Raw genomic sequence first — 223,104 nt, 5'->3', positions numbered from 1 at the left:
CAGCTCGGCCGGGTGCACAACCGCTTCCTGTTCTGCCGGAAGGCCGATCTGGAAACGGAGTACTGGGAGGTCGACAACAAGGGTGTGCCCGTCGAGAAGGCAGGCACCAGCACCATCGACTACTCGCTCATCGCGTACGGCAGCAAGCAGGGCCGCGCCATCCGGGTCTTCCTGCGCACCGAGGAGGACTCGGCGGAGTACGACTGGGGCGACCCCATCGACAACAACTTCACCGCGCCGGGCATGCACCTCTCGCTGGACGTCCAGTGCGGCACGCTGGAGATCTCCGACCTGCGCTGCGCGGTGGACCCGACGCCCGTGGTCCGGACCTGGAGCGAGTGGGACGAAGGCTCCGAGTGGATCTCCTTCACCGTGGTCGCCGGCAAGCCGGAGACCTCCGAGAACCCCGAGTTCAGCCTGCTGCACGAATGGTTCGTCACGCATCAGGGGTCCGACGAGGACCAGTACAAGGTGATCACGAGAGGGAAGTCCGCGAGCCGCACGTTGCGCTGCGACTCGGGCACGTACTTCCGCAACCAAGGTGACGCCTGTGTCTTCTTCGACGTCATCCCGCACCTCCGGTACTCGACGGTGAGCCTGAAGCAGAAGGAGGTCGCGGAGCACATCCGCGAGGCGCAGGACAACCCGGATTCCACCTACCCGAAGGTGTCGCCGGAGCGCCCCAAGCGCATCCCTGGCAAGTTCACCGGTGATGCAGACGACCCGCCGCTTCACCGCCTACCGAACAGTGACCCCCAGACGAAGCTGAACACCAGCCACAAGAACGGGGCCTGCAAAGCGACGGGCCAGTACGTGGGGTTGGGCCTGCCGCCCGCACTGAGGCCTGGCACGGGTCAGGACTGCGACGAGTACCCGTTCCGGTCGACCGTCGAGGGCGCCGCGAACCCGGACTGGGACTTCTCCGTCAAGGCGGTGAACCGCGGGCAGAACCGATCAGCCGGCAGCACGCTCGGGCACTACTTCGACGGCGACCGCATCTTCCACTACCGGGACCCCTTCTACGTCGCGATCACGGACGACGGCGAACCGGGCGACCCTCCGGGCAACGCCGTCGTCAGCGCGGGCCCGGACGTGACGGGCACGGAGGGCACCGAGATCTTCCTGGACGGCGAGGGTGATGCCGCCGAGGAGGAGTCGCTGCGGTGGTCCGTCCGCCCGCTCGACGGGGTGGACGCGGGGGCGACGTGCACCTTCACGGACGAGTACGCGACGGACACCTGGATCACGTGCACGGACGACGGCACCTTCGAGGTGACGCTGACCTCCGACGACGGTTCGGACGAGGCGGTCAGCGACACGGCACTCGTGACCGTGGCCAACGCGGCTCCCGTGCTGCGCCTGGAAGGCCCCCGGGAGTGGCAGCTGTTCCGTGTCGGGACGCCCGTGGACCTGGACGCCCCGTTCACCGACGCGGGCGACGACTCGCACCGGTGCACCGTGACGTGGGACGACGGGAGCAGCAGCGAGTACGCGGCGACGTCGAGCACGTGCGACACGAGCCACACCTTCACCCGCGCCGGCATGTTCACGATGTCCGTCACCGTCACGGACGACGACGGGGCGTCGGACTCGGCGGACCGGATGATCGTCGTCTACGACCCGCAGGCGGGCTTCACGAACGCGGACGGCTCCCTGAACGCGCCGGCCGGTTCGCTGTCCGGCTCGGGATCGGCAGCTCAGGGCTGGTTCCACCTCACAGGGCGCTACTACTCGGCCGGCGCCACCACACCGGTCGGGACCGCGCGCGCCTGGGTGGACGGAAGCACCTTCCGCTTCGACGCCCCCGGTGACAGCAGCATGGACTGGCTCGTCGTGACACCTGACGGCAAGACCGCGGCGCTGGCGCGGGGCACCGTGGGCGGGGTGCCCAGCGGGGTCGTCTTCTACGGGTACGACGGGTGCGACAACGGCGGCGTCGCGGGGTGCCGACCTGGTCCCGACCGGTTCCGGACGGTGGTCTGGGAAGGTGGGGCCGGGAGCTACCCGGCGGAGCTCCCCCGCTACGACACGAACCGCGGCTCGAGCTACGACCTGGACCAGGCGCAGCCGAGCGAGCTTCGGTCCGGTCGGGTGACCATCCAGCGGTGAGCTCGCGACGCTGAGCCCAGGGCAAGGGGCGGGCACGGGCGGTCGCCGTGCCCGCCCCGACCACCCGAGCCGGCGTCCGCCCACGCACACGAGGCGGGAGCTGCGATGACGATCAGGCCGCTGGCCGTGGCGCACGTCGTCCTGCCCGTCGACAACGGGCACTTCTGGCTGCACGACGGCACAGGCGACGGCGCGAGAGCCGGGGACGCGCTCGACGACGCGACCGCGTCAGGCCGGTTCGTCGGCACGGCCGGTGGGGTGGTCACCGTGGTCACCCCCTCCGAGGACAGCACGGGCACCCCGGTCGAGGTGGAGGTGTGGCAGGCGGAACCCCCGTCCGGGGACCCAGCCGGCCCGGGGTGGGACCACGAGGTGGATCTCGACCTCGACCTGCACACAGGGCGCCTGGACCTCGAGCTGAGCACCGACCAGGGCGGTTCCGTCAATGGCATCCCGCGAGGGCCGTACCGCCTGCGGGTGTCGGGAGGCGGGTTCGCACCGCTGTCGGATCACAGCGAGGAGCCGCAGGAGCGCTACCGGCTTCGACTGTGGCCACGCTCTTGCGACGAGGCCCCCGTCGTGCGCATCGTCTGGCCCGGGTGGGAGGAGTACTGACGGCATCTGGGTAGGCCAGACCACCGCGGGAGGCTGCGGACCCCGTCGGGACGGTCGCCGCCTCGAAACGTGCGTCGAGCGGGCGGACGGCAGCCGAGACCCGTCGGCCCCGTCGTGCGCCTCGGCGGATCACGGCCTCCAGGCGGTCGCGCGCCTCGAGCCCGAAGAACCCGTTGCAGCTCGGGCAGTCCACCACGAGCGGCACGGTCAGCGGGCGCACGGCGCTCCGATCCGGAGGCGCCGGGGATCGTGGTTCATGGGAGACGCCGTGACGTGGCGAGGCCGGTGCGCGCCGGGGGGTTCCGCGCCACCGTAGCGAAGGGTCTGCCAACGTGCGCAGTTCCAGAGGCACTCAGGGGCGCCACCCCGACGCCACCCACGTCATGACGAGCACCGACGACAACGGCCCGACGAACAGGAAGCCGATGAGGGCGACGCTCGTGCCGGTGCTCGGTCATGCGGTCACTGGTGAGCAGCGTCCCTGCGGACGTCGTCGAGGCGGCCCAGGTGTGGGACTGCGACGTCGCTGCTGACGGCTCGACTGTCTGCGCGCCGTGACCTCCGCGACTTCTCAGGACACCGCCGACGTCGCCCACCCGGCATGACAGCGAAGCGGTCGGATGTCAGCCCGGATCGCGGACCCGCCGGGGTCGATGTCGCGGCGCCCGACGATCCCGAGCCGCACCGGCCACCGGGTGACCGTCTCCGAGGAGACGCGGTGGCCGGTGCGGGGCAGCTCGAGGGTCAGCTCAGCGTCTTCCCGAACACGTTCGCGCAGTTGGTGTTCGGCGTTCCCACCTTCTGGTCACAGTTCTGGACCTGGGGGGCCCTCCCCGCGAGGGTCCAGACGGCGAAGAGTCCGTCACCGGACAGCGCGGCGTGTGCAACGCCGATCTCGGCGCCGATGCCCGAGCCTCCCAGGCTGCCCTTGGTCGCACCGGCCGCGTCGGTGACCAGGACGTCCGACACCTCGTCGCCGGAGACGCTGACCAGGAGCCGCTGGCCTGTGGCGTCGACCGCCGCCGGGTAGTGACGGGTCGAGACCCTCCGGACGACCCTGCCGCTGCTGTCGTACGTCCGCACCGTCGTGTCCGACAGGATCGGCGACGCGGTCGACAGGTCCCCGGTCGCCCGGCCGATCACGACACCGCCGACGTCGTCGTACTCGAGCCCGGACGTCGCGGTGCGCTGCCTTCTCGTCGCGGTGAAGGTGACGACCTGGCCGTCCCCGGAGAGCCGGGGCGCCTGCCGGAACATGCAACCGTCGCCAGGACAGTTGGGCGTATTGGCGGTGAGGTTGCGGATGGCCCCGCCCGCACTCGTCCAGACCATGACGTCCGCGTGGTACTTGCCGGCCTCGACGTACTCGGTGTACGCGATCGCCGAACCGTCCGCGGACGAGTGCCACTCCACGGGGCCGGCACAGGCCGCGCCCGCCGGGTGCTGGCACAGGTCGAGTCGCTCGACCACGCCGTCCGTGCGTGTCCAGCGGTACACGCGCCGATCGCGCGCCGAGCTGTCATAGGTGGAGAAGACCATGCTGTCGCCGCCGCTGCTGAGCTCGAGCTGGTCGACCTGCTCGGTGGACGTCAGGCCCCTCGTGTCGAGCGTCAGCACGGACCCGGTGCGGAGGTCACGGATGCGCACAGTCCTCGACCGTTGGGGTGAGTAGCCGAGGAGCCGACCGTCGGCGTCGGTGTCGAAGGCCGGCTGGTCAGCCCAGGCGGACTCGTTCGCTCCATCCGGGACCTCCCTGTTGCCCAGCGCGTCGACGCTCGCAGGGACACGTTCGCCGGTCTGGCGGTCGAACCGCACGATGTAGTCGCCACCACAGCACGAGCCCTCCCGCACGGGGGAGAGGTTGCTGCTCGTCGAGAGGAAGTGGAAGACGTACCGCCCGTCGTCCGACAGGCGGACGCCCAGACGACCCGAGCTCGCTGCACTGTCCGGGCTGCCGTCGGCGGCACGTGACAGGAGATTCGGCGGCCCCTCGACACCCCCCGGCACGTCCAGGATGACGAAAGCCGGGGACAGCAGTGAGTACGGGCTGCTCAGTCCCTGGCGGTTGGTCGCCAGGACCCGCGCCTGGTAGATGCCGGCAGGCAGGATCATGGTCGCAGAGGTTGCCGTCCCGGGGACCGTGACGGTGGTCGTGGCCGGGACCGTCGTGACCGTGTAGGAGGTGATCGGCGCGCCACCGGTGTCGCTCGGTGGTGTCCAGGTGATGTTCACGCCCTGCAGCGCCGGGTAGACCTGCACGTCCGTCGGGGCGCCGGGTGGCGCGGACGGTCCTACCAGCACCGTGACCCTCGTCGTGAAGCGACCGTCCGAGGTGGACGCCTCCAGGACTGCCGTCCCCGCGGACGTTGGGGTGTACACGCCCGACGAGTCCACCGTGCCGGGACCCGAGACGACCTTCCAGGTCACTGCGGTGGACTCGGGTATCAGGTGCCGTCTCACCGTGAACGTGACCGGAGTACCCACGGTCGTCCTCTTGGAGCCCGGGATGGCCGTGATGCCTGCCAGGGGACCTCCGCTGTTCCAGATCGAGACCCAGGTGTCGAACACCACCTTGTCCCACTTGAAGCCGACGCCGAAGAGGTCCTTCAGCTCCAGGTAGGCGCGGGCCTTGAAGCCGAGGCGCAGCTCGAGCCACGGGTTGGCGCTCGTGTCCGCCCTGGCCTCCAGGTAGGGCGAGATCTCGACGCCCGGCCCTGCGAGCCCGTACAGGAACACGCCGAGCTGAGGTCCCACCTCGACCCGCGCCGTGGCGTCGCCGTAGAGGACCGGCTTCTCGACGCCCTCCTGCCCACCGGAGTCGATGGGGGTCGCCGTGACCTCGCCGCCGTCGGTGTGGATCTCGACACCGACCGTCCGCGAGTACGTGGCCGCGAACGTGACCCCCGCCGAGACGTCCGCGGAGAGTCTCGCCGTCACCGCGATCTCGGAGCACAGGACGACGGGCACGGGTCCGACCAGCACCGTGGTGCACCCGGGCCGCAGCGTACCGACCGAGATCTCCCGATCGAGGTCGTCGAAGCCACCCCCGAGCTTGAGCCGGGCCTCGGCGGCGACCGTGGTGGCGAGGCCGAAGTGGGTCTTCAGGCCGTCGGCCTGGCTCCAGCTGATCTCGTGGTCGAACTCAGGGGTCAGCTGGACGGTGGACTCCAGGCGGGTCGCGAAGTTGCCCATGGAGCCGAGCTCCGTGTCGATCTGGATGACGACGCTGCCGTTCTGCAGCCCGATCCCGGTGCCGGGATCCCCGGCCCGGTGACGGGGCCCGTCCGTTGCCGCAGCGAAGGCCCCCTGCGTTGCCGCAGCGCGGGCCCCCTCTGTCGCCGCAGCGAGTCGCGCGCCCGGGATCGCGGCCTCGAACACGACGTCGTCGCTCGCGCTGACGGTGTCCGTGGAGGCTGTCGCACCCGCGGTCAGCAGCTCGTCGAGACCGACCTCGGTCGTCGTCACGGTGGTCGTTCCCTCGGCAGTCGTCACCGACGCAATGCGCCCGATGAAGCCCCGCGGTGCGGTGGGCACGGCATCGGAGATGACGATCGTGCCGGGCGTCAGCCCGACGACCTGGGAGGGAGCGGCCGAGAAGACCAGGGAACCGTCCGACCTCAGCGCCGTGAGGGTGGCCATCGACTCTGCCGTCAGGACGACCGGGGTCTCCTTCACCAGCAGCGCCGGTGCGATGGCGGTGCTGGTCGGTCCGGTGCCGAGGCCGACGGCGGACCGGGCTCTGACGACGAAGCTGTAGCTCGTCGCCGTGCTCAGCCCCGTGACGTCGAGGGTCGTCCCGGTGACGTCGGTCAGGACGCGGTCGGGCAGCCTCTCGACCTGGTACCCGGTGATCGCGGAGGTTCCCGGGTCGGTGGGTGCCGTCCAGGAGAGGCTGATCGCACCGGGAGCCGTCACCGAGGCGGTCAGGTCGACGGGCTCGCCCGGCACGCGGCTCGCGACGGGGGCGACTGGCTCGCTCGTCGCAGCGGCACTCGTGCCCGCCGCGTTGGTGGCGGTGATCGCGAACGTGTAGGCGATGCCGTTGGTCAGGCCGCTGACCGAGGTCACCGTCGTGTCGGCGGCCACGTCGACGACCCTCCCCCCGGGCGTGATCGTGACCTGGTAGCCGGTGATGGCGGAGCCCCCGTCGACGGGCGCGACCCACTGGAGGTCCACGCGGCCTGCGTACGGCAGGGCGGACTGGAGCACGGGCGCGAGCGGGACGCTCGCAGGCTCGGGCGCGACGGGGACGGGATGGGTGGTGACGACGCCGGTGCCGCCTGCGTCCGTGGCGGCCACCGACACCGAGTACCCGATGCCGTTGGTCAGCCCCGCCACGGTGGCCTCGACGGCGTCCGCGTCAACGGTCACGCTGGCGCCACCGGGGTGCGTCGTGACGACGTAGCCCGTGATCGGACCGGCGTCCCGTAGGGCCGGGGGTGCCCAGGAGACGGTCAGGGCGCCGTCGCGCGGCAGTGCACCCAGGATGACGGGCCCGCCGGCCGGGCTCGTCGTGGGCGTGACGGCCGCGGAGGCCGCGGACACCGCCCCGGCGCCGACGGCGTTGGTCGCCGTGACGGTGAAGGTCGTCGCCGTGCCGTTCGCCAGGCCGGAGAACGACGCGGTGGTGACGTTGCCGGGCACGGAGATCGTGTCGCCGCCGGCGGTCGACCGGACGGTGTAGCCGGTGATCGTGGCACCGCCGTCCCTAGGTGCAGTCCAGGTGACGGACGCGCTCGCGTTGCCAGCGACAGCGCTGACGCCGGTCGGCGCCTGCGGGGCGGTCGCCTTCTGGTAGTAGCCGCGCAGCCGGGTGGTGAGCTCGGTGGCGGCCGAGGCGTACAACGTCGCCTTCCCCGCATCGGACAGCCGGACCACGTCGTGCCCGTTGATCGACGACCCCGAGGTGTAGGAGACGAACCGATCGGTCGGTCGTGTCGTGCCGGTCGGGTACACCTGCAGGAAACCGTTGCCGGTGGGGGCCGAGGCCACGGCGTTGAGGGCGACGGCCGCGACCGCGGACGCCGCAGGGATGCCGTTCGCACCGGCGAGGGACGGGCTCGTCGTGCCCCCTGCCGCGAGGGCTGCGCCGCTGACCACGGCCGCGCGTGCCAGAGGCACGTAGGTCGCCCCTGCCGTCGTCGCGGTCGGCTTCAGGAAGTAGCCGCGCAGCATGACGGTGACCGTCGCGGCTGCCGTGCTGGAGAGGCTGACCCGGCCGGTGGTCGCCGTCTTGACCGTCTCGAAGTTGCTCCGCGTCTGACCGGTGCCGCCGACCCAGACGGTGCCCGCCTCGGCCCCGGTGGTGGTGCCGGCCTCGTAGACCTTGACCGTGCCGGACCCGCCGGACGCGTTGATCACCTCGAGCGCCACCGCGGCGACCTGGTCGGCGGCAGGGACGCTGTTGGCCCCGGTGAGGGTGAGCGTCTTGACGTCGCCGGCGGCGAACGCCGCGGCGTTCATCACGGCCTTCGGCGCAAGGGGTACGTAGGTGGTCCCGGCCGAGCTCGTGGCGGCCGAGGTGTAGTAGCCCCGCAGGCGGACGTAGGCCGTGCACGCCTGGCTGCAGTACACCGAGATCGCGCCGTCGGCAGACGTCGGCACCACGTCGTAGCTCGCGCGGTAGGTCGAGGTGATGAAGTTGACCGTGCTGTCGGACCCGCGGGTGGCACCGGTCGGCCAGAGCTGCGTCCAGCCGGCGGCGGTGCCGCTGCCCTTGATCACGACCTGCACCGCCACGGCCGAGACCTCGGACGCGGCGGGCACGCCGTTGGCGCCTGCGACCGTGATCGACGTCGTACCGCCGGACGCCAGCCCGACTCCGTTGAGCAGCGTCTTCGGCGTGAGCGGGACGAACTGCCCGGCCCCTGGCTGCAGGCTCGGTGGCGGAGCGTCCGCCACCGCCGCCGGCATCGGGCCGGCGGAGGGCGCAGTCGCCGCGGTCGCCGGAGGCGCCCAGGCCAGGCCCAGCACGAGGGCGAGAACCGTCGTGAGCACGACGGGAGCCCTCCAGGACGAGCGTGCAGAGATCCGGCGCGCGTGCGACATCGATGCCCCCAGAAGTCGTGCCGGACCTACCGGCGCACCGATGCTCCTGCATGCGGGGGTGATTTGTCCGGCGTTTCGCGTTTCGACTGTGCGATCTACGCCAGGTCACGTCGAGCTTCCAGTGCCGGAAGGCGTCGTCGCCGGTGATGACGGCGAGGATCTCGAGGAAGGAGTCGTCGAACCGCAGGGAGTGCACCGCTCGGCGGTACTCGTCCGAGCTAAGCGCCACCGAGGACGGGATGTTCATGAAGCACAGCGCCGTCTGGATGTCGACGCGGACCAGTCGCCGGCGGTGCCGCTCGGCGTCGAGCGGCGGGATGTCAGCTGACGGAAGTCGAGCGGGTCACGCGCGACGAGCGGCACGACGTCCAGCGCGACGAGCACGTCGTACACGTTGACGTCGTGCTCGACGACGGCCTGGTCGCCCAGCTCGGACAACGACTCGGGACGCAGCGTGACGGGCTCGATGCCCACCGGGGTGTTGCGGATGATGAAGTTCACCGGGTTCGTCTCGATGGCGAAGTGGCGCAGCAGCGGGTCCACGGCGTCGGGTGACACGCACCGCCGCAGGAACCAGCGCAGAGGAAGTCCATCGTCCCCAGCGGCATCCACCGAAAGGGCAGGACGCGCTTCAGCACGCGGATGATCGTGACGAGCACCCGCGAGAGCACCATCGCGATCGGGTAGAGCCAGCGCCGGGGCGGGCGTCGCTGGTCGTCGATGACCTGCCGGACCACCGCCCGGTCGAGCGGGACAGAGGGGTCGGCGAAGATCGCCTCCCACATGCTCGGGTCGGAGCGGACGAACTCCGCCACGTCAGCGATTCAGCTCTTCGAGCTGCAGCCCGTAGAGCCGGGCGACGACCTGCGCGCACCGCCTCACCGCGACGTCGCCGGACGCGGGCGCGGACGAGCTCGCCCAGGTACGCGCCGAGGTCGACGGGCTCGCGGCCATCCTCGAGTCCCACCTCGCGTACGAGGAGCGAACGATCATCGAGGCGCTCGACGCCCTCCCGTCCGGCGCCCTCTCGGGCGAACGCCGCGGCCCTCGTCCGCCGGACTGAGGACTCGGACACGCTGGTCAGACTCGCGCCGTCTCACAGACGTGCCCCACCGCAGGTCATCGCATCGGGCTCGGACTCGTTCGAGGAGAGTTCCTCCAGGCCGGCCCAGCGGCGGGCGACAGGGTCTCAGGCTCCGGGCGATCCGCGGCGCCGCGCGGCGCCCGGAGCCCGGAGCCCGGAGCCCGGAGCCCGGAACCGACCCGGGTACCCATCGACCCATCACGGCGGCGCCGGCCCAGGCGAGCGCACCCGTACTGGTGCCGACGTACCGGGGCCCGTCCTCGACGAACTCGAAGGTGCTCGGGGTTCTCCCGAGCAGGGCAGAGGCCCGCTCGGCGAGAGCGACGCGGCCGTGCACGGTGCCCTCTGGTTCGGTGAACGTGACGTCGTCGGTGTGGATGTCGTCGATCACGCGACGGCGCGCGTCCGCGTCCCTGTCGCTGAACACGCGGTGCAGGTTGGCGTCGAGGAGCTCACGAGCGTCAGCCACAGGGCCTCCCTGGAGTCGATGCGCCCCCGTGCGGGTTCCGCGCACGTCCCCCACATCCCACGGCGTCGTTCCACGCCGCCCCCGACGCCCGGCTCCCACACCCCGGCTCCCACACCCCGCACCTAATCGTTTGCGCCGATCGCACGTCCACGAGCCCCGTGCCAGAGTGTGGCCGATCCGCGCGTGAACGTTCACATCGGCGCAACGGGGCGCCAGCGCGGCCGGCTCCAGGAGGCAGACCACATGCATCGAACAGCCCGACGGCTGCTGCTCGCCGTCACGCTCAGCGTCGCACTGGCCGGAGGGGTCGCGGCTGGGACCGTGCCCGCCTCCGCCGAGAGCAACGGGGGCACCCGCGTGATGCCCCTGGGCGACTCGATCACCGAAGGCATCGGCATGTCCGGAGGCGGTGGCTACCGCGTCGGCCTGTGGCAGCGCCTGGCCCAGGACGGCTACACCACGGACTTCGTCGGGTCGGGCTTCAACGGACCGTCGAGCCTGTGGGACCACGACCACGAGGGGCACTCGGGCTGGCGGATCGACCAGATCGACGCCAACGTCGTCAACTGGGTGCGCACGTACCAGCCGCGCACCGTGCTGCTGCACATCGGCACCAACGACATCAGCCAGAACCGCGACCTGGCGAACGCACCGAACCGGCTCGCGGGGGTCATCGACAAGATCACCAGCACGTCCCCGCAGACCGACGTCTTCGTCGCGACCCTCATCCCGGTCTCGTACGCGAACTCGCAGGTGCAGTCCTACAACTCCGCCATCCCCGGCATCGTGTCGAGCAGGGCCAACGCCGGCAAGCGCGTGCACCTCGTCGACATGAACCGGGCGGTCAGCCTCTCCGACCTCCCCGACGGCGTGCACCCCAACGCGAACGGCTACGACAAGATGGCGGCCGCCTGGTACGCGGCGCTGCGTGCCGTGCCGGGGAGCATCGGCAACCCGTCGGGGGGCACGACCCCCACTCCCACGCCGACCCCTACCCCGACGCCCAGCCCGACCCCCGACCCCGGCACCGGTCCGGTGGACACCTCGGCCTGGTACACGCTCGTCAACCGCAACAGCGGCAAGGCCATCGACGTGTACAACCTGTCCACCGCGGACGGCGCACGCATCACCCAGTGGTCCCGCAACGGCGGCAACCAGCAGCAGTGGCAGTTCGTCAGCACCGGCAACGGCTACTACAAGGTGAAGTCGCGGCTGTCGGGCAAGATCCTCGACGTCAGCGGGAACTCCACCGCCGACGGCGCGGCGATCCAGCAGTACAGCGACCACGGCGGCACCAACCAGCAGTTCAGCATCCAGACGATCGACGCCTACGTCCAGCTGATCGCCCGGAACAGCGGCAAGGCCGTCGAGGTGCAGGGTGCCTCCACCAGCGACGGCGGGAACATCGTCCAGTACTCCGACTGGAACGGCACCAACCAGCAGTGGCAGCTGGTCAAGGTGGGCTGAGCGGGCGCGTCACCGGGGCACCGGGCCACCTCCACGCCCTCGAGCGCAGTCCCAGCGGGACAGCCCGCGAGGCGGCCGTGCGGCACCTCCGGGACTCGATCCTCCACCAGGGGCGGTGCTCAGCGCCGGCCCGCCGGCCATCCGGGTGGTGACGATGCTGCTGGCGAAGGGAAGGGCGCACCCCGACACCGTCGAGGGGATCGTGGGCTTCCTCGAGAAGACCGCCTGGTGCATGGACGACTGGATCCAGTGGGGCTCCCCGGCGTGGATGCTCCCGCTGGGGGTCGACGCCCTCGCGGAGGGGTACCCGGCGGTCAGGACGCTGGTGGAGAGGTCCTCACCCGGCGACGCCTACCTGTACGCGCGCCCGCTCGGGGCGATCGCCCTCCTGCCGCCCCTCGCGGACCGGCGCGAGGAGGCCGCCGCGCTCATCCGTACGGCGATGGACCGCAGCACCGAGCCTCGGCACGAGTTCGTCGACGTGCTCACGGACCTCGGGGCGGATGTGCGCGTCCTCCTCGCCGGCCGAGCTTCGAGACGATCGCCCCGGCGGCGTGCCGCTTCGTCAGGGACAACCCGTTCCGCGTGGCGGACGGCTGGGGCGCGGTGACCCGCTTCGCCTTCCCTGAGCCGTACGGCCCGGACCGCCCCCTGAGCGACTCCCAGCGGGCCCTGCTCGACGCCCTCGTCGACACCGACCGCGTCTGGACGTCCGGGGACGACGAGGCGCGCCGGGTCCTCGAGGACTGCGGCCTCCCCCAGGACCGGGAGGCGTGCCGCGCGCTCGTGACATGACCTCCCGCACGTCGCGGGCGCGCCCGTCAGCCACGTGCTCGGCGGATCTCCCGACGGCTCGGCTGACGCCTCGCGGCTTCGTCGACGTCCTTGAACCACTCCGCGCGGTGCAGCGCCTGGGAGTCGCCCCGCGTCGGCTGGCGCCGGTGCTCTGCCTTCTCGCGCCGGCGCCGCTCGGCGAAGACCGCCGTGTAACGCAGGCGACTCCCCCGCGACGCCTCCAGCACCTCGAGCGCCGCCAGCAGCGTGACCTCGGTCCAGTCGTCCGTTCGACGTGCTCCGAGCCGCCCGCCGCGGTGGTCGGTGACACCCACCAGCTGACGCAGGTGCCGCTCGGTGCCCTCGAACCCGAGAGGGGCGTGGAGGTTGATCAGCGACCTCAGCGCACTGGATCGATGCCTCAGAGGCAGCCTCGGGTCCCGGACCCGGCGCGCTCACACGTCCCAGCTCACCGGCGCAGGCTAGCCGACCCCCACCACGCCCGAGCCTCGTCATGGACGGCGGGCCTTGGCGACCGTCCACCCGCCTGGTTCCCTGGAACGGTGGACATGGCGCTCCCGCCGTTCGCCGCCTGGCGGTTCGCCGGAGCGGTCGACGGGTTCGAGGTGGTCTACCTCGAGCCGGGCAGGTTGCGCGGGCACACGTCCGCCGTCGAGGACGGCCGGGCGCACGCCGTCGCGTACGAGATCACGCTCGACGACAACTGGAGGACCCGGTCGGTCCGAGTCTCGTCCGACACCGTGAGCGGGCTGCGCACCACCGAGCTCCTCTCCGACGGCCAGGGCAGATGGACCGTCGACGGCCGACCGGCACCCCGTCTGGACGGGCTGCTCGACGTCGACCTCGAGGCGTCCGCCTGCACGAACACGTTCCCGGTCCACCGGTTGACGCTGCCCGTCGGGAAGGAGGTCGCCACTCCCGCCGTCTACGTCCAGGCGGCCGACCTGACCGTCCGGCGGCTCGACCAGTCCTACCGACGGCTGGACGACGACCACTTCGCCTACCGGGCGGAGGGCGGGTTCGAGGCCGTCCTCACCTACGACACGTACGGGCTCGTGCTCGACTACCCGGGCATCGCCGTGCGGTTCGCCTGACGCTGACCACGACGGTCGCCTCGTGACGGTCATGACGGTCGCCCCGTGACGGTCGACGGCCCGCACCGGGGCGTGCCAGCGTGAACCATGCGCGATCACATCGAGCTGAGCGCGGGCCGCATCGACTACGTGGACACGGGTGGCGACGGACCCGTGCTCGTCTTCGCGCACGGCGTCCCCATGAACGAGACGCAGTGGCGCAAGGTCGTGCCACTGCTCACCGGGTGCCGGTGCATCCTGCCGACCCTCCCGCTCGGCGGCCACCGGCAGCCGATGCGCCCGGGTGCGGACCTGACCCACCGCGGCGTGGCGCTGCTGCTCGGCGAGCTCCTCGAGCGGCTCGACCTCACGGACGTGACGCTCGTGCTCAACGACTGGGGCGGTGGCCAGTTCCTCGTCTCCGAGGGCCGCGCGCAACGCGTCGGGCGGATGGTGCTGGTGGCGTGCGAGGCGTTCGACAACTTCCCGCCCGCACCGGCCAAGGCCCTGGCGGCGGCCGCCCGGGTGCCGGGCGGGATCTGGCTCGTCGTGCAGCTGATGCGAACCCGCTGGTTCCGGCACAGCCCACGCGCCTACGGCGCCATGAGCCTGCGCGGCATCCCGGACGACGTCTTCGACGACTGGATCGCACCCGCGCTGAGGTCACGGGCGATCCGGCGCGACTTCGCGGCGTTCGCGGCCTCGGCACCGGATCGCGCGACGCTCCTGGCCTGGTCCGAGCGGCTTGCCGACTTCACGGGCCCCGTGCTGGTGGTGTGGGCGCAGGACGACCCGATGATGCCTCGCGAGCACGGGCCGCGGCTCGCGGCCCTCTACCCGGCCGGACGCCTCGTCGAGATCGCCGACTCCTCGACACTCGTCCCCGAGGACCAGCCCGAGCGGCTCGCCGAGGCGATCCTCGACTTCCTCGAGGACTCGGCCTAGACCAGGGTCACTGAGCGCGGGGGTGCTGACGACACCGGGCCCTTCACCGGCGGTGGGCCGCCCGCGGCGTCGCAGGGCGGCGGGGTCGTGCCCGGCTTCGGCCTCGTCGGCCCATGCTTGGATCTGGGCGTCGTCGACCGGCTTGCCGTGGATCTCGCCGCGAGCAGCCATGTGCATTTCGTATACGAAACCGCTGAGGCTGCAAGGGCCGCCGGCGCAGGTGGGCGCGCGGATCGCTCAGCCGAGGAGCGGTTTCGCCATGCTGAGCGCGAGCCCGGCGGGCAACAGGAGGCAGACGCGCTGCACCGGGTCACCGCGCCCGTCACGGAGCACGTCCGACGTCAGGCACGCGGGGACGGCGAGATCCTGCTGAAGCCCGTGGACCGTCAGCCCAGCGGCTGAGCCCTCACAGAGGGCGCGGCCGGTACGCCTCCAGCAGGCGCTCCGTGAGGGCGTCGAACTGCGGGTCGACCACCCGGCGCGCGGGGTCCGCGTCGTGCCAGGCGACGATCTCGCGGGCGCCCTGCGCGAACGGGATGCGGGGCGAGAACTGCGGGACCAGCCGCCGGATCTTCGAGTTGTCGAAGATCATCGTGTGCGCCTTGTCGCCGAGGATCCCGGCGCCCAGCTCGGGGTCGGCGGCCGCGATCGCGTCGGACGCGACGTGCACGAGCCGCGGCTCGTCCACGCCGGCAGCCCGGGCCATCGCGCGGAAGATCTGGTCCCACGACGGCGCCTCGTCGCCGGTGATGTGGAACGCCTCGCCGATCGCCTCCTCGCGACCCAGCAGCCCGACCAGCCCGACCGCGACGTCGGCGCTGTGCGTGATCGTCCACCGCGACGTCCCGTCCCCGGGCACGACGACCTCCAGGCCGCGGCGCATCCGGTCGACGACCGTCCAGCCGCCGTCCATCGGGACGAGCGTGGCGTCGTAGGTGTGCGACGGGCGCACGATCGTGATCGGCAGGCCGGTGTCGCGGTACGCCCGGACGAGCAGGTCCTCGCACGCGATCTTGTTGCGGGAGTACTCCCAGAACGGGTTGCGCAGCGGCGTCGACTCGACGACGGGCAGGTGGGTGGGCGGCGTCTGGTACGCCGAGGCGGAGCTGATGAACACGTACTGCCCGGTGCGGCCGGTGAACAGGTCGAGGTCGGCCTGGACGTGCTCGGGGGTGAACGCCGTGAACTCCACGACGGCGTCGAACTCCAGGTCACCCAGCGCGGCGCGCACGGACTGCGGGTCGCGGACGTCGGCGTGCAGGACGCGGGCGCCGTCGGGCACCGGCCGCGTCGACGACCGACCACGGTTGAGCAGGGTGACCTCGACACCCTCCGCGACCGCCCGCCGGGCCGCCTCCGTGCTGATGATGCCGGTCCCGCCGATGAACAACGCGCTCAGTGCCATGACACGCAGGATACGGAACTGTCCGCACCGATCAGCGGGGTGGAGCGGCGCGTGCCTCGACGTCCAGGATGTCGCCGGGGCGACGGTCCAGCGCGTCGCAGATCGCGGTGAGCGTGGAGGACCGGACGGCACGGGCACGTCCGTTCTCGAGCACCGAGAGGTTGGCGACGGTATCCCCCCCTGTGCCCGGGAGTGAGCGATACCGTCGCGTCGTGGCTGAGGTCGACGCACGGTGGGTGCGGCTGCTCGCGCTGGGTCAGGGGCCCGAGGACGCCGACGTGGACGACGAGGCGGCGTCCCTGGTGCAGCAGCTCCAGGTCGAGGCTGCGGAGTCCGTCCTCGAGCTGGCTCTGAGCGCGCTGTCGCACGACGACCCGTGGCACCGCCGGGCCGCGGCGTGGGTCCTCGGACAGTTCGGGTACCCGGAGGGACGACCCTTCGGCGCGCGCGTGCTCCCCGAGGTGCTGCGCGCGGCTCGCGCGGAGCGGGACGACGACGTCCGTGAGGACCTGGTGGACGCCCTGGGCAAGGCGGAGGACGTCGCGTGGCTCGACGAGCTGCTGTCGTTCGCGGGGGACCCGGCTCCCGGCGTGCGCCGCGCGGTGGCGATGTCCGTACCGGGCATGCCCTACGCCGCACCCCCGACCGAGCGGGCTCTCGATACGTTGATCACGCTCTCGTCGGACCCCGATCCCCGCGTCCGTGACTGGGCGACCTTCGGCCTGGGTTCCCAGTGGTCGCAGGACTCACCCGCGATCCGCGCCGCCCTGCTCGCGCGGCTGGACGACGAGGACCCCGACACAGCAGCGGAGGCGCTGCTGGGGCTGGCCCGCCGCGGGGACCCGGCGGCGCTCGCCCGGGTCCTGGCTCTGATCGAGGAACCCGACAGGCTCATCGGGCTCGTGGTGCTCGAGGCGGCGGCAGAGCTCGCGGACCCCGTGCTGCTGGCGGCGTTGGAGGAGATCGCACGGGCGTGGGCCGGCGACGAGGACGAGCACACCGAGGCCGTGGCGTTCGCGATCGCCAGGTGTGACCCGGGGGCGCCCGAGTCGGCGCGGCAGATCGAGCAGCAGATCGTCACCGCTGTCGACGAGCGTGTCGCCGGCACGGGGTGGTCGCTCGCGCTGACGGGCACCTACCCGCGCACGCAGCTGTGGCCCCGTCGTCCCGACGGTGCGGTCGACGAGTCGCTCGAGCCGGGCCTCGTGTGGGAGCGACGCGCCCCAGACGAGTCCGCGATCGACGCCGTCGTGATCCAGGGCGTCACCACGATCCACGAGGCCGCGGCCCGTCGGGGTTGAGACCCACCCGCCTGGTCCGGAGCCGCTGGATCCGCGTGCCCGCTACACCCCGCAACGCGGCTCCGACGCGCCGCCGGACGGCGCTCAGTCGGACGTGCAGCCCGTCGAGCCCGCCGACCACCTCGTCGCGCTGCTGCCCGGTGAGCGCGTCGGAGGTGTGAACACCACGGCGATCCACCCGGAGCGGCGGGCGTCCTGCGTGCTCGCGTCGACGAACGCCCGGGCGTCGTCCTGCGACATCAGGCATCACGTCGTGCGAACGTCACGGACGCCGCCGCGACGCACGCGGCGACCCATGCCGTCAGGACCCCGAGACCCGCCCCACGCGTCAACGCGTCAGGGCCCTCGGGCGTCCCGACGGCGCTCAGCGCCGCGTCCTGCGGGAGAAGCGCGATCACCTGCGGCAGCGCACCGCGCAGGGTCGGTGCGACGAGCAGGGCGGCGACGACGAGCACGACCAGCGGCACCACCGCGCCACGAGCCAGCACCGCGAACCCGAACGCGAGCACCGACACCAACGTGTACGCGCTCACCAGCGCGAGCACCGCCGTCACGGCATCACGTGGCCCGAGCGTGCCCGCGCCCAGGGCGCCCGCGTGCTGGACGAGGTATGCCGGCGCCACGACCACGAGCGCGGCGGCTGCGCTCACGCCCGCCGCCACGGCCAGGTGGGCGCGGAACGACCGGGCGCGGTCCGGCGTCGCGAGCAGGCTCGAGCGCAGCTGCCCGCCGGTGTACTCGCTCCCCGCCGCGATCGCACCGAGCGCTGCGAAGACGTACACGGGCGCGAGCATGAGACTGCCGACCTGGCCGAGCGGGGTCCCGCCGTCGGCTCCGGCCAGGCGCAGCGTGTCGTCGCGCGCGAGCACCGCCAGCACCATGTCGGCGACGAGCGCGGCGCCCACCACCGCCCACGCCGACGGGAGGGTGCGGACCTTCGTGAGCTCCGCGGCGAGCACGGCGCTCACGGCGCCTCCCGGCGGGTGAACGCCGTACCCGCGGCGATCCCGAGCACGACGACCCACGTCGCCAGCACCGCGACCGCGAGCGTCCGCCCCGACGTCAGGTCGGGCGTGGACACGGGGTCCAGCAGCAGGTTGCGACCCGCACTGACCGGCAGCCAGCGGTCCAGGGTCGGCGCGAGGGCCTGGGACATCGCCACGGCGGTCAGGACCACCGCCACCATCACCGCGATCACCACGCTGCGCGTGACGAGCGTGACCGCGTACGTCACCAGGCACAGCGCCACCGCGAGGACGACGAACCGAGCCTGCGCGGACAACGCGGCCTGGCTCACGACGAGCCCGGACTGCCACTGCCGCACCGCGAGCCAGGTGAACAGCGTCGACACCGCGGCGACCAGCAACGCAGGCAGGAGGAGGAAGATGCCGGCGGCGCCGAGCTTCGCGGCGACCAGGTGCCCGCGCGCGGGCACCGCGAGCATGCTCGTGCGCAGCTGACGCCCGCGGAACTCCTGCCCGGCGATCACCGCCGCCACCACCGGCAGGAAGATGCACGTCTCGAGCGACGACGCGACGAGACTCTCCAGCATCGCCTGCTCCGCGTCCTGCGGCTGCCCGACGAAGATCTCGATGATCCCGTCGGGCGTGATGGCGGCGACCGCGTCGGAGTACAGGGACAACGACGTCGCACCCACGAGCACCTGGAGCGCCAGCACGCCACCGAGCGTGAGCCACACGCTGCGCAGCGTGAGGATCTTCGTCAGCTCGGAACGCACGACCGCCACGAGCGCGCTCACCGGGCCGCGCCCGCGGCCAGTGCGGCGAAGAACGCGTCCTCGAGCGAGAGGTGCCCCGCGACCACCTCGCCGAGCGTCCCGTGCACGAGGACCCGACCGCGGTCGATGATCACCAGGTCGTCGACCGTGTCCGCCATCTCCGCCATCTGGTGGCTCGAGACCAGCACGGTGCGCCCCTGCGCGGCGAACTCGCGCATCAGGGTGCGGATCCACCGGATCCCCGCGGGGTCCAGGCCGTTCGTCGGCTCGTCGAGGACGACGACCTGCGGGTCGCCGAGCAGCGCCGCCGCGATGCCCAGACGCTGCGCCATCCCCGACGAGAACGTGCGCACCCGCTGCGACCGGGCTCGCTCGAGATCCACGAGTCCGAGCACCTCGTCGACCCGCGACCGCGGGATCCGGTTCGACTGGGCGATCCACCGGAGGTGGTCGACCGCGCGACGCTCCGGGACCGCACCCGCGCCGTCCAGCATGGCCCCCACCGTCCGCAGGGGGTCCCGCAGCTCGGCGTACCGCCGACCGCCGATCGTCGCCGTGCCGCTCGTCGCAGAGCTCAGTCCGAGCAGGATGCGCAGCGTCGTCGACTTGCCGGCGCCGTTCGGACCGAGGAACCCCGTCACGCGGCCGGGCACCGCGGTGAACGTCACGTCGTCGACGGCCATGGACTGCCGGTACCGCTTGGACAGGTGCTCGATCGTGATCACGTGGACCTCACGGACGTGCGGGAAGGACGCCTCGATCCTGTCCGCACCCCACCGGCGCCCGGGTCACCCGGAAGTAGACACCTGCCGAGTCGCGGGCAGGCGGGCAAGGACCTCGAACCCACCCGCCGGGTGGTCCGCCCAGTCCACGGTGCCCCCCACCAGGGTGGCGCGCTCACGCATCCCCGTCAGGCCGTATCCCGGTTCCGTGCCCCCGGCGCCCGGACCCCGGTCCCGGACACGCACGCTCACGTGCGACCCCTCCGACCCGACCACCACCGTGCACGGGGCGCCGGGCGCATGACGCACCGTGTTGGCCAGCGCCTCCTGGACGATGCGGAAGACCACCAGGCTCGTCGCCTCGTCGACCCGCTCGTCGACCTCGATCAGCGCCTCGACGTGGACACCTGCACCACGCGTCCGCGCCACCAGCTCCTGCAGACGGGACGCGAGCCCGCCCTGGTCGGGCGCGTCCGACGACGACGTCCGCAAGGCGCCGACCAGGCCCTGGACGTCCTCCAGCGTGCCGCGGGCCCGGACCTCGATGTCGGCCAGCGCCTCACGCAGCTCGTCCTCGTCCGCGTCGGGCAGCGAGCGGGCCACCCCGGCCTCCGCGCTCAGCAGGCCGAGCGCGTGACCCACCACGTCGTGCACGTCACGGGCGACCTCCAGCCGCGCCGCGACCCGCGCGGCCTCGGCCGCCACCTCGATCCGGCGGCCGACCGCCGTGCCGAGCAACCACGCCACGCCCGGCGCGGCCACGGACAGGACCATCCACTGCGCCACCTGCCGGCTGTCGTCCGGGACACCCGACACGGCCAGGACGACGAGCAGCACGGCGACGAGCCCGATCACCAGCCGGCGTGCGCTCGCGGCACGACGCACCGCCAACGGGTACAGGCACCACGCGACCGCGAGCATGAAGTCCTCCGTGACCCCGAGCGCCATCGCGCCCAGGGTCGCGAGCCCGACACCCGCCACGACGAGGGTGGGGAGCCGCTCCCTGACCAGCATCGCCACCCCGACGAACGCCGCGAGCGACAGCCCTACCGCGCGATGCCACGGATCGTCCGCGCCCATCGCGGGCGGCAGCCAGAACACACCCAGGACGACCGCCGCGGCGACAGCGTTCACCGACCACCGGACCAGCGCCGACGACTCGTGCGGCGACGGCGCCGCGAGCGCAGAGCCTGGCATGCGACGGATGCTAGACCACCCCGATCCGGCACCGGCGGCCGGCCGTGGCCCGGGATACTTGCGTGCTATGACCGAACCGTCCATCCGGGTCGTCGTCGCCGACGACGACCCGTCGTTCCGGGGCGTCTACCGCAAGCTCTTCGAACGGACCCCGGGCTTCCGTCTCGAGGGCGAGGCGGGGGACGGCGACGAGGCCGTCCGCCTCGTGCGGGCCTACCAGCCCCACGTGGCGCTCCTGGACGTCCAGATGCCGCGTCGCACGGGCCTCGACGCGGCGCGCGAGATCCTCCAGGACGTGCCCGACGTGCGCGTGGTCATGCTCACGACCTTCGACCTCGACGACTACGTGCACGAGGCGCTGAGCCTGGGGGTCTCCGGGTTCCTGCTCAAGAACGCCTCGCCGCAGGAGGTCCTCGCCGGCGTGCGCACCGCGCACGCCGGCCACGCCCACCTCGCCCCGGAGGTCACGGCCCGGCTCCTGCGCCAGCTCGCCCCACCCCGCCCCGAACGTCCGCACACGTTCGTCGGGCGGCTGCTCACCCCGCGCGAGCTCGAGGTCGTCCGGCTGGTGGCCCGTGGGTGCAGCAACCAGGAGATCGCGGACCAGCTCGTGCTCAGCACCGAGACCGTGCGCACCTACCTCCGGCGCATGTTCGTCAAGCTCGGCGTCAAGGACCGCACGCACCTCGCGGTCCTCGCGCACGAGGCAGGGCTTCTGCACGAGACCCGCTGACGGGCAGCGCCCGGCGAGGATCCGGTCGGCAGGAGGCAGACGAGTCCGGACGAGCGACGGCCCGACGGGCTGGCCCGCCGAGCCTCCGGGGACCTACCGGACGACCCGGACCTCCTGGGGCCAGCCGCACCCCTCGGCGACCCTGCCCGCCCACATCTTGGCCGTGTCCAGGTCGGGCACGTCGATGATCGTGATCCCGCCCAGCTGCTCGACGGTCTCGGCGTAGGGACCGTCGGTGATCGACAGGGTCCCGCTCGTCGCGTCGGCGGTGAACGCGTCGGCCGGGTCCTCCTCGAGCCCGCCGGCGAAGACCAGGACCCCCGCCGCCTCCATGTCACGGACGACCGCCGTGCTGGGCTCCACGCGGCTGCGGAACCACTCGGCCGGGTGGTCCCCCACCCACTGCTGCTGGAAGTAGATGGCGTACTGCGTCATGACGCTCCTCCTGCGTGCTCGCCCCGTGTGGCCCGACACCACTGTGACGGGCAGGGGTCGCGGGATTCGACAGGGCGGTCGGGGCAGGTGCGCAACCGGCGGGTGCCGAGGACGCTGCCACGCAGGACACGGAGCAGCCCTCGCGGGCATCGACGCTCTGCTCACTAGGGTGGCTCCGCATGACGACGAGCGAGATCACCGCAGATCTCGTCCGCGACCTGCTGCGGGACCAGCACCCCGACCTGGCCGATCTCCCGCTCCGCGAGGTCGACGGCGGCTGGGGCAACCAGATGTGGCGCCTCGGCAGCGAGCTGGCCGTGCGGATCCAGCGGATGGACACGACGCCCGACCACCAGCTCAAGGAGCGCCGGTGGCTGCCGCTGCTCGCCCCACGCCTGCCGCTGCCCGTTCCCGTCCCGGTGCGCGACGGTGCGCCGTCCGCGCGGTTCCCCAAGCTCTGGACGGTGATGACGTGGGTCCCGGGAACGCCGCTGGACCACGGGTCGATCACTCGCGGCGAGCACGCGGCCGACGCCCTGGCGGCGTTCCTCCGGGCGCTGCACGTGGAGGCGCCCCCCGACGCGCCGGTGAGTACCGACCGCGGCGCGCACCCCCGGGACTGCACCGACGGCTTCGAGCACTTCCTCGGCTCCGTCGGTGCCGAGGCGATCGGCCGGGACGCCGCCGACGTCCGAGCCGTCTGGGACGACGCCGTCGCCGCCCCCGCCTGGCGGAGCCTGCCGGTGTGGGTGCACGGGGACCTGCACCCGGCGAACGTCGTCGTCACCGACGGGACGCTGGCCGGCGTCGTGGACTTCGGCGACCTGTTCGCCGGCGACCCGGCGTGGGACCTCGCGGCGGCGTGGCTCCTGCTGCCGGCGGGCGTCACCGCGCGCTTCTTCGCCACCTACGCGCAGGCGGACGAGGCGACCGTCCGACGTGCCCGCGGACTGGCCGCCGTGAAGAGCCTCTTCCTGATGCTCATGGGCCAGAACGGGGACCGCGGCCTGCCCGGCGGGAAGCCCGCGTGGGGGCCGGCGGGACGCGCGGCGCTCGACCGGGTGCTGGGCGAACGGCTGTTCTGACGTGGTCCGCAGCGTGCGCCGGGACGGTCGCCGTCAGGGCTGCGCCGCGGCGGGCCGGTGCGCGGCGGGACGCGTCTCGAAGACGGCGACCTCGTCCGCGGCTGCGGCGAACTGGGCAGGTTCGGCGCCCTCGACGATCCCGAGGCGGATGAAGAACTGGACGCCGTGGGGCACCTCGGTCGGGAACGCGGTCATGACGCGCCTGCGAACGGCGGGGTCGGTGACCTCGACCAGGTCGACGTCCTCGTGCGCGCGTCCTCGCGTGAGGCGACCGTGACCGGCGGCGCGGGCGTTCCTGGCCCAGCTCGAGTCGGCGAGCCCGGCGATGACGTAACGGCGACCGTCGACGGTGAGCGGTGAGACGGGCGTCGACCGCGGTTCGCCGGTGGTGCGGCCGGGGATCGTGATGATGTGGATGGTCCCGAGCGGCACGCCGAGCCGGTGCAGGAGCTTCACGAGGCGGTTGGCGGGCTTCAACCATCCGGGCAAGGTGCCGGTGTCGGACATGGGGTGGCTCCCTTCCAGGGCCGGCTCGTGGCGCGGCGGCCAGCGGCGTCGGTGATGACGTCGCGTCGACAGCGACGATCCTGGTTCCTGCACGTCGCCGGGAGGACCGGGCTCTCTCCCCGGTAGTGTTCGACTCGGGATCATCCCGAGCCGGGATGTGACGCCAACGGGATAGTCCCGCATTGGAGAGATTACGCACCGGGGGTGGGAGATGTCGAGCCCGAACGGCGACCGGATCCGCCGGGCGCTCCAGGGTGCGCTGGTCAACGCGGTGCTCGGGAACGAGCGCATCGCGCGCGAGCTCGACCTGCTCGTCACCGACCTCCAGACGCTGCACCTGCTCGTCCTGCGTGAGGACGTCCGCACGCCCAAGGAGCTCAGCCGGACCACGGGACTGCCGACCAGCACCGTGACACGCGTCCTCGACCGCCTGGAGGCCGCGGGCTACGTCCGCCGCGTGCGCGACCCCCAGGATCGGCGCCGCATCAACATCGAGCTCGTCGCCGAGAGGATCGAGCCAATCATCGGCCGCTACGACCAGTACACGCAGAGCCTCGAACGCACGGACGCCGAGTTCAGCGAGGACGAGCTGGGGATCGTCGCCCGCTACCTCGAGCGGACCGCCTCCACCTTCTGAGGCACGGCCGCGCAGCCGGGACGAGTGGCGCGATGCCCTCACGCACCTGGCGTGATCAGAGCAGGGCGAGGAACCGCTCCGCGTCGCCGACGCGGGGGAGGTTGTTGAACATGACGTAGGGGGACGGTCGACCGTCGACCATGTCCCGGAGCCGGCGCAGCTCGTCGTCGGAGTGGACGTGACGCGAGCCGGTCGTGCCGTGCAGGCGGTAGTAGGTCTGCTCGGGCGTCACGGTCTCTGTCTGCATCGGGTCGACGACGTGAACGAGATCCAGCTCGGCGCACAGCTCGGTGACCAGCTGCGTGGGCCACTCACCACGGGGCTCCCACAGCAGCCGCCCCGCGGGCCGCTCCACCTGCGTCATGAAGGTGCGCAGCCGTCCGACGTTGTCGGCCGTCGCGCGAAAGCTCTTCGGACACTGCAGCAGGACGGCGGTGGCCTGCAGGATCCGGGCGCACTCGAGAGTCCGCTGCCACCCCGCGAGGACCGCGGGCGTGGTCCGGAACGCTCCGACCTGGCCACGTGCGCTGTCCGGCAGAGGCTGCTTCATCCGCCGGTAGGTGGGGCTGTTGGACTCGTGGGTGACGACCTGCCACGCCTTGATCGTGAACTCGAAACCGGCCGGCACCTGGGCTCGCCAGCGCATCAGCACGGCGTCAGAGGGTGGTTCGTAGAACGTGTGCTGCACCTCGACGACGGGGAAGCGACGTACGTACGACGCCTGCGAGACGGTCCAGCCGCACAGGCCTACGCGAGCACCCACCTTGCCTATCCGTCCCAGGTGTCGCGCGCTCGAACCAACGCCGTGCGCACCATCATCCAGTCGGCCATGCAGCCGATCCTCCCAGGAAGAACACCTGCGAAGCGGGTCCGCAAGAACCCTGGTCTCGCCGCGACGTCGGCGACCTCTCTCTGGACCGTGCTCCCAGGCGTGCGCGACCATCGAGTGGAGGTGATGCTCATGGCCACCCTGGGCCACGGCAAGATCTGCCACGTCGAGCTGCCGGCGGACGACCCGCAGAAGGCCGCAGAGTTCTACGCCCGCGTCTTCGGCTGGAAGGTGCGGGCCGAGCACGGCACCTACTTCTTCGAGGACTCGACCGACGAGGTCAGCGGTCACTGGGTCCCCCACCGCGAGCCGACCCCGCCCGGGATGCTCGTGTACATCTGGGTCGACGACCTTGCCGCGGCCGTCCAGCGCGTCAGGGCCGAGGGGTGCGAGATCGTCCAGCCGGTCGGAGGGGATCCGGCTGAGCTGACCGCTCGATTCCGCGACCCCGGTGGCAGCGTCGTGGGCCTCTATCAGGAACCCACGACGCCCGCAGACGAGCCATCGGATCCGCCCGCTGACTGACGCTGCGGCGATGGCGACCGGGTGAGCGAACCTCCTGATGGGAGGCCCGTGTGGCAGGCAACGGCGTGCGCCGTCACGCGTCGAGTGGCTCGCCGGTCGGATCGTCGCCCGCGTCGTCGCGCAGCGTCGGGCCGCCCAGGGGGTCGGTCGACCACGCGACGAGCCGCCATCCGCCGGCCGGGTCGCCGTCGATCTCGATCGCACCGGTGTTGTCCAGCGGAGTCCGCTCGACGTCGTCGACGTCGACACCCGCGACACGGGCGGCCACCCAGCAGCGGATGGCGGCTCCGTGCGAGACCACGACCGCGGTGCTCCCGCCCGCGGCGACGACCTGCGCGACGGCGTCGTCGAAGCGCGCCAGGAACGTCGCCCCGTCGGGCCCGCCCGGCATGCGCCGGTGCGTGTCGCCGCGCGCCCAGGCGAACACCGTCGAGAGGTAGGCCTGGTGCGCCTCGTGACCGCTGGACATCTCCAGGTCGCCGGCGTCCACCTCCCGCAGCCCGTCGTAGGTCGTCGGCGCGAGGCTCAGGCGATCCGCGAGCGGGGCCGCGGTGAGCGCCGTGCGCAGCAGGGTCGAGACCGCGATCGCGTCGATGCGGCGGCCCTCCAGCGCCGCCGGCACCGCAGCGGCCTGGCGCTCGCCCAGCGCGGTGAGCCGCGGGCCCGGGATGGCGGTGTCGACGAGTCCTCGCACGTTCGACGGGGTCTGGCCGTGCCGCAGCAGCAAGAGACGCATGCGGCATTGTCACCGCCGGATCGTCAGGTCTCGACGGCGGTTGCCCGCCGCACAGCGCGTCGTCGGACGGTCCGTCACCACCGCCACTGACGTGTCAGCACCCTGCCTCCCCGGGGACGACCTCCTCGATCCGGCGCATCCGCCTGACCGGGGAGGCGACGACGGGCAGGCTCGCGAGGGCCATCGGGAGGGCGCCGATCACGGCGGCGAGCCACGGGCCGAGGCTGGTCACCAGGACACCCCCGACGAGCGCCCCGACGGCCAGGCTGCCCCACGACGCGAGGCGGTAGGTGGCATTGACCCGACCGCGGAGCTCCGGGGCCACGGCGAGCTGGCGCAGGCTGACGGCCTGGGAGTTGGCGACGCCGATCCCGACGCCGGACACCACGAAGGCCACGGTGAGGCCGGCGAGCGCCGGCCAGCTCGGCTCCCGGGCGCCGACGACCCCCGCGAGGGGAGCGGTGTTCCCGACCAGCATCGCCACGACGAGGGAGCGCCCGTACCCGAACCGGAGGGTCAGTCGCTGGCTGAGGGCGCTGCCGACGGCCGCGCCGACACCCACGGCCATGCTCACGGCGCCGAGGACGACGGGCCCCCACCCGAACGTCTGCAGCACCAGGACCGTCAGGGCGAGCAGCAGGATCTCGTTGCCGAAGTTCCACAGGCCCGCTTCGGCGACCAGCGCGCGCAGGATCCGGTGCTGCGACAGCGCGGCCAGGCCGACCTTCAGCTCGGCGAGCGCGGAACCGCGCGGAGCGCTCGGACGCCGGGACTCGGGCACCCGGACGCGCGCGAGCAACGCGCCCGAGAGCAGGTACCCGAGCGCGTTCAGGGCGACCGCGATCGGAGCGGTCAGTGCCTGCACGAGCAGGCCGCCCGCCCCCGAACCGGCGACGCCGATGACGGACTGGGTGGCGGTGATGCGGGCGTTCGCGTCGATCAGCGCGCGGTCCTCGACCACGAGCGGCAGGAAGGAGAAGTCCGCCAAGGTGTAGAGCACGGTGAGCGACCCGATCAGCGCGGCCGCGACGACGAGCATCGGCACCGTGAGCCGGCCGCTCACCGCCAGGGCGCACACCGCGACCAGGAGCAGGCCGCGGGCGAGGTCGGCGCCGATCATCAGGGGCCGTCGCCGCACGCGGTCGACGAGCACCCCCAGGGCGAGAGTGAGGACGAGGTACGGCGTCAGCAGCGCGGCCCGGACGAACGAGAGCTCGGAGGCGGAGGCTCCCAACGTGACCACCGCGAGGACCGGGACCGCCAGCTCGCCGATCTCCGCCCCGAGGGCCGAGAAGGCCCCGGCGCCCCAGACGCGCCGGAACGCCGGGACCCGCCACGCGCTGGTAACCGTCGTCATGCTGACAGAGGTTATGGACCAACCATCGTCACCGCAATGGCAGTTATTCTTCCGGTGTGCCCACGTCCTCTCCCGTCACGCCTGCTCCGGGTGAGCTCGAGATCGTGCGCGCGTTCGTCAACACCCTCGACATCGAGTCGGGAGCGGACCTGATGCGCGATCCGGACGCGTGGGCCTCGTGGGCGGGCGCGCACGGGCTCGCCTCCCAGGCGACTGCCGCCGACCTCCGCTTCGGCCGACGGCTCCGCGAGGCGCTGCGCGCAGCCCTCCTCGCCAACCACGACCGCGCGCCGCTGCCGCCCGCGACGATCGAGGCCCTCGACGCCGCGGCGACCCGCTCCCGGCTGACGGTGCGCTTCACGTCCGACGGACCGACCCTCCGACCCGTCGGGACAGGCGCCGACGCCGTCTACGGACGGATCGTGTCGGCGGTCGCCGCATCCCTCGCCGACGGGACCTGGTCACGCCTCAAGGTCTGCGCCGCCGACGACTGCCGCTGGGGCTTCTACGACACGTCCCGCTCCCGCACCGGCCAGTGGTGCTCGATGAGCATCTGCGGCAACCGCGCGAAGCAGGCCCGCTGGCGGGACCGCACCGGTCGTACGTGACGAGTCCGTGCCGGCCGCGGTGCGAGCCGGCATCACCGGACCCCCTCGTCAGTCCTGCCTCGGGACTGCGTCCCCGGCGACGGGAGGGTGGGTGCGGTCGTACTCGGCGATGAACCGCCCGAGCTCGTTCGTGCTCCGCCAACCCACCCAGGCGTTGAGCACGAGGCCGAGCGTGATCAACCACCAGTAGCCGAACCCGTCACCGGTCGTCATCCAGATGGCTGCGACGACGCCGGCGACGGCGACGGCTGTGACGACGGCGCGGTAGGCCACCGTGTGCCGGACGAGCCAGCGCTGATGGCGATCAGGCGGCACATCGCGATCGACGGGCATGGTCCGATCATGTCGCAGCCCCGGCAGGAGCGCGGACGGCGGCATCAGCGGACGGGGCACAGCGCCCGGCGCTTGCCCAGCGCATCTGTCCACTCGCAGGCCAGATGCTCGCGGCCCGGCCAGATCGCGCGAGCTCCTCCAGGCATGACCGGCAACCGACAGCGTGCTGAGGGGGCCAGGACCAGCGCCGGCCGGAACGTCGGCTGATCGCGGGCTGACGAGTACCGGCACGAGAACAGGTCAGCGCCCGTACCGTGGCCGGGTGCCCCCTCCCCTCGCTCCGCTCGACTCCGGGTGGATCACCCGGCCCGGGGACGTCCGCCTCCACTGGGAGACGTCGGGCAGCCCCGAGGGCCGTCCCGCCCTGTACCTGCACGGCGGGCCCGGCAGCGGCCTGGGCGGCGGTGGCTACCGCCGCCGGTTCGACCCCGAGCGCTACCTGGTCGTCGGGCTGGACCAGCGAGGCTGCGGGCGCAGCACCCCGTGGGCCGTCGACGACCTCGATCACCTCGACGACAACACCACCCCCGCCCTCGTCGCGGACATCGAGGCACTGCGTACCCACCTCGGCATCGACAGGTGGCTGGTCCACGGCGTGTCGTGGGGGTCGACGCTCGCGCTGGCCTACGCGCTGACCCATCCCGACCGCGTCACCGAGCTCGTGCTCACCGCGGTGACGACCGGGAGCCGCGAGGAGATCGACTGGATCACGCAGGGCGTGGGCAGGGTCTTCCCCGAGGCCTGGGAACGGTTCGCCGCGACGACGCCCGCAGGCCGACGCGTCGTCGAGGACTACGCGCGGCGGCTGCGTGACCCCGACCCCGCCGTGCGGTCCGCGGCCGCGGACGCGTGGGACACGTGGGAGTCGACCCACATCTCGCTCGCCCCTGGCTGGGCACCCGGGCCCCTGCACGACGACCCCCGCGAGCGGGCGAACTTCGCCACCCTGGTCACGCACTACTGGGCCCACGACTGCTTCCTCCCCGGGAGCCAGAGCATCCTGGCGCGCGCCCACCAGCTGGAGGGGATCCCGGGCGTCCTCATCCACGGGCGCCGCGACATCAGCGGTCCGGCGATCACGCCGTGGAGGCTGCACCGGGCGTGGCCGGGCAGCGAGCTCCACGTCGTGGAATCGGAGGGCCACGGAGGAGAGCTGGAGATGGGGCTCACACGTCGGGCGATCGACCGGTTCGCGACATGACCTACCGGCAGCTCACGTGGCGTCCGGCCAGAGCCCGATCAGGCGGCTGAGGCGCTCCGCCACGGCCGCGGCGACGCCGTCGGTGTCGAGCGCGGGCTCGATCTCGCACCACCGTCGCACGGCGCGGGAACGGTCGGTCGTCCAGGTGTGGTCATGCACGCTGACCAACCCGGCGACGGCCAGCAGCGTCTTGCGGGCCACCCGCGTGGGGCGGGGGCCCTTGGGGTTCACGGTCGTGCGCGACGACGACGTCGTGCGCGGGTCTCGGTGCGCCCGGACGGCCGATGACGGGCAGGCGTTTCGCCCGCTACGGTGCGCGGCGTCCGTTCTGCACATCTGCTCCCGGAGGTTCGTGGTGGCATCGGCGACTGTCGTCGAGGAACGTCTGGCGGGTGCTGCACCTCCCCGTGAGTGGTGGCAGGTCTGGGCGCAACGACGCGCGCAGTGGTGGGCTGCACGGCCCGCGCTCACCGCACGATGGGCTCGAGCGCGCGCGATCGGGCTGTGGGTCGCGCTGGTGTGGCTGCTGGGACTGTTCGTGTTCATGCCGGACCTGCGCCTGGGTCTGCGGGCGTACCTGGGCAGCGTGTGGGTCGTCGTCGCGTGGTGGGCGCTTGCCCGCACCAAGACGCTCACCTGGTCGGGGTTCATGCGGTTCTTCGCTGCGTGCCTGCCCTGGTCGATCGGCATCGGACTGCTCTCGATGTTCTTGTCCACGGCGATCGGCGAGACGGTGAGCTCCACAGGAGCGAATGTCGTCATCGCCGGGGTCGTCGAAGAAGCCCTCAAGCTGGTCCCGATCGCACTGGTCGCCCTGCTGGCGCCCCGCCGCGCGGCACGGTTCGCGACCGTGGACTGGGCGCTGCTCGGTGTCGCCTCCGGTACCGCGTTCCTCGCCGTGGAGGAAGGGGTCCGGCGCGTCTACCTGCTGGTCGTGGACAACCTCGGCACGTTGATGGCCCGGCTCTGGACGATCAACGGTGTCCCGGAGGACTGGATCCGGTTCCAGCTCGCACCGGTGCCGACGTCGTGGCAGGAGGGCCCGGCAGGGTTCGGCGGGCACGCGGTGATGACCGCGATCGTCACCGGCCTGGTCGGGCTCGCGCTCGCGGCATCGCGGTCCGTGCGAGGCCGCGGCGGGATCACGGCCACGGCCGTCCGGGTCGCCGCGGTCGGGATTCCGCTGCTCGCTCTGGTCTCGGCAGCGGCCGACCACGCCGGGTACAACGTGCAGAACCAAGGGGCGCACAACCTCGGGCCGGACGGCACACCGTTGTGGCTGGACCCGGCGACCTCGACGATCCCGTGGTGGATCCGCGTCCCGTGGTCCTGGCTCGGGCACGGGCACGGACGCCCTGCACTGTTCGTGCTGATCGTCGTGGTCTGCCTGCTCGTCGACGCGTCCAGGCTCAGCAGGGTGCCCGGGTCGAACCTGCGCACCGTTCCGAGACCCCGGTGGGTGCATGCGTCTCGTGACGTGCTCCCGCACTCACGGACGCACACGCTCGCTCGGGCCGCGGGAACAGTCCTGCAGGCCGCTGCCGCACTGGTCTGGCTCACCGCACGAGACCTGCGCGAACAGCTCGCCGCGCACACCCCGCAACCCGGACAGAAGCGCTGGGAGATCGCACGGCGCGCTGCGGTGGTCCCCAGTGCGCAGCGCGCCGCCCGTGAGGTCACGTACGACGCCCTGGCGGCCCCGGTGCACCCCGGTGCCCGACGTGCCGTGGCCGGCGGCGCCCTGGCTGTCCTGCTGCTCGCTGCGCTGGTCCTGGCGCCGCGAACCGCCGCGAACGTCGGGATGCTGCCGTTCGGCCGCAGCCGGTGGCTCGCCGGTGTGATGAACGCCGTCGGCGACTGGTGGCACGACCAGCCTGTGGGTACCCAGATCCTCATCGGTGCGGGCATCGCTGCCGCGATCGCACTGTCCGGTGGGTCTCTCGCCCTCGCGTTCGGCGTCTCGGGGGTCCTGACGTGGGGCCTGGACAAGTCCCACGGGATCGCGACGTGGGTCCAGGATCCTGAGCAAGCGACTCGCGACTACTTCGCGACGGCCACACCCGCTCAGCTGGCGGCCGACACCGTGGGTGCGGCGTTGACGTTCGCCCCGACGAACTTCGCTGGTGCCGCCGTCGGCCGTGGTGTCCGAACAGTCGTGGACGACGTCATCGCCGACCCCGCCGCGTGGATGGCGACACGCCGCGCGATGCTCGCCGACCGGTCCGACGTCGGCGCCATCGACATGGACTGGCTCCTGGGCCGCAAACCCGTCCCGCTGGCTGACGGGTCGGTCCAGCCTGCCCTGTCCGCAGCGGACGAGGCCGCCGCGGTGGCGCGGTACGAGGCGCTCCCACGCCTTCCTGTCTCCGCCCAGGACGACGACCTGCTGTACCAGCTGCGGATCTACGGCGACAACGAGCGACGCATCGACTTGCCCGAAGCGCGCGTGCAACCCGATGGGTTCACTTCGACGTACGGCGCGCTGGGCGATGCCAAGCATGTCGGGCCCGGCACGTCGAGCAAGTTCTACGAGCCGCCGCCGGGAAGCAGCCTCGAGGTCGTCGCGGCACAAGTCATGGACAAGCGGCTCGCCCGGCTCGCGGAGGCCGCCGAGCAGCTCGGGGGAACAGGCGTGATTGAGTACGTCACCAACACCCAGCTCGCGGCACAGTTTCTTGAGAGTCGCATGATCGCTCTCGGGCTGCGCGGTTACGTTCGCATCGTCCCGTGAAAGGTTGGCAGGATGCCCAACTCCATCGTCGCCGTCGCCGACGGTGAGTTCCGGTTCGACCCGTCGGTCGTCTTCGACACCCTGCGCGCCGTGTGGCCGGCCACCACGTTCAATGCCGCGAGCGGCCGGGTCGCGACAGTGTCCGCGGGCCAGATCGTCGTGAACGACGGCGAGGCGCTCGTCGAGGTGACCGTGGCGGGGCAGGGACTCGACATCGACTGGCGGGCGCCGGAGGTTCTCGCCGAGGTGGTCTCCGTGATCACCTCGATCCCCGGATTTGCCGCCGGCTCTACGGTGATCCTTGCTGACTGGGCGTGGGTACTGCCGATACTGCACGAGGGGATGTCAGCAGACGACCTGCTGACGATCCGGCGCGACGGTGCGGACACCCAGGTGCCGAGCTATGAGCCCTGACACTCGATCAGCGCGAGTCCTTGTTCCCGCTTGTCTCGTCCCCTGGGGTGAGGACGTGTCCCGGTAGAGACGTCTCGTACGCAGTCCCTACCGGGACGCCGGGCTACGCGGCAGACGGTCACCGAGCGGTCTGGACGACCTGGGAGAAGACCTCCGCAGCCGTTGGTGAAACGGTTCTAGCCCTGTCTGCCCCGCACGCACGCACGTACGTTCGACCGCGACCGTCCATGTCCGACCCACACCCGGTCGAGGTGACCCAGCATGAGATCTTCCGCCCTCCCCCGCGCCCAACGACCCACCGCCGTGAGACTGCTCCTGTCCGCCCTGGCGGCGGTCGCACTGGCCTTCGCGATGCTCACCGCCATGCCCGCGCCGTCCGCCCAGGCGCACGGGTGGATCTCCGACCCGCCCAGCCGGCAGGACCTCTGCTACACCGGCGCCGTGAAGGACTGCGGCCCCGTCCAGTACGAGCCGTGGAGCGTGGAGGCCAAGAAGGGCTCGATGCTCTGCTCCGGCGGCGGCCGCTTCACCGAGCTCGACAACGAGTCCCGGGCCTGGCCGCGCCAGAACCTCACGACCAACGAGACCTTCACCTGGGACATCGTGGCCAACCACTCCACGTCGACGTGGGAGTACTTCGTGGACGGCCGGCTGCACACCACGATCAACGACAACGGGGCCCAGCCGCCCAAGCGGTTCACCCACACCATCAACAACCTGCCCGAGGGCAACCACAAGATCTTCGTCCGGTGGAACATCGCCGACACGGTGAACGCGTTCTACCAGTGCATCGACGCGTACATCACGCCCGGCGGGAACCCGGCACCGCAGCCCACGCCGACCACGACCACGCCGGCACCGGATCCGACCACGACGACCCCGGCACCGCAGCCGGGCAACGGCGCCTGCACCGCCACGGTGCGTGCCGCCAACTCGTGGGGCAGCGGCTTCCAGGGTGAGGTCACCGTGAAGGCGGGCAGCGCGGCGATCAACAGCTGGGTGGTCACCGTGAACGGCGCCACGATCACGCAGGCGTGGAGCTCCACCCTCAGCGGCAGCGACACGCTCGCCAACGCGGAGTGGAACGGCAAGCTCGGCGCGGGTGCCTCGACGACCGCGGGCTTCATCGCCAGCGGGACCGGCAGCAACCTGAGCGCCACCTGCACCGCCGGCTGACAGGCGCTGCGACGACCGGCCGGGGCGAGGACGCCCCGGCCGGTCGTGCGTCCGGGCACGGCAGGGGCGATGAGTCCCGGGCCCGTCGGCGGTCTGCACCGCGAACCCACGACGCGAGGAGAACCGATGACCACCGACGACCGGCCGGACGCACCCCGGACGGAGCACGCCGTCGTCGTCTCCCGAGAGCTCGACGTCCCGCCCGACGTGGCGTGGACGGCGTGGAGCGACCCGGACCTGCTGCGCCGGTGGTGGGGGCCCACGGGCTTCACGTGCCCCCGGGCGGACGTCGACGTGCGCGTCGGTGGCTCGACCGTCGTGACCATGCAGGCACCCGACGAGTGGGGCGGCTTCCGGATCCACAACCGGTGGTCGTTCCGCGTCGTCCAACCACCGGAGCGCCTCGCGTTCGTCAGCACGTTCGTCGACGAGGCCGGCACAGCGCTCACCCCGGGCGAGGCAGGCGTGCCGGCGACCGTGCCCGTCGAGGTGCCGCACGTGGTCCTCCTCGAGCCCTTGCCGGACGGGCGCACGCGCCTGACCCTGACCGAGACCGGGTACGTGGACGAGGAGACGCGGGCGCAGTCGCAGGCCGGGCAGGAGCAGTGCATCGACAAGATGCAGGCGATCTTCGCGGCGCCGGACGGGACCGGCCGCGACGCTCCCCACCTCTGAGCCCCCCCACCTTCCGGAGACACTCATGGGCAAGCTGATCTACGCAGCCAACACCTCGCTCGACGGCTACCTGGAGGACGAGACCGGCGCCTTCGACTGGTCGGTGCCCGACGAGGCGGTGCACGCGTTCTGGAACGAGCACGAGCGCGGCATCGGCACGTCGCTCTACGGCCGGCGCATGTACGAGACGATGCGCGTCTGGGAGGACGACGACTGGTTGACCGACCAGCCGGCCGTCGTCCGGGAGTACGCGGGGATCTGGCGCGACGCCGACAAGGTCGTCTACTCCTCGACGCTCGACGCGGTGTCCACGGCGCGGACGCGGATCGAGCGGCAGTTCGACGCCGACGCGGTACGCCGGCTCAAGGAGGAGTCCGTCGCGGACCTGAGCGTCGGCGGCGCGATCCTCGGGGCCGAGGCGTTCCGGCACGGCCTGGTCGACGAGTGCGTGCTGCTGCTGTGCCCGGTCACCGTGGGCGGCGGCAAGCCGGCCCTGCCGCGGGGCGTGCGACTCGACCTGGAGCTGCTGGACACCCGTCGGTTCGCCAACGGCGTCGTCTACGTGCACCACGCGGTGCGCAGCGCCATCTGACACCGGCGGCGACCCCGCGAGCACGCGCGAAACCTCGACACACGGCGCAGATCGGGCAGGATGTCCCCCGAGGACGGGGGGCGGCGATGACGTCGAACGGCACCACGCAGGACCGGACGACGTGCGCGGTCGTGGGCGGCGGGCCCGCCGGACTCGTGCTCGCCCTGCTGCTGGCACGCGCCGGTGTCGACGTCACGGTCCTCGAGAAGCACGCCGACTTCCTGCGGGACTTCCGCGGCGACACCGTGCACCCGTCCACGATGCAGGCGCTCGACGAGCTCGGGCTCATCGACCGCTTCCTCGCGCTGCCGCACTCGCGCGTCGAGGCCATCACGCTGCCCGACCCGGCGGGCGGCGCGCCCGTGCCCGTCGTCGACTTCTCGCGCCTGCGCATGGCGTACCCGTACATCGCGATGGTCCCGCAGTGGGACCTGCTCGACCTGCTCGCCGACGCGGCGGGCGCCGAGCCGGGGTTCACGCTGCTGCGGGAGCACGAGGTCACGGACGTCGTACGCACCGGCGGACGCGTGACCGGCGTCAGGTACCGCACGCCGCAGGGTGAGGGAACCCTGGGGGCCGACCTGGTCGTGGCGTGCGACGGGCGCTGGTCGGTCGTCCGACGCGCCGTCGGGCTCCCCTCCCGGCACTTCCCCGTCCCGTTCGACGCCTGGTGGTTCCAGGTCCCGACGAGCCGACCCGTCGGCGGTGCGCTCGTGCCGCGCGTCCACCCGGGCCGTGCGCTCGTGACGATCCCCCGCGAGGGGTACCTGCAGATGGCGTACCTCGGCCCCAAGGGCACCGACGCCGCGCTGCGGGCGCGGGGGATCGAGGCGTTCCGGGCGGAGGTGGCCGAGCTCGTCCCCGAGGTCGCCGACGACGTCCACCGCATCGCCTCGATGGACGACGTCAAGCACCTCGACGTGCGCCTCGAGCGGTTGCGGCGCTGGTCCGCTCCCGGCGTGCTGTGCCTCGGCGACGCCGCGCACGCGATGTCCCCCATCGGCGGCATCGGGGTCAACCTCGCGGTGCAGGACGCGATCGCAGCGGCACGCGTCCTGGCGGGTCCGCTGCGGTCCGGGGCGTTCCGCGACGCGTTCCCCGCGCACGTCGTCGCACGCGTGCAGGCTCGTCGCCGTCTGCCCACGGCGGTCCTGCAGGGGGTGCAGCGTGTCATGCACGCGCGGGCCATCGGGCCGGCGATCGCCGGGGAGCAGGCCGCGGCGCCCGACCGCGGCCCCCGGCTCTTCCGACGGGTGCCCGCGCTCGGCGCGCTCACGGCCCGCCTCGTCGGCATCGGGCCGCGGCCCGAGCGGGTGCCGGTGTGGGCACGACGCCCACGGGCCGCAGCGCTGTGAGGCCGGGCCGCGCGCTGCCCGTCGAGGTCGCAGGGGTCCGCGTTCCCGCCGGGCGGGCGGCGGACGCGGCGTGGACCGTCTGCACGGAGTACGCGGACCCCGCCCTCCACCACCACTCCGTGCGGTCGTACGTCGTCGGCGCCGCCTGGGCGCAGGCTCGCGGCCTCGACTTCGACCGCGAGCTGTTCTTCGTCGCGGCGATGCTGCACGACCTGGCCCTCACGCCGCCGTTCGACAGTCACACGGTCGCCTTCGAGGAGGCGGGCGGGCACCTGGCCCGCGTCGTCACCGCCGGGCTCGGCTGGTCCGGCGAGCGACGCGACCGGGCGGCGGAGGTGATCGTGCTGCACATGCGGGACGACGTCGCGCCGGACGTGGACGTGGAGAGCCGGCTGCTGCAGGTGGGGACCAGCGCGGACGTCTCCGGGACCGGCCTGGAGGAGTTCGACCCGTCCTTCACGGACGCCCTCGTCGCCGCGTACCCGCGGCAGGGCTTCGCCCGTGCGTTCGTGGGCCTGCTGGAGGACCAGGCGGAGCGCAAACCGGGCTGTGCGGCCGCGGCGCTGACAGCGACCGGGTGGGCGGAGCGGGCCCTCGCCCACCCGCTCGACCAGGACCCGGCCGGCTAGCACCCTCGCTCGGCGGGTGCCTACCGACGCGCGAAGGCCAGGTGGACGACGCCCGACGGCGACGGGGTCGCCTCGATGCTGAAGCGCTCGTCGAGACCCTCCAGCCCGTCCCAGAGCCGCTCGCCCCTGCCCAGCAGGACCGGCACGACGACGAGGTGCATCCGGTCGATCAGGTCCGCCGCGAGGAACTGGCGGACCGTGCTGACGCCGCCGCCGATCCTCACGTCGAGGCCGCCGGCCAGCTCCCGGGCGAGCGCGAGCGCGGAGACGGGATCGGTGTCGACGAAGTGGAACGTGGTCCCGCCCGCCATCTCGAGCGTCGGCCGCGGGTGGTGCGTCAGGACGACGACGGGGGTGTGGAAGACGGGGTCGGGGCCCCACCACCCCGTCCACTCCTCGTCGAGCCACGGACCGCGCTGCGGACCGAACTTGTTGCGGCCCATGATCTCCGCGCCGATCCCGGTCGCCCACGAGCCGGCGAACGCCTCGTCGACACCGAAGGAGCCCTCCGTCACCCCGTGGAGGCCCATCGCGCGGAACGTGGGCGTCTCGAAGGCCCACTCCATCAGCCGCGAGCCGGCGTGCCCGAACGGCGCCTCGAGCGTCTGCCCCTCCCCCGTGCCGAAGCCGTCGAGCGAGACCGAGAAGTTGTGCACGCGGACGAGGGACATGTCAGCTCCTGACGTGGCGGCAACCGTCACCGCCCGCATCGACGAGGGCGTTTCCTGACGGTATCGGATACGGGCGAGTGCTCACGCTGCCCCGGTTCGAGTCAAGGCGCCAGGGTTGCTGCCCAGTCGCGAGCCCGGTCCAGCTCGCCCGGAGCGAGCGGCCCGCTCACCCCGGTCACCACGAAGTCCTCGCCTCGCTCCGCGCTGACGCCGCGTCGCCGCAGGCTCTTCGCTGCCGCCCTGGCCGCCGATCCCGACCAGGAGCTGTCGAACCGGGTGGAGAAGGTGAACAGCCTCGCGTCGGTCGGCTCAGCGCGGTCGATCCACTCCCGCACCCCCGCGGCGGGCGTGGCTGCGCCTTTCTTGACCGCCTTGGCACGCGTCGCGGCCGAGGGCAGACCGAGGTTGTGCGTCGGTGCGCCGACGAGGATCAGGTCGGCGGTGGGAAGCGACGGAGCCGCAGCCGCGTCGACCAGCTCCGCCTGCGAGCCTGCGTCGTGCAGGCGGTCGGCGATCGCGCGGGCGACCTGGTAGGTGTTCCCGAAGCAGGACTCGACGATCACGATCACGTTCATGGCTACACGCCTCCCCAGCTGGGGTGTCCGAGGCTCACGGCTTGGAGCGCTTGGTAGAGCACGAGTGCGGCGGAGGCGATCGTCGCCACCGCGATGAGGACGAGCACGCCGGCGGCGATCCGCGCGGACCTGGCATGGCTGTCCCGCGACGGGCGCAGCATCTTCCAGGTCGAGACGAGGACCCAGACGAGCAGGAAGAACAGCGAGACGACCAACGCGTCGCTGCCGTGACCGTGCGCCTGGGCCGCGGCCGCCTCGAGGCTCGACCCTGACGACATGACCGTGTCGAGCAGACTGCCCCCGGCCTGCCCGGCGACCACCGCGACGGCGAAACCCACGGCCGTCCCGGCGACCAGTGGCCACCGCAGGGAGGGACGGCCGGACGGGGCGAGGGCGTAGACCAGTGCAGCCGTCGCGACCAGGACCGCGACGAGCAGAGCGACACATCCGAGCACGACATGAGCAGGCATGAGATCGTCCTCGCCAAGGTGAGACATGATGTCTCATGGACAATAGGCTCATGCCCGATCCCGGTCAACCTCCCGTGGGCGGCGCGGCCGATCGCGTCGTCGCCGCCGCGGTCGAGCTCGTGCACCAGCGAGGGCTGAAGGTCGGGCTCGACGGCATCAGCCTCGAGGAGGCGATCGCCGCCTCCGGGGTGTCTCGCGCCACCGCGTACCGGCGGTGGCCGAACCGGTCCGACTTCCTGCGCCACGTGCTGCTGCGCGTGGTGCACGACGCACGTCTCGAGCCGGAGAGCGACGCCGACATCGCCGCGGTGCGCGACCGCATCGCCACGTCTCGCGACTCGCTCGTGACCGAGCAGGGGCGCCGGACCCTCGTCGTCGAGAGCCTGCGCATCACGACCGAGAGCGACTTCCGTCGGCTGGCGGGCTCGCGGCGGTGGCGCGACCATCTCGCACTGAGAGCCACCTGCTCGAGCCTGCCTGCCGGTGACCTGCGCGACGCCGTCGCCGCCGCTCTCCATGCCTCGGAACGCGCGTTCACCGAGCACCGCGCGCGCGTCTACTCACGGCTTCCCGGCGTCCTCGGCTACCGGCTCGTGCCGTGGCTCGATGCGAGCTCGGGGTACACGCTCATGGCCGCGACGACCGGAGCACTCATGGTCGGACTTGTCGGGCGCGCAGCGATCGTCCCGACCGGACCTGCCGTCCAGATGCGTGCGTTCGGCTCGACCGAACGGTCGCCGTGGACGACGCAGTCGTACGCGATCACCTCAGCCGTGCTGTCCTTCCTCGAGCCGGACCCCGACGTGGTGTGGGACTCGGCGCGCGTCGATCAGACCATCGCCTTGTCCTACGACCTGGAGGCCGAAGCCCGCGCACTGCGACACGACCACTGACCGCTGCCTTCGCGGCCGGGTCATGAGTGCGGCCGCGACGACGGCCGGCGCGAGCCGCTGCCCCGACGGGCCGATCGCGCGGCGGTCAGGCGTCCTGCTCGCGCACGTGCCACAGCACCCGCCCGCGCTCGTCGGCCGTGACCCTGCGCACCGCGAAGCCGCCGAGCTTGGCGAGCACCCGCAGCGACGCCGCGTTCGACTCGCGCAAGGTCGCCCAGATCCTGTCGCGGCCCGTCGCGAAGGCGGCGTCGAGGATCGCGCGCGCCGCCTCCGTCGCGGAGCCGCGACCGTGGGCGGCGGGCAGCAGCTCGTAGGCGAGCTCGGGCTCCTCGACGGTGCAGCGGCCCACGACCAGGCCGACGTAGCCGACGGGCGCGGTCCCGTCACGCGGCCGCAGGACGTAGACCCCGATCCCGTGCGGGCGCGTCCGCTCGTGCGCGGCCACCATGCGCTGCCAAGCCTGGTCGGGGGTCACCGCGCCCGCACCGCGTGCCGCGAACAGCTCCGCCAGCCACGGGACGTCCGACGGCTCCTCGGGGGTCAGCACGAACCGCTCGGTGTCGAGCCGGGCCGGCATCGGGGTGAAGGCCATCGCCCGAGTCAACACCCCGCGGCGTCAGGGCGGCCGCTTCCCGGCACCGGCCGGTGTTGACTCTGACACCGTGTGAGGAGGTCCGATGGACCACATGCTGAGGATCGGGGAGATCGCGCGGGGCACGGGCGTCTCGCGGCGCATGCTGCGCCACTGGGAGCAGCTCGGACTCGTGGAGCCGGCGTCGACCGACCTCATGACCGGGTACCGCCGCTACGCACCCAGCCAGGTCGGCCGGGTGCGCGCGGTCGCGTCCCTGCGCGCCCTGGGGTTCGGGCTCGACGCGATCGGCGACCTGCTCGACGGGAACCTCGACGAGCGGCGCCTGGTCGACCTGCTCCGGACGCGCGAGCAGGAGCTCGTCGCCCAGGTCGACGAGGCGTCGCGCCGGCTCGCCGAGGTGCGGTCGCGCCTCGCGACCTTCGAGAAGGGACGGAACACCGTCATGAGCACACTCGACCTGGCGCCCCTGCCGGCGCTGCGGCTGTGGGGCGTCCGCGCCTCGGTGCGGGACGAGACAGAGATCCCCGACGCGGCACGTCGGCTGCGCGGCGAGCTGCGCGATCGGCTCGGTGACGACGACGCCGTCGTGCTGCTGTACGACGGCACCGCGGACGACGCGATCCTGGTCACGGCCGGGACGCCGACCCCCGTGGACGGTCTGACCGTGGTCGACGTCGCGGCGGTCGACGAGGGCGTCGCAGTCACGTTCGACGCGCCCCCTGACGTGGCGGACGCCTGGATCGGCCTCGACGCGGCACTCGCGGACCGCGGCCTGCGCGCGACGGGGGTGTACCGGCAGACCACCGCACCCGACGGCACCGTGACGCTCCAGGCGGAGGTCCGACGGACGGGCTGACGCCCCGGGCCTGCCCCTCGGGGTGACCACTGGTCAGTTGGGGGTCGCTTTTCGGGCTCCAGGTGCTCCCAACTGACCAGTGGTCACCGCCAGGTGGCCCCACCCGGGTTCGGGGTGCTCCCAGCTGACCAGTGGTCAGCACCGGGGGCTCGTTGCCGGGGTTGGCGGAGGCCGGGTGGTGAACCGGCGACGTGAAACGCTTCGCCGCCTGCGCGAAAGCGCTGTCCCTGGTGGGCTGGGCGCGTTCGCACCCACTCCTGAGAGGGACTCCCCGTGCACGCTCTCCGTCAGGCGCTGACCGCGACCGCGGCGGCACTCGTCGCCCTCGTCGGATCGGTCGCGGTCACCAGCCCGGCGAGCGCCGCAGCCGGCTGCCGCGTCGACTACACCGTGGCCAGCCAGTGGCCGGGCGGCTTCAACGCCGCCGTGCAGGTGACCAACCTCGGCGACCCCCTCACCTCGTGGGACCTGCGCTTCTCCTTCGGCGCCGGGCAGAGCGTCACCCAGGCGTGGAACGGCACCGTCACCCAGTCCGGGTCGGCGGTGTCCGTGCGCAACGCCGCGTACAACGGGTCCGTGCCCACCGACGGCACCGCGTCGTTCGGCTTCATCGGCACGTTCTCCGGCAGCAACCCCGCACCGACGTCGTTCACGCTGAACGGCGTCACGTGCACGGGGGCGCCGGTCACCCCGTCCAGCACGCCGTCGCCGTCGACGACACCGACCGCGTCGCCCCGGCCGACGACCAGCCCGTCCCCCAGCCCGACCCCCACGCCGTCCACCGGCCCCGTCACGGCCGACCCCGCGCGGCTCGTCGCCGAGATGGGCCAGGGCTGGAACCTGGGCAACCAGCTGGAGGCCAGCATCGACGGGATGCCCAGCGAGACGGCCTGGGGCAACCCGGTGATCACCGGCGCCCTCCTCGACCGGGTCAAGGCCTCGGGCTTCGACACGGTCCGCATCCCGGTCTCCTACCTCGGCAAGATCGGCGCGGCACCGGACTACACCGTCGACCGCGCCTGGCTCACCCGGATCCAGCAGGTCGTCGACCTCGCGTACGACCGCGGGCTGTACGTCGTGATCAACATGCACGGCGACGGCTACAAGAGCGTCAGCGGCGCGTGGCTCATCTGCGACGCGTCCGGCCAGGAGCAGATCCGCACCAAGTACGAGAAGGTCTGGCAGCAGGTCGCGACGACGTTCAACGACTACGGCGGCCGGCTCGTCCTGGAGTCGATGAACGAGAACTTCGACGGGCAGTACGGCACCCCGACGGAGCCGTGCTACTCGAACATCAACGCGTACAACCAGGTCTTCGTCGACACGGTGCGCCGCACCGGCGGCACCAACGCCTCGCGGTGGCTGCTCGTCCCGGGCTGGAACACGAACATCGACTACACGACCGGCGGCTACGGCTTCACGATCCCGACCGACCAGTACCGGTCCTCCGCGATCCCCAGCGCCGACAAGCGGATCATGATCTCCGTGCACTACTACGACCCGTGGGACTTCACCGGCACGGAGAGCGGAGCCACCACCCAGTGGGGCCCCAACGTGACCGACCCCTCGCGCAGTGCGACGTGGGGCGACCAGACGTACATGGAGGGCCAGCTGAAGAAGGTGCACGACGCGTTCGTGGCCAAGGGCTACCCGGTGTTCATCGGTGAGTACGGGTCGATCGACAAGACGACCGCCGACCCGACCAACAACCGGTACCGCGCCGACTACGCCCGCACACTGGTCACCCTGGCGAAGCAGTACGGGGCGGCCACGGCCTACTGGGACAACGGGTACAACGGCCAGTACGGGTTCGGGCTGTTCGACCGGCAGTCCGCGACGGTGACCCAGCAGGGCATCATCACCGCGATCACGGGGTCCTGACGCCGGCCCCCGTGCGCGTGGCGTCACGTCGGTCTAGCGTGCGAGTCGTGCCCTCTCGGCTGACCGCGTTGAACGTGGACGTCCACGATCCTGCCCGCGCCGGCGGGTTCTGGGCGGCCCTCCTCGGCCGCGAGGTACGCACGGGTGCCGACGGTGTCCTCGTCCCCGGGTCGGGGACGCAGCTGGGCCTGCGGTTCACGGCGACCGACGAGCCGAAGGTCGGCCGCGACAGGATGCACCTGCACCTCAACAGCACCGACGCCGCCGACCAGCGGAGGACCGTCGCGAAGGCGCTCCGGCTCGGCGCGCGCCACCTCGACGTCGGACAGCTCCCGGAGGAGCAGCACGTCGTGCTGGCGGACCCCGAGGGCGGCGAGCTGTGCGTGATCGAGCCCGGCACCACCTTCCTCGCCGGGTGCGGCTTCCTCGCCGAGCTCACGTGCGAGGGCTCGCGGGACGTCGGCTTCTTCTGGGCCGCGGCGCTCGGTTGGCCACTCGTCTGGGACGAGGGACCGCAGACGGCCGTCCAGTCCCCGCGCGGCGGCACGAAGGTCTCGTGGGACGGGCCGCCCTCGCCCCGACGTGGGCGCGAGCGGCAGCGGTTCGACCTGACCGTGGCCGGCGGCGACCTCGCCGACGAGGTCGCCCGCCTGACGGCGATCGGCGCCACACCGCTCGGTCCGCGGCCGGACGGCACGACCGGGCTCGCCGATCCCGACGGCAACGTGTTCCTCCTGCGCGCCGTGGGGTAGCCGCGGTCCGGATGCCGCCGACGGAGAGGGTGCAGGCCACCCTGCCGCCGGTCAGACGGTCAGACGGTCAGACGGTCAGGAGCACCTTGGTGGCGCGCCGCTCGTCCATGGCCCGGTACCCCTCGGCGGCCTGCTCGAGCGGCAGGGTGAGGTCGAAGACCTTGCCCGGGTCGATCGTCCGGTCCCAGATGCGCTGGACCAGGTCGGGGAGGAACCGGCGCACGGGTGCGGGGCCGCCGAGGATCTGCACCTGGGAGAAGAACAGCAGCTGACCCGGCAGCCGGACGTCGTGGCTGACGCCGACGAACCCGACGTTGCCGCCGGGCCGGGTCGCGCCGATCGCCTGCGTCATCGACTCCTGGCTGCCGACGGCCTCGATCACCGAGTGGGCGCCGAGCCCGCCGGTCAGCTCCTTGATTCGTGCGACGCCCGCGTCGCCGCGCTCCTCCACGACGTCGGTCGCGCCGAAGTGACGGGCGAGCTCCTGACGGCCGGCGTGCCGTGACATGGCGATGACCCGCTCGGCGCCGAGCTGCCTGGCCGCGAGCACGCCCATGAGCCCGACGGCGCCGTCCCCGACGACCGCGACCGTCCTGCCGGGACCGGCCTGCGCGGCGACGGCGGCGAACCAGCCGGTGCCCAGGACGTCGGAGGCCGCGAGCAGGTGCGGCACCAGGTCGGGGTCGGGCTGTCCCGGCGTCGCGACGAGCGTGCCGTCCGCGAACGGGATGCGCGCCCTCTGCGCCTGGGTGCCGATGGCGCCGTCGACGAAGACGCGGTGCACGCAGCTCGACGGGAAGCCGACACGGCAGATCTCGCAGGTGCCGTCCGAGATGACGAACGACCCGACGACGAAGTCGCCGGGCTTCACGGTCCTGACCTCGGGGCCGACCTCCTCGACGACCCCGACGTACTCGTGCCCCATCTTGGCGCGGTCGACCCGGTCCGCCCCGCGGTACGGCCACAGGTCGGACCCGCAGATGCACGTCGCGGTGATCCGGATGACGGCGTCGGTCGCCTCGACGATCGTGGGGTCCTCGCGGTCCTCGACCCGGACGTCACCGGGGCCGTACATGATCACGCCGCGCATGGGTTCTCCCTCTCGGTACGGACCTCCACTGTGCGCCCGGCGCCGCCTCCCGGAAAGCCGGCGCTCTTGACCTCGAGCGCGCTCCAGGTTGCACGCTCGTCGTCATGGACATCACGCAGCGGACCCCCGAGCCCGTCCTCGGGGCCATGTACTTCGGCACCCGCGCCGACGAGGCGCTCTCGACCGACCTCCTCGACGCGTTCGTCGACCTCGGTGGCCGGTGGATCGACACGGCCAACTGCTACTCGTTCTGGGAGGACCCCTCGGGTGTCGGCGGGCAGAGCGAGCGCGTCCTCGGCCGCTGGTTCGCGGCGCGCCCCGGAGTCCGCGAGCGCGTGCTGCTCGCGACGAAGGTCCGCCACCAGCCGCTCGTCCCGCACGAGTGGCCCTCGTCCTCCGAGGGCCTGTCCGCCGACGCGATCGCCCGCGGGTTCGCGGCGTCCCTCGACCGGCTGGGCCTGGACGCGGTGGACCTGCTGTGGGCGCACGCGGAGGACCGCGACGTCCCCCTCGCCGAGACGGTCGAGGCGTTCGGCGCGCTCGTCACCGCGGGGCAGGTCGGCCGGCTGGGCGCGTCGAACCACGCGGCGTGGCGCGTCGAGCAGGGGCGCGCGATCGCCCGCGAGCGCGGCGTCGAGCCGTGGTCGGCGGTGCAGCTGCGCTACTCGTACGTCTGGCCACGGCCGGGCGCGACCCTCCCGGAGGGCGGGCACGTGCACGCCGAGCGCGACCAGCTGGACCACGCGCGCACGGAAGGGCTCGACGTGTGGGCCTACTCGCCGCTGCTCACCGGGGCGTACGTGCGCGACGACCGTCCACTCTCGGAGGGCTACGACCACCCCGGGACGCACCGGCGGCTCGCGGTCCTCGCCGAGGTCGCCGACGAGCTCGGCGCGACCCGCAACCAGGTGGTCCTCGCCTGGCTGCTGGCGCAGGGGATCAGCCCGATCCTGGGCGTGAGCTCGCTCGACCAGCTGACCGAGGCCATGGCGGCGCGCGACCTCGCCCTGCCCGACGAGGTCCGGGCGCGCCTGGACGCCCCGGCCTGACGGGCGCTGCCACGATGGTCGCCATGACGGGGTACGCACCGGGTGAGGTCGCGCAGCGCACGGGCCTGTCGGTGGACACGCTGCGCTACTACGAGCGCGAGGGCCTGGTCGGCCCGATCGCCCGGTCGACCGGCGGGCAGCGCCGGTACGACGACGACGACGTCGCGTGGATCGGCCTCGTCACCTGCCTGCGCGACGCGGGGCTGGGGATCGCGGAGCTGCGCCGGTTCACCGAGCTGCTGCGCACCGAGGCCGGCGCGGCGGACCGCGTCGCGTTCCTGCGGGCACGCCGCGCCGAGCTCCAGGAGCAGGCGCAGCGGATCCTCGCCGCCGTCAGCGTGCTCGACGGGAAGATCGCGCACTACGCGCAGGAGCCGTCGACCGCCCGGCCGGGCGCGGCACCGGGCGGTCGGTCCTGACACGGCAGCGGCGTGCCGATCCCGCAGCGCCCCCCTTGCCGTCCGGCCGGCACCCGGGTGCATAGTGGCGCCATGCACCCGCAGCCCGTGACCGTGACTGCCCCCGCGCTGGCCGGCCGGGCGATCACGCGGCAGTCGTGGCGCGACCTCACCTTCGTCCACTGGCGCGTCGCGCCCGACGTGGTCGCGCCCCTCCTGCCGGCCGGCACGCGACCCGACGTGCACGACGGGTCGAGCTGGGTCGGGCTCGTGCCGTTCCGCATGGTCGGCGTGGGTGCCGGCGTCGGCCCCGGCATCCCGTGGCTCGGCACGTTCCCCGAGACGAACGTCCGCCTGTACTCGGTGGACGAGCAGGGGCGCCGCGGCGTCGTGTTCCTCACGCTCGAGGCGTCCCGGCTGGCGTTCGTCCTCGGCACCCGGGCCGTGTTCTCGCTGCCGTACACGTGGGCGCGGATGCGCGTGAGCGAGTCCGACGGCGTCCTGACGTACACGTCGCGACGCCGCTGGCCCGCGCCGCGGGACGCCACGACGCACGTCGTCGTACGGCCGGGCGAGCCGCTCGCGCCCGGTGACGCCGAGGCCGAGTTCCTCACCGCGCGCTGGGGCCTGCACACGCGGGCCTTCGGCCGCACGCTGTACGTGCCCAACCGTCACGAGACCTGGCCGCTGCAGGCCGCCGAGCTGGTCACGCTCGACGACCGTCTCGTCGCCGCGTGCGGGATCCCGGGGGTCGCGCTCCGGCGGCCGGACTCGGTGCTGTTCTCGCGCGGCGTCCGGACCGACTTCGGCCCGCCCGTGGACGTCCGGACGCCGCTGCCCGCCTGACCGGGGGCGGCGCGTCGATCCCTCGTCGGACGCGGGCCGTCGTCGTACGAGCGCGGAGCGAGCCGGACGGCAGCGCGCGGGCCGGTCGTGACGCCCAGGCCCAGCGCCGCCAGCACCTGCGTGACCTCGTCGGCGGCGAGGGATCCGTGCCGCTCGAGCCTCAGGTGGACGCGACCGCGGACACGCTCCGCCCGGTGGAACGCCAGGATCGTCGTCGAGACGGGCGTGTGACGAGGGAACCGGGCACGGGCCACCGCCTCGTCCCCGTGCTCCAGCAGCACGAGGTCGCCGCAGGCCAGCTCGGCGCGCAGCGCCTCGGCACGCCAGTGCACGGGCGCATCGACCTCGCCCGTCACGTGCCGGGAGCGGTTCGCCGAGGAGATCGCGAGCAGACCGACGGCGTCCGACGCCGCCGCCAGGAACCGCTGCGACGGGCACGCGTCGCCGGGGACGATCACCTGGGTGGTCGTCACCGAACCGTCCGACGCGGTCAGACCCGGCGGCACGTGCGCGGCCGCGGGGCCACGGAACCCGAACGGGCCCAGGGCGCAGAAGGCCTCGAGGACGTCCGCCAGCAGGCGCGGCGACACGCCCGCCGGCAGCGCCGACAGGTCGAACGCGCTCAGCACCCGCCCGGCCGACGCGGTCAGGCTGCCCGTCTGGTCCCGCGGCCGGCCCTTGAGGGCGTTGATCCGCTCGACCGCGTCGCCGCGGCCGGTCAGGGCGTAGATGTTCCCGAACCCGTGCGCGACGGGGATGCCGTCCGCGAGGAGCCGCGCCGCATGGGCGACGTCGTCGGGGCGGTCGAGGACGAGGCGGTCGTCGTCGGGCATGCGGGCCTCCCGGGGCTTGCTGGGAGGACCGCGCAGCCGCGTGGTGGATACCGGTCGGCGTCCACTCCCGCCGGATCACCCGGCGGTCGCAGCACCCCGAGGAACGCGATCGAGGCGGGGCCAGGCGCGGTGACGCGAACCGGGCGTCCGGCTAACGTCGGTCGGGTGGGCAGGGCCAACCACCTCGTCGAGGGCCTCTCCGGCACCGGGAAGTCGTCCGTGTGCCGTGAGCTGCGGCGACGCGGCTTCCAGGCGGTCGACGGCGACCGGGAGCTGGCCTACCCCGGCGACCCGCAGACCGGCGCGCCGCTGGCGGTCAGCGGCCGGGACGACCACATCTGGGACGTCGCGAAGGTCCGCGCCCTGATGGCCGACCAGGGCGAGGAGGTCACCTTCTTCTGCGGCGGCTCGCGGAACTTCCCCGCCTTCGTCGACGCGTTCGACACGGTGCTCGTCCTCGAGGTCGACCTGGCCACCCTGCACCGGCGCCTCGACGCGCGGCCGGACGAGCACTGGCGTGACGGGAGGCCGACCGACCGTGCCCTCCTCACGCGGTGGCACCGCACCAGGGAGACCGTCCCGGCAGGTGTCGTGATCGACGCCACCGCACCGCTCGGCCAGGTGGTCGACGAGATCCTGCGCCGCTGCGGCGCCGTCCCTCGGTCGGACGCGTCCTAGGCGACGCAGACCACGCCCGTGTTGCCGTCCTGGTCGGCGATGACGGTGAGCGACGGCGCGTCGCTGTCGTCCACGACCGTCCCGCCGGCGGCGACGGCGGCGGCGACCCGCTGCTCGACCACCTCGGGCGGCACGTACACCTCGACGTGGAACCGCTGCCGCGGGCCGTCCTGCTCGTCGGCGTCCCCGAACCACATGTTCGGCACCCGGCCCGTCGCGTCCCGGATCTCGTCGCTGGGCGACCCGCGGCCCTGGGACTCGGCGTCCCCCATCAGCAGGGCGGCCCACACCGGGGCGATGGTCGCCGAGCGCGCCGTGTCGAGGCCGAGCTCGACGACGCTGACCGAGGCCGGGTCGGCGGCGAGCCCGTGGTCGGCGGCGACCTGCGTGATCCGGCGGGCCAGGTCGACGTCCTTCTGCGTCACCCACTCCACGACGTGCTCGGTGTCCCCGTCCCGGTAGATCGCGTCGAGGCTGACGAGCTTGAGGTCGACATAGCCCTTGCCGATCGAGACGGTCGGGTGGTGCCCCAGCGCGTCGCTGGGCTCACCGACCGCGGCGACGAAGCGTGCAGCCGTGCCGAAGTCGTCGACCAGGTAACGGGCGTGCAGCCCCTGGGCCAGCTTGCGCCAGTCGGTCAGCGCGGCCTGGGTGATCTCGTCACCGGTCAGCATCTCCATGTGCGGGAACCCGTCTGTGCAAGGTGCGGGACGCGTGCTGGGGGTCGCGGCCCCGACGCTACGGCCCCACGGCCTGCGCGTCCAGGGACTGGTGACCGCGTCGGGCCGGCTCGCTCGGCACGTGGGGACGTGAGGCGCCCGCGCAGGTGGTGGCACGCTCGCCGTTCGCCGTGAGGTCCGCCCCCGGCGTGGTTCCCGGTCGCTAGGGTGACGCCGTGACACTGACCGGACAGCAGGTGGCAGAGCGGATCGGCGCGCACGTGGGGGTGGCGCCGCGAGCGACGACGGTCGACGGCTTCCTCGCCGGGGACCCGGACGCACCGATCACGGGCGTCGCCGTGACGGTCATGGCGACCCTCGACGTGCTGCAGCGCGCGGCGGAGCAAGGGCTGAACCTCGTCATCACCCACGAGCCGCTCTACTTCGACCACCAGGGAGCGTCCGACGAGGTCTTCGCCGCGGAGAACGACCCGGTGTACGCGGCGAAGGCGGCGTTCGTCGCCGAGCACGGGCTCGTGGTCCTGCACCAGCACGACTCCTGGCACGACCGCCAGCCCGACGGCATCCTGACGGGCACGGCCCGCGCCCTCGGCTGGCTCGACGCCGAGCGGGCAGGCGACCCGGGGGTCTACGACCTGGTGCCGACGACGCTGGGCGAGCTGGCCGCCCACGTCTCCCGCTCCCTCGGCGCACGTGCCCTGCGCTACGTGGGCGACCCCGACGCCCCGGTGTCGGCCGTCGGCCTGCAGCCGGGGTTCCAGGGGTTCGAGTGGAACCGGCGCCTGCTCGCCCGGCCGGACATCGACGTGATCGTCATCGGCGAGGGCCACGAGTGGGAGACCGGCGAGTACGCCGCCGACGCGGTCACCGCGGGAGTGTGCGCGGGCGCCGTCGTCGTCGGCCACGCGCCGTCGGAGCAGGAGGGCATGGCCGAGTACGCCCGCTGGCTGACGGACCTCGTGCCCGAGGTCCCGGTCGCGTTCGTCCCCGCCGTCGACCACTACCGGACCGTCACGGTCTAGCAGGGACCGGCCATGACGACGCACCCCGGCCTGCGGCCCGAGCAGCAGGCGGCGGTCGACGAGTGGTTCCCGGGCGCCGTCCTCGTCGCGGACCACAGCTGGGCGCTCGGGCGGTCCGTGCTCCAGCTGCACCACGGGGGGCGCGACGTCGTCGTGAAGGCCGGGCTCCCCGACGACCACCACATGGACCGCGAGATCCGGGCGCACCGCGAGGTCGTCGGGCCGCTGGCGGCACGTGGACTCACCCCCCGGATGCTGCACGCCGACGCCGGGCGCAAGCTGCTCGCGACGACGTTCCTGCCCGGTGTCCTCGTCGAGGGGACGCCCGCCGAGCACGAGCCGGACGTCTACCGGCAGGCCGGGCGGATCCTCGCCCTGCTGCACGCCGTCGGCACCCGGGACGCCGGCGACCACGAGCAGCGTGCCGACGCGCGGACGCTGGCGTGGCTGGACGGCCGGCACCGCATCGCCCCCGAGGTCGTCGACCGGGTGCGGGCCGAGCTCGCGCACCCCGTGCCGCCCCGGCCGCTCGTGCCCACGCACGGCGACTGGCAGCCGCGCAACTGGATCGTCGACGAGCACGGGCGCGTCGCGGCCGTCGACTTCGGCCGGGCGGACTGGCGCCCGGCCGCGACCGACGTCTGCCGGCTGCACGCCCAGCAGCTGCGAGGGCGGCCCGACCTGGAGGACGCCTTCCTCGACGGGTACGGCGCGGACCCCCGCGATCCGCGGTCGTGGCAGCGGGACCTGCTGCGCGAGGCCGTCGGGACCGCCGCCTGGGCGTACCTGGTCGGCGACGAGGCCTTCGAGCAGCAGGGGCACCGGATGATCGCGGACGCGCTCGCGGGTCTCGGAGTGAGCGAGGACCGGTGACCCCGGCCTGACGCCGCCGTCGTCACGCCGGGAGCAGGTTCCTCCGTGGCACCGCCGGGCCACAGGTCCGTCAGTACCGGTAGACGGTCTGGGCGCGGTGCACCCCGCGCGGGCCGTACGGGGCCTTCTCGAGCCACGCCGACGCGTCGTCGTCGGCCGGTGCGCGGTCGGCGGCGTCACGGATCCGGGCCGCGGTGTCCGCGTCCGGCCGCAGGTGCGTGAGCGCCTCCCCCGCGGCGTCGCGGTTGAACAGCGCGGCGGAGCGCCGCGCGAGCGCGAACGCCTCGACGGGCGTGCGTGCCGCCGCGCCCGACGCGCGGGACGCGGCCGCGATCGCGATCGCGGCGGCCTCCGCGTCGGGGACGCCCGAGTTCAGGCCCCGCGCGCCGAACGGCGCGAACAGGTGCGCGGCCTCCCCCACGAGCAGGACGCGGCGGTGCGGGTCGGCGAAGTCGTGGGCCACGAGCTGCAGGAACTGGTACGTCGAGACCCAGGTGGTGCGCTCGCCGTAGCCGGGGGGCAGGACGGCGTCGAGCCACGTCCGCACGCCGTCGGGGGACGCGAGCGCGTCCGGGTCGTCGCCGTCGACGAGCTGCAGGTCCACGCGGTACCCGCCGGCGAACGGCACGACGAGCACGTTGCGCCCGTCGACCGCCGGGTGGGCGTAGTGGAAGTGCCGCTCGCACGGCAGCGTCGGCTCGTCCTTCTCGGCGACGTCGACGACGACGTACCAGCCCTCGTCACGCGTGCCCTCCATGCGGGCGCCGACTCCCCTGCGCACGACCGAGCGCGACCCGTCGGCCCCGACGACGTACGCCGCCTCCCACCGCTGCCCGCGCGCGGTGGTGAGCACGACGCCGTCGTCGTCGACCGCGACGTCGGCGACCTCCTGCTCCCACGCGAACGTGACGCCCGCCGCGACGGCCCGCGCGTGCAGGTGCGCCTCGATCTGCACCTGCGGCAGGCTCGTGAAGTGCGGGTACACCCCGGCGGGCGGGTCCGGGTAGGTCTTGGCGTAGACCTCCCTGCCGCCGTGGAAGGTGCGCTGGGTGTTCCAGTAGACGCCGTGCTCGGCGAGCTCGGCGCCGAGCCCCGGGCTGATCCGGTCGAGGATCTGCAGGGTCTGGCTGTGGGTGAAGATCGCGCGGCTGCCCGGTCGCTGCCGCCCCTCGGGCCCGGCCTCGAGCACCGTGACGGGCACGCCGTAGGCGCGCAGGGCCAGGGCCGCGGTGAGCCCGACCGGGCCCGCGCCCACGACGACGACCTCGGTGCGCGGACCGGGTGCGCTCACGCCGGACATGTGTCTCCTCCCAGGGGCACGACCGCCGCGGGTGCGGCGGCCGGGGCGACGACGACGGCGTCGAGGACGACCGGCCCGTCGGCCGTGAGGCGGACCGGGTTGAGGTCGAGCTCGGTGATGTCACCGTGCTCGCCGACGACCTGGCCGACGGCCCGCAGGACCCCGGCCAGCGCCGCGACGTCGACGGGCGGCAGGCCGCGGAAGCCGCCGAGGACCGCCGCCGGCAGCGCGCGGACCATCTCCTCGGACCGGGCCACCGACAGCGGGGCGAGCCGCAGGACGGGCTCGGCGGCGAGCTCGGCGGTCACCCCGCCGAGCCCGAGCAGGACGACCGGGCCGAACGCGACGTCCCGCACGGCCCCGACGATGACCTCGAACCCCGGCGCGGCCTGCTCCTCGAGCAGGTACCGGCGTGCCGTCCCCTCCACGGCACCGGGGATCGCGTCGATCGCGTCGAGAGCCCGCTCGAGCCCGGCGACGTCACGGACGCCGACGTGCACGCCGCCGACGTCGGACTTGTGCAGCACGTCCGCGTCGAGGACCTTGACGACGGCCCGCCCGCCGTCGCTCACGAGGTCCGCGAGCGCGGCGCGGGCCTGCGCCCGGCCGGACGCGACGTACCGCACGGGGGTCCGCACGCCGTACGCCTCGAGCAGCGCCTTGGCCTCGTGCTCGTCCAGGGTGCGGCCGACGCTCCGGGTGGGCGCCAGGGGCGGCGCGTCCGCGACGGCGCGCACCCGGGCGTCGGTGACCACGGCCGCCAGACCCGTCGCGAGGTCGCCGGGCCCGGACAGCAGGGGGATGCCGGCCGCGTCGAGCGCGGCGCGCCGGGCGGCGAGCGCGTCGGGCGGGCCGCCGCTGGCGAACAGCACACGGCCGCCCACCGGCCGCAGCGCGGCGACGGGATCGAGCGCACCCGGCTCGTCGAGCGCGTACACGCCGACGACGTCGACCCCCGGGTCGCCGGCGACGGCTCCGACGACGTCGGCGAACGTCGGCGACGGCCGCCCGGTGTCGACGGGGTTGCGCTGGAACGTCAGGGGCGGGAGGAGCTCGGCGATGCGGCGCTGCGTCGCGTCGGTGAGGACGGGCAGGGCGATGCCCCGCGCGCCGAGCGCGTCCGTGACGACGAGTCCCGGCCCGGCCTGCCCGGTGAGCAGCCCGACGCCGAGACGCTCGGACGCCGGCAGCCGCACGGCCCGCAGCGCGACGAGTGCGGCGACCATCTCCTCCAGGCTGTCGACGACCACGGCACCGGCCTGCTCCAGCGCCGCACGGGTAACCGCGTAGGAGCCGGTCAGCGCGCCGGTGTGGGACCGCGCGAACTCGGAGACGTCGGAGCGGCCCACCTTGAACGCCACGACCGGCTTGCGGGCGGTCGTGCGCCGCAGCGCGGCGACGAGCGCCGGGCCGTCGGCGACGCCCTCGACGTGCAGGCCGACCGCCGTGGTCGCCGGGTCGCGGGCCAGGTGGTCGAGCACCTCGGGGAAGTCCACGTCGACGGCGTTGCCGAGCCCCACGCCGAGGCGCAGCCCGACCCCGGCACGCGCGAGCAGGAACGCGAGGGCGAGGTTCACGCCGCCGGACTGCGCGACGACGCCCACCGAGCCGGGTGCGAGGTCGGCGACGGCGGGCATGAAGTTGGCGGTGGTCCGGTCGACGGGGTTCATGAACCCCGACGTGTTGGGCCCCAGGAGCCGGATGCCCGCCTCCTGCGCGACCGCGACGACGCGCTCCTGGATCCGGGCGCCCTGCGGCCCGGACTCCGCGAACCCGCCCGCGCACACGACCGCGGCCCGCACGCCGGCGTCGCGGGCGTCCGCGAGCGCACCGGGCACGGCGTCCGGCGGGACCACGAGCACCGCGAGGTCCACGTCGGACGCCTCGCGCAGGGACCGCAGGGCGGTGCGGCCGAGCACGTCGCCCCCGCGCGGGTTGACGAGGTGCAGCGTGCCGGGGAAGTGCCGCAGCGCCCGGACCATCGCGTGGCCCGCCTTGCCCTCGTGGGCGGACGCGCCGACGACCGCGATGCTCGCGGGCCGGAACATCACGGCGAGGCCGTCCGGGCGGTGCACAGCCGCCGGCTGCGCCGTCACCGGTGCCCCGGACGGTCCGCGTACGCGATCGCGCCGTCGTCGGTGACCCCGACCTCGAGGCGCCCGAGCCCGTCGATCTCGACGGCGACGCGCTGCCCGGCGGCGACGGGCCCGACGCCGGCCGGGGTACCCGTGGCGATGACGTCACCGGGATGCAGCGTCATGACGTGGCTCGTGTACGCGACGAGCTCGGCGACGTCGTAGATCAGGTCGGCCGTCGACGCGTGCTGCCGCAGCTCGTCGTCGACCCAGCAGCGCAGGCCGAGCGCGCCGGGGTCGGGGACCTCGTCGGCGGTCGTCACCCACGGGCCCAGGGGCGTGAACGTGTCGAAGGACTTGCGGGTCGAGCGGTCCTCCCCGGAGCGGACCGTGATGTCGAGGACCGGGGCGTAGCCGAAGACGTGGGCGAGCGCGGCCCCGGCGGGCACGCGGCTCGCGGTGCGGCCGATGACGACGGCCAGCTCACCCTCGTGGTCGGTGCGCACGTCCCGGTACGGCAGCCGGATCCGCTCGCCCGGGCCGATGACCGACGAGCTCGCCTTGAGGAAGACCCCGTAGTCGGCGATGGTGCGCTGCTCACCCATCTCGGCCTGGTGGTCCAGGTAGTTGACGGGCGCGCCGACGATCTTGCCGGGGCGGGCGAGGGGGGCGGCGAGCCGCAGGGCGGCGAGCGGCCGGGACGGCAGGGAGTCGAGGTCGAGCGCGGCGAGCTCGGCGACGGTGCCCCCGCGCTCGAGGAACGCCAGCAGCGGGCCGCCCGCGCCGGGTCGCAGCGCCAGGGCGTCGGTGAGGTCGACGGCGCGGTCGGCGAGGACGGCGTGCAGGCGTGCGTCCACGGTGCTGGCCAGCTTCATCGTCAGGCTCCCGGTCGCTCAAATGTGACACGACTATCAGCGCACGACGTAAGATATGTCAACCATCGCCGGGCACGCCGGTGACCGGGGAGGGAGCGGGCATGGCACGGACGGGCGAGCAGGACACGCGCACACCACGGACACGCGCGGGCTCGCCCCCGAGCCTCCTGCTGACCCTCCTCGGCGACTACTGGTGGGGCCAGACCGAGCCGCTGCCCTCGGCGGCGCTGGTGGACCTGCTGGCCGACTTCGGCGTGAGCGACGTCGCCGCGCGGGCGGCGCTCAGCCGCATGGTCAAGCACGGGCTCCTCGTCTCGACCCGCAGCGGACGCCACACCTTCTACGCCATGACACCGCGCGCCCAGGGCGTCATGCGCGCCGGCGCCGTGCGCATCGTCGCGTTCGGTGCGGGCGACGACGCCGACTGGGACGGACGCTGGAGCCTCGTCGCGTTCTCCGTCCCGGAGGCGAACCGCTCCGCCCGCGAGGCGCTGCGCACGCGCCTGCGCTGGCTCGGGTTCGCGCCGCTCTACGACGCCCTGTGGGTCTCCCCCCACCCCCGCCACGACCAGGCGCTGGCCGAGCTCGGCGAGCTCGGCGTCACGCACGCCACGGCCTTCGTCGCCACCTGCCCCGAGCTGCCCGCCGGGGCCCTGGCCCCCGCGAGCGCGTGGGACCTCGACGGGCTGGCCGAGCTCTACCGGGACTTCGTCACCACGTGGGAGCCGACGTACGCCGCGCTGAACAAGGGCGCCATCTCCCCCGTCGACGCACTGGTCCGACGGACCGCGCTCATGGACGCGTGGCGCGCGTTCCCCGGCCTGGACCCGGACCTGCCGCGCCGGCTGCTGCCCGCGGACTGGCCGCGGGACCACGCGCGCGACCTGTTCCTCGAGACCTACGAGCAGCTCGGTGCGCCCGCCTCGGTGCGCGTGCGGCAGGTGATCGGCGCGTACGCGCCCGAGCTGGCCGACCAGGTCGTCCAGTTCTCCGTCCTGGCCGACCCGCCCGGGCCGCGGCCCGCGGCTCCGGCCCGGGTCGCGGCCCCCGCGGGTCGCTGAGCCGCCGCGACCCGGGCCGCGACCGTCAGGCCGGCGGGTCGAGCGGCGGCAGCGTGATCCCGCTCGGCTGCCGGTGCGGTCCGAACGTCCCCTCCCACGCCGCGGCGATCGCGTCGGCGCTCCAGCCGCCCTCCCGGAACGTCACACCGACCTCCTGCGGCACGGAGTAGAGGGACAGCTTGTCCCCGCCGATGCCGATGGCCTGCCCCGTCACACCGGCCGACGCGTCGGACGCGAGCCACACGACCAGCGGCGCGACGTCCTCCGGGCCGCCCAGCGCGTGGTCCTGGCGCACCGTGCGCGGCAGCGGCTCGCCGCGGCCGTACGCGGCGGCGACGTCCGCGTAGACGGGGATCGTCGCGGTCATCGCGGTGATCGCGGTGGGCACGACGGCGTTGACGGTGATGCCCGCGCGCGCCAGCTCGAGCGACCACGTCCGGGCCATCGCGACGATCCCCGCCTTCGCGGCCGCGTAGCCGGTCTGCCCGAAGTTGCCGTGCTGCCCGGCGGGCGAGCCGACGAGCACGATCCGCCCGCCCTCGCCCCGCTCGCGCATGTGGACGGCGGCGGCCCGGGCCGTGGTGAACGTCCCCCGCAGGTGCGTGTCGACGACGAGGTCGAAGTCCTCGTCGGACGTCTTCCACAGCACGCGGTCGCGCAGCACGCCGGCGTTCGCGACCAGCACGTCGAGCCGTCCGTACGCGTCGACGGCCGCGGCGACGAGCCGGTCGGCCGTCGCGGTCGGCCCCACGGGCGCGACGACGGCGAGCGCCGCACCCCCGTCGGCGACGATCGCGTCGACCGTCGCCTGCGCGGCCCCGGCGTCGAGGTCGTTGACGACGACACCGGCGCCCGCGGCGGCCAGCGCCCGGGCGTACGCCCGCCCCAGGCCCTGCCCGCTGCCCGTGACGACGGCGACCTTGCCGGTGAGGTCGGTGCTCATGCGTAGTACCTCACGATCATGACGGCCACCGCGGCGGGCTTGGCCAGCCCCTCGGCCTCGAACGAGTTCTCGAAGACCGCCTGGTACCCGCCGGCCACCTCGGTGACGTCGCTGAGCCGGGACGTGACGCGGATGCGCGAGCCGACGCGCACCGGCGCCGGGAACCGCAGCCTGTCCAGCCCGTAGTTCACACCGGTGGTCACCCCGGTCACCTCGACGACCTGCGCCATGAGCGGCACGACGAGCGCGAGCGTGAGGTAGCCGTGGACGATCGTGCCGCCGAACGGCGTCCCGGCGGCGTGGACCGGGTCCAGGTGGATCGGGTTGCGGTCGCCCGTGAGGTCGGCGAACCGGTCGACCTCGTCCTGGGTGATCGTGCGCCAGGACGACGGGCCGAACGTCGTGCCGACCAGCGACGGGAGGTCGGCCAGCGGCACGCTGGTCAGCGTGGGCTCGGTGGTGGGCTCGGTGGTGGGCTCGGCGGGCGCCGGGGGCGCTGTGGGCTCGGGCGTCATGGTGTGCTCCCTCGGGTTCGGCGGTCGGGGCGGGCAGCCGGGGCGGTGGCGGGTGGGCCGGCGGTCAGCCGTCCACGCGGACGACGACGGCGCCGGCGGAGTCGCCCGCCGCGCAGCCGGTGAACAGGCCCGTGCCGCCGCCGCGCGCGTGCAGCGCGTGGATCAGCTCGGTCAGGGCGCGGGCTCCCGTGGGGCCCTGCGGGTGCCCGTAGACCAGCGACGAGCCGTACGGGTTCATCTGCTCGAGGGCGAACCCGGTCTGCTCGGCGAACCACAGGTCGTTGACCGCGAACGGGTTGTGCGTCGTCACGACGTCGAGGTCGGCGACCTCGACGCCGGCGTCCGCGAGCGCGCGCATCGCGGCGGGCACGGGCGCCTTCGGCATGTACGCGGGCGCGGCGCGCGCGAAGCCCGTGGCCAGGACCTGCGCGGTCACGCCGTCGCGGCCCAGCTCGCGCGCCCGTGCGGCGCTCGCGACGACGACGCCCGCGCACCCGTCGGCCGGGTGGGTCTGCGCGCCGTGCGTCACGACGCCGTCGGGGGCCACCGGACGCAGCCGGGCCAGCCCGTCGGCCGTCGTCGGGTGGACCCCGTGGTCCTCGCTGACCCACTCCTCGCCGCGGCGCGTCGGGACGCGCACCGGCACCATGTAGGCCCGCTGCACCGCACGGTCGTCGGCCAGTGCGCTGCGGTACTGCTCGTACCGCAGCAGGGCGACCTCGTCGACCTGCTCGCGCGTGTAGCCCGCGTCGCGCGCGGTGTTCTCCGCGGTGTCGTTCATGCTCTGGCCGGTCGTGGGGTCGAGCCTCATCGGGTCGAGCACCCAGTGCTCGCTCACCGGTGCGCCACCGGGGCCGCGCCCGCTGCCCCAGAGCATGAGCGGGCCGTTGCTGGTGCGGTCGGTGACGACGCCGATCGTCGTCGTGTGGGCACCGAGCTGCACCTGGGCGGCGAGGTGCTCGACGACGGCCACCGACGTCGCGCAGGCCCGCGAGACCCACGGTCCGCCGTGGTCGCCGGCACCGAGCCGGCGCGTGACGCCGGTGACGCCGTAGAAGCCGAACTGCTGGGGGACCGTGCAGCCCAGGACCCACTCGGTGATCTCCTGCGGCGGCAGCCCGCGGTCCGCGAGGGCCCGGCCGGTGACGTCGACGGCGAGGTCGAGGCTGTTGACCTCGGCCAGCGGGCCCTGCCACCGGGTGAACGGCGAGGTCCAGCTCAGGCCGAACGGGACGTGGGCGTCGGTGAACTTCATCGGGTCCTCCCCGGACGGTCGGGTGCGACGACGGGGTCGACGAGACCCGGCGGCTCGGCGGCGTCGGTGAGGCGTCGGCGCAGCCGGTGCATGTCGACCTTGCCGCTGGGGCTGCGCTGCACCTCGTCGACCAGGTGGACGCGCCGCGGCTTCTTGTACCCGGCGAGCCGACGGCCCACCTCGTCCTGGACGTCCTGGGCGGTGACCCCCGCGCCGGGCGCGGCGACGACGACCGCGGTCACGACCTCGCCCCAGCGCGGGTCCGGCAGCCCGAGGACGACGGCGTCGACGACGCCCGGCATCGCGAGCAGCACCTTCTCCACCTCGGCGGGGTAGACCTTCTCGCCGCCGGTGTTGACGACCCCGGACCCGCGGCCGAGCATCTCGACGTACCCGTCGCCCAGCACACGCACCCAGTCCCCGGGCACGACGTGGCGCACGCCGTCGATGACGGGGTACGTCTCGGCGGTCCGCTCCGGGTCGTCGTGGTACCCGAGCGGCATCGCGCCGCGGTAGGCGAGCACCCCGGTCTGCCCGACCTCCTCGACCGGCGTGCGGTCCGGCGCGAGCACGACGGCACCGGGGGCGAGGCGGGGGTGGCACGGCAGGTCCTGCGGGCCGCGGACCACGCCGTACGCGAACGGCCCGCCCTCGCTCGAGCCGATGATGTCGACGAGGGTCGCGTGCGGCGCGTGCGCGAGGAGGCGCCGCTTGAGGCCGTCGGACCACACCATGCCGCTGCTGAGGACCGTGGTGAGCCCCGAGACGTCGGCACCCGCCCCCGCGTCGAGGACGTCGACCAGCGGCCCGACGATCGCGTTGCCGGCCACGACGAGGCGCGTGACGCCGTGCTCCGCGATGGCCCGCACCGCCGCGCCGGGGTCGAGGCGCGCGGCGGGCAGGAACACGACGGTGCCGCCGAGGACCATCGCGTTCATGACGTTGAACAGCGCGGTCGCGTGCATCATCGGCGGCAGCGGCAGGCAGACGGTCGCGGGGAGGTCGTCGCGCGCGGCGATCCGCGTGACGTCGTCGAGCGAGGTCGGCGGGTCCACGGGCAGCGAGCCGTAGATCGAGAACTGCTGGCTGTCGAACAGGTTGCCGTGCGTCCACACGACGGCCTTGGGGCGCCCCGTCGTGCCGCCGGTGAACATGAAGATCTTGTGCTCCGGACCGCACGGCTGCGCCGGCAGGGGGTCGGCGTCGAGCGCCGTGGCGAAGGGGACGCCGGGGCCCGTCGGCACGCCGGGCGGCACGGGGTCGGGCACGACGAGGACGAGCCCCGGCAGCGTGACGCAGTCGGCGGCGTCCACCACCGCGGCGGCGAGGCCGGCGGGGTAGACGAGCGCGGAGGGCCGCGACATCTCGAGCAGGTCCGCGAGCTCGGCGCCCTGGTAGCGGAAGTTGATGTTGACCGGGATCGCGCCGATCTTGTACGCGGCGTACAGCGTCGTCAGGTACTCGACGCGGTTGTACATGAAGATCGCGACGGTCGAGTCCACGCCCAGGCCGTGCGCCACGAAGGTCGCCGCGAGCCGCGCGGCCGTCTGCTCGAACTGCGCGTACGTGACGGCCGCGCCGTCCGCCCGCACGGCGACCCGGTCCGGGACGGCGCGCGCCACGGCGTCCCAGACGGCCGCGTAGTTGGCGCGGTCGAGGTCACGGGACGACGACGGGACGTCTGCCACTGCTCACATCCTCGTGGGCGGGCCGTGCCCGGGGGCGACGGCTGATGACGACCGATGGTGCACTCCGGGCACACCGGACGTCAACCATTTCCGTGACGGTCGTCAGGCAGACGTCGAATGACGGAAGGGTGCGTCAGGACAGCCGACGGGCCAGCTCGGCGCGCGCCGGACCCGCGAGGGCCGCGTGCAGGCGCCGGAACGTCCCGACCGACCGCGCCCCCGGCCAGTCCACGGCGAGGTGCTCGGCAGGCAGGCGCGGGACCGCCCGGAGCAGGTCGAGCCAGTCGGCCACGAGCGCCGTGACGTCGCGCAGCGCGTGCGCGACGTCGGGCTCGCGGCCCGCCCAGCGCTCCTGGAACTGCTCGTGGCGCTGCCGCATCTCCTCCAGCCGCCACGCCGTCCGGACGCTGGAGGCGGCCGAGAAGCCGGGCACCTCGTGGGCACGGAACGCCAGCAGCTCGACACCCTCGTCCGGGTCCTCGTCGCGCACACCACCGAGGGCCTGCGCGACGTCGACCTCCCCCGGCGCGATCCACAGCCCGTCGCGCAGCAGCCCGAACCCCGCCCACACCAGCTGCGCGCGCACCCGGTGCCGCACGTCGCGCCGGGTCTCCGGCACCGAGAAGCTCACGAGGGTCCAGCCCGTGCCGCGCGGGGCGAAGGGGTCGTCGTCGAACACCCGGTCCCGCGCCTCCCCCAGCACCCGCTCGCTCTGCGGCGTCAGCCCGTAGGCCACGGTCCGCCCGACGCGGACGGGCGCGAGCAGGCCGCGGCCGGCCATGCGCGTGAGCGCGGCGCGCGTGGCCGCCTCGCCGGCACCGAGCTCACCGAGCACGGAGATGAGCACCGCCGCCGGCACCGGGCCGGCACCACCGGCCAGCATGAGCTCGCCCGTGAACGCCAGCAGGAGCTGCTCGGGACGTCGCCGGGCGGCGGCCCCGTCCGGCGCGGGCGCGCCTTCGAGCGGCGTCGACATGGGCGCGATTCTCGCACGGCGGCTCGTCACGCACGGACGTCGGGCCGCCTGCGGATCATTGACACGTATGACATTCAACTGCACGATTGCTGGACGAGTGTCATGCATGGTCCGAGCGCGGTCGGTCCCGACGGCGTGCGGAGCTACCGCCCGTCACCGAGATTCGATGAGGAATTGAGGACCCCCATGAACCGACGTCCTGCTCTCGTGGCGGCGCTGGTCGCGGCCCTGTCGCTCGGGCTCGCCGCGTGCTCGTCGTCCGACCCCGCGCCCCAGGCGGAGGCCGAGGCGTCGGGCGCCCCGGACGCCGACTCCCCCCGCGCCGTCACCATCGGGGCTCTGACCATCAGCGAGACCGCCCCCTTGTGGGCCGCCGTCGAGGCCGGCATCTTCGCCGAGCACGGCCTCGACGTCACGGTGCAGCCGATCCAGGGTGGCGCCCAGGCGATGCCCGCCCTCCTCAACGGCGACATCGACTTCTCGCTCGGTCAGCCCTTCGGGGCCATGCGGGCGAGCCTGCAGGGTCTGGACGTCGCGATCGTCGCCAACTACGCGCAGAGCCTCACCGAGGGCGACGACATCAACTCGGTCGTCGTCGGCGCCGGCAGCGACATCACGTCGCCGGCCGACCTCGCCGGCAAGAAGGTCTCCGTGAACTCGCTCGGCGCGGCCGGCGACCTGACGATCATGGCCGCGGTCGAGGAGGACGGCGGGGACCCCGGCACGATCGAGTTCGTCGAGGTCGCGTTCCCCGACGCCCAGGCGCAGCTCGCCGCCGGCAACATCGACGCGGCCTGGGTGCCCGAGCCGTTCGTCTCGATGATCGTCGGCGGCGGGGGCGCGCGGGTCGTCGACCCGTACCAGTCCGCGCTGCCCGGCCTGCCGACGCTCGTCCTGCAGACCACCGGCGCCACCGTCGCCGAGGACCCGGAGCTCGTCGACGCCGTGCGCGAGGCCTTCACCGCCGCGTTCGCGTGGGCGGCCGAGAACGACGAGGCCGTGCGGGCCTCGCTCGTCACGGAGATGTCGCTGCCCGAGGCCGCAGCGGCGAACCTCCCGCTCCCCGAGTTCTCGACCGAGATCGACGAGGACGTGCTGCAGGGCCTGGCCGACCTTGCCGTCGAGCACGAGTTCTTCGACCAGGCCCCCGACCTCGACGAGCTCATCCACCAGTGACCCCGCTGACCAGCACGGCCACCGGCCCGGGACCGGGCGACGTCGCCCGGTCCCGGGCCGGACGCCCGGACGACGCCGGGACGCGCCGTCGCGGTCGCGGCACCGGACAGCGCGGCACGGGACAGCGCGGCCCGGGACGGCGCGGTGCCCGCTCCGCGACGCTCGGCGCGCTGGGCGTCCTCGGGTTCGCCGTCACGTGGCAGCTCGTCGCCCTGGCCGAGGTCGTCGACCCGGCGTACCTGCCGCGGTTCACGACGACCGCCGCGCGGCTGGTCACCGAGCTGGGCGAGCCGCGGTTCTGGTCGGCCCTGGGCGACACGGTCGTCACCTGGGCGCTCGGGCTCGGCATCGCGTCCGTCGCCGCCGTCGTCGTCGGCACCGTCATCGGCCTCGTGCCGTTCCTGCGCCGGGCCACGCACAGCACGATCGAGTTCCTGCGCCCCATCCCCTCGGTCGCGATCATCCCGCTCGCCGTGCTCGTCGCGGGCCTCTCCCGGGAGGCGGCGCTCGTGGTCGTCGTCTACGCGCCGTTCTGGCAGGTGCTCATCCAGGTGCTGTACGGCATCGCGGACGTCGATACCGTCGCCGACGACACCGCCCGCAGCTTCGGCCTGCGCCGCCTGCAACGGCTGCGGCACGTCGTCCTGCCGACGGCCCTGCCGTACGTCATCACCGGTTTCCGGCTCGCCGCGTCCATCGCGCTGGTGCTGACCATCACCGCCGAGCTCGTCATCGGCAACCCCGGCATCGGCCGTCAGATCGACGTGTACCGCTCCGCGCCCGACGCGCCCGGGCTCTACGCCCTCGTGCTGGTCACCGGCCTGCTCGGGCTGCTCGTCAACCTCGCCACCCGGATCGTCGAGCGGCGCGTGCTGCACTGGCACCCGTCCGTCCGCCGCGAGACGGCCGCGTGATGGCCGCCGCGCGCCGCGTGCTCGCGTCCGTCGGCTACGCCGCCGGCCTGCCCGTCCTGCTCGTGCTCGCGTGGGCGCTGGCCACGCGCGGCACGACGAACCTCTACTACCCCCCGCCCGCGCGCGTGCTCGACGCCTTCGTCACCACGTGGCTCGCGCCCCAGACGCTCGTGGACGACGTCCTGCCGAGCCTCGGCCGGTTCGCGGTCGGCGTGCTGCTGTCGATCGTCATCGGCATCGTCCTGGGCACCGCGATCGGTGCGACGCCGTGGCTGCGGGCGCTGCTCGAGCCGATGCTCGAGTTCTTCCGCGCGATCCCGCCCGTCGTGCTCGTGCCCGTCCTCATGCTCGTGCTCGGCATCGACGACACCATGAAGCTCGCCGTGATCGTCTCGGGCAGCGTGTGGCCCGTCCTGCTCAACACGGTCGAGGGTGTCCGCGGGACCGACCCGGTGCTCGTCGACACCTCGCGGTCCTACCGGGTCCGCGGGCTGCTGGCGTACCGGTACGTCGTCCTGCCCGCCGCGAGCCCGCAGATCATGGCCGGGGTGCGGCTGTGCCTGTCGATCGGCCTGATCCTCATGGTGATCTCCGAGATGTTCGCCTCGTCGTCGGGGCTCGGCTACCAGATCGTGTACTTCCAGCGGCAGTACATGGTCGCGGAGATGTGGAGCGGCATCCTGCTGCTCGGGATCATCGGCGTCGCCGTCGCCGCCGTCTTCCAGCTCGTCGAACGCCGGGTGCTGCACTGGTACCACGGCTCGAAGGAGGTCGCCCGTGCCTGAGCACACGCCCCTGCTGTCCGTCCGGGACCTGAAGAAGACCTACCAGGGCGCCTCCGGGCCCGTCGAGGCCATCAGGAACATCACGTTCGACGTGCGCCCCGGCGAGCTGGTCTGCATCGTCGGCCCGTCCGGGTGCGGCAAGACGACGCTGCTCAAGTGCCTGTCGGGCCTGCTCCCGCCCACCGCGGGCTCGGTCACGCTCGACGGCGCCGAGGTCAGCGCGCCACCGAAGAAGATGGCCGTGGTGTTCCAGGAGTACGGCCGCAGCCTCTACCCGTGGCTGACGGTCCGCGACAACGTGGGGCTGCCGCTCAAGGCGCAGGGCGTGCCGCGCCGCGAGCGTCTCGCCACGGTCGAGCGGGCGCTCGCCGAGGTCGGGCTCGGCCACGCGCTGGACACCTACCCGTGGCAGCTGTCCGGCGGCATGCAGCAGCGCGTCGCGATCGCCCGCGCGGTGGCCTACCAGCCCGAGGTCCTCGTGATGGACGAGCCGTTCGCCGCCGTCGACGCCCAGACCCGCGCCGACCTCGAGGACCTGGTCCGGCGGCTGTGGCAGGACCTCGGGGTGACGGTCCTGTTCGTCACCCACGACATCGACGAGTCCGTGTACCTGGGCGAGCGCGTGCTGATGCTGTCGTCGTCGCCGACCGTCGTGCAGCAGGACCTGGCGATCGACCTGCCGGCCCACCGCGACCAGCTGACGACCCGGGCGATGCCGCGGTTCACCGAGCTGCGGACGCAGGTGTACGAGCAGATCCAGCGCGCGAAGCGCGGGGAGGCGGTCCCGGCGGACGCGTGAGGGCCAGGTGGCCGTCCGTCAGGAGTCGTCCGTCAGGCGGCTCGCGGACTGCGTGAGCCCGGGCGGCGGCTCCGGGCTCCAGCCGGGCTCCGGCTCGCTCGGTGGCAGGCCGCGCATCACGTGGATGCGGTCCACGACGGTGACGACGCCGAGCACGACGACGGCCAGGCCGCCCGCCGCGACGACGTCCGTCAGGAAGTGGTAGCCGAGGTACAGGCGGCTCAGGGCGACCGCGGCGGCACCGACGACACCGACGACCAGCCAGCCGACGACGACCCGCCAGGTCCGGTTCCGGCTCGCCACGAGGTACCCGGCGACCAGCAGGAAGGTCGCCGTCCCGATGGTGTGGCCGGACGGGAACGACCCGGTCGTCTCCGAGCCGGGGATGTACATGGTCTCCTCCGGCGGGCGGGGCCGGGCGACGAGGCCCTTGACCAGGAGCGACAGCAGCGTCGAGGCGATCATGGCGCCGGCGAGCAGCAGCGGCCGCCACCACTCGCGCGCGCGCAGGCCCCAGGCCACGCACGCGACCAGGATGATGACCGGCAGCACCGTCGGACCGGTGACGAACGTGAGCGCGCCGAGGACCGCGGTGACGACGTCGCTGCGGGTGCCGACCAGGAACTCGAGGACCGGCCGGTCCCACAGGGAGAAGTCGTCACGCTCCTGCACCGCGTCGAACATGCCCCAGAAGACGAGCAGGCCGAGAGCCATGAGCGCGACGCCGGGCAGGACCGCCCGGAGCACGGGCCGGTCGGCGTACCACGCGAGCAGACGGCGCAGCGGCTCTCGGGCAGGCATCCGGTCACGCTACCCGCGCTCGTCGCGGACGGCTCTGTGACAGCTCTCGGCTCCGCCTACAGGTCGAGGGTCACGAGACGGTAGCCGGCATCGAGCTCGTCGAGCGCCAGCAGGTCGGCGTACCTCTCGGCCCACGCGCCCGTCGCGATGTCGTTCTCGAGCCGCTCCAGACCGCGGCGGATCTCCGCGTCGCCGACCCGGCTCAGCACCGAGATGCCCGCCCGGACCGCGGGATCGAGGTAGGCGGCGGGCCGCCTCCACCAGGCGGCGGCGAACCCGTCGACGCAGTCGTGAGGCACGGGGACGGCCTCCACCTCGCACGGGCCGAGCGCCGCGACGAGACGCTCCATCGGGACGGCGTGCGCCCGGTCGTACTCCCGTGCGGCAGGCAGGTAGTCGCGCAGCAGCCAGAAGTCACGGGTCATGGTCTCGTCGAACGTCAGGACCACCACGCGGCGACGTGAGACCCGCCTCATCTCAGCGATCCCGCGCTCCAGGTCGGTCCAGTGGTGCACCGTGAGGACCGCCAGGGCCGCGTCCACCGCGTCGTCCTCCAGGGGGATCGACTCGGCCACCGCGCACACGGCCGGGGCAGCCCCGACGGGGCGCTGGTCGATCATCGTCAGGCTGGGCTCGATGGCGACGACGGTGGTCGGCGGCTCGTAGGACCCCGTGCCGGCGCCGACGTTCACGACGGTCGACGCGCCCTGGAGAGCCCGGTCGATCTGCGCGGCGATGCGGGGGTCGGCCTGGCGGGTGGCGGTGTACGTCCTGCCGATGTCGTCGTAGAGGACCATGCGCCGACTCTGCCAGGCCACGGTCCCCGGCGGCCGTCCCTCAGTCCTCCGTCGGGGCCGCCTGGCCGTCCGCCAGGATCTTGGTGAGCAGCGCCTGCAGCGTCCGTCGCTCCTGACGGGTCAGCGCGGACGTCAGCACGTCGTCCACGCGCGCGGCCGCCGGGACCAGCTCGTCGAGCAGGGCGAGGCCGTCGTCGGTGAGCCGCACGACGTTGCGGCGACGGTCGTCCGCGGCGCGCACGCGCGCGACCAACCCGCGGGCCTCCAGGCGCGCGACGAGCCCCGCGATGGTCGAGCGGTCGAGGTCCAGGTCGTCGCAGAGCTCGCGCTGGCTGGCCTCGCCGCGGCGGTGCAGCACGTTGAGCACGCCGAACTGCACGTTCGTCAACCGCGGCCCGACCTCCTGCGCCCAGGCCGCGAGGTGCGCCTGCTGCGTGCGGCGCACGAGGAACCCGGTGTGGTGGGCGAGGTCCAGCGGTTCGGTCACGCGCGCCATCGTCCCAGGCGGGGCCGGGGTCTCAGCTCGCGCACGTCCCGGCACCTGAGGCGTTGTCCGCGCGGGTGGTCGCTCACAGCCACCGCGGCGGTGACGGGACGGGCGAACCGTCCGCCGTCGTCAGCAGGGCGGCACCGCCACGGCCCGTCGCCCACCGCGCGAGGTCGGCGGCACGGCCGCGGACGCGCACGCCGTCGCCGACGGGTGCCTCCGCACCGGCACCGGCCACGGCACCCGCCGCGGACTGCGCCGCCGGTCGCGGCCGGTCCGTCGGCTCGAGGACGGGTACGGGCTCGTCACCCGGCCGCGCACCCCACATCCGGGCCACGTCGGCGAGCAGCGCGTCGACCAGCTCGGGCGGCAGCTGCCGGAACGACGCCCCGTTGTCCAGGTCGACGGCATGCACCCAGACCTCGCGCGTGCGCATCCACACCGTCTCGCTCGCCGGCACCGTGCGCCCGAGCGCGGTGCGGACCGGGGCCGCCCACGCCGCGGGCGGCAGGTCGCGCCACTCGACGTCGAGGTGCACGGCCGCGTGCGCGGACAGGCTCCGCAGGGCCCGCGCCGGCAGGGTCGCCCCGTACTCGATCTCCGCGTCCCGTTCCTCGCGCGACGCGTACATCGGGGTCTCGACGCCCGTCGCGGCCCACTCGGTCAGGCGCGTGAGCGCGCGCGCGTTGAGCCCGACGTGCGCGACGACGTGCCGGCGCGTCCACCCGGGCACCAGCGACGGCACGTCGAGCTCGTCGTTGCCGAGCTCGTTGAGCTTGCGGGAGAAGTACGCCTGCCCGCGCCGGGCCAGCAGCAGGGCCGCGAGCAGGTCCGGGTCGGTGGTCCGGTCGGTGCGTGCGGGCACGTCAGGCCTCCGCGACGACGTCGTTGCGGAGCTCGCCCAGGCCGGTGACGGACGTGGTGAGCACCTGCCCCGGCCGCAGGTAGCGCGGGGGCTTGCGCGCGTGGCCCACGCCGCCGGGCGTGCCCGTGGCGATGACGTCCCCGGGGTGCAGCGTGAGGATCTGCGAGACGTACGCGACGAGCGCGGCCGGGCCGAAGACCATGTCGTCGACGGGTGTGTGCTGCACCTGCTCGTCGTCGACGACGGTCCGCAGCTCACCGGCGGGCGGCGCGTCCGTGACGGTGAGCCACGGCCCGAACGGCGTCGTCGCCTCGAACGTCTTGCCCTGCAGCCACTGCGCGGTGCGGTACTGGTAGTCGCGCATGGTGACGTCGTTGAGGACCGCGTACCCGGCGATCGCGTCGGCCGCGGCGGCCTCGTCGAGCCGCCGGGCGGTCGCGCCGACGACGACGGCGACCTCGCCCTCCCAGTCGACGGCGTCCGCCGCGTGCGCGGGCAGGACGATCGGGTCGTACGGGCCGATGAGCGCCTCGGGGTACTTGGCGAACAGCGTCGGGTGCTCGGGCAGATCGCGGCCCATCTCGAGGATGTGGTTGCGGTAGTTCAGCCCGACGCACACGATCTTCGACGGCCGCAGCACGGGCGGCGCCCAGGCGCGGGGCTCGAGGCCCGCGAGCGCGTGCCGCCGCCCGTCGGCCGCTGCCGCACGCTCGCGCCAGTCGAGGGCGGCGAGCAGCGCACCGACGTCGGCGACGCCGGGCACCTCGACCGCGAGGTCGTCGTCGAGGCGGACCGCGACGGTCGCCGTCGGCTCCCCGTCGCCGAGGGCGGACAGACGCAGCGTCCCCAGCCTCACGCGAGGTCCTCGTTGCGCTGCCCGGGCACGTAGGTGCGCGTGAACTGCAGCCGGTCGATGATCGGCCCGTCGGTGAACCGGAACAGGTCGAACTGCGTGTCGGCGTGCAGCGACCACGGCACCCAGGAGGGGACGGCGAACAGGTCACCGGTCTCGACGCGGTGCTCGGTGTCCCCGAGCACGACCGTGCCCTCGCCCTCGAACACCTGCCACACCGCCGACCCGACCTCGTGGCGCGCCGGCGTCTCGGCCCCGGCGCGCAGCCGGTGGAACTCGCAGCGGAGGGTCGGCATGACGTCACCGCCGGTCGTCGGGTTGGTGTACCGGATCGCGGCGTGACCCTGCTCGACGGTCGCCGGGTGCCCCTCGTCCTCGAGCCTGAGCTGCTCGGTCAGGGCCCGGTCGGTGTGCTCCCAGCGGTAGGCGGCGAGCGGTGAGCTCGTCTGGTCCTGCAGCCCGGACAGCGGCCGCAGGCCCGGGTGGGCCCACAGCCGTTCGGAGCGCGAGACGTCCGGCGACGCCTCGTCGGTGACGCGCTCGGACCCGAACTCGAAGAAGCCGACGTCGGCGTAGTGCGAGAACGGGACGTCGAGGCCGTCGATCCAGGCCATGGGCTGGTCGGTGTCGTTGTGGTGCCCGTGGTAGTTCCAGCCCGGCGTGAGCAGCAGGTCGCCGCGGCGCATGGCGACGGGGTCGCCGTTGACGACCGTCCACACGCCCTCGCCCTCGACGACGAACCGGAAGGCGTTCTGGCTGTGCCGGTGCTCGGGGGCCGTCTCGTGGCCGCCGAGGTACTGGATCGCGCACCACAGCGTGGGCGTGGCGTAGGCGGTGCCGGGCAGGCCGGGGTTCGCCAGGCCCATCGCGCGTCGCTCGCCGCCGCGGCCGACGGGGACGAGGTCGCCGGAGCGCCGGGCGATGTCGTACAGGGCCTTCCACCGCCAGACGTACGGCACGGCCTTCGGCGAGGGGGCCATGGGCATGAGGTCGTCGCGCTGCGTCCACAGGGGTGCGAGGCTCTCGGCCTCGAAGTCGGCGTAGAGCTGCTGGAGCTCCGGGGTGTCGGCGGTGCCGTCCATCTGGTGCACGGTGGCCTCCTCGGTGGCGTCGTCGCCAGTCGTTGGTATGCCAACGGTATGCCCGGAGGGTGGTCCGGAGGAAGGGTCGGCGCGGTCCGCCTGCGACCCCGGCCCCGGTGTGGCCAAGGGTCAGCTCTGGCGCGGGACGACCGACGGCGGCGGGTCGCACACGGACCCGGGGCAGATCTCGCTCTCTCCACCGCAGTCGGGCTCGGCACCGCCTACGAGTACTGGGTCACCACTGGCGTACCCGTCCGAGCCGACGTCTCGGCCGGCGAGGCGGGCCGCCGGCAGCCGGGCGGCGTCCTCGGGGCGGAGTACCTCGAGCAGTGGCTTCCCCTGCAGCTCGAGCGCGGCACGCTCGGCCCTGTCCGCGGCCAGCCGTGGTGGCGGGCCGGGGTCGACGGGCAGTGACGGCTCCCTAGACGGTCTCGGGGTCCTGCCCGAGCGCGGCGCGACCGCCGTCGACGGGCAGCACCGCACCGGTCACGAACGCGGAGTCGGGTGACAGCAGGAAGGCGACGACGTGCGCCACGTCCTGCGGGCGCCCCACGTGCCCGAGCGGGTGCAGGGTCGCCATCTGCGCGTCGACCTCCGGGTGCTCGCGGCGGTACTCCTCGTACCGGGCGGTCGTCACCGAGCCGAGCGCGACGGCGTTGACCCGGATACCCGCCGGCCCGTGGTCGACGGCCGCCGCCCGCGTGAGCCCTTCGACGGCGGCCTTCGCCACCGCGTACGGCAGCGCGCCACGCACGGGCCGCTGCGCCTGGTGGGAGGACACGTTGACGATGGCACCGGGCCGCCCGTGCGCGAGCAGGTGGCGCACGGCCGTGGAGCAGCCGACGACGGCGAGGTCGAGGTTGCGTCGGACGAGCTCGCTGACCTGCGCGGGGGTCGCCGTGACGAGGTCCGCGTCCTGGAAGACGGCGGCGTTGTTGACCCAGCCGGTCAGCGGTGCGTGCCGCTCCGCGAGCTCCGCCGCGGCCGTCGCCGCCGCGGCGTCACCGGCGTCCGCCGCGACGTGGTGCACGCCGGGCGTCGCGCCGTGCGGTGGCGCCGGGTCGAGGTTGACGACGACGTGGCCGAGCGCCGCCAGGTGCTCGGCGATCGCGCTCCCGACGCCCCCGCTGGCGCCGGTGACGACGACGGACCCCATGCCGCTCATGGACCCCACCCTGCCCTGCCGGGCCCACGCCGCGCACCGTCAGGCGAGCGCCGGGTTCCGGCGCGGGACCGTGGTCGAGCACCCGGCGCCCGGACGGCCCTTGCCACGACCGACACCCAGGTCCCTCAGCGGCCCGCCCCCGGTGCGCCGCGCCCGCGCCGGGTCCGGTACCTGAGACGGGCGCTCCGCGAGACCGGGCTGGGGCAGCGCATGCCACCCGATACGCCGACCCAGCCCGGTCTCGTGCGACGGCCGTCTCACGATCCGGATCGCCGTCCTGGACGGCGCCCACGTGCTCGTCAGCACGGGGGACGGGAGCCGGCGCGGACCGCGCTGCGGAGGCGTCATCGCGCGCAGCGTCGCATCCCTGGCGGGGCACCTGGCGGGCGCGAAAACCCCACGACGCCCGACGCGGCCGGTGCCAGCATGCACCGATGACCGCCGCACCCGAGCACCCCCTGCGCCTGCGAGCGCTGGCACCCCAGGACGAGGCCGCGGCACGCTGCGCGCATGACGTGATGGCACGCGAGGGGTTCGAGTTCCTGCTCGGGCCGGATCAGGACGGCGACTGGTCCGACTACCTGCGCCGCATGGAGGACCATCGCGCCGGCGTCCGCCTGCCGGACGGGTGGGTGCCGGACACCTTCCTGGTGGCCGAGGTCGGCGGTGTGATCGTCGGGCGGGTGTCGGTGCGCCACTGGTTGACCCCGGCGCTGGCGGAGGTCGGCGGTCACATCGGGTACGGCGTGCTGCCGGAGCACCGCCGCCGCGGGTACGCCACCGCCATGCTGCGCCAGGCCCTGGGTGTCGCACGCGCGGTGGGCGTGCGGGACGCGCTGGTGACGTGCGACGACGACAACGTCGGGTCGATCCGGACGATCGAGCGCTGCGGCGGGGTGCTGCAGGACGTCGTGCGGGGCGAGGGCAGGGCCACGCGGCGGTACCGCGTGCCCACCGGCTGAGCGCGTCACCGCCGCGCCACGCGCCGCCCGGCGTCCCAGCCCGGGGCGCGGTGACCGGCCGGTGGGCCCACCGACGTCACGCCGTGCCGCTCCATCAGCCACGACACCACCGAGTTCGACGTCCACATGTCCCCGACGCGCGCCTCGTCGCGGCCCCACGTGAGCGGCGGCACGAGCAGCAGGTCGTCGAGCACGCCGCCGGGCAGCCGGAGCTCGTCGCTCACGTGCAGGACGTGGCCGGGCGGGGCGGGCGCGTCGACCACGCGCAGCTCGTAGCGGAACAGCGGGCACCACGCCAGGAGCCGTGACCCGACCGGGCCGGTGACGACGACGCGCCGCGCCCCGGGCGACCGCCCCCACGTCGGGGCCATGTCCACGCTCCGCACGGCGCCGTCGACGGCGACCTCGAGCACCGCGTGGACGAGCCGCTGCGGGGCACGGCCCTCGCGTGCCGCGACGAGGCGCTCCCACCAGGCGCTGGTGCGCCGCGCGACGTGCCCGCCGGCCCCGACCTGCGCCCACCCCACCCGAGCCACCGCGTCCACCCGCCCATCCCACCGCCGCGGCACGCCCGGGGCAAAGGCGGCATGCGGCGACGACCCACCCGACACGCCCCCGGGCCCGGCGGCCAGCGTCCCGGCCGTGCCTACCCTCGCCACATGGCGACCGTCCCGCCCGTCCCCGCCGTCCCCGTCGGCCCGCTGTGGCGCCTCGGCGAGCACCCGTGGCTCGCTGACGCCGCGCCCGCCCCTGCGTCGGCGCGGGTGATCCTCGACAACGACTTCGCCGGCGACCCGGACGACCTGTTCCAGCTGGTCCACCACCTGCTGTCGCCGTCGGTGGAGGTCCCGCTGGTCGTGTCGTCGCGCCTGCGGCACGACCACGACGGCCGGTCGGCGACGAGCGCGGCCGACGGCGTCCGGGTCGTCGAGGACGTGTTCGCGCGCATGGGTCTGACGTCGAGCGACGTCGTGGTGGCGGGCTCGGAGGAGACGCTGACGGACCTGCGCACGCCGCAGCCGTCGGCGGCGACCGAGCGGATCGTCGCCGAGGCGATGCGCGACGACCCGCGTCCCCTGTTCTACGTGGCGGGCGGCGGGCTGACCGACCTCGCGTCCGCGTACCTGGCCAACCCCGAGATCGCTGGCCGGTTCACCGTCGTGTGGATCGGCGGGTTCGAGCACGAGCCCGTGCCGTGGCTCGCCGCGCCCCGGGCGGTCGACGAGGAGTACAACCTGTCGATCGACGTGCGCGCCGCGCAGGTCGTGTTCGGCGCGCCCGGCCTGGACCTCTGGCAGATCCCCCGCAGCACGTACGCGACGTGCGTGCTGTCGGACGCGGAGTCGCGCACGCGCGTGCGGGCGGCCGGGCCACTGGGTCGGCACCTCGACGAGGAGCTCCGCGCGGAGATGCGGCGGCACGCGAACCCGTCGCGCCCGCCCAGCGAGACGTACGTGCTGGGCGACTCCTGCCTGGTGGCGCTCACCGCGCTGCGGACCTACTGGACCGGGGACGCGTCGTCGTGCCGGTTCGTCACGCGCCCCAGGCCGGGGCTGACGGACGACGGCCGGTACGTCGAGCGACCCGACGCCCCGCCGATGCGGGTGTGGACCCACGTCGACGTGCGGCTCGTCCTCGAGGACCTGTTCGCGAAGCTGCGCCTGTTCGAGGCCTGGCGCGCGGGCGCGTGACCGGTGCCCGCCCTCGGCTGACCACTGGTCACTTGGGAGCAGCTGAGAGGCAGATCAGCGCCCCCAACTGACCAGTGGTCACACGGGGTGCCCCCAACTGACCAGTGGTCAACCGGGCGAGCGATAGAGGGCGAGTGGGCGGGTGGCGTCAGATCAGCTCGACGCGGTCCGCCTGGGGTCCCCGGTCGCTCTGGCGGACCTCGTAGCGGACCCGGTCGCCCTCGTACAGGCCGTCGGACCCGCGCACGACCGACACGTGCACGAACAGGTCGTCGCCGCCCGCGTCCGGGGTGATGAAGCCGAAGCCGCGCTCGGCGTCGTAGCGCGCGACCGTGCCCTGGCCGCCGCGCGCGGGGGCGCCGGACGACCGCGGCCGCTCGGAGCGGCCCCGGCCCGCCGCGGGCGCCTGCCGCCGCGCCTGGCCGCCGACGAGCCGCACCTCCTGGGCCTGCGGTCCGCGGTCGCTCTCGGCGACGGTGAAGCTGATGCGGTCGCCCTCGGCCAGGCTGACCGTCCCGACCAGGTTCTTGGCGTGGACGAAGACGTCCTCGCCGCCGGCGTCCGGCCGGGCGAACCCGAAGCCCTTGTCCGCGTCGAAGAACGTGACGGTGCCGTCGGCACCGTCGGACACCGCGGCCGGGGCGGCGTTCGCGCCGAGCGGCAGCAGGTGGTCGGCCTGGGGGCCCTTCTCACCGGGGACGACCATGAACGCGACCCGCTGCCCCTCGCGCAGCACGCCGCCGCCCACGATGGCGGAGCTGTGCGCGAAGATCTCGGCGTCGCCGCTGTCCGGGGTGATGAAGCCGTACCCCTTGGCCGGCTCGTACCAGGAGACGGTGCCGAGCTGGCCCACGGGCGTGTCGGCGGCGTACTCGCCGATGACCCGGACCTTGCGCGCCTGCGGTCCGCGGTCGCCCTCGCCGACCTCGAACTCGACCTCCTGCCCCTCCCGCAGCACCTTGCGGTTGTCGTCCCCGACGATCTCGGAGGCGTGGACGAACAGGTCCTCGGCATCCTCCCCGAGGTCGAGGAAGCCGAAGCCTCGCTCGGTGTCGAACCAACGGACGATTCCCTGCGGCACGGTTGTACTCCTCATCGATCCCTGGTGGTGCTCCGCACTAGTGTCCCCCTGCCGGGCGCCGGGACGTGCATCGCGAACTGGCCGCAGATCCTCCCCGGCGGATCGCCGGCACCGCCAGGCCGCGGGTCAGCGTGTGGTGTGCGCACCGCCGTCGACGTGGATCGTCTGCCCCGTGATGTGCCGGGCGTCGGCCGAGGCGCGTCGACGCCTCCCCACGCTCGCGAACCCGGACCGTTTCACCCCGGTGCGCAGAACGGGACGCACTGGCATGCTCCGGGCACCCGCGGTTCCGGTGACCCGAAGGAGCGTCCCGTGCGCAGCTCCCACCGCCCCACCCTCGCAGCCCTCCTCTCCCTCGTCGCGAGCACTCTCGTCGCGGTCGTCGTCGCCACCGCGCCCGCGGCCGGCGTGGCGCCGTCACCGAGCCCGTCGTCGTCGTGGCCCGCGCCGGAGCCGTGCCCGACGCGGTCGGCGGTCCCCGCACCCGAGACGACGAGCCCCGTCCCCATGCCCATGTCGTCCCCCCAGGCGTGCATCCCGCTCGGCACGTCGACGCTGGGCGGCCACGTCACCGACGAGGACGGCGCCCCGGTCGAGGGCGCGTGGGTCACGGTGTGGAGCACCACGGCGGGTCAGGAGTCGGTCCGCACCGACGCCCAGGGCTGGTGGGCGGTCGGCAGCCTGCCCGGCGGGTCGTACCGGGTGTCGTTCACCGGCTGGCAGCAGGGCTTCGTCGACGAGTGGTGGGACGACGCGCCGGACTCGTCGACGGCCGCGGTGGTCACGCTGGCCGAGGGCGCGTCGGTGCGCGACCTGCAGACCCGGCTGGCGCGCACGGCGACGCTCGGCGGACGCGTCGTCGCGCCGGACGGCACGGTGCCCACCGGCACGGTCGTCATGGTGGACGGCACAGCGGGCGGGACCTACGGGGGCTCGCCCGTCGGGGCCGACGGCACGTACCAGGTCGACGGGCTGGACCCGGGCTCGTACGTCATCCGGGTGGTCCCGGGTGCCGGCAGCGTCTGGGGACCCACCTTCTACCCGGCCGCGCGAGGGCTGGCGACGGCGACCCCCGTCACGGTGTCCGCCGGTCAGCGGCTCGACGGCCTGGACGTCACGCTGCAGACGAGCCTGGGGATCACCGGCACCGTCACCCTGCCGGCCGGCACCGACCCGTCCCAGGTCCGGGTCGTCGCGGAGCCCCTGAACGACCCGCGGCTGTGGGTCCGCGCGGCCGACGTCGCCGCCGACGGCACGTACCGGCTGGCCGACATGTTCCCGGGGTCGTACACCGTGCACGTCGAGGCCGCGGGCGGCACCCCGCCGATCGCGACGCGCTACTACCCGGACTCGGCGACGGCCGACGGGGCGCTGCCCGTCGTCGTCGTCGACGGGGCCGACACGACCGGCATCGACATCACCGCGCAGGCGGCCTCCCGGGTCACGGGCGTCCTCACGGGCGCTGCGGGGCCCCTGCCGGGCGTCGAGGTCGTGCTCGAGGCCGTCCGCGGCGACAGCGAGTACCGGCCCACGTGGACGGACGCGCAGGGCGCGTTCTCCTTCGCCGGGCTGTCCGCCGGCGAGTACCGCGTCCGGTTCACCGTGGACACGGCCGGATCCGTGCGCACCCTGTACTTCCGCGCGCCGTCCGGGACGGTCCCGCAGGTGCGCGCCGCGAGCACCGTGAAGGTCGGCAGCGGGGCCACGGTCGAGATCCGTGCGAGGGTCAAGGGCGGCCGCTGACCGCGCCGCCACCGACCGCGCCCACCTGACGGGCACGCCCTGCCAGAACGGGCCCGGCCTCCGGTCACCGCGCCAGGACCCTCGGTGCACCCGCGTGCGCGCGGCGGCGGGTCGTCGCAGGATGGCTCGCAGGGATCCGGCTGCCGACGGGAGCGACCATGCCCAAGACGACGAAGAGCGGGAAGCCGAAGCAGGACGAGCTGCCGAGCACGCTGCAGAAGTCGGGCGCCAAGGCCCAGCGCACGTTCGCCAAGGCGCACGACGCCGCCGCCGGGAGTACGACGACGCCGAGCGCGCGCACCGCGTCGCCTACTCCGCCCTCAAGCACACGCACGAGAAGGTCGGGGACCACTGGGAGCCGAAGGACGAGAACGGCCCCTCGGACGCCCGGGCCGAGGGCGGCCGGGGCTCCTCGCGCGAGACCGCCGAGGGCGTCGACGCCAACGCCTCGAAGAGCCACCTGTACGACCTCGCCAAGCGCCTCGACATCGCCGGGCGGTCGAGCATGAGCAAGGCCGAGCTCGTCGACGCGATCATGAAGGAGAACCGGCGCCGCAGCCGGTGATCCGGGGCGGCAGAGCGAGGGCGGCAGGCGCTCCCCGCGGTCGGTCGATCTCTGGCGCGCCGGAGGGCGCGGTCCCTAGTGTGGGTGACCGCGCCGCACGCCCGACCGGGTGACCGACGCACTCACGGGGGCGGCAGCGGGGCACGCGTCCGGTGAGACCGACGGCTCCCGCCGAAGGGGTACACCGATGCGCTCCAGCCTTGCGACCTCCCTCGCCGCCGTCGCGGCGTTCGCCCTCCTGACCGCCGTCCCCGCCGCTGCTCACGACGGACGGGGCCATGGCGACCCGCGCCCCGACCGCCCGACGACGTACCTCCTCGATCCCTCGGGTCCTGCAGCCGACGACATCTACCCCGAGGGCGTCGCCGTGCGCGGTGACGACTTCTACGTCTCCAGCACGACCGACGGCACGATCTACCGCGGCGACCTCGACGAGCCGACGGCGACGCCGTTCCTGCCCGGCGGGCAGGACGGTCGCACGATGGCGGTCGGCATCAAGGTCGACGGCCGGACCCTGCTGGTCGCCGGCGGGTCCACGGGACGCGTGTGGGCGTACGACCTGCGGACACGCGAGCTCACGGGATCGTGGCAGGCGGCGCAGGACGGCACGCCGGTGTTCGTCAACGACCTCGCGGTGAGCCCTCGCGGCGACGTGTACGTGACGGACTCGCTGAGCCCGGTGCTCTACCGGATCGACGCCCGCGAGCGCAGGACGACGGGGACGGAGGTCCTCGAGCCGTTCGTGTCGTTCGAGGGCACGGAGTTCGAGTACACCGACAGCTTCAACGCCAACGGCATCGCGATCTCGCGGGACGGCCGGTACGCGGTCGTCGCGCAGACGAGCACGTCGACGCTGTTCCGCATCGGCCTGACCGACCGGAGCGTCGAGGCGATCGACCTCGGTGGGGAGCTGGTCCAGGGCGACGGTCTGCTGCTCGAGGGCCGCAGGCTGCTGGCCGTGGAGTGGCAGGGCGACGTCTCGTCCATCGTGGCGGTGGACCTCGACCGGGGGTACGCCTCCGGCACCGTCGTGTCGCGGACCTCGGACCCGAGCTTCGACGACCCGACGACCATCGCCCGGGCCGGCCGCAGCCTGCTCGTCGTCAACAGCCAGTTCGGCACGCGGGAGACGGGCGGGACGCCCGGGCCGTTCACGGTGTCGCGCATCCCGGCCCCCTGACAGCGCAGGTCAGCGCCCTTCGTCGCGGGCCCCGGACGCCAGCCACCGGCGCACCACCACCCGCGGACGGTGACCGCTGCGCCCCGTCGTGGGGGCGGCGACCTCGAACCCGCCGGCCTCGAACAGGTCCACCGTGCCGACGTACCCGGAGATGACGTCGACGCGCGTCCCGCCCGTCTCGACGGGGTAGCCCTCGACGACCTGCGCGCCGTGCGCCCGGGCGTGGGCGACGGCGCCCTCGAGCAGCACGTGCATGAGTCCCTGCCGGCGGAACCGCGGCCGGACGACGAAGCACACGACGCTCCACGGGTCGCGGTCGTCGACGAACGGGATGGTCCGCGAGCGCATGAGCCGCCGGTACGTGCTGCGGGGGGCGACCGAGCACCAACCCGCGACCTCGTCGTCGACGTACGCGAGCACGCCCGGCCCGGGGTCGGTCGCGCACTGCTCGCGCATGAACCCCGCGCGCGCGTCGTTCGGCAGGCTCGAGTCGCGGTACGCGACGCACCAGCAGCCCTCGGCGTCGGGGCGCCGGGTGCCGACGACCGTCGCGAAGTCGTCGAACCGGCCGAGCGCGGGGCGGACGTCGATCACCATGCACCCTCAGTACACGTACCGGCTGACACTCTCCGGGTGGAGCACGAGCCGGACCTGGTCCTCGGCCAGGATCCCCGCGAGGTCCCCCGCGCGCACCGGGTCGCTCAGGTCCCAGTAGCGGGCGGCGAGGCGTGCCGCGAGGTCGTGCGCGCCGTCGTCCTCCACGGTGACCGTGCCCGCCACCGACACCCAGTGCTCCCGCTCGCCCACGGGGGCGGCGACGACGATCGAGGCGCGCGGGTCGCGGCGCAGGCGGCGCACCTTGAGGGTGTCGGGACCGGTGAACAGCTGGAGCGTGCCGTCGTCCGCGACCTCGAACCACACCGGCCGCGGCTGCGGCGGCAGCGGCCCGGCCGCGACCGTCAGGAACCCGTGCAGCGGGCGCCGCAGCAGCTCGAGGTCGTCGGCGGTCAGCGACGTGTCGGCGGTCATCACGGCTCCTCCGTGCCGGGGCGGCTCACGTCCGGGTCAACCGCCCCGGGGCGCTCGTTCATCCGCCACGCGCGGGCGGCGTCAGCCGTCCCCCACCGACGACGCGTACCGCGCGTCGACGTCCCCGGCCACCAGGCGCCAGCAGAAGTCGTTCATCCGGGCCGCCGCCGGGGCGTGCCGGGCCAGGATGCCGGCGACGGGCTGCGGCACGTCCGGCGGGACGTCGCCGCTCGCGCACCGCCGCACGTACGCGTTGCGCGCCACGGGGCCGGCGTCGGCCGGCACCGGCACCCGGCACACCGTGGTGACCAGCCAGTTCACGAGCCGCATCGCCGCGTGGTCGGCGTCGTGCTCGATGTTGTCCGCCACGAAGCCGCGCTCGTCCTCGGACAGCTCGAACTGCGGTGACGTGGCCAGCCCGAAGTCGACGAGGTGGATCCGCTCGTCGTCGGCGCGCATGTTCCCGAGGTGCCCGTCCATGTGCAGCAGGTCGCGGCCGCGCAGGAAGGCGACGATGTCGAGGAGCTGGCGCTCGACGCTCTCGGCACGGCCGAGCGGGTCCGCCAGCCAGGCGCCCAGGCGGTCGGGGACGTGCTCGAGGAACAGCACGAGGCTGGCGCGGGCACCGGCCAGCTCCTCGAAGCGGGCCCGCACCGCCGGGTCGCCCCCGAACTGCGCGACGACCGCCTCGACGTCCCGGTGCTCGGGCGCGACCGGCGGCCGCCCGGGCAGCACGCGCCAGTGGTGCAGCAGCGCGAACGACGCGCACTCACCGGCGAGAACCCCCTCGGTCGCGGAGAGGTTCGCCGCCAGCTCGCGCCACGCGCCGAAGCCCGGGCCGGCGAGCGGGTGCATGCCGTACTGGCAGGACATGGGCAGGTCGAACAGGTTCGCCGTGCTGCGCGGGTGCGCCAGCTCGCGGTCGGTGAGCGGGATCCGCTTGGCGAAGACCCGGACGCCGTCCACGTCGATCACCGACGAGCCGCCACCGACGCCCACGGCGCCCCGTGGGGCAGCGCGCAGGAGCGCCGCGAGCTGCTCGTCGTCGCGTGCCGCGAGCGACGCCGCGACGAGGTCGTGGCGGGCCCGACGGTCGGGGCTCAGACCGGCCACGCGGAGCCCGTCAGTCGAGCACCCGGACCGCGACGACGTCGCACTGGACGGGGAACGACTCGTTGCACGCCTCGCCGACCCACACCTCGACCTGCTCGCCGTCGGCGGGCTCGCCCACCGGGCGGTCCCCGGCGTCGACGACGACGGCGTCCGCCAGCCGCAGCGGCATGCCCTCGTAGTAGCCGTCCGACGCACCCGAGAGGAACGGCTCGTCGCCGGGGGCGTCGGCGGACACCGTCCCGGTCACCTCGGGTGGCCGCGCGGGCACCGTGGACGAGGTGCAGCCGCCGAGCGCGGCCGCGACGAGGACGACGAGCGCGAGGGGGGTGCGCGCCTTCATCGCGCCAGCATGGCACCGCGCTGGGGCGCTGACCAGGGATGCAACCCGGACGGCCGTCGACCGTGCGGCGGGACGTCGGGACCGCGACGAAGCCGGCGCCGATGGCGCGCGGCACGGCGCGGTGGAGCCTGGCCGCCCGTCCTGGTCGTCCGGCGAGCGCCGGTCGGTCCGCCGGTAGGGTGCCGTGCACCCGACGCCCCCGGAGGACACCGTGCTGGCACTGCCGCCACCGACCGTGAGCCCGTTCTGCACGCTGCAGGTCGAGCTCGCCCCCGTCATGGACCTAGGGCTCGGCCGGTACGGGCAGCGGCGCATCGTCCCCATCGTCGGCGGGCGCGTCACGGGCCGCGTGAGCGGGACCATCCTCCACCTCGGCGCGGACTGGCAGTCGGTCGCCCACGACGACGTGGCCGAGCTCGACGCGCGGTACGTCTTCGAGACACCGGACGGCGCGCTCGTCGAGATCGTCAACACGGGCTACCGGTACGGCCCGCCCGAGGTGATGCAGCGGCTCGCGTCGGGCGCGCCGACCCCGCCGGAGTCGTACTACATGCGCTCGACGGCGCGGCTCGAGAGCGGGCACCCGGACTACCGGTGGCTCAACCGGATGGTGTTCGTCGGCACGGGCGCGCGCGACGCGAGCTCCGTGCAGATCGACCTCTACAGCGTGGGATGAGGCCTCCGGCAATGACAGGACCGCGCGTGCTCATCGCCGGTGGCGGCATCGGCGGGCTCGCCGTGGCGCTCACCCTGCACCAGATCGGCGTGCCGTTCACCGTGCTCGAGGGCGCCCGCGAGCTGGCCCCGCTCGGCGTGGGGATCAACCTGCAGCCCAACGCGGTGCGCGAGCTCGACGACCTCGGGATCGGCCCCGACGCCCTGGACCGGGTCGGCGTCGCGACGCGCGAGTGGGCGCTCGTCGGACGCAACGGCCACGAGATCTACAGCGAGCCGCGCGGCCTGCTCGCCGGCTACCGCTGGCCGCAGTACGCCGTCCACCGCGGGCAGCTCCAGCTGCTGCTCGCGCGGACCCTGCGGGAGCGGGCCGGGGCGGGCGCGATCCGGCTGGGCCACCGCGTCACCGGGTACGAGACGCACGCCGACGGGTCCGTGACGGCGACCGGGCGGCACGCCGACGGCACCACCTGGACGGAGCGCGGCACGCTGCTGATCGGCGCCGACGGCATCCACTCCGCCGTCCGCGCGCAGATGCACCCCGACCAGCCGCCGATCCACTGGGGCGGCACGCTCATGTGGCGCGGCACGACGCAGGCCAGGCCGATCCGCACCGGGTCGTCGTTCGTCGGCGTGGGCTCGGCCCGGCACCGCGTGGTCGTCTACCCGATCTCCGCGCCCGACCCGGGCACGGGCCTGGCCACGATCAACTGGATCGCCGAGCTCACCGTGGACGCCACCTGCGGCCGGGACAGCGGCTGGTTCCGGGAGGTCGCCGTCGAGGAGTTCGCGCACCACTTCGCGGACTGGACGTACGACTGGCTCGACGTGCCCGACCTGCTGCGCCGCGCCGAGGTCGCGTACGAGAACCCGATGATCGACCGCGACCCGGTGCCGACCTGGCAGGACGGACCGGTGCTGCTGGTCGGTGACGCGGCGCACGCGATGTACCCGACGGGCTCCAACGGGGCCGGCCAGGCGATCGTCGACGCCCGTGTGCTGGGCGCCGCGATCCTGGAGCACGGTCCGACCCCGGACGCGCTCGCCGCCGTCGACGCCCGCCTGTGCGGGCCGGTCTCGCAGCTCGTCCTGCGCAACCGCGGGGCAGGGCCGTTCGGTCTGCTCGACCTGGTCGACGAGCGCTGCGGCGGCGAGTTCGACGACATCGACGACGTCGTCCCCGCGGGCGAGCGTGCCGCCTTCATGGCCGGGTACAAGGCCGCCGCGGGCTTCGCGATCGAGCAGCTGAACGCGGCGGGGCCGACGATCCCGCCCGGGGCCCGCCACGCGTCGCGGTCCACCGCCGGGCGTCGGGAGGACGGGAGCATGCGTGCCAGGGATGTCGTGTTCGTCCACGGAGCGGGGCGGCACGGAGCCGCCGCCTGGCCGCAGCAGGCCGCGGCCGCGGAGCCCGGCTGGCTGTTCCTGACCCGCGAGGGCGTCGCCGACGACGCCGCCCGTGACGCTCGACGCCTCCTGGGATGGCTCCGTGCTCGCGGCGGAGGGCACGTCGTCGCCCACTCGTACGGCGCGAACGCCGCGGTGCTCGCCGCCCAGCTCGAGCCCGCCCTGGTGCGGTCGCTCGCGCTCCTGGAACCCGCGTGCTTCGACCTGGCACGCGGCAGACCGGCCGTCGAGGAGCACATCGCGGCGATGACGCCCGTGTTCGAGGCCGCCGACGACCCGTCCGTGTCGGCGCGGGACTTCTCCCTGCGCTTCGCGGCAGGGATGGGGACGGAGCCCCCCGACGTGCCGGACGAGCAGCTGCGGGCGAGCGTCGACCGCCTCCGCGCCCTGCGTCCGCCGTGGGGCATCGGGCTGCGGACGCAGCAGGGCCTGCCGGCCAGGACGTTGGTGGTCACCGGCGGCTCGAGCCGGATGTACGAGGAGACCGCCGAGGCGCTCGTCGCACTCGGCGCGCAGCACGTGGCCCTCGACGGCGCCGGCCACCGCGTCCAGGACGACCCCCGGGCTCCCGAGGTGCTCACGCAGCACTGGGCCGGCTGAGCGCGCGTGCTCCCAGACCCCTGATCACGGTGCGCTCCGCCACCCGCACCCCTAGGGTCGGGGGCGTGCCCGCCGACGTGCCCTACCGGCCTCTGCCGCTCCGCCCGGACGTCAGGTACGCGCACGGCCCCGACTCCTCCCGGCAGGCCGACGTGCCGGTGGGCGAGACCGTCGAGCTGGTCCTCACCGACAGCGCCGCCTACCCGGGGACGTCCCGCCGGGTCTGGGTCCACGTCCCCGCGCACGACGACGACGCGCCGCCCGCCGGGCTCCTGGTGGTCAACGACGGCTGGTTGTACCTCGACCCCGACGGGGAGGTCCGCGGCGGCATCGTCCTGGACAACCTGGTCCACCGGGGCGACATCCCGTTCACGATCGGCGTCTTCGTGGACCCCGGTGTCGTCGTCGGGGCCGAGCACCCCAAGAACCGCAACGTCGAGTACGACGCGTTCGACGACCGCTACGTCACCTTCCTGCTCGACGAGATCGTCCCGATGGTCACCGCCCGGTACGCGGTGACGGACGACCCGGAACGGTGGGTCGTCTGCGGCGGCAGCAGCGGCGGCGACGCCGCGTTCACCGCCGCCTGGATGCGACCGGACCGCTTCCGCCGCGCCGTGTGCTTCCTGTCGAGCTTCACCCAGATGCCCGGCGGCAACCCGTACCCGAACCTGCTGCCCCGCACCGACCGCAAGCCGCTGCGGATCTTCCTGCAGGCCGGTCACCGCGACCTGAACTGGAACGCGCCGACGCGCAACTGGCTGGCCGAGAACCTGCGGGTCGCCGCCGCCCTCGCCGAGGCCGGCTACGACTTCCGCCTGGTCCTCGGCGACGGGGGGCACAGCCCCAACCACGGGGGCGTCCTGCTGCCCGACGCCCTGCGGTGGGCGCTGGTCAGGAGCGGCGCTGCGGCGGCACCCACATGACGCCGCGCTCGGCGAGGAAGTCTCCGGTGACGGTCACGACATGGCCCTTCTCACTGAGGTCGACGACCGTCACGTCGTCCGGCGTCGGCGCCCCGAGCGGCGTCAGGGTGCCGCGCTGCCACACGAAGGGCTGCGCGAGCGCGGTGCCGTCCGCGGTGGTCGAGCCGAGCTGCCCGGCGACCTGACCGCGCTCGTTGACGTCGCTCGCGACGCTCCAGCCGTCCCCGACGGTGCCGATCGGCCGCAGGGCGCCGCGCTGCCACACGAACCCCGTGCCCGGCTGCCCGGGGGCCGCCTCGCCGACGCCGACGACGACGCCCTGGTCGTTGAGCGCGAGCGCCCGCGACGCGACCGTGCCGGGCAGCAGCCCGAGGCGCGTGATCGCACCGTCGCGCCACAGCGCGGCCTCCCGCAGCCCGCCGCCCAGGTGCACGGTGCCGGCGACGTGCCCGCGGTCGTTCAGGTCCGTGCCGCGCAGCACCAGCCCGTCGGCGCGCAGCTCGGTGAACACGCCCGCCGACCACACGTACGCCAGGTCGGTGTCGTCCTCGTACTCGCCCAGGCCGAGCACCGTCCCGCCGCGGTTGAGGTCGATGATCGAGGTGCTGGTGCGCGCACCCGGGAACGGGGGCGGCGTGAGGTCGGTCCGCGTGCCCGCGGTCCACACGAACGGGTTGTCGGACCACGCCTCGGGCTTGGCGACGCCGCCGCCGACCTGGCCGCGCTCGTTGACGACGATGCCGTAGCCGATCTCCGCCAGGACCGTCGTGGTGCCGTCGCGCCACAGGAACGCGTCGGATTCCTCCCCCGGCGCCGGCTGCACGTACCCGCTGACGTGGCCGCGGTTCGAGACGTCGGTGGCCGTGCCGCTCTGCGCGTCGGGCGTGAGGTCGGTCATGACGCCGTCGTCCCACAGGAACGCGTGCCACCGGCCGTCCGCCACCTGCGACGTGCCGACGACCTGCCCCCTGTCGTTCACAGCGGCCGGGGTGGTGCGGGCGCCGCCCAGCGTGCCCAGCTCGACGGCGGTCCACCCGGCCGGACGAGGCGGTCCGGCGAGCGCGGGGGTCCCCGCGAGCACGAGCACGAGCGCGAGGACTCCCGCGCCGAGCGCAGGACGAAGGCGTGTGGTCATGTCGGATCCCCCTAGGTGCGGCACCGCGGTGCGCAGTGTCCGTTTGGTCCGTTCCTAGGGGGTCGCGCCGTGCCGCACAAGGAGGGAGGCCGGGCGAAGAACCGGTATCACCCGGCACGCAGCGTCCCGCCGGGCGACGTTGGTCGCCCGGCGGCCGCGGTGAGCGGGAGGTTCGGGTGTCACACGGGGCTCGCCGCCACGGCAGGACGGGTCGCCTCCAGGTCGTCGGTCACCTCCGCGTGCACCGGCTCCGGCCGGTAGCCCAGCCGCCCGCGGGTCGCGACGATCGTGATGACCGCGCCGACGGTCGCCATCAGCAGCAGCGCCTGGTTCGTCAGGTCGTAGCTCGCCCCGACGACGGGGAACATGGAGGCGACGAAGAGGCCGACGGTCGTGTTGATGCCCACGTGCAGCAGCATCGCCATCGGCAGGCTCTGGCCGGTCCGGTTGAAGACCCAGGTCATGACGACGTTGAACGTGACGCAGAAGGCGATGAACCCGACAGCGCGCAGCAGGTGGAAGGTCGGCGCATCGCCCCACATGGTCAGGTACAGCGGGAGGTGCCACACGCCCCACAGGACACCGATGCCGGCGGCCGCACGCAGCGGCCCGACGAGGCGCTGAGCACGGGGCAGGGCGAAGTCGCGCCAGCCCGGCTCCTCGGCGAGGCCCGTCGTCACCATCTGCATGAGGATCATGGGCAGGTACTTGATCAGGTTCTCCATCGGCGGCGCCTGGACGTCACCGGCCGAGAACAGGTACGACGACAGCAGGACGGCTGCGGGGGTGCCCAGGAAGATCCCGGCGTACCAGCGCCAGTTCACCTTGAACTTGAACAGACGCCTCACCCACGCCCGCACACCGGCACGGCCGTCGGTCACGGCGGTGACGAACAGCGCGGCGCCGATCGGGCCGAGGTACGCGCCGGGCAGCATCAGGAAGAGCTGGTAGCCGCCGGTACCCCCGGGAACCTGGATGTCCCAGATCCCCAGGCCGTAGGGCGACAGGATCAGCGGGATCCACGCGAGCCAGCTGGCGGCGAGCGCCAGGACGACGAACGCCGTGAGCGGGCGGCGCCGGACGACGTCGAGCACCCCTCCGCGCTCGGCCGGTGCAGGTACCTGTGGCGTGACGGTGATCATCGGAGTGTCCTCTCGTCGAAGTCGTTGTGACATGACTTGACGTTAGGAATCGGACACCCCCGGCCGCGCCGGGCGCAGGGTGGAACCCCCGCAGTTGCATCGAAAGGCGCAGGTGGCGGCTACACCACGACGAGCTCCGCACCGTCGGGCGAGTGGTCCGCGAGCCGGACGCTGCGGACCGACGGGTCCTCGTAGGTGTTCCAGTAGTACGTCCCCGTCGCACCGGAGAAGAGCCCCGTGTAGATCGTCTTCTCGAACTCCCCCGAGCTCATCGCGGCGCAGCCGTCCACCATCGCGACCTGCTGCAGCGTGTGGAACGCGCGGCTGACGTTCTCCTCCTCGGTCGTCTTGGTGGGGTAGTGCTCGTTGACGTAGGCGGCACGGACGAACCGGGACGGCGAGTAGTAGTCCCCGGGGATCCCCCGCATGTGCGAGCCGGAGCCGAACGGGGACAGCTTCGCCCGGCCCAGCACGGTCTCCTGCGGGAAGTCCGGCTCGGTGTTGAGGTAGTTGCGCAGGTTCTCGTGGTGCCAGGCGAAGCCCGGCTGGTTCGCGAGCACGTCGACGTCGTCGTCGAAGACGTGCATGCCGTCGGCCGTGTACTCCACGACGATGGCGCGCGTCGCGTCACCGATGATCCAGTGCAGCAGCGAGCTCGGGTACTTCTCGTTGATCGGCTTGTCGACGATCGCCACGTTCGCGAGCGCCTGCTCCACCTCGTCGACGCTCGAGAACTGCGAGGCCACCCACAGCGGGAACTCGTAGGCCGCGACGTTCGTCGCCCCCTCGACGGGGCCCGTCGCGTACTGCGCGTAGCCGGGGAAGTTGAGGCCCGCCACGGCGAGACCCGCGTCGTTCCCGCAGTCGAAGTACAGCGGCGTGCCCTCCTCGACGATCCCCATGCCGATCGTCGCGTGCCGGATGCTCGGCACCGCGCCGAACGGCGACGTCGGGGTGAACCCGGTCGGCGTCACCACGACGCGTTCGCCGTACCCGCTGGTCCAGTCGAGGTTGCGCGCGAGATAGAGGTGGCCGCTACCGTCCGAGAACCTGATTCCTGTGCACATCTGGTGCCCCCCAGTTGTCGGCGGGGGCCCTCTGCCCGCGCCGCCCGACTCGATCATGCTCTCCGGTACGGTGTGCCGCATCCGGTCCGTCGACGGCGAGGAGCGCAGGCGCACATGGGCGAGCCGACCCCCTCTGCGCCGGCGCCGCCGCAGGCGGGAAGCCCGATGTCGTGGCCCTGGCGGGTGCTGTTCGCCCTGCTCCTCGCGCCGCTCGCCCTCTGCGTGGTCCTGCTGCTCGTCGACGCGACCAACGGGGTGAACGGCACGTTCGACAGCCTCGGGACGGCACTCCTGGTGGCGGCGTCCGTCGGCGTGGTGGCGGTCCTCCTCGTCAACGTCGCGCTCTACCGGGCGGGTCGGTCGCGGCCCACGCTGCGCCGGGTGCACGGGTGGGCGGTGCTCGTCGTCCCGGTGGCGCTCGGCGCCTGGTACGGGATCGCGCAGGCGCTGGAGCCGGAGCCGCGCCAGATCGTCTCCCGCGAGGAGGTCGTCGACCTCGTCGACCGGTGCCAGGTCCGCACGGTCCGGTGGACGCACGGCACCCACTACGACGTCGACACCGTCGACGGTGCGCGGCTGCACACCACGTCCGACGTCGAGGACGTGTGGGCGGCGCGACGCTGCTGACGTCCGGTCCGCCGGCTGCTTCTCAGCCCGCGACGTCCACGATGCCGTTCTGGTACGCCCACACCACCGCCTGCAGGCGTGACTTCACGCCCAGCTTCGGCATCACCCGGGCCAGGTGCGACTTCACCGTCGACACCTCGAGGTACAGCTCGCGGGCGATCTCCTCGTTCGACATGCCCTGCGCCAGCAGCAGGACGATGTCCAGCTCCCGCGGGGTCAGCAGCTCGCTGGCGCGGGCCGCGGTCACCGGCTGGGTCCGGCGACGCGTGACGACCTCACGCAGCACGCGCCGGGTCAGGCCGTTGGCGAGCATGCCGTGGCCGGCGGCGATCGTGCGGACCGCCTCGACGAGCGTCGCCGGCTCGGCGTCCTTGAGCAGGAACCCCGAGGCGCCCGCCTCGAGCGCGCCGAACAGGTACTCGTCGACGTCGAACGTGGTCAGCACCAGGACGGGGATCGGGTCGGCGACGTCGGGGCCGCACAGCTCGCGCGTCGCGGTGATGCCGTCCTTGCCGGGCATCCGGATGTCCATGCACACGACGTCCGGGCGCAGCGCGAGCGCCAGGTCCACCGCCTGCGCGCCGTCGGCGGCCTGCCCGACGACCTCGATCCCCGGCTCGGTCGCCAGCACCGTGGCCAGGCCGGCGCGCACGAGCGGCTGGTCGTCGGCCACCACGACCCGGACGGTCGGGGACGCAGCCTCGCTCATCGGTCCTGCCCTTCGCTCGTCGACGGCCCGGCCGCCGTGGGGACCGACAGGGTGACCTGCCAACCACCGTCCAGGGTCCGCCCGTACCGCAAGGACGCGCCGGTCAGCTCGGCGCGCTCGTGCATCCCGACCAGACCGTAGCCGGGGTCGTGGTGCCCGGGCACCTCTCCCGGGTCGGGCCGGGAGTTGCGGACGACGACCTCGACGCGGCCCTCCTCGCCCGCGTCCAGGCGGACCTCGCACGGCGCACCGGGCGCGTGCCGGGCGGCGTTGGCCAGCGCCTCCTGCACCACGCGGTACGCCGCGAGCTGCGCCAGCGGGCCGACCGCACCGGAGGCCGCGACCTGCGCCACCGGACCGACCTTCTCCAGCGCGACCCGCGCCCCGGACTCCTCGGCCCGCGCGACGAGGTCGTCGATCCCCGCCAGCGTCTCCATCCGCACCTGACCGCCGGGCTCGGGCGGGGTGTCGACGTCCCGCAGCAGCACCACGAGGTTGCGCAGGTCCCGCAGCATCGCCGTGCTCTGCTCGCGCACCTGCGCGACCGCGACCTTCGCGCCCTCCGGGTCCACGTCGATCTGCCGCCCGATCGCCCCCGTCATCACGGCGATGCCCGACAGGTGGTGGGCCGCGATGTCGTGCAGCTCGCGCGCCATCGCCGTCCGCTCCCGTTCGACGGCCACCTGCACGAGGGCGTCACGCTCGCGGTGCTGCGCCTGCGCGGTGGCGGCCAGCGCGTCGAGGGCGTCCCGCCGGGACGCGAGGACGCTGCCGAGCACCGCCGGCAGGCCGACGGCCGCCAGGGCCTGCAACGGTCCTCCGATGAGGACGATCCAGCCCTCGGCCCCGGTGCGGACCACGGACGCGGTCACGCCCAGGGCGACCAGCACCGCGGCGCCCAGCAGACTGGGCAGGAGGCGCCGCGCGGGCCGGGCGAGCACCGCCCGGTACGCCGCGACCATCACGACCAGCAGCCCGGAGCCGATGGCGTCGCCCAGCACGAACAGCGCGGGCACCCCGGCGGCGACGGCGAGCAGGGCGGCGCGCGGGTGGTCGCCCCACCGGGCCAGCGCGCCCGCCTGCAGCGCCATCACCGCGACCGCCCACCACCACGCGGCCTGACCGAACCCCGGGACGCCGCGCGCCGCCGCCGGGTCGGCCTGGTTGAGGACCACGGAGGCCGAGACCAGCGCGACGGACAGCGCCCAGACCGCCAGGGGCACGACGTCCGTCGGCCGGCGGCGGTACGCAGCGGGACGCCCGGTCACCGACGTCACGATAGACGCGCCGGTGCGGGCAGGGTGACGGGATCACGGACGGGTTCCTGCGGGGGCGGCGGCGCGCTGACGGCACCCATCACGGTCCTCTCGTCGGGTCGGGCTGACGGACCCGAACGTAGGGGCCGGCCGGGTGCGGTCGCGCCGGGCGAAGGGACGGACTGCAGCGGTTGCATCGAAGGATGGAGGGCGGCGGCGTCCCCCCGCCTCGCCGGGCCGGTGTCGGCGCACGCTGCCATGCTCACCCCGTGGAGCTGCGATTCGTCGGCGAGGTGGTGTGGTGGCGCGGTCCGACGCCGTACCACTTCGTCGCGCTGCCGGAGCCGCAGGCCGCGCGGCTGCGCGTCGTCTCCTCGCGCGTGACCTACGGCTGGGGCTGCATCCCGGCGACCGTGACCCTGGGGGCGACGACGTTCACGACGTCGATCTTCCCCAAGGACGGCGGCTTCATGGTGCCGATGAAGGTCGCCGCCCGCCGGGCGGAGGGCGTCGAGCTGGGCGACGACGTCACGCTCGTGGTCGTCGTCGAGGACCCCGACGACCCCGAGCACGACGCCGCGGACGAGGTCGCGCCGGCGGCCCGCCGGGTCCCCGCGCACGACCCGGCGGACGACGACGACTACTACGACCCGGCAGCGGACGACGGACGAGCCGCCGGGCGCGGGTGGGAGCCGAGCGCCTCGGGGGATCCCCGGTGAGCGGCACCTGGCGCCCCCGCACCGCGCCGCCGGGTGGGCGACGGGCCGTCGAGCCCGGGCCCGGCCAGGAGTCGGTGTGGGACTACCCGCGTCCGCCGCGCGTCGAGCCGAGCACCGCCCACGTCGTCGTCGTGCTCGGCGAGACCGTGGTCGCGGACACCCGCCGCAGCCTGCGCGTCCTGGAGACCTCGCACCCGCCGACGTACTACCTGCCGCCCGAGGACGTGGCCACCGGCGTGCTCCGGGAGGTGCCGGGCGCGTCGTCGTGGTGCGAGTTCAAGGGCCGCGCCCGGTACTGGGACGTCGTCGGACGCGACGCGTCGGGCCGCGAGGTGCGGGCGCACCGGGCAGCCTGGGCGTATCCCGAGCCGAGCCCCGGGTACGAGGCCCTGGCGGGGTACGTCGCGCTCTACCCGGGGCGCATGACGCGGTGCACGGTCGACGGCGAGGTCGTCGAGGCGCAGGAGGGCGACTTCTACGGCGGCTGGCGCACGAGCCGCGTCGTGGGGCCGTTCAAGGGCGCCGACGGCACGCGGGGCTGGTGAGCGCGCCGCCTCAGCCCGCCCGCAGCGCCAGGAGGAACTGCCCGCCGCCGGGCTCGACCTGCGTCGTGACCGGCAGGTCAGGGGCGAACCGTGACAGCCGGTCGACCAACCAGTCGGCGGCGGCGTCGGCGTCCGCGCGGCTGGGGCACCGCGCCACGACCTCGCGCCCGCCCTTGCGCCGCAGCCGCTCCACGGTCTCGGCGATGGGCGCGGGGTCGACGACGAAGAGGTCCGGCGACCACGCCACCACGGGCTTGACCGCGCCCTTGCGGGTGTTGCACGCGCGGTGCGCGAGCCGCTCGACGCCCGTCGTCCCCTTCTTCGTCTTGACGAGCGCCCCCGCGTCGACGCTCGGGCCGAGGTCGGAGTTCACCGAGGCGTCGGGGTCCACCGGCTCGTCGCACAGCCAGCAGCGCCACGCGTCCCGGTCACCGACGTCGCTCAGGTTGCTCATGCGCGCACCGTAACCCGCCCGGCCCCGGACTCGGGCCCGTCCGCCACCGGACGACGCGGTGCCGCAGGTGCACCACCCGCCTCGGCAACGCCAGGGGCGAGCCTGGTCGTGGGAGCCTGGCGCCGTGGACGCCCCGCCGCCGAGCTTCCCGCCGCCCCCCGTCCCCGGCCGGGTGCCGCCGCGCGAGCGCACCGTCACCGTCGTGACGCACCCCGAGGCGACCCACCACGTCGAGGGCCTGGTCGGCGGCCAGTTCGACTCGGCCCTGACGCCGCGCGGGGAACGTCAGGCCGCGGCGATCGCCGCGGCGCTCCACGCCCGCATCGACGGGTCGGCCCGGGTCGGGCTCGTGGCGTCGGACCTGCGCCGGACCCGCCGGACGGCCGAGATCATCGGCGCGGTCCTGGGCGTGGAGGCCGCACTCGACCCGCGGCTGCGGGAGAAGTCGTACGGCGAGGCGGGCGGGCGTCCGCAGGCGTGGCTCGACGCCCGCTTGGTGCCGCCCCCGGGCGGTCGGTGAGCGGATGCGGCACCACGACGGGGTGACGGGCTCCGAGACCCGGCTCGACGTCGCCGTCCGCGCCTACCGGGCCATGACCGAGCTGCTGGGACGGGACGACGACGAGCTCGTCGTCGTCACCCACGGGTTCACCGCCGGCATGGTCGTCGCCGCGTGGATCGGCATGCCGCTCGAGGCCGCCGGCCACGTCGCGTTCCCCGTCCCCTCGGGGAGCATCACGACCCTGCGCGAGGACGGGTACTTCCACAACCGGGGTGTCGTCACCGTCGGCGACGTCGCCCACCTGCGCTGACGCGGTGCGCCCGCACCTGAGCGCCCTGCCTCACCGCCCCAGGTGGTCGGCCAGGAAGCGGCCGGCCCGGTCCAGCGCACGGTCGGCCTCGTCGAGCCGTCCGGCGAAGTTCTGGAACACGTGAGGCGCACCGGCGACGACCTCGAGCGTGACGTCCACGTGGGCCGCGGCGGCGCGTGCGACCAGGCGCGTGGCGTCGTCGAGCAGCACCTCGTTCGTCCCCACCTGGACCAGCAGCGGCGGCAGGCCGCGCAGGTCCGCGAGCAGAGGGCTCGCGGCGGGGTGGGCGGGATCGGCGTCCCCGAGGTACAGGGCCGCGTACCCGGCGATGTCGGCGGCGTCGAAGATGGCGTCCATCGCCTCGTGGGTGCGCAGGGTGTCGCCCGTCAGCGTCAGGTCGACCCACGGCGACATCGCCACGACGGCGGCCGGCTGCGGCAGGCCGGCGTCCCGGGCAGCGACGAGCGTCGCGATGGCCAGTCCCGCGCCGGCGGAGTCCCCCGTCAGGGCGATCCGGTCGGCGGTCCACCCGGCGTCGAGCAGCGCCCGGTACGCGGCGAGGCCGTCGTGGACGGCTGCCGGGAAGGGGTGCTCGGGTGCGAGGCGGTAGCCCAGCGAGTGGGCGCTCGCCCCGGCGCGCCGGGCGAGTGCGCCGGCCAGGGCGAGCCCGGAGCGCGCTGAGCCGATGACGTACCCGCCGCCGTGCAGGTGCAGCAGCGTGCCGGCGGTCGTGGTGGGCGGCTCGACCCGCAGCGCGGGGACGCCGCCGAGCAGGACGTCCGTCACGGTGACGTCGGGCTCGGCCGGCCGTGCGCAGAACTGCTCGTACCCGGCGCGCTGGTCGGCGAGAGCCGCCTGCCCTCCGCCCCCGCTGCGCAGCTCCTGGTCGATGGCGACGAGCTGGTCGTGTGACATGTCTGCCTCCTGACGGTCCCGCGATAGATTCCTGGTTAACCATCCGTGGGGCAGATGCATTCCAAGGAATCTACTTTTGGGGGGCGGACGCGTGGAGGCCGACCGGGGCACGCTGCTCATCGACCTCGTCCGCGTCGAGACGACCCTCTACAACCTCGTCGACGGACGGCTCAAGGACGCCGGCGGCCTCACGCTGCCGCAGCTCGAGCTGCTGAGCGTCATCCGGGACGTCCCGGGCTGCCGGGTGGTGGACGTCGCGAGGTCGATCTCGCTCACGGTCGGCGCGGCGAGCAAGGCCGTCGACCGGCTGGAGGAGCAGGGCTGGTGCCGGCGCGCGGCGGATCGCCGCGACGGGCGCTCGTCGACGCTGACGCTCACACCCCACGGCTCGGCGGCGGTCGACCGCGCCGCCGCTGTGTTCGACGCCGCCACGCGCGACATCATCGGCCCGCTGCTCCCGGCGGTGGACGCGCAGCGCCTGGCCGAGCTGCTCGCGACCCTGAGGGCGGCGCTCCAGCCCTCCGTGGACCCCCGTGCCGGGGTCCCCCACCGCGAGATCGCGGAGGCCTGAGCGCTCCCGCGGTGGCGCGCCTCAGCCGCCCTCGCCCGTCGGGTTGATCGGGGCGCCGTCCCCGTGCTCCGGCAGGTCGCCGCGCTCGACGGGCGGGCCGATCTCCTCCGGGACGTCGGCGAAGACGGTGTCGAGCTCTCCGGCGCCGGGCACCCGGACCGCCTTCCCGGCGGCGCGCAGCGTCGCGGCATCGACACCTTGCCCGTCGAGCCGGACCAGCGCCTCCCCCCGCTCCACCTGGCACGCGAGCACGGGCGCGTCCGCGTCGGGCAGGTCCGCGCACGGCACGGGGGCCGGGTCGGGCTGCGGGTCGGTCGGGCGCGAGGTCGTCAGCGTCACCGTGGCCATGGTCGCGCCGTCGACGCGCGTGTACGTCGCGGACATGCCGTCGTTCCCCATGACGCCGACGGACTGCGCTGCCAGGTCGAACCCGTCGAGGTCGGTGACGTAGACGAGGTCCGGCGCGATGCCGACGGCCTGCACCCGCGCGGCGATCGCCTCGGCGTCGGCCGGGGCCGGTGCGCCGCCCAGGCTCGCGCACGCGCCCAGGCCCACGAGGACGGGCGCGAGGAGGACGAGGCGGACGTACCGGGCGCGCGTCATCACGGCACCGTACCGCCCCGCACTTTCCCGCAGGAGCGCCCACGGGGGATGCTCACCCGGTGATCCACGCATCCGGTGCCGTCGCGCCCCTGTCGATCCCCAGCCCCGACCCGTCGTGGGACGGGTTCTCGATCGGGCCCCTGACGGTCCACACCTACGCGCTGTGCCTGATGGCCGGGATCGCGGCGGCGGTGTGGCTGACGTCGCGGCGGCTGACGGCCCGCGGCGGCCCTCAGGACGCGGCCCTCGACATCGCGTTCTGGGCGGTGCCGTGCGGCATCGTGGGCGCCCGGATCTACCACGTGCTCACGCACCTCGGGGACTACGTCGGGCCCGGCCGCGACCTGGTGCACGTCCTCTACGTGTGGGAGGGCGGCATCGCGATCCTGGGTGCGCTCATCGGCGGGGCGGTCGGCGCCGCCATCGGGTGCCGCCGCGTCGGGGTGCGTCTGTGGTCGTTCGCCGACACGCTCGCACCCGCGATGCTGCTGGCGCAGGCCATCGGGCGGCTCGGCAACTGGTTCAACCACGAGCTGTTCGGCAGCGCCACCACGCTGCCGTGGGGCCTGGAGATCCCGGCGAGCAACCCCGCCTTCCCCGACGGCCTGCCGGCCGGGACGCTGTTCCACCCGCTCTTCCTGTACGAGATGACGTGGAACCTGCTCGGCATGGCCCTGATCCTGCTGCTGGAGCGCCGGGTGGCACTGCGGTGGGGCACCGCGTTCGGCACCTACCTGGTCTGGTACGGCGCGGGCCGGATGTGGCTCGAGCTGCTGCGGATCGACCCCACGAGCGTGACGCCACTGGGGCTTCCCGCCAACGTGTGGGGCGCGCTGGCCGCCGTCCTGATCGGGGTGACGATCATCGTGGTGCAGCGACGCCGCCACCCCGAGCCGGAGACGTCGGTGCTGCGCCCCGGCCACGGTTCCGGCGCGGCCTCGGAGCCGACGGCGGCAGGAGCGGACGCCGGCGCGACGGACTCGCCGGGAGAGTCCGACCTCGGCCCCCGCGAGCACCCCGGGCGGACCTCCCCCACCCCTTGACCGGGCACTTGTTTTTTGCAAGTGTGATCCGGGACACACAGGACGAACCGCCCATGAGGGAGACCCGCGATGACCACCATGTTCGTCAACCTGCCCGTGACCGACCTGGACCGCGCGAAGGCGTTCTACACAGCGCTCGGCTTCAGCATCAACCCGCTGTTCACGGACCACAACGCTGCCTGCGTCGTCGTGGAGGAGGGCCACAGCGCGTTCATGATCCTGACGCGTGAGTACTTCCAGGCCTTCTCCGACCGGCCGGTCGGCGACCCCACGCAGACCGTCTCGGCGACGACCGCCGTCTTCCTCGACGACCGCGAGGCCGTGGACGCGGCCATCACCCGGGGCATCGCCGCCGGCGGCGTGGAGGAGCGTCCGGCCGCCGACTACGGCTTCATGTACCAGCGCCAGCTCACCGACCCCGACGGCAACGTCCTCGAGCTCGGCTGGATGGACCCGGTCGCCGCCGAGCACGGCCCGGACGCCGTCGTGAACCAGCAGGCCTGAGGTCGATGGCCGCACGCGACTACGGGCAGCACTGCGGGGTCACCCGTGCCCTGGAGCTGGTCGGCGAACGGTGGGCGCTGCTCATCGTCCGCGACCTGCTCGTCGGGCCGCGGCGCTACGGCGAGCTCGCCGCCGGCCTCCCCCGGATCCCCAGCAACGTCCTGGCGACGCGGCTCAAGGAGCTCCAGGAGGCGGGCATCCTGCGCCGGGCGCCGCGCTCCCGCGTCATCGTCTACGAGCTGACGCCGTACGGACGCGAGCTCGAGCCCGTCGTGCTGGCCATGGGCGCGTGGGGCTTCCGGGCCCTGGGCGAGCCGCGCGACGAGCAGGTCCTCACCCCGGACGCCCTGACCATGACGCTGCGCACCACCTTCCGGCCCGAGGTCGCGGCCGCGCTGCCCGCGACGGCCTACGCGGCGCGGGTCGGCCACGCCGGCCTCCTCATCCACGTCCACGGCCCCTCCCTCGCCGTGACGCGCGGCGACGGGGACGCGGACCTCGCCTTCACGGCCGGCCCCGGCATCCACCGGGTGATCGCCGGCGAGCTCGCCCCGGACGACGCGATCACCAGCGGCGCGGTCGAGGTGCTGCACGGCCGCGCCGACCTGTTCGGCCGCTTCGCGGCCACGTTCCACCTGGCGGCGTGAACCGGCGGCCGGACGCCGACGCGCAGGCCGGCACGGGGCACCACCCGTGGCCGCGGTCCGGCGCCGGCCGCGGATCACGCCCGGTCGCGCGCCAGGATCTGCAGGTAGTGCGGGTTGGTCATGACGCCCAGCACGTTGCCGAACGGGTCGACGACCGACGCCGTCACGAAGCCCTCGCCGCGCTCGGTGATCGGCTCGCGCAGCGTCGCGCCGAGGTCGAGGAGCCGGGCGACGGCGCCCTGCAGGTCGTCGACGTACCAGTTCACGACCGCGCCGCCGGGGACGTCCGGCTCACCCTCGGGTGCGTACCGGCGGTCGATGATCCCGAGCTCGTGCTCGTAGTCGCCGATGCGGAACTCGTGGTACCCGGGCCGTTGGTAGTACGGCTCGATGCCGAGCAGGTCGGCGTACCAGTGGCTCGCGGCGGCATGGTCGGCGGCGTAGATGTTCACGGTGGCGAGTCCGCGGAGCATGGCGATCGTCCTTCCGGTCCGGGGCGGGGCGGTCCCGCCTCACCTCTCCACAGTCGTGGGTGAAGTGCTCACCGAGTGAGCACTTTCGGGAGCACTCTTGACCTGTGCGCGCAGACCGGCTCGTCGCCACCCTCCTGCTGCTGCAGACGCGCGGCCGCACGACGGCCGCCGAGGTCGCGCGCGAGCTCGAGGTGTCCCTCGCGACCGCGCGCCGCGACCTCGAGGCCCTCGCCGCAGCGGGTGTGCCGGTCTACCCCCGACCCGGGCGGGGCGGCGGGTGGCAGCTCGTCGGCGGGGCTCGCACCGACCTGACCGGGCTCACGGCACCGGAGGCGCGCGCGCTCTTCGCCCTGGTCGGGCCCGCGCACTCCGCACGTGCTCGCCCCGAGGCACGCTCGGCGCTGCGCAAGGTCCTGCGCGCGCTGCCGCGGACGTTCCGCGCGGAGGCCGCCGCGGCGGCGGACGCCGTGGTCGTGGACCCCGTGGGCTGGGGTGAGCAGGGCCGGTCGCGGCCGGCGCTCGCCGACGAGCTCGAGAGCGCCGTCGTCCGCCGCCGGCGCGTGCACCTGCGGTACGCGAGCCGCACCGGTGGGCCGTCCGCGCGCGCCGTGGACCCGTGGGGCCTCGCCGACAAGGACGGGACCTGGTACCTGCTCGCCGGGACGAGCCACGGCCCGCGGACGTTCCGGCTCGACCGCATCCAGCACGCGGACGTCACGGACGAGCCCGCGCACCGTCCCGACGGCCTCGACGTCCGGCGGCTCTGGGAACGCACGGTCGAGGAGGTCGAGGCGCGCCGCTCGACGCTGCGCGCCACCGTCCTCCTCGACGCCCACCTCCTGCCGATCCTCCAGGACCGGATGGGCCGGCACTGCTCGCCCGCCGGGACGCACGACGACGGGCGCGCCCGGGCGCACGTCACCGCACCGACCGCGCTCGACGTCGCCCGGCACCTCGCCGGGTGGGGCGGGGACGTCGAGGTGGTCGAGCCCGCGGCGGTGCGCGCCGAGCTGGCCCGGATCGGTGCGGCACTGGTCAGGCGGAACACCGCCGTGACGTAGTCAGGCGTACGACGCCGTCACGGTCCGCGTGGCCCCGTCGAGCGTCATCCGACCGCCGTACGGGACGATCCACTGCGGCCGCGTGTGGCCGAAGGGCACGCCGACGCACACGACGGCGTCCGGGTTGTACCGGGCGACCTCGCCCACGACCGCGTCGCGCTGCTCCGCACGGCGGGCGGCCCGCTGCTCGGCGTCGAGCCGCACCTCGAACCCCGTCACCGGCGGGCGCGCGACGCACACGCCGGCGACGGCCGCGAGCAGCCCGCGCTCGCCCAGCGAGCGCACCCAGCGCTGCACGGTCTGCGCCGAGGGCAGCTCCTCGCTGGTCTCGAGCAGCAGGACCGCGCCCTCGAGATCGGCGGTCGGCGGGAACCGGTCGGCCATGGCCAGCCAGTCGAGCACCTCGAGGCAGCCGCCCCAGGTGGGGCCGGTGACCGAACGGGCCGGGCCGGCCCACGTCCACGGCTCTGTGGGCTCCCGCTCACCGTGCTCGGTCAGGGCCCGCGGGTCGAGCCAGTCGTGACCCAGGTCCTCGGACTCCCCCGGCTCGGTCAGCGTGAGCGTCTCGCCGGTGAGCAGCGCCGCGCGCAGGGACGCCAGGTGCACGTCGTCGACGGCGGGCCCGGGGCCGAGGTGCACCTGCGTGGAGCCCCCGTAGAAGCCGGCGACGCCCTGCTGCCACAGCCAGGCCAGGAGGTTGGTGTTGTCGCTGTAGCCGAGGAAGGGCTTGGGGTCCGCCCGGACCGCGGCCGCGTCGAGGTGCGGCACGACGAGGATCTGGTCGTCCCCGCCGATCGTGGCCAGCACGGCGCGGATCGTCGGGTCGGCGAACGCCGCGTTCAGGTCACGCGCGCGGTCCTGCGGCGAGGCCCCCAGCTGCCGCGTCGTCGGGTACTCCACGGGCACCAGGCCGGTCGCCTCGACCAGCCGCCGCAGGGCCTGCTCGTGCACCGCGGGTGCGAACCCCGGGGCGGCGAACGAGGGTGAGACCACGGCGACGCGGTCGCCGGGGACGGCCTTGGGCGGCAGGACGAGGGCAGGCACGGGTTCACCCCACCAGGCCGGGAGCGCGGGGGCAAGGCCGATCCGAGCGCCCGGGGGACGGGCGTCGTGCGCGGGACGCCGCGGCGGGGCGACGGGCGAGTCGCCCGCCGTCGGGTGCGCGATAATGGTGGCGTCAGGTACGTCGACGGCCGCGCAGCCCGCCCCGGCCGCCGCGAGGCGTTCACGCAGACGCCCGGCGACGTGGCACGATCAGCGTGAGCACGAGCAGCGGGCGGCGCGGACGGGCAGCGCCACGACGCTTCAGCCCGGACTCGCTGCGTCGGCCTGGTCGACCCACCGCACGCCGGTGGGGTCCCACGCCGACCGGCCCCGGTGGGCCACGGCACGGCGCTGCGTCGTGTGCGCGGCGGCAGCTGCGAAGGAGGAGAAGGTGGCAAGAGCAGGCCAGCGCCGGTCCGGTGGCGCGCGCACGGACGCCGGCGCACAGCGCCGCCGCGCCCCGCGTGCCACCGAGCAGGGACTCCTGCCGGTGCTCGCCGACGCCGCTCGTGAGGTCGACAGGGCCGTGCAGCGGCAGCCGACGCGCCCCGCGGTGCGCACGAAGTTCCAGGTCGTGGCGTTGCTCGTCCGCGAGGAGCGCGCGCGGGTGATGGCCGAGGGCGGCCCCCAGGACCGGCGCACCAAGCAGCTCAAGCGGCTGGACGAGATCGCGACGCTCCTGGCCAGGACCGCGGCCCGGGACACCTCCCTGCTCGCGCTGCTCGCCGAGGACGCCCGCGTCACCGACGCGGCGCGCGCGCTGAGGGCGACGATGATGCGCGCGGCCGGTATGGAGCCGCCCGAGGAGCCCGAGCCGACCCCGCCGCCCGCGGCGGCGCCCGTCGCGGAGACCCGCGCGGTGCCGCAGTCGGTGATCTCCCGCCGGCTCGCGAACCCGTTCCTCGCCCCCGACTTCGAGGCCGCGGCCGAGCGGATGGCCGCGCGGCCCCGCCGCCTGGCCGGGTGGGAGCTGCTCGAGCCGCTCTTCGAGTCCTTCGAGCGTGCGGCCGACGGCACGCCCGCCTGCATGGCGCTGCCCGAGCCCCGCCACGTGCCGGTCCCCCCGGGCCGCGAGCTCATGCCGCACCAGGCCCGCGTCGTCGCGGCCACGGCCCGCGGCCACCGCACCTTCCTGCTCGCCGACGAGCCGGGCCTCGGCAAGACCGCCCAGGCGCTGCTCTGCGCGCAGGCCGCCGACGCCTACCCGCTGCTCGTCGTCGCCCCCAACGTGGTGAAGACGAACTGGGCGCACGAGGTGGGGCTGTGGACGCCGTTCCGGCAGGCCACGGTCGTGCACGGGGACGGCGAGCAGGTCGACGCGTTCGCCGACGTCGTCATCGTGAACTACGAGATCCTCGACCGGCACGTCGGCTGGCTCGGTGACCTCGGGTTCCGCGGGATGGTCGTCGACGAGGCCCACTTCATCAAGAACAAGAGCTCGCAGCGCTCCCAGCACGTCCTGGCGCTCTCCGAGCAGATCCGCACCCGCACGGCCCGCCCGCTGCTCATGGCGCTGACCGGCACGCCGCTGATCAACGACATCGAGGACTTCCGGGCGATCTGGCAGTTCCTCGGGTGGATCGACGACACCAAGCCGCTCGGCAAGCTCATGACGGCCCTGGAGGACACCGGTCTGACGCCGGCGGACCGCGGCTTCTACACCGCCGCGCGGTCCGCGGTCATCGACATGGGCATCGTGCGCCGACGCAAGATCGACGTGGTCGCCGACATCCCGGCACGCCGGGTGGCGGACCTGCCCGTCGAGCTCGACGGTGCCGTCGGGCGCTCGATCCGCGCAGCCGAGGCGGCCCTCGCCCAGCGGCTCGTCAGCCGCTACCGCGCCGCCCTGGAGGCGCGCGGTGCCGACGCGGCCACGGACGAGGTCGACCTCGACCTCGCACGTCGGGTCGCCGCCGCCGAGCTCAAGGACTCGAGCTCCAAGGCCGGCGGGGAGAACGTCTTCACGATGGTCCGCCGCATCGGCCAGGCCAAGGCCGGGCTGGCCGCCGACTACGCCGCGCAGCTGGCGCGCAACGTCGGCAAGGTCGTGTTCTTCGCCAAGCACGTCGACGTCATGGACGCCGCCGAGCAGACGTTCGCCGACCGCGGCATCCGCTACGCCTCGATCCGGGGCGACCAGACGCCCCGCGCCCGCGCGAAGAACATCGCCGCGTTCGTCGACGACCCCGAGGTGTCGATCGTCGTGTGCTCGCTGACGGCCGCCGGCGTGGGGCTGAACCTGCAGGTCGCGTCCAACCTGGTGCTCGCCGAGCTGTCGTGGACGTACGCCGAGCAGACGCAGGCCATCGACCGGATCCACCGGATCGGGCAGGACCAGCCGGTCACCGCCTGGCGCGTCGTCGCCGCGCAGACCATCGACGCCCGGATCGCCGAGCTCATCGACAGCAAGTCCGGGCTCGCCGCCCGGGCGCTGGACGGCGCCGGGGACGACGACGTGGACTCGTCGACCGACGTGCAGCTCGACGCCCTGGTCGGGCTGCTCACGGACGCGCTGGCGTCGTGACCGGCCTGGGCGGCATCGAGCACGGCACGACCGCCGCCGAGGCCCTGGCCCTGTTCGACTCCCTGCCCGCGATCGACGTCGACGAGATGCTCGGCTCCTGGGCAGGCCGCGGCATCCCCACCGGCCACCCGTTCGACGGCCTGCTGGAGGCGGCCGGCTGGCACGGCAAGCGCATGGAGACGCCGGAGCGGGTGCACCCGCTGGTCTTCCGGGCGCGGCACGGACGGCTCGTGGCGGTCACGCCGACGTGGCTGCCGCTGCGCGCGGCCCTGCGGGTGGCGCCGGCCGTGCCGCGCGCGGTGGTGGCGCGGGCGTTCCCCCTCGTGCGCCCCCTGATGACGACGCGGCGTCCGCAGGCCCGGCTGCGGAGGATCGAGCACCGCGGCGCCGTCTCGGCCGCGATGGTCTACGACCGCCAGCCGATCGTCGACGCGTTCCGGCGGGTCGACGCCGACACCGTGCTGGGCGTCATGGATGTGGGCGGCGATCCCCGACCGTACGTCTTCGTGCTGCGCCGGGAGGCGTGACGCCTTCCGGTGCAGCACTCCCACCGCACCAGCGGTGACACTTTTGTGTCAGGACGCCCACTATTGCGGCATTCGCGAGCGCGCGTGCAGGTGCAGCACCTGGTGGCCCGGGCGATGGAGGCGTTGCTGGAGGCCGCACGCGCCGTCCGGTGATGGGCGGGGTCAGCGGACCATCCGCAAGGACGCGATCCCGCCGAACGTCGACCCGTCGTCGGTGACGCCATCCGGTGCGAACCCGTTGCGCTCGTAGAAGCGGCGCGCCCGGGGGTTGTCCCGGGCCGCCCACAGCCGGGCCGGAGTCCCCGGCGGGAGGACGGCATCGAGCAGCGTCCGGCCGACGCCCGTGCCGTGGTGCGCGGCCAGCACGTAGAGGTTGCTGAGCTCGCGGTCGCGGGCCGGCGGCTGCCCGTTGCGCTCGGCGGCGGCGCCCGCGACCGCGACGCCGACCATCACGCCGCCGACCTCGGCCACCGTCGCGTCGAGCCCCTCCTCGAGCAGGCGTCGCCACGTCCCGACGCTGCGCTCGGCGACACCCGGTCCCAGAACTCCTGGTTCGCGAGCTGGGCGTACGTCTCGACCCAGCACGCGTGGTGGACCGTCCCGGCGGCCTCGGCGTCCGCGGGGCCGGCGGCACGCAGCACCGTCGGTGGCCGTGGCATGGACGCACGGTAGACCCCGGCGTCCCGGAACCGGCACCCCCGGTCGCACCCACGTGATGAGGTGGCCCCATGAGCCCTCTGCCCGTGCGCCGTGTCCGGGCGCAGGCGGACGACCCCGTCCCGGCGGACGCCTGGTTCGGGCGCGTCCCCGCCGTCGCGCAGGTGCTGCGCGAGGGGTGGCCGCTGGACAGGGTGACCGTCCTCGTCGGTGACAACGGCGCCGGCAAGTCGACGCTCGTCGAGGCCGTCGCCATGGCCTACGGCATGGGGGCCGAGGGCGGCTCGACCGGTTCCCGGCACGCGACCCGGGCCAGCGAGTCGGGGCTGTGGCGGCACCTGCACCTCGACCGCGACATCGGCGCACCCCGCGGCGGGTTCTTCCTGCGCTCGGAGACGATGCACTCCTTCTACTCGTACCTCGAGGACAACCCGGGACGCAGGCCGGAGCCGGTGTTCCACGAGATGTCGCACGGCGAGTCGTTCCTCGAGCTCGTGACCAGCCGCATGAAGCCGCGGTACCCCGGCCTGTTCGTGCTCGACGAGCCGGAGTCGGCGCTGTCCTTCACCGGGTGCCTCTCCCTCGTCGCGCACCTGACGACCCTGGTCACCGCGACGCCGTCGCAGGTCCTGCTCTCCACGCACTCCCCGGTGCTCGCGGCCGTCCCCGGCGCGACGGTCCACGAGGTCGGCGAGTGGGGCCTGCGCACGTGCGACTGGGAGGACCTCGACCTCGTGCGGGGGTACCGCGGGTTCCTCGACGACCCCCGCCGCTACCTGCGGCACATCGTCGACGACGCCGACCTGCGGGACTGACTCCCACGGGACAAACCCGGCGACCGGGAGCAGGATGCGCCCATGGCCCCGGAGGCGTCCGCCGCACGCACGTCGATGGTGAGGTACGCGGTCATCACGGCCGTGCTGGGTGCGGCGTTCACCGCGCTCGGGCCCGTGCTCGGGGACCTGTCGGCGCTCACGCGGGCGGCCGTGCCGGCTGCGGCGCTCATGGTGGTCTGCCCGCCGGTCGCCGCCTACCTCGTCGCGCGCCGCGAGGGGACGCTGCGCGCCTGGGTCGCCGTCCTGCGTCGGTGGCGGGCGCCGTGGTGGGCGTGGGTGGTCGCCGCGGTGCTGATGCCCGCGGTCGTCGTCCTGAGCACGCGCGCCCCGGCGGGGACGCCGGACCCGCTGCCGGTGGGCGGGGTGCTCGCGCTGGTCGCCGTGTTCCTCGTCAGCGCCGCGCTGGAGAACGCGGGGTGGTCGGCGTTCGCGCTGCCCCGCATGGCGCTGCTCGCGACGCCGCTGGTCACCGGGGTGCTGATCGGCGTCTTCTGGGCCCTGTGGCACGTGGTGCCCTACGCCCAGGGCGGGCACAGCGCGTCGTGGATCGCGGGCCAGTGCGTCTTCACGGTGGTGCTGCGCGTCCTGCTGGTGCAGCTGAGCGTTCGCAGCGGCAACCTCATGTGGCCGGCCGTGGTCGCGCACGCGTCCTACAACGTCGCCTGGGCGGCGTCGCCCGGGGCGGGGACGGCCTACGACCCGTGGGTGGCGTCCGCGTGGACGGCGGCGGCGGCCCTGGCCCTGCTGGCCACAGCGCCCCGCGGCGCCCGGGACCGCTGGCCGGCGTCCGCCGGTGTCACGCCGCCGAGGTGACCGGCGGCTGCGGGAGGCCCAGAAGCCCCACCCGAGCCCACCACCGCCACGCGCACCGACCGGGACCGCCGTGGACGGTCCGCGCGCACCGCCAGGGCCTCTGCCACGATCGCGGGATGGTCCTCGAGCACGCGCTGCTGCCCGTCGTCCCCGGACGTGAGCCGGAGTTCGAGGAGGCCTTCGACAGCGCCCGGACCATCATCGCGGGCATGCCCGGCTTCCGCGGCCTGACGCTGTCACGGTGCGTCGAACGTCCCGGCACCTACCTGCTCCTCGTGGAGTGGGAGTCCCTGGAGGACCACACCGTCGGCTTCCGCGGCTCGCCCGGGTACCAGCGGTGGCGGGAGCTGCTGCACCACTTCTACGACCCGTTCCCCGTGGTCGAGCACTTCACGCAGGTCACGAGCGCCTGACGGCGGTGACGCGCCGGCCCCGTCGCGGTGGGACACCCGCCGACGGAGCCGACGCACGAGCGCGTCAGGCCGCCTCGACCGGCAGCCAGAGCTCGACCGTCGCGGTGCTGAAGTCGTCCGCGCGGTCGAGCACCGCGACCATCTCGGGCCCCTCTCGCAGCCGCCACGGGTTCGACGGGAACCACTCCGTCGCGGTCGCTGCCCAGACGGTCTGCAGCGTGTCCGGGTAGGGCCCCGCGGCGCGGAAGACGGCCCACGAACCGGCCGTGACGTCGATGACGTCGAGGTCGTCCGGGACGTCGGCCGCGTCGGTGACGGCCACGCCGTGCAGGTAGGTCAGCTCACTGCCCTCCTGCCGGTCGGGGTCGAGGTCGGCGCTCACCGCGAGCAGGCCCTGCGGCTCCGCGTCGCCCAGCGCCTTGAGCCGCTGGTGCTCCTGCGGGGCGAGGGCGGTGACGTGCTGCTGGATCGCGGGGTTGACCCCGTGGTGCACGAGCGGCACGCGGGCGGCGTGGCCGGCGAGACGGAATCCGGGTCGCGTGACGAGACGGACGTCCATGGGGTGTGCTCCTTCGACAGTCAGGCGGAACCTGAGGCGTGGTTGGGACCGGAGGGGGCCACCGTCACGCCGGGCGCGTCCCGGGCTGATGCCGTGCACGGACGCGAACGCCCGCCCGAACGCCTCCGCCGAGCCGTAGCCGTGACGAACGGCGATCGTCAGCAGGTCCGCCGAGCCCGTCACGACCTCGGCCGCCGCCACCGTCATGCGCCTGCGGCGCAGGTACTCCGACAGCGGCATGCCGGCCAGCGCGGAGAACATGCGACGCAGGTGGTGCTCGGTGGTCCCGAGCGTGGCGGCGAGACGGGCGACGTCGAGCTCCTCGACGAGGCGCTCCTCGACGAGGTCCACGAGCCGGTTGAGCCAGGCGATCACGGTGCTCCCTTCCGCCATCCACCCTGACGTGGCGGCACCGCACGGTTCCCGATGATCGCGGTCCGTCGCGATCAGGGGCACCCCGCCGTCAGGCCTCCGCCAGCACCTCGCGCAGGCGTGCGGCGAACGCCTCCGGCTGCCCCGGCATCCCGTACTCGTCACCCATGAACCCGCCGTGGTTGCTCGGGAAGACCGCGACCTGCGCGCCGAGACGGTCCGCGAGCGCGTGCGTCGTGCGCCAGGTGATGATGCCCTCGCTCTCGATCCCCGCGGCCGGAACGACCCGGGTCGGTGCCTCGCGCAGCGCCGCGACGTCGGGCACGAACGCCGTGACGGGCGCGGACGCGCCCGACATGAGGGGGTCGTCCCGCGACCCGTCGTCCTGCGCGGGCAGGCCGAACTGGGCGGGGTCGGGCAGGTCGGTGAGGAAGCCGGCGGGGAACGGTCCCTGCCACGACGTCATCATGATGAACGCCGCCATACCGACTCCCCAGCCGTGCGCCTGGTAGGCGGCGTCGACGCGGGCGAAGGCGTCACGCGCGTGGTCGGCGTCGTCGAGCAGAGCGATCATCGGCGGCTCGTGGGCGACGACCGTGCGGACGTCCTGCGGGTACGCCGTGACCCACGCGAGCGCCGTGACCGCGCCCCCGCTGCTGCCGAGCAGGTCGACCGGACCGCCGCCGAGCTCCGTGACCAGCGCGTGCAGGTCCTGCGCCTGCACGGCGGGGTCGTGCACGGTCAGCCCGTCGTGCCGCGTGCTGCGTCCGATGCCGCGCGGGTCGTACGTGACGACCGTGCGGTCGGGGAAGTACGAGGCCAGCGTGCCGAAGCCACGCGCGTCCATCGGCTGGCCGATGAGCACGAGGGGCGGCCGGCCGTCGGCCGTCGGCAGCGGGCCGCGCACGTCGTACGCGATGGTCGCGCCGGGGACGTCGAGCGTGCGGTGGGGCGTGGTGTCGGTCATCGGGTCCTCCCGGGGTCGTCCGCAGGCGCGGCGCGCCTCCACCCGTCCGACCGGTGGCGCCGGCGGAACTCACCGGTTCGCGCGTCGCGCACCGGAACACCCTGGCTGCGGGCACCCCAGCACCCCTACGGTGCCGTGCATGACGTCGCGCTCCTCCGAGACCGTGATCGACCGCCCGGACCCCGCAGCGGCGGCGGCAGTCGTGACGGGTGCCCCGTGAGCGGGACGACGACCGACCCGACGTCTTTGCTGCTGGGGCGGCTGCACGCCGCCGGGCTGACCGACGTCGTCGCCGTCGAGCACGCGGCCGGCGGGCAAGCGGCCGTCGCGGGCCTGGCGCGCCGCGCGGACGGGACGTCGGTGTTCGCCAAGGGGTTCGTCGACGCGCCGTCGGACGACGCGTTCGCCGCCGAGGCCGAAGGGCTGGACGCGCTGCGGACGCTCGGCGGGGCGACGACGCCCGATGTCGTGATCGTGGGCCCGGACCTCCTCGTCCTCGAGGCCCTGCGCCCCCGCCCGGACGACCCGGCGTTCTGGGAGCAGCTCGCGCACGCGCTCGCGCACCTGCACACCAGCACGACGCACCCGCGCTTCGGCTGGCACCGCGACAACTGGCTCGGGCGCCGCCGGCAGGTCAACACGTGGCATGACGACGGGTTCGAGTTCTTCGCGCAGCACCGGCTGCTGCGGTGGCTGGACGAGGCGCGGGTCGCCTCCGCCGTCGGCCCGGCGGACCGCGCGGCGCTCGAGCACCTGTGCGCCCGGCTCCCGGAGCTCCTGCCGGAGCGCCCCGCGTGCCTCGTCCACGGGGACCTGTGGGCGGGCAACGTCCTGGCGACGGCCGACGGCGCGCCCGCCCTGATCGACCCCGCCGTGTCGTACACGTGGGCCGAGGTGGACCTCGCGCACCTGTGGACCACGGCGGCCCCGCCGGAGTCGGCCGTGTTCTTCGAGCGGTACGCCGAGCTCACGGGCCTCGACGACGGGTGGCGCGCGCGCATGCCGATCGTCCAGCTGCGCCAGCACCTGGCCGTCATCGCGCAGTTCGACGACGACTGGGGCGCCGCCGACGCGGTGCACGCGACCCTGGCGCCGTTCCGCACGCTCGGCTGACGTGGGGGCCGGCCGCTCCGGGTGACAGGGCGCGCGGCCAGGGCTGGGATGGGGACGTGGACGAGGTCACCTTCGGGCCCGGCTGTGAGTCGTCGGCTGCCGGCCCGCTCGTCGAGCCGGTGTCGGCCGTCACCTCGCTGGCGTTCGTGGTGGCGGCCGTGGTCGTCGTCGCACTCCGACGACGTGCCGGGCTGCCCGTGCCGTGGGCCTACGTGGTGCTCGTGGCGGGCGTCGGCGTCGGGTCGGTCGTGCAGCACGGGCCCGACCCGGCGTGGTCCGACCCGGCGCACGACCTGCCCATCGTCGGGGTGCTGTGCTTCCTGGCGGCGGACGCGGCTGCGACCCTGTATCGCGCGCCGCGCCGCTGGTGGTGGTGGGCGGTGCCGACGGCCGTGCTCATGGTGCCCGTGGTCGCGTGGCCGCGAGCGGGTGACCTGGCGCAGGTCGGGGTCGCGGCGGTCACCGCGGTCCTGCTGCTGGCGCGGGCGCACCGGGAACCCGCCGTCCGGTGGCGGGTCGCCGTGGCCCTGGCGGTGCTGGGCACCGGCGCGCTGGTCGGCGCGCTGTCCCGCACGGGCGGGCCGCTGTGCGACGCGTCGTCCGTGCTCCAGGGGCACGCCGTGTGGCACCTGGCGGCGGCGGCCGCCCTGGCGGTGCTCGCGCCGCTCGTCACGCCGGACGGCCCTGCACGGGCCCGGGCCCGCTGACCCGCGGCGCTACCGCAGGACCCGGTGCCGCAGGTAGACGATCCCCGAGGCGAAGGTCCGCGTCTCGACGAGCTCGAGGTCCACGTGGCGCTCGTGCTGCGGGTAGGACGACAGGCCGCCACCCACCAGCACGGGGCAGACCCTCGTGCGGTACTCGTCGATCAGGCCGTAGGCGGCCGCCTCGGCGGCCAGCGTCGCGCCACCGATCGCGATGTCGCCGTCGCCCGGCTCGGCCTCCCACCGCTCGACCTCCCGCACCAGACCGCGCGAGGCCAGGCGGGCGTTGCCCTGCACCGCGGTCAGGGTGGTCGAGAACACGACCTTGGGGACGGCCCGCCACAGGGCGCCCCACCGGCGCCGCGCGTCGTCCAGCGACGGGTCCTCGTCGGCCGTCTCCCAGTACAGCATCGCCTCGTACAACCGCCGGCCCAGCAGCAGGACCCCGACGTCGCGGAGCTGCTCGGTGCTGAACGCGAGCATCTCGTCGTCGGGCACCGCCCAGTCGGAGCGCCCGTCCGGGCCGGCGACGTAGCCGTCGAGCGAGACGCTCATCGAGTAGGTCACGCTGCGCATCGGACGCCCCCTCGCCTCAGGGTTCGACAGTACGACCGGACGACGGCGGGCACCCGGTCGCGCCGCCGGCCGCCGTAACCTGCGACGATGACCACACCTACCACCTGGCTCGAGGCCGCCCCGCTCCGCTCGGCCCGGCTCGCGCTCGAACCGCTGCGGGTCGAGCACGCCGCCGAGGCGTTCGACGTCTTCGACGACCCCCGCCTGCACACGTACACCGGTGGGGAGCCCGCCTCACGGGACGAGCTCGAGGCCCGCTTCGCCCACCAGGTGCTCGGGTGCTCCCGCGACAGGTCGCAGGGCTGGCTCAACTGGATGCTGCGCCGCCAGGACACGGGCCGCCTGGTCGGGACCGTGCAGGCGACGCTCGAACGCGACGAGCACGACGAGCTGCACGCCGAGCTCGCGTGGGTGGTGGCGAGCGACCAGCAGGGGTGCGGGTACGCGCGGGAGGCCGCGGTCGTGGTCGCGGGCTGGCTCCGGGAGCGCGGTGTCGACGGGCTGCTCGCGCACGTGCACCCCGACCACGAGGCGTCGGCCGGCGTCGCCCGGGCGGTGGGCCTGCGGGCGACGACCACAGTCGTCGACGGCGAGGTCCGCTGGGTCGGCTGACGTCCGGCGCGATGGTCTCCTTGCGCCGCCGCCCGTCACGTGCGTGTCGGCGAGCCACGCCACACTCTGCTCCGGACGATGGGCCCGAGTAGCCGGCGCCCGTGAGGGAGGCCGGAACGTGCAGACGCAGGTGTACGTCGACGAGACGAAGGCCAAGGGGTACGTGGTGGCCGCGGCGGTGGTCGCGGCCGGGGACATCGACGCAGTGCGCAGGAGCCTTCGTGGGCTCCTGCCCCGCGGGCAACGCCGGCTGCACATGGTGTCTGAGTCCGACCCGCTTCGCCGCAAGATCCTGGCTGCCCTCACCGACGAGCCCGTGCAGGTCGACCTCTATGTCGCCCGCGCTGCGCACCGGACGAACATCGAGAGGCGCCACGCATGCCTGGAGCGTCTCGTGGCCGACATCGCGGCTGACTGCACCCTGCTGACGCTCGAGAGCGACGAGACCCAGGACCGCAGGGACCGGCAGGACCTGGCACTTCTCACTCGTCGTGCTGGGTGCCACGGCCTGCGCTACCAGCATCAGAGCCCTTACGCCGAGCCACTGCTGTGGGTGCCCGACGCGGTGGGGTGGGCGCACGCGCGAGGACGCGAATGGACCCGGCTCGCCGCACCGGTGATCCGCCGCGTCGTCTCCGCCTGACCTCCGGCATGCGAAAGGCCCGAGCGTAGACACCATCCGGAGCTATCTCGAGCCTTCGACTTCCCGCGGCTAGTGCCTTGGGCACGATGAGGCTACGGCCCCGCTCGGGCCGTCGCAAGAGGCCGAGCAACCGTGACCGGGACGCATCCAGCGGGCAACCAGGGAAGGCGGGACGAGGCGCAGACGACAGGTCGAGCGCGCCCGGGCGTCGATGGACGTCACGCCGGCGCGGTCGCAACTTCCAGCGCCATGCGGCTGAAGGGCGGAGCCCGGCGGCCGCGGCGGGCGCCCTACCGTCGCGTGATCGTGACGCAGACCTGGTCCGTCGGGATCGTGGCAACCTACCGGCGCGGTGCCGTCAGCCGCCCCCTGCGGGCCGCAGCATCGCCGTCGCGGCAGCGCCGGGCAGCCGGAACGGGCCGGTCGCGCCGAACCCGAACCGCTCGTCGAGACGGCGGCTGCCGTCCGTGACGGCCTCGAGGTACGCGCGCGATCCGGCACCTCCCGGTGGCCCGTCGACCCTCCACGTTGCACCCGGGTCGCACCGTCGAGGGTCGTGCCCCACCCGTGCAGGACGGCCCAGGTGCGACCGCGCACGTCACGCCGCCGCGGGGGCGACCTCCAGCGTCATCACGCAGTTCCCCAGCCCCTTGGGCCGCTGGTAGGTGAAGCCGAGCCGCTCGTACATCGTCCGGGTGGCGTTGTAGAGGTGGGACGCGGACGGCTTCTTGCCCGGCGGCACGTCGTGCGGGTACGACTCGACCAGCCCACCGCCCGCCTCGGCGATGAGCGCGAGCGCGCCCCGGACGGCGACCGCGGCCAGGCCTGCGCGACGGTAGCGGCGGTCGACGAACAGGCACGTGATCCGGAAGTCCGGCCGGCGCTGGAGGTCCGCCTCCCACTGCTTGCGGTGGTGGATGTTCGGCAGCTCGTCGACGGTCCCGTACTGGGCCCACGCGATGGCCTCGTCCCCCTCGACGACCAGCGCCGCGTGGGTGCGCCCTGCCTCGACGAGGCGTCGCTTGAACTCGCGGTGGCCGAGCTCCCGACGCTCCTCCTTCGGGTCCGGGTACAGGTGGAAGTACGTGCACCAGCAGCCGCCCCAGACGCCGTTGTGCCGTTCGGCCAGGCCCGCGAACGCGTCCCACGTACTCGGCCCGAGCGCGACGACCCGGCGCCCGTCGACGGTGATGCCCGGTTCGTCCATCCTGCTGACGGTAGCCACACCGTGACCGCGCGACAACGGTGCTGCGCGCCGGACCGGAGACGTCCCGCGCGGGTCGTACGTGACCACGGTCCGGTCAGGGTGCCTGACGCGGGTGTCGGCGGTCCCTGCCATGCTCGGTGGTGGAGCCGCGGCTCGGCGGTGAGCACGTGTGGCGGCGCGGCCCGGCGCCCCACCTCACCGCCGCGCTGCCCGTGCCGGAGGTCCCGTGCCCGACGACGACGCACCGCCCACCACGACGCCGGGCTCCGGCGCCACCGCCCTGACCGTGCACGAGCTCGACGCCTCGACGTGGGACGCGTTCGCCGAGCTCGTCGAGCGGAACAACGGCATCTTCGGCGGCTGCTGGTGCATCGGCTGGCACCCCGAGTGCGGTCAGCGCGGCATCAGCCACCGGGACGTCAAGGAGCGGCGGGTACGGACCGGTGGCGCCCACGCAGCGCTCGTCGTGGACGCCGACGGCCTCGCGCAGGGCTGGGCCCAGTACGGCAGCCCGCAGGAGCTGCCGAACATCAAGCACCGCCGCCGGTACGACCAGGAACCACCGCCGATGCCCGACTGGCGGATCGCGTGCGTGTACGTCGACCGGCGGCACCGCGGGCAGGGCGTCGCACGCGTCGCCCTGGAGGGCGCGCTCGACTCCATCGCCCGGCAGGGGGGCGGTCTGGTCGAGGCGATCTCCGAGACGACCGCCGGACGCGACGCACAGGGCCGCTTCCTCTTCAGCGGGACGGTCGAGCTCTTCGACCAGTACGACTTCGACCGGGTGCGGCAGGTCGGCATGCACGCGTGGATCGTCCAGCGGGTGCTGGCCGCGCACTGAGCGGGCGGCTCGTCCGCGGGTGCTGCACCGGGTGCGCCGACGTGACGGTGGTCGCACCGCCGTGGTCCGCACACCCGCGACGCGTACCATTTCTGCGGCCCTCACCCCCCGAGACGGCTCTTCCCCTGCAGGACGGACGGCGCATGCCCGCGCACACCACCACGCCGGTGCCCCCCACCGACGACACCCCCGACACCCCCGACGCGACGACCGGCGCCGGCGTCGACCCCGCCGAGTTCGCGACGTTCCTGCGGGTGATGGACCAGGTCGCCGTGCTGCCCCAGGACCACCCGCAGCACGCCGCCGCCCGCCGTGGCGCGGCCGGCCTGTTCAAGGCCGCCAAGAAGCACCGCCGAGGGGAGAAGCGCCGCATCCTGGCCGAGGCCGACGCCGCCGTCATCGCCGCGACCGCCACCGGCAGCCCGGGCCGGATCGACGACGAGACGAACGGCATCCCGCTGTCCTCGTCGGCCACCGGGGCGATCGCGGGCACCCTGCTCAAGCCGCGCCCGTGCTACGTCTGCAAGGAGGACTACACGGTCGTCGACGCGTTCTACCACCAGCTCTGCCCGGCGTGCGCGGCGCTGCACCACGCCAAGCGCGACGCCCGCACCGACCTGACGGGCCGCCGGGCGCTGCTCACCGGCGGGCGCGCGAAGATCGGCATGTACATCGCGCTGCGGCTGCTGCGCGACGGCGCCGACCTGACGATCACCACGCGGTTCCCGCGGGACGCCGTGCGCCGGTTCGGCGCGATGGAGGACTCGGCCGACTGGATGGACCGGCTGCACGTGGTCGGGATCGACCTGCGCGACCCGTCGCAGGTGGTGTCGCTCGCGGACCACGTGGCCGCCCAGGGCCCGCTCGACATCCTCATCAACAACGCCGCCCAGACCGTGCGCCGCTCGCCGGGCGCGTACGCCCAGCTCGCCGACGCGGAGTCCGCGCCGCTGCCGGCCGAGGTGACCGGGATGATCACGACCTTCGGCCAGACCAGCGACGCCCACCCGCGGGCGCTGGCCGGGTCCGTCAGCGAGCTCACCAGCCCGGCGCTGGCGATCGAGCGCGCCACCCGCGCCGCGGACGAGCTGGTGGCGCAGTCCCTCACGGCGCAGGCCGCGAGCCTCGAGCGGCTCGTCGCCGGCACGTCGATCGACGCCGGCGGGCTCATCCCCGACGTCGCCGAGACCAACTCCTGGGTCGCCACGGTCGAGCAGGTCGACCCGATGGAGCTGCTCGAGGTGCAGCTGTGCAACCAGACGGCGCCGTTCATCCTCATCAGCCGCCTGCGCCCCGCGCTGGCCGCGTCGCCCGCGCGCCGCACGTACATCGTCAACGTGTCCGCGATGGAGGGCGTGTTCTCCCGCGGCTACAAGGGCCCGGGCCACCCCCACACCAACATGAGCAAGGCCGCGCTCAACATGCTCACGCGCACCAGCGCGGCGGAGATGCTGACCGACGGCATCCTCATGACCGCGGTCGACACGGGCTGGATCACGGACGAGCGCCCGCACTTCACGAAGGTGCGGCTGGCCGAGGAGGGCTTCCACGCCCCCCTCGACCTGGTCGACGGCGCCGCGCGCGTCTACGACCCGATCGTGCGCGGCGAGGCCGGCGAGGACCTGTACGGCTGCTTCCTCAAGGACTACGCCCGCTCGCAGTGGTGAGCGCGTCCGTCATCCGGGACGACGACGCCGCGAGACCGGGCTGAGGCGGCGCATCCCTGGGGATGAGCGGCCTGAGCCCGGCCTCGCGGCGGTCGCGTCTCAGGTTGCGGGACGGCTCACTCGGTCGGGGGCTCGTCCTGCCCCGACTCCTCGGCCGCGTCCGCCTCCTCCTTGGTGGCGTGCACGGCGCCGTCGGCGTGCTCCGGCGGGCCGTAGACCGTGTAGAGGATCAGCGGGTTCTCGCCGGTGTTGAGGAAGTTGTGCGTCCGCCCGGCCGGGACGACGACGAGGTCGCCCTGGGCGACGTTGCGCTCCTGGCCCGAGACGATGGCCTTGCCCGTGCCGGAGACGAACGTGAGGATCTGGTCGATGTCCTCGTGGACCTCCTCACCGATCTCACCGCCCGGCGGGATCGTCATGATGACGAGCTGACTGTGCTTGCCGGTCCACAGCACGCGCCGGAAGTCCGGGCTCTGCTGCGCGACGGTCGCGATCGTCCAGTGCTCCACGGGTGTCTCACCTCTCGCTGGGGGTCGGTGTCGCTGGTCATCCTGCTGCGCGATGCTCGATCCCGCCTGCGGAACGGGCGGTCTGCGCCGGATGTCGGCGTGCGCGCCCGCTGCACGGCGAGGCCGCCCTCCTCACACCCCACGACGCAGCCGTCGGCAGCGCAGCGTCGCACCGGCCAGCAGCAGCCCCCACACGAGGAACCACGGCTCCCACAGCAGGAGCCGCCACCGCAGCGCACGGTCGCTCAAGGGCTCGTCGGGCACGAGGACGTGGGCGGCCACCAGCGCGAGCGTCGTCACCTGCAGGACGCCGTAGACCACGAGCACCGCGGACCCCAGCCACCCCAGGGCCAGCAGCGGCCGCTGCGGCAGGCGCCGGCCCCACGGCTGCACGAGCGCCAGGGCCAGGACGCCACCGAGCAGCTTGAGCACGAGCGCGACGGCGTTCGCCGCGAGCAGGGCCGGGTCGCGGCCGCGCCCCAGCCGCTCGACGGACCCGCCGAGCGTGTCCAGGCCGAGCGTGCTGCCCGTCGCCCACAGCAGGCTGACGGCCGCGAACGCGAACGCTGCGACGACCGCGCCCCACGCCACCCACGCCGGCGGGACCCACGCCCGCCGCTCCGGCTCCATACCCACCCACGCTAGCGACGGCCCGGCAGCGCCACAGCCCCGCAGCGCCGACCGCGGCCACGCCCCGCCTCAGTCGAGCGTGAGGTCGTCCCGTGACAGCCGCAGCTCCTCGATGTCGAGACGCGCCTGCACCTGCCGCAGGACGGCGTCGTCGATGCGACGCTCGTCGCGCAGGGTGATGACGGTGCCGCGCTTGTGCGCCAGCAGGGCGAGCCGCAGCGCCGTCTCCGTCCGCTGCCGACGCCGGTCGGGCTCGGTGTCCGCGTCCGGTGCGTCCAGCAGGGCGAGCCGCTCGACGTACTGCGCGCGGACCATCTCGACCACGTCGTCGTCCGCCCCGACGCCCGCGGCGATCCCCGGCAGGGCGTCCAGCGCGCTCTGCGTGGACTCCCGCTCGGCCAGCACGCGCTCCTGCGCCGCGCCGTCGTCCTGCGCGAAGCGCGCCCAGCGGACGACGGCGGGCAGCGCGAGCCCTTGCACGGCGAGCGTGAGCGTCACGACGACGGCGGTGACGAACACGATGCGGCCGCGGTCCGGGAACGGCGCGCCCGACGCGACCGTCGTCGGCACCGCGAGCGCCGCCGCCAGCGACACCGCACCGCGGAACCCCGCGACGGTGCTGACGATGCGCGAGCGGTCGCTGACCCGGCGCAGCCGCTGCGACGGGCGGCGGTCCAGCAGCCGGATGGCGTACACGGACCCGAACAGGAACGCGCAGCGCACCACGAGGACCGTGCCCCACACGGCGAACGCCAGGACCACGGCCCCACCGATGGCCGACCCCGTCTCACCGCGTACGGCGGACTGCACCTCGATCCCCACGAGCACGAACAGCGCGGCGTTCAGCAGGTACGTGCCCAACGACCAGAAGGGCTCCGCGACCCGGCGGACGGCCGCCCCGACGACGCGTGGCCCCGCCTGCCCCATGACCAGGCCCGTGACGACGACCGCGAGGACCCCCGACGCCTCGACCAGCTCGGCCAGCAGGAAGGCCGCGAACGGCGTGAGCATGGTGACCGTGTTGCCGAGGTACACGTCGTCCAGGCGGCGGCGCAGCTGCAGGCCCAGCCACGCGACGGCCAGGCCGGCCAGCACCCCCCCGCCGTACGACACGACGAGCAGCCAGGTCACGCGCCCGCCGGTCAGCGCCTCCTCCCCCACGGTGACGCCCACGGCGACGCCGTAGATGACCAGCGCGGTCCCGTCGTTGACCAGGCCCTCGGCGCGCAGCACACCCATCGGGCGGCGCGGCAGCAGCCGTGACAGCGTCGCCACGGCGGTGGCGTCCGTGGGGGCGAGCGCCGCGCCCAGCACCCACGCCGGGCCCCACGGCATGCCGAACGCGTGGGCGACGGCGGCGACGGCCCACGCGGTCAGGGCGACGAGCAGCGTGCTGACCAGCACGATGCCGCGCAGGTTGGCGCGGATCTCCCGCAGGGACGCGGTCAGCGCCTCCCAGTACAGGAGCGCCGGCAGGAACACCAGGAGCATGAGCTCGGGCGGCAGGTGCACCTCCCGCAGCGCGGGGACGAACCCGAGCAGCACGCCCAGCAGCAGGAGCAGCACCGGGGGCGCGATCCCCAGGCGGCGGCTGAGCACGCCGCCCACGACGATCACGGTGCCGAGCAGGACCACGAGCTCGAGCGCAGCCATGCACCGGAGGCTACGCGGCGGGGGACGATCCGGACGGACGGGACGTCTCTCAAGATGCTCAGCCTGCTGACTGTTGTCACTCTTGTGCCATGGAGACCATGAACCCCGCCGCCGCAGTCGGCCGCACCACGTCCCGCGACCGTGTCCGTCAGGTCACGGTCCTCGTCGGCGCCGCCGTCGCGATCGTCGGCGCGACCATCGGCTCCGGCGCCTTCGGCGGGCAGCCCGTCGCCGAGGCGGCGGGCGGCGCCCTGTCGGCGACGGCCACCCCGGTCGCGCCCGACAGCCCGGCGTTCTCGATCTGGTCGGTGATCTACACCGGCTTGGCCGTCTTCGCGGTCGTCCAGGCGCTGCCCCGCCAGGGCGCCGACCCGCGCCTGCGCGCGATCTCGTGGTGGGTGCTCGCGTCGATGCTGCTCAACGCGCTGTGGATCGGGGCGGTGCAGGCCGACTCCGTCGCCGGCAGCGTCGTCGTGATCGTCGTGCTGCTCGCCGTGCTGGCGACGATGTACGTCAAGCTCGTGCGCATGCCGCACACGGCCACGGCACCGTCCGTGATCACGGACGTGACCGTCGGCCTCTACACCGGCTGGGTCAGCGTCGCGACGCTCGCGAACACCGCTGCCTTCCTCGCCTACGCCGAGGTCGGGGAGCTGGGCCTCGGCGCGACCGGCTGGTCGGTCGTCCTCGTCTCGGCCGCCGCCCTGCTGGCCGTCGCGTACGGCGCGTACGGCCGCCGCCGGCCGGCCCTGGTGATCCCGATCGGCCTGGCGATGGGGTGGGGGCTGATGTGGATCGGCCTCGGCCGCACCAACGGGCCGCTCGTCGACGAGACCGTGGCGACCGCCGCGTTCGCCGCCGCCGTCGTCGCCGCGCTCGCCCCCGTCATCGCGTCCCTCACCGCCCGCCGGTCGGCCACCAGGTGACCTGACACCCTGGGCGACGGCGGCACGCTCCACTACGGTGCCGCCATGACGACCGGCGACGACGCCCCGCCCGTCCGTACCGTCGGGGGCTTCGACCGCTCCGGGCGGGCCTGGGTCGCCGGCCTGTTCGGAGCCGGGGGCGCCGCGCTCGGCGCGCTGCTGCCGCTGCTCGCGCGGTGGGCGGGCGAGCTGCCCTGGATGCCGTTCCAGGGCCCGCTGCGGCTCCTGGGGTCGTTCGACGAACCGTGGCTGGCCTGGGGCCGGCCCGTGGTCGGGCTGGTCCTCGGCCTGGCGGTGGCCGCGTGGGTCGTCGTCGACACGCCCGTGCTCGACGTGGGGCCGGACCGCATCCGCGTCCGTCGTCGCGGCGAGGTCGAGCGGGTCGTCGAGCGGGCCAAGGTCGGCGCCGTGCACCCGCGCGGCTCGAAGCTGGTCATCGTCACCGAGTCCGGGCGGACGCTGTTCGAGGGCGACGTCGAGGGCGACGCGTCACAGATCCGCCAGGCCTTCGTCGACCACGGGTACCCGTGGGAGGGACCGGAGGCCTGACCGCGACGACGCCGCCGCCCGGCAGCCCCGCGACGACGGGACCGACGAACCACTTGCCGTGATGGAAAGCAGCGCCTAGGTTTCCACCATGGAAAGCAGCGGATCCCCGACCCCCGACGACGCGCTCGCCCTGCTGCGGGACGTCGACACCGCGCGTGAGAGCCTCGCGGGCCGGGTCGGCTCCCCGTGGTGGTACCGGCTGGGAGCGGCGCTGAGCACCGCGTCGATGTTCGTCGGCATGGGTCTGGTCGTCGGCCGCCCGGCGGCCGGCAGCGACGCCGAGAGCGCGTCGACGCTGCTCGTGGTCCTCGGTGCGTGCGTGGCTCCCGCGGTGCTCATGTACTGCCTGCACCGCGCCACGGGGGTCGCCGTCGACCGCTACGTGCACGGGATGCTGCCCTGGTACCTGCAGGTGTTCGGCCTGCTCGCCCTCGGGTTCGTGCTGCAGGCGTTCCTCGACGTGCCGCTCGCGCTGGTCGCCGCGGGGGCCGTGGCCTTCGTCGTGACGTACGACCGGGAGCGGCGCATCGACGCCCGCCTGCGCGCCCAGGTCGTCGCGGGCACGTGAGCGCCCGACCCGTCTTCGACGAGCTGATCCACGCGCCGAACCGCCTGCAGGTCTGCGCGATGCTGGCGCCCGTCGACGCCCTGGAGTTCGGGGCCGTGCGGGACTCCCTGGGCGTCAGCGACTCGGTCCTCAGCAAGCACGTGCGCGTGCTGACCGAGGCCGGCTACGTCAGCGTCGCCAAGGTCCCGCACGCGTCGCGCACACGGACCTGGCTCACCCTGACCGACGCGGGCCGGACGGCGCTGGACGGCCACCTGGCCGAGCTGCGACGGATCGCCGGCATGGCCGGCGGCGTCGCCGACCGGCCTACCTGAGCTGCTCGGCCAGCGGGCAGCGGAACGGGTCGCGCGCGGCCAGGCCGACCTTGTTGAGGTGCCGCACGACGATCCCGTACGACTCGAGCAGGGTCGTCTCGGTGTAGGGGATCTCGCGCTCGGCGCAGAACTGCCGGACCATCGGCTGCAGCTTGCGCAGGTGGGGCCGCGGCATGCTGGGGAACAGGTGGTGCTCGACCTGGTAGTTCAGGCCCCCCATGAAGAGGTCGGTCAGACGGCCGCCGCGCACGTTGCGGCTCATGAGCACCTGGCGCCGCAGGAAGTCGACCTTGCCGTCGCGGGGCACGAGCGGCATCCCCTTGTGGTTGGGGGCGAACACCGCACCCATGTAGAGCCCGAACAGGCCCATCTGGACGCCGAGGAACGCGAAGGCCATGCCGACGGGCAGCAGCCAGAACACGAGCGCCAGGTAGCCGCCGAGGCGCAGCGTGACGAACGCGATCTCGACCGGGCGTCGCTTGACGGGGCCGCGCCCGAAGATGGTCTTGATGCCTGAGATGTGCAGGTTGAGGCCCTCGAGGAGCAGGAGCGGGAAGAACAGCCAGCCCTGCCGCTGCGCGAACCAGCCCTTGAGGCCGCTGCGCGGCTCGGTCAGGTCCTCGGTGTGGAAGACCAGGACGCCCGTGCCGATGTCGGGGTCGGCGCCGATCTGGTTCGGCTTGGCGTGGTGCCGCGAGTGCTTGCTCTGCCACCAGCCGTAGCTCATCCCGGCGTACAGGTTGGCGATGACCAGGCTGGCCCAGTCGTTCCACCGGCGGGACTCGAAGATCTGGCGGTGCGCGGCGTCGTGGCCGAGGAACATCACCTGCCCCAGCAGGAAGGCGAGGACGACCGCGGTGACGAGCTGCCACCACGAGGGCCCGAGCCGCACGAACGCTACGACGGTCAGCGCCAGCAGGGCCGTCAGCACGAGGAACCGGGTCCAGTAGTAGCCGTACCGGCGGCGCATCAGACCCGTCTCCTGCACCATCCGGTTCAGGGCGGTGAAGTCGCTGACGTACTGCTCACGGACACCAGCTGCCTGGACGGTCATGAACGCTCCCTCGCGTGCCGGTGGCCGAGCTCCTGGTGACGGGCCCGACCGAAGGACTACGCGCAGGAGGGTAACGCGAGATGTGGGCGTTCGTCCTGATGGAGCGGACATCAGTGTCCGCATCGGTGGGCCGGACGCAACTCCGGAGCCGGTCACGGGGTGGCGCTGCTGCGGGCTCCGAGGGATCTGCTGCGGTGCAGCACGGCGGCCGCCAGCAGGCTCGCCGCGGCGACGACCGCGAACGGCAGGGCGGGCACGACCCCGAACAGGCCGGTGAAGAGCAGGGGGCCCACGAGCTCGGCGGCCACGAAGGAGTACTGGAACACCGCGAGGTAACGCCCCCGGGCCGCACCGCCCAGGGCGCCGACGAGGGCCGCGGACGCCGGGGCGTGCAGCACCTCGGCCACGCTGAGCAGCACGATGCCGACCAGGAGCAGCACGGCCGCGACCGCGAGCCCCACCGACACCGCGACGGCCAGCACGGTGAAGGCCGCGCACCACAGGACGCCCGCCCGGCGCAGCACGGCGGTCCGCGGCCGGGACGCGGCGGCGGCGGCCCCGCGCGCGGAGAGCACGGCGACCAGCAGCGCGTTCGCCACGAGCAGGAGGGAGGTCAGCCACCCCGGTCCCGCCAGGCCGGCGCGGACCACGGTCGGCAGCGCGAGCCCGAGGAACAGGATGCACAGCGCGAACACGCTGTTGGTGCCCAGCAGGACGAAGAACGCGCGGTCGCGGACCATCACGCCGAGACCCGCCGCGCGGCCGTCGGCCGGGACCACGGCCCGCGGCGGGCGCACGCGGGCGGCGACGAGGCCGGCGGCGAGCGCGGTGCACGCGGCGGCCACCCAGGCGAGGAGCACGTAGGCGTCGGGGTCGTCCAGGGTGACGACCGCGCCCGTGACCAGGCCACCGGCGACGATGCCGACGGTGCGCGCGGCGTTGAGCCGCCCGAACCACTGCTCCGTCGACAGGGCGCTGCCGGCCTCGGCGTGGTCGGCGAGCAGCGTGAACACGGACGACCAGAACAGCCGCGTGCCGGCCACCATGACCACCGACGCCACGAGCACCGGCGCGGGGTCCCGGACGACCACGAAGCCGCCGTAGGCGACGGCGTGCAGCACCAGCGCCGCGACGACCACGGGCCGAGGGCCCAGGCGGTCCACCAGCGCACCGGCGAGGAGCGGGAGCGGCAGCCCGACGAGCACGCTGCCGCTGACCAGGGCACCGAGGACGGGCAGCGGGAGGTCGGTGAGGACGGTGAAGTACACGAGGGACAGCGGCAGGAAGAGGCCCCCGGCGAACGACGCCGCCGCGAGGGCCAGGGTGAGGGAGAGGTCGGGACGGACGCGCGCGAGCTCGGACACGGTGGTGGTCGCTTTCGGCGGGAGGCAGACAGGGCGCGGCGGCCCGACGAGCGCGGCGGCTCGGCGGGCTGCTTCAGCGGCGTCTGACGTCCATCGGCGGCGACGCTAGGGCGTGGTGCGCGACGGGGGCAAGGGCGATTCGCGGGGCGTCGCGGCCGCGCCCTTCCCGGCGTCAGGCGGGTGCGCCCCGGTCGGCGCCGAGCGTCGCGACGAGGTCCTCGTGCAGCTCGAACCAGACGCGGTGGCACGAGTCGACGTCGGTGCGGTCGACCCAGCCGCCGTCGCCCGCGCGTGCGCGGAAAAGCGCGGCGGCGAACCGGGTGTCGTACCCCCGGAACCTCGTCAGGATCCCCGCCAGCCGGTGCACGAGCGGCACGAGCCCTTGCTCGACCTCCGCCAGCTCGTCGAGCACGCGGCCGTCCCAGGCGGCGTCCGCGTGGTCGTTCGGTGCCAGCGCGTCGCCGGCCGCGGGTCGCAGCTGCCAGTCGGTGCACGCGCGCTGCAGCCGGGCGTTGAGCGGCAGGAACGCCTCGTGGGCGGCGCGGACCTCGTCCCCGCCCTCGACGTGGGCGAGCTCGTCGGCCAGCAGGTGCTCGTCGCGCGCGCGGCCCGACGCCGTCAACGACCAGCCGGCGAGGTCCGCGAACGCCGAGCGCGCCACCCAGCCGCACGCCTGCGCGTCGAGCAGGTGCTCCTGCGTCTCGCCCGGGTCGAGGGCGAAGCGGCGGGCGAGGGCGGGGGTGTCGGCGAAGCCGACGACCCGCACGGCGTGCAGCGCGAGCAGGTCCGGCGCCGAGTCGTGGCTCACGGGGCGCTCGCCCTGCGGGTGGCGAGGCGCGCGTGGTGCTGCTGGCACGCCTGCGGTGAGTTGAAGCCCGTGGCCTGTGCGATCTGCGCCCAGGTCAGGCCCGCGCCGCGGGCGACGAACAGCAGGCCGTCCTCCAGCCCGTCGACCTCGGCACGAGCCGCGGGCAGCAGGGACAGCGCGGCGGCGACGTCCTCGGGCGCGAGGTCCGCGGACCGCCAGAGTGCGTACTGCACGAGGTCGACGGCGGACGGCGGCACGGGCGCGGGCCGCCACGGGCGGTCGTCCAGCCGGTCCGCCCCCAGCGCCAGGAGCCGTTCGCGGGCCTCCTGCTCCCGGCGCGCCTGGGCCTGGTCGGCCCGGGCCGCGGCAGCCGCGTCGCTGCGGGCGGCGTCCTCGCGCATCTCGTCCTTGTGCTCCATGCACCGAGCGTGCACACTCAACAGAACGTTGTCAACGATTCGTTGAGGAGCACCGGTGCTCGTCCCGCTCGCGCACGCCGCGACCGCCACGTGCGGCGGCAAGGCCGGCACGCTCGGCCGGCTGCTGCGCGCCGGGCTGCCGGTGCCCGACGGCGTCGTCGTCCCGTTCGGCGCCGACCCGGCGGCCCTGCACGACGCCCTCGCGCCGGCCCTCGACGCCCTCGGCGAGCCACCCGTGGCCGTGCGCTCGTCAGCCGGCGACGAGGACACCCCGGGCGCGTCGGCGGCGGGCCAGCACGAGACGGTGCTGGCGGTGCGGGGCGTCGACCAGGTCGCCGACGCGGTCCGCACCTGCTGGGCGTCACTGGACTCCGCGCGCGCCACCGCCTACCGGCGGGCGACCCCAGGCGCGGCGGGCGAGCCGGTGATGGCGGTGCTCGTCCAGCGCCTCGTCGACGCGCAGGTCGCGGGCGTGATGTTCACACCGGGCGCACCGGACGGGACGACGCGGATCGAGGCGTCGTGGGGCCTGGGGGCCGGGGTCGTCGGCGGCACGGTCACGCCCGACGCGTACGCCGTCGCCGCCGACGGCACGGTCGCCCGGACCGTCGCCGACAAGCGGAGCCGCACCGACCGGCGCGGGACGCAGGTGGTCAGCACCCCCGTCGCCGCGGCCGACCGGCACCGACCCTGCCTCGACGACACCACGGCCGCCCGGCTGGCGCTGCTCGGCCGGCGCGTCAGCGAGGTGCTCGGCGGTGCGCAGGACGTCGAGTGGGCGGTGGTCGACGGCGAGCCGTGGGTCCTGCAGGCCCGGCCCGTCACCGCCGACCTGCCCGCGTCGGCGTCGCCGCCGGCCTCGCGCGCCACGCTGGCCGGGACACCCGGCAGCCGCGGCACCGCGACCGGCACCGCGCGGGTCGTCCGCGGCCCGGGCGACTTCGCCCGGGTCCGCCGGGGCGACGTCCTCGTGTGCCCCTGGACCGATCCCGGCTGGACGCCCCTGCTCCACCTCGCCGCGGGCGTGGTCACCGAGACCGGCGGGGTCCTCGCGCACGCCGCCATCGTCGCCCGCGAGCGCGGGATCCCCGCGGTCCTGGGCGTCCCCGGCGCGACGGCGGTGCTGCACGACGGTGCGACGGTGACCGTCAACGGCACCGCGGGCACCGTGACCACCGTTCCGCACACCCCGACGTGAGGACGACCCCATGGCCACCCGGCACCTCTACCTCGCGCGCCACGGCGCGGCCGACGCCTTCGGTGAGCTCACGGCGACGGGCCGCCGCCAGGCCGGGCTCCTCGGTGAGCGCCTCGCGCACGTGCCCGCCGACGCCGTGTGGCACTCGCCGCTGCCGCGCGCCGCGGCCAGCGCGCACGAGCTCGCGCGGCACCTGCCCGGCGTGCCCGTCGCCGCGGCCGACGAGCTGGTGGACCACGTGCCGCACGTCCCCGCCCCGGCGCAGACGCCGCCGCCCTGGCGCGGCTTCTTCGACGGTTACGACGAGGCCGAGGCCCGGGCCGGCCGCGCGCTCGCCGACGCCCTCACCGCGCGGTTCGGGAGCGGGCCGGGACCGGGCGGCCCCGACACCCACGAGGTCCTGGTCACGCACGCGTACCAGATCGCGTGGCTGGTGCGGCACGCGCTGGACGCGCCGGAGGCCCGGTGGCTCGGCCTGGACAGCGCGAACGCCGCCCTGACCGTCCTCGAGCTCCGCCCCGGGCTGCCGCCGACGCTCGTGATGTTCAACGACATGTCCCACCTGCCGGCCGACCTGCGCTGGACCGGGTTCCCCGCGACGTCCCGGCCGTGACGCGTGGCAGGCGCGCCGGGGGCGTGTGAGGCTGGCTCGCACCCGCGCGTCAGCCGGACGTGCACCGACCCGGGAGGGCGGACGATGGCGAAGCGACCTGCCGGCGCGCGCGTCGCCGCGTCGAGCACGTGGACGGACCCCGACGGGGTGCGGACGCCCGCCGCCGACGTGCACGGCTGGCTGCCCGGCACCAACCAGACCGTCTGCGGGATCCCGCTGGCCCGCGCGTCGCTGGCGCGGTTCCCGCACGTGGCCTGGGAGGACGCGCAGCCGGCGACGGGCGCGCACGCCGACGCGGTGCGGCACGTCTGCCCGCGGTGCCGGGCGGCGCTGCGGCCGCGCGAGGGCCGCGACCGGCGCTCTGTGCCGCGGCGACCGTGACGACCGTGACGACAGCCGGGCCCGTGCGTGCCGTGGTCATGTCGGACACGCACGTGCCCGCCCGCGCACGTGACCTCCCCGACGCGCTGTGGGCCGCCGTGGACGCCGCCGACCTGGTGGTGCACGCGGGCGACTGGGTGCACGTGGGCCTGCTCGACCGGCTCGAGGAGCGCTCCGCCCGGCTCCTGGCCTGCTACGGCAACAACGACGGCCCCGACCTGCGCGCCCGCCTGCCGGAGGTCGCCCGCGCCGAGGTCGGCGGGGTGCGGCTCGCGGTCGTCCACGAGACGGGCGCGGCGACGGGCCGCGAGCGCCGCTGCGACACGCGGTTCGACGACGTCGACGTCCTGGTGTTCGGGCACAGCCACATCCCGTGGGACTCCGTGACACCCCGCGGCATGCGGCTGCTCAACCCCGGCTCCCCCACGGACCGCCGCCGCCAGCCCGACCACACGTGGCTGACCTGCACGCTGGGCGGCGGGCAGGTCACGGACGTCGTGCTGCACCGCCTGCCGCCGCGCACGCCGGCACCCGCCCGCGGCGCCTGAGCGGCCGACCGCCCGTCAGAACCGGAACGGGATCGGGATGCCCCCGCAGCAGCAGACGCCACGCACGTCCGTCTGCGCGAGCATGAGCGCGGCCTGGTAGCAGGCGACGAAGCGGACGGCGGTGGGCACGGCCGCGCGCGTGACGCCGCGACGGGCGACGAGGTCGCGGACGGCGGCCGAGCACGACTGCCCGCCGTGGGCGACGAGGTGGGCGCAGCTCCACCCCTTCCGGGGCGAGAGGTTGCGCTGGTAGCCCTGGATCAGACGGTCGACGAGGGCGGCGGCGGGAGTCATCGGCCCAACGTAGGCGCACCGGTTCGCCTGTGCGCGGCGAGCGCCGACGAGGACACTGGCGGCCATGGACGCCGCCGCCCCGATCGACCTCGCGACCTGGCCCCGTCGCGAGCACTTCGAGCACTACCGGCACGTGGTCCCGTGCACGTACGCGATGACGGTCGAGCTGGACGTCACCGCCTTCGTCGACGCGTTGCGCCGCTCCGCGCGGCGCACGTACGTCGCGCAGGTCTGGGCGCTCGCGCACGTCGTCAACCGGCACGTCGAGTTCCGGCTGTGCGTGACGGAGGCCGGCGAGCCCGCCGCCTGGTCGACCGTGCACCCGTCGTTCACGGTCCTCAACCCCGAGCGCGAGACGTTCGCGAGCGTGTGGACGCCCTACGACCCGGACTTCGCGACGTTCCACGACGCGGCGAGCGCGCTGCTCACGGAGCACCGGACCGCGACCACGCTCTTCCCGCAGGGCCCGCGGCCGGCCAACACGTTCGACGTGTCGAGCCTGCCGTGGGTGTCGTTCACGGGGTTCGACCTGCAGGTGCAGACCGGCTGGGGCCACCTGGCGCCGATCTTCACGCTCGGCCGCCACCACGAGCGCGACGGGCGGGTGCTGCTGCCGCTCGCCGTCCAGGTCCACCACGCCGCCGCCGACGGCTTCCACACCGCGCGGCTGGTGCAGGAGGTGCAGGCGCTGCTGGCGGCACCGGACTGGGTGGACGCGTCCTGAGCGGGGCCGTCGGCCCGGGGGCGTGGGCTAGCATCGCCCTGTGACGATGACACAGCCGACCCACGATGTCGGGGCGCCCGGTGCCGAGCACGCGCTGGAGGCGGCGGCGTGCCTGTTCCGCGGTTTCGGCGACGCCTCCCGGCTGACGATCCTGCGCCACCTCGCACTCGGGGAGCACCGCGTCGTCGACCTCACCGAGCACCTGGGCCTCGCGCAGTCGACCGTGTCCCGGCACCTGGCGTGCCTGCGCGACTGCGGGCTGGTGGAGTCCCGGCCGCAGGGCCGCGCGTCGGTGTTCCGCCTGACGCACCCCGACGCGCTGGCCGACCTGCTCGCCGCCGCCGAACGCCTGCTCGCGCTGACCGGCGACGCGGTGACCCTGTGCCCCACCTACGGCACGGCGTCGTCGTGAGCGAGGTCCGCGAGCTCGACGCGGTGGAGGTCGAGCGGCTCACGCGCCGGGGCCTGCGCCTGGCGCAGCTGACCGTGGCGTACAACGTCGTCGAGGGCGTCGTCGCGATCACCCTCGGCGTGCTGGCCGGCCTGGTGTCCGTCGTCGGGTTCGGCATCGACTCCGGCATCGAGTCGGTCGCCGCCGTCCTCGTCGCGCTGCGCCTGGCAGGGCGGCTGCGTCACGGGGAGCCGGACGAGCGCAAGGAGCGGCTCACCCTCCGACTGGTCGCCGCGACGTTCTTCCTGCTCGCGGGCTACGTGACGTTCGAGGGGGTGCGCAGCCTGCTGGGCGGCGAGACCCCGGAGACCTCGACACCCGTCGTCGTGCTGCTCGTGGCCTCGATCGTCGTCATGCCGGTCCTGGCGGCGCTCAAGCGCCGGGTCGGCCTGGCGCTGCGGGACAACCTCATCCTCGCCGACGCCGCCGAGACGCGGATCTGCGTGCTGCTGAGCATCTCGACGCTCGCCGGGGTGGTGCTGTTCCAGCTCACCGGCGCCGCGTGGCTCGACCCCGTGGCCGCGTTCGTCATCGCGGCCTTCGCGGTGCACGAGGGCAGGGAGGCCTGGGAGGGCGAGCTCGTGGAGGACGGGGACGACGATGACGACTGACCCCGGGTGCGCCCGATGAGCGGGCACGCCCACGCCCACGGGACCGCGACCGGGCAGCACCGCGGGCGCCTCCTCCTGGTGCTCGCGCTCACCCTCGGCGTCGTCGGCGTCCAGGTGGTCGGCGGCCTGGTGTCGGGGTCGCTCGCGCTGCTCGCGGACGCCGGGCACATGCTCACCGACGCGACGGGTGTCGCCGTCGCCCTGGTCGCCAGCACCCTGGCCGCACGCCCGGCGACCAAGGCGCGGACGTACGGGCTGCAGCGCGCCGAGATCCTCGCCGCCCTGGCCAACGGCCTGCTGCTCGCCGGCCTGGCCGTGTGGGTGATCGTCCAGGCGGTCGGCCGGTGGGAGGACCCGCCGGAGGTGGCCTCGGGGCTCATGCTCGTCGTCGCGGTCGTCGGCGCGGCCGCGAACCTCGTGAGCCTGCTGGTGCTGCGGGGTGGTCAGCGCGAGAGCCTCAACCTGCGCGGCGCGTACCTGGAGGTGCTGGGCGACCTGGTCGGGTCCGTCGCCGTCGTCGTCGCGGGCGTGGTCATCGCGACCACCGGGTACGCGCGGGCCGACGTCATCGCGTCGTTCGCGATCGGCCTGCTGATCCTGCCGCGGGCCTGGTCGCTGCTGCGCGAGGTCGTCGACGTGCTGCTCGAGGCCACCCCCCGGGGCCTGGACCTGGACGAGGTGCGCGACCACATCCGGGAGGTGCCGGGCGTGCTCGACGTCCACGACCTGCACGCGTGGACGATCACCAGCGGCGCCACCGCGCTGTCCGCGCACGTCGTCGTCGACGACGCGTGCATCGACCGGCGCCGCCCCGGCGACGTCCTGGACGCCCTCGACGCGTGCCTGCAGACGCACTTCGCGATGGAGCACTGCACGTTCCAGCTCGAGCCCGCCGGGCACCGCCCCCACGAGGGTGCGCACCACGACTGAGCCCGCGCAGCGCGCGTGCGGAACCGGCCGTGGCTCCGGGTTAGCCTCGCAGCGTGAGCACCGAGACACCCGGACCCGACGCGGCCGAGCAGTTCCTGCGCGACTTCCTGCGGGCGGCGAGCCCGCAGCAGCGGCACACGTTCGTGCGGCGCACGGGCTACGACGACGACACGCTGGTCCGGTTCGTGCTCGACGACCCGACGACCGACCGTGCGAGCGCGCTGGCCGCGTACTGGATCCTGGGCGCGGGCTACTACACGCGTTACGCGTCGGCGGACGAGGTGCCGGAGCCCGACCGTGCGACGTGGGAGCTGCTGCGCACCATCGAGGAGCGGTACGCCGCGGGGTTCTGGGCGGACCACGGCATCGGCTTCGACCCCACCGACGACGACGAGATCGACTGGACCGAGGGCGAGGGCGACGACCCGGAGCCCTACCCGGTCCCCGACGTCATGCTGCGCGCCGTGCCCGGGGAGGTCGTCGACGACGCGGACACCGAGGACGGCCTGCCGCTGGACGTGCACCTGCGGTACACCGCGCTGCTCGACGCCTGACACCGCCGCGGGCCGGCGCGGCGCCGGTCACCCGTCGCCCGTCAGGCACCGCTGGATGCCCGGGGCGACGCGTTCCACGAGCTCCTCGTGGCTGAGCGCCACCACCGGCTCGAGCCCGATGACGTGCCGCGCGACGGCGACCCCGAGCAGCTGGGAGGCGGCCAGGGCCACCCTGTCGGGGGCGACGCCGTCGAGGCCGGCGACGTGCCGCAGCTTCGCGCCGATGACCTCCCGCAGCATGTGCGCCGCGGCGGGCGACGTGGTCGCCGAACGGACGAGCGCGAGCAGGACGGGCCGGGTCGCCGGGTTCTCCCACATGCCCAGGTACGCGTCGGCGAGCGAGCGCCCGGCAGCGGCCGGGTCGTCGCCGAGCGCGACGACGAGCAGCCCGGGCGTGACCGACCCGATCGCCGCGGCGAACAGGCCGTCCTTGTCGCCGAAGAAGTGGCGGACCAGGGCCGGGTCGACGCCGGCTGCGGTCGCGATCGCGCGGATCGAGCTGCCGTCGTAGCCGCGCTCGGCGAAGAGCGTGAGGGCGGCGGTCAGGATCGCGTCGCGGGTGCCGGAGTCCCCCGGGCGCCGGCCGCTGGGTCGCGCACGGCCGGTCTCGGTGGACATGGGGCCACCCTATCTCCGCATGCGATGAGTTCTCCACTTGTGGAATTCCCTACGTGTGGAGTTAACTGGTCCCACGCCCGACGCGTCACACGTCCGTCCCGGAGGAGCAGCCGATGAGCACGTCCGACGCCGCGATCGAGATCCGCGGGCTGTCCAAGTCGTTCGGGCGGTTCCGTGCGCTCGACGGGCTCGACCTGAGCGTCGAGCGGGGGCAGGTGCACGGGTTCCTCGGCCCCAACGGCGCGGGCAAGTCGACGACCATCCGCGTGCTGCTCGGCCTCCTCCGGGCGGACGCCGGGACCGTCCGGCTGCTCGGCGGGGACCCCTGGACGGACGTCGTGGCGCTGCACCGGCGCCTCGCGTACGTGCCGGGCGACGTCTCGCTGTGGCCGGGCATGACCGGCGGGGAGGCGATCGACCTGCTCGGGGCGCTGCGCGGCGGCATCGACGAGCGCCGCCGCGCCGAGCTCGTCGAGCGCTTCGAGCTCGACCCCACCAAGCGCGGCCGGCAGTACTCCAAGGGCAACCGGCAGAAGGTCGCGATCGTCGCGGCGCTCGCGTCCGACGTCGAGCTGCTGCTCCTCGACGAGCCGACCAGCGGCCTGGACCCCCTCATGGAGAACGTCTTCCAGGAGGTCCTCACCGAGGCCAACCAGCGGGGCACGACCGTGCTGCTGTCCAGCCACATCCTGGCCGAGGTGGAGACGCTCGCCGACCGGGTCAGCATCATCCGCGACGGCCGGGTCGTGCGGTCCGGCACCCTGGCGGACCTGCGCGGCGAGGCCCGCACCACCGTCCACGCGACCCTGTCCCGCCCGCTGCCGGACCCGGTCCCGCCCGTCCTCGGGGACGTGCACGTCGACGGGTCACGGCTCTCCGCCACCGTCGAGTCCGCCCGCGTCGGCGAGGCCATGGACGTCCTGACGGCCTGCGGCATCACGGCGCTGACCGTCGCCCCGCCGACGCTCGAGAGCCTGTTCCTGCGCCTGTACGGCGACGACGCGACGGCGGCGACGCGATGACCGCGGCCACCGCGACCCTCACGGGGGCGCGACCCCTGCTGCGCGCCACCGCCCGGCACGACGGGCGCCACTTCGCACCGTGGGTGCTGGTCGTCACGGTGCTCTCGGCGTCGTCCGTGATCGTCTTCCCCTGGGTGTTCCCCGACGTCCCGGCGCGGCTCGCGCTGTCGGCCGCCATCGGGGCCAACCCCGCCCTCGGCCTGGTCTTCGGCCCCGCGTACGACCTGACCACCGTCGACGGGTTCAACGCGTGGCGCAGCCTCGCCCTCGGCGGGTTCTTCGTCGCCCTCGGGGCGGTCCTCACGGTCACGCGCACGACCCGCGCGCAGGAGGACTCCGGCCAGGCCGAGCTGCTGGCCTCCGGGGTCATGGGCCGCTCGGCGCGGCTGCTGACCGGCGTCGCCGTCGCGCTCGCGGGTTCGCTCGCCGCCGGTGTCGTCGCCGGCGTCGTGACCGCCCTGTGCGGCGGGGCCTGGGAGGCGTCCCTGCTGCTGGGCGCCACGTTCACCGCGAGCGGCTGGATGTTCGCCGCGGTCGCCGCCGTCACCGCACAGCTCGGCTCGGACGCCCGGACGGCGAGCTCCCTGGCCGTCGGGACCCTGGGCGTCCTGTACCTGGCCCGCGGGTTCTGCATCTCCCTGGACGCCCCGACGTGGACCGTCTGGGCCAACCCGCTGGGCTGGATGCTCGAGACCCGCCCCGCCACGGGCGACCACTGGGCGCCGCTGCTGCTCGCGGTCGCGCTCACCGTCGCCCTCGTGGCCGTCGCGTTCGTCCTGCAGGCACGCCGCGACTTCGGTCAGGGCTCGATCGCGCAGCGCCCCGGCCCGGCCCGCGGCGCCACGCGCGGTCCCCTGCGGCTGGCGCTGCGGCTCGGCCGGGCGACGCTGGTGACCTGGGCGATCGCGTTCGCCGCCCTGGGCGTCGTGTTCGGGTACTTCACGACGTCGATCACGGACGTGCTGTCCGGCGACTCCGGCGTGCAGCAGATCCTCGCGTCCGGCGCGACGAGCCCCGAGGCCATCACCGGTGCGTTCATCCGCACGGTGCTCAGCCTCGTCGGGATCATCGCCGCCGTCCCCGGCATCCAGGCCGTCGTGCGGGTGCGCACGGAGGAGCTGGACGACCGTGTCGAGCCGCTGCTCGCGGGGGCGCTCGGCCGCGGGCGGTACTACGCGAGCCACGTCGCCGTCGCCCTCACGGCGGTCACGTGCTACGTGCTCGGCGCCGGGGTCGTCGTGGCCGTCATGGCGTCGCGCGCCGACATCGGCGTGACGGTCGAGGACGTCCTGCTGCAGACCCTCGCGACCGTCCCGGCGGTCTGGACCGTCGTCGCGGTGTCCGTCGCCGCCGTCGGGGCCCGGCCGGCGGCCGCGCTCGCCGCCTGGGCGGGCCTGGTCGCGTCGTTCATGCTCACGCTCCTGGGCCCCACGTTCGGCCTCGACGACTGGGTGCTGGGCATCAGCCCGTTCTGGCACGTCCCCGACGCGACGGCCGCCGCCCCCGACTGGACGGGGCTCGGGTGGCTCACGCTCGTGACGGCCGGGCTCGTCGCCGTCGGGTTCGCCGGCTTCCGGCGACGGGACGTGGGCCGCTGAGCGGCCGGGGGCACGCCGCCGCCGCGCGGCTCAGCCGCGGGCCTCGATCACCGCGAGGTCGCGCACCGCGTACCGGTGGTGCTCCCACTCCTCCTCGAGGATCACGTGCAGGCACGACAGCGTCGTCTCCGGGTGCTCCGGCGCCCACGGGTTGCGCCGTTCGACCGCGAGCTCCTCCGGTGTCACCGTCGCGAGCAGCTCGCGCACCATGGCCTGCCGTCCCGCGCGGACCTCCAGGACCTCGTCGTACGGCGGTGTGACAGCGGAGAAGACGGACGGGTCGTTGCCGTCGAGCGCGTACCCGTGGTCCGTCTGACCGATCGGGTGGTACGGCTGCGCGACCCCCAGGACGGCGCGGCGCAACCACGTGTCCGTCGCCATCACCAGGTGGCGCAGCGTCTGGGCGAAGGACCACTCGCCGTCGACCGACACGTCGACCGCACCCGGCGGGAGCGCCGCCGCCCGCGCGGTGGTCGCCTCCCACGTCCGCTCGAGCGCGCGCCAGGCGGCGCGCAGACCCTCGGGGTCACCCGCCCGACGCAGCTCCCGACCGGGGAACCGGCGGTCGAGCTCGGCCTCCACCAGCGGGATGACGTCGACCCCGTTGACGCGGAAGAAGTCCGCGTGCGGCAGCCACGGCGCGTCGACGTCCGCCCCGCCGATCTCGACGCCGCGCATGACGACACCGGACAGCTCGGACCCCCGGAACCGGGCACCGGTGAGGTCGACGCCGACGAACGTCGCGCCGCGCAGGTCGTCGGACCGGTCGAACGTCGCCATGACGTCTCCTCGTCGCCGTCGGTCCGACGACCGTAACCGGCGTGCCCCACCGCCGGGAAGCCTCGATCCCCAGGAGGCCGGCGCGGTACGCCGCACGCGCGGCGGACCTGGCACGCTCAGCCGGGTGTCGAAAGCGCGCGACCCCGTGCGTCACCGTGTCGAGACGCTCCGCACGGGGCGTGACCAGCACCCGGAGGTTCCCGTGGCCCGTTACCTCATGTCCGTGATCGACGACGCGACCGGCACCGCGACAGCGGCGGAGATCGCGTCCATCGACGAGTACAACGACCGCCTCGTCGCGGCCGACCAGTGGGTCCTCGCCGGCGGGCTCGCCGCGCCCTGGGCGTCGACGGTCGTCGACGCGACCGGCGACGGCCCGCCGCTGCGGACCGACGGCCCGTTCCTCGAGACGACCGAGTACGTCGCCGGGTTCTGGGTCGTCGAGGCCGCCGACCACGCCACGGCGCTCGGGCTGGCGACCGACGCGTCCCGAGCCTGCGGACGGCGCGTCGAGCTGCGCCCGTTCCTCTGACGGTCCGGCCGGACCGGGTCGTCAGCGGCAGCCGACCCGCTCGGTGTCGAGCGTGACGTCGTCGACCCACACGTCGTAGGCGCCGGGCGTCGACCCGCCCTGGTAGAGCTGCCAGCCGATCCGCACGGTGTCCGCGGTCGGCAGGACGAAGTCGACGTCGGCGCCGCCGTGCTCGGTCGTGGTCACCGTCAGGTCCGGCTGCGGCACGCCGTCGAACCACACGGCGACCCGGTTCTCCGGGGCGTACCACTCGAACTCGACGCACTGCCAGCGGTCCTCGACCGTGGGCGCGGACTCCTGCCAGCTCGTCCAGTCGCCCGTCGGCCCGCCGTCGGCGCCGACGCCCCAGAACGTGGCGTCGGGGCCGACCGTGGGCGCGAACTGCCCGCCGAGTGGCCGGACGATCTCGTCGCTGCCCGAGCCGGTGACCTCGACCAGCGTGAAGTGCGCCCAGTCGGGGGCCGTCGGGAAGTCGTCGACCTTGATCCGCAGCCGGCCGTAGAACGTGTTGCCCGGCACCGCGAAGTCCGTGACCTCGAGGAACGCCTGCCCGTTGTCCTCGGTGTGCACGCGCATCACCTTGCCGGCGCGCCCCGCGCGCTCGACCGTCAGCGTCCCGCGGCGCGTGTCGACACCCCAGTCGAGGCTCGCGGGCCCGCCCAGCGGCTGGGACTCGAAGTCCTCGCAGAACAGCGCGTCGGTCCGCGCGCACGGCCCGCGCTGGCCGTGGCCCTGCCCGGGGCCGTGCCCGCCACCGGCGGCCGCGACGGGCGCCAGCGCGAGCGTGGTCGCGGCGAGCGCGGCCGCGGTGACCAGGGTCGGGATCGTCCTCATGCGAGCACCAGCCGTTTCGATGGGGGGTGGAGACCTTCGGATGCTAGGCAGCGGCCCACCCCGCGGATCCACCGGCGAAACGATTGACGACGCGAACCGGCGGACTCCCCCGCAGCGGGCCCGGCCCGCCGCGTGCGTGGCCTCGCCGCAGCACGTGCCTACGATCGCCACGGCAGCGGGGGCGAGGAGAGGACGACCGGTGGGACGCGATCAGGGGCGCACGCTCGAGCCGACGGACGTCGACGTGCTCGACAACCCCGCCTGGTACTCGCTGATCGGGCGGCACGCGGCACTGTCCGAGGGCAACGACCTCGTGCGGCGGTACCTGCCGGAGGTGTCGCCGTTCGCGGCGGTGCGCTCGTGGGAGGACCCCGACGTGTGGGACGCGATCGTCGACCTCGTCGGGCCGGGCCGGCCGTTCCCGCTGGCGGGCGCCGAGGCGCCCGTGCTGCCGGCCGGGTGGGAGGTCATCGACAGCGGCGCGGGCGTGCAGCTCGTCGAGACGGACGCGCTGGCGGCACGGCCCGACGACGAGGCCGTGGTGCTCGGTGCAGCGGACGTGCCGGAGATCCTCGCACTCGTCGCGCGGACCGAACCGGGACCCTTCGCGGCCCGCACGCACGAGCTCGGTCGGTACGTCGGCATCCGGCGCGACGGCCGGCTGGTCGCGATGGCCGGCGAGCGGCTGCAGCCCGCCGGCTGGACCGAGATCAGCGCCGTGTGCACCGACCCCGACCACCGGCGACAGGGCCTGGCGACGCGGCTCGTGCTCGACGTCGCGCACCACGCCCGCGCCCGCGGGGACCGCGTCCTCCTGCACGCCGCCGCGACCAGCACCGGCGTGATCGCGATCTACGAGCGACTCGGCTTCCGGCTGCGGCGCCGCACGGTCTTCGGCATGGTCCGCACCCCCGGCTGACCGCCGAGCTCGTGGTCCGGCGCCTTCCGGCGGCCCTTGACTTGACGGGCGGGCGCGGGAGCATCGTGGGATGGACGACGTCGTCGCGTGGCTCCTGGACTCCGACCCCGCCCTGCGCTGGCAGGTCCTGCGGGACCTGACCGACGCACCGCCGGACGAGGTCGCGCGCGAGCGCGCCCGCGTCGCGCACGAGGGGTGGGGCGCGCACCTGCTGGCCGCGCAGGACCCGGACGGGCGGTGGAGCGGCGGCACGTTCTTCCCCGAGTGGGTCTCGACCGAGGCGACGCTGCGGCTGTTGCGCACGTTCGGCCTGGACCCGGACAGCTTGCAGGCGCGCCGCGCGCTCGCCCCCGTGCACGAGGCGGCGCGCTGGGAGTACGACCCGCGCCTGCGGTTCTTCGACGGTGAGGTCGAGCCCTGCATCAACGGACGCACGGTCGCGACGGGTGCGTACTTCGGGCAGGACGTGCGCGGCGTCGTCGAGCGGCTGCTGGGCGAGCAGATGGCCGACGGCGGGTGGAACTGCGAGCAGGAGAACAGCTCGACGCGCGGGTCGTTCGACACGACGATCAACGTGCTCGAAGGGCTGCGGGAGTACGAGCGACGCGTCGAGGCCGACCCCGCGGTGAGCGCGGCCCGCGTCCGCGGCGAGGAGTACCTGCTGGACCGGCACCTGCTGCGACGCCTGTCGGACGGGCAGGTCGGGCAGGAGCGCTGGCAGCGCCTGGCGTTCCCGCACGGCTGGTACTACGACGTCGGACGCGCGCTGGACCACCTGCGCCTGACACGGCCCGCGCCCGACGAGCGGATGCGGGAGGCGCTCGACGTGCTCGCGTCCGCGCGCGGCGACGACGGACGCTGGCTCCTGGGGCAGCGGCACCACGACCGGCTGCTCGTCGAGCTCGGCGAGGACGAGGGCGCGCCGAGCCGCTGGGTGACGCTGCTGGCGCTGCGCGTGCTGCGGTGGGCGGACGCGGGCTGAGGACGCCGCGCGGTCGCCGCCTACCGGTCGACGTCGCGGCGGTGGTCGGCCGCGGGAGTCACGCGCCGGCTCGGGCCGCCACTCCCGGGACCGCCAGCCGGTCGAGCCACTCGGCGAGCAGCTGCTTCTCGCCGGGACTGAGGACGTCGACGTCGGGCAGCGCGGCGCGGACCGTGCGCGCGGCCACCTCCAGCGGCTCCGCGGCGGGCGCGTCGACCGCCTGCGTGGTGAGGGCGGCGATCATCGCCTCGCGGGCGATCTCGGGCACCCGCTCGTCACGCTCGGGCGCGGGCGTGCCGATGAGCAGCAGCGTCGTCCCGCGTCCCGCGGCGTGGAACACCTGGGCCGCGGTGTCCTCGTCGACGCGCAGGCGGCCGGCGGCGGCGACCCGGCGCATCATCGCCACGAGGATCTCCTCCGAGCGCCGTACGGCGGGCGCCGGCTCCCCCGCGCGCGGGGCGCCGTAGATCGCGACGTACACGGCCGGGTTCGCGAGCCCGAAGCCGACGTGCAGGTCCCAGCCGAGGCGCAGGTCGTCCACCGGGTCGTCGGCGCGGGCGCGCTGCGTCTTGGCCGCGAGGTACTCCTCGAACCGTTGCGCGGTGACCGCGTCGAGCAGCCCTTGCTTGTCCCCGAAGAGCCGGTAGATCGTCGGGGCCTGGACTCCTGCGGCGGCGCCGACCGCGCGCGTCGACATCGCCTCCGGCCCGCCCTCGTCCAGCAGGCGCAGGGCCGCGTCGATGATCCTGGCCCGCACGGCGTCGCTCACGCAGCGACGCTAACAGGCGTCGAGCCCGTCCTGGAACAGTGCTCACATCTAGCGGCTATCGGCGCTAGCGCCGAAGTGTTAGCGTCGCTGTTATCGGTGATTCGCGATGACAGGAGACGACGATGCCCACATCCCCCCGCACCAGACCACCCGGCCGTGTGCGCTGGTCGGCAGCAGCGGCCGCCTCCGTGCTGCTGCTGGCCGGGTGCACGCAGGGCGCCGACGCACCCTCCGCCACGACGGTGGCGCCCTCGGCGACGTCCCCCGACTCCCCCGCCTCGCCGGACGGCCCGCGGCTCGTCCCCGGCGCCGTCACCGAGATCGCGACCGACCTCGTCATGCCGTGGGGCCTGACGTTCCTGCCCGACGGCACGGCGCTGGTCTCCAGCCGCTCCACCGGCGAGATCCTGCACCTCGCACCCGACGCGGCACCGACCGTGGTCGGCGTCGTCCCCGACGTCGAGCTCAGCTCCGAGGGCGGCCTGCTGGGCATCGCGGCCTCCCCGGACTTCACCGAGGACCGCACCGTCTACGCCTACGTCTCGTCGTCCCCCACCAACCGCGTCGTCGCCCTCACCGTCGCGGCCGACCTGCGCTCGATGCGCGTGGACCGCCTGCTGCTCGACGGCATCGAGACAGCCGACCGGCACCACGGAGGCCGGATCGCGGTGGGCCCCGACGGCCACCTGTGGATCGGCACCGGGGACGCCTTCGAGCCGGCCAACGCCGCCACGCCCGACTCGCTGAACGGCAAGATCCTGCGGATCGCCATGGACGGCACCGTCCCCGACGACAACCCGTCGGGCTCGCCGATCTACTCGTCGGGCCACCGCAACGTCCAGGGGATCGCGTTCGGCCCCGACGGCACCGCGTACGCCTCGGAGCTGGGGCACCGCACCTGGGACGAGCTCAACGTCCTGCGGCCCGGGCTCGACTACGGCTGGCCGGCGTCCGAGGGCACCGCCGGGGACCACGGCGAGCCGCCCGTCTTCACGATCCACCCCGACGACGCGTCCCCGTCGGGCATCGCCTACGCCGGCGGCTCGATCTGGATGGGCGCGCTCGGCGGGCAGCGCCTCTGGCAGCTCCCGGTCGACGGCCCGCGGCCCGCGGGCGACCCCGTGGAGTGGTTCACCGGCGAGCAGGGCCGCATCCGCACCGTCGAGGTCGCGCCCGACGGCGCGCTGTGGCTCGTCACGTCCAACACCGACGGCGCGACCTGGGGCGGCACCGACCCGCGGCCCGGTGACGACCGCATCCTGCGTGTCGAGCTCGTCGCGGGGTGACCGTCCGGTACGCGCGCGTCACACCAGCCCGGCCAGCATCGCCGCGGCGCGCGCGGCCCCGTCCGTCTCGACCGGCCGGTACGCCACCTCGCGCGCGGCCTCCTTCGCGACCGCCTCGGCCAGCCCGTCGGGGTCGAGCGCGTCGGCGTACGGCAGGTGCCGGCCGGCGCCGTACCGGTCGAGGCGCGCGCGCACGTGGTACGTCTGCTCGAAGTGGTGGCGCAGCGGGACGTACACGAACGGCTTGCGCAGCGCGGTCAGCTCCATGCACGTCGTCAGCCCGCCCTGGACGACCGCGACGTCGCACGCGGCGGACAGCCGGTAGAGGTCCGGGACGTACCCCAGGACGGTCGCGCCGTCCGGCACCGGGAGCGACGCGGGGTCGATGCGCGGCCCGGCGACGACGACGAACCGCAGGTCCGGCACCATGGCCCGCGCCGCGGGCACGGCGTCGAGCACGCGGCGCAGCAGCGGCGCACCCACCCCCGACCCGCCGACCGTCACGACGCACAGGCGCTCGTCGTCGCGCACGCCCAGCGACGCGCGCACGTCGGCCGCACCCGCCGCGGCGGCACCCGCGTCGAACCCCGTCACGTACCCGGCGAAGTCGTAGTTGTCGGCCGTCCAGGACCGGATCGACGGCAGCCCGGGCCCGAACGGCACGTCGACGACGTCACCGAGCGACCCGACGAACACCGACCGGTCCCGCACGCGCGCGAACCGGGCGCGCTGCTCGATCATCTCGGCGTTGTAGTCGGCGGTCAGCGCCGCCTCGCGCGCACCGCCGTCGGGCATGGGCAGCCAGCCGACGAAGTCGGTGAGCCACGCGAACGAGAAGCGCTTGAGCTCGGGGTTCTCGTGCAGGTGGTGGTCGACGTCCCACGCCTCGTCCCCGACGACGAGGTCGTACTCCCCGTCGGCGACGACGTCGGCGAACACCATGAAGTTGTTGACCAGGATCTCGTCCATGCGCCGGACCGCCCCGAACGCGTGCAGGTCGTGCTCGCCGGCCTCGTGCTCGATGTGCCCGGACTCGTTGCGCAGCCACGCCGACGCGGGGTGGACGCGCTCGCCGTGCTGCGCGAGCACGCGGGTGACCGGGTGCTGCGCGAGCCAGTCCACCTGCACGTCGGGGCGCGCCTCGCGCAGCGCCGCGGCGATCGCGACGTCGCGCTGGGCGTGGCCCAGGCCGATCGGGGACGACAGGTAGAGCACCCGCGGGGTGCGGTGCGCGGCGTGCGTCCAGGTGCGCCGCGACGCGGGCCGCGGCGTCGGCGCCACGCGCTCGGTGAACTCCCGGATGAGGTGGTTGACCCGCACCGGGTCCCGCGCGGGCGGCCCGTGCCCCGCGCCGTCGAGGACGACGAGCTCACCGCGCGTCAGCTCCGCGAGCCGCTCCCCGAACGCGAGAGGCCGGACCCGGTCGTCGGACCCGTGCACGACCAGCACCGGGCACCGCACCGCGCGGGCCAGCGGCTCGATCGACTCGCACACCGCCCCGTCGCAGCCCAGCCGCCCCGCCGTGGAGTCCACGAGCACCTGCGGCGTGATCTCGTGCGCCCACGCGACGCAGTCCTCGACCTGCTTGGTCGAGTGCGGCTCGGAGAACATCCGGCCGAAGAAGAACTCGACGAAGTCGTCGTACCCGCCGCCGAGCCAGTAGTGCTTGTTGTACGTGGCCCACCCCTGCGTGGAGTCCAGCGGCTCGTCCCACGGCACGTGGTCGCGCCCGGGCGTCGGGACGTTCATGCCGCACGACGGCGCGATCGCGACCAGCCCCAGCACGCGCGACGGGTGCCGGGCGGCCACGTGCACCGCCCACGCGGCGCCGCAGGACAGCGACACCAGGACGGCGGCGTCCGTCCCGGTCGCGTCGAGCACCGCCAGCACGTCGGCGGCGTACTCGGTGTCCGTGTACGCCGCGGCCCCCTCCGGTCGGGACGACGCCCCGGACCCGCGCCCGTCGAACGTCACGACCCGGAAGTGCCGCGCGAGGTACCCGACCTGCGCCTTCCAGAACCGCGACGGCACGATCGCCCACGTCGGGACCAGCACGACCGTGGGGGCTCCGGCGCGCTCGTGCACGGCGTACGCGATCCGCACGCCGTCCCGCTCGACGACGCCCTCGACGTCGGGGGTCGCCGCCCGGCTCGGGTGCGGCACGGGCGCGGCCGCAGGGCCGTGGCTCACACGTCGAGTGTGCGCCGCCACGGCCCCGCGGTCATCCCCCACGGTCGTGCTCACGGCCGGATCTCGAACACGTTGTTGAACGGCGTCGTGGCGGCCGTGGCGAACGACGTGAACCCCCCGGTCGTCGCGACGTCGCGGATGCGCGCCGGCCCGGCCTGGGTGCCGAGCGCGAGGCCCACCTCCTGCGACAGCGACGCGGGCGTGCACAGCAGCGTCGAGAACCCGTAGTACGTGCGCCCGACGGGGTGGAGGTTGTCCTCGACGCGGTCGCCGGCCATCGGCTCGACGACCAGCCACGTGCCGTCGTCGGCGATCGCCTGCCGCACGTGCCGGGCCGCGCCGACCGGGTCGCCCATGTCGTGCAGCGCGTCGAACGTCGCCACCAGGTCGTACCCCGTGCCGGTGAACGCGGACGCGGGCGCGACCTCGAAGCTCACCCGGTCCGCGACGCCCGCCTCGGCGGCCCGCGAGCGCGCGACCTCGATCGACTCCGCGTGGTAGTCCGAGCCGACGAAGGTCGAACGCGGGAACGTCTGCGCCATGAGGATCGTCGACGCGCCGTGCCCGCAGCCGACGTCCGCGACGCGCGCCCCGGCCTCGAGCTTGGCAACGACGCCCGTGAGCGCCGGCAGCCAGTCGTGGACCAGGTGCCCGTTGTACATGGTGCGGAAGAACCGCTCGCAGCCGTGGTGCACGTCGCCGTTGTGCGCGTGCCAGCCGACGCCGTCGCCGTCGGTCGCGGCCGTGAGGACGTCCGGGGCGTCCCGCACCGTGCCGGCGGCGAGCTGGAAGAAGCCCGGCAGGTACGCGGGGCTGGTGGGGTCCGCGAGCGCGGCGGCGTGCTCGGCGGGCAGCGTGTAGCGGCGGGTCGCCGGGTCGTAGGTGACGTACCCGCCCGCGGCCTGCGCGGACAGCCACTCGCGCGCGTACGGCTCACCGGTGCCGGTGCGCTCGGCCAGCTCGGCGGGGGTCGTGGGGCGGCCGTCCGCGAGCGTGCGGTAGTAGCCGAGCCGGTCCCCCATGACGACGAGCGCGGTGTTGAGGGTCGCGCCGACCTCCTCGACGGCGCGGAACACGAACGCCATGAGCTTGTCGGGGTCGACGGTGCGGGCCGGTGAGTCTGCCTGGATGGTCACGATGCTCTCCCTGGGTCGGGCCGGAGGTGGACGGTTCGTCCGGTTCGACCCTCGCCCCGCAGGCCGCCCCCGCGTATCAGGGGGTACCCCTGGGATGCTCCCTAGACTCGTGAGGATGCTGCTGGGGCGCGAGCACGAGCGCCAGGTGCTGCGGTCCCTGGCGGCGGCCGCGCGTGTCGGGCAGGGCGGCACGCTCGTGGTCGTCGGCGAGGCGGGCATCGGCAAGTCGGCCCTGCTGCGGGACCTGGTCACCACGGCGACGGACGCGCGGATGCGCGTGCTGCAGGCCGCGGGCGTCGAGGCCGAGCGTGAGGTGCCGTTCGGCGGGCTGCTCCAGCTGCTGCGCCCGGTGCTCGGCCACCTGGACGCGCTGCCCGCACCGCAGTCCGAGGCCCTCGGGGCGGCCCTGGCACTGCGCCCGGGCGCGGCCGCCGAGCGGTTCGCCGTGGGCGCGGCGGTCCTCGGACTGCTCAGCCGCGTCGCGGAGGACGAGCCCGTCGCCGTCGTCGTCGACGACGCGCACCTGCTGGACGCGCCCTCCGCGCAGGCCCTCGCGTTCGCGGCGCGCAGGCTCGCGGCGGACCCGGTCGCGGTCGTGCTCACTGCGCGGCTCGGGGCGCCGTCCGTCGTCACCGAGTCGGGGCTGCCGACGCTGCCGCTGGGCGGGCTCGGCCCCGGCGACGCGGACGCGCTGCTCGTCGGGCGGCACCTGACGGCAGCCGCGCGCGCGCGGCTGCTCGCGGCCACGGGCGGCAACCCCCTCGCCCTGCTCGAGCTCCCGGACGACGCGACGCTGGACTCCCTGCCCGACGACGCACCCCTCCCGGTGCCCGCGTCCCTCGCCCGGGCGTTCGCGTCGCGGGCCGACGCGCTGTCGCCCGCGGCCCGCACGGCGCTGCTCGTCGCGGCGGCCGGCGGCGGGGACGCGGCGAGCACGGCGGCCGCGTGCGCGCTGCTGCGGGTGGGGACGGCCGACCTCGACGAGGCGTCCGCGGCCGGCCTGGTGACGGTGACCGCGGGACGCGTGACGTTCCGGCACGACCTGGTGCGCTCGGCGGTGTGGGCCGAGGCGTCCCCGGCCGACCGCCGGGAGGTGCACCGTGCGCTCGCGGCGACGGTGCCGCCGGGTGATGCCGACCGGCACGCCTGGCACCTCGGCGAGGCCGGCGGCGAGCCGGACGAGCAGGTCGCGAGGACGCTCGACGCCGCAGCCGCCCGCGCGGCCGCCCGCGGCGCTCACGCGGTCGCCGGCCTCGGGTACTCGCGGGCCGCGGCGCTGACCCCCGATCCCGCGCACCGCGCGGCCCGGCTCGTCACCGCCGCGGAGCTCTCGTGGCGCGCGGGCCGCCCGGGGCCGGCGCTGGACCTCCTGGCGCGGGCGGCCACGCTGCCCCGGGACCCGGCGTTGCGCCTGCGGGCCGCGACCCTCGAGGGCACGGTCGCCGCGCGCACCGGGTCGATCGAGCACGCCCGGGACGTGTTCGTCGCGGCGGGCACGTCCGCGCAGGACGCGGACCTGGCGGTCCCGCTGCTCGCCGACGCCGTCCTCGCCGCCCAGTACGCGGGTGACGTCATGGCCGCCGCGCGGACCGCCGCGCGCATCGACGCGCTCCTGCCCGCGGTGCGCTCGTCCCGCGCGCGCTGGCTGGGGGAGATGGCGTCCGGGGTCGCGGGCATCATCGGCGGGCAGGGCGGCCCGGACCGCATCCGGGAGGCGATGGGCCGCGCCCTCGACGACGCCGCCCTCCTGGCCGACCCGCAGCTCGCGCCGTGGCTGGTCCTCGGGCCGCTGTACCTGCGGGAGGCCGGCACCGCCCGGTCCGTCGTCCCCACCGTCGTGGCGCACCTGCGCCGTCGCGCCGACCTGGGCGCGCTGCCGATCCTGCTGTTCCTCGTCGCGCGGGACCTCGCGACGACCGACCGCTGGACGGACGCCGTCGCCACCTACACCGAGGGTGTCGACCTGGCCCGCGAGGCCGGTCAGGTCACCGACGTGGCCGCCTGCCTCGGCGGCCTCGCGTGGCTCGAGGCGCGGCGCGGCGACGCGGACGCGTGCCGCGCGCACGCCGCCGAGGTGCTGGCCTTGACGGCCGAGCACCACCTGGGCTTCTTCCGGGCGTGGGCGCTGCTCGCGCTCGGGGACCTGGCGCTCGGCGAGGGCCGCACCCAGGAGGCGCTCGACGCGTACACGGCGGTCGACGAGCTGGTGACCGCGCAGCGGTTCGGCGACGTGGACGGGTGGCCCGCTGCCGAGATGGTCGAGGCCCTCGTCCGTCTCGACCGCGCCGACGAGGCGGCGGCGCTGACGTCCCGGCTGGTGCGGCGTGCGGTGGGCAAGGGCCAGCCGTGGTCCCTGGCGCGCGCGGCCCGTGCCCGCGGCCTGACGGCGTCCGCGGACGACCTCGACGCGGCCTTCGCCGAGGCCCTCGACCTGCACGCGCGCACGCCGGACACGTTCGAGGAGGCGCGCACGCACCTGGCGTACGGGTACCGGCTGCGCCGCGCGCGACGTCGCACGGACGCGCGCCCGCACCTGCGTGCCGCGCTCGCCACGTTCGACGCCCTCGGCGCGAGGCCGTGGGCCGAGCAGGCGGCGGCCGAGCTGCGCGCGACCGGTGAGACGGTCCACCGCCGCGACGTGACCGGGCTGGACCACCTGACTCCCCAGGAGCTGCAGGTGGCGCGCACGCTCGCCGCCGGGCGCACGACGCGCGAGGCCGCGGCCGCCCTGTTCCTCAGCCCCAAGACCATCGAGTACCACCTGCGCAACGTGTACACGAAGCTCGGCGTCCGGTCCCGGGGCGAGCTGACCGCCGCCCTCGCGGCGCTGGCGTGACCACCCACCTGCCGGGCCCGGGCGCCGGCAGGTGGGTGGTGCGCCCAGGGCCAGGCGTCAGGCGGACCAGGGGACCTCCAGGTCGAGCACCCAGGTGACGCCGAGACGGTCGGTGAGCATCCCGTACAGCGGCGACCAGGCCGCCTCGGCGAGCGGGACGCGGACCATGGCCCCGTCGGCGAGCGTGTCCCAGTAGCCGCGCAGCTCGTCGGCGTCGGTGCCCCGGACCGAGACGAACACGGGGTCGACGCCCGCCTCGTAGGCGGCGTGCCCGGGCACGTCGTACGCCATGACGCGGAACCCGGCGGGCGAGGCGACCTGGCCCCACATGACCTGGTCCGCCTCGGCGGGGTCGGTCACGGCCCCGGCCTGGGCGTAGGTGACCGCGGCCAGCTCCCCGCCGAACACCGACCCGTAGAGCTCGAGCGCCTCGCGGGCGCGGCCACGGAAGTTGAGGTGGGTCGTGGTGCTGATGGCCATGGTGGCTCCCCGTCGTCGTGCGCCGGGACTGTCCCGGCAAGGACGACGGTGCCGCGTCATCAGGTCAGGATGTGACCGCATGTGTCGCTAGGTTCGGGCCATGAGCTCGTCCGGCACCACCACGTCGCGCCTGCTGCGGCTGCTGTCGCTGCTGCAGACGCCGCGCGACTGGCCGGGGCCCGTGCTGGCCGACCGGCTGGGGATCAGCCCGCGGACCGTCCGGCGCGACGTCGACCGGCTGCGGGAGATGGGGTACCGGATCCACGCCGACCGCGGGTCGCTCGGCGGGTACCGGCTGGAGGCCGGAGCCGAGCTGCCACCCCTGCTGCTCGACGAGGACCAGGTCACCGCCGTCGCCGCGGCGCTGCAGGCGGCACCCCTGCTCGGGACGCAGCTCGACGAGGCCGCCGCGCGGGCGCTCGGCACGATCCGCCGCGTCATGCCGCCGCGCCTGCGCCGCCACGCCGATGCCCTGACCTTCCGCGCCGTCCCGGACGCCACCCGGCCGGCCGCGCCCGTCGCGACGGACGTGCTCGTCGCGGTGTCCGCCGCGGTGCGCGCCCGCGAGGTCCTGCGCTTCGACTACACCGGTGACGCCGACGACGCCGCCCGCCGGCCGCGGCGCGCGGAGCCGCACCACCTCGTCGCCACCGCCGGTCGCTGGTACCTCGTGGCGTGGGACCTCGACCGTGCCGACTGGCGCGTGTTCCGCGCGGACCGCATGACGCCACGCGTGCCGACCGGCCCGCGGTTCGCCCCCCGCGACGTCCCGGGCGGTGACGTGCAGCGCTTCCTCGCCGCGCGGTTCACGGGGTCGACGTCCGCCGCTACGTGGCCGTGCCGCGGCACGGTGGTCCTCGACCTGCCGGCCCACGCCGTCGCCCCGTTCGCCGGCGACGGGGTGGTCGAGGACCTCGGCGGCGGACGCTGCCGCCTGACCTCCGGGTCGTGGTCGTGGACAGCGCTGGCCGCGTCGCTCGGCCGCTTCGACGCCGACGTGCGGGTGGACGGGCCACCCGAGCTGCGGGAGGCCTTCGCGCGGCTGGCGCGGCGCTACGACGCGGCGGGCCGGGAGGACGCAGACCGCTGACCCGGCCACCACCGAGCGCCTGTGGTTCAACCGCGAGCACAGGCGCATCCGCACCGTCGAGGTCGCCTCCGACAGCGCGCTCTGGCTCGTCACGTCCCCCACCGTCGGGGGTCGTGGTTGGCTGGACGGGTGACTCGTTCCGACCAGGGCGCCGCCGTCGTGCTAGGAGCTGCCGTCAGCGCCTCAGCAGCGGTGGGCCTCGTGATCGCGGCGTGGTCCGTGGTCGGTCCCGATCACCTCCTCTTCCCCGCGCTGGTCTCCTGCCTGTGGTTCGGGGCGGCAGCGTTCGTCGGTCCCGGGCTCGCCACGGTGCTGCCGCAGCGCTGGTCGATCGTGTCGTGCGCGGAGGTGCGGTGGCACCGTCGTCTGGGGGTGGGCCGCTTCGACCGGGTCCTGGAGGTCGTCGGCTGGAACCGAGTGGTCCGGGCCATGCGGGGTGGGCCGGACCGGCCGGGTCGTTCCGGTCTGCCGGCTCTGCAGCGGCACGTCCAGGCGGCGATGGCAGGGCACGGGGCGGGTGCCGCGGTGCACGTCGTCGTCGCGCTCGCGTGCCTGCTGGTGGGGGCGACCGTCAGCTCCGGGCTGACCGCGGCGGCAGGTGCTGTGCTGCACGGCTGGCCGGTGCTGCTGCAGCGGTCGACCCTGGCCCGGATCCAGCGCATCTCCCCGGCCCGTCCAGCGGGCGTCGGCGCGTCGCCTTGAGCGCAGCGGGACCTCGGACAACCCGTCTCGAGCGGTCATGCTGGGAGCGGGACGCACGGTGATGCCGCCGTCCGCGCCCCCCGCCGGTGTCGTTCGCGCACCTGTGGGGACGACCATCGCAACGAAGGACCGGACCGAGGAGGCACCGTGAGCGCCTGGGCACCCGACGAGCTCGCCCGCGTGGGCGACGCGGAGGAGCTGGAGATCGCGTCGTACCGCCCGGACGGGACGCTGCGGCCGTACGTGACGATCTGGGGGGTGCGCTCGGGCGACGCGCTGTACGTCCGGTCCGCGTACGGCCCCGAGAACGGCTGGTTCCGACGCGCCCGGGCCGCCGGCACGGGCAGGGTGCGGGCCGGCGGCGTGGAGAAGGACGTCACGTTCGAGGCGCCGCCGGCGGACGTGCACGGTGCCCTCGACGCCGCGTACCACGCGAAGTACGACAGGCACGGGCCGGCGATCGTCGGCACTGTCGTCGGACCGCAGGTGGTCGACGTGACGCTGCGGGTCGTCCCGCGGGACTGACGCCGGGGCGTCAGGACAGGACGCGCAGCTCCTGCGGCAGGTCCTCGCCGACGACCGCCGCGTCGACGATCTCCTGCGCGCGCTCGCGCTCGATCCCGAGGGCGAGCGCGAGCTCGGTGAGCAGCGGCTGCGTCGCGAGGAAGAGCTGCTCCTTCTCGCCGGCCGACAGCCCGCGCTCGGCGCTGCGGCGCGTCAGGTCACGCACGACCTCGGCCTGCACGAGCTGGTCCTGGCTGCGCATCCGCGCCTGGTTCTCCTTGAAGCGCCGCGTCCACGCCTCCTGGACGTGGTCGCTCGGCGCGCCGAGGACGGCGAGGAGCGCGGCGACGCCCTCCGCGTCGTACAGCGGACGCAGGCCGATCTCGTCGGCCTTGTCGAGCGGCAGGGACACGGCCATGCCGCTCCCGACGACCTCGAGCTGCAGGTACTGGTGCGTCTGACCGCGGAACGTCCGCTCCAGGATGCCGACGACCGTGGCGGGACCGTGATGGGGGTGGACGACGATCTGACCGATGGCGGGCTTCATGGGGGCACCTCTGCTTGACGCGACACCGTGCCGGGGCCCGCGCGCGGGACGCGGGACCACCTCCGGGCAGCGGGCGGACCGCTGCCCGGAACGCGCGGACCGGTCCCCCACGCCGGGTGGGAGACGGGGAGCCGCGCGAGCCGGTGCCGACCATTGTCCCAGGAACGCAGGGGTCGGGTCGACGGCGCCCGTTGCGTGGGCCCGGACGCTCGCCGGACGAACCGGCGGCAGGGTCTCAGAGGCGCCGCACGACGCGCGCGGGGTTGCCGACGGCGACCACGTCGGCGGGCAGGTCCCTGACGACGACCGACCCGGCACCGACGACGGTGTTGTCCCCGATGGTCACGCCCGGGCACACGATGACACCGCCGCCGAGCCACACGTTGTCGCCCAGCACGATGGGCTGCGCGGCCTCCAGCTTGTCGCGGCGTGGCTGCGGCTCGACCGGGTGCGTGGGCGTCAGGAGCTGCACGTTCGGGCCGATCTGGCAGTCCTCGCCGATCGTGATCGTCGCGACGTCCAGCGCCGTGAGGTTGTAGTTGACGAAGGTGCGGGCGCCGATGTGCACGTTCTCGCCGTAGTCGACGTACAGCGGCGGCTTGACGTACGCGCCCTCCCCCAGGCTGCCCAGCACCTGCTCGAGCAGGTCGCGGGCGCCCGGCTCGTCCGCGACGACGGCGCGGTGGTAGGCGTCGGTGAGCGCGAACGCGCGCTTGGCGACCTGCTCGCTCTCGGGGTCGTCCGCGATGTACAGGTCACCGGCGAGCATCCGCTCGCGGTTGGTGCGGGGGTCACCGGCGAAGTAGTCGTGCGTCATGCCGGAAGACTGGCACGAGCACCCAGGTCAGGCGCCACGCCGGGCCGCTCGCCAGGGGTTGTCCGCGTCGGTCGGGACGACGCGCTCCTCGACGCGGACGGCGTACGTCGGGCGCGGCGTCCCGTCGACCGTGCCGAGGTACGCGTGGCCGGTGAGGTGGCACCACACCGGCAGGTCGATCGGGGCGACGGGGTCCGCCGTGATCAGGTGGACGACCGCGCCGGCGGGGAGTGTCGCGACGCGGTCGCGGAGCAGCAGCAGCAGGCGCGCGCACCCCAGGTCGCCGCCGTCGATCGTCACCACGTCCCGGGCACCGGTCACGACGCGAGGGTAGCCCGCGCGGGGCGCGCCCCCAGGGCTGCCTGCACCAGCCGACGCACGGGCCGAAAGTTGCGATAGACCCGTGCGAACCGTGGCACGGCACCAGCACGAGTGACGACGGCCGAACTTAAAGCATTCGCCGTCGCGGGGACCCTGGGAAGGGCGCGCTCCCACGTCACACACTCGTTCGATATCGGTATCGACCCTGTCGATGACGACAGGTGTCCCGCCGAGCAGGACCCGAGCCCGCGGCACGAGTGCGAGCCGGGCCCACCGCTCCACCCCCCTCTCGTTCCACCGCACTAGGGAGTGCCTCCACATGACCGACACTTTCGGCACCGCACGACTCTCGTCGCGCCGCCGCCAGCTCCGCGCGTCGCTGGGAACCCTCGCCGTCGGCGCCCTGATGGCCGGCGGCGTGGCCCTCGCCGGCCCGGCCGCGGCGCAGAACGTCAGCAGCAACGGCACCGGCACCCACAGCGGGTACTGGTACTCCTTCTGGACCGACAGCCCGGGCACCGTGTCCGCGGTCCTCGGCAACGGCGGCAACTACTCGACGTCCTGGCGCAACACCGGCAACTTCGTCATCGGCAAGGGCTGGTCCACCGGCACCGGGCGCGCCGTGTCCTACTCCGGCCAGTTCAACCCGTCCGGCAACGCCTACCTGACGCTCTACGGGTGGACCAACGGTCCGCTGGTCGAGTACTACATCGTCGACTCGTGGGGCACGTACCGCCCGACCGGCACGCACAAGGGCACCGTCACCACCGACGGCGGCACGTACGACATCTACGAGACGACCCGCACCAACGCGCCGTCGATCGAGGGCAACAGCTCGACGTTCAAGCAGTTCTGGTCCGTGCGGCAGTCCAAGCGCGTCGGCGGCACCATCACCGCCCAGAACCACTTCAACGCCTGGGCGTCCAAGGGCATGCAGCTCGGCCGGCAGAACTACCAGATCATGGCCACCGAGGGCTACCAGTCGTCCGGCTCGTCGAACATCACGGTGGGCACCGGCTCCGCCGACGGCGGCGGCAACAACGGCGGCGGCAACAACGGCGGCGGCAACACGGGTGGCTCCTGCACCGCGACCGCGACCAAGGCCGAGGAGTGGGGCGACCGCTTCAACGTCACCTACACCGTGTCCGGCAAGTCGAACTGGTCGGTGACGGTCTACCCGAGCAACGGCCAGTCCATCCAGAGCTCGTGGGGCGCCAACCGCAACGGCAACACCTTCACGCCCAACGGCTCCAACAGCTTCGGCGTGACGTACTACAAGGGCAGCAACAACGTGAACTGGACGCCCACCGGCGTCTGCTCGTAGTCGCTGCAGCCACACCGCGGGGCGGGGGCGTCGACCTGGTCGGCGCCCCCGCCCTCGGCGTCTCCCCCGACCGCGCCTCCGACAATTTCGGTCTGACGCAGCCGAGACGGGCCGTGAGCGCGCCGCGCCACCGACGTTGCGAGGACGTCCGCCCCACCAACGGAGGACGACTGCCGGGCTAAACGCTTCGGACCGCTCTCGTGCTGTTCACCTGCACGTTCACCCGGTCCAGACTCGCCCCATGTCGACTCTCCGCCTCTCGCACCCGCGAGTACGCGACGCGCGTCCGCGGCGACCCCTTCGCCCCTGACCGGGCGCGACCGGGCCGCGACCCATCCGCACACCAAGTCCTCGCACGAGGGAGTGCTTCACGATGATCGATAGTTTCGTCACCAGGCGACGCAGGTCGCTCCGAGCCCTGGCGAGCGTCGCAGCCGCCGGCGCCATGGTCGCCGCCGGGCTCGCGATGGCCGCCCCCGCCGCCGCCATCACCAGCAACGGCACAGGCACCAACAACGGGTACTGGTACTCGTTCTGGACCGACAGCCCCGGCAGCGTGTCCATGGAGCTGGGCAGCGGCGGCAACTACACGACACAGTGGTCCAACACGGGCAACTTCGTGGCCGGCAAGGGCTGGTCCACCGGCACCGGGCGCGCCGTGTCCTACTCCGGCCAGTTCAACCCGTCCGGCAACGCCTACCTCACGCTGTACGGGTGGACGACGGGCCCGCTGGTCGAGTACTACATCGTCGACTCGTGGGGCACGTACCGGCCCACGGGCACGTTCAAGGGCACCGTCACCTCCGACGGCGGCACGTACGACATCTACGAGACGACCCGCACCAACGCGCCGTCGATCGAGGGCGACAGCTCGACGTTCAAGCAGTTCTGGTCGGTGCGGCAGTCCAAGCGCGTCGGCGGGACGATCACCGCACAGAACCACTTCAGCGCGTGGGCGTCCAAGGGCATGCAGCTGGGCAACCAGAACTACCAGATCATGGCGACCGAGGGGTACCAGTCGTCCGGCTCCTCGAACATCACGGTGTCCGAGGGCACCGCGGGCGGCGGCGGCAACACCGGCGGTGGTGACACCGGCGGCGGCAACACCGGCGGGGGCACCTCGACCGGCTGCACGGTGACCGCGACCAAGGCCGACTCGTGGTCCGACCGCTTCAACGTCACGTACACCGTCTCCGGCGCCAGCGCCTGGACCGTGACGGTCAGCCCTGGCTCCGGGCAGTCCATCCAGAACTCCTGGTCGGCCACCCGCTCCGGCAACACGTTCACGTCGTCCGGCTCCAACAGCTTCGGCGTCACGTACTACTCGGGCGGCAACAGCACCGTCCCGGCGGCGACGTGCGCGGCCGCGGGCGGAAGCACCGGTGGGAACACCGGCGGCAACACCGGTGGGAACACCGGTGGGAACACCGGCGGGAACACCGGCGGTGGGACGCAGAGCTGCTCCGCGGGCTACGTCGCCCTCACGTTCGACGACGGACCCAACTCGGGCACGACGAACCAGATCATCAGCGCGCTGCGGGCCGCCAACGCCACAGCCACCGTCTTCCCGACCGGCTCCAACGCGCAGAACAACGCGTCGCTCATGCAGGCCTACAAGAACGCCGGCCTGCAGATCGGCAACCACAGCTGGGACCACCCGCACCTGGTGAACATGAGCCAGAGCGACGTCCAGTCGCAGCTGTCCCGCACCCAGCAGGCGATCCAGAGCACCGCCGGTGTCACCCCGACGGTCTTCCGGCCGCCCTACGGCGAGGTCAACGGCACCGTCAACTCGGTCGCCTCCGGCCTCGGGCTGCGCGTCGTCACCTGGGACGTCGACTCCAACGACTGGAACAACGCGTCGTCGCAGTCGATCCGGCAGGCCGCGTCGCGCCTGACCAACGGCCAGACGATCCTCATGCACGACTGGCCGGCGGCCACCGTGCAGGCACTGCCCGGCATCCTGCAGGACCTGCAGTCGCGCAACCTGTGCACCGGGCACATCTCGGCCTCCACCGGCCGCGCGGTCGCGCCGACCGGCGGCAGCACCGGCGGTGGCGACACCGGCGGCAACACGGGCGGCAACACGGGCGGCGGCAGCACGGGCTCCTGCACCGTGACGGCGACCAAGGCCGAGTCCTGGTCCGACCGCTTCAACGTCACCTACACCGTGTCCGGCGCCACGAGCTGGACCGTCACGGTCAACCCCGGCTCGGGCCAGTCGATCCAGAGCTCGTGGAACGCCACCCGCTCCGGCAACACGTTCACGTCGTCCGGCAGCAACAGCTTCGGCGTGACGTACTACTCCGGCGGCAACAGCTCGACGCCGTCGGCCACCTGCGCACCGCGCTGACGACGCCTCACACGACCGGGCCGTCCTCCCCCCGGGAGGGCGGCCCGGTCCGCGTCCCGGCCACCCACATCCCGCCCCAACTGACCAGTGGTCACCCACACCCCCACCCCACCGACCACTGGTCACCTGGGAGCACCCGCACCCCCCCAGCACCCCCCAACTGACCAGTGGTCACCAGCACGCGAACCCAAGTGACCACTGGTCACCTGGGAGCACCGCCACCCCACCCAGCACCCCCCAACTGACCAGTGGTCACCGGCACCCCAACCCCACCGACCACTGGTCACCTGGGAGCACCCCCCAACTGACCAGTGGTCACCGGAGCCGCCCACCCTGAGACCCACCGGGTGAGCAGCCACAGGACGTCCGCGAGCGCGGCCCCCCCACGCCCACCCCGACCGGCCGATATCACCGGGACCCCGCTCCCCGCCGTCGCTACCGTCGCCGGATGGACCAGCGGACGCTCGACGCGCGCATCCAGCGCTACTACGGCGGGCACTTCGACGAGGCCGCGCGGCTGACCACCGGTGCGGTCGGCCGTGCCGAGCTCGCACGCGTCCGCGAGCTGGTGGCCACGCGCCTGGAGCCGGGCTCCCGCGTGCTCGACGTGGGTGGTGGCGCCGGGGTGCACGCGACGTGGCTCGCCGCCGCCGGGCACGCGGTCACCCTCGTCGACCCGGTGCCGTCCCACGTGGAGGCCGCGCGCACCGTCGGCACGTTCGCGGCCGAGGTGGGCGACGCCCGGGCGCTGACCGCCGCCGACGGGGCGTTCGACGCGGTCCTGCTCGCCGGCCCGCTGTACCACCTGGTCACGCGTGAGGACCGGCTGCTCGCCCTGCGGGAGGCGGCCCGCGTGCTGCGGCCGGGCGGGCACGTGTTCACGGTGGTGATCTCGCGGACGATGGCCGCGCTCGACGTCGTGCTGCGACGGCGCTTCACCGACCTGCCCGGGCAGGCGCTGGTCCGGCTCCTGGAGACCGGCGACGTGACCGACGAGATCCGCAACCCGGAGGGCGAGTTCCCCGGCGGCCACTTCCACACCGCCGACGAGCTGGCCGACGAGCTGGCCGCCGCAGGGTTCCGCGACCCGTGGGTGACGGGCGTCGAGGGCCCCGGCAGCCTCGCGCTCGAGCTGTCCCGTCCCCACGACGACGCGGTCGAGGCCGCCCTGCTGCTCGCGCGACAGGCCGAGGGTGACCGCGAGGCCGCCGACGTCTCGAGCCACCTGCTCGGCATCGCCACCCGCTGACGGGACGGGACGCCTCGGACGCACCGGACGTATCGCCTCGCCGTCCACTACCGTCGTGCCCAGCCGCCGAGAGGACCGTGATGTACGTCCCCGTGTTCAACGCGCTCGACGACGCCGCCGAGATCCGTGCGCTCGTCGCCGCGGCCGGCAGCGCCGAGCTGGTGACCGTCGGCCCCGACGGCTACCCGACCTCGACGCTCCTGCCGGTGGTCTGGGACGACGCCCGACTGGTCTTCCACATGGCGCGCGCCAACCCGCAGTGGCGGACCATCGGGGACGACGCCCCGGCGCTGGCCGTCGTCACCGGACCGCAGGCCTACGTGTCGGCGTCCTGGTACCCGAGCAAGGCGGAGCACGGCCGCATGGTCCCCACGTGGAACTACTCGGCGGTGCACGTGACCGGTCGCGCGTCCGTGCGCACCGACGAGGCGTGGCTCCGCGAGGCGGTGACTCTGCTGACCGACCGCAACGAGGAGGGCCGTGCCGACCGCTGGCACGTCACGGACGCGCCGACGGACTTCGTCACCCGGCAGCTGCGCGCCGTCGTCGGCATCGAGGTGCGGATCGAGCACGTCGAGGCCAAGGCGAAGCTGAGCCAGAACCGCTCGGCCGCGGACCACGCGGGGGTCGTCACAGGGCTGGACGCGCAGGACGACGCCCAGGCGTCCGCGGTCGCGCACGCGATGCGCACCCACGGCGCCCGCGGCTGACCCCCTGACCGCGAGAGGTCGATCGAGTCACCCGGAATCCTTTCGTGCCGGTGCCGGGCGACAGGGCCCGCACTAGCGTCCGTGGCGACGGCCGGGACCGCCGGACGCCGCGACGACCAGGAGCTGCCATGCCTCACGTCACCGCACGAGCTCGCGGCGCGCGCCTGTCCCTCGTGACGCTCGCGCTCGCTCTGGCGGTCGCGGTCGGCGTCCCGACGTCGGCCTCGTCCGTCGCGCCCACGGCCCCGGCACCGAGCCCGGCGACCTCGACGCTGCCCACCCCGCGCCCCGCCGGGGCCTGCCAGGCGACCTACCGGACCATCGCGTCGTGGCCCGGCGGCTACGTGGCCGAGGTCACCGTGTTCAGCAGCAACGCCATCTCCGCCTGGAGCGTCACCTGGTCGACGGGCGGTGGCGCCGTCCAGCAGGTGTGGGGCGGGACGCTGACGAGCCCGTTCGCCGTCGTGCAGAACGCGGCGTGGAACGGTGACGTGCCGGCGGGCGGCACGGCGACCTTCGGGGTCTACGGCACGGGACCGACTGTGACGCCGTTCGTCACCTGCACGGCCTGACCCGCACGGCCTGCCCCGACCGCCGACCGACGGCTCCCCGGAGCCGGCCCGGCGATCGGCCCGTCTCGGTACGGTCGTCCCGTGCTGCGCGCCGCGAACCCCGCCGACCACCCCACCGACCGCCTCGCCGGGACGTCGTGAGCGCGCCCCGGGACCGGTGGAACCACAACCTCCACTACCACCCCCTCGTCCTCGACGCGGTCCCCGCGCACGCCCGCACGGCGCTCGACGTGGGGACGGGTGACGGCCTGCTGGCCGCCGACCTGCGCCGTCGCGTGCCGCACGTCGTCGGCATCGACCTGGACGCCGACGTGCTGACCCGCGCCCGCGCGGCGGGGGACGACGTCGCGTGGATCCAGGGCGACGCCCTGGAGGCACCGTTCCCGGCGGGGTCGTTCGACGTCGTCGCGTCGATCGCGGTCCTGCACCACCTGCCCGACCTCGCCGACGGACTGCGACGCCTGTCGACGCTGGTCGCGCCGGGCGGCGTGCTCGTCGACGTCGGCATGGCCCGGTCGGTGGGCTGGCGGGACGCGCCCTGGGAGGTCGCCGGGGTCGTGCAGCACCAGGTGCTGCGCCGCACCCGCACCTACTGGGAGCACACGGCACCGACGCTCTGGCCCTGCCCCCACACGTACGCGCAGGTGCGGGACATCGCCCGGGAGGTGCTGCCCGGCGCCCGCTGGCGGCGACTGCCGCTGTGGCGGTACGCGCTCGTGTGGACGAAGGACCCTGGCACGGACTGAGAGGTCCCCGAACCGTTTCGGACCCTGCTCCGCCTCGTGCTTTATCGCTACATTCACGGCACCCGTGAACGTTCACCGACCTCACGGCCACCTGCGTCCGGCACCGTCGCCCGACGCACCGGCAGGGAGGAACCCCCGTGCGACTCCGAACCCCGACCACACGTCTCAGAGCCGTGCTCGCGGCCTGCGCCGCAGCGCTCGTCCTCGGCGGCGTCACCGGCCCCGCGTCGGCGCTGCCCGCGCCCGCGGCCCCGGGCGGCGCCCTCCCGGCAGCCGCCACCGCCGGCTGCGGCAGCGCCCCGCGCCTGAGCACCGGCAACCACACGATCACCAGCAGCGGCCAGCAGCGTCAGTTCCGGCTCGACGTGCCCGCCAACTACGACCCGAACAAGCAGTACCGCCTCGTCCTCGGGATCCACTGGTGGCACGGCACGTCCCAGGACGTCGTCAACGAGAACTTCTACGGCCTGAAGCCGCTGGCGAACAACAGCACGATCTTCGTCGCGCCCCAGGGCATCGACAACGCGTGGCCGAACACCGGCGGGCGCGACGTCACGTTCATCGACGACATCCTGCGGACCGTCGAGGCGGCCCTGTGCGTCGACACCACGCAGCGGTTCTCCACCGGGTTCAGCTACGGCGGCGGCATGAGCAACGCGCTGGCCTGCGCCCGTGCGACCGTCTTCCGCGCCGTCGCCGTCCTCAACGGCGCGCAGCTGTCCGGCTGCGAGGGCGGCACGCAGCCCATCGCGTACCTCGGGTCGCACGGCGTCGTCGACAGCGTCCTCAACATCTCCCAGGGCCGCGCCCTGCGGGACCGCGCGCTGCGCAACAACGGCTGCCAGGCGCAGAACGCGCCCGAGCCGGCAGGCAACAGCGGCCAGCCGCACACCAAGACGACCTACCAGTGCCGCGACGGCTACCCGGTCGTGTGGATCGCCAACGACAGCGACCACCAGTGGGCCGCCGTGGACCGCGGCAAGCAGCAGTCGCACGTGCCCGGGGAGATCTGGCAGTTCTTCACGTCGCTGACGTCCCCGACGCCGTCACCCACCCCGACGCCCACGCCCACGCCGACCCCCACGCCGACCCCGACGCCCACACCCACACCCACGCCCACCCCGACCCCGACGCCCACGCCCACCCCGACGCCGACCCCGCCGCCCACGGGTGGCTGCACGGCGACGTACCGGACGGTGAACTCGTGGCCCGGCGGCTTCCAGGGTGAGGTCACCGTGCGTGCCGGTGCCGCGACGACCGGCTGGAGCGTGAGCTGGCGCACCGCCGGCGAGCGCGTCGAGCAGGTGTGGAACGGCACGTCCGCACTGCAGGGCGACCTCGTCGTGGTCGGCAACGTCACCTGGAACGGCGCACTGCCGGCCGGCGGTACGGCGACCTTCGGCTTCCTCGGGAGCGGCAGCGCGCCGAGCCCGCAGCTGAGCTGCACCACCACCCCGGCCGGTGCGATCCGTGCACGCCGGCCGGGGGCCGCCCCGGTGTCCGGGGACCGGCGGGTCGCGCCGACCTGGTGACCGGCGCGACCCGCCGACGCGCGTCCCCACGGGGCGCGGGCCGGCATCAGGGGCCCGTCAGCGCGAGGCCGGCCACGGCGGCCGCCAGGCACGCCAGCAGCATCATCACCGCGTGGATGACGGCGGCCCGCCCGCGGCCGACGAGGAGCAGGCGGGCGGCCTCGACGCTCGCGGTGCTGAACGTCGAGTACCCGCCGAGGAACCCGACGCCGAGCACCGCGTGGAGCGCGTCGGGGCCGGACCCGCGCAGCGTCCACCCCGTGAGCGCGCCGAGCAGCAGGCAGGCCGTCACGTTGACGACGGCGGTCCCCACCGGCACGGACGTCGGCAGGCGGCGCACGACGGCCGCGTCGACCACGTACCGGGCGGCGGCCCCCAGGCCGCCCGCGAGCGCGAGCAGGACGATCACGCGGCTCCCCCGGCGCGCGCGACGGCACCGGGACGCCGCACCCGCGCGCCCAGCACCAGGCCGACGACTGCCGCGCCCACCCCGGCCGTGACGCTGACCAGGGCGTACGCGACGCCCGCGGCCACCCGGCCGCCCTCGACGAGCCCGACGACGTCGAGCGCGAACGTGCTGTACGTCGTGAACCCGCCGAGCACGCCCGTGCCGACCGCCAGCCGCACCGCCCGGCGGCGGCCGACGTCGGGGCCGCGCTGCAGGACGGCCAGCAGGACACCGAGAGCGCACGACCCGGCGACGTTGATCCCGAGGGTGACCCACGGCCAGCCGTCCGGTGCCGTCGCGACGGCCTGACCGAGGAGCGCGCGGGCCAGCACGCCGACGGTCCCCCCGGCCGCGACCAGCAGGGCGGCGGGCAGCGGCGGCACCACCGGGGCGTCCGCGGGCGGTGTCGTCGTCACCGGCGCGGCAGGCCCGGGCACCGCGTCCGCGTCCATGACCCTCCGTCCGTCGCGCCCCGCGGCGCCGGCGTCACGGTACGCCGCCGCGCGCCGGCCCGGGACCGGCGAATCCCGTGGCGGGGCGCCGTTGCCGTCGCCTACCGTCGCGGCCATGAGCGAGGACCTGCAGGGCCGGACCGCTGTCGTCACCGGGGTGAGCCGCCGCCGCGGCATCGGGTTCGCGGTCGCGTCGCGGCTGGCCCGCGCGGGCGCGTCCCTGTTCGTGCAGCACTGGGCTCCGCACGACGCGGACCAGCCGTGGGGCGCCGACGACGTCGACGCCGTGCTCGGTGCGCTCGAGGCGGAGCTCGTCCCCGGGGCGCGACTCGCGTCGACCAGCCTGGACCTCGCCGCGCCCACCGCGGGCGAGGAGCTCGTGGAGCGCGGCGCCGACGCCCTCGGGCACCTCGACGTGCTGGTCTGCAACCACGCGCGCAGCGGCGGCGACGGCCCGCTGGCGGAGCAGACGGCCGCGAGCCTCGACGCGCACTGGGCGGTCAACACGCGCTCGACGATCCTGGCGACCAAGGCCTTCGCCGCCCGGCACGACGGCCGTCCCGGCGGGCGCGTCGTGTGGATGACCTCGGGCCAGGCGCTGGGACCCATGCCGCACGAGATCGCGTACGCCGCGTCGAAGGCGGCGCTGGCGGGGCTGACCGCGTCCGTGGCCGACGACCTCGTCGCGCGCGGCATCGTGCTCAACACCGTGAACCCGGGCCCGGTGAACACCGGCTACCTCGACGTCGACACCGCCGACCGCCCGCCCGAGGTGCTCGACGCCGTCCTCGCGCACTTTCCCGGCGGGCGGTTCGGTGAGCCGGACGACCCGGCACGGCTCATCGCCTGGCTCGTGTCCGACGCCGGACGGTGGGTCGTCGGGCAGGTGCTGTCGACCGAGGGCGGCTTCCGCCGCTGGTGACGCAGCACGCGAGCGGGTGATCCTGCGGCCGCTGCCGCCGCCGGACGGGCTCCCCGTCTGGACGCGCACCCCTCGGGCCCCCAAGGTGGGCTGGTGGCCCCACCGTCGACGCGCACCGGCACGTCGGACGTCCTCGTGCGCACGACCGCCTTCCTCTTCATGGTCGGCGGCGTCGCCGCGGCGCTCCTGGCCGCCGACGTCGTCCTGTCCGGCGACCGGCGGGGTGGTGTGCTGCTCCTGCTCGCGGTCGCGGCCGCCCTGACGGGACCCGCGCTGCTGGCCGCCGGCCCGCGGATCCCCACCCGCACCGTCGGCGTCGGGGTCCTCGTCGGGGCCGGCCTGCTGGGTGCCGGGACGACGCTCGCGCCGTCGCTCACCCTCGCGCTGGCGTCGGCGTCGCTGGCGATGCTCGTCGCGGTGGAGTCCATGCTGTTCCTGCGGCCGCGGGACGCGTGGGTGGTGGTCGGGCTCGCCAGCGCGTGGCAGGTCCTGCCGCTGCTGGTCGTGCACGACGTGCCGCCGCGCGTGTGCGCCGCGTACGTCGTCCTGTGGTGCGGCGTCGCCGGCGCGATGGGGGTGCTCGCGCGGTACGCGTCCACGGCGGGCATCGACCCGCTGACCGGGCTGGCCGACCGGCGCAGCTGGGACTCAGGGCTCGAGCAGGCGATCGACCGGTGCCGGCGCCGGGGCGTGCCGCTGTCGCTCGCGCTCATCGACATCGACCACTTCAAGCACGTCAACGACACGCAGGGCCACGCCGCGGGCGACGACCTGCTGCGCGCCACCGCCGACGCGTGGCGCGCGGTCGAGGTACCGGGCATGGTGCTGGGCCGCCGGGGCGGCGACGAGTTCGCCGCGCTGCTGCCGGGCCGGACCGGCGCCGAGGCGCTGACCGTCGCCGACCGGCTCTGCCGGGCCGTCCCGACCGCCGCCTCCGCCGGGGTGGCCGAGCACGCCGACGGCGAGACGGCCGCCGAGGTCCTGCGGCGCACGGACGCGTCGCTGTACGCGGCGAAGGCGGCCGGGCGCGGCCGCACCGTGCTCTCCGAGCGACGCCGGCACCGCCTGGCCGACGACCTCGCGCACGCCCTCGCCGCCGGCGGGCTGCGCGTCGAGCTGCAGCCGGTCGTCGACCTGCCGACCGGCACCGTCAGCGGCGTGGAGGCGCTGGCGCGGTGGGACCACCCCTGGTTCGGTCCCGTGCCGCCCGCGGAGTTCGTCGCCGCCGCGGAGGAGGCCGGGCTCATCGACGAGCTCGGCGCGGCGGTGCTGGCGCTGGCCTGCGCCGACGCGCACGTGCTGCAGGACGCCTGGGGCTCGGCCGTGCACCTGGGGGTGAACGTCTCCGGGCGCGAGCTGACCGAGCAGGGCTACGCCGACCGCCTGCTGCGGGCGCTGGAGGCGGCGCACTGGCCCGTCACGCAGTTCGTCCTGGAGGTGACGGAGAGCGTCGTGGAGGCGTCCGGGCCGGCGGCGCTGCGCGCCCTGCGCACCCTGCGGGCTGCGGGTGTGCTCGTCGCGATCGACGACTTCGGCACCGGCTTCTCGTCGCTGAGCCGCCTCGACGAGCTGCCGGCCGACCTCCTCAAGCTCGACCGGTCCTTCCTCACGTCGCTGACGACGTCGACGCGTCGCACCGTCATGGTCCGTGCCCTGCTGGGGCTGTGCGCCGACCTCGACATGCTCGTCGTCGCCGAGGGCGTCGAGACGGCGGAGCAGGCCGCGCTGCTCGAGGAGCTGGGGTGCCGCGCCGCGCAGGGGTACCACTACGGGGCGCCGCAGCCCGTCGCCGTGCTCGCCGCGCACCCGTGGCAGGCGCCCCCGCCCGGCCGCGCGCCGGTAGCGTCCGGGGGATGACGACGCAGGACACGCCCGACACGGCCCCGGGCCTCGACGCCACGCGCTACCGGTTCACGGCGGACCCCGCCGACGTCGACCGTGCGACCGTGCACCGCTGGCTGTCCGAGCACTCGTACTGGGCGCACGGGCGCGCGCGGGCCGTGCAGGACGCCGCGCTCGACGGGTCGCTGTGCTTCGGCGTCCTCGAGCGGGCGACCGGGCGGCAGGTCGCGTTCGCGCGGGTCGTCACCGACGGGGCGACGTTCGCGTGGCTGTGCGACGTGTTCGTCGAGGAGTCGGAGCGCGGGAACGGCGTGGGGACCGGGCTCGTCGCGGGCGTCGTCGCGCACCTCGAGCGGCTCGGGCTCGGGCGCGTCCTGCTGGCCACCGCGGACGCGCACGGGCTGTACGAGCGGTTCGACTTCACGCCGCTGCCGCAGCCGACGCGGTACATGGTGCGCACGCGCGAGCAGCAGCTCGACCCGCCGGCCCGGTAGGTCAGTCGGCCGCCGCGGCGTAGGCGCGCGACTGCATCGCCCACAGGTCGGCGTACCGGCCGCCCGCGGCGACGAGCCCGTCGTGCGTGCCCTGCTCGACGACGCGCCCGTGGTCGAGGACCACGACGAGGTCCGCGAGGCGCACCGTCGACATGCGGTGCGTGACGAACAGGGTGACGCCGCCGACCGTGGCGGCGACCTCCGCGGCGACCTCGCGGTAGGCGTCGACCAGGCGCTGCTCGGCCATGGCGTCGAGGGCGGACGCGGGCTCGTCGAGCACGAGCAGCAGCGGGTCCGTGCGCATGAGCGTGCGCGCGAAGCCGACGCCCTGCCACTGCCCGCCCGACAGGTCGCGGCCGTCGGCGTAGCCGGTGCCCAGCACGCCGTCGTGGCCGACCTCGGCGGCGAGGGCCGCCACGCCCGCGCGGTCGGTGGCGGTGGTGACGGCGTCGGGCGAGTCGACGTCCGGGAGGTGCCCCAGCCCCACGCTGTGCTGCAGGGACAGCTCGACGCGCGCGAGGTCCTGGAACAGCGCGGCGGTGCGTGCGCGCCACGCGGCGGGCTCGGCGTCCGCGAGGTCGACGCCCTCGACGACGACCCGCCCGGCGGTCGGGCGGTACAGACCGGTCAGGAGCTTGAGCAACGTGCTCTTGCCCGCCCCGTTCTCCCCCACCAGCGCGACGGACGTCCCGGCGGGCAGGTGCAGGTCGACGTCGCTCAGCGCGTCGGCGTCCGCGTCGGGGTAACGGAACGTCACCCCGACGAGACGGATGCCGTCGCCCGTGCGGTCGGGGACGGTCACGCCCGTCGACGGCGCGACGGACGTCGCCACCTCGGCCTCGAACGCGAGGAACCGGCGCAGCCCGACGGCCGCGCGGTGCACGGAGCCGAGCAGCGCGATGCCCGTCGCCATCTGCACGCTGAGCTGCGTGGCGAGCGTGACGGTCACGACGACGTCGCCTGCGCTGGCGCGGCCCTGCCCCGCGAGCGCGAACACCCCGACCACCGCGGCGACGTACCCGAGCCCGAACACGAGCTGCCCCGCGGTGCGCAGCGCCGCGTAGCGCACGTCGGCACGCGTCATGGCCTCGTCGTACCGCTCGAGCAGGACGCGCTGGCGCGCGAGCAGGAAGTCGGCGCCGCCGCTGAGGCGGATCTCCTTCTGCGACGCCGGGCTCGTCGCGAGCCGCCGCAGGTGCCGGATGCCGCGGGTCGTGGGCGCCTGCGCCTCGCGGACCTGCTCGAGCTCGGTCTCCGCCCGACGGCCCAGCAGCACGGGCACCACGGCCACGACCGCGAGCAGCAGCAGCCACGGCGAGACCGTGCTCAGCACGAGGGCCGTGAGCAGGACCTGCACCGCCGTCGCCCCGAGCTGCAGGCCCGACTGGACGGTCGTGCGCACCTGCATGACGTCCTGCCGGAGCAGGTCGACGCGGTCCGCGAAGGCGGGGTCGTCGGTCCGGTCGAGATGGTCGGTGCCGTTGACCAGCCGGACGAGGTCGCGGTTGAAGCGTTCCTCGGTGAGCTCGGCCAGCGCGAAGTACGACAGGTGCGCGAAGTGGCCGAGCATGAGCTCGCCCGTCAGCGCGAGACCCGCGACGACCGCCCACACCGCCGCGGTGGACCCCGCGCCCGCGAGCGCGGCGTCGACGACGCGCCCGGCCGCCACCGCGACCAGCGGCGTCGCGACCGACCCCGCGACGAGGAGCCCCGCCCCGACGAGCAGGCGCCGCCTGTCGAGCCGCCACGCGATCGCCAGCAGCCGACCCACGCAGAACAGGACCTCGTTCACGGCGCCACCTCCACGTGGTCGTCGGTCGTCGTGCCGAGGGGCCGTGCGGGCTCGTCCGCGAACCGCCGTGCCTGCACCTCGAACATCTGCGCGTACGCGCCGCCCAGGGCGACCAGCTCGGAGTGCGTGCCGGCCTCCGTGACGCGGCCGCCGTCGAGGACGACGATCCGGTCCGCGCGGCGCACGGTCGAGAACCGGTGCGAGATCACCAGGCTCGTCACGCCGCGCGTGAGCTCGAGGAACGTGTCGTAGAACTCCGCCTCACCGCGTGCGTCGAGCTGCGCGGTCGGCTCGTCGAGCACCAGGACCCCCGCGCCGTGCCGCACGGCGAACAGCGAGCGCGCGAGGGCGACGCGCTGCCACTGCCCGCCCGACAGGTCGCGCCCGCCGGGCACCGCCCGCGTCAGGGGCGTGTCCAGGCCCTGCGACAGCCCGTCGAGCCACTCGCCCAGCCCCACGCGCCGCAGCTCGGCGGTCACGCCCTCGTCGTCGTCGACGTGCGTGATCGCGCCCATCGCGACGTTCTCGCGCAGCGTCAGCTCGTAGCGCAGGAAGTCCTGGAACGTCGCCGCGAACGTACGCTGCCAGGCGTCCGGGTCGATGCCGCGCAGATCGGTGCCGTCGACGAGCACCGCACCCGCGTCCGGGGCGTACATGCCGGTGAGGACCTTGACGAGCGTCGTCTTGCCGGCGCCGTTGACGCCGACGAGCGCGGTGGACGTGCCGACGGGCAGCTCGAGGTCGAGCCCGTCGAGCACCGGGTGGTCCGGGCGGTAGGCGAACCGGACGTCCCGCAGCGCGATCTGCCGGACCGGGCGGACGACGGCGCCACCGGCGGCCGCCGGGGTGCCCGTGCGGCGCGCGGCGGCCTCCAGCTCGAGCATCGCCTCCCACGCGCCACGGCCGTAGACGAGCTTGACGTCGGACTCGGGGAACATCACGCCGAACCGGCCGCAGAGCACGACGGCCTGGACGGCGATGCTCACGGCCGCGACGTCCGCCCCCGACCGTGCGACCAGCAGCAGCGCGAGGACGGACCCCACCGCGGCGACCAGCGCGTACCCGACGAAGGGCGCGCCGTAGACCTCGCGGCGCCACCGCCACGTCGGCTCCAGCACGGCACGGTTCTCGGTGACGTACCGGTCCTCGAGCCACCCGACGAGGCCCAGCGTGCGGATCTCCTTGGCCGCACGCGTGCCGGTGGCCAGCTCGCGCACGTACGTCACGCGGCGGCGCAGCGGGCCGAACGAGCGGATCAGCCGGCCCCACCGGAAGAACCCCTCGGTCTGCCCGAGGCGCGCGACCAGGGCCACCACCGCGGCGGCCACCGCCGCGCCCGGCCCGACGACGACGACGAGGAGCACCAGGGCACCCACCAGCTGCACGTACCGGGCGGTCAGCGCCAGGGCACCCTCCAGGGCGGCACCCGGGGTGAGCGTCCACTGCTCGAACGCCTCCTCGGCCTGCGCGAGACGGTCGGCGACGTCGGACCGCTCGAGCCCCGCGAGCGTCGCGCCGTGGAACGCGAACGACGTCAGCCGCTCGATGCACGCGGCGTCGACGCGTCGCTGCACCTTGCGGGACAGGACGAGCTGCACGGGTGCGAGCAGCTGCTGCACGACGAACGCGACGAGCGCGACCGCGAGCCAGCCGGTGGCCGGCTCGCCGGTGACGACGCGCTGCAGCGCGAACCCGGTGCCCGCCATGAACGCCACGGGCGCCGCACCGGCCACGACGTGCACGGCGAGCGTGGCGGTGACGAGCCCCGGCCCGGCGTACGGGAGCAGGCGCCGCAGGTGCCCCGCGGCCTCCCGGCGCTGCCGCCACCGACGGCCGAGGCCCCGCAGCGTGGGCCGGACGTCGTCGGCGGTCGTCGTCACTGCGCACTCCCTCAGGTCCCGGTGGTGGCGGTCCCCGCCGCACCGAGAACCTATGACCGGGGAGGACGGACGGACAAGACGAATCGGGCACGGACCGACCACTGGTCACTTGGGAGCAGCCGCCGGCCCACGCAGCACCCCCAGCTGACCACTGGTCACCTGGGAGGAGTTGTCATCGACCACTGGTCACCTGGGAGCAGCCGCCGGCCCACGCAGCACCCCCAACTGACCACTGGTCACCGGGCAGCAGCCCTCACCGACCACTGGTCACCTGGGAGCAGCCGCCGGCCCACGCAGCACCCCCAACCGACCACTGGTCACCCGGCAGCAGCCACCACCGCCACGTCAGAAGGCGTGGATCGGCTGTGCTCGCTCGCGGCGGGTGAGGGCCGCGACGACGCGGGCCTGCCCGTGCCGGGCGACGGCGAGGCGGACCAGCAGGTCGCGGACGGGGTCGTACACCTCGGCGGGGAACGTCGGGGTGTCGATGCCGACGCTCACCGCCAGGTCGTCGGCGTGCACGACGACCTCGAGCATGCGCGTGAGCAGGAAGTCCTCGCGGCGCAGCGCCCACCCGGCCCACGCCACGGGCACGACGTCGCGCGCGGCACCGGAGCCGAGGGCGTCGCGCACCGTGTCGAGGTCCGCGACGACCCGGTCGTGCAGCGCCCCGGGCCCGGCGAGCGCGGCCTCCTCGTCGGGGCTGCGGTCGTTGACCGGGTCCTCGGGGGCCGCCGTCGGCCACGCCGAGCGCGCGTAGTGCTCGTCGGCGTCGCGCAGGACGGGCAGGTCCCCCGCGTCACGCGTGAGGGCCTGCGCGGCCCGCACCACCTGGTGGCCCAGGTGGACGGCCAGCGCCCCGACGCTCATCCCCGGCAGCGCGCTCGGCTCCGACCACCGCGCCGCGACCTCCGGCCGGTCCACCAGGCCCAGGGCGGCCTCGGCAGCGAGCAGGAACGCGTCGTCGCGAGCGGTCATGCCGGGAGTCTGGCAGGGCGGACCGGCGCGGCGGAAGGCACCGCCGGGCGCGCACTAGCCTTGTCCGGTGCCGGCGCGCGTGCTCGAGACCGCCCTGCCCGAGCGCCTGGGCCGACCCTTCCGGTGGCTGCTCGGGTCGTCGTGGTCCTCCAACCTGGGTGACGGGCTGGTGCTCGCCGCCGGTCCGCTGCTGGTCGCGTCCCGCACCGACGACGCGTTCCTCGTGGCCCTGGCCGCGCTGCTGGGGTGGCTGCCGCCGCTGCTGTTCGGCCTGTTCGCCGGCGCGGTCACCGACCGTGTGGACCGTCGTCGGCTCGTCATGGCGATGGACGCGGTCCGGGTCCTGGTGCTCGCGGTGCTCGCGACGTGCGTCGCGGTCGGGGCGTCGCCGATCTGGCTGGTGCTCGCGGCGCTGTTCCTGCTCGGGACGGCCGAGACGTTCGCCGACAACGTGTCGGGGACCCTCGTGCCGATGGTCGTGCACCGCGACGACCTCGCGGTCGCGAACTCCCGCGCCCAGGCCGGCTTCGTGGGGCTCAACCAGCTCGCCGGGCCGCCGATCGGCGCGGCCCTGTTCGCGGCCGGGCAGTGGTCGCCGTTCGCGGGTGCGGCGGTCCTCATGGCCGCGGGGGTGGCGCTCGTCTCCCGCGTCGTCCTGCCCCCGCACGGCAGGGCCGTCCACGAGCGCGGCACGGTGCGCGCGGACATCGCCGAGGGCGTGCGGTGGACCTGGCACCACCCGGCCGTGCGCACCCTGGTGCTGACGATCCTCATCTTCAACGTCACGTTCGGTGCGGCGTGGTCGGTGCTCGTGCTGTACGCCCAGCAGCGCCTGGGTCTCGGCGACGTGGGGTTCGGCCTCGTGACGACGGTGCAGGCCGTCGGCGGGCTCGTCGGCGTCACCTGCTACGGGTGGCTCACCGCGCGCGTCACCCTCGCGACGCTCCTGCGCGTCGGGCTCGTCGTCGAGACCCTCACCCACCTGGCGCTGGCGCTGACGACCAGCCCGTGGGTCGCGATGCCCGTGTTCCTCGTCTTCGGCGCGCACGCGTTCGTGTGGGGGACGACGTCGATCACGATCCGCCAGCGCGCCGTGCCGGCCGCCCTGCAGGGGCGCGTCAACAGCGTGAACCTCATCGGGGTCTTCGGCGGTCTCGTCGTCGGGGCGGGCGTGGGCGGCCTGCTCGCGCAGCGGTGGGGCGTGACCGCGCCGTTCTGGTTCGCGTTCGCGGGGTCGGCCGTGTTCGTCGTGCTGATCTGGCGCCAGCTGCGGCACGTCGCGCACACCGACGCGCGCCCGGCGCCATCGGACGCGGCGGCTCCCTGACGGGTGTGGGTGGCCTGTGCCAGGCTCCGTCCATGGACGACGTCGACCTGAGCCCCGCCCGCCTGACGCCCGAGCGCGACGAGCCGCCGCACCGCAGTGACGAGGCCGGCACGCTGCTCGGGTTCCTCGACTTCCACCGCCGCACGCTGCTGCTCAAGCTCGACGGCCTCGACGCCGACGCCCTGCGGCGCCCGCTGCCGCCGTCGACCATGACGCTCGGCGGGCTGATGAAGCACCTGGCCATGGTCGAGGACAACTGGTTCGGCGTGGTGTGGCACGACGCGCCGCACGTCGAGCCGTGGGTGTCGGTGGACTGGAAGGCCGACCGCGACTGGGAGTGGACGAGCGCGGCCGACGACTCCCCGGAGCACCTCCGGTCGCTGTGGGACGACGCGGTCGAGCGCTCGCAGCGCACGATCGCTGCCGCGCTGGCGGCCGGCGGGCTGGACCAGGTGTCGGCGCGCCCGCACCGGCTGACCGGCGAGCCCGTCTCGCTGCGCTGGATCCTGGTCCACATGATCGAGGAGTACGCGCGGCACAACGGCCACGCGGACCTGCTGCGGGAGGCGGTCGACGGCACCACCGGCGAGTGAGTGCCGGAGGTCAGGAGGAGGATGAGGCCGTGGCCGACGACCTGCCGGAGCTCCTGCTCCCCGACGCCGATGCCTGGCGCGTCTGGCTCACGGAGCACCACGCCGACCCGACCGGCGTGTGGCTCGTGCTGCACAAGAAGGGCGGGGACGTCACGACGCTGACGTACGTCGAGGCGGTCGAGGAGGCGCTGTGCTTCGGCTGGATCGACGGGCAGGGCCGGCGGCGCGACGAGCACAGCAGTTTCCAGCGCATGACGCCGCGCCGGGCCCGCAGCCCGTGGTCGGCCGTCAACGTGGCGCGGGCCGAGCGCCTGGAGCGCGAGGGCCGCATGCACGACGCGGGACGTGCCCAGGTGGCCGCCGCCCAGGCGGACGGCCGGTGGCAGGCCGCCTACCCCGGCCCGGCGACGATCGAGGTGCCCGACGACCTGACGGCGGCCCTCGCCGCCGTGCCCGCGGCGCGCGCGTGGTTCGACGCGCTCACGTCGGGCAACCGGTACGCGGTGCTGAGCCGGATCAGCCAGGCCAAGCGCCCCGACACCCGCGCCCGGCGCATCGCCGGCTTCGTGGCCGACCTCGCCGAGGGCCGCACGCCGTACCCGCAGAAGCGCCGTCCCGACACTCCGTGACAAGCGTCCAACAACCCCTGCTGCGCGCCCGTTCCGTCCCGTATCCTCCGGAACATGGCTGTTCGGCTCCACTACAGCGCGGCACGGTCGCACCCGCTGACGCAGGACGAGGTCGCCGTCGCGCGGGGCCTCGTCGCCGTGCACAACGCGACCTTCCCGTTCGAGGCCGAGCTGCTGACGCTGGCCGCACCGGGTGACGACGCGCTGCACGGGACGACGACGCTGCCGGAGCAGGACCCGTTCACCACGTTCCTGGGGCTCGCGCACTGGTGCCGCGCCCTGACCGAGGTCCGCCGGGCCCTGCCGGGCACGACGTGGGAGGTCCGCGTGGACGACGAGCCCGTGCCGTGGCACGACGAGGTCGGCTTCGGCTGGGCGGAGCAGCGCGACCCGGAGGTGCTCGAGCTGATGGAGCAGCTGCGCCCGGACTCCTGAGGCGACCGGCCGGCCGGGGGCCCGGCCCGTGTCAGGTCGCCGACTCCAGCGCGTCGACGACCGGCTGCTGCCCGGCGACCAGCAGGCGTCGGGCCTCGGCGAGGGTGACCCACGCGGCGCGGTCGACCTCCGGGACCTCGAGGCGGCGGCCCGAGCGCGGCGGCCACTCGACCTGCACGGTGCTGATCCCGGGACGCGTCGTCAGGTCGGGGCACGCCGGGTCGTCGGGCGACCCGACGATCCCGGCGGGCACCTCGACCGCCAGCACGTGCACGACCTTGCCGGAGGAGTACCGGAACGCCCCGAGGTCGACGGCGGGCAGGTCCGGCGCGGGGACGCCGAGCTCCTCGGCGAACTCGCGCCGGGCCGCCGTCGCGACGTCCTCGCCCGGCTCGACGATCCCCTTGGGCACCGACCACGCGCGCTCGTCCTTGCGCGCCCAGAACGGCCCGCCCATGTGGGCAATGAGCACGTGCGCGTCCGCGCCGCGTCCGTGGTGGAGCAGCAGGCCCGCGCTGGTGACCGGCACCGTGGGGGTCAGGCCGTCAGCGCGGCGTCGACGTGCCGCAGGAACGCGTCGAGGTCGTCCGGGGTGCGCGACGTGACGAGCGTGAAGCCGTTCGCGTCGTCGCTGACGACCTCGGAGTCGACCCAGGTCCCGCCCGCGTTGCGCACGTCGGTGGTCAGCGACGGGTACGACGTCAGGCGCTTGCCGCCGACGAGCCCCGCCTCGACGAGCAGCCACGGCCCGTGGCAGATGGCGGCGACGGGACGCCCGGACGACGCGAAGGCCTTGACCAGCCCCACCGCCTCGTCCTGCAGGCGCAGGCTGTCGGCGTTGAGCGTGCCGCCGGGGATCAGGAGCAGGTCGTAGGCGTCGACGTCGACGGCGCCGATGGTCGTCGTCGGCTGCACGGTGCGTCCGGGGTCCTTGTCGCCCACGAGCGTCTCGATCGGGGCGTCGTCGACGGCGGCGACGTCGACGGTCGCGCCGGCGCCTCGCAGGTGCTCGACGGGCACGACCAGCTCGTCCTGCTCGACGCCGTAGTTCGTGACGACGGCCAGGACGCGGCGGCCGCGAAGGTCCGTGTCGGACATGGGTGCCTCCTCGAAAGATGGTGGGGCGCCCGGGGTCGCCGGGCGGCGCCCGCCACGGTAAGCACGCCCGGCGCGGTCCCGCACGCCGTGCGGGGCGGTCGGCCCGGAAGCACACTCGGAGAGGGGGCACGGCGGCCGGTCGCGCGCTCCGGCAGTGCTCACCCGCGACGCCGCACCGTGCGGTCGGTGGACGCCGCGTCCCGACGCGCAGGCAGGACACGCCCATGAGCGGCACCACGCACCCCCCGACGGACACCGGCGAACCGGAGTTCGTGCTGTCCCGGGGCACGGTCTACGTCATCTTCAGCGCCCTGCTGGCGGCCATGTTCCTGTCCGCCCTCGACCAGTCGGTGGTGAGCACGGCGCTGCCCACGATCGTGGGCGACCTGGGCGCGGCCGACCGCGAGGGCTGGATCGTCACGGCGTACCTGCTGGCGATCGCCGTGGTCATGCCCGTGTACGGCAAGGTCGGCGACCTGTGGGGTCGGCGCACCCCGTTCCTCGTCGCGCTGGTGCTGTTCCTCGTCGGGTCGACGGGCTCGGCACTCGCCGGGTCCTTCACGGAGCTGGTGGTGTGGCGGTCCCTGCAGGGCCTGGGCGCCGGCGGCCTGGTCATCCTCAGCCAGGCGATCATCGCCGACATCGTCTCCGCCCGTGACCGCGGCAAGTTCATGGGGCCGATCGGGGCGGTGTTCGGGGTGGCCACGGTGATCGGGCCGCTGCTGGGCGGCTGGTTCACGGACGGTCCGGGGTGGCGCTGGTGCTTCTGGCTCAACGTGCCCGTCGCCCTGGTGGCGCTGGGCATCGCGTGGTTCCGGCTGAGGCTCCCGACGCGGCGGGCGACGACCCGGCTCGACGTCGTCGGCGCCGTGCTGCTGACGCTGACCACCTCGGGGATCGTCTTCCTGACGAGCTGGAGCACGATCTCCTCCGACCGCCGGTACGACTGGAGCAACCCGGCGCTGTGGGCCCTGGTGGTGGTGACCGTCGTCGCGCTGATCGCCTTCCTGGTGGCGGAGTCCCGCGCGGCCGACCCCCTGATCCCCCTGCACCTGTTCCGCAGCCGCACGTTCACCGTCTCGGTGACCATCGCCCTGCTGTTCGGCATGACGATGTTCGCGGCGCTGTCGTTCCTGCCGACGTTCCTGCAGATGGCGCGCGGCTCCACCGCGACGGACGCCGGGCTGATGATGCTGCCGATGACCGTGGGCCTGATGATCACGGCGCTCGGCTCGGGCCTGGCCATCACGCGGTACGGGCGGTACAAGCCGTACCCGATCATCGGCATGGGCATCGCGACGATCGGGCTGGCGTGGCTCACGCAGCTGACGCCGGACATCTCGATGGTCACGTTCGGCGCCATGATCTTCGTCCTCGGGCTCGGCCTGGGGTTCGTCATGCAGACGATCGTCATCGCGGTGCAGAACTCGGTGTCCCCCGACCTGGTGGGCGTCGCGACGTCGACCAACAACTTCCTGCGGGAGATCGGTGCGGCCGTCGGCACCAGCGTGTTCTCCACCGTCTTCACCGCCCGCCTGGCGACGCAGCTGGGTGACGCGTTGCGCGACGCGCCCCCCGGGGACGTGCCGCAGGGGTTCGGTGCGCAGTCCCTGACCCCGGACGCGGTGCGCGAGCTGCCGGCCGCGCTGCGCGACGTGGTCGTCGACGCGTACGCCCACGCCCTGGCGCCGGCGTTCTGGTACCTGGTGCCGCTCGCCGTGCTGGGCTTCGTCGTCGCGTTCTTCATGAAGGAGGTCGCCCTGTCCGACAAGTCGGGGCTGGAGGCCCGGGGGGTCGCACGGGTGGAGTAGCGCGCGGGGTGTCGAATCCGGCGGTCCCCGCGCGTCGTGGGCGTGCCGGGCACAGTGGGTGCCCGAGAACGCGCTGGAGGACACCATGACGACGCCGACGACGTACCTGATGCTGCTGTGGGGCGACCCCGACGCGCTGCTCGACCCCCGGGCCGCGTACGCGGCGCACGAGAGGTTCGAGGCCGACTGCGCCGCGCAGGGCCACGAGGTCCTGCTGGCCAAGGAGCTCGCCGACGCGGCGACCGCGCGGACGCTGACCGTCGGCGGGAGGCTGACCGACGGTCCGTACGCCGAGACCACCGAGCAGCTCGGCGGCCTCTACCGGATCCGCACCGCGGACCCCGAGGGCCTGCTGCGGCTCGCCGCACCGCTGGTCACCCACGACGGCGGCACCCTCGAGCTGCGCCCGGAGGTGCTGCACGACGACGGGGCCGCGCACGACGGCACCACCCCGGGCGACGCTCCCCTGCACCTCGTGCTGCTGCGGGGCGACCCCGCCGGGGCGTTCGACCTCGACGCGGTGTTCGCCGCCCACGACGCGTTCGTGACCGCGTGCGAGCAGCAGGGGCACCGGGTGGTCGGCGGTGAGGAGCTCGGGCCGCACACCGCGGCGCGACTGGTACGCACGACCCCCGCCGGGCAGCCGGTCCTCTGCGACGGCCCCTACACCGAGACCACCGAGCAGCTGGGCGGGTACTACCTGGTGCGGACCGACGACCCGGACGCGTTGCTGCGGCTCGCCGCGCCGCTCGTCGAGGCCGAGGGCCGCGGCACGGTCGAGGTGCGCGGCATGGTGCACGACGGCGTGCCGGTCGCAGGATGACGGCGCTGTCGAATCCGCACCTGCTCGCGCGTCATGCGGACGAGCGGGCACAGTGGGTGCCCCCGACGACGGAGGCCGCACGATGACGAGCACACCGCGCACCTGGACCCTGCTGCTGTGGGGCGACCCCGACGCCTGCCTCGACCTGGGTGCGTCCTACGCGGCGCACGAGCGGTTCGCCGCCGACTGCGCCGCGCACGGCCACGAGATCCTCGGGGGCGAGGAGCTCGCGAGCCCGAACGCCGCACGGCTGCTGCGCGTCGGTGCGGACGGGCCGGAGCTGAGCGACGGACCGTTCGCGGAGACCACGGAGCACCTCGGCGGGTTCTACCTGGTCCGCACGGCCGACCCGGACGGTCTGCTGCACCTGGCCGCCGGACTGCTGGAGAACGACCCGGGGACCATCGAGCTGCGACCCGTGGGCGGGCAGGACGCGCAGGCGGCACCGCTTGTCGACGCGGCGGTCGCGTCGTGAAGCTCGTCGTCCTGGTCTACGAGGACGAGGAGACGTACCGCAGCGCCGACGCCGAGGGCCGCGCCCGGTACGTCCGCGGGCACGAGGCGTTCGCCCGGGAGGCGCCCGGGGTCGGTGTGACGATCCTCGCGTGCGAGGCGCTCGCCGGGGTGGCGCACGCCCGCACCGTGCGGCACGTCGGCGACGCCACGGAGGTCACCGACGGGCCGTTCGCGGAGACCACCGAGCAGCTCGGCGGCTTCTACCTGGTCGACGCGCCCGACGTGCCCACGCTCGAGGGCCTGGTGCGGCTGCTGCCCGAGACGACGCACGAGATCCGGGAGTGCGTCGAGCCGTGACGCCCGGTCCCACCCCGCCGCCGCGCCCACCGGCCGCCCCGTCAGCCGGTGGCCCGGCGGCGGACGACGTCGCGCACGCCCTGGGCGCCGCGTGGCGCGCGCACTGGTCGCACGTCGTCGCGCTGCTCGTCGCGCAGTTCGGCAGCCCCGACCTGGCCGAGGACGCCGCGGGTGACGCCTTCGAGGCCGCCGCCCGCACCTGGCCGCGCGACGGCGTGCCGACCAACCCCGGCGCGTGGCTGCTGACGGCCGCGCGCCGGCGGGTGCTGGACCGGCTGCGGTCGCAGGCCGTGCACCGACGCAAGGAGCCCCTCATGGTCGTCGACGACGAGATGCGGTCGCTGGCCGCCGCGACGCAGGACCCCGGTGCGCACGTCGCGGACGAGCAGCTGCGCCTGGTCCTGACGTGCTGCCACCCGGCGCTGGCTCCCGCGGACCGGGTGGCGATGACGCTGCGGTTCGTGGTCGGGCTGGCGACGGCGGACATCGCGCGCCTGCAGCTCGTGCAGCACACCGCCATGTCGGCGCGGCTGACGCGGGCCAAGAAGCGCCTGGCGGCGGCGGGCGTGCCGTTCGTCGTGCCGCCGCCCGCCCAGCTCGCCGAGCGGCTCGACGCCGTGACGACCGTCCTGTACCTGCTGTTCACGGCCGGGTACCAGCCGTCGGACGTGCCCGGCGGCCTGCGGGTGGACCTCGCCGAGGAGGCGCTGCGCCTCACCCGCGAGCTCGACCGGCTGCTCGGTGGCTCCCCGCGGGTGCACGCGCTGCTGGCGCTGATGCTGCTGCAGCACTCCCGCCGCGACGCCCGCGTCGACGACGACGGCCGCATCGTCCTGCTGCCCGACCAGGACCGCTCGCGCTGGCACACCGAGGACATCGAGGAAGGGGTGGCCCTGCTGGCGGCGCTGCCACCGCTCGACGGGCTCGCCGAGGACCACCGCCTGCAGGCCCTCGCCGCCGCCGAGCACGCGACCGCACCGACCGCGGCGGACACCCGCTGGGACGTCGTCGCCGGGGTGTACGCGGTGCTGGAGGCACGCACCGGGTCACCCGTCGTACGGCTCGCCCGCGCCGTGGCCGTCGCCGAGGTCGACGGACCGGAGGCTGGGCTGGCGCTGCTCGACGGCCTGGACGGCACCCTCGCGCACCACCACCGGCTGGCCGCCGTGCGCGGCGAGCTGCTGCTGCGCGCCGGGCGGGGACCGGAGGCGGCGGCCGAGCTGGAGCGTGCGCTGACCCTGGTGCCGGCCGACGCCGAACGGCAGCACCTGCGCGATCGACTGGCGCAGGCGCGGGGCGAGGCGTCACCCAACTGACCACTGGTCACTTGGCGACCCACCCCGGTGACCACTGGTCACTTGGGAGGGCCGAAGAGGACCCGGCAACCCCCCAACTGACCACTGGTCACTTGGCGACCCACCCCGGTGACCACTGGTCACCGAGAGCGGCCGGGCTCGGCACGCCCCCCGCCGCGCCGGGCCCGGCCCGCTGGACGTCACACGACGCGCGGCCCTCCGCGGGCGCGCCGCCGCACCGCCAGGTGGGTGCGGGCCGCGAGCCGGCGGATCCCGACGACGTCCCGCGCGCGGGCGACCAGCGCGGCGACGTCGTCGGCGAGCGCCGGCAGGTCGGCCTCCGGGTCGACCTGCAGGGTGCTCACCAGCACGTACCGGCCGCGGTCCAGGTCGACGGTCGACCGGGCGCCGACGACTCCCGGCAGGCGGCGCGCCTCGTCCGCGACGTGCCCGGCGAGGGCGCCGACGTCGATGGTGAGCTGTCCCGACGCGTCGGACCCGGCGAGCGTCAGGGTGCCCACGCGCGGTGTGCCGAGGTGCGCGAGCAGCCACCACAGCGCGAGGAGGCCGAGGACGACGCCGGACACCGTCGCCGCCCAGCCGAACCACGTGGCGTCGGTGACCTCGGAGACGCGGCCGGGGTCGAGCGCCGTGGGCGTCTGCGCCCACACGTCCCCGAGCACGCCGGTCCACCACAGCACCGCGGCGACGCCGACGACGAGCAGCGCGAGCCCCACGACGAACGCCACGACGCGGTTCGTCGCGCGCACCCCCCGCTTCACCGCACACCTCCCCGTCCGTCCGTGCGGCTCGCCCTGCGGGCGCGCACGGCGACCCGCGGCACGTCCGCGAGCGCGGTGAGGCGCTCGGCGACGGCCGAGCGGACCTGGTCGGTGACCGTCGTGTCGCCGTCCGTGGTCGCGTCGACCGTCACGGCCCGTCGGCCCCACGTGCTGCGCACGTCGAAGACGCCGTCGACCTGCGCCGCCGCACCGGACGCGAGCCGCGCGACGTCCTGCCCCAGCAGGTACTGGCCCCCGCCCGCGGCGAGCGGGATCGCCGGACGTCGCCGCGGACGCAGCGCGACGACGAGCAGCCGCAGGCCCACGAGCGCGACGACGGCCCCGACGAGCGCGACCTGCCAGGTGGGCGTGATGCGCCCGACCGCGTCGGCGGCCGCGAGCAGCCAGGTGTCACCCCCGAGGACGTCGAGCGCGACCAGGCCGTCGTGCACCAGCACGACCGCCACGCCGAGGACCACGAGGGCCAGGACGACGCCGATCCAGCCGAGGGCGCCGGCGGGCCGCGGCTGGGCGAACGGCACCGGGTCGGGCGGCTGCGCGGCCAGGTCCGTGGCGGGTGCGTCGGCGAGCGCGCTCATCGCACACGCACCGTGGTGGCGGGCGCCGGGTCGGTGACGCCGACGACGCGCACGTCGACGCGGTCGGCCTGGACGCCGGCGTACCGGGTGACGGCGTCGCCGACCGCGTGGCGCACGCGCTGCGCGGTCGACGCGGCCGGGGCGGGCCACGCGAGCGCGATGTCGACCTCGACGCGGGCGCGGGTGCCGTGGGTGTGCGCCGAGGCACGCGGCAGGTCACGGCCCAGCAGGCTCGACGTCGCGGTCGCCACGCCCGGGACACGTGAGGCGGCCGCCAGCGCGACCTTCTGCACGACCCGGTCGCCGACCGTCAGGGAGCCGCGCACCGCCGGGTCGACGGTGCGGTGGTCGTCAGCCACGACGACCTCCCGTGAGGGCGGACAGGTCGACGCGACCCTCCACGACAGCGCCCACGAGCCAGCCGACCGCGCCGAGGACGACGGCGAGCAGGAAGCCGTTGAAGCCGCCGACGACCGCTGCGATCGCGAGCAGCAGCCCGGTGAGCAGACCGGCGAGTGACAGGGACATGAGGTGCTCCTCGGTTCGGGACGTGCTGCGTGCGGACGGGTCCGGCCGGGACGTCCCGGCGATCAGGCGACGAGGTCGTCGACGACGACGTGGACGTCACCGCCCACGGCCGCCTGCACCGCTCGGTGCACGTCGGCCGCGAGCGCCCGCAGGTCGCCCCCGAGCCGGGCGACGACGTGCACGTCGGTCGACCTGCCGTCGGGCCCGCTGCGGGTGCGGACGCCGGCCACGCGCCGGCCGGGCAGGTGGGTGCCGATCTCGCCGAACGCGCCCGGGTACAGCCCGGCGACGCCGGGGACGGCGAGCGCGGCCGCGGCCGCGAGCTCGGCGGGGTCCGGCGGGGTCGGAGGGCCGAGGTCCGGTGCCGGGACCGGCGGGCCGGGGACCGGTGCCGGCTCCGGGGGGCCGGGTGCCGGTGCCGGGACCGCCGGGGCGGGGTCCGCCGGCACGGGCACGACGACGACGGTCTCCTCCCGGACGACGACCACGGGCTCGTCGGGCCCGGGGCGGTCGCCGCTCATGCCACGCGCGGCTGCGGTGCGGGCTCGGGCTGCGGGTCGTCCTGCGGCAGGTGGACGTCGTTGACGCTGATGTTCACCTCGATGACGCGCAGGCCGGTCATGCGCTCGACGGACGTGATGATGTTGCGCCGCACGCCCTCCGCGAGGTCGACGACGGACACGCCGTACTCCGCGACGAGGTCGACGTCGACCGCGGCCTCCTGCTCGCCGACCTCGACGCTGATCCCCTGGCTGTGGTTCGTGGTGCCGCCGGGGATGCGCTCGCGGATCGCGCCGAAGGCACGGGCTGCGCCGCCGCCGAGCGCGTGGACCCCGGCGACGTCGCTCGCGGCGATGCCGGCGATCTTGGCGACGACGCCGTCGGCGATGGTCGTCGTGCCGTACTTGGTCTGCAGCGGCGTGCTGCTCGCGCGCGTCGAGCTGCTGGTGCCGGAGTTGCCGAGGCGCGGACCGGGGTTGTCGGTGGCGGCGCTCGGTGTGGTCGTCTGCTCGCTCATCGGTGCTCCTGGTGCTGTGGGCCGGATCGTGCGGACGTGCCTGGTGCCCCGGGGTGCCGACCGGCAGAAGGGCCCCGACACTGGGTGAGTGCCCTCCCGGACGGCGTCGTCACGGTGCACGCGGTGTGACCTGGGTCACACCGCGTGCCTCGTCGCGTGGCTGCGGAGCCCGTCGTGACGACCTACGAGGTGGCGGCGACGACGCCCGCGACCCCCTCGGCCCCCCCGCCCCTGCCCGACGGGCACCCGGGACCACCGGCGCGTCGAGGGGACGAGAGGCCCGGCGACCACCCGGACACCCGGGACGAGCCGGACGAGCCGCCCGGCACCGACCAGCCGGACGACGTGCTCGTCGAGCGCTCCGCCCTGGGCGACCAGTCCGCCTTCGCGGCCCTCGTCGCCCGGCACGGCGCCGCCCTCTACCGGTACGCGCGCCGCCTGCTGCCGTCCGCGCAGGACGCCGAGGACGCGGTGCAGGACGCGCTGACGGCCGCGTGGCTCGGCGCCGACGCGTACCGCGGCGACGCGAGCGTGCGCACGTGGCTGTTCGGCATCCAGACCAACTGCGTGCGACGTGCCGCCCGCCGCCGGGCGCGCACCGCGGTCCCCGTCGACGTGCGGGACGACGACGCGCCGCCCAGCACGGGCGCCGCGCCTGTCGGCGACCCGGTCGGCCACCTCCTCGCCGTCGACCTGCGCGCGGCGCTCGACGGTGCGCTCGCCGCGCTCCCGGCGTCGCAGCGTGCCGTGTGGCTGCTGGTGGAGGTCGAGGGCATGTCCTACGCCGACGCGGCGAGCGTGCTGCGGACCACCCACGCGGCGGTCCGCGGGTCGCTGGCGCGCGCGCGGCAGTCGCTGAGCAGGAGGTTCTCGACATGGCGCTGAACGACGCGCGGCGGGTCGACGACCTGCTCGACCTGGCGACGGCCCGGCTGCGCCGGCACACCGACGACGGCTGGGTCGCGGTCGCGCCGCGCGTGGTGGCGTCCGCGGTCGCCGCGCTGCGGCCGTCGCGCCCGGTGCGCGGTCGGCACGCCGCGGGCACCTACACGGTCGCGGCCGACGTCCTGCGCACGTCGGTGCGCGCCCGGCTGGACCGGGACACCCGGGTGCGGGTGCGCCGGCTGGCGTTCCGGACCGGCCCGGACGACGTCCTGGAGCAGGCCGTCGTCGAGGTGTCCGCCGCGTACCTGCAGCCGATCGCACCGTTGGCCACCGACGTGCGCCGCACGGTCGCGGACCACCTGCGCGACGTGCTCGGCGCGCCCGACCTGCCGGAGTCCGTCGTCACGGTGGACGTCGTGGTCACCGACGTGCACCGGGTGTGACGTCAGACGACGAGCAGCACCAGCAGCGCGAGGTTGAGGACCACGACCAGCCCGACCACGACGCACAGCACCGCGTGCAGCCAGGGCCCGTTGCGGTCGGCACCCATGAGCTCGCGGTCGCGGCCGAGGACGACCAGCGGGACCAGCGCGAACGGGATGCCGAAGCTGAGCACGACCTGGCTCAGCACGAGCGTCCACGTGGGGTCGGCGCCCACGGCGAGCAGCACGATCGCGGGGATCAGCGTCACGACGCGGCGCAGCAGCAGGGGCACCCGCCGGTGCAGGAGGCCCTCCATGATCGTCGCGCCGGCGTAGGCGCCGACGGACGTCGACGCCAGACCCGACGCGAGCAGGCCGACGGCGAACGCGAGACCGACCGCGGGACCGAGGGCGGAGACGATCGCGGCGTGCGCCCCCTCGATGGTGTCGGTGCCCTCGGTGCCCTGCAGCCCTGCGGCGGCGAGCAGCAGCAGGCCGATGTTCACGGCCCCCGCGACGACGAGCGCGACGCCCACGTCCCAGCGCGTGGCCCGCAGCAGCAGGCGCCGGCCGGACCCCTCGGGCGCACGGCCGTGCCGGTCGCGCACCAGGGCGGAGTGCACGTAGATGGCGTGCGGCATGACCGTGGCGCCGAGCATGCTCGCGGCGAGCAGCACCGAGTCGGCGCCCGCGAACCGGGGCACCAGGCCACCGAGCACGCCGCCCGCGTCGGGGGGCGAGACGAGCAGGCCCACGAGGAAGCCGACGGTGATGACGGCGAGCAGCGCGACGACCACGCCCTCGAAGCGTCGCTGGCCGTACCGGTCCTGCGTCACGAGCAGGGCCATGGACGCGACGCCGACGATCAGCCCTCCGACCGGGAGCGGGACGCCGAACAGCAGGTGCAGCGCGATGGCACCGCCGACCACCTCCGCGACGTCGGTGGCCGCCGCCACGATCTCGGCCTGCGCCCAGAACGCCAGGCGGGGGCCGCGGCGCAGCCGGTCGCCCAGCACACCGGGCAGCGACTGGCCCGTGACCAGCCCGAGCTTGGCGGACTGGTACTGCACGAGGACGGCCATGACGTTCGCCGCGACGAGCACCCACAGCAGCAGGTACCCGTACCGCGCGCCGGCCGTGAGGTTGGCGGCGACGTTGCCGGGGTCGACGTAGGCGATGGCCGCGACGAACGCGGGGCCGAGCAGCACCGGGACGCGGGGTGTGCCGGTCGCCCGCTCGACGGAAGTTCGCACGGCCGAACTCTACATGTCGACTACCCGGAAGTCGCCGCCTCCGGCGCGACGACCGGCCTCTCCCACGCACCGTCACCCACGCGGCGGAACCCCACGCGCGCCAGGTACGCGTCGCCCCCCGGCGGGGCGGCCGGCACCACCAGCCGTCGCAGCCCGCGGTCCGCGAACACCCGGGAGTGCCGGTACACGAACTCGCCGGGCGTGAAGTCCCGGAACCGCGGTGTCACCCAGTCGAGCAGCACCACGCCGGTGCCGCCACCGGTGTCGCGCACGAGCACCACCCCGACCGTCTCGTCGCCGCGGACCACGAGGAACGCGAGCTCGTCGGCTCCTGCTGCGGCACCCGCGGCCGGGCCGGCCGCCGGGACCGTGCGGTGCCGCGCGACGTCCTGCGCGTGGACGTCGAGCACGTGCCGCAGGTAGGCGTCGTCGGGCGCGACCTCGACCACGGCGTACACCTGCGCGTCGGACCGCTCGCGGCGCAGCCGCCACAGCCAGTACACGTCGATGACCGCGATCACCCCGTTCATCGCGGCGAACGCCCAGATGCCGAACACCGCGTTGTACGCGGTCGCGAGCACCGCGCCCACCAGGTTCATCACCCGGAAGCGCCACACGCGCGCCTGCACGAGCGACAGCACGACGAGCAGCGACCCGGCCCAGCCCACGACCTCCCACCACGGCATGCCCGCAGGCTAGGGCCCGGCACGCGCAATTGACGTCGACGCGGCGTCGCGGTGCGGGGATCGTGGGCGCCATGACGACGTGGTCCGTCCAGCAGCTCCGTGTGCCGACGTCCCCGCAGAGCGCGGACGGGCGGCTCCTGCACGCGCTCGTCGACGCCCAGAACGAGGTGACGCGCGCCGCCTGGGGCAGCGACGACTTCGCGGTGACACCGCGCCGGACGCTGTCGCTCCTGCAGCACCAGGACGTCTCCCGGCGCCTTCGGCTGCTCGCCGTCGACGACGCCCACCCCGAGCACGTCCTCGGCTTCGCCCGGCTGGACCTGCCCCTGCGGGACAACACCCACACCGGCTGGCTCGACCTGGGCGTGCGCCCCGCCCACCGCGGCCAGGGCATCGGCACGTCGCTGCTGGCCGCCGCGCTCGCGGTCGCGCAGGGCGCCGGCCGCACGCACCTGATGACCGAGACCGAGCAGGCGAGCGAGCCGGCACCCGGGGACGCGACGATGTCCGCGCCCACCGGCGAGGGCCGGGTGTCACGCGACGACCCGTCGGTCCGCTTCGCCCTCGCCCACGGGTGGCAGCTCGAGCAGGTGGCCCGCCACTCGCGGCTGACCCTCCCGCTCGACGCCGACGCGCTGGCGGCGCACCGGGAGGCGGCCGCGACCGCGGCGGGCCGCGACTACCGGACCGTCACCTGGACCGACGCGACCCCCGACCGCTGGCTCGACCAGATGGCCGAGCTGCACACGCGCATGAGCACCGACGAGCCGACCGCCGGCCTCGACGTCGAGGAGGAGGCGTGGGACGCGCAGCGCGTGCGCGACGACGACGCCGAGAGCCTCGACCGGGACGAGCAGCTGCTGACGACCGTGGTGGAGCACGTGCCGTCGGGCCGGCTGGTGGCGTACTCGCAGCTCATGTTCCCCCCGCACACCGACGAGTTCGTCTGGCAGGAGGACACCCTCGTCCTGCGCGAGCACCGGGGCCACCGCCTCGGCATGCTGGTCAAGGCGGTGCAGCTGCAGGAGCTGGCCGAGCGCCGCCCCGCGGTGCGGCGCATCAGCACGTGGAACGCCGAGGAGAACCGCTGGATGCTCGCGATCAACGTCGCGCTGGGCTTCCGTCCGGCGGGCGGCTGCGGGGTGTGGCAGCGGCGGGTGGAGCCCGCCTGACACGCCTCGGCCCGCGACGCACCGGCGTCGCGGGCCGTCCGGCGTCAGTTCCGCTCGCGGCGGTACAGCACCCGCGACCAGACGTACCCGGCGACGCCGATCACGACGCACCAGCCGAAGGCCAGGGCCGTCGTCGTGGTCTCCAGCGCGGCGCCCGCCAGCAGCGAGCGGGCCGTCTCGATGATCGGCGTGAAGGGCTGGTACTCGGCGAACCACCGCACCCCGGCCGGCATGGTCTCGACGGGCACGAACCCGCTGCCCAGGAACGGCAGGAGCATGAGCAGCATCGGGGTGTTGCTGGCCGTCTCGACGCTCTTGGCGTTCAGCCCCATGCCGACGCACAGCCAGTTCAGCGCGATCCCCAGCAGCAGGAACAGGCCGAGCAGCGCGAGCCAGTCCAGCGGGTCCGCGCCCGGCCGGTAGCCGATCGCCAGCGCGGCGGCGAGCACCAGGACGGCCGCCGCGAGGGCCTGCAGGACGAACCCGACGACCTGCCCGGACAGCACGGACCCCGACGAGATCGCCATCGTCTTGAACCGCGCCATGATGCCGCTGGACGCGTCCATCGCGGCGCTGATCGCCACCGACTGCGCACCTCCGACGATGGTGAGGATCAGCAGCGTCGGCGCGATGTACTCCAGGTACGCCGACCGCGCCTCCGCCCCGGGCGCGACGCCGGGGGCGACACCGGCGCCGAACGCCCCGCCGAAGACGTAGACGAAGAGCAGCAGCGCGACGAGGGGCCCCAGGACGAGGAACGCGGTCAGGCCCGGGTAGCGCACGGCCCGCAGCAGGCTGCGACGGACCATGATCATGGTGTCGGCCAGCGGACGGGCGCCGGCGGTGGGAGCGGGCAGCGCGACGGTGGTCATGAGGCCACCTCCTTCGTGGTCGTGTCCGTGTCGGTGGTGGGCTCGGTCAGACGCAGGAAGACGTCGTCCAGCGAGCCCGTGCCGTGGGCAGCCTTGAGGTCGGCCGGTGTGCCCCCGGCGACGATGCGGCCGCCGTCGAGCACCGCGATGCGGTCCGCGAGCCGGTCGGCCTCCTCGAGGTACTGCGTCGTGAGCAGGATCGTCGTGCCGGCCGCGACGAGGGCGCGCACCTCGTCCCACAGCGTGCGGCGGCTGCGCGGGTCGAGGCCCGTGGTCGGCTCGTCGAGGAACACGACCGACGGCGTGCCGACGAGCGTCATCGCGAGGTCGAGCTTGCGGCGCATGCCGCCCGACCACGTCGAGACAGGCTTGCCCGCGGCGTCCGTGAGACCGAACTGCGCCAGCAGCGCGTCGGTGCGCTCGCGTCCCGCGCGGCGGCCCAGATGGTGCAGGGAGGCCATGAGCTGCAGGTTCTCGCGGCCGTTGAGCAGGTCGTCCACGGCGGACACCTGCCCGGTGACGCCGATCGAGGCGCGCACTGCGGCCCCCTGCGTGACGACGTCGTACCCCGCGACGCGCGCGGTGCCGGCGTCGAGACGCAGCAGCGTCGACAGGATGCCGACGACCGTGGTCTTGCCGGCGCCGTTGGGGCCGAGCAGTGCGGTGACGGTACCCGTCGGGACGGCGAGGTCGACGCCGTCGAGCACGGTCAGGTCACCGAAGGACTTGCGCAGTCCGCGCACGTCGACGGCGAGGTCGCTGGTCATGGTGTGCTCCTGTCGGTCGGTCGGTCGGTCGGTCGGTCGGTCGGTCGGGTCAGGGACGCCGGACCAGGACGTCGCCGTAGCCGCTGCTCGCACGGATCTCGGCGGTGAACTCGTCGGCGACGGGGCCCTCGGTGGGGGTGAGCTGGTTGCGCACGGTGCCGTGCTCGGTGGTCAGGTCGAGCCAGGCCGCCGTCCCCTTGGGGACGCCGACCTCGATGCCGCCGTACGCCGTGGTGAGCCGCACGCTGCCCTGCTCGACGTGCGCGACGCGGATCCCGGCGTTGGCGGACCGGACGCACAGGTCGCCGCGGACGCGGTCCACGGCGATCTCGGCGTGCGCGCCGACGATCTCGAGCGAGCCGGTGACGGCGCCGACGCTCGTCGGGCCGTTGCTCGCGCGGATGGTCCCGTCGCCGACGATCTCGGCGACGCGGACCGCGCCCGCCGACGCCTTGATCTGCGTCGGACCCGTGATCCGGCCGACGACGACGCTGCCGGCCGTGACCTTCAGGTCCAGGCGGGACGCCTCCTCGAGGCGGGCCTCGCCGCCGTTGAGGATCAGGTCGACCGCGCCCAGGCGCCCCTCGGCGAACAGCGTCCCGGCCTTGCCCCGCAGGTCCGACCCGGTGGGCAGCTCGATCGTGACGACCGCACCGCCGGCGGAGAACGGCAGGACGTACTGCTTCCAGGACCCCGGGTAGACGATCGAGACGCCGTCGCCGTCCCGCTCGACGCGGGTCTCGTTCGCGGCGCGCACGGCGCCGGACTTGGACGGGTCGGCCGGCAGCACGGTCACCACGACGTCCTCGCGGTCGCTCGCGACGACGTGCAGGTTGCCGAACGGGACGTCGATGACGAGCGGCACGGGTCCGGCGACGGGGAACGTGGGCATGGTGGCTCCAGGGATGGTGTCGTGGTGGTGTCGCCTTGTGGTGGACCGGGATGGTGGGCGGGGCGCGATCGTGGTCAGCGCACCCAGCCGGTGAGGTGGGTCGTGCTGCCGCGCGTCTGGGCACGGCCCGCGGGGCCGGCGCCGGCGCCGCGCTCCAGCGCGGCCGCGACAGCCCGGACGAGCCAGGTGTTGACGGAGACGCCGTCGCGGGCGGCGACGACCTCGACCTGGGCCTTGAGGTGGTCGGGCAGCCGCAGGGTGGTGCGGGTGGTGGCGCCGTCGGCGTCGCCGCCCGGCTGGGCGGGCGGCTCCGGCGGCGCGGGCAGCGCCGCTGCCGGGGGTGCGTCGGCCCGGGCCGCAGGCGTGGTGACGACGAACTCGGGGTCGCCGCTGCGCAGCCGCACGTCCACCGACCCGGGGGCGAGCTCGGCCGAGATCTCCCCGGCCGCGGCGGACAGCGCGTCGAGCAGGACGAGGCGCACGGCGGCGTCGAGCGGCGCGGTCAGGCGCTGCGCGAGCTGCCGGGCGTCCTCGCCGCCGGCGTCGGCAGCGGTGATCAGCCGCTGCTGGAGGTCGTCGACGTAGTGCGTGAGATCCATGACGCCATCATGACACCACGATGGTGTCATGACAACCTCCTCTCGCGCCACGATGACGCCGCGGGCCCCGTGCGCCGCGGACGCCGGGCGCGCGCCGTGGCCGTGTGCGACCGTGGGCTGCGGCCGGACCGCCACGACGCCGGAAGGATCCCGTGATGGCCAACCGCCTCGCCGCCAGCACCAGCCCCTACCTGCAGCAGCACGCCGACAACCCCGTCGACTGGTACGAGTGGGGTGACGAGGCGTTCGCGGAGGCGCGCCGCCGCGACGTCCCGCTGCTGATCTCCGTCGGGTACGCCGCGTGCCACTGGTGCCACGTGATGGCGCACGAGTCCTTCGAAGACGCGGCGACCGCGGAGCTCATGAACCGGTCGTTCGTCGCCGTGAAGGTCGACCGTGAGGAGCGCCCGGACGTCGACGCGGTGTACATGGCCGCCACCCAGGCCATGACCGGCCAGGGCGGCTGGCCCATGACCGTGTTCGCGACCCCGGACGGCGAGCCGTTCTACTGCGGCACCTACTACCCGCCGCGCCCCGTCGGGGGCATGCCCTCGTTCCCGCAGCTGCTGCAGGCGATGGCGCACGCCTGGTCGCAGCAGCGCGACGACGTCGCGCACAACGCCTCCGCGCTGCGCGACGCGCTCGCGTCGGTGGGCCCGGCCGGCGCGCCCGGCCCGCTCGACCCGGCGTCGCTCGAGGCGGACACGGCCCGCGCGCTCGACGCGCTGGCGGCCCAGTACGACGCACGGTCCGGCGGGTTCGGCGGAGCACCGAAGTTCCCGCCGTCGATGGTGCTCGAGTGGCTCCTGCGCCGTTACGCCCGCACCGGCGACGAGCGCGCCCTCGCGATGGCCGAGGGCACGCTCGACGCGATGGCCCGCGGCGGCATGGCCGACCAGCTCGGCGGCGGCTTCGCGCGGTACTCCGTCGACGCGACGTGGACGGTCCCGCACTTCGAGAAGATGCTCGACGACAACGCCGAGCTGCTGCGCGTGTACGCGCACCGGTGGCGCGCGACCGGGTCCGCGCTCGCGCTGCGCGTCGTCGAGGACGGTGCCGCGTGGCTGCTGCGCGAGATGCGCACGCCGCAGGGCGGGTTCGCGGCCTCGCTCGACGCGGACACCCGGGGCGTCGAGGGGCAGACGTACGTGTGGACGCCGGAAGAGCTGGCCGACGTCCTCGGGCCGCAGGACGGTGCGTGGGCGGCGGACCTGTTCGGCGTCACGGCCGACGGCACGTTCGAGCACGGCACGTCGGTGCTCACCCTGCACGCCGACCCCGACGACCACGCGCGGTACGACGACGTCCGCGCCCGGCTGCTCGCGGCGCGCGACGCCCGCCCCCAGCCGGGCCGGGACGACAAGGTCGTCGCCGCCTGGAACGGGCTGGCGATCGCCGCGCTCGCCGACGCCGGAGCGCTGCTCGGCCGGCCCGCGTGGGTGTCGGCCGCGACGGACGCGGCCGAGCTGCTGTGGTCCCTGCACGTCCGCCCGGGCGCGACGGGACCCCGCCTGACGCGCACCTCACGCGACGGCGTCGCCGGCCGCTCCCCCGGCGTCCTGGCCGACTACGCCGACGTCGCCGAGGGCTACCTCGCGCTGTTCTCCGCGACGGGCGACCCGGCGTGGTTCGAGCGTGCGGGTGCGCTGCTCGGCGCCGTGCTCGCCCACTTCCGCGACGACGCGGGCGGGTTCTGGGACACCGCCGACGACGAGACCGACGCGGTCCTCGCGCAGCTCCAGCGACCGCAGGAGATCGCCGACGGGCCGGCGCCGTCCGGACCGTCCGCCGCCGCCGGGGCGCTGCTCACGTACGCCGCCCTCAGCGGGTCGAGCGCGCACCGCGAGGCCGCCGAGCAGGCGCTCGACCGACCCCTGGCGGTCGCCGGGCGCTACCCGCGGGCGGCCGGGTGGGCGCTGGCCGTGGCCGAGGCGGTGCTCGACGGACCGCGCGAGGTGGCGGTCGTGGGGCGCCCGGACGACCCGGCGACGCACGCGCTGGTAGCCGCGGCGCGCGGCGGCACCGCCCCGGGCGCGGTCGTCGCGGTGGGTGGTGGTGACGACGCGGGGACCGGCGGCACGGAGGCCGACGGCGTCGGGCACCGGGTGCCGCTGCTGCGGGACCGTCCGCTGCGCGAGGGGCAGCCGACCGCGTACGTATGCCGCGGGTTCGTCTGCGACCTGCCGGAGACCGACCCGCAGTCGCTGCGGCGGTCACTGGGCGGACGCCAGGACGCGGCGCCGGTCGATACCCGCACGTAGGCGGCCGAACCGCCGTCCATGCTGCGACGGTGACACACCGCGTCCCGAGCAAGACCTGCCAGCGGTTCATCGCAGGAAGGGCCAGGACGCCGCGGGCTTGAGCGTCCACGGATGCTGCACTTATGCATCAACGGCAGAGCATCAGCGGGCTACCCGCGGTGGGGGCAGGAAGTTCGGGCAGGCACTGACGCCGGTGGGTGAATTCGCAGTTGCGGTCACACTTGGTGCACACGCCTACGAGGGCCGGTAGATCATCAGTTCATGACTCAGCGACGGCACACCGGTGCACTCATGATCGGAACCTTGTTGCTGGCGATGATCACTGCGTGCGGCGGCCCGGGAGAGGCACCAACTGCGGCTCCAACGCCCACACCGACAGTGGACATGAAGGCAGTGCCCGACGTGGTCGGTATGAGCCTCGACGACGCCAAGCAGGCTCTCGAGGGCGCTGGGTTCGACGTGGTCAGCTCGGGGGAAGGCTCGGCGGTAAGCGTGCAGGACCCAGCAGCCGGGGCCCGAGTGCGCGAGGGCTATGCCGTGCTCGTGACTCTGGAGATGTCGGCCGACGAAAGGGCCGCCGCTCAGGCCGCCGAGGCGGAACGAGAGGCCGCCACAGCTGCACTCATCGCTGAGGCGGCCGCGGCGCAGCGCGAGGCTCAGTTATGCGGACCGTACCGGACAGCGATCGGCGACCCGCGGTTCTCGGCCGCCGAGTTGGCGTACAACGCCGTGACCAGCGGACAAGTGCACCTACCGTCCAGCGTCACCCTTGTCCCAATGGGCGAGTTCGTCGCAGCCTGCCCGGAGTTTTCGGGGATGTTCACCGACATGCAAACCAGGGTCGACGCTGGCCAGGTCTTCGACTCTGGCACGTACGAGGTCGGCACGGACATCCCGGTCGGGACGTACAAGACGACTGGCACAGACATCAAAGACTGCTACTGGTCGCGCACAACCGGTGGGGGCGAGATCATCGACAACGACTTCATCGGGTACGCGCCGGCTGGAGTGACGATCGATGTGCGCGCTGGTGAGGGTCTGGAGGTGTCCGCCGCCTGCGGACTCTGGACCCAGCAGTGACCCGACGCTAGCCCAGAATCTCCGAACTCGACTTGTGTCCGTGTTCATAACGACGCCCCACCTCCCGCGGCGTGCCTGCAATCACTCGGCTGGCACGTGCGACACACAGCGGTTCGCGAACCGCGGGTAGCGGTCCTGAGTACGAAGCAGCCACGGCGCCCCAGGACGTCGTGCTCACCGCTTCGCCTGTGAGTGACCCTTCACGCCGCCCGGCACCGCAGCCCGACGCCCTTGGCTCACACCGCCGACGTCCGCACCCCCCACCACCCGGCCCACCGCCGCCGCGACTCGGCGAGCAGATCCTGGTCCAGCCCGTACGTCGACAGCGTCGCGTCGACCGTCCCGTGCGGCGGCCGCTCCCCGGCCGGGCGGATGACGAGCACGAGCAGCGACTCGGCGATGCCGTGCAGGTGGATCCCGACCTGGTGCTGCGTCTTGTAGACGAGCGTCCCGCCGACGCGCGACCCGTCCGGGCGCGTCCCCTCGACGTGCGCACCCACGGGCAGGCCGCGCACGCCGTGCAGGCCCGCACGGAACAGCAGCGGCTCGCGCCGGTCGCCGGCGTCCAGCCCGTGCGCCTGCAGCGACACCCGGTCCTCCCCTGGGTGGACCCGCAGCGCGAACGCGAGCTGCTGGACGAACTGGGTCCAGCCCTCGTCCAGCTCGTCGAAGGCCGCTTCGAACGTCGGCAGGCCGCCGTCGCCCGGCCGCAGGACGGCCACGTGGGTGCGCTCCGGCTCGTCCTCCCGCGACGTGACCACGAGCCGGTCGTGGTTGCGCCAGACCAGGGTGCGCGTCTGCGTCCCGTCGGCCTCGTGGCTCTCCTCGTGCACGTCGTCGACGAAGATCTCGCGGATCTCGGCGTCGAGCCCGTCGTAGTCCCAACCGAACCACCGCCGGATCAGCTGCGGGTCGCGCAGGTGCTCCCAGACCGTGGCGACGGGGGCAGGAATGTCGACGGAGACGATCTCACGGAGCTGGAGGGGCATACCGTTCACCTCGCTGTGTCGGTGGGTGCAGCTCTCTGCCGGCCGACGGACCACGACGTCGCACCCGGTGGTCTGACGTTAGCCCGGCAGCCCCGCGACCGCAGCGGCATCGGCGTGCAGGGCCACGTCGGCCCCGGGCGCGCACGTCCAGCCCGCGGGGGCCAGCGCGCTGACGCGGCCGACCCCGTCGACGTCGACGACGACCTCGGTGCGTCCGCGGCGTGAGCGCAGGACGCGCACCGTCCCGACGACGACGCCGTCGGCCGCGCCGGGCGCGACGACGAACGCGCCCGCGGCCAGCGCGAGCAGGCCCCCGGCGGGCAGCAGCGCGACCCCGGCGGCACGGGCGGCGTCGACGAGCGCGCGGACGGCCGCGGGGGCGTCGGCACCCGGCGACGGCACGTCGACGAACGCCTCGTACCCGAGGAACTGCGCGACCCGCCGCGACGCGGGCCGGGCCCACAGCGCAGCGGGGGCCGCGACCTGCAGCAGCCGGCCGGCGTCCATGACGGCGACGCGGTCCGCGACGGCGAACGCCTCGTCCTGGTCGTGCGTGACGAACAGCGCTGTCGTGCCGGTGGCGGTCAGCACCTCGCGCAGGTCGAGCGCGAGACGTTCGCGCAGCGCGCGGTCGAGCGCGGACAGCGGCTCGTCGAGCAGCAGCAGCCGCGGGCGCGGGGCCAGCGCGCGGGCGAGCGCGACGCGCTGGCGCTCGCCGCCGGACAGCGTCGCGACGTCGCGGCGCTGCGTGCCGGGCAGGCCGACGAGGTCGAGCAGCTCGGCGACGCGCGCGTCCCGTGCGGCCCGGTCCCGGCGCACGAGCGTCGGCATCCCGTACGCGACGTTGCCGGCGACGTCGCGGTGCGCGAACAGCTGCCCGTCCTGGAACAGCAGGCCGAAGCCGCGCCGGTGCACGGGCACCCCGGCGACGGACACCCCGTCCCACGCGACGTCGCCGCCGGCGAGCGGCTCGAGCCCGGCGACCGCGCGCAGCAGCGAGGACTTGCCGCACCCGGACGGCCCGAGCAGCGCGACGACCTCGCCCGTCGGCACGGTCAGGTCGACGCCGTCGACGGCCGGCGCCGGGGCGCCCGCGTACCGCACGACGACGTCGAGCACCTGCAGCCCGTCGCTCACCAAGCACCTCCGATCCCCGGGCGGCGCAGCCGCTCGCACACGGCCACGACGGCCGCGGTCAGCGCGGCCAGCAGCACCGACGCCGCGAGCGCGGCGCCGTAGTTCTCGGCACCGGGACGTCCCAGCAGCCGGAAGATCACGACGGGCAACGTCGGGTCCTGCGGCCGCGCGAGGAACGACGTGGCGCCGAACTCCCCCAGCGACGCCGCGAACGCGAAGCCGAGCGCGAGCCCCAGCGCCCGCAGCGCGACGGCGAGGTCGACGGTCCGCAGCACGCGCCCGGGCGCGGCGCCGAGCGTCGCGGCGACCTCGCGCTGGCGTGGTTCGATCGCGCGCAGCACGGGCAGCACGGTCCGCACGACGAGCGGCACGGCGACGACGGCCTGCGCCACGGCGACCAGCACGCCCGAGGTCCGCAGGTCGATCGGCAGCCCCAGCGGTGCGTCCATCGACACGAGGAACCCGAACCCGACGGTCACGGCGGACACCCCGAGCGGCAGCATGAACAGCGCGTCGAGCCCGGCGACGGCGCGCCGGGCGGAGTTCCGGCGCGGCCGGCGCGACACGACGAGCGCGACCAGCCCTCCGACGAGCAGCGCGAGGAGCGTCGCGTCGACGGCCGTGCGCACCGACGTCCCGGCCGCCTGCCACGCCGAGACCGCGAGCGTGTCCTGCGGCACCGCGAGCGCGGCGTAGTTGCCCAGCCCCCAGCCGTCGGGCGTGCGCAGCGAGCGGACGACGAGGTTGACCAGCGGCGCGGCGAGCAGCCCCAGGACGGTGACGGCCGTGACGGCGACCGCCACGGCGTCCAGCGGGTCGCGCAGGCGCACCGGGTGCGCGGCCTCGGGGCCGCCGAGCGGCAGCGCGCGCTCGGTGCGGGCCCGCGCGCGCCCGGCGACGGCCAGCGCCCCGACGACGACGACGAGCTGCACGACCGACAGCACGGCGGCGGCCCGCAGGTCGAGGAACTGCGTGGTCTGGATCCAGATCTCGGTCTCGACCGTGCCGAAGCGCCGCCCGCCGAGCACGAGCACGGTGCCGAACGCGGTGGCGCAGAACAGGAAGACCAGCGACGCGGCCGACGCGATCGCGGGCCCGAGCGCGGGCAGCGTGACGGTCCGCAGCACGCGCCACTGCGAGGCACCCAGTGCGCGGGCGGCCTGCTCGGCGCGCGGGTCCAGCCGCTCCCACATGCCCCCGACGGTCCGCACGACCACCGCGTAGTTGAAGAACACGAGCGCGAGCACGATCGCGGTGAACGTGCCGTCGAGGCCCAGGCCGCCCAGCAGGCCGCCGTCGACGAGCAGCGAGCGGAACGCCACGCCGACCACGACGGTGGGCAGCACGAACGGCACCGTGACGAACGCGCGCAGCGCTCCGCGCCCGCGGAACCGGCAACGGTGCAGCAGGTACGCACCGGGCAGGCCCAGCACCAGCGCGCCGAGCGTCCCGACGGTCGCCTGCGCGAGCGTCTGCCCGACGACGCGCCACGTGCGCGGCCGCGCGAACACCTCGCCGAACCCGGAGAGGTCCAACCGCCCGTCGAGGACGAACCCCCGCCCGACGATCTCGGCGACCGGCCACACGAAGAACACGGTGAGGAACAGCACCGGCACGGCGACGGCCACGGTCCACCCGAGGCGCCGGGGCCACGCCGCCGACCCCCGACGCCCCGGCGACCCGCGCCCGCCGACGGGCGCACCGCCGACCGCCCCGGGTGCGGGACGGTCGGCGATGGCCTGCGCGGGAGTGGGCACGCGTCAGCCGATCACCGTGTCGGACCAGGTGGTCAGCCACTGCTCGCGGTGCTCGGTGATGTCGCCCGGGGCGACCGAGTAGGGCGCGTCGGACAGCGGCGCCCACCGGGCCCACTCGTCCGGCAGGTCGACCGACGAGCTCACGGGGTACATGTACATCGACACGGGGATGTCGGCCTGCACCTCGTCGGACAGCAGGAAGTCCAGGAGCTGCGCGGCACCCTCGGGGTTCGCGGCCCCGGCCAGCACGCCCGCGTACTCGACCTGGCGGAAGCACGTGTCGAGCAGCGCGCACGTGGTGGGCTCGTCGCCGCCCTCGGGCACCGTGAACGGCGGGGACGAGGCGTACGACAGCACGACCGGTCGCGGCCCGTCGCCGCCGCCCGCCGTGAAGTCCGTGTAGTACGCCTCGGACCAGCCGTCGGCGACCTGCAGCCCGTTGTCGCGCAGGCCCGCCCAGTAGTCGACCCAGCCGTCCTCGCCGTACGCGCCGACGGTCGCGAGCAGGAACGCCAGGCCGGGCGACGACGTCACGGGGTCGGGCACGACGAGCAGGTCCCGGTACGCCGGGTCGAGCAGGGAGTCCAGGGTCGTCGGCTCGGGCACGCCCTGCGCCGCGAACCAGGCGGTGTCGATGTTGAGGCACACGTCGCCGAAATCGATCGCGGTCAGCGCGCCGTCGTCGTCGCCGGGCACCGCGTGGGCCGCGGCGTCGGCGCCCGCGGGCGCCGTGACGTCGGCGGGCACGACGACGCCCTCGTCGAGCGCGCGCGACGCGAACGCGTTGTCGATGCCGTACACGAGGTCACCCAGGGGCGCGTCCTTGGTCAGGACGAGCTGGTTGACCAGCGCGCCCGCGTCGGCCTGCTGCACGATCTCGACGCTCAGCCCGGTCTCGTCCTCGAACTGCTCGAGCAGCCCTTCGGACAGCCCGAACGACTCGTGCGTCACGAGCGTCACGGTGCCGGCGGCGCTCGCCTCGTCGTCGGCGTTCGCACCGCCGATCGCGGAGCAGGCGGTCAGGGCGACGAGCGAGCAGCCGGCCGCGACGGCGACGGCGCCGCGGCGCAGGGGTGGGGTGGTGCGGGGGGTGGTCATGAAGCGGTCGTCCTCCGTCGTCGTCGGAGGGGTCCCGTGGTCGCCGTCCCGTGGTGGCGGGACGACGACCACGGGAGGAGAGAATGCCCGACTCCCTACGCCGGTATCACCCGGATCAGGTTCGAGGGTCTGCGGTGGTCCGCACTCTCAGCGTCCTCGCGCCGCACCCTCACGGGCCCGGCGTCCGACGCTCCCCTGTCGTTCACCGGCGATCCTATCCCCGACCTGTGCGATCGTCCGATGCCGGGTAGCGTCCGGGGAAGCGACGACGAAAGGCACACGCATGTCGGACGAGAACAACAAGCAGTCGATGGTCGCGAAGATCGTGGGCGCGGGTGTCGCGCTCGCGGCCGTGTGGGCGGTCAACAAGGTCATCGACAAGGTGTGGGAGAAGACCCGGGGGCACAAGCCGCCCGCCGCCGACTCCATGGCCGAGGACGTGAAGTTCAGCGAGGTCGCCACCGCCGCCGCGATCACCGGCGCGGCCGTCTCGCTGTCCCGCGTGCTCGCGACCCGGGGGGCCGCGAAGCTCGCCGGGCGCGCGGCCCGCAGCAGCTAGTCCCCGCACACGGACGGGCCCCGGCGCAGCGGCGCCGGGGCCGGCCCGTCAGCGGGCGGACGGGTCCGAGCGCGTCCCGTCCGGGAGCGTCTCCCCGGGGCGCGTCGCGTCCAGGTCGCGGGACAGCTCGTCGACCACCAGCAGGTCGTTGCGGACCTTGCCGGTGCGGAAGCCGGCCCGGCCGACCATGTGCGCCGCGACCGGCGCGGTCAGCATCTGGAAGATCGCGACGAGCACGAGCGCCCACACCGCGCCGCCCTCCCGCAGCCGCAGCGCCAGGCCGACGAGCACGAGGATGAGGCCGAGGACCTGCGGCTTCGTCGCGGCGTGCATGCGCGCCAGCAGGTCCGGGAAGCGCAGCGCGCCGACGCCCGCGGCGAACGCGAAGAACGCGCCCCCCAGCAGGCAGACGATCGAGGCGGCGTCCGCGAGGGTGGTCCAGAACTCCTGCGTCATCGCGTCTCCTCGTCGGCCGGGCCGCCGTGGTGCTCGTCGTCGGGCTCCGGCTCGACGGTCGCGCGGGAGCCGTGCGGCGTGGGCTCGTCGGTCCCGGCCGGCGGCTCGGGCACGGGCCCGGCCGCCCCGGCACCGTCCGCGGCGGCGAGCGCCTCGCTCTCCGCCGCGTGCCGCCGCCGGCGGCGCGACTCCTCCTCCTCCTGCTCGAGGCGGCGCTTCTCGGCCTCCTCGGCCGCGACCTCCTCGCGCGTACGCACGCGTCCCTCGCCCTCGGGCTCGACGGCCGCGAACCGTGCGACGGTCACCGACCCGACGAAGCCCACGAGCGAGAGCACGACGAGCAGCGGCACGACGTCCGCACGGCGGAAGTACGCCGCGTACAGCGCGATGCCGGCGATCATCGTCGTCACGACGATGTCGAGCGCGATCGTGCGGTCGAGCATCGACGGGCCCTTCTCGGCACGCACGATCGCGAGCACCGCGCCCAGGGTGAGCAGCACGCTGCACGCCACCACGACGACGTCGAACGGGCTCATCCCGCCACCCCCTGCACCGCGCGCAGGCCGCGTCCCAGGCCGGCCGCCTCCAGCTCGTCGTCGGACGCGAGCGCCCGCAGCACCCGCGCCTCCTGGTCGAGGACGTTCTGCCGCGCCTTCTCGATGCCGCCGCTCGTCTCGACGTCCAGCACGTGCACGTACAGCCGGCCGGTCAGCCGGTGCGCCTCGACGATGATCGAGCCGGGCACGAGCGAGACGAGCTCGGCCGTCATCGTCAGGTAGATGTCGGAGTGGCTGCGCAGCTGCACGCAGATCACGGCGCCGCGCGGCGTGTACCGCGGCCGCAGCGCCACGATGCTGACCTCGAACGACGCCCGGACCAGGTCGTACACGAACCGGCCCAGGAGCACGGCCAGCGCGCCGGGGTGCACGCGGCCGTGGAAGTCGACGGGCGTCATGCGCAGGCCCAGGGTCACCAGCAGGCCCAGCAGGACGCCGTTGACGACGTTCCCCCAGGTCACGTCGCCCCACAGCAGCACCCACACGACGGTGAGCCAGGCGATCGTCGCCCACTGGAAGCGCCAGGCGGCCCGGCGCGGGTGCAGGCTCATCCGTCACCCCCGATGCGCGTGTCCTCGGCCTCGGCCCCGTCCGGGTCGTCGGCGCCCTCGTCCGCGGCGCGCTGCGACTCGCCCTCGCCGCGCTGCCCGTCGGGCAGGACGGCCTCGATGTACGGCAGGCGGTCGGCGAGCGACTGCGCCGCGCGGCCCGTGTACGCGTACAACGGGCCGGCGAACACGGTGAGCGCCAGGCTGAACACCACGAGCGCCGCGGTCGGCACGACCATGTGCGCGGGCACGTGGTTGGCCGGCAGCGGCTCCGGCGGGCTCTGCCAGAACGCCTTGTTCCACGCCTTGATCAGCGCGTACAGCGTCAGCAGCGACGTCACGACGGATCCCACGACCAGGGCGTACCCCGTCGGGGTGCCGAGCTCGACGCCCGCCTCCAGGAGCCCCACCTTGCCGAGGAACCCGGACAGCGGCGGGATGCCGCCGAGGTTCATCGCGGGCACGAAGAACAGCACCGCCAGCACCGGCGTCATCTTCGCCAGGCCACCGAGCCGGTCGAGCGACGTCGTCCCGCCGAACCGTTCGACGAGCCCCACGACCAGGAACAGCGCCGTCTGCACGGTGATGTGGTGCGCGACGTAGTAGATCGCGGCCGTCCACCCGTGCACGCTGCCCAGGGCGACACCGAACACCATGTACCCGATGTGGCTGACGAGCGTGAACGACAGCAGACGTTTGACGTCGTCCTGCGCGACCGCGCCGAGGATCCCCACGACCATCGTCGCCAGCGCCACCCACATGAGGATGTCGTCGAGCCGGCCGCCGGGGAACAGCAGCGTCTGCGTGCGGATGATCGCGTACACGCCCACCTTGGTGAGCAGGCCGGCGAACACCGCGGTGACCGGCGCGGGCGCCGTCGGGTAGGAGTCCGGCAGCCACGCCGACAGGGGGAACACCGCGGCCTTGATGCCGAACGCCATGAGCAGCATCGCCTGCAGCACCAGCCGCACGCCGGGGTCGATCTCCGGGAGCCGGATCGCGAGCTGCGCGAGGTTCACCGTGCCGACCGCGGCGTACACCGCGGCGATCGCCACGAGGAACAGCACGGACGACAGGATCGCCACGACGACGTAGATCGTGCCCGCGCGGATGCGCTCGGTCGTCCCCGACAGCGTGATGAGCACGTACGACGCGGCGAGCAGGATCTCGAAGCCGACGTAGATGTTGAACAGGTCGCCCGACAGGAACGCGTTCGCGACGCCCGCGGACAGCACGAGGTACGTCGGGTGGAAGATCGAGATGGGCGCGAACCGCTCGCCGTCCTCCCGGTCCTGCGCCAGGGAGTACACCAGGACGCACAGGATCACCACGGACGACACCGTGAGCATCAGCGCCGACAGGCGGTCCGCGACCAGGTTGATGCCGACGGGCGCGGCCCAGTCGCCGACCTCCACGACGACCGGCCCCGCGTCGGCCAGCACGAGCAGCGCTCCCGACACGATCGCGACGAGCGTCAGCGTCACGAGCGTGACGATGCGCTGCAGGCGCGGCCGGCGGTACAGCGCGAGCGCCAGCCCGGCGGCGGACAGCGGCAGCACCACGGGCAGGGGGACGAGCCAGCCCCAGTCGGTCATCGTCCCTCCTCCCCGTGCCGGTGGTCGGTGTGCGGTGGCGGCCGTTCGGACGGCGCGGCGTCGAGCGCCTCGCCCTCGTCCATCTCGTCGCGGGCGGTGGCGGCCTCCTCGTCGAGCGACTCGCCGTCGGACTCGGTGTCGTCGTCCTCGAAGGCGCGCTCGTCGCGTGCCGCGAGACGCGCGATGCGCCGGTCCTCGACGTCGTCCTGCACCTCGTCGTGGCGGTGCAGCTGCCACGACCGGTACGCCATGGCCAGCAGGAACGCGGTCAGGCCGAGCGTGATGACGATGGCGGTGAGGATGAGCGCCTGCGGCAGCGGGTCGCTCATCGGCCGGTCGGACGCGACCCCGATGAGCGGTGGCGCGCCCGCGGCACCCCCCGCGACGAGGATCAGCAGGTTCGTGCCGTTCCCGAGCAGGATGATCCCCAGCAGGATGCGCGTCAGGCTGCGCTCGAGCACCAGGTAGACCCCGACGGTGAACAGCACCGCGATCGTCACGACGAACACGATGTTGGGGCTCATGACGACGTCGGTCACGGTGCCACCCCCTCGTCGCGCGGCCCGCCGGGCGCGTGCCCCGTGGAGGACATGCCGCGCGCGAGCACGGCGGTGTCGTCACCGCTGACCGCGGAGTCCGGCACGTCGTCCTCGCCGGACTCGGCGCGACGGTCGATCTCCGCGCCGAGGCTCCGCAGGATGTCCAGCACCAGCCCCACGACGACGAGGTAGACCCCGACGTCGAAGAACAGGCTCGTCACGAGCTTGACGTCACCCCAGATCGGCAGCTGGAACTCCAGGATCCAGGACTCCAGCACGTTGCCGCCGACGAGCAGCGCCGCCATCCCGGCACCGGCCGAGAGGAACAGGCCGGTGCCCAGCAGCACACCGGGCTGCACGGGTGCCGCCTCCCCCAGCTCGTAGCGGCCGCCGGCGAGGTAGCGCACGGCCAGCGCGATGCCCGTGACGAGCCCCGCCGCGAAGCCGCCGCCGGGCTGGTTGTGCCCGCTGAACAGGAGGAACGCGGAGTACACGATCATCGTGTGGAACAGCAGCCGCACGACGACCTCGAAGATCACCGAGCGTCGCTGCGGCGCGACGGTGCGCCCGGCGCGCAGCCACTCCCGCGCGCGTGACCCGGGCCGCGCGGTGCCGCCGGCGGGGGTCACCGGTGCGGGCCGACGCCCGTCCGTGGGGACGTCCGGCTCGTCACCGTCCGTGGCGCCGGCGTCCACCTGCGGACGACGCAGCCGCGCCATCGGGTCCGGGCTGCCGCCCCAGACGGCGCGGTCGGCGGGTGCCTCCCGCTCCCGGAAGATGCGTCCGCCGCGGGCCGAGAGGAAGACCAGCGACGCGACACCCGTCGCCGCCACGAGCAGCACCGAGATCTCGCCCATCGTGTCCCACGCGCGGATGTCGACGAGGGTCACGTTGACGATGTTCTTCCCGCCCCCGAACTCGTAGGCCTCCGTCGCGAAGTCCGCGGAGACCGGGGCGTGCACGCGGGCCGACGGCGCGACGAGCGCGACGCCCGCCACCACGAGGCCGACGGCCAGCGCGACGGCCAGGCGCACCCAGCGGGACGTCGCCAGCGGCCGGTCGGAGAAGTACGGGGGCAGGCGGCGCAGCACGAGGACGAAGACCACGAGCGTGACCGTCTCCACCAGCACCTGCGTGACCGCCAGGTCCGGCGCGCCGTACAGCAGGAACATGCCGGCGATCGCGTAGCCGCTGATGCCGGCGAGGATCACGGCCTTGAGGCGCCGTCGCGCCCGGGCCACGAGGATCGACGCGACGATCGTCACCGCGGCGAAGACGGTCTGCGCGGCGTAGTCCCACGGGCGGACCTCGCGCGGCAGGCTCGTGCCCGTCAGCAGGGCGCCGCCGACGGCCGCGACCCACGCCACGAGGATCATGCCGAGGTACAGGGGCAGCGAGCCGCGCTGCGTGACGGCCGTGACGTCGGCCGCCAGGTCGTCGAGCTTGCGCATGAACCGGCGGTACGTCAGGTCCGCCTCGAAGACGTGCGGCGCGCGCGCCTGCCAGCGCTCGACCTTGTCACGGGCGAGGAACAGCAGCCCGCCGACACCCAGGATGCCGACCGTCAGCCACAGCACCAGCCCGAACCCGCCCCACAGCAGCAGGTGCCCGGGCTCACCGGTCGGGTACGTCGCCGCGTACGGCGACAGCAGGTGCTCACCGAGCTGCGGCAGCACCGCCACCGCCAGCCCGAGGAACGACAGCACGAGCGCGGGCGCCGTCAGCAGGAACGACGGGCGCGTCACCGGCGCAGGCTCGACCGACTCGTCGCCGCCGGCCGCCAGCGACGTCGTCGTCGCCACGCCCTCGGAGTCCTGGGTCTTGGACTGCGGCACCAGCGCGCCCTTGGTGGCGAACGCCCCCCACCACAGCCGCAGGCCGTACGCGACGGTCAGCGCGGAGCCCACGACGACGGCGGCGAGCACGATCCACCCGACGGCACCGTCCTCGAGGTGGGCGACGCCCTCGAGCCCCGCCTCCTTCGCGACGTACCCGGCGAACGGCGGCAGGCCGATCATCGACGCGACCGCGAGCCCACCGGCGGCCGCGGTCCACGGCAGGCGCCGGCCGACGCCCGACAGGCGTCGCAGGTCACGCGTGCCGCACGCGACGTCGACGGTGCCGACGACGAGGAACAGGGCCGCCTTGAACATCGCGTGCGCGCCGAGCATGGCCAGGCCCGCCAGGGCGGTGGCCTGCGTGCCGAGGCCGACGAGCAGGATGATCAGGCCGAGCTGGCTGACGGTGCCGAACGCCAGGATGAGCTTGAGGTCGTGCTGCCGCAGCGCGCGGTACCCGCCGAGCACGAGCGTCCCGCAGCCGAGCACGACGATGGTCCAGCGCCACACGGGCAGGTCGGCGTACGCGGGAGCGAAGCGGGCGACCAGGTACACGCCGGCCTTCACCATCGCGGCGGCGTGCAGGTACGCGCTGACGGGCGTCGGCGCGGCCATGGCGGCCGGCAGCCAGAAGTGGAACGGGATCAGCGCGGACTTGGTGGCCGCCCCGGCGAGCAGGCACACCACGGCGGCCACCACGACGCCCGACGCCGCGGGCGGGTCCGCCATCAGCGCGGACATCGAGTAGCTGCCCGCCGCGTGCCCGAGGATGACGACGCCGACGAGCATCGCCAGACCGCCCGCGGTCGTCACGATGATCGCCTGCATGGCGGCGCGACGGCTCGCCTTGCGGTCGGCGTAGTGCCCGATTAGCAGGTACGACGTGACCGTCGTCAGCTCCCAGAACACGAACATCAGGAGCATGTCGTCGGCCGTGACCAGACCGAGCATGGAGCCCGCGAACGCGGTGAACACGCCGCCGAAGCGGCCGAGCCCGGACGCCGTCGGCGAGAAGTACGCCGCGCAGTACACGAGGACCAGCGCACCGACGCCGCCGACGACCAGGGTCATCAGCCACGACAGGGTGTCCAGCCGGAAGCTCAGCTCGAGCCCGAGCGCGGGGATCCACTCGACGCTCTGCGCCGGCCCCCGACCCGCCTGCACCTCGCCTGTCCACGACAGCGCCCACGCCGCGGCCGACGCGGGGGGCAGCGCGAGCGCCCAAAACGCACGTCGCCCCCACCAGCGGAAGAGCACGGGCGCGACGAGGGCAGCTGCGAGGTGGACCGTCAGCAGCAGCAGCACGTCCGGCTCCGTCCGTGTGGGGGGCGGGTGGTCGGTCGGGGTCTTGTCGATGTGACCGGCCGTCGACGACGACGACCGGGGAACGCTGTCCGACCCCACCTGCGCGGGACGGTCACGCCCCTGGCTGGAGAGGTGCGACCACCCACGGCGCGGGGCGACCAGCTCGTCCGGCAGGCGCAGGGCGGCGCTGGTCAGGCGCGTCGTGAGGGGTGCGGGGGACCCGTTGATGTTATCAACGGCACGGCGTGCCCCCTGTCGAGGACCCCGCCCGCGGCCCCGACGTGGCCCATGTCACGCCGCGAAACGGGCAGGTCGGACGGGTGCGCCCCGCGACGGCGGCACAGTGGCGATCTCCGGTGCGGGGATGCTGCCGGCCGGTGCACCGCTCGGCGGGGAGGGCGCTGCCCGTCCGCCACCCTCAGCCCCGCACGAGGTGGCCGTGCTCTCGCATCTGCTCGAGGACCCACGGCCGGTCGTCGACGTCCCCCACCGTGTACACGGCACCGTGCGCCTGCGAGGTGGTCGCGACGACGATGTCGACGCAGACCTCGCCCCGCTCGGGCACCACCCGGACGTCGACTCCGCGCCCGCCGACGGCGCTGACGGTCTCCGAGTGCAGACGTGACGCGCCGGACGCCTTCACCCGGGAATGACCATCACTGCCTCAACTGTCAGACTCGGACCACTCGAGCGCCGCGCGTAGCCTGCGAACCTCTGCAATCAAGGCGGGCAGATAGGTGCGAGAAGCGGCGATCAGGTCCAAATACGAGGCGCCTGCAGGGCCACTGTCACGAATGACGTAGATATCCTCACCGCGATCTCCTTCTCCGCCCACCATGATAAAACTCTCGCCTGCCACATGGTCCCGACCCTCAACCATTGCAGACCACGGGGGCGGATCGCAGCGATCCGACAGATTTTGCAGCCACACCAGCTTGGCTTCAGTTATGTCCACGTGCACTTCCAGGGTTCTTGATTGTTGGCCTGAACAGGCGTTCGAGGGTTTCTGCGCTGCAGCCACTCACGAGGCAGTGATTCGGGTTCGCGCGAGTCGGGTCGGCAACAACGCTACCCCCCGCGGCGCGCACATCTCCAACTGTCGTCACTCCCACCTGATTGTGCGGTATTCCTCGTGTTGCTTCACGAATCGAACTACCCGAAGAAACGGAGACTCCGGACAGGTTCCCCTGAGCGTTCACATGGACGCCTGAGCCACCAGCAAAGCGATCGGCGGTGTCGCACCACCCCGCGCGAGCACCACGTCGTCTCCGAGAGCCCTGGCACGTCCGAGCGCGACAGCCCCGCGATCAGCCTCATAAGCCAGCGCGGTGCCGACTCGCGCGGAAACAGCGGTTGCGATGCGGTTCATCCCTGCCGTCGCCACGGCGCCGGCACGTCCGAGACCCGCTGCGATCGCAGGGCTCCTACCTGCGACCCAGCTGACGGCTCGGCCAAGGCCGAGGCTAGCCGCGCCCACCGGGGCAACGGAAGCAATGCCACCACCCACGCCGCCCCAGGTGTAGAACGTGGAGCAGTAGTTGACGGCGTCGTCGACGCCCAGCTTGCCTCTGACCCACTTGGTGGCGCCGAGCGTGATCGTGTCGCCGAAGGCGGCGCTCCAGTCACCGGCGTCCTGGAGCCAGTCCAGCCCGAGTGGGTCGGTGTGCTGCAGGGGGTTGCCGTCGGTGTAGCCGTAGGGGTTGGCGGTGGTGGCCTCGAGGGGGTCGCGGGTGAGGAACTGCGCGCTGGTGGGGTCGTAGTATCGGGCGCGCAGGTAGACGTAGCCGGTGGGGTCGGTGTACTCCCCGGCGTACCCGAAGCGAGTGACCTGGGCGGTCGGGTCGGAGGTGGGTGCCTCGGGCCGGCCGTACGGGTCGTAGTCGGCATCCGAGGTCACCGCACCGGTCGCGTCGGTCGTGCTGCGGACCGACCCGAGGGTGTCGGTGTGCAGGTAGTCGATGCCGCCGTCGGTCAGGTCGACCTGGGCCAGGGGGACGCTGCCGTTGCCGTAGACGTACGCGAAGGTCGCGTCGGTGAGCAGCAGCGGGACCCCGGCGAGGCTGTCCCAGTGCGGGGATACTGCCGTACGGTGCAGCTTTCGGCGGGCAGGTCACGAGGGCGTAGGCCGCGGGCATCCGCCAGTTGATGCGCCCGCCCAGGCGGCCGACGGGGCGCGGCCGCCGGCCAGCAGTCACGGCACGCCCGGTTCTTGGTGCACGGCACCTGTACCGAGCTGGCGGATCCGGGACGCGCTGCTCACGCCCGACGACGTCAACGGCGCGGCTCATGCGGACACAGCCCGAGTGGTCGTCGACCGGTCGCGATCAATCCCGAGTGTGGGGCGCAGCCCGTGCTCGAGACCTACGCGGGCCTGAGCGCTTCTCTGAGGGACAAGGCCTGGGGGTACCCAGAATCTTGCACCGGAGACCATCGTCTATCGCGTCAGATGGCTACTTGACCCGACGACGCTGCGCTGAGCGACGCCGTGCAAAGCCTGTATTGAGCAATACCGGTCCTGCACTCAGAATGCCGCGGACAGTGTGTCGCCATCTTGATATTCGACCAAAGGTGCGGATGCAACTACCACGATGTGGCCAAAATCGCCTATGAGCGTGTGGGTGTCAGTCGATTGTTCCCATGAGTCGATCGAACCATAGTCGCGCTCACCGGTGGCATCCGTGGCCGGAGAGATCTCTCCCTGGTGCGTCCAGCTGAGCGATCGAACGTCTAAGAAGCGCAGAGCCCCGGGCCGATAGGAGTGCCTCTCTCCCTGCATAGGTGGCTGGTACAGCGGGTGCGAGTCTCGCAGCACGAACTCCACCGCGAACTCAAGAAGGCCGGGCCGTGCGACAATATCAAGAATCCAACTGTCCTCCAGGTAGAGGTCGCTGAGAGCCTCCATGTTCCAGTAGTTGCTCATTAGATCTCACCAATCCCACGTGATGGGGGTGTGGTTGCCCGGGCTCTTCCTCGTAACGGGGGTACCGAGCGAGTCTACTCGCTGGCCAGATGCATTACGCATTTCGACATGCGGGAGTGCGCTACCAGGAGCCCGGTCGCTGCCACCCTTGATGGTTAGCCTCACGACCCCGTTCTCGTCAACGAACTTGACGGGACCAGTAGCAGTCTGGGTGCGCACCCACCCCTGTGCCGCGCCAAAGTCGTCGAGCTGAGATGCCGTTGCGCGACCATTTGCGGTGAGCTGCCCTAGGGCGAAGTTCGCGTCGTAACGAACGACGGCCGTTCCTACGGCTGTGTCCGCTTGGCGCGCGGACAGTTGGACGGCGTTCTTGATGCCGCCGACAGCCCCCTTGGCGAGACCTCCGATCCCGGTTAATGCGAGGGCGACTTCCACGGCTGCCCCCCCATAGCCGCCCGAATTGTATGCAGTAGAGCAATAGTTGACGACACCGTCCACACCCAACTGCTCGCGAACCCATCGAGTCCCGCCGAAACTCACTCGGTCACCGAATGCAGCAGCAAAGTCTGAAACGTTCTGCAGCCAGTCCAGACCTAACGGGTCGGTGAACTGCAACGGGTTCCCATCGGTGTAGCCGTACGGGTTGCCGGTGGTGGCTTCGAGGGGGTCGCGGGTGAGGAACTGCGCCGACTCGGGGTCGTAGTAGCGGGCGCGCAGGTACAGGTATCCGGTGGGGTCGGTGTACTCCCCGGCGTACCCGAAGCGAGTGACCTGGGCGGTCGGGTCGGAGGTGGGTGCCTCGGGCCGGCCGTACGGGTCGTAGTCGGCATCCGAGGTCACCGCACCGGTCGCGTCGGTCGTGCTGCGGACCGACCCGAGGGTGTCGGTGTGCAGGTAGTCGATGCCGCCGTCGGTCAGGTCGACCTGGGCCAGGGGGACGCTGCCGTTGCCGTAGACGTAGGCGAAGGTCGCGTCGGTGAGCAGCAGCGGGATTCCGGCCAGGGTGTCCCAGGTGTACTGCTCGGTCGTCGCGCCGGTGGTGGCAGTGGCTCGCAGGCCGGTGGCCGCGTACGTGTACGTCGTGGTGCTGCTGTCGGCGCCGGTGATCGACGTCAGCTGGTTGGCCTGGTTGTAGGCGTGGGTGACGGTGCCGGCGGTCGGGCCGGTGTCGGTGGTGGCCGTGGCGCGGTTGCCGCGACCGTCGTAGGTGTAGCCGGTGGTGACGGGGACTGCGTCGGGCGTGGTCGTGGGTGTGAGCAGGGTCGTGAGCTGCCGGGCCGTGTCGTAGGTCAGGGTGCGGCCGTCGGCCAGGGCGGTCACCGAGCCGGCGGCGTCGAAGTCGAACGTGCCGGCGTGGTCCCCGGTGATCTGGGAGATCCGGGCCAGGTCGTCCCACGCGTACGTGCTGCTGGTGCTCGGGGTGGTCGGTGGGGCGCGGGACTGCGTCGAGCGGGTGGTGCCCTGGTCGGCCAGCAGCCCGGCATCGGTGTACCCGTAGGCCAGCTCGAGCAGGTCGATCCCGTTACCGGTGGTGGTCACGGCCATGGTCTGGCCGTTGTCGTCACGGTCGAACCCGGTGGTCACGCCGTTGGGGTAGGCGATCTGCTCGGTCAGCCCGTCAACGTCGTACGTGTAGGTGTACTCGCGGTCGGCCCAGTCGGTCACGGTGGTCAGCTGCCCGACGGCGTCGTACTCCCGCTGCACCGCCTGCCCGGTCGGGTAGGTCAGCTCGGTCAGCCGGCCCAGGGCGTCCCACGCGTACCCGACGGAGGTGGCGCCGTTGGCGACCTCGAGGACCCGGCCCAGGACGTCGTAGTCGTACGTGGTGGTCCCCGTGGCATCGGTGACGCGCGCCGGGCGACCGGCGACGTCGTAGACGGTGGACGCGTCCGGCGTCGCGTCGGAGTAGTCCGTGCCGGTGCGTCGACCCGCCGCGTCGTAGGTGTAGGTCGTGACCGCACCGTCGGCCTGGGTCAACGTGGTCAGCAACCCGGCGGGGTCGTACCCGAAGGTCGTGGTCCGTCCGGCGGTGTCCGTGGCCGTCGCACGTCTGCCTGCCGCGTCATAGGTGTAGGTGGTGCGAGCACCGGCAGCGTCGATCGTCGCTGTGACCTTGCCGGCGGCGTCGTACTCCCACCGCAGGGCGCTGCCATCGGCGCGCAGCACCTTGACCGGCCGCCCGGCGCGGTCGTAGCTGGTGGTGACCGCGCGCCCGTCCGCGTCGGTCACCGTGACCGGGCGGCCAGCCCGGTCGTACGTCGTGGTGGTGACCTTCCCGAGGGGGTCGGTCACGGTCAGCAGCTGGTCGGCGGCGTCGTAGGTGTACGTCGTGCGCTTGCCCGACGGGGACACCGTGGCGGTGACCCGGTTGCCGGCGTCGTACTCGCTGCGCGAGACCCGACCGAGCGCATCGGTGACCGCCGTGGGGCGCCCGAGCTGGTCGTAGGTCGTTGTCGTGGTCGCACCGCTGGGGTCGGTCACTGCGGTGACACGGCCGGCACCGTCGTAGGTGAACGCCGTGCGGGCACCCGTCGCGTCGACGACCGCCGTGACCTGCCCAGCCAGGTCGTACTCACTCGTCGTGGTCGCCCCAGCCGCGTCGGTCATGCTCACGGGACGGCCGGCGGCGTCGTACGCCGAGGCGACGACCGCGCCCACCGGGTCGGTCGCGGTCAGGCGCCGGCCGGCGGCGTCGTAGGTGAACGTCGAGGTGAAGTCGTCGTCGTCAGCGCCCGGTGCGGTGCCGCGCGGGTCGGTCGTGGCGGTAAGCCGGCCGAGGGTGTCGTGCACCGTGGTCACCACCGCCCCGTCCGGCCCGGTGACCGACGCGACGAAGCCATGGGCGTCGTACGCGTACGTCGTGACCCGACCCAGCGGGTCGGTCGCCGTCGCGACCGTGCCGTCCTGGTTGACCGTGAACGCCGTCACGGCGCCCGTCGGGTCCGTCATCGACAGCAGGTTCCCCCGCTCGTCGTACGCGAACGTCGTCGACTCCCCCTCGGCGTTCATCACCACCAGCGGGTTGTTGAACGCGTCGTACGTCGTGGTCGAGGTGCGCCCCAGCGGATCAGTCACCGAGGTCCGGTTGCCGCGGCCGTCGTAGGTGAACCGCGTGACCCGCCCCAGCGGGTCGGTCGTCACCTCGACCTGGTTCGTCGGCCCGTACGTGAACGTCGTCGTCGCCGCCAGCCGCGTGCCGGCGCCCTTCGTCTCCGAGGTCACCTGCCCGTCGGTGTACTTCTCGATCGTCACCATGCCCGACGGGTCGGTGACCGTCGTTTGACCGGCCGCGTACGCGAATGTCGTGACCCGGCCGAGCGGATCCTTCTGTGCGACCACCCTGCTCGAGGAGTCGTACTCGTTGCGTGTGATGCCGCCGTCGGGGTGAGTCAGGGACACGACCCGGTGCGAGGTGTCGTAGGAGTACCCCTTCACCGAGCCGTCAGGCAGCTTCACCCGCGTCAGGTCACCGGCATCGGAGTACGTGTAGGAGACGACGCGTCCGGTGCTGTCGGTCACCCCGTCGATCCGCGAACCGGACCAGGTGATCGTCAGGCTGCGGCCGTCGTCGTCGCTGAGCTGGTGCAACCGCCCGGTGTCGTCGTAGGCGACGTCCACACCGTTGCCGTTGCGGTCCTCGACGCGGGTGAGCCTGCCGGACTGGTCGAAGAGGAAGACCTGGCTGCCGCGACGCACGAAGCGGTACGTGCCGTTCTCCAGCCGCTCGAGCGTGGCGAACACACGCAGAGGAGCCGTGAACCCCCCGACACCGTCCGAGGTGAACGTCGTCGTCGAGCCGTTCTCCTGGACGACCTCGATCCACGAAGCCGACGACAGGCCACTGCCCCCCTGCGACGTCAGTCGGACGTCGTAGTTGGTGGACCAGCCGAAGCCAAGAGAGCCGGCGGTGCCAGCGCGGGTTGTGGCGAACGACCGCGACCAGGACAGGCCCGGGCCCGAGTCCGGCACCTCGAGGTCGGCCGCGGTCTCCCAGAACTCACCGGTGACCGAGTTCACCGGGTCACCGTGGCAGCGCTGACTGCAGTCCTGGGACGGATTGGAGCCGCCCCGTGTCTCACCCGGCAGCGTGGGACCGCCCGCATTCGGCGCGGAGAAGCCATTGCTGACGGCTTGGATATCGGTCAGGGCGGTGATCAGGCCGCCGTTAGCCACGGTTGTGTCGCGCTTGGCGACGTAGGCGCGGTACACATGAGATGCGCCGGCGGGGGCGGGGAACGAGAACGAGCAGCTGTTGTCGGTGGCGAAGAGCGGGTCGTTGGACCAGACCTCGCAGGACTCGATGATCCGACCGGTGGTCTGGTCGGCGAAGTACAGCGCGTAGGTGTAATCGGTCTTGCGCGGGTCCTGGTTGGGTGCCGCTGTCAGCCGGACCTGCTCGCCGGCGGCGAAGACCGTCTTGTCCGCGCTCAACGACACCGACCAGGGCTGACGGGCAGCACTGACGTCGTTGCTGACGGCTTGGATATCGGTCAGGGCGGTGATCAGGCCCCCGTTAGCCACGGTTGTGTCGCGCTTGGCGATGTAGGCGCGATAGGTGTGCGCGTCACCGGTCAGGAACTTCGTCGAGAACGAGCAGCTGTTGTCGGTGGCGAAGAGCGGGTCGTTGGACCAGACCTCGCAGGACTCGATGATCCGACCGGTGGTCTGGTCGGCGAAGTACAGCGCGTAGGTGTAATCGGTCTTGCGCGGGTCCTGGTTGGGTGCCGCTGTCAGCCGGACCTGCTCGCCGGCGGCGAAGACCGTCTTGTCCGCGCTCAACGACACCGACCAGGGCTGACGGGCAGCACTGACGTCGTTGCTGACGGCTTGGATATCGGTCAGGGCGGTGATCAGGGCCCCGTTAGCCACGGTTGTGTCGCGCTTGGCGATGTAGGCGCGATAGGTGTGCGCGTCACCGGTCAGGAACTTCGTCGAGAACGAGCAGCTGTTGTCGGTGGCGAAGAGCGGGTCGTTGGACCAGACCTCGCAGGACTCGATGATCCGACCGGTGGTCTGGTCGGCGAAGTACAGCGCGTAGGTGTAATCGGTCTTGCGCGGGTCCTGGTTGGGTGCCGCTGTCAGCCGGACCTGCTCGCCGGCGGCGAAGACCGTCTTGTCCGCGCTCAACGACACCGACCAGGCATCACGCTCGAGAACCACGTCGTTGGACTCGGCCTGGATGTCAGCTAGTGCGGTGATCAGGCCGCCGTTAGCCACGGTTGTGTCGCGCTTGGCGATGTAGGCGCGATAGGTGTGCGCGTCACCGGTCAGGAACTTCGTCGAGAAGGCGCAGCTGTTGTCGGTGGCGAAGAGCGGGTCGTTGGACCAGACCTCGCAGGACTCGATGATCCGACCGGTGGTCTGGTCGGCGAAGTACAGCGCGTAGGTGTAATCGGTCTTGCGCGGGTCCTGGTTGGGTGCCGCTGTCAGCCGGACCTGCTCGCCGGCGGCGAAGACCGTCTTGTCCGCGCTCAACGACACCGACCAGGGCTGACGGGCAGCACTGACGTCGTTGCTGACGGCTTGGATATCGGTCAGGGCGGTGATCAGGCCCCCGTTAGCCACGGTTGTGTCGCGCTTGGCGATGTAGGCGCGATAGGTGTGCGCGTCACCGGTCAGGAACTTCGTCGAGAACGAGCAGCTGTTGTCGGTGGCGAAGAGCGGGTCGTTGGACCAGACCTCGCAGGACTCGATGATCCGACCGGTGGTCTGGTCGGCGAAGTACAGCGCGTAGGTGTAATCGGTCTTGCGCGGGTCCTGGTTGGGTGCCGCTGTCAGCCGGACCTGCTCGCCGGCGGCGAAGACCGTCTTGTCCACGCTCAACGACACCGACCAGGGTCGACGCGCCACGCTGACCGGCGCCGAGACGAGGGAACCCGTTCGCGCCACGAACACATGTTCGGCACCTGTGCGGACCTGAACCTGGACACGGCAAGTAGTGCCGATCGAGCAGTAGCCGACAGATGCGCCGAGCGTCGTGTTCCAGAAGTCGATCCTGCTGCCCGTCGCCTCGAGCGGCTGATCAACTGCCGCAGTCAGAGTCGCGACCTCACCAGCGCTGACCACCGCGCGATCTGCCTCGATAGTGACGACCGTCGGCGGGAGAGCCGTTGCTGGCGACTCAGCAGTGCGAGTTGGCGTCGCGGCTACGGCCACAGCCGTTGCCGGCGCTGTGGCGGATGAGCTGACGGCGGCGCTCGTGACAGCAACAGCTGTAGCCAGCGCTGCCGCGAGAAGCCGCGCCCAGACCTGCAGGGGACGGTGATGTCCGGATCGCACGATCCGTCTGTCGGCACGCCGGGTGCCATTCGTGACCCCCGCGCATGCTAGACCCGAGCAATTCCCCCAAACAGAGCATGGGTCTGCTGCACGGATAGGTGACAGTCGGTCTCAGGTGCCGGATACGCCTTGAGTGCTCGTGATGGTCCCGAACTCGATTAGTTCAGCCGTCCGGGCCGGTACTGGAGGCGGCGGTGGATGCCTCTCGGTCCAGGTGATGATCGCGATCCGCAGGTCCTCGCGGGTGGACCAGCGGCGCCGGGTCAGGACGTTCTTCTGCAGCAGGGAGAGGAAGCTCTCCATCGCGGCGTTGTCGCCCGCGGAACCGACTGGCCCATCGACCCGACCAGGTCGTGGCGAGCCAGGACGCGGGTCTCCTTCCGGCTGCGAAAGTGGCGGCGTCGGTCCGAGTGCATCACGCATCAGGTCACGTCGCGACGCCGCTGCACGGCGCTGAACAGGGCATCCGCAGCGATCTGGGACGTCATCCGGTCGCTGATCGAGTATCCGACGATCCGGTTGGCGAACACGTCCTCGATCGCGCAGAGGTACACCTTGCCCTCGCTCGTGGCGTGCTCGGTGATGTCCCAGAGCCACAGCCGGTTCTGTGCGTCGGCCTGAAGTGGCGCACGACGAGGTCGTCATGGGCCGATGAGCCGGCCTTCTTGCCGTTCCTCGCACGCGTCATTCCGAACACCGACCGCCCCCGGTTGTCGCGTCAGTCTGCCGGTCCTCCAGTCCACTCAATCGGCGCAGCGCGCTCGTCGCTGCGAATCGGCGGACCGCATGCAGCAGCGGCGGAACGACCCCGTGCCGCGGCCGCCACGACGGCTAGGTTGGGCCGGTGAGCGGAGCGCAGGTGGTCGCGGTCGTCCTGGCGGCGGTGGCGACGGTGGTCGGGGTGGTCGCGTTCGTCCGCGGCGTGGTGGTCATCGTGCGGACCGTGCGCATCGGGCGGCCGCTGCCCGGGCGCTGGGCGCCGGTCGGCCCGCGGCTGGCGACGCTCGTCCGGGAGGTGCTGGGCCACGGCCGGTTCCAGCAGCGGCCGGTCGTCCGCGTCGCCCACTGGGTCGTCATGGTGTCGTTCCCCGTGCTGGTCGTGACACTGCTGACCGGGTACGGGCAGCTCGTGGACCCGCGGTACGGCCTGCCGCTGCTGGGCCACTGGCCGCCGATGGAGTGGGCGGTCGAGGCGTTCGCGTGGCTCGGGCTGCTGGGCATCGGGTACCTGATCGTGCTGCGTCAGCGGGTCCGGCCGCGCGACAGCCAGCCGGACCCGGCGCAGCGCCGGTCGCGGTTCTTCGGGTCCAACCAGGCGTGGGCGTACGTGGTCGAGGCGACGGTGCTGCTCGTCGTGCTGGCCGTGCTGGCGCTGCGCGGGCTCGAGTACGCCCTCGGCGTCCAGGACGGCGAGACGTGGGCGACGGCCGTGCACTTCCCGCTCACCGCGTGGTTCGGGGCCTCGTGGGTGGGCGTCGCGCCGGCGACGCTCGAGACCGCGGTCCTCGTCGTCGCCCTCGTGAAGATCCTGGTCTCGATGGCCTGGTTCGTCGTCGTGGGCCTGCTGCCGACGATGGGCGTCGCGTGGCACCGGTTCCTGGCGTTCCCCAACGTGTACGCCCAGCGGAACGCGGACGGCACGACGGCCCTGGGTCCCCTCACGCCGCTGCGCGACGCGACCGGTGAGCCGCTCGACCTCACGGCGGTCGAGGACCTCCCCGACGACGCCCGGCTGGGCGTCGGCGCCGTCGAGGACCTGCCCTGGAAGGGCCTGCTCGACGTCGCGACCTGCACCGAGTGCGGCCGCTGCCAGGACCAGTGCCCGGCGTGGGCGACCGGCAAGCCCCTGAGCCCCAAGCTGCTGACGCTCGCGCTGCGGGACCAGGCGGCCGCCACCGCCCCGTACGTCCGGGCGGCCCGTGCGGCGGGAGCCTCCGACGAGGCCGTCGCCGACCCGCACCTCGGCGTCGACCTTGTCGCGTCGGGCGTCATCGACCCCGACGTCCTGTGGGCGTGCACGACGTGCGGCGCCTGCGTGCAGCAGTGCCCCGTGGACATCGAGCACGTCGACACGATCGTCGACATCCGCCGCTACCAGACGCTCATGGAGTCCGCGTTCCCCGCGGAGCTCGGCGGTACGTTCACCAAGATGGAGCGGCGCGGCAACCCGTGGGGCCTGCCCGCGCGCCAGCGCCTCGACTGGGCGAAGGGCCTGGAGTTCGACGTGCCGGTCGTCGGGGTGGACGTCGAGTCCGCCGCCGACGTCGACTGGCTGTTCTGGGTGGGCTGCGCCGGGGCGTTCGAGGACCGCGCCAGGAAGACGACGCGCGCGGTCGCCGAGCTGCTGCACGCCGCGGGCGTCACGTTCGCCGTGCTCGGCGACGGCGAGACCTGCACGGGCGACCCCGCCCGCCGTGCCGGCAACGAGCTGCTCTACCAGACGCTGGCCGCGCAGAACGTCGAGACGCTGAACGAGGTGGGCGCGCAGCGGATCGTCGTGACGTGCGCCCACTGCTTCAACACCCTGTCGCGCGAGTACCCCGCGATGGGCGGACGGTTCGACGTCGTCCACCACACGCAGCTGCTGGACCGTCTGGTCGGCGAGGGGCGCCTGCGGTTCGCCCCCGGCACCGGCGACGACGGCACGGGCACCACCGTGACCTACCACGACCCCTGCTACCTGGGCCGGCACAACCAGGTGTACGAGCCGCCACGCGAGCTGCTCGCCGCCGCGGGCGTCACCCTCGCCGAGATGCCCCGCAACCGGGAGACGTCCTTCTGCTGCGGCGCGGGCGGTGCGCGCATGTGGATGGAGGAGACGATCGGCGAGCGCATCGGGACCGTCCGCGCGGCCGAGGCCGTCGCGACGGGAGCGGGCGCGATCGCCACCGCGTGCCCGTTCTGCACGGTCATGCTCAGCGACGGGGTCGCGGCGCACGCACGGGCGTCGGGTGACACGGCCGGTCCCGCGGACGGGACCACGCCCGTCGACCACGGCACCCGCCCGGCACCCGGCGCGGCGGCGACCGGCACCCAGGAGCCCGCCGGCCCGCGCCGGCCCGCGGCGGTCCCTGCGTCTGCACAAGTGGGCGTCCCCGAGGTCGCCGACATCGCGGTCCTCCTCCGCGACCGCCTCGCCGACCGCACCTGACGGCGGCACCCGCGGAGCGCCGTACTCGACGGCCGAGCGCGGTACCACCAGGTACCGCGCTCGATGGTCGGGTACCGCGCTCGGCGACGTCGAGGGCGGGCCGGTTCAGCCGCGGCGGGTGACCGCCTCGCGGCGCGCCGCCAGCAGGGCGACCGCGCCCAGCAGCACCGCGCTGCCCACCACCCACGCGACGTGCAGCGCGACGGGCTGCGTGGCCGCACCGGTGAACGCCGCGACGTCGGACGCCGGCATGACGGCCCGGTACGCGAGCTGCCCGAAGTGGAAGGTCGGCAGGTAGGGCGCGACGTCCCCGATGACGGCCGGCAGCTCCGACAGCGGGAAGAAGAACCCCGACGCGAACGCCAGCGGCAGGAACAGCAGGTTCGCCATGACGGTGGCCGCGCGCGGCCGCGCGAGGTAGGCGATCGCGAAGCCGAGGGTGCTGAACACCAGCACGCCGGCCGTCATGATCCCCGCGAACGCCGCCCACCGGCCCACGTCGAGCCGCACGCCGCCGGCCAGCGCCGCCAGCAGACCCGTGCCGGCCACGATGAGCAGCGCGTGCACCGCCGCGGTCAGGGACGTGCCGCCCAGGTACGCCGCCGTGGGGAACGGCGTCGCCCGCAGGGTCCGCAGCCAGCCGCGGCCCCGGTCCTTGGCCACGTTCTCCCCGAACGTGAACAGCGCGAGCGAGACGACGCCGTACGCGGTGAGCGACACGAGCATCGCCAGTCCGATGCGGGTGCCGCCCGGCAGCTGCGACGACGCGTTCGGCAGCCCGAACATCGCGTACAGCAGCACGGGGACGGCCACGGCGCCGACCGCGAACTCGGCGTTGCGGAACGACGCGCGCAGCTGCACCACGGCGGTGCGGGCCACCAGGCCGGTGCGTCCGCCGGTGTCCCGTGGCGCGGTGCCACCTGTTCGGGACGCGGCCGGGGTCCCCCCCGGGGACGTGGGCGTGCGGGGTGCGGTGCTCATGAGTCGTCTCCGTCCGGTCCTGCGCTCGAGCGCTCCTGGGTGAGGGTGAGGAAGACCTGCTCGAGGTCGTCGCGCCCGTGGCGGGTCAGGTCGTCCGGCGTCGCGTCGGCGCGCACGCGCCCGTCGGCGAGGACGACGACGCGGTCAGCGACGGCCTGCGCCTCGGTCAGGTCGTGCGTCGCGAAGACGACGGTGCCGCCGTCGGCCACGGCCTCGCGCGCCCGCTCCCAGAAGGAGCGACGCGACGCGACGTCCATCGCGGCGGTCGGCTCGTCCAGCAGCAGCAGGTCGGGGGCGCCGACGAGCGCGAGCGCGAGCAGCAGCCGCTGGCGCTCGCCACCGGACAGCGCGGTGACGACCTTCCCGGCGTGCCGGCCCAGGCGCGTGCGCTCCAGCACGTCGTCCGTGGCGTGGGCACGCGGGTACGCCCGCCCGACCAGCCCGACGAGCTCACGCACGGTCACCTGCTCCGGCAGCCCCGCGCCCTGCAGCATCGCGCCGACCCGGCCGCGGCGCGCACCCGGCGCCGCGCCCAGCACGCGGACGGTTCCCCGCGTCGGGCGCACCAGGTCGAGCAGCAGCTCGAACGTCGTCGTCTTGCCCGCGCCGTTCGGCCCGAGCAGCGCGACCAGCTCCCCCTCGTCGACGCGCAGGTCGAGGCCGTCGAGCGCCGCGACACCCCCGTACCCCTTGTGCACGTCCGTCAGCTCCAGCACCGCGGTCACGGCCCGCCCCTTCCCTCGTCCGCCCACCCCGGCCGGGTGCGCTGCGTCTCGGTCGACGCTAGGGACGACGGACCCCGCCGCGGACGTGCCGTCGGTCATCGATCCGGACCATGACCTCCGGCACTCCCGGCCGTCGACGGGCCCGGGTTACCGTCGTGCCGTGGACGTCCCCCGCAGGCAGGCGACCGGCACGACAGGGGCGCCCTCGCCCGACCGGCCGGTCGGCCTCGACGCCGCGACGGGTGGGGCGCCGGACCCGGACGCCCCGACCGCGCGCCGGCCGGTCCAGCGGTTCGGCGCCGGCGCCGGCATGGTCGCCGTCCTCGTCATCGGCCTGGCGCGGCTCGTCACCGAGGTCGCCGCGCCCGGTGGGGCGGTGCCCGGACGCGTGGTCTGGTGGGCCGCCTTCGCGCTCTACGTCGTCACGTTCGCGATCGACGCCGAGCTCGTGCGCGTGCGGCGGGCACCGCCCGCGCAGGTCCTGGTCGTGGTGGAGGTGGTCGCCGGCTCGGTGGCGTGGTTGGCGGAGCCGGGGACGGACTGGACGTCGGTGCTGTTCGTCGTCACGGCCGTGTCCGCGACCGTCACCTTCGGCACGCGCGGCGCGGTCGCCGTCGTCACCCTGCAGGCGGTCGTCACGGCCGTCGGGGCGGCGTTGGAGGGGCGCGGGATGGTCGGGATCCCGTTCACGGTCGCGATCTACACCGCGTTCCAGGTGTTCGCGGTGATGTCGGTGCGCACGGCCACGCGCGAGGCGCAGGCCCGCAGGGAGGCGGACGCCGCGCACGCCGCGCTCGCCGCCGCGCACGCGGACCTGGCCGCCGCGCACGCCGACCTGCGCGCCACGACCGCGCTGCTCACGGCCGCGGGCCGCGACGCCGAGCGCCTGCGCATCGCCCGCGACCTGCACGACGTCGTCGGCCACCAGCTCACCGCGCTGGCCCTCGAGCTGGAGATCGCGTCGCACCGGGCGGCCGCTGACGCGGAGGCGGGCCCCCACGTGGCCCGGGCCCGGAACGTCGCGAAGGACCTGCTGCGCGACGTGCGCGCCGTCGTCGGGGAGCTGCGGGGCGCGCCCGGTGGGCTGGAGTCCGCGCTGGAGGGCGTGCTGGCACTGCCGGGGCTCGACGTGGACCTCGACGTCGAGGCCGGGCTCGGCCTCGACGACGAGCGCCTCGTCGCCGTCGTGCGGTGCGTCCAGGAGGCGGCGACGAACGCGCTGCGGCACGCGCCCGCCGCGACCCGGCTGGCGGTGCGTGTGCGCCGGGACGGCGACGTCGTGGAGGTCGACGTGCACGACGACGGGCCCGGCGCCGTGGCGTGGGCGCCCGGGCACGGGCTGCGGGGCATGCGCGAGCGCGTCACCGCGCTCGGTGGCACGCTGGCCGTGGATCCCGGCCCGGGCCGCGGGTTCCGGGTGACCGCGCGGGTGCCGGCATGATCCGCGTCGTGGTCGTCGACGACCAGACGCTCGTGCGGCAGGGCATCCGCGGCCTGCTGGCGCTGACCGACGCCGTCGACGTCGTCGCCGAGGGCGCGGACGGCGACGACGCGCTCGCGCTCGTCGCCGAGCACCGCCCCGACGTGCTGCTGCTCGACCTGCAGATGCCGCGCCGTGACGGCATCGCCGTGCTCGAGGCCCTGCGGGCGGCGGACGACCCCACTCCGGTGCTCGTCCTGACCACGTTCGACGACGACGCGCTCGTCGCCCGTGCGCTGGGCGGCGGAGCGCGCGGCTACCTGCTCAAGGACGTCACGCTCGACCAGCTCGTCGACGCCGTGCGCCGGGTCGCCGCCGGCGAGCGGCTGTGGCAGCCCGCCGTCAGCGACCGGCTGCTGCGCGCGCTGCTGGACCGGCCCGCCCTGCTGGACGGCGCCGGCGTCGAGGGCGCGGACCGGCCCGAGCCGCTCACCGCGCGCGAGCTGGACGTCCTGCGCCTGCTGGCCGCGGGCTGGTCGAACCGAGAGATCGCCGAGACGCTGCACCTCGCGTCCGGCACGGTGAAGAACCACGTGTCCGCGGTCCTGCTCAAGCTGGGCGTCCGGGACCGGACGCGCGCGGTGCTGCGCGCGCTGGACCTGGGTCTCCTGGGCCGCTGACCGCGCGGGCGGCACCCGCCCGCCGAGCGGCACCCGCCCGCCGAGCGCGGTACTCAGCCGTCGAGCGCGGTACTCGTTTCCCCCGCGCTCGGCGGTCGAGTACCGCGCTCGGCGGTGGGGGGTGGGCAGGGGTCCGGGTGCCAGAAGGTCAGGCGGGCGCGCTTGGTCGGCAGGTCGACCTCGGGGCCGAGGACGGCGCCCGAGCGCTCGGCCACGCGCAGCATCGCCGCGTTGCGCGCGTCGGGCTCGCCGACGACCCGCGTCGCACCGGTCGCGTCCGCGAGCACCTGCGCGACGGCGGGCACGAGCCGGTGCGCGTAGGCCGTGCCCGGGCGGACCTGCGGCGGCCGCGCGCCGACGAGCACGTGCATGCCCAGGTCACCGGCCCGCACGTCGTAGACGTCGCCCACCGGGTCGTGCGCGGGCTCGTACGCCTGCACCAGCGCGACGGGCGTCCCGTCGGCCCGCACGAGCAGGGCGTGGTGGTGGTCGACCGTGGCGACCCCCGCGTAGGTGGCCCGCAGCTCGTCGACGCCGAGGTCGGCCAGGCCCCAGAACGCCGTGCCGCGGGCCGTGCACCACGCGTGCAGCGTCGGCACGTCGGCGTCGAGGTCGAGCACGGTGGTCGTCAGGCGGCCGAGGCCGTCGACGGTGCGCTCGTCGACGACCGTCCCGCCGGGCAGGCCGGCCCACCGCGCCGTCAGGCCGACGTCCTTCACTCCCCCACCACCGCCCGCTCGGGCGTCAGCAGCGCCCAGTCGGTGACCACCTCGACGGTGCCCGCCGCCGCCCAGGTCGGGTGCTGGTCCGCGAAGTGCGGGCTGCGCGGGTCGCCGCTGCTGCCGAACGGCACGCCCCAGCGGCTGCGCGACCGGTCGCCCAGGTCCCACACCCACCGTGCGACCGACCCGCGGAACGCACGGTCCGTCACGCCCGGCACCGACCCGGTGCACCGCACGGTGTCCTGGTCGCCGCCGAGCGGCAGCGCGGGCACGGACGGCACGGTCGTGCCCGGGACGTCGGCCAGCACGTGCGCCGGGAGGACAGTGTGCCGGGCGCCCCAGGTCCCGCCGTCCGCGCGGGCGGCGACCTCCTCCAGCGCGGCCCGCACGTGCGCGGGCCCGTCGATCCCGAGGTCGGCGCGGCCGAGGAGTGCGGTCAGGGCCGCGCCCACGCGCCCCCGCAGGCCGAACCACGCGTCGAACGCGGGGCCGGCGTGGTGCGGAACGTCGAGCGCGCGGAGGGCGGGCTCCTCGACGAGACGCGCGACCAGGGCGGCGCGCAGGTCGGCGAGCAGGGCCGCCTCGGCGGAGTCCGCGTCCAGGTGCAGGTCCCACGCGAGCAGCCGGTCCCGGACCGCGGCGGCCGCAGGGCTCAGGCCGTCGAGGTCGGCGGCGTACCGCAGCAGCCGTCCGGCGCCCGCCCAGTGCGTGTCGCCGTGGACGTCGCCCAGGTCGTCGATGCGCCACAGGGGGCGTCCCGCGAGCAGGTGCGCGATGCGCGCCGCGCGGTCCGGTGCGTGGACGCTGCCGTGGTCACGCTCCGCGGCGGCCGGTCGCTCGTTCGCGTCGACGGCGACGTCCGTGACCTCGCGCGGCGCGGCCAGGACGCGCCACGGGCGCGGGGCGTGCGTGGGGTCCCACGCGTGCAGCGACAGCAGGCGGTCGTCCGGGGCGCGGTCGGCCACGCGGCCCGCGTCGAACGTCAGCACCATCCCGGCCGAGTCGGCGGCCAGGACGCGGTTGACGGGGTCGACCCAGCCCGCGAGCGCGGCGGCGACGTCGTGCGCGGTGCGGGCGCGCAGCAACGGACGCAAGCACGCGAACCCGAGGTCGGCGTCGACCTGCGCCTGCAGCCGCACGGACCGCGCCTCCTCGAGCCCGGCGCGCGGCAGGGCCCCGGTGACGACGCCGTCCTGGTCGACGGGACGTCCCGGCGGCATGCCCCGCACCACGACGGGCCCCCGGGCGGTCTCCAGGACGTCGACCGTCAGCGGCTCCCCGCCGCGCACCCGCACCTGCACGGCGCGGGAGGCGACGGGCTCCACGCCCTGCGGGCCGATCGCCTCCCAGCGGCCGTCGTCGCGGGTCAGCAGCAACTCGCGGTACACCTCGGTGGCGTGCGCGACGGCGTTGGTGATGCCCCACGCGGCGTCCCCGGTGTGGCCGAAGTGCGGCAGCCCGGGGACGCCGGGGAACGCCAGACCGAGCACGTCGTACTCCGGGCACGCCAGACGGATCTGCTGGTAGGGGCCGGGCAGCTCGAGGACGCGGTGCGGGTCGCCCGCGAGCAGCGGCGCCCCGGAGTCCGTGCGCGAGCCGTGCAGGGCCCAGGCGTTGGAGCCGCTGGTCGGCCCGTCGGACGCCGGGTCGAAGAGCCGCACGAGGTCGGGCGGGTCGACGTCGGCGAGCCCGGTGTTCGGCGCGTACCGCGCGGCCCGCACGACGTGGTCGTGCCACAGCACCCGCGGGAACGTCGAGAACAGCGCGTGGTCGGCGAGGAAGATCCCGAGCGGCGCCCACGCCGGCCACGGGTCGTCCGGCGTGCTGCCGCCGAGCACGCGGTCGAGCTCGTCGACCTCGACCGGCCGCGGTGCCGACGCGAGCCCAGCGTCGACCCCGGCGGTGTACGCGTCGACCCACGCCCGGTCGTCGTCGCCGAGCGCGGCGTACGCACGCTGCGCCAGACCCGGCAGCCCCAGGCGGTGCGCGACGACGTCCCACGCGATGCCGCCGTCACCGATGTGCTCCGCCAGCCGGGCCTCGGCGCGCCACCGGTCCGTCTGCACCTGCCACGTGCGGTCGCGGGCCGTCACCCAGCCCTGGCCGTACGCGAGCGCGAGCTCGTCGGACGCGCGGACGTGCGGCACGCCCCACGCGTCGCGGAAGACCTCGAACGTCACGTCAGGCAGTCTCGCGGGTCGCGCGCGCCGCGGCCGGTGCCTCGGCGGTCGGCCCGCCCGCGCCACCCGTCCGGTCGTCGTCCTGCCCGGCGACGGCGCCGCGCGCGACCGGGTTGGCGAGCGTCCCGGCGTAGATGAGCGACGACGACTGGTCGGCCAGGTCGACCATCTGCAGCGTGTTGCGCAGCTGCAGCCGGTTGAGGCAGGAGTGCGCGAACCGCGAGGCGCGCAGGTCGACGCCCGACGCCAGGTCGGGGTGGTCCGCGGCATGGGCGTCGATCGTCTCGGCGACGACACCCCAGAACGTGCCCTCGGTGAGCACGCCGTCGGTGACGAGCACCGCGGCGAGGTGCCGCAGCACGCCGTCGAGCACGTCCGTGAAGATCGCCAGCGCCTTCTCGTCGTCGTCGACGACGGCGCGGATGCGCTGCACCGCGGCCGGCAGGGGCCGGTCGGACAGCACCGCGACCTCCTCGCCGATGTCCTTGAGCAGCGCGCCGACGGGCACGTGGTCCTGCCACACGAGCAGCACGTTCTCGCCGTGCGGCATGAACGCCAGGTCGTGGGCGCGCAGGCAGTGCACGAGCGGGCGCAGGTAGACGCGCAGGTAGGCGCGCAGCCAGTCGGCCGGGTCGAGCCCGGACGCGCGGACGGCGACCGTCGCGAACGCGTCGCCCGCGGCGTCCCGGTGCAGCAGCGCGGCCATCGTCGTCGCGCGCTGCCCGGGGGCGAGGTACGCGAACGGCTGCTCGCGCCACAGCGCCGCGAGCATCTTGCGGTGCGCGTTGGGGCGCGGCGTGCGGTGGTAGACGTCGCCCGTGTACCCGACGGACGCGCGCTCGCGCAGGACGCGGACGCCGCACCCGACGAGCTCGGGGTCGGTGTCCACGAGGTCCGCGACCC

230 protein-coding genes, 6 pseudogenes and 1 riboswitch (2 of these 237 only partly in view) are annotated in these 223,104 nt (G+C 74.2%); of the genes and pseudogenes, 117 read left to right on the top strand and 119 right to left on the bottom strand.

Translation table 11 applies throughout. The features are described 5' to 3' along the window. Both NP075_RS02215 and NP075_RS02210 read left to right on the top strand, forming a co-directional pair. Positions 1-2,109, top strand: the 3' portion of a protein-coding gene (locus NP075_RS02215; RefSeq protein WP_227564871.1) for a PKD domain-containing protein. It extends 537 nt beyond the left edge of the window; 2,109 of the gene's 2,646 nt are visible here — the last part of the coding sequence; the start codon falls outside the window, past its left edge; it ends in the stop codon at positions 2,107-2,109. A gap of 105 nt (positions 2,110-2,214) precedes the next feature. Then, complete coding sequence (locus tag NP075_RS02210; protein WP_227564870.1) at positions 2,215-2,724, top strand: hypothetical protein; 510 nt, start codon at positions 2,215-2,217, stop codon at positions 2,722-2,724. 628 nt (positions 2,725-3,352) lie between these two features. On the opposite strand, the pseudogene NP075_RS19130 reads toward NP075_RS02210, so the two are convergent. The 3 genes and pseudogenes from NP075_RS19130 to NP075_RS19125 form a co-directional block, all read right to left on the bottom strand. Next, positions 3,353-3,469: pseudogene (locus NP075_RS19130) on the bottom strand (IS481 family transposase); the annotation flags it as partial. Continuing rightward, positions 3,469-8,721 (bottom strand): fibronectin type III domain-containing protein, encoded by a 5,253-nt coding sequence (locus tag NP075_RS02200; RefSeq protein ID WP_308054144.1) that lies wholly within the window; start codon positions 8,719-8,721, stop codon positions 3,469-3,471. The gene NP075_RS02200 and the pseudogene NP075_RS19130, both read right to left, overlap by 1 nt. Before the next feature lie 226 nt (positions 8,722-8,947). Continuing rightward, positions 8,948-9,557 (bottom strand): annotated as a pseudogene (locus tag NP075_RS19125) (DUF6999 family protein); the annotation flags it as partial. Between the two features lie 1,011 nt (positions 9,558-10,568). Here NP075_RS19125 and NP075_RS02190 point away from each other — a divergent pair. The 3 genes from NP075_RS02190 to NP075_RS02180 all read left to right on the top strand — a co-directional run bounded on the left by NP075_RS02190 (position 10,569) and on the right by NP075_RS02180 (position 12,587). Then, a complete protein-coding gene (locus tag NP075_RS02190; protein ID WP_227564868.1) occupies positions 10,569-11,792 on the top strand; it encodes an RICIN domain-containing protein in 1,224 nt (407 codons plus the stop codon). A 154-nt stretch (positions 11,793-11,946) separates the two neighbouring features. Beyond that, positions 11,947-12,402 (top strand): hypothetical protein, encoded by a 456-nt coding sequence (locus NP075_RS02185; protein ID WP_227564867.1) that lies wholly within the window; start codon positions 11,947-11,949, stop codon positions 12,400-12,402. Then, positions 12,399-12,587, top strand: coding sequence for a hypothetical protein (locus tag NP075_RS02180; RefSeq protein ID WP_227564866.1), 189 nt, complete (start codon positions 12,399-12,401; stop codon positions 12,585-12,587). The genes NP075_RS02185 and NP075_RS02180 overlap by 4 nt, the downstream gene beginning before the upstream one ends. 26 nt (positions 12,588-12,613) lie before the next feature. Here the strand turns inward: NP075_RS02180 and NP075_RS02175 are convergent, their stop codons facing one another. Beyond that, positions 12,614-12,901 (bottom strand): hypothetical protein, encoded by a 288-nt coding sequence (locus NP075_RS02175; RefSeq protein ID WP_227564865.1) that lies wholly within the window; start codon positions 12,899-12,901, stop codon positions 12,614-12,616. Positions 12,902-13,135: 234 nt separating this feature from the next. On the opposite strand from NP075_RS02175, the gene NP075_RS02170 reads away from it, so the two are divergent. The 3 genes from NP075_RS02170 (at position 13,136) to NP075_RS02155 (ending at position 15,007) form a co-directional block, all read left to right on the top strand. Then, positions 13,136-13,681 (top strand): putative glycolipid-binding domain-containing protein, encoded by a 546-nt coding sequence (locus NP075_RS02170; protein ID WP_227564931.1) that lies wholly within the window; start codon positions 13,136-13,138, stop codon positions 13,679-13,681. Positions 13,682-13,768: 87 nt separating this feature from the next. Next, positions 13,769-14,605, top strand: a complete 837-nt coding sequence (locus tag NP075_RS02165) for an alpha/beta fold hydrolase (protein ID WP_227564864.1) — start codon at positions 13,769-13,771, stop codon at positions 14,603-14,605. A gap of 87 nt (positions 14,606-14,692) precedes the next feature. Then, positions 14,693-15,007 carry a hypothetical protein gene (locus NP075_RS02155; protein WP_227564863.1) on the top strand — a complete coding sequence of 105 codons (315 nt, stop codon included), beginning with the start codon at positions 14,693-14,695 and terminating at the stop codon, positions 15,005-15,007. A 4-nt stretch (positions 15,008-15,011) separates the two neighbouring features. Here the strand turns inward: NP075_RS02155 and NP075_RS02150 are convergent, their stop codons facing one another. Beyond that, positions 15,012-16,010: an NAD-dependent epimerase/dehydratase family protein gene (locus tag NP075_RS02150; RefSeq protein WP_227564862.1), complete on the bottom strand. Its 999-nt coding sequence runs from the start codon at positions 16,008-16,010 to the stop codon at positions 15,012-15,014. Positions 16,011-16,041: 31 nt separating this feature from the next. Continuing rightward, positions 16,042-16,170 (bottom strand): annotated as a pseudogene (locus tag NP075_RS02145) (helix-turn-helix domain-containing protein); the annotation flags it as partial. Positions 16,171-16,222: 52 nt separating this feature from the next. On the opposite strand from NP075_RS02145, the gene NP075_RS02140 reads away from it, so the two are divergent. Then, a complete protein-coding gene (locus NP075_RS02140) occupies positions 16,223-17,311 on the top strand; it encodes a HEAT repeat domain-containing protein (protein ID WP_227564861.1) in 1,089 nt (362 codons plus the stop codon). Positions 17,312-17,395: 84 nt separating this feature from the next. Here the strand turns inward: NP075_RS02140 and NP075_RS02135 are convergent, their stop codons facing one another. From NP075_RS02135 to NP075_RS02115, 5 genes are all read right to left on the bottom strand, one after another. Continuing rightward, positions 17,396-17,551 carry a hypothetical protein gene (locus NP075_RS02135; protein WP_227564860.1) on the bottom strand — a complete coding sequence of 52 codons (156 nt, stop codon included), beginning with the start codon at positions 17,549-17,551 and terminating at the stop codon, positions 17,396-17,398. Further along, positions 17,551-18,279, bottom strand: a complete 729-nt coding sequence (locus NP075_RS02130) for a hypothetical protein (protein WP_227564859.1) — start codon at positions 18,277-18,279, stop codon at positions 17,551-17,553. Before NP075_RS02130 ends, NP075_RS02135 begins: the two co-directional genes overlap by 1 nt. Next, the gene (locus NP075_RS02125; protein ID WP_227564858.1) at positions 18,276-19,070 is read right to left on the bottom strand and encodes an ABC transporter permease; all 795 of its coding nucleotides are present in this window, start codon (positions 19,068-19,070) and stop codon (positions 18,276-18,278) included. The genes NP075_RS02130 and NP075_RS02125 overlap by 4 nt, the downstream gene beginning before the upstream one ends. Beyond that, on the bottom strand, positions 19,067-19,774 hold the full coding sequence (locus NP075_RS02120) for an ABC transporter ATP-binding protein (protein WP_227564857.1): 708 nt from the start codon (positions 19,772-19,774) through the stop codon (positions 19,067-19,069). The genes NP075_RS02125 and NP075_RS02120 overlap by 4 nt, the downstream gene beginning before the upstream one ends. A 63-nt stretch (positions 19,775-19,837) precedes the next feature. Next, the gene (locus tag NP075_RS02115; protein WP_227564856.1) at positions 19,838-20,968 is read right to left on the bottom strand and encodes a sensor histidine kinase; all 1,131 of its coding nucleotides are present in this window, start codon (positions 20,966-20,968) and stop codon (positions 19,838-19,840) included. Positions 20,969-21,035: 67 nt separating this feature from the next. Here NP075_RS02115 and NP075_RS02110 point away from each other — a divergent pair, with 67 nt between their 5' ends. Then, a complete protein-coding gene (locus NP075_RS02110; protein ID WP_227564855.1) occupies positions 21,036-21,701 on the top strand; it encodes a response regulator in 666 nt (221 codons plus the stop codon). A 93-nt stretch (positions 21,702-21,794) separates the two neighbouring features. On the opposite strand, the gene NP075_RS02105 is transcribed toward NP075_RS02110, so the two are convergent. Beyond that, positions 21,795-22,136, bottom strand: a complete 342-nt coding sequence (locus NP075_RS02105) for a YciI family protein (protein WP_227564854.1) — start codon at positions 22,134-22,136, stop codon at positions 21,795-21,797. A 179-nt stretch (positions 22,137-22,315) separates the two neighbouring features. Here NP075_RS02105 and NP075_RS02100 point away from each other — a divergent pair, with 179 nt between their 5' ends. Beyond that, complete coding sequence (locus NP075_RS02100) at positions 22,316-23,221, top strand: phosphotransferase (RefSeq protein ID WP_227564853.1); 906 nt, start codon at positions 22,316-22,318, stop codon at positions 23,219-23,221. Positions 23,222-23,254: 33 nt separating this feature from the next. On the opposite strand, the gene NP075_RS02095 is transcribed toward NP075_RS02100, so the two are convergent. Further along, positions 23,255-23,728, bottom strand: a complete 474-nt coding sequence (locus NP075_RS02095; protein ID WP_227564852.1) for a nitroreductase/quinone reductase family protein — start codon at positions 23,726-23,728, stop codon at positions 23,255-23,257. 211 nt (positions 23,729-23,939) lie between these two features. Here NP075_RS02095 and NP075_RS02090 point away from each other — a divergent pair, with 211 nt between their 5' ends. Continuing rightward, positions 23,940-24,365, top strand: coding sequence for a MarR family winged helix-turn-helix transcriptional regulator (locus NP075_RS02090; RefSeq protein ID WP_227564851.1), 426 nt, complete (start codon positions 23,940-23,942; stop codon positions 24,363-24,365). Positions 24,366-24,420: 55 nt separating this feature from the next. Here the strand turns inward: NP075_RS02090 and NP075_RS02085 are convergent, their stop codons facing one another. Beyond that, complete coding sequence (locus NP075_RS02085; protein ID WP_227564850.1) at positions 24,421-25,128, bottom strand: DUF72 domain-containing protein; 708 nt, start codon at positions 25,126-25,128, stop codon at positions 24,421-24,423. Positions 25,129-25,170: 42 nt separating this feature from the next. On the opposite strand from NP075_RS02085, the gene NP075_RS02080 reads away from it, so the two are divergent. Beyond that, positions 25,171-25,719 (top strand): VOC family protein, encoded by a 549-nt coding sequence (locus NP075_RS02080; RefSeq protein ID WP_227564849.1) that lies wholly within the window; start codon positions 25,171-25,173, stop codon positions 25,717-25,719. Positions 25,720-25,792: 73 nt separating this feature from the next. Here NP075_RS02080 and NP075_RS02075 read toward each other — a convergent pair whose 3' ends face one another. Together NP075_RS02075 and NP075_RS02070 are read right to left on the bottom strand one after the other, a co-directional pair. Beyond that, entirely contained in the window at positions 25,793-26,455 is a 663-nt protein-coding gene (locus NP075_RS02075) for a histidine phosphatase family protein (protein WP_227564848.1), read from the bottom strand. A 94-nt stretch (positions 26,456-26,549) separates the two neighbouring features. Then, the gene (locus NP075_RS02070; RefSeq protein WP_227564847.1) at positions 26,550-27,812 is read right to left on the bottom strand and encodes an MFS transporter; all 1,263 of its coding nucleotides are present in this window, start codon (positions 27,810-27,812) and stop codon (positions 26,550-26,552) included. A gap of 56 nt (positions 27,813-27,868) precedes the next feature. Here NP075_RS02070 and NP075_RS02065 point away from each other — a divergent pair, with 56 nt between their 5' ends. Beyond that, positions 27,869-28,420 carry a CGNR zinc finger domain-containing protein gene (locus NP075_RS02065; protein ID WP_227564846.1) on the top strand — a complete coding sequence of 184 codons (552 nt, stop codon included), beginning with the start codon at positions 27,869-27,871 and terminating at the stop codon, positions 28,418-28,420. Between the two features lie 48 nt (positions 28,421-28,468). Here NP075_RS02065 and NP075_RS02060 read toward each other — a convergent pair whose 3' ends face one another. After that, a complete protein-coding gene (locus NP075_RS02060; protein ID WP_227564845.1) occupies positions 28,469-28,753 on the bottom strand; it encodes a hypothetical protein in 285 nt (94 codons plus the stop codon). A gap of 262 nt (positions 28,754-29,015) precedes the next feature. Here NP075_RS02060 and pip point away from each other — a divergent pair, with 262 nt between their 5' ends. After that, positions 29,016-29,954 carry a prolyl aminopeptidase gene (gene pip / locus NP075_RS02055; RefSeq protein WP_227564844.1) on the top strand — a complete coding sequence of 313 codons (939 nt, stop codon included), beginning with the start codon at positions 29,016-29,018 and terminating at the stop codon, positions 29,952-29,954. Positions 29,955-29,966: 12 nt separating this feature from the next. Here pip and NP075_RS02050 read toward each other — a convergent pair whose 3' ends face one another. Further along, a complete protein-coding gene (locus tag NP075_RS02050; protein ID WP_227564843.1) occupies positions 29,967-30,185 on the bottom strand; it encodes a hypothetical protein in 219 nt (72 codons plus the stop codon). A 4-nt stretch (positions 30,186-30,189) separates the two neighbouring features. Here NP075_RS02050 and NP075_RS02045 point away from each other — a divergent pair, with 4 nt between their 5' ends. From NP075_RS02045 to NP075_RS02015, 7 genes are all read left to right on the top strand, one after another. Next, positions 30,190-32,685, top strand: coding sequence for a restriction endonuclease fold toxin-2 domain-containing protein (locus NP075_RS02045; protein WP_256791428.1), 2,496 nt, complete (start codon positions 30,190-30,192; stop codon positions 32,683-32,685). A 12-nt stretch (positions 32,686-32,697) separates the two neighbouring features. Then, positions 32,698-33,099: a hypothetical protein gene (locus tag NP075_RS02040; RefSeq protein WP_227564841.1), complete on the top strand. Its 402-nt coding sequence runs from the start codon at positions 32,698-32,700 to the stop codon at positions 33,097-33,099. Positions 33,100-33,402: 303 nt separating this feature from the next. Further along, the gene (locus NP075_RS02035) at positions 33,403-34,275 is read left to right on the top strand and encodes a lytic polysaccharide monooxygenase (protein ID WP_227564840.1); all 873 of its coding nucleotides are present in this window, start codon (positions 33,403-33,405) and stop codon (positions 34,273-34,275) included. Positions 34,276-34,401: 126 nt separating this feature from the next. Next, a complete protein-coding gene (locus NP075_RS02030) occupies positions 34,402-34,950 on the top strand; it encodes an SRPBCC family protein (RefSeq protein WP_227564839.1) in 549 nt (182 codons plus the stop codon). Between the two features lie 25 nt (positions 34,951-34,975). Continuing rightward, the gene (locus tag NP075_RS02025; RefSeq protein ID WP_227564838.1) at positions 34,976-35,542 is read left to right on the top strand and encodes a dihydrofolate reductase family protein; all 567 of its coding nucleotides are present in this window, start codon (positions 34,976-34,978) and stop codon (positions 35,540-35,542) included. Between the two features lie 86 nt (positions 35,543-35,628). Beyond that, entirely contained in the window at positions 35,629-36,897 is a 1,269-nt protein-coding gene (locus NP075_RS02020) for an FAD-dependent oxidoreductase (protein WP_227564837.1), read from the top strand. Next, entirely contained in the window at positions 36,864-37,526 is a 663-nt protein-coding gene (locus NP075_RS02015; protein ID WP_227564836.1) for an HD domain-containing protein, read from the top strand. The genes NP075_RS02020 and NP075_RS02015 overlap by 34 nt, the downstream gene beginning before the upstream one ends. 20 nt (positions 37,527-37,546) lie before the next feature. Here the strand turns inward: NP075_RS02015 and NP075_RS02010 are convergent, their stop codons facing one another. From NP075_RS02010 to NP075_RS02000, 3 genes are all read right to left on the bottom strand, one after another. Further along, positions 37,547-38,197 carry a dihydrofolate reductase family protein gene (locus NP075_RS02010; RefSeq protein ID WP_227564835.1) on the bottom strand — a complete coding sequence of 217 codons (651 nt, stop codon included), beginning with the start codon at positions 38,195-38,197 and terminating at the stop codon, positions 37,547-37,549. Positions 38,198-38,298: 101 nt separating this feature from the next. Then, positions 38,299-38,772 carry a flavodoxin family protein gene (locus NP075_RS02005; RefSeq protein WP_227564834.1) on the bottom strand — a complete coding sequence of 158 codons (474 nt, stop codon included), beginning with the start codon at positions 38,770-38,772 and terminating at the stop codon, positions 38,299-38,301. A 2-nt stretch (positions 38,773-38,774) separates the two neighbouring features. Continuing rightward, positions 38,775-39,242, bottom strand: coding sequence for a hypothetical protein (locus NP075_RS02000; protein WP_227564833.1), 468 nt, complete (start codon positions 39,240-39,242; stop codon positions 38,775-38,777). A gap of 50 nt (positions 39,243-39,292) precedes the next feature. Here NP075_RS02000 and NP075_RS01995 point away from each other — a divergent pair, with 50 nt between their 5' ends. Beyond that, positions 39,293-40,135, top strand: coding sequence for a TetR/AcrR family transcriptional regulator (locus tag NP075_RS01995; protein ID WP_227564832.1), 843 nt, complete (start codon positions 39,293-39,295; stop codon positions 40,133-40,135). Positions 40,136-40,220: 85 nt separating this feature from the next. Here NP075_RS01995 and NP075_RS01990 read toward each other — a convergent pair whose 3' ends face one another. Continuing rightward, complete coding sequence (locus NP075_RS01990) at positions 40,221-40,727, bottom strand: GNAT family N-acetyltransferase (protein ID WP_227564831.1); 507 nt, start codon at positions 40,725-40,727, stop codon at positions 40,221-40,223. Between the two features lie 85 nt (positions 40,728-40,812). On the opposite strand from NP075_RS01990, the gene NP075_RS01985 reads away from it, so the two are divergent. The 3 genes from NP075_RS01985 to NP075_RS01975 all read left to right on the top strand — a co-directional run bounded on the left by NP075_RS01985 (position 40,813) and on the right by NP075_RS01975 (position 44,219). Further along, positions 40,813-41,586 carry a MerR family transcriptional regulator gene (locus NP075_RS01985; protein ID WP_227564830.1) on the top strand — a complete coding sequence of 258 codons (774 nt, stop codon included), beginning with the start codon at positions 40,813-40,815 and terminating at the stop codon, positions 41,584-41,586. A gap of 273 nt (positions 41,587-41,859) precedes the next feature. Further along, positions 41,860-43,467, top strand: coding sequence for a cellulase family glycosylhydrolase (locus NP075_RS01980; protein ID WP_227564829.1), 1,608 nt, complete (start codon positions 41,860-41,862; stop codon positions 43,465-43,467). Positions 43,468-43,514: 47 nt separating this feature from the next. Further along, entirely contained in the window at positions 43,515-44,219 is a 705-nt protein-coding gene (locus NP075_RS01975) for a VOC family protein (protein WP_227564828.1), read from the top strand. Between the two features lie 67 nt (positions 44,220-44,286). On the opposite strand, the gene NP075_RS01970 is transcribed toward NP075_RS01975, so the two are convergent. Further along, positions 44,287-45,309, bottom strand: a complete 1,023-nt coding sequence (locus NP075_RS01970; protein WP_227564827.1) for a zinc-dependent alcohol dehydrogenase family protein — start codon at positions 45,307-45,309, stop codon at positions 44,287-44,289. A gap of 104 nt (positions 45,310-45,413) precedes the next feature. On the opposite strand from NP075_RS01970, the gene NP075_RS01965 reads away from it, so the two are divergent. The 4 genes from NP075_RS01965 to NP075_RS01950 all read left to right on the top strand — a co-directional run bounded on the left by NP075_RS01965 (position 45,414) and on the right by NP075_RS01950 (position 49,113). Then, positions 45,414-46,358: an aldo/keto reductase gene (locus NP075_RS01965; RefSeq protein ID WP_227564826.1), complete on the top strand. Its 945-nt coding sequence runs from the start codon at positions 45,414-45,416 to the stop codon at positions 46,356-46,358. A 23-nt stretch (positions 46,359-46,381) separates the two neighbouring features. Further along, positions 46,382-46,777 (top strand): MerR family transcriptional regulator, encoded by a 396-nt coding sequence (locus NP075_RS01960; protein ID WP_227564825.1) that lies wholly within the window; start codon positions 46,382-46,384, stop codon positions 46,775-46,777. Positions 46,778-46,849: 72 nt separating this feature from the next. Further along, positions 46,850-47,602: a YqjF family protein gene (locus NP075_RS01955; RefSeq protein WP_227564824.1), complete on the top strand. Its 753-nt coding sequence runs from the start codon at positions 46,850-46,852 to the stop codon at positions 47,600-47,602. A 998-nt stretch (positions 47,603-48,600) separates the two neighbouring features. Next, complete coding sequence (locus NP075_RS01950; RefSeq protein ID WP_227564823.1) at positions 48,601-49,113, top strand: AAA family ATPase; 513 nt, start codon at positions 48,601-48,603, stop codon at positions 49,111-49,113. On the opposite strand, the gene NP075_RS01945 is transcribed toward NP075_RS01950, so the two are convergent. After that, positions 49,110-49,793 carry a 4a-hydroxytetrahydrobiopterin dehydratase gene (locus tag NP075_RS01945; RefSeq protein WP_227564822.1) on the bottom strand — a complete coding sequence of 228 codons (684 nt, stop codon included), beginning with the start codon at positions 49,791-49,793 and terminating at the stop codon, positions 49,110-49,112. The two genes, NP075_RS01950 and NP075_RS01945, sit on opposite strands and share 4 nt — an antisense overlap. Before the next feature lie 215 nt (positions 49,794-50,008). Between NP075_RS01945 and NP075_RS01940 the strand changes: the two genes are divergently transcribed. Together NP075_RS01940 and NP075_RS01935 are read left to right on the top strand one after the other, a co-directional pair. Next, positions 50,009-50,815 (top strand): Nif3-like dinuclear metal center hexameric protein, encoded by an 807-nt coding sequence (locus NP075_RS01940; protein WP_227564821.1) that lies wholly within the window; start codon positions 50,009-50,011, stop codon positions 50,813-50,815. A gap of 12 nt (positions 50,816-50,827) precedes the next feature. After that, positions 50,828-51,688 (top strand): phosphotransferase family protein, encoded by an 861-nt coding sequence (locus NP075_RS01935; RefSeq protein WP_227564820.1) that lies wholly within the window; start codon positions 50,828-50,830, stop codon positions 51,686-51,688. Between the two features lie 70 nt (positions 51,689-51,758). On the opposite strand, the gene NP075_RS01930 is transcribed toward NP075_RS01935, so the two are convergent. From NP075_RS01930 to NP075_RS01920, 3 genes are read right to left on the bottom strand one after another with little or no spacing between them, the layout of a single operon-like run. Beyond that, complete coding sequence (locus NP075_RS01930; protein WP_227564819.1) at positions 51,759-52,988, bottom strand: FAD-dependent monooxygenase; 1,230 nt, start codon at positions 52,986-52,988, stop codon at positions 51,759-51,761. Beyond that, positions 52,976-55,084, bottom strand: coding sequence for an acetate--CoA ligase family protein (locus tag NP075_RS01925; protein WP_227564818.1), 2,109 nt, complete (start codon positions 55,082-55,084; stop codon positions 52,976-52,978). The genes NP075_RS01930 and NP075_RS01925 overlap by 13 nt, the downstream gene beginning before the upstream one ends. Continuing rightward, a complete protein-coding gene (locus tag NP075_RS01920) occupies positions 55,081-55,938 on the bottom strand; it encodes a fumarylacetoacetate hydrolase family protein (RefSeq protein ID WP_227564817.1) in 858 nt (285 codons plus the stop codon). Before NP075_RS01920 ends, NP075_RS01925 begins: the two co-directional genes overlap by 4 nt. A 101-nt stretch (positions 55,939-56,039) precedes the next feature. Between NP075_RS01920 and NP075_RS01915 the strand changes: the two genes are divergently transcribed. Next, positions 56,040-56,999, top strand: a complete 960-nt coding sequence (locus NP075_RS01915; protein WP_227564816.1) for a PaaX family transcriptional regulator — start codon at positions 56,040-56,042, stop codon at positions 56,997-56,999. A 25-nt stretch (positions 57,000-57,024) separates the two neighbouring features. Here NP075_RS01915 and NP075_RS01910 read toward each other — a convergent pair whose 3' ends face one another. From NP075_RS01910 to NP075_RS01890, 5 genes are all read right to left on the bottom strand, one after another. Continuing rightward, the gene (locus NP075_RS01910; RefSeq protein ID WP_227564815.1) at positions 57,025-57,942 is read right to left on the bottom strand and encodes an SDR family NAD(P)-dependent oxidoreductase; all 918 of its coding nucleotides are present in this window, start codon (positions 57,940-57,942) and stop codon (positions 57,025-57,027) included. Beyond that, positions 57,939-58,457 carry a MaoC family dehydratase gene (locus tag NP075_RS01905; RefSeq protein ID WP_227564814.1) on the bottom strand — a complete coding sequence of 173 codons (519 nt, stop codon included), beginning with the start codon at positions 58,455-58,457 and terminating at the stop codon, positions 57,939-57,941. The genes NP075_RS01910 and NP075_RS01905 overlap by 4 nt, the downstream gene beginning before the upstream one ends. Positions 58,458-58,521: 64 nt before the next feature. Next, the gene (locus NP075_RS01900; protein WP_227564813.1) at positions 58,522-59,712 is read right to left on the bottom strand and encodes a thiolase family protein; all 1,191 of its coding nucleotides are present in this window, start codon (positions 59,710-59,712) and stop codon (positions 58,522-58,524) included. Next, positions 59,709-61,400, bottom strand: coding sequence for an AMP-binding protein (locus NP075_RS01895; protein ID WP_227564812.1), 1,692 nt, complete (start codon positions 61,398-61,400; stop codon positions 59,709-59,711). The genes NP075_RS01900 and NP075_RS01895 overlap by 4 nt, the downstream gene beginning before the upstream one ends. A gap of 133 nt (positions 61,401-61,533) precedes the next feature. Beyond that, positions 61,534-62,376 carry a PaaX family transcriptional regulator gene (locus NP075_RS01890; RefSeq protein WP_227564811.1) on the bottom strand — a complete coding sequence of 281 codons (843 nt, stop codon included), beginning with the start codon at positions 62,374-62,376 and terminating at the stop codon, positions 61,534-61,536. 186 nt (positions 62,377-62,562) lie between these two features. Here NP075_RS01890 and NP075_RS01885 point away from each other — a divergent pair, with 186 nt between their 5' ends. From NP075_RS01885 to NP075_RS01870, 4 genes are read left to right on the top strand one after another with little or no spacing between them, the layout of a single operon-like run. After that, on the top strand, positions 62,563-63,552 hold the full coding sequence (locus NP075_RS01885) for an ABC transporter substrate-binding protein (protein ID WP_227564810.1): 990 nt from the start codon (positions 62,563-62,565) through the stop codon (positions 63,550-63,552). Beyond that, entirely contained in the window at positions 63,549-64,466 is a 918-nt protein-coding gene (locus NP075_RS01880) for an ABC transporter permease (protein ID WP_256791421.1), read from the top strand. The genes NP075_RS01885 and NP075_RS01880 overlap by 4 nt, the downstream gene beginning before the upstream one ends. Further along, entirely contained in the window at positions 64,466-65,251 is a 786-nt protein-coding gene (locus tag NP075_RS01875) for an ABC transporter permease (protein WP_227564799.1), read from the top strand. Before NP075_RS01880 ends, NP075_RS01875 begins: the two co-directional genes overlap by 1 nt. Further along, entirely contained in the window at positions 65,244-66,050 is an 807-nt protein-coding gene (locus tag NP075_RS01870) for an ABC transporter ATP-binding protein (protein ID WP_227564798.1), read from the top strand. The genes NP075_RS01875 and NP075_RS01870 overlap by 8 nt, the downstream gene beginning before the upstream one ends. 18 nt (positions 66,051-66,068) lie before the next feature. Here the strand turns inward: NP075_RS01870 and NP075_RS01865 are convergent, their stop codons facing one another. The 7 genes from NP075_RS01865 to NP075_RS01835 form a co-directional block, all read right to left on the bottom strand. Then, the gene (locus NP075_RS01865; protein ID WP_227564797.1) at positions 66,069-66,851 is read right to left on the bottom strand and encodes a phosphatase PAP2 family protein; all 783 of its coding nucleotides are present in this window, start codon (positions 66,849-66,851) and stop codon (positions 66,069-66,071) included. Positions 66,852-66,907: 56 nt separating this feature from the next. Then, positions 66,908-67,648: a class I SAM-dependent methyltransferase gene (locus NP075_RS01860; protein WP_227564796.1), complete on the bottom strand. Its 741-nt coding sequence runs from the start codon at positions 67,646-67,648 to the stop codon at positions 66,908-66,910. Between the two features lie 40 nt (positions 67,649-67,688). Then, positions 67,689-68,135 carry a MarR family winged helix-turn-helix transcriptional regulator gene (locus NP075_RS01855; protein WP_227564795.1) on the bottom strand — a complete coding sequence of 149 codons (447 nt, stop codon included), beginning with the start codon at positions 68,133-68,135 and terminating at the stop codon, positions 67,689-67,691. 82 nt (positions 68,136-68,217) lie between these two features. After that, complete coding sequence (locus NP075_RS01850; protein ID WP_227564794.1) at positions 68,218-69,000, bottom strand: maleylpyruvate isomerase family mycothiol-dependent enzyme; 783 nt, start codon at positions 68,998-69,000, stop codon at positions 68,218-68,220. A 1-nt stretch (position 69,001) separates the two neighbouring features. Continuing rightward, the gene (locus NP075_RS01845) at positions 69,002-69,856 is read right to left on the bottom strand and encodes a fumarylacetoacetate hydrolase family protein (protein WP_227564793.1); all 855 of its coding nucleotides are present in this window, start codon (positions 69,854-69,856) and stop codon (positions 69,002-69,004) included. Next, positions 69,853-70,935: a cupin domain-containing protein gene (locus NP075_RS01840; RefSeq protein WP_227564792.1), complete on the bottom strand. Its 1,083-nt coding sequence runs from the start codon at positions 70,933-70,935 to the stop codon at positions 69,853-69,855. Before NP075_RS01840 ends, NP075_RS01845 begins: the two co-directional genes overlap by 4 nt. A gap of 421 nt (positions 70,936-71,356) precedes the next feature. After that, on the bottom strand, positions 71,357-72,100 hold the full coding sequence (locus tag NP075_RS01835; RefSeq protein WP_227564791.1) for an SDR family NAD(P)-dependent oxidoreductase: 744 nt from the start codon (positions 72,098-72,100) through the stop codon (positions 71,357-71,359). A 434-nt stretch (positions 72,101-72,534) separates the two neighbouring features. On the opposite strand from NP075_RS01835, the gene NP075_RS01830 reads away from it, so the two are divergent. Next, entirely contained in the window at positions 72,535-73,062 is a 528-nt protein-coding gene (locus NP075_RS01830; protein WP_227564790.1) for a GNAT family N-acetyltransferase, read from the top strand. A gap of 5 nt (positions 73,063-73,067) precedes the next feature. Here the strand turns inward: NP075_RS01830 and NP075_RS01825 are convergent, their stop codons facing one another. Next, positions 73,068-73,598, bottom strand: coding sequence for a hypothetical protein (locus NP075_RS01825; RefSeq protein WP_227564789.1), 531 nt, complete (start codon positions 73,596-73,598; stop codon positions 73,068-73,070). A 123-nt stretch (positions 73,599-73,721) separates the two neighbouring features. Here NP075_RS01825 and NP075_RS01820 point away from each other — a divergent pair, with 123 nt between their 5' ends. Then, positions 73,722-74,753: a nucleoside hydrolase gene (locus NP075_RS01820; RefSeq protein ID WP_227564788.1), complete on the top strand. Its 1,032-nt coding sequence runs from the start codon at positions 73,722-73,724 to the stop codon at positions 74,751-74,753. Positions 74,754-74,901: 148 nt separating this feature from the next. On the opposite strand, the gene NP075_RS19035 is transcribed toward NP075_RS01820, so the two are convergent. After that, positions 74,902-75,834: a cold-shock protein gene (locus tag NP075_RS19035; RefSeq protein ID WP_284439911.1), complete on the bottom strand. Its 933-nt coding sequence runs from the start codon at positions 75,832-75,834 to the stop codon at positions 74,902-74,904. Between the two features lie 312 nt (positions 75,835-76,146). Between NP075_RS19035 and NP075_RS01800 the strand changes: the two genes are divergently transcribed. The 3 genes and pseudogenes from NP075_RS01800 to NP075_RS01790 all read left to right on the top strand — a co-directional run bounded on the left by NP075_RS01800 (position 76,147) and on the right by NP075_RS01790 (position 79,322). Then, positions 76,147-77,577, top strand: coding sequence for an MSCRAMM family protein (locus NP075_RS01800; protein ID WP_227564787.1), 1,431 nt, complete (start codon positions 76,147-76,149; stop codon positions 77,575-77,577). Positions 77,578-77,735: 158 nt separating this feature from the next. Further along, positions 77,736-78,142, top strand: a pseudogene (locus NP075_RS01795) (ChaB family protein). 187 nt (positions 78,143-78,329) lie between these two features. Then, the gene (locus NP075_RS01790; RefSeq protein ID WP_227564786.1) at positions 78,330-79,322 is read left to right on the top strand and encodes an SMP-30/gluconolactonase/LRE family protein; all 993 of its coding nucleotides are present in this window, start codon (positions 78,330-78,332) and stop codon (positions 79,320-79,322) included. A gap of 9 nt (positions 79,323-79,331) precedes the next feature. Here NP075_RS01790 and NP075_RS01785 read toward each other — a convergent pair whose 3' ends face one another. From NP075_RS01785 to NP075_RS01770, 4 genes are all read right to left on the bottom strand, one after another. Beyond that, the gene (locus tag NP075_RS01785; RefSeq protein WP_227564785.1) at positions 79,332-79,919 is read right to left on the bottom strand and encodes a GNAT family N-acetyltransferase; all 588 of its coding nucleotides are present in this window, start codon (positions 79,917-79,919) and stop codon (positions 79,332-79,334) included. Positions 79,920-79,925: 6 nt separating this feature from the next. Continuing rightward, positions 79,926-80,351, bottom strand: coding sequence for a pyridoxamine 5'-phosphate oxidase family protein (locus NP075_RS01780; RefSeq protein ID WP_227564779.1), 426 nt, complete (start codon positions 80,349-80,351; stop codon positions 79,926-79,928). 81 nt (positions 80,352-80,432) lie between these two features. Next, entirely contained in the window at positions 80,433-81,464 is a 1,032-nt protein-coding gene (locus tag NP075_RS01775; RefSeq protein ID WP_227564778.1) for a serine/threonine protein phosphatase, read from the bottom strand. A gap of 10 nt (positions 81,465-81,474) precedes the next feature. Further along, entirely contained in the window at positions 81,475-81,804 is a 330-nt protein-coding gene (locus NP075_RS01770) for a hypothetical protein (RefSeq protein ID WP_227564777.1), read from the bottom strand. A 184-nt stretch (positions 81,805-81,988) separates the two neighbouring features. Here NP075_RS01770 and NP075_RS01765 point away from each other — a divergent pair, with 184 nt between their 5' ends. The 3 genes from NP075_RS01765 (at position 81,989) to NP075_RS01755 (ending at position 85,412) form a co-directional block, all read left to right on the top strand. Then, complete coding sequence (locus NP075_RS01765) at positions 81,989-82,480, top strand: DUF3237 domain-containing protein (protein WP_227564776.1); 492 nt, start codon at positions 81,989-81,991, stop codon at positions 82,478-82,480. Between the two features lie 26 nt (positions 82,481-82,506). Continuing rightward, a complete protein-coding gene (locus tag NP075_RS01760; protein WP_256791416.1) occupies positions 82,507-84,486 on the top strand; it encodes an FAD-dependent monooxygenase in 1,980 nt (659 codons plus the stop codon). Positions 84,487-84,551: 65 nt separating this feature from the next. Beyond that, on the top strand, positions 84,552-85,412 hold the full coding sequence (locus NP075_RS01755) for an alpha/beta hydrolase (RefSeq protein WP_227564774.1): 861 nt from the start codon (positions 84,552-84,554) through the stop codon (positions 85,410-85,412). Here the strand turns inward: NP075_RS01755 and NP075_RS01750 are convergent. The 3 genes from NP075_RS01750 to bsh all read right to left on the bottom strand — a co-directional run bounded on the left by NP075_RS01750 (position 85,381) and on the right by bsh (position 88,756). Then, complete coding sequence (locus tag NP075_RS01750) at positions 85,381-86,547, bottom strand: hypothetical protein (RefSeq protein WP_227564773.1); 1,167 nt, start codon at positions 86,545-86,547, stop codon at positions 85,381-85,383. The genes NP075_RS01755 and NP075_RS01750 overlap by 32 nt on opposite strands. 179 nt (positions 86,548-86,726) lie before the next feature. Continuing rightward, on the bottom strand, positions 86,727-87,689 hold the full coding sequence (locus NP075_RS01745) for a CPBP family intramembrane glutamic endopeptidase (protein ID WP_227564772.1): 963 nt from the start codon (positions 87,687-87,689) through the stop codon (positions 86,727-86,729). 119 nt (positions 87,690-87,808) lie between these two features. After that, complete coding sequence (gene bsh, locus NP075_RS01740; protein WP_227564771.1) at positions 87,809-88,756, bottom strand: choloylglycine hydrolase; 948 nt, start codon at positions 88,754-88,756, stop codon at positions 87,809-87,811. Between the two features lie 165 nt (positions 88,757-88,921). Here bsh and NP075_RS01735 point away from each other — a divergent pair, with 165 nt between their 5' ends. After that, positions 88,922-89,383 carry a hypothetical protein gene (locus tag NP075_RS01735; protein ID WP_227564770.1) on the top strand — a complete coding sequence of 154 codons (462 nt, stop codon included), beginning with the start codon at positions 88,922-88,924 and terminating at the stop codon, positions 89,381-89,383. A 22-nt stretch (positions 89,384-89,405) separates the two neighbouring features. On the opposite strand, the gene NP075_RS01730 is transcribed toward NP075_RS01735, so the two are convergent. Both NP075_RS01730 and NP075_RS01725 read right to left on the bottom strand, forming a co-directional pair. Then, positions 89,406-90,092 carry a response regulator gene (locus NP075_RS01730; RefSeq protein WP_227564769.1) on the bottom strand — a complete coding sequence of 229 codons (687 nt, stop codon included), beginning with the start codon at positions 90,090-90,092 and terminating at the stop codon, positions 89,406-89,408. Further along, positions 90,089-91,360, bottom strand: a complete 1,272-nt coding sequence (locus tag NP075_RS01725) for a sensor histidine kinase (RefSeq protein ID WP_227564768.1) — start codon at positions 91,358-91,360, stop codon at positions 90,089-90,091. The genes NP075_RS01730 and NP075_RS01725 overlap by 4 nt, the downstream gene beginning before the upstream one ends. Before the next feature lie 257 nt (positions 91,361-91,617). On the opposite strand from NP075_RS01725, the gene NP075_RS19065 reads away from it, so the two are divergent. Both NP075_RS19065 and NP075_RS01715 read left to right on the top strand, forming a co-directional pair. Continuing rightward, positions 91,618-92,067, top strand: coding sequence for a DUF1905 domain-containing protein (locus NP075_RS19065; RefSeq protein WP_308054142.1), 450 nt, complete (start codon positions 91,618-91,620; stop codon positions 92,065-92,067). Continuing rightward, positions 92,064-92,612: a DUF427 domain-containing protein gene (locus tag NP075_RS01715; protein ID WP_227564767.1), complete on the top strand. Its 549-nt coding sequence runs from the start codon at positions 92,064-92,066 to the stop codon at positions 92,610-92,612. The genes NP075_RS19065 and NP075_RS01715 overlap by 4 nt, the downstream gene beginning before the upstream one ends. Positions 92,613-92,622: 10 nt before the next feature. Here the strand turns inward: NP075_RS01715 and NP075_RS01710 are convergent, their stop codons facing one another. Further along, a complete protein-coding gene (locus tag NP075_RS01710) occupies positions 92,623-93,066 on the bottom strand; it encodes a hypothetical protein (protein ID WP_227564766.1) in 444 nt (147 codons plus the stop codon). Positions 93,067-93,190: 124 nt separating this feature from the next. On the opposite strand from NP075_RS01710, the gene NP075_RS01705 reads away from it, so the two are divergent. Together NP075_RS01705 and NP075_RS01700 are read left to right on the top strand one after the other, a co-directional pair. Next, positions 93,191-93,586 (top strand): histidine phosphatase family protein, encoded by a 396-nt coding sequence (locus NP075_RS01705; RefSeq protein ID WP_256791411.1) that lies wholly within the window; start codon positions 93,191-93,193, stop codon positions 93,584-93,586. Between the two features lie 4 nt (positions 93,587-93,590). Continuing rightward, the gene (locus NP075_RS01700) at positions 93,591-93,878 is read left to right on the top strand and encodes a histidine phosphatase family protein (protein ID WP_255629759.1); all 288 of its coding nucleotides are present in this window, start codon (positions 93,591-93,593) and stop codon (positions 93,876-93,878) included. A gap of 30 nt (positions 93,879-93,908) precedes the next feature. On the opposite strand, the gene NP075_RS01695 is transcribed toward NP075_RS01700, so the two are convergent. After that, complete coding sequence (locus tag NP075_RS01695; protein ID WP_227564765.1) at positions 93,909-94,793, bottom strand: alpha/beta hydrolase; 885 nt, start codon at positions 94,791-94,793, stop codon at positions 93,909-93,911. Positions 94,794-94,884: 91 nt separating this feature from the next. On the opposite strand from NP075_RS01695, the gene NP075_RS01690 reads away from it, so the two are divergent. Then, a complete protein-coding gene (locus tag NP075_RS01690) occupies positions 94,885-95,364 on the top strand; it encodes a MarR family winged helix-turn-helix transcriptional regulator (protein WP_227564764.1) in 480 nt (159 codons plus the stop codon). Positions 95,365-95,385: 21 nt separating this feature from the next. On the opposite strand, the gene NP075_RS01685 is transcribed toward NP075_RS01690, so the two are convergent. Then, positions 95,386-95,967 (bottom strand): hypothetical protein, encoded by a 582-nt coding sequence (locus NP075_RS01685; protein WP_227564763.1) that lies wholly within the window; start codon positions 95,965-95,967, stop codon positions 95,386-95,388. Positions 95,968-96,026: 59 nt separating this feature from the next. Here NP075_RS01685 and lgt point away from each other — a divergent pair, with 59 nt between their 5' ends. The 3 genes from lgt (at position 96,027) to NP075_RS01670 (ending at position 98,161) form a co-directional block, all read left to right on the top strand. Further along, positions 96,027-97,010 carry a prolipoprotein diacylglyceryl transferase gene (gene lgt / locus NP075_RS01680; RefSeq protein WP_227564762.1) on the top strand — a complete coding sequence of 328 codons (984 nt, stop codon included), beginning with the start codon at positions 96,027-96,029 and terminating at the stop codon, positions 97,008-97,010. 69 nt (positions 97,011-97,079) lie between these two features. Continuing rightward, positions 97,080-97,514 (top strand): VOC family protein, encoded by a 435-nt coding sequence (locus tag NP075_RS01675; protein WP_227564761.1) that lies wholly within the window; start codon positions 97,080-97,082, stop codon positions 97,512-97,514. Between the two features lie 5 nt (positions 97,515-97,519). After that, the gene (locus NP075_RS01670) at positions 97,520-98,161 is read left to right on the top strand and encodes a winged helix-turn-helix transcriptional regulator (protein WP_227564760.1); all 642 of its coding nucleotides are present in this window, start codon (positions 97,520-97,522) and stop codon (positions 98,159-98,161) included. Positions 98,162-98,235: 74 nt separating this feature from the next. On the opposite strand, the gene NP075_RS01665 is transcribed toward NP075_RS01670, so the two are convergent. Further along, positions 98,236-98,634 (bottom strand): VOC family protein, encoded by a 399-nt coding sequence (locus NP075_RS01665; protein ID WP_227564759.1) that lies wholly within the window; start codon positions 98,632-98,634, stop codon positions 98,236-98,238. Positions 98,635-98,738: 104 nt separating this feature from the next. Here NP075_RS01665 and NP075_RS01660 point away from each other — a divergent pair, with 104 nt between their 5' ends. Continuing rightward, positions 98,739-99,695 carry a helix-turn-helix transcriptional regulator gene (locus NP075_RS01660; protein WP_227564758.1) on the top strand — a complete coding sequence of 319 codons (957 nt, stop codon included), beginning with the start codon at positions 98,739-98,741 and terminating at the stop codon, positions 99,693-99,695. Here the strand turns inward: NP075_RS01660 and NP075_RS01655 are convergent, their stop codons facing one another. Continuing rightward, positions 99,696-100,739: a S66 family peptidase gene (locus NP075_RS01655; RefSeq protein ID WP_227564757.1), complete on the bottom strand. Its 1,044-nt coding sequence runs from the start codon at positions 100,737-100,739 to the stop codon at positions 99,696-99,698. It abuts the gene before it with no gap. Between the two features lie 391 nt (positions 100,740-101,130). Here NP075_RS01655 and NP075_RS01650 point away from each other — a divergent pair, with 391 nt between their 5' ends. Next, positions 101,131-103,263, top strand: coding sequence for a DEAD/DEAH box helicase (locus tag NP075_RS01650; RefSeq protein WP_227564756.1), 2,133 nt, complete (start codon positions 101,131-101,133; stop codon positions 103,261-103,263). After that, a complete protein-coding gene (locus NP075_RS01645) occupies positions 103,260-103,790 on the top strand; it encodes a DUF4334 domain-containing protein (protein ID WP_227564755.1) in 531 nt (176 codons plus the stop codon). The genes NP075_RS01650 and NP075_RS01645 overlap by 4 nt, the downstream gene beginning before the upstream one ends. A 162-nt stretch (positions 103,791-103,952) precedes the next feature. Here the strand turns inward: NP075_RS01645 and NP075_RS01640 are convergent, their stop codons facing one another. Continuing rightward, positions 103,953-104,375: a GNAT family N-acetyltransferase gene (locus NP075_RS01640; protein ID WP_256791403.1), complete on the bottom strand. Its 423-nt coding sequence runs from the start codon at positions 104,373-104,375 to the stop codon at positions 103,953-103,955. 143 nt (positions 104,376-104,518) lie between these two features. Between NP075_RS01640 and NP075_RS01635 the strand changes: the two genes are divergently transcribed. The 3 genes from NP075_RS01635 (at position 104,519) to NP075_RS01625 (ending at position 106,509) form a co-directional block, all read left to right on the top strand. Beyond that, positions 104,519-105,262, top strand: coding sequence for an AAA family ATPase (locus NP075_RS01635; protein WP_227564754.1), 744 nt, complete (start codon positions 104,519-104,521; stop codon positions 105,260-105,262). Positions 105,263-105,304: 42 nt separating this feature from the next. Continuing rightward, complete coding sequence (locus tag NP075_RS01630; protein WP_227564753.1) at positions 105,305-106,096, top strand: CPBP family glutamic-type intramembrane protease; 792 nt, start codon at positions 105,305-105,307, stop codon at positions 106,094-106,096. Between the two features lie 116 nt (positions 106,097-106,212). Then, positions 106,213-106,509: an antibiotic biosynthesis monooxygenase family protein gene (locus tag NP075_RS01625; protein WP_227564752.1), complete on the top strand. Its 297-nt coding sequence runs from the start codon at positions 106,213-106,215 to the stop codon at positions 106,507-106,509. Positions 106,510-106,573: 64 nt separating this feature from the next. Here the strand turns inward: NP075_RS01625 and NP075_RS01620 are convergent, their stop codons facing one another. Then, the gene (locus NP075_RS01620; RefSeq protein WP_227564751.1) at positions 106,574-107,443 is read right to left on the bottom strand and encodes an AraC family transcriptional regulator; all 870 of its coding nucleotides are present in this window, start codon (positions 107,441-107,443) and stop codon (positions 106,574-106,576) included. A gap of 88 nt (positions 107,444-107,531) precedes the next feature. Next, positions 107,532-108,407, bottom strand: a complete 876-nt coding sequence (locus NP075_RS01615) for an alpha/beta fold hydrolase (RefSeq protein ID WP_227564750.1) — start codon at positions 108,405-108,407, stop codon at positions 107,532-107,534. Between the two features lie 216 nt (positions 108,408-108,623). Between NP075_RS01615 and NP075_RS01610 the strand changes: the two genes are divergently transcribed. Both NP075_RS01610 and NP075_RS01605 read left to right on the top strand, forming a co-directional pair. Then, positions 108,624-109,520 carry a fructosamine kinase family protein gene (locus tag NP075_RS01610; RefSeq protein WP_227564749.1) on the top strand — a complete coding sequence of 299 codons (897 nt, stop codon included), beginning with the start codon at positions 108,624-108,626 and terminating at the stop codon, positions 109,518-109,520. 56 nt (positions 109,521-109,576) lie between these two features. Next, positions 109,577-110,227, top strand: a complete 651-nt coding sequence (locus NP075_RS01605) for a hypothetical protein (RefSeq protein WP_227564748.1) — start codon at positions 109,577-109,579, stop codon at positions 110,225-110,227. Positions 110,228-110,236: 9 nt separating this feature from the next. Here NP075_RS01605 and NP075_RS01600 read toward each other — a convergent pair whose 3' ends face one another. Then, entirely contained in the window at positions 110,237-110,800 is a 564-nt protein-coding gene (locus NP075_RS01600) for a dihydrofolate reductase family protein (RefSeq protein ID WP_227564747.1), read from the bottom strand. A gap of 87 nt (positions 110,801-110,887) precedes the next feature. Here NP075_RS01600 and NP075_RS01595 point away from each other — a divergent pair, with 87 nt between their 5' ends. Both NP075_RS01595 and NP075_RS01590 read left to right on the top strand, forming a co-directional pair. After that, entirely contained in the window at positions 110,888-111,412 is a 525-nt protein-coding gene (locus NP075_RS01595) for a GNAT family N-acetyltransferase (protein WP_227564746.1), read from the top strand. 118 nt (positions 111,413-111,530) lie between these two features. Then, a complete protein-coding gene (locus NP075_RS01590; protein WP_227564744.1) occupies positions 111,531-112,055 on the top strand; it encodes a hypothetical protein in 525 nt (174 codons plus the stop codon). A gap of 598 nt (positions 112,056-112,653) precedes the next feature. Here the strand turns inward: NP075_RS01590 and NP075_RS01585 are convergent. After that, positions 112,654-113,262: a GNAT family N-acetyltransferase gene (locus NP075_RS01585; RefSeq protein ID WP_227564743.1), complete on the bottom strand. Its 609-nt coding sequence runs from the start codon at positions 113,260-113,262 to the stop codon at positions 112,654-112,656. A gap of 226 nt (positions 113,263-113,488) precedes the next feature. On the opposite strand from NP075_RS01585, the gene NP075_RS01580 reads away from it, so the two are divergent. Both NP075_RS01580 and NP075_RS01575 read left to right on the top strand, forming a co-directional pair. Then, complete coding sequence (locus NP075_RS01580; protein WP_227564742.1) at positions 113,489-114,103, top strand: GNAT family N-acetyltransferase; 615 nt, start codon at positions 113,489-113,491, stop codon at positions 114,101-114,103. A 143-nt stretch (positions 114,104-114,246) separates the two neighbouring features. After that, positions 114,247-115,770 carry an SDR family NAD(P)-dependent oxidoreductase gene (locus NP075_RS01575; RefSeq protein WP_227564741.1) on the top strand — a complete coding sequence of 508 codons (1,524 nt, stop codon included), beginning with the start codon at positions 114,247-114,249 and terminating at the stop codon, positions 115,768-115,770. A gap of 116 nt (positions 115,771-115,886) precedes the next feature. Here NP075_RS01575 and NP075_RS01570 read toward each other — a convergent pair whose 3' ends face one another. The 3 genes from NP075_RS01570 to NP075_RS01560 all read right to left on the bottom strand — a co-directional run bounded on the left by NP075_RS01570 (position 115,887) and on the right by NP075_RS01560 (position 118,562). Next, positions 115,887-116,279: a cupin domain-containing protein gene (locus NP075_RS01570; RefSeq protein WP_227564739.1), complete on the bottom strand. Its 393-nt coding sequence runs from the start codon at positions 116,277-116,279 to the stop codon at positions 115,887-115,889. A gap of 132 nt (positions 116,280-116,411) precedes the next feature. Then, positions 116,412-116,909, bottom strand: a complete 498-nt coding sequence (locus NP075_RS01565) for a DUF3995 domain-containing protein (protein ID WP_227564738.1) — start codon at positions 116,907-116,909, stop codon at positions 116,412-116,414. A gap of 69 nt (positions 116,910-116,978) precedes the next feature. Beyond that, positions 116,979-118,562, bottom strand: coding sequence for a Na+/H+ antiporter (locus NP075_RS01560; RefSeq protein ID WP_227564737.1), 1,584 nt, complete (start codon positions 118,560-118,562; stop codon positions 116,979-116,981). Positions 118,563-118,651: 89 nt separating this feature from the next. Between NP075_RS01560 and NP075_RS01555 the strand changes: the two genes are divergently transcribed. The 4 genes from NP075_RS01555 to NP075_RS01540 all read left to right on the top strand — a co-directional run bounded on the left by NP075_RS01555 (position 118,652) and on the right by NP075_RS01540 (position 120,919). Next, a complete protein-coding gene (locus NP075_RS01555; protein WP_227564736.1) occupies positions 118,652-119,488 on the top strand; it encodes a tryptophan-rich sensory protein in 837 nt (278 codons plus the stop codon). 45 nt (positions 119,489-119,533) lie between these two features. Next, positions 119,534-120,037, top strand: coding sequence for a YqeB family protein (locus NP075_RS01550; protein ID WP_227564735.1), 504 nt, complete (start codon positions 119,534-119,536; stop codon positions 120,035-120,037). A gap of 88 nt (positions 120,038-120,125) precedes the next feature. Beyond that, complete coding sequence (locus tag NP075_RS01545) at positions 120,126-120,605, top strand: hypothetical protein (RefSeq protein ID WP_227564734.1); 480 nt, start codon at positions 120,126-120,128, stop codon at positions 120,603-120,605. Next, positions 120,602-120,919: a transcriptional regulator gene (locus NP075_RS01540; protein ID WP_227564733.1), complete on the top strand. Its 318-nt coding sequence runs from the start codon at positions 120,602-120,604 to the stop codon at positions 120,917-120,919. The genes NP075_RS01545 and NP075_RS01540 overlap by 4 nt, the downstream gene beginning before the upstream one ends. Here the strand turns inward: NP075_RS01540 and NP075_RS01535 are convergent. From NP075_RS01535 to NP075_RS01520, 4 genes are all read right to left on the bottom strand, one after another. Next, entirely contained in the window at positions 120,912-121,973 is a 1,062-nt protein-coding gene (locus NP075_RS01535) for a fatty acid desaturase family protein (RefSeq protein WP_227564732.1), read from the bottom strand. The two genes, NP075_RS01540 and NP075_RS01535, sit on opposite strands and share 8 nt — an antisense overlap. Before the next feature lie 152 nt (positions 121,974-122,125). Continuing rightward, positions 122,126-123,337: an MFS transporter gene (locus NP075_RS01530; RefSeq protein ID WP_227564731.1), complete on the bottom strand. Its 1,212-nt coding sequence runs from the start codon at positions 123,335-123,337 to the stop codon at positions 122,126-122,128. A gap of 172 nt (positions 123,338-123,509) precedes the next feature. Beyond that, a complete protein-coding gene (locus NP075_RS01525; protein WP_227564730.1) occupies positions 123,510-124,145 on the bottom strand; it encodes a transcriptional regulator in 636 nt (211 codons plus the stop codon). Further along, on the bottom strand, positions 124,142-124,564 hold the full coding sequence (locus NP075_RS01520) for a DNA-binding protein (protein ID WP_227564729.1): 423 nt from the start codon (positions 124,562-124,564) through the stop codon (positions 124,142-124,144). Before NP075_RS01520 ends, NP075_RS01525 begins: the two co-directional genes overlap by 4 nt. A 55-nt stretch (positions 124,565-124,619) precedes the next feature. On the opposite strand from NP075_RS01520, the gene NP075_RS01515 reads away from it, so the two are divergent. The 4 genes from NP075_RS01515 (at position 124,620) to NP075_RS01500 (ending at position 127,304) form a co-directional block, all read left to right on the top strand. Then, positions 124,620-125,762, top strand: coding sequence for a PEP/pyruvate-binding domain-containing protein (locus NP075_RS01515; RefSeq protein ID WP_227564728.1), 1,143 nt, complete (start codon positions 124,620-124,622; stop codon positions 125,760-125,762). Positions 125,763-125,772: 10 nt separating this feature from the next. Continuing rightward, positions 125,773-126,375: a histidine phosphatase family protein gene (locus tag NP075_RS01510; protein ID WP_227564727.1), complete on the top strand. Its 603-nt coding sequence runs from the start codon at positions 125,773-125,775 to the stop codon at positions 126,373-126,375. Positions 126,376-126,459: 84 nt separating this feature from the next. Next, positions 126,460-126,756 carry a hypothetical protein gene (locus tag NP075_RS01505; protein WP_227564726.1) on the top strand — a complete coding sequence of 99 codons (297 nt, stop codon included), beginning with the start codon at positions 126,460-126,462 and terminating at the stop codon, positions 126,754-126,756. Positions 126,757-126,794: 38 nt separating this feature from the next. Beyond that, on the top strand, positions 126,795-127,304 hold the full coding sequence (locus NP075_RS01500) for a metallophosphoesterase family protein (RefSeq protein ID WP_227564806.1): 510 nt from the start codon (positions 126,795-126,797) through the stop codon (positions 127,302-127,304). A 15-nt stretch (positions 127,305-127,319) separates the two neighbouring features. On the opposite strand, the gene yidD is transcribed toward NP075_RS01500, so the two are convergent. Then, the gene (gene yidD, locus NP075_RS01495) at positions 127,320-127,598 is read right to left on the bottom strand and encodes a membrane protein insertion efficiency factor YidD (protein WP_227564725.1); all 279 of its coding nucleotides are present in this window, start codon (positions 127,596-127,598) and stop codon (positions 127,320-127,322) included. Positions 127,599-127,662: 64 nt separating this feature from the next. Here yidD and NP075_RS01490 point away from each other — a divergent pair, with 64 nt between their 5' ends. The 5 genes from NP075_RS01490 to NP075_RS01470 are packed head-to-tail and all read left to right on the top strand — an operon-like array spanning position 127,663 to position 130,868. Further along, on the top strand, positions 127,663-128,322 hold the full coding sequence (locus NP075_RS01490) for a CatA-like O-acetyltransferase (protein WP_227564724.1): 660 nt from the start codon (positions 127,663-127,665) through the stop codon (positions 128,320-128,322). A gap of 46 nt (positions 128,323-128,368) precedes the next feature. Further along, positions 128,369-128,734 carry an ArsR/SmtB family transcription factor gene (locus NP075_RS01485; protein ID WP_227564723.1) on the top strand — a complete coding sequence of 122 codons (366 nt, stop codon included), beginning with the start codon at positions 128,369-128,371 and terminating at the stop codon, positions 128,732-128,734. After that, positions 128,731-129,384, top strand: coding sequence for a cation efflux transmembrane domain-containing protein (locus NP075_RS01480; protein WP_227564722.1), 654 nt, complete (start codon positions 128,731-128,733; stop codon positions 129,382-129,384). Before NP075_RS01485 ends, NP075_RS01480 begins: the two co-directional genes overlap by 4 nt. A 15-nt stretch (positions 129,385-129,399) precedes the next feature. Then, complete coding sequence (locus tag NP075_RS01475) at positions 129,400-130,314, top strand: cation diffusion facilitator family transporter (RefSeq protein WP_227564721.1); 915 nt, start codon at positions 129,400-129,402, stop codon at positions 130,312-130,314. Positions 130,315-130,367: 53 nt separating this feature from the next. Next, positions 130,368-130,868: a DUF4274 domain-containing protein gene (locus tag NP075_RS01470; RefSeq protein WP_227564720.1), complete on the top strand. Its 501-nt coding sequence runs from the start codon at positions 130,368-130,370 to the stop codon at positions 130,866-130,868. 27 nt (positions 130,869-130,895) lie between these two features. Here the strand turns inward: NP075_RS01470 and NP075_RS01465 are convergent, their stop codons facing one another. Next, complete coding sequence (locus NP075_RS01465; protein ID WP_255629742.1) at positions 130,896-131,486, bottom strand: TetR/AcrR family transcriptional regulator; 591 nt, start codon at positions 131,484-131,486, stop codon at positions 130,896-130,898. A 113-nt stretch (positions 131,487-131,599) separates the two neighbouring features. Between NP075_RS01465 and NP075_RS01460 the strand changes: the two genes are divergently transcribed. Together NP075_RS01460 and NP075_RS01455 are read left to right on the top strand one after the other, a co-directional pair. Beyond that, positions 131,600-132,508 carry an ABC transporter ATP-binding protein gene (locus tag NP075_RS01460; RefSeq protein WP_227564719.1) on the top strand — a complete coding sequence of 303 codons (909 nt, stop codon included), beginning with the start codon at positions 131,600-131,602 and terminating at the stop codon, positions 132,506-132,508. Then, a complete protein-coding gene (locus NP075_RS01455) occupies positions 132,505-134,106 on the top strand; it encodes an ABC transporter permease (protein ID WP_227564718.1) in 1,602 nt (533 codons plus the stop codon). Before NP075_RS01460 ends, NP075_RS01455 begins: the two co-directional genes overlap by 4 nt. Positions 134,107-134,136: 30 nt before the next feature. Here the strand turns inward: NP075_RS01455 and NP075_RS01450 are convergent, their stop codons facing one another. Beyond that, positions 134,137-134,886 (bottom strand): DinB family protein, encoded by a 750-nt coding sequence (locus tag NP075_RS01450; RefSeq protein ID WP_227564717.1) that lies wholly within the window; start codon positions 134,884-134,886, stop codon positions 134,137-134,139. Positions 134,887-135,088: 202 nt separating this feature from the next. On the opposite strand from NP075_RS01450, the gene NP075_RS01445 reads away from it, so the two are divergent. Beyond that, positions 135,089-135,418: a YciI family protein gene (locus NP075_RS01445; protein ID WP_227564716.1), complete on the top strand. Its 330-nt coding sequence runs from the start codon at positions 135,089-135,091 to the stop codon at positions 135,416-135,418. 21 nt (positions 135,419-135,439) lie between these two features. Here the strand turns inward: NP075_RS01445 and NP075_RS01440 are convergent, their stop codons facing one another. After that, positions 135,440-136,252: a hypothetical protein gene (locus NP075_RS01440; protein WP_227564715.1), complete on the bottom strand. Its 813-nt coding sequence runs from the start codon at positions 136,250-136,252 to the stop codon at positions 135,440-135,442. 199 nt (positions 136,253-136,451) lie between these two features. Here NP075_RS01440 and NP075_RS01435 point away from each other — a divergent pair, with 199 nt between their 5' ends. Beyond that, positions 136,452-137,171 carry a GNAT family N-acetyltransferase gene (locus NP075_RS01435; protein ID WP_227564714.1) on the top strand — a complete coding sequence of 240 codons (720 nt, stop codon included), beginning with the start codon at positions 136,452-136,454 and terminating at the stop codon, positions 137,169-137,171. A gap of 70 nt (positions 137,172-137,241) precedes the next feature. Beyond that, positions 137,242-138,153 (top strand): hypothetical protein, encoded by a 912-nt coding sequence (locus tag NP075_RS01430; protein ID WP_227564713.1) that lies wholly within the window; start codon positions 137,242-137,244, stop codon positions 138,151-138,153. Positions 138,154-138,211: 58 nt separating this feature from the next. On the opposite strand, the gene NP075_RS01425 is transcribed toward NP075_RS01430, so the two are convergent. Continuing rightward, on the bottom strand, positions 138,212-138,922 hold the full coding sequence (locus NP075_RS01425) for a TetR/AcrR family transcriptional regulator (protein WP_227564712.1): 711 nt from the start codon (positions 138,920-138,922) through the stop codon (positions 138,212-138,214). A gap of 188 nt (positions 138,923-139,110) precedes the next feature. On the opposite strand from NP075_RS01425, the gene NP075_RS01420 reads away from it, so the two are divergent. Next, entirely contained in the window at positions 139,111-140,208 is a 1,098-nt protein-coding gene (locus NP075_RS01420; protein ID WP_256791393.1) for a PQQ-dependent sugar dehydrogenase, read from the top strand. Positions 140,209-140,226: 18 nt separating this feature from the next. On the opposite strand, the gene NP075_RS01415 is transcribed toward NP075_RS01420, so the two are convergent. Continuing rightward, on the bottom strand, positions 140,227-142,398 hold the full coding sequence (locus tag NP075_RS01415) for an alpha/beta fold hydrolase (RefSeq protein WP_227564710.1): 2,172 nt from the start codon (positions 142,396-142,398) through the stop codon (positions 140,227-140,229). 50 nt (positions 142,399-142,448) lie between these two features. Continuing rightward, positions 142,449-143,534, bottom strand: coding sequence for a class I SAM-dependent methyltransferase (locus NP075_RS01410; RefSeq protein ID WP_227564709.1), 1,086 nt, complete (start codon positions 143,532-143,534; stop codon positions 142,449-142,451). Positions 143,535-143,649: 115 nt separating this feature from the next. On the opposite strand from NP075_RS01410, the gene NP075_RS01405 reads away from it, so the two are divergent. Next, on the top strand, positions 143,650-146,370 hold the full coding sequence (locus tag NP075_RS01405; protein ID WP_227564708.1) for an ATP-binding protein: 2,721 nt from the start codon (positions 143,650-143,652) through the stop codon (positions 146,368-146,370). A gap of 57 nt (positions 146,371-146,427) precedes the next feature. On the opposite strand, the gene NP075_RS01400 is transcribed toward NP075_RS01405, so the two are convergent. Next, positions 146,428-146,850, bottom strand: a complete 423-nt coding sequence (locus NP075_RS01400) for a VOC family protein (RefSeq protein WP_227564707.1) — start codon at positions 146,848-146,850, stop codon at positions 146,428-146,430. Between the two features lie 100 nt (positions 146,851-146,950). Between NP075_RS01400 and NP075_RS01395 the strand changes: the two genes are divergently transcribed. From NP075_RS01395 to NP075_RS01385, 3 genes are all read left to right on the top strand, one after another. Then, positions 146,951-147,940 carry a helix-turn-helix transcriptional regulator gene (locus NP075_RS01395; protein ID WP_227564706.1) on the top strand — a complete coding sequence of 330 codons (990 nt, stop codon included), beginning with the start codon at positions 146,951-146,953 and terminating at the stop codon, positions 147,938-147,940. 129 nt (positions 147,941-148,069) lie between these two features. Next, positions 148,070-148,642, top strand: a complete 573-nt coding sequence (locus NP075_RS01390) for a glycosyl-4,4'-diaponeurosporenoate acyltransferase CrtO family protein (RefSeq protein WP_227564705.1) — start codon at positions 148,070-148,072, stop codon at positions 148,640-148,642. 147 nt (positions 148,643-148,789) lie between these two features. Further along, positions 148,790-149,167, top strand: coding sequence for a DUF2255 family protein (locus NP075_RS01385; protein ID WP_227564704.1), 378 nt, complete (start codon positions 148,790-148,792; stop codon positions 149,165-149,167). Positions 149,168-149,177: 10 nt separating this feature from the next. Here NP075_RS01385 and NP075_RS01380 read toward each other — a convergent pair whose 3' ends face one another. The 3 genes from NP075_RS01380 to NP075_RS01370 form a co-directional block, all read right to left on the bottom strand. Beyond that, the gene (locus NP075_RS01380) at positions 149,178-149,693 is read right to left on the bottom strand and encodes a CarD family transcriptional regulator (protein ID WP_227564703.1); all 516 of its coding nucleotides are present in this window, start codon (positions 149,691-149,693) and stop codon (positions 149,178-149,180) included. 235 nt (positions 149,694-149,928) lie between these two features. Next, entirely contained in the window at positions 149,929-150,510 is a 582-nt protein-coding gene (locus NP075_RS01375) for a sugar O-acetyltransferase (protein WP_227564702.1), read from the bottom strand. Between the two features lie 27 nt (positions 150,511-150,537). Next, positions 150,538-150,831 (bottom strand): sulfurtransferase TusA family protein, encoded by a 294-nt coding sequence (locus NP075_RS01370; protein WP_227564700.1) that lies wholly within the window; start codon positions 150,829-150,831, stop codon positions 150,538-150,540. Positions 150,832-151,150: 319 nt separating this feature from the next. Here NP075_RS01370 and NP075_RS19120 point away from each other — a divergent pair, with 319 nt between their 5' ends. The 7 genes from NP075_RS19120 to NP075_RS01330 all read left to right on the top strand — a co-directional run bounded on the left by NP075_RS19120 (position 151,151) and on the right by NP075_RS01330 (position 159,317). Then, a complete protein-coding gene (locus NP075_RS19120) occupies positions 151,151-152,155 on the top strand; it encodes a glycoside hydrolase family 11 protein (RefSeq protein ID WP_284439910.1) in 1,005 nt (334 codons plus the stop codon). A gap of 373 nt (positions 152,156-152,528) precedes the next feature. Further along, positions 152,529-154,508 (top strand): glycoside hydrolase family 11 protein, encoded by a 1,980-nt coding sequence (locus NP075_RS01355; RefSeq protein WP_284439909.1) that lies wholly within the window; start codon positions 152,529-152,531, stop codon positions 154,506-154,508. A 448-nt stretch (positions 154,509-154,956) separates the two neighbouring features. After that, the gene (locus tag NP075_RS01350) at positions 154,957-155,757 is read left to right on the top strand and encodes a class I SAM-dependent methyltransferase (protein ID WP_227564699.1); all 801 of its coding nucleotides are present in this window, start codon (positions 154,957-154,959) and stop codon (positions 155,755-155,757) included. Positions 155,758-155,837: 80 nt separating this feature from the next. Beyond that, the gene (locus NP075_RS01345) at positions 155,838-156,467 is read left to right on the top strand and encodes an FMN-binding negative transcriptional regulator (protein WP_227564698.1); all 630 of its coding nucleotides are present in this window, start codon (positions 155,838-155,840) and stop codon (positions 156,465-156,467) included. A gap of 128 nt (positions 156,468-156,595) precedes the next feature. Next, positions 156,596-157,039: a cellulose binding domain-containing protein gene (locus NP075_RS01340; RefSeq protein ID WP_227564697.1), complete on the top strand. Its 444-nt coding sequence runs from the start codon at positions 156,596-156,598 to the stop codon at positions 157,037-157,039. A gap of 137 nt (positions 157,040-157,176) precedes the next feature. Beyond that, positions 157,177-157,785, top strand: a complete 609-nt coding sequence (locus NP075_RS01335; protein WP_227564696.1) for a class I SAM-dependent methyltransferase — start codon at positions 157,177-157,179, stop codon at positions 157,783-157,785. A 137-nt stretch (positions 157,786-157,922) separates the two neighbouring features. Beyond that, on the top strand, positions 157,923-159,317 hold the full coding sequence (locus NP075_RS01330) for a CE1 family esterase (RefSeq protein WP_256791389.1): 1,395 nt from the start codon (positions 157,923-157,925) through the stop codon (positions 159,315-159,317). A 46-nt stretch (positions 159,318-159,363) separates the two neighbouring features. Here NP075_RS01330 and NP075_RS01325 read toward each other — a convergent pair whose 3' ends face one another. Beyond that, a complete protein-coding gene (locus tag NP075_RS01325) occupies positions 159,364-159,726 on the bottom strand; it encodes a fluoride efflux transporter FluC (protein ID WP_227564803.1) in 363 nt (120 codons plus the stop codon). Continuing rightward, on the bottom strand, positions 159,723-160,217 hold the full coding sequence (locus NP075_RS01320) for a fluoride efflux transporter FluC (RefSeq protein WP_227564695.1): 495 nt from the start codon (positions 160,215-160,217) through the stop codon (positions 159,723-159,725). Before NP075_RS01320 ends, NP075_RS01325 begins: the two co-directional genes overlap by 4 nt. A gap of 115 nt (positions 160,218-160,332) precedes the next feature. On the opposite strand from NP075_RS01320, the gene NP075_RS01315 reads away from it, so the two are divergent. The 3 genes from NP075_RS01315 to NP075_RS01305 all read left to right on the top strand — a co-directional run bounded on the left by NP075_RS01315 (position 160,333) and on the right by NP075_RS01305 (position 163,475). Beyond that, the gene (locus tag NP075_RS01315) at positions 160,333-161,139 is read left to right on the top strand and encodes an SDR family oxidoreductase (protein ID WP_227564694.1); all 807 of its coding nucleotides are present in this window, start codon (positions 160,333-160,335) and stop codon (positions 161,137-161,139) included. A gap of 93 nt (positions 161,140-161,232) precedes the next feature. Further along, positions 161,233-162,996, top strand: a complete 1,764-nt coding sequence (locus tag NP075_RS01310) for a putative bifunctional diguanylate cyclase/phosphodiesterase (RefSeq protein ID WP_227564693.1) — start codon at positions 161,233-161,235, stop codon at positions 162,994-162,996. Then, positions 162,993-163,475: a GNAT family N-acetyltransferase gene (locus NP075_RS01305; protein WP_227564692.1), complete on the top strand. Its 483-nt coding sequence runs from the start codon at positions 162,993-162,995 to the stop codon at positions 163,473-163,475. The genes NP075_RS01310 and NP075_RS01305 overlap by 4 nt, the downstream gene beginning before the upstream one ends. Position 163,476: 1 nt before the next feature. On the opposite strand, the gene NP075_RS01300 is transcribed toward NP075_RS01305, so the two are convergent. The 3 genes from NP075_RS01300 to NP075_RS01290 form a co-directional block, all read right to left on the bottom strand. Further along, entirely contained in the window at positions 163,477-165,267 is a 1,791-nt protein-coding gene (locus NP075_RS01300; RefSeq protein WP_227564691.1) for an ABC transporter ATP-binding protein, read from the bottom strand. Beyond that, positions 165,264-167,147 carry an ABC transporter ATP-binding protein gene (locus NP075_RS01295; protein WP_227564690.1) on the bottom strand — a complete coding sequence of 628 codons (1,884 nt, stop codon included), beginning with the start codon at positions 167,145-167,147 and terminating at the stop codon, positions 165,264-165,266. Before NP075_RS01295 ends, NP075_RS01300 begins: the two co-directional genes overlap by 4 nt. A 345-nt stretch (positions 167,148-167,492) precedes the next feature. Beyond that, on the bottom strand, positions 167,493-168,125 hold the full coding sequence (locus NP075_RS01290) for a maleylpyruvate isomerase N-terminal domain-containing protein (RefSeq protein WP_227564689.1): 633 nt from the start codon (positions 168,123-168,125) through the stop codon (positions 167,493-167,495). A 67-nt stretch (positions 168,126-168,192) separates the two neighbouring features. Between NP075_RS01290 and NP075_RS01285 the strand changes: the two genes are divergently transcribed. From NP075_RS01285 to NP075_RS01270, 4 genes are read left to right on the top strand one after another with little or no spacing between them, the layout of a single operon-like run. Beyond that, positions 168,193-169,452, top strand: a complete 1,260-nt coding sequence (locus tag NP075_RS01285) for an MFS transporter (RefSeq protein ID WP_227564688.1) — start codon at positions 168,193-168,195, stop codon at positions 169,450-169,452. 32 nt (positions 169,453-169,484) lie between these two features. Further along, complete coding sequence (locus tag NP075_RS01280; protein WP_227564687.1) at positions 169,485-170,045, top strand: DinB family protein; 561 nt, start codon at positions 169,485-169,487, stop codon at positions 170,043-170,045. Positions 170,046-170,074: 29 nt separating this feature from the next. Next, positions 170,075-170,674, top strand: a complete 600-nt coding sequence (locus NP075_RS01275) for a YdeI/OmpD-associated family protein (RefSeq protein ID WP_227564686.1) — start codon at positions 170,075-170,077, stop codon at positions 170,672-170,674. Between the two features lie 54 nt (positions 170,675-170,728). Next, positions 170,729-171,109, top strand: a complete 381-nt coding sequence (locus NP075_RS01270) for a hypothetical protein (RefSeq protein ID WP_227564685.1) — start codon at positions 170,729-170,731, stop codon at positions 171,107-171,109. 31 nt (positions 171,110-171,140) lie between these two features. On the opposite strand, the gene NP075_RS01265 is transcribed toward NP075_RS01270, so the two are convergent. Next, positions 171,141-171,638: an NUDIX hydrolase gene (locus NP075_RS01265; protein ID WP_227564684.1), complete on the bottom strand. Its 498-nt coding sequence runs from the start codon at positions 171,636-171,638 to the stop codon at positions 171,141-171,143. A gap of 8 nt (positions 171,639-171,646) precedes the next feature. After that, positions 171,647-172,207 carry a type 1 glutamine amidotransferase domain-containing protein gene (locus tag NP075_RS01260; protein ID WP_227564683.1) on the bottom strand — a complete coding sequence of 187 codons (561 nt, stop codon included), beginning with the start codon at positions 172,205-172,207 and terminating at the stop codon, positions 171,647-171,649. Positions 172,208-172,431: 224 nt separating this feature from the next. On the opposite strand from NP075_RS01260, the gene NP075_RS01255 reads away from it, so the two are divergent. The 5 genes from NP075_RS01255 to NP075_RS01235 all read left to right on the top strand — a co-directional run bounded on the left by NP075_RS01255 (position 172,432) and on the right by NP075_RS01235 (position 176,970). Then, positions 172,432-174,018 (top strand): MDR family MFS transporter, encoded by a 1,587-nt coding sequence (locus NP075_RS01255; protein WP_227564682.1) that lies wholly within the window; start codon positions 172,432-172,434, stop codon positions 174,016-174,018. Positions 174,019-174,076: 58 nt separating this feature from the next. Beyond that, a complete protein-coding gene (locus NP075_RS01250; protein ID WP_227564681.1) occupies positions 174,077-174,841 on the top strand; it encodes a YciI family protein in 765 nt (254 codons plus the stop codon). Between the two features lie 82 nt (positions 174,842-174,923). Beyond that, a complete protein-coding gene (locus tag NP075_RS01245; RefSeq protein WP_227564680.1) occupies positions 174,924-175,316 on the top strand; it encodes a YciI family protein in 393 nt (130 codons plus the stop codon). Further along, positions 175,313-175,654: a YciI family protein gene (locus NP075_RS01240; protein WP_227564679.1), complete on the top strand. Its 342-nt coding sequence runs from the start codon at positions 175,313-175,315 to the stop codon at positions 175,652-175,654. Before NP075_RS01245 ends, NP075_RS01240 begins: the two co-directional genes overlap by 4 nt. Beyond that, complete coding sequence (locus NP075_RS01235) at positions 175,651-176,970, top strand: RNA polymerase sigma factor (protein WP_227564678.1); 1,320 nt, start codon at positions 175,651-175,653, stop codon at positions 176,968-176,970. Before NP075_RS01240 ends, NP075_RS01235 begins: the two co-directional genes overlap by 4 nt. A gap of 179 nt (positions 176,971-177,149) precedes the next feature. Here NP075_RS01235 and amaP read toward each other — a convergent pair whose 3' ends face one another. From amaP to NP075_RS01205, 6 genes are all read right to left on the bottom strand, one after another. Beyond that, complete coding sequence (gene amaP, locus NP075_RS01230; protein WP_227564677.1) at positions 177,150-177,719, bottom strand: alkaline shock response membrane anchor protein AmaP; 570 nt, start codon at positions 177,717-177,719, stop codon at positions 177,150-177,152. Positions 177,720-177,727: 8 nt separating this feature from the next. Next, entirely contained in the window at positions 177,728-178,330 is a 603-nt protein-coding gene (locus NP075_RS01225; protein WP_227564676.1) for a DUF6286 domain-containing protein, read from the bottom strand. Continuing rightward, the gene (locus NP075_RS01220; protein WP_227564675.1) at positions 178,327-178,689 is read right to left on the bottom strand and encodes an Asp23/Gls24 family envelope stress response protein; all 363 of its coding nucleotides are present in this window, start codon (positions 178,687-178,689) and stop codon (positions 178,327-178,329) included. The genes NP075_RS01225 and NP075_RS01220 overlap by 4 nt, the downstream gene beginning before the upstream one ends. Then, positions 178,682-178,858: a DUF2273 domain-containing protein gene (locus NP075_RS01215; protein ID WP_227564674.1), complete on the bottom strand. Its 177-nt coding sequence runs from the start codon at positions 178,856-178,858 to the stop codon at positions 178,682-178,684. The genes NP075_RS01220 and NP075_RS01215 overlap by 8 nt, the downstream gene beginning before the upstream one ends. A gap of 62 nt (positions 178,859-178,920) precedes the next feature. Further along, positions 178,921-179,379, bottom strand: coding sequence for a hypothetical protein (locus tag NP075_RS01210; RefSeq protein ID WP_227564673.1), 459 nt, complete (start codon positions 179,377-179,379; stop codon positions 178,921-178,923). Beyond that, positions 179,376-179,876: an Asp23/Gls24 family envelope stress response protein gene (locus NP075_RS01205; RefSeq protein ID WP_227564672.1), complete on the bottom strand. Its 501-nt coding sequence runs from the start codon at positions 179,874-179,876 to the stop codon at positions 179,376-179,378. The genes NP075_RS01210 and NP075_RS01205 overlap by 4 nt, the downstream gene beginning before the upstream one ends. A 174-nt stretch (positions 179,877-180,050) precedes the next feature. On the opposite strand from NP075_RS01205, the gene NP075_RS01200 reads away from it, so the two are divergent. Together NP075_RS01200 and NP075_RS01195 are read left to right on the top strand one after the other, a co-directional pair. After that, positions 180,051-180,761 carry an RNA polymerase sigma factor gene (locus NP075_RS01200; RefSeq protein ID WP_227564671.1) on the top strand — a complete coding sequence of 237 codons (711 nt, stop codon included), beginning with the start codon at positions 180,051-180,053 and terminating at the stop codon, positions 180,759-180,761. After that, positions 180,752-181,204 carry a hypothetical protein gene (locus NP075_RS01195; RefSeq protein ID WP_227564670.1) on the top strand — a complete coding sequence of 151 codons (453 nt, stop codon included), beginning with the start codon at positions 180,752-180,754 and terminating at the stop codon, positions 181,202-181,204. Before NP075_RS01200 ends, NP075_RS01195 begins: the two co-directional genes overlap by 10 nt. Positions 181,205-181,206: 2 nt before the next feature. Here NP075_RS01195 and NP075_RS01190 read toward each other — a convergent pair whose 3' ends face one another. After that, positions 181,207-182,436 carry an Nramp family divalent metal transporter gene (locus NP075_RS01190; protein WP_227564669.1) on the bottom strand — a complete coding sequence of 410 codons (1,230 nt, stop codon included), beginning with the start codon at positions 182,434-182,436 and terminating at the stop codon, positions 181,207-181,209. A gap of 20 nt (positions 182,437-182,456) precedes the next feature. Continuing rightward, positions 182,457-183,122, bottom strand: coding sequence for a hypothetical protein (locus NP075_RS01185; RefSeq protein WP_227564668.1), 666 nt, complete (start codon positions 183,120-183,122; stop codon positions 182,457-182,459). Between the two features lie 71 nt (positions 183,123-183,193). On the opposite strand from NP075_RS01185, the gene NP075_RS01180 reads away from it, so the two are divergent. After that, positions 183,194-184,294, top strand: a complete 1,101-nt coding sequence (locus NP075_RS01180; RefSeq protein ID WP_227564667.1) for a GNAT family N-acetyltransferase — start codon at positions 183,194-183,196, stop codon at positions 184,292-184,294. A gap of 44 nt (positions 184,295-184,338) precedes the next feature. Here the strand turns inward: NP075_RS01180 and NP075_RS01175 are convergent, their stop codons facing one another. The 4 genes from NP075_RS01175 to NP075_RS01160 form a co-directional block, all read right to left on the bottom strand. Further along, a complete protein-coding gene (locus tag NP075_RS01175) occupies positions 184,339-185,166 on the bottom strand; it encodes an ABC transporter permease (RefSeq protein WP_227564666.1) in 828 nt (275 codons plus the stop codon). Further along, on the bottom strand, positions 185,163-185,933 hold the full coding sequence (locus NP075_RS01170; RefSeq protein WP_227564665.1) for an ABC transporter ATP-binding protein: 771 nt from the start codon (positions 185,931-185,933) through the stop codon (positions 185,163-185,165). The genes NP075_RS01175 and NP075_RS01170 overlap by 4 nt, the downstream gene beginning before the upstream one ends. A 49-nt stretch (positions 185,934-185,982) precedes the next feature. Continuing rightward, positions 185,983-186,825, bottom strand: coding sequence for a DUF4097 family beta strand repeat-containing protein (locus NP075_RS01165; RefSeq protein WP_227564664.1), 843 nt, complete (start codon positions 186,823-186,825; stop codon positions 185,983-185,985). A gap of 74 nt (positions 186,826-186,899) precedes the next feature. Continuing rightward, complete coding sequence (locus NP075_RS01160) at positions 186,900-187,424, bottom strand: histidine kinase (protein WP_227564663.1); 525 nt, start codon at positions 187,422-187,424, stop codon at positions 186,900-186,902. Between the two features lie 155 nt (positions 187,425-187,579). On the opposite strand from NP075_RS01160, the gene NP075_RS01155 reads away from it, so the two are divergent. Further along, the gene (locus NP075_RS01155; protein ID WP_227564662.1) at positions 187,580-189,685 is read left to right on the top strand and encodes a thioredoxin domain-containing protein; all 2,106 of its coding nucleotides are present in this window, start codon (positions 187,580-187,582) and stop codon (positions 189,683-189,685) included. Positions 189,686-189,976: 291 nt separating this feature from the next. Beyond that, on the top strand, positions 189,977-190,765 hold the full coding sequence (locus tag NP075_RS01150; RefSeq protein ID WP_227564661.1) for a PASTA domain-containing protein: 789 nt from the start codon (positions 189,977-189,979) through the stop codon (positions 190,763-190,765). Between the two features lie 236 nt (positions 190,766-191,001). Here NP075_RS01150 and NP075_RS01145 read toward each other — a convergent pair whose 3' ends face one another. From NP075_RS01145 to NP075_RS01130, 4 genes are all read right to left on the bottom strand, one after another. Then, entirely contained in the window at positions 191,002-191,754 is a 753-nt protein-coding gene (locus tag NP075_RS01145; protein WP_227564660.1) for an SRPBCC family protein, read from the bottom strand. A gap of 78 nt (positions 191,755-191,832) precedes the next feature. Then, the gene (locus NP075_RS01140) at positions 191,833-192,891 is read right to left on the bottom strand and encodes an ABC transporter ATP-binding protein (RefSeq protein WP_227564659.1); all 1,059 of its coding nucleotides are present in this window, start codon (positions 192,889-192,891) and stop codon (positions 191,833-191,835) included. After that, positions 192,888-194,648, bottom strand: coding sequence for an ABC transporter permease (locus NP075_RS01135; protein ID WP_372456718.1), 1,761 nt, complete (start codon positions 194,646-194,648; stop codon positions 192,888-192,890). The genes NP075_RS01140 and NP075_RS01135 overlap by 4 nt, the downstream gene beginning before the upstream one ends. A 3-nt stretch (positions 194,649-194,651) precedes the next feature. Further along, entirely contained in the window at positions 194,652-195,746 is a 1,095-nt protein-coding gene (locus NP075_RS01130) for a thiamine ABC transporter substrate-binding protein (RefSeq protein WP_227564658.1), read from the bottom strand. 74 nt (positions 195,747-195,820) lie between these two features. Beyond that, positions 195,821-195,927, bottom strand: a riboswitch (TPP riboswitch). A 102-nt stretch (positions 195,928-196,029) separates the two neighbouring features. Here NP075_RS01130 and NP075_RS01125 point away from each other — a divergent pair. After that, positions 196,030-196,305 (top strand): DUF4235 domain-containing protein, encoded by a 276-nt coding sequence (locus tag NP075_RS01125; protein ID WP_227564657.1) that lies wholly within the window; start codon positions 196,030-196,032, stop codon positions 196,303-196,305. Between the two features lie 48 nt (positions 196,306-196,353). On the opposite strand, the gene mnhG is transcribed toward NP075_RS01125, so the two are convergent. From mnhG to NP075_RS19110, 13 genes and pseudogenes are all read right to left on the bottom strand, one after another. Beyond that, positions 196,354-196,761, bottom strand: a complete 408-nt coding sequence (mnhG, locus tag NP075_RS01120; protein WP_227564656.1) for a monovalent cation/H(+) antiporter subunit G — start codon at positions 196,759-196,761, stop codon at positions 196,354-196,356. Continuing rightward, positions 196,758-197,297, bottom strand: coding sequence for an MrpF/PhaF family protein (locus tag NP075_RS01115; protein ID WP_227564655.1), 540 nt, complete (start codon positions 197,295-197,297; stop codon positions 196,758-196,760). Before NP075_RS01115 ends, mnhG begins: the two co-directional genes overlap by 4 nt. Continuing rightward, a complete protein-coding gene (locus tag NP075_RS01110) occupies positions 197,294-197,869 on the bottom strand; it encodes a Na+/H+ antiporter subunit E (protein ID WP_227564654.1) in 576 nt (191 codons plus the stop codon). The genes NP075_RS01115 and NP075_RS01110 overlap by 4 nt, the downstream gene beginning before the upstream one ends. Beyond that, complete coding sequence (locus tag NP075_RS01105) at positions 197,866-199,461, bottom strand: Na+/H+ antiporter subunit D (RefSeq protein ID WP_227564653.1); 1,596 nt, start codon at positions 199,459-199,461, stop codon at positions 197,866-197,868. The genes NP075_RS01110 and NP075_RS01105 overlap by 4 nt, the downstream gene beginning before the upstream one ends. Further along, positions 199,458-199,985: a Na(+)/H(+) antiporter subunit C gene (locus NP075_RS01100; RefSeq protein WP_227564801.1), complete on the bottom strand. Its 528-nt coding sequence runs from the start codon at positions 199,983-199,985 to the stop codon at positions 199,458-199,460. Before NP075_RS01100 ends, NP075_RS01105 begins: the two co-directional genes overlap by 4 nt. Before the next feature lie 11 nt (positions 199,986-199,996). Then, positions 199,997-203,143, bottom strand: coding sequence for a Na+/H+ antiporter subunit A (locus NP075_RS01095; RefSeq protein WP_227564652.1), 3,147 nt, complete (start codon positions 203,141-203,143; stop codon positions 199,997-199,999). A 418-nt stretch (positions 203,144-203,561) separates the two neighbouring features. Next, entirely contained in the window at positions 203,562-203,786 is a 225-nt protein-coding gene (locus tag NP075_RS01090; RefSeq protein ID WP_227564651.1) for a hypothetical protein, read from the bottom strand. A 21-nt stretch (positions 203,787-203,807) separates the two neighbouring features. After that, complete coding sequence (locus NP075_RS01085) at positions 203,808-204,164, bottom strand: hypothetical protein (RefSeq protein ID WP_227564650.1); 357 nt, start codon at positions 204,162-204,164, stop codon at positions 203,808-203,810. 174 nt (positions 204,165-204,338) lie between these two features. After that, positions 204,339-205,184 (bottom strand): RHS repeat-associated core domain-containing protein, encoded by an 846-nt coding sequence (locus NP075_RS01080; RefSeq protein ID WP_489146114.1) that lies wholly within the window; start codon positions 205,182-205,184, stop codon positions 204,339-204,341. A 480-nt stretch (positions 205,185-205,664) separates the two neighbouring features. Next, a complete protein-coding gene (locus tag NP075_RS01075; RefSeq protein WP_227564648.1) occupies positions 205,665-206,063 on the bottom strand; it encodes a hypothetical protein in 399 nt (132 codons plus the stop codon). Positions 206,064-206,069: 6 nt separating this feature from the next. Continuing rightward, complete coding sequence (locus tag NP075_RS01070) at positions 206,070-212,129, bottom strand: RHS repeat-associated core domain-containing protein (RefSeq protein ID WP_256791374.1); 6,060 nt, start codon at positions 212,127-212,129, stop codon at positions 206,070-206,072. A gap of 417 nt (positions 212,130-212,546) precedes the next feature. Beyond that, a pseudogene (locus NP075_RS19115) lies at positions 212,547-212,758 on the bottom strand (IS3-like element ISAar45 family transposase); the annotation flags it as partial. 68 nt (positions 212,759-212,826) lie between these two features. Then, positions 212,827-213,003: pseudogene (locus NP075_RS19110) on the bottom strand (IS3-like element ISAar45 family transposase); the annotation flags it as partial. A 183-nt stretch (positions 213,004-213,186) separates the two neighbouring features. Between NP075_RS19110 and NP075_RS01060 the strand changes: the two are divergent. Then, positions 213,187-215,493, top strand: coding sequence for a (Fe-S)-binding protein (locus NP075_RS01060; RefSeq protein ID WP_227563864.1), 2,307 nt, complete (start codon positions 213,187-213,189; stop codon positions 215,491-215,493). Between the two features lie 105 nt (positions 215,494-215,598). On the opposite strand, the gene NP075_RS01055 is transcribed toward NP075_RS01060, so the two are convergent. Beyond that, entirely contained in the window at positions 215,599-216,474 is an 876-nt protein-coding gene (locus tag NP075_RS01055; RefSeq protein ID WP_227563863.1) for an ABC transporter permease, read from the bottom strand. Beyond that, entirely contained in the window at positions 216,471-217,199 is a 729-nt protein-coding gene (locus NP075_RS01050; protein WP_227563862.1) for an ABC transporter ATP-binding protein, read from the bottom strand. Before NP075_RS01050 ends, NP075_RS01055 begins: the two co-directional genes overlap by 4 nt. Before the next feature lie 160 nt (positions 217,200-217,359). Between NP075_RS01050 and NP075_RS01045 the strand changes: the two genes are divergently transcribed. Further along, entirely contained in the window at positions 217,360-218,640 is a 1,281-nt protein-coding gene (locus NP075_RS01045; protein ID WP_227563861.1) for a sensor histidine kinase, read from the top strand. Further along, positions 218,637-219,299 (top strand): response regulator, encoded by a 663-nt coding sequence (locus NP075_RS01040; RefSeq protein ID WP_227563860.1) that lies wholly within the window; start codon positions 218,637-218,639, stop codon positions 219,297-219,299. Before NP075_RS01045 ends, NP075_RS01040 begins: the two co-directional genes overlap by 4 nt. Before the next feature lie 53 nt (positions 219,300-219,352). On the opposite strand, the gene NP075_RS01035 is transcribed toward NP075_RS01040, so the two are convergent. The 3 genes in view from NP075_RS01035 to NP075_RS01025 are tightly spaced (at most 1 nt apart) and all read right to left on the bottom strand, a layout consistent with a single transcriptional unit that may run on beyond the window. Beyond that, entirely contained in the window at positions 219,353-220,018 is a 666-nt protein-coding gene (locus tag NP075_RS01035; RefSeq protein ID WP_256791368.1) for a GNAT family N-acetyltransferase, read from the bottom strand. After that, positions 220,015-222,201, bottom strand: a complete 2,187-nt coding sequence (locus NP075_RS01030; RefSeq protein WP_227563850.1) for a penicillin acylase family protein — start codon at positions 222,199-222,201, stop codon at positions 220,015-220,017. The genes NP075_RS01035 and NP075_RS01030 overlap by 4 nt, the downstream gene beginning before the upstream one ends. Position 222,202: 1 nt before the next feature. Beyond that, on the bottom strand, positions 222,203-223,104 hold the 3' end of the coding sequence (locus NP075_RS01025; protein ID WP_227563849.1) for an IucA/IucC family protein. It continues 1,042 nt past the right edge of the window; the window shows 902 of its 1,944 coding nt (coding positions 1,043-1,944); its start codon lies off the right edge, out of view; its stop codon occupies positions 222,203-222,205.

The organism is Cellulomonas wangsupingiae, assembly GCF_024508275.1.
Classification (GTDB): Bacteria; Actinomycetota; Actinomycetes; order Actinomycetales; family Cellulomonadaceae; genus Cellulomonas; species Cellulomonas wangsupingiae.
The sequence above is the reverse complement of the archived record's forward strand: the minus strand, read 5'-3'. Positions and strand labels throughout refer to the sequence as shown.

What these genes read in the sequence shown, in the direction of transcription:
- NP075_RS02210 (WP_227564870.1), top strand. Translation starts at nt 2,215, where the DNA reads ATGACGATCAGGCCGCTGGCCGTGGCGCACGTCGTCCTGCCCGTCGAC.
- NP075_RS02190 (WP_227564868.1), top strand. Translation starts at nt 10,569, where the DNA reads ATGCATCGAACAGCCCGACGGCTGCTGCTCGCCGTCACGCTCAGCGTC.
- NP075_RS02185 (WP_227564867.1), top strand. Translation starts at nt 11,947, where the DNA reads ATGCTGCTGGCGAAGGGAAGGGCGCACCCCGACACCGTCGAGGGGATC.
- NP075_RS02170 (WP_227564931.1), top strand. Translation starts at nt 13,136, where the DNA reads ATGGCGCTCCCGCCGTTCGCCGCCTGGCGGTTCGCCGGAGCGGTCGAC.
- NP075_RS02165 (WP_227564864.1), top strand. Translation starts at nt 13,769, where the DNA reads ATGCGCGATCACATCGAGCTGAGCGCGGGCCGCATCGACTACGTGGAC.
- NP075_RS02150 (WP_227564862.1), bottom strand. Translation starts at nt 16,010, where the DNA reads ATGGCACTGAGCGCGTTGTTCATCGGCGGGACCGGCATCATCAGCACG.
- NP075_RS02135 (WP_227564860.1), bottom strand. Translation starts at nt 17,551, where the DNA reads ATGTCGCAGGACGACGCCCGGGCGTTCGTCGACGCGAGCACGCAGGAC.
- NP075_RS02115 (WP_227564856.1), bottom strand. Translation starts at nt 20,968, where the DNA reads ATGCCAGGCTCTGCGCTCGCGGCGCCGTCGCCGCACGAGTCGTCGGCG.
- NP075_RS02110 (WP_227564855.1), top strand. Translation starts at nt 21,036, where the DNA reads ATGACCGAACCGTCCATCCGGGTCGTCGTCGCCGACGACGACCCGTCG.
- NP075_RS02105 (WP_227564854.1), bottom strand. Translation starts at nt 22,136, where the DNA reads ATGACGCAGTACGCCATCTACTTCCAGCAGCAGTGGGTGGGGGACCAC.
- NP075_RS02100 (WP_227564853.1), top strand. Translation starts at nt 22,316, where the DNA reads ATGACGACGAGCGAGATCACCGCAGATCTCGTCCGCGACCTGCTGCGG.
- NP075_RS02095 (WP_227564852.1), bottom strand. Translation starts at nt 23,728, where the DNA reads ATGTCCGACACCGGCACCTTGCCCGGATGGTTGAAGCCCGCCAACCGC.
- NP075_RS02090 (WP_227564851.1), top strand. Translation starts at nt 23,940, where the DNA reads ATGTCGAGCCCGAACGGCGACCGGATCCGCCGGGCGCTCCAGGGTGCG.
- NP075_RS02075 (WP_227564848.1), bottom strand. Translation starts at nt 26,455, where the DNA reads ATGCGTCTCTTGCTGCTGCGGCACGGCCAGACCCCGTCGAACGTGCGA.
- NP075_RS02070 (WP_227564847.1), bottom strand. Translation starts at nt 27,812, where the DNA reads ATGACGACGGTTACCAGCGCGTGGCGGGTCCCGGCGTTCCGGCGCGTC.
- NP075_RS02060 (WP_227564845.1), bottom strand. Translation starts at nt 28,753, where the DNA reads ATGCCCGTCGATCGCGATGTGCCGCCTGATCGCCATCAGCGCTGGCTC.
- NP075_RS02040 (WP_227564841.1), top strand. Translation starts at nt 32,698, where the DNA reads ATGCCCAACTCCATCGTCGCCGTCGCCGACGGTGAGTTCCGGTTCGAC.
- NP075_RS02030 (WP_227564839.1), top strand. Translation starts at nt 34,402, where the DNA reads ATGACCACCGACGACCGGCCGGACGCACCCCGGACGGAGCACGCCGTC.
- NP075_RS02025 (WP_227564838.1), top strand. Translation starts at nt 34,976, where the DNA reads ATGGGCAAGCTGATCTACGCAGCCAACACCTCGCTCGACGGCTACCTG.
- NP075_RS02020 (WP_227564837.1), top strand. Translation starts at nt 35,629, where the DNA reads ATGACGTCGAACGGCACCACGCAGGACCGGACGACGTGCGCGGTCGTG.
- NP075_RS02010 (WP_227564835.1), bottom strand. Translation starts at nt 38,197, where the DNA reads ATGTCCCTCGTCCGCGTGCACAACTTCTCGGTCTCGCTCGACGGCTTC.
- NP075_RS02005 (WP_227564834.1), bottom strand. Translation starts at nt 38,772, where the DNA reads ATGAACGTGATCGTGATCGTCGAGTCCTGCTTCGGGAACACCTACCAG.
- NP075_RS02000 (WP_227564833.1), bottom strand. Translation starts at nt 39,242, where the DNA reads ATGCCTGCTCATGTCGTGCTCGGATGTGTCGCTCTGCTCGTCGCGGTC.
- NP075_RS01995 (WP_227564832.1), top strand. Translation starts at nt 39,293, where the DNA reads ATGCCCGATCCCGGTCAACCTCCCGTGGGCGGCGCGGCCGATCGCGTC.
- NP075_RS01990 (WP_227564831.1), bottom strand. Translation starts at nt 40,727, where the DNA reads ATGGCCTTCACCCCGATGCCGGCCCGGCTCGACACCGAGCGGTTCGTG.
- NP075_RS01985 (WP_227564830.1), top strand. Translation starts at nt 40,813, where the DNA reads ATGGACCACATGCTGAGGATCGGGGAGATCGCGCGGGGCACGGGCGTC.
- NP075_RS01970 (WP_227564827.1), bottom strand. Translation starts at nt 45,309, where the DNA reads ATGCGCGGCGTGATCATGTACGGCCCCGGTGACGTCCGGGTCGAGGAC.
- NP075_RS01965 (WP_227564826.1), top strand. Translation starts at nt 45,414, where the DNA reads ATGGACATCACGCAGCGGACCCCCGAGCCCGTCCTCGGGGCCATGTAC.
- NP075_RS01960 (WP_227564825.1), top strand. Translation starts at nt 46,382, where the DNA reads ATGACGGGGTACGCACCGGGTGAGGTCGCGCAGCGCACGGGCCTGTCG.
- NP075_RS01955 (WP_227564824.1), top strand. Translation starts at nt 46,850, where the DNA reads ATGCACCCGCAGCCCGTGACCGTGACTGCCCCCGCGCTGGCCGGCCGG.
- NP075_RS01945 (WP_227564822.1), bottom strand. Translation starts at nt 49,793, where the DNA reads ATGGAGATGCTGACCGGTGACGAGATCACCCAGGCCGCGCTGACCGAC.
- NP075_RS01935 (WP_227564820.1), top strand. Translation starts at nt 50,828, where the DNA reads ATGACGACGCACCCCGGCCTGCGGCCCGAGCAGCAGGCGGCGGTCGAC.
- NP075_RS01930 (WP_227564819.1), bottom strand. Translation starts at nt 52,988, where the DNA reads ATGTCCGGCGTGAGCGCACCCGGTCCGCGCACCGAGGTCGTCGTCGTG.
- NP075_RS01920 (WP_227564817.1), bottom strand. Translation starts at nt 55,938, where the DNA reads ATGAAGCTGGCCAGCACCGTGGACGCACGCCTGCACGCCGTCCTCGCC.
- NP075_RS01915 (WP_227564816.1), top strand. Translation starts at nt 56,040, where the DNA reads ATGGCACGGACGGGCGAGCAGGACACGCGCACACCACGGACACGCGCG.
- NP075_RS01910 (WP_227564815.1), bottom strand. Translation starts at nt 57,942, where the DNA reads ATGAGCACCGACCTCACCGGCAAGGTCGCCGTCGTCACGGGCAGCGGG.
- NP075_RS01905 (WP_227564814.1), bottom strand. Translation starts at nt 58,457, where the DNA reads ATGACGCCCGAGCCCACAGCGCCCCCGGCGCCCGCCGAGCCCACCACC.
- NP075_RS01900 (WP_227564813.1), bottom strand. Translation starts at nt 59,712, where the DNA reads ATGAAGTTCACCGACGCCCACGTCCCGTTCGGCCTGAGCTGGACCTCG.
- NP075_RS01890 (WP_227564811.1), bottom strand. Translation starts at nt 62,376, where the DNA reads ATGTCGACGCCGCTCGAAGGCGCGCCCGCGCCGGACGGGGCCGCCGCC.
- NP075_RS01885 (WP_227564810.1), top strand. Translation starts at nt 62,563, where the DNA reads ATGAACCGACGTCCTGCTCTCGTGGCGGCGCTGGTCGCGGCCCTGTCG.
- NP075_RS01875 (WP_227564799.1), top strand. Translation starts at nt 64,466, where the DNA reads ATGGCCGCCGCGCGCCGCGTGCTCGCGTCCGTCGGCTACGCCGCCGGC.
- NP075_RS01865 (WP_227564797.1), bottom strand. Translation starts at nt 66,851, where the DNA reads ATGCCTGCCCGAGAGCCGCTGCGCCGTCTGCTCGCGTGGTACGCCGAC.
- NP075_RS01860 (WP_227564796.1), bottom strand. Translation starts at nt 67,648, where the DNA reads ATGGTCCTCTACGACGACATCGGCAGGACGTACACCGCCACCCGCCAG.
- NP075_RS01840 (WP_227564792.1), bottom strand. Translation starts at nt 70,935, where the DNA reads ATGGACGGCACCGCCGACACCCCGGAGCTCCAGCAGCTCTACGCCGAC.
- NP075_RS01835 (WP_227564791.1), bottom strand. Translation starts at nt 72,100, where the DNA reads ATGAGCGGCATGGGGTCCGTCGTCGTCACCGGCGCCAGCGGGGGCGTC.
- NP075_RS01830 (WP_227564790.1), top strand. Translation starts at nt 72,535, where the DNA reads ATGACCGCCGCACCCGAGCACCCCCTGCGCCTGCGAGCGCTGGCACCC.
- NP075_RS01820 (WP_227564788.1), top strand. Translation starts at nt 73,722, where the DNA reads ATGGCGACCGTCCCGCCCGTCCCCGCCGTCCCCGTCGGCCCGCTGTGG.
- NP075_RS01790 (WP_227564786.1), top strand. Translation starts at nt 78,330, where the DNA reads ATGCGCTCCAGCCTTGCGACCTCCCTCGCCGCCGTCGCGGCGTTCGCC.
- NP075_RS01785 (WP_227564785.1), bottom strand. Translation starts at nt 79,919, where the DNA reads ATGGTGATCGACGTCCGCCCCGCGCTCGGCCGGTTCGACGACTTCGCG.
- NP075_RS01780 (WP_227564779.1), bottom strand. Translation starts at nt 80,351, where the DNA reads ATGACCGCCGACACGTCGCTGACCGCCGACGACCTCGAGCTGCTGCGG.
- NP075_RS01770 (WP_227564777.1), bottom strand. Translation starts at nt 81,804, where the DNA reads ATGAAGGCGCGCACCCCCCTCGCGCTCGTCGTCCTCGTCGCGGCCGCG.
- NP075_RS01750 (WP_227564773.1), bottom strand. Translation starts at nt 86,547, where the DNA reads ATGACCACACGCCTTCGTCCTGCGCTCGGCGCGGGAGTCCTCGCGCTC.
- NP075_RS01745 (WP_227564772.1), bottom strand. Translation starts at nt 87,689, where the DNA reads ATGATCACCGTCACGCCACAGGTACCTGCACCGGCCGAGCGCGGAGGG.
- bsh (WP_227564771.1), bottom strand. Translation starts at nt 88,756, where the DNA reads ATGTGCACAGGAATCAGGTTCTCGGACGGTAGCGGCCACCTCTATCTC.
- NP075_RS01735 (WP_227564770.1), top strand. Translation starts at nt 88,922, where the DNA reads ATGTCGTGGCCCTGGCGGGTGCTGTTCGCCCTGCTCCTCGCGCCGCTC.
- NP075_RS01730 (WP_227564769.1), bottom strand. Translation starts at nt 90,092, where the DNA reads ATGAGCGAGGCTGCGTCCCCGACCGTCCGGGTCGTGGTGGCCGACGAC.
- NP075_RS01710 (WP_227564766.1), bottom strand. Translation starts at nt 93,066, where the DNA reads ATGAGCAACCTGAGCGACGTCGGTGACCGGGACGCGTGGCGCTGCTGG.
- NP075_RS01700 (WP_255629759.1), top strand. Translation starts at nt 93,591, where the DNA reads ATGCGGCACCACGACGGGGTGACGGGCTCCGAGACCCGGCTCGACGTC.
- NP075_RS01695 (WP_227564765.1), bottom strand. Translation starts at nt 94,793, where the DNA reads ATGTCACACGACCAGCTCGTCGCCATCGACCAGGAGCTGCGCAGCGGG.
- NP075_RS01685 (WP_227564763.1), bottom strand. Translation starts at nt 95,967, where the DNA reads ATGACGCGCGCCCGGTACGTCCGCCTCGTCCTCCTCGCGCCCGTCCTC.
- NP075_RS01675 (WP_227564761.1), top strand. Translation starts at nt 97,080, where the DNA reads ATGACCACCATGTTCGTCAACCTGCCCGTGACCGACCTGGACCGCGCG.
- NP075_RS01670 (WP_227564760.1), top strand. Translation starts at nt 97,520, where the DNA reads ATGGCCGCACGCGACTACGGGCAGCACTGCGGGGTCACCCGTGCCCTG.
- NP075_RS01665 (WP_227564759.1), bottom strand. Translation starts at nt 98,634, where the DNA reads ATGCTCCGCGGACTCGCCACCGTGAACATCTACGCCGCCGACCATGCC.
- NP075_RS01635 (WP_227564754.1), top strand. Translation starts at nt 104,519, where the DNA reads ATGAGCCCTCTGCCCGTGCGCCGTGTCCGGGCGCAGGCGGACGACCCC.
- NP075_RS01630 (WP_227564753.1), top strand. Translation starts at nt 105,305, where the DNA reads ATGGCCCCGGAGGCGTCCGCCGCACGCACGTCGATGGTGAGGTACGCG.
- NP075_RS01625 (WP_227564752.1), top strand. Translation starts at nt 106,213, where the DNA reads ATGGTCCTCGAGCACGCGCTGCTGCCCGTCGTCCCCGGACGTGAGCCG.
- NP075_RS01615 (WP_227564750.1), bottom strand. Translation starts at nt 108,407, where the DNA reads ATGACCGACACCACGCCCCACCGCACGCTCGACGTCCCCGGCGCGACC.
- NP075_RS01600 (WP_227564747.1), bottom strand. Translation starts at nt 110,800, where the DNA reads ATGCGCAGCGTGACCTACTCGATGAGCGTCTCGCTCGACGGCTACGTC.
- NP075_RS01595 (WP_227564746.1), top strand. Translation starts at nt 110,888, where the DNA reads ATGACCACACCTACCACCTGGCTCGAGGCCGCCCCGCTCCGCTCGGCC.
- NP075_RS01585 (WP_227564743.1), bottom strand. Translation starts at nt 113,262, where the DNA reads ATGGACGAACCGGGCATCACCGTCGACGGGCGCCGGGTCGTCGCGCTC.
- NP075_RS01575 (WP_227564741.1), top strand. Translation starts at nt 114,247, where the DNA reads ATGCCCGCGCACACCACCACGCCGGTGCCCCCCACCGACGACACCCCC.
- NP075_RS01565 (WP_227564738.1), bottom strand. Translation starts at nt 116,909, where the DNA reads ATGGAGCCGGAGCGGCGGGCGTGGGTCCCGCCGGCGTGGGTGGCGTGG.
- NP075_RS01560 (WP_227564737.1), bottom strand. Translation starts at nt 118,562, where the DNA reads ATGGCTGCGCTCGAGCTCGTGGTCCTGCTCGGCACCGTGATCGTCGTG.
- NP075_RS01555 (WP_227564736.1), top strand. Translation starts at nt 118,652, where the DNA reads ATGGAGACCATGAACCCCGCCGCCGCAGTCGGCCGCACCACGTCCCGC.
- NP075_RS01550 (WP_227564735.1), top strand. Translation starts at nt 119,534, where the DNA reads ATGACGACCGGCGACGACGCCCCGCCCGTCCGTACCGTCGGGGGCTTC.
- NP075_RS01545 (WP_227564734.1), top strand. Translation starts at nt 120,126, where the DNA reads ATGGAAAGCAGCGGATCCCCGACCCCCGACGACGCGCTCGCCCTGCTG.
- NP075_RS01535 (WP_227564732.1), bottom strand. Translation starts at nt 121,973, where the DNA reads ATGACCGTCCAGGCAGCTGGTGTCCGTGAGCAGTACGTCAGCGACTTC.
- NP075_RS01520 (WP_227564729.1), bottom strand. Translation starts at nt 124,564, where the DNA reads ATGGAGCACAAGGACGAGATGCGCGAGGACGCCGCCCGCAGCGACGCG.
- NP075_RS01510 (WP_227564727.1), top strand. Translation starts at nt 125,773, where the DNA reads ATGGCCACCCGGCACCTCTACCTCGCGCGCCACGGCGCGGCCGACGCC.
- NP075_RS01505 (WP_227564726.1), top strand. Translation starts at nt 126,460, where the DNA reads ATGGCGAAGCGACCTGCCGGCGCGCGCGTCGCCGCGTCGAGCACGTGG.
- NP075_RS01500 (WP_227564806.1), top strand. Translation starts at nt 126,795, where the DNA reads ATGTCGGACACGCACGTGCCCGCCCGCGCACGTGACCTCCCCGACGCG.
- yidD (WP_227564725.1), bottom strand. Translation starts at nt 127,598, where the DNA reads ATGACTCCCGCCGCCGCCCTCGTCGACCGTCTGATCCAGGGCTACCAG.
- NP075_RS01490 (WP_227564724.1), top strand. Translation starts at nt 127,663, where the DNA reads ATGGACGCCGCCGCCCCGATCGACCTCGCGACCTGGCCCCGTCGCGAG.
- NP075_RS01485 (WP_227564723.1), top strand. Translation starts at nt 128,369, where the DNA reads ATGACACAGCCGACCCACGATGTCGGGGCGCCCGGTGCCGAGCACGCG.
- NP075_RS01475 (WP_227564721.1), top strand. Translation starts at nt 129,400, where the DNA reads ATGAGCGGGCACGCCCACGCCCACGGGACCGCGACCGGGCAGCACCGC.
- NP075_RS01465 (WP_255629742.1), bottom strand. Translation starts at nt 131,486, where the DNA reads ATGTCCACCGAGACCGGCCGTGCGCGACCCAGCGGCCGGCGCCCGGGG.
- NP075_RS01460 (WP_227564719.1), top strand. Translation starts at nt 131,600, where the DNA reads ATGAGCACGTCCGACGCCGCGATCGAGATCCGCGGGCTGTCCAAGTCG.
- NP075_RS01455 (WP_227564718.1), top strand. Translation starts at nt 132,505, where the DNA reads ATGACCGCGGCCACCGCGACCCTCACGGGGGCGCGACCCCTGCTGCGC.
- NP075_RS01450 (WP_227564717.1), bottom strand. Translation starts at nt 134,886, where the DNA reads ATGGCGACGTTCGACCGGTCCGACGACCTGCGCGGCGCGACGTTCGTC.
- NP075_RS01440 (WP_227564715.1), bottom strand. Translation starts at nt 136,252, where the DNA reads ATGAGGACGATCCCGACCCTGGTCACCGCGGCCGCGCTCGCCGCGACC.
- NP075_RS01430 (WP_227564713.1), top strand. Translation starts at nt 137,242, where the DNA reads ATGGACGACGTCGTCGCGTGGCTCCTGGACTCCGACCCCGCCCTGCGC.
- NP075_RS01405 (WP_227564708.1), top strand. Translation starts at nt 143,650, where the DNA reads ATGCTGCTGGGGCGCGAGCACGAGCGCCAGGTGCTGCGGTCCCTGGCG.
- NP075_RS01400 (WP_227564707.1), bottom strand. Translation starts at nt 146,850, where the DNA reads ATGGCCATCAGCACCACGACCCACCTCAACTTCCGTGGCCGCGCCCGC.
- NP075_RS01395 (WP_227564706.1), top strand. Translation starts at nt 146,951, where the DNA reads ATGAGCTCGTCCGGCACCACCACGTCGCGCCTGCTGCGGCTGCTGTCG.
- NP075_RS01380 (WP_227564703.1), bottom strand. Translation starts at nt 149,693, where the DNA reads ATGAAGCCCGCCATCGGTCAGATCGTCGTCCACCCCCATCACGGTCCC.
- NP075_RS01375 (WP_227564702.1), bottom strand. Translation starts at nt 150,510, where the DNA reads ATGACGCACGACTACTTCGCCGGTGACCCCCGCACCAACCGCGAGCGG.
- NP075_RS19120 (WP_284439910.1), top strand. Translation starts at nt 151,151, where the DNA reads ATGACCGACACTTTCGGCACCGCACGACTCTCGTCGCGCCGCCGCCAG.
- NP075_RS01355 (WP_284439909.1), top strand. Translation starts at nt 152,529, where the DNA reads ATGATCGATAGTTTCGTCACCAGGCGACGCAGGTCGCTCCGAGCCCTG.
- NP075_RS01350 (WP_227564699.1), top strand. Translation starts at nt 154,957, where the DNA reads ATGGACCAGCGGACGCTCGACGCGCGCATCCAGCGCTACTACGGCGGG.
- NP075_RS01345 (WP_227564698.1), top strand. Translation starts at nt 155,838, where the DNA reads ATGTACGTCCCCGTGTTCAACGCGCTCGACGACGCCGCCGAGATCCGT.
- NP075_RS01340 (WP_227564697.1), top strand. Translation starts at nt 156,596, where the DNA reads ATGCCTCACGTCACCGCACGAGCTCGCGGCGCGCGCCTGTCCCTCGTG.
- NP075_RS01320 (WP_227564695.1), bottom strand. Translation starts at nt 160,217, where the DNA reads ATGGACGCGGACGCGGTGCCCGGGCCTGCCGCGCCGGTGACGACGACA.
- NP075_RS01315 (WP_227564694.1), top strand. Translation starts at nt 160,333, where the DNA reads ATGAGCGAGGACCTGCAGGGCCGGACCGCTGTCGTCACCGGGGTGAGC.
- NP075_RS01305 (WP_227564692.1), top strand. Translation starts at nt 162,993, where the DNA reads ATGACGACGCAGGACACGCCCGACACGGCCCCGGGCCTCGACGCCACG.
- NP075_RS01290 (WP_227564689.1), bottom strand. Translation starts at nt 168,125, where the DNA reads ATGACCGCTCGCGACGACGCGTTCCTGCTCGCTGCCGAGGCCGCCCTG.
- NP075_RS01280 (WP_227564687.1), top strand. Translation starts at nt 169,485, where the DNA reads ATGGACGACGTCGACCTGAGCCCCGCCCGCCTGACGCCCGAGCGCGAC.
- NP075_RS01270 (WP_227564685.1), top strand. Translation starts at nt 170,729, where the DNA reads ATGGCTGTTCGGCTCCACTACAGCGCGGCACGGTCGCACCCGCTGACG.
- NP075_RS01260 (WP_227564683.1), bottom strand. Translation starts at nt 172,207, where the DNA reads ATGTCCGACACGGACCTTCGCGGCCGCCGCGTCCTGGCCGTCGTCACG.
- NP075_RS01255 (WP_227564682.1), top strand. Translation starts at nt 172,432, where the DNA reads ATGAGCGGCACCACGCACCCCCCGACGGACACCGGCGAACCGGAGTTC.
- NP075_RS01245 (WP_227564680.1), top strand. Translation starts at nt 174,924, where the DNA reads ATGACGAGCACACCGCGCACCTGGACCCTGCTGCTGTGGGGCGACCCC.
- NP075_RS01225 (WP_227564676.1), bottom strand. Translation starts at nt 178,330, where the DNA reads ATGAGCGCGCTCGCCGACGCACCCGCCACGGACCTGGCCGCGCAGCCG.
- NP075_RS01215 (WP_227564674.1), bottom strand. Translation starts at nt 178,858, where the DNA reads ATGTCCCTGTCACTCGCCGGTCTGCTCACCGGGCTGCTGCTCGCGATC.
- NP075_RS01210 (WP_227564673.1), bottom strand. Translation starts at nt 179,379, where the DNA reads ATGAGCGGCGACCGCCCCGGGCCCGACGAGCCCGTGGTCGTCGTCCGG.
- NP075_RS01205 (WP_227564672.1), bottom strand. Translation starts at nt 179,876, where the DNA reads ATGAGCGAGCAGACGACCACACCGAGCGCCGCCACCGACAACCCCGGT.
- NP075_RS01195 (WP_227564670.1), top strand. Translation starts at nt 180,752, where the DNA reads ATGGCGCTGAACGACGCGCGGCGGGTCGACGACCTGCTCGACCTGGCG.
- NP075_RS01185 (WP_227564668.1), bottom strand. Translation starts at nt 183,122, where the DNA reads ATGCCGTGGTGGGAGGTCGTGGGCTGGGCCGGGTCGCTGCTCGTCGTG.
- NP075_RS01180 (WP_227564667.1), top strand. Translation starts at nt 183,194, where the DNA reads ATGACGACGTGGTCCGTCCAGCAGCTCCGTGTGCCGACGTCCCCGCAG.
- NP075_RS01175 (WP_227564666.1), bottom strand. Translation starts at nt 185,166, where the DNA reads ATGACCACCGTCGCGCTGCCCGCTCCCACCGCCGGCGCCCGTCCGCTG.
- NP075_RS01170 (WP_227564665.1), bottom strand. Translation starts at nt 185,933, where the DNA reads ATGACCAGCGACCTCGCCGTCGACGTGCGCGGACTGCGCAAGTCCTTC.
- NP075_RS01165 (WP_227564664.1), bottom strand. Translation starts at nt 186,825, where the DNA reads ATGCCCACGTTCCCCGTCGCCGGACCCGTGCCGCTCGTCATCGACGTC.
- NP075_RS01160 (WP_227564663.1), bottom strand. Translation starts at nt 187,424, where the DNA reads ATGGATCTCACGCACTACGTCGACGACCTCCAGCAGCGGCTGATCACC.
- NP075_RS01155 (WP_227564662.1), top strand. Translation starts at nt 187,580, where the DNA reads ATGGCCAACCGCCTCGCCGCCAGCACCAGCCCCTACCTGCAGCAGCAC.
- NP075_RS01150 (WP_227564661.1), top strand. Translation starts at nt 189,977, where the DNA reads ATGATCGGAACCTTGTTGCTGGCGATGATCACTGCGTGCGGCGGCCCG.
- NP075_RS01145 (WP_227564660.1), bottom strand. Translation starts at nt 191,754, where the DNA reads ATGCCCCTCCAGCTCCGTGAGATCGTCTCCGTCGACATTCCTGCCCCC.
- NP075_RS01130 (WP_227564658.1), bottom strand. Translation starts at nt 195,746, where the DNA reads ATGACCACCCCCCGCACCACCCCACCCCTGCGCCGCGGCGCCGTCGCC.
- NP075_RS01125 (WP_227564657.1), top strand. Translation starts at nt 196,030, where the DNA reads ATGTCGGACGAGAACAACAAGCAGTCGATGGTCGCGAAGATCGTGGGC.
- mnhG (WP_227564656.1), bottom strand. Translation starts at nt 196,761, where the DNA reads ATGACGCAGGAGTTCTGGACCACCCTCGCGGACGCCGCCTCGATCGTC.
- NP075_RS01115 (WP_227564655.1), bottom strand. Translation starts at nt 197,297, where the DNA reads ATGAGCCCGTTCGACGTCGTCGTGGTGGCGTGCAGCGTGCTGCTCACC.
- NP075_RS01110 (WP_227564654.1), bottom strand. Translation starts at nt 197,869, where the DNA reads ATGAGCCTGCACCCGCGCCGGGCCGCCTGGCGCTTCCAGTGGGCGACG.
- NP075_RS01105 (WP_227564653.1), bottom strand. Translation starts at nt 199,461, where the DNA reads ATGACCGACTGGGGCTGGCTCGTCCCCCTGCCCGTGGTGCTGCCGCTG.
- NP075_RS01100 (WP_227564801.1), bottom strand. Translation starts at nt 199,985, where the DNA reads ATGAGCCCCAACATCGTGTTCGTCGTGACGATCGCGGTGCTGTTCACC.
- NP075_RS01075 (WP_227564648.1), bottom strand. Translation starts at nt 206,063, where the DNA reads ATGAGCAACTACTGGAACATGGAGGCTCTCAGCGACCTCTACCTGGAG.
- NP075_RS01055 (WP_227563863.1), bottom strand. Translation starts at nt 216,474, where the DNA reads ATGAGCACCGCACCCCGCACGCCCACGTCCCCGGGGGGGACCCCGGCC.
- NP075_RS01040 (WP_227563860.1), top strand. Translation starts at nt 218,637, where the DNA reads ATGATCCGCGTCGTGGTCGTCGACGACCAGACGCTCGTGCGGCAGGGC.